General features: G+C 34.6%; 203 protein-coding genes, 2 tRNA genes and 1 riboswitch (1 of these 206 cut by a window edge). Of the genes, 122 read left to right on the forward strand and 83 right to left on the reverse strand.

What is annotated here, in order from left to right; genetic code table 11:
• Positions 1-1,024: asparaginase (locus AC1DVP_RS03490; RefSeq protein WP_477182163.1), on the forward strand; the 1,024-nt coding region annotated here is incomplete at its 5' end.
• A 60-nt stretch (positions 1,025-1,084) separates the two neighbouring features.
• Positions 1,085-1,171, forward strand: a tRNA-Ser gene (locus tag AC1DVP_RS03495).
• A 98-nt stretch (positions 1,172-1,269) separates the two neighbouring features.
• On the opposite strand, the gene AC1DVP_RS03500 is transcribed toward AC1DVP_RS03495, so the two are convergent.
• Positions 1,270-2,034, reverse strand: a complete 765-nt coding sequence (locus AC1DVP_RS03500; protein ID WP_477182164.1) for an SGNH/GDSL hydrolase family protein — start codon at positions 2,032-2,034, stop codon at positions 1,270-1,272.
• A 360-nt stretch (positions 2,035-2,394) separates the two neighbouring features.
• Here AC1DVP_RS03500 and AC1DVP_RS03505 point away from each other — a divergent pair, with 360 nt between their 5' ends.
• Positions 2,395-3,102 (forward strand): porin family protein, encoded by a 708-nt coding sequence (locus AC1DVP_RS03505; RefSeq protein ID WP_477182165.1) that lies wholly within the window; start codon positions 2,395-2,397, stop codon positions 3,100-3,102.
• Here AC1DVP_RS03505 and AC1DVP_RS03510 read toward each other — a convergent pair.
• The 3 genes from AC1DVP_RS03510 to asnS form a co-directional block, all read right to left on the reverse strand.
• Positions 3,097-3,702 carry a hypothetical protein gene (locus tag AC1DVP_RS03510; protein ID WP_477182166.1) on the reverse strand — a complete coding sequence of 202 codons (606 nt, stop codon included), beginning with the start codon at positions 3,700-3,702 and terminating at the stop codon, positions 3,097-3,099. The two genes, AC1DVP_RS03505 and AC1DVP_RS03510, sit on opposite strands and share 6 nt — an antisense overlap.
• Positions 3,703-3,746: 44 nt before the next feature.
• On the reverse strand, positions 3,747-5,210 hold the full coding sequence (rpoN, locus tag AC1DVP_RS03515; RefSeq protein ID WP_477182167.1) for an RNA polymerase factor sigma-54: 1,464 nt from the start codon (positions 5,208-5,210) through the stop codon (positions 3,747-3,749).
• Positions 5,211-5,280: 70 nt separating this feature from the next.
• Complete coding sequence (gene asnS / locus AC1DVP_RS03520) at positions 5,281-6,714, reverse strand: asparagine--tRNA ligase (protein ID WP_477182168.1); 1,434 nt, start codon at positions 6,712-6,714, stop codon at positions 5,281-5,283.
• Between the two features lie 459 nt (positions 6,715-7,173).
• Between asnS and AC1DVP_RS03525 the strand changes: the two genes are divergently transcribed.
• Positions 7,174-7,626, forward strand: a complete 453-nt coding sequence (locus AC1DVP_RS03525; protein ID WP_477182169.1) for an Hsp20/alpha crystallin family protein — start codon at positions 7,174-7,176, stop codon at positions 7,624-7,626.
• 248 nt (positions 7,627-7,874) lie between these two features.
• Here AC1DVP_RS03525 and AC1DVP_RS03530 read toward each other — a convergent pair whose 3' ends face one another.
• Positions 7,875-10,289 (reverse strand): efflux RND transporter permease subunit, encoded by a 2,415-nt coding sequence (locus AC1DVP_RS03530; protein WP_477182170.1) that lies wholly within the window; start codon positions 10,287-10,289, stop codon positions 7,875-7,877.
• Positions 10,290-10,472: 183 nt separating this feature from the next.
• Here AC1DVP_RS03530 and AC1DVP_RS03535 point away from each other — a divergent pair, with 183 nt between their 5' ends.
• The 5 genes from AC1DVP_RS03535 (at position 10,473) to AC1DVP_RS03555 (ending at position 17,085) form a co-directional block, all read left to right on the forward strand.
• Positions 10,473-12,743, forward strand: coding sequence for a cation:proton antiporter domain-containing protein (locus AC1DVP_RS03535; protein WP_477182171.1), 2,271 nt, complete (start codon positions 10,473-10,475; stop codon positions 12,741-12,743).
• Positions 12,744-12,745: 2 nt separating this feature from the next.
• Positions 12,746-13,075 (forward strand): DMT family transporter, encoded by a 330-nt coding sequence (locus tag AC1DVP_RS03540; RefSeq protein ID WP_477182172.1) that lies wholly within the window; start codon positions 12,746-12,748, stop codon positions 13,073-13,075.
• Between the two features lie 35 nt (positions 13,076-13,110).
• Complete coding sequence (locus AC1DVP_RS03545; protein WP_477182173.1) at positions 13,111-13,875, forward strand: sensor histidine kinase; 765 nt, start codon at positions 13,111-13,113, stop codon at positions 13,873-13,875.
• Complete coding sequence (locus AC1DVP_RS03550; protein WP_477182174.1) at positions 13,844-14,563, forward strand: LytR/AlgR family response regulator transcription factor; 720 nt, start codon at positions 13,844-13,846, stop codon at positions 14,561-14,563. Before AC1DVP_RS03545 ends, AC1DVP_RS03550 begins: the two co-directional genes overlap by 32 nt.
• Before the next feature lie 251 nt (positions 14,564-14,814).
• The gene (locus AC1DVP_RS03555) at positions 14,815-17,085 is read left to right on the forward strand and encodes a cation:proton antiporter (protein WP_477182175.1); all 2,271 of its coding nucleotides are present in this window, start codon (positions 14,815-14,817) and stop codon (positions 17,083-17,085) included.
• 49 nt (positions 17,086-17,134) lie between these two features.
• Here the strand turns inward: AC1DVP_RS03555 and AC1DVP_RS03560 are convergent, their stop codons facing one another.
• The 4 genes from AC1DVP_RS03560 to AC1DVP_RS03575 all read right to left on the reverse strand — a co-directional run bounded on the left by AC1DVP_RS03560 (position 17,135) and on the right by AC1DVP_RS03575 (position 22,009).
• A complete protein-coding gene (locus tag AC1DVP_RS03560; RefSeq protein WP_477182176.1) occupies positions 17,135-19,633 on the reverse strand; it encodes a DUF5686 family protein in 2,499 nt (832 codons plus the stop codon).
• Between the two features lie 115 nt (positions 19,634-19,748).
• A complete protein-coding gene (frr, locus tag AC1DVP_RS03565; RefSeq protein WP_477182177.1) occupies positions 19,749-20,312 on the reverse strand; it encodes a ribosome recycling factor in 564 nt (187 codons plus the stop codon).
• 76 nt (positions 20,313-20,388) lie between these two features.
• Positions 20,389-21,096: a UMP kinase gene (gene pyrH / locus AC1DVP_RS03570; RefSeq protein ID WP_477182178.1), complete on the reverse strand. Its 708-nt coding sequence runs from the start codon at positions 21,094-21,096 to the stop codon at positions 20,389-20,391.
• A gap of 127 nt (positions 21,097-21,223) precedes the next feature.
• Positions 21,224-22,009, reverse strand: coding sequence for a patatin-like phospholipase family protein (locus AC1DVP_RS03575; RefSeq protein ID WP_477182179.1), 786 nt, complete (start codon positions 22,007-22,009; stop codon positions 21,224-21,226).
• Positions 22,010-22,225: 216 nt separating this feature from the next.
• Between AC1DVP_RS03575 and AC1DVP_RS03580 the strand changes: the two genes are divergently transcribed.
• Positions 22,226-22,843 carry a thioredoxin family protein gene (locus AC1DVP_RS03580; protein ID WP_477182180.1) on the forward strand — a complete coding sequence of 206 codons (618 nt, stop codon included), beginning with the start codon at positions 22,226-22,228 and terminating at the stop codon, positions 22,841-22,843.
• Positions 22,844-23,156: 313 nt separating this feature from the next.
• Here AC1DVP_RS03580 and truB read toward each other — a convergent pair whose 3' ends face one another.
• From truB to tnpA, 11 genes are all read right to left on the reverse strand, one after another.
• Entirely contained in the window at positions 23,157-23,855 is a 699-nt protein-coding gene (gene truB, locus AC1DVP_RS03585) for a tRNA pseudouridine(55) synthase TruB (protein WP_477182181.1), read from the reverse strand.
• On the reverse strand, positions 23,855-24,652 hold the full coding sequence (locus AC1DVP_RS03590) for an undecaprenyl-diphosphate phosphatase (protein WP_477182182.1): 798 nt from the start codon (positions 24,650-24,652) through the stop codon (positions 23,855-23,857). The genes truB and AC1DVP_RS03590 overlap by 1 nt, the downstream gene beginning before the upstream one ends.
• Positions 24,653-24,898, reverse strand: coding sequence for a DUF3098 domain-containing protein (locus AC1DVP_RS03595; RefSeq protein WP_477182183.1), 246 nt, complete (start codon positions 24,896-24,898; stop codon positions 24,653-24,655).
• A 48-nt stretch (positions 24,899-24,946) separates the two neighbouring features.
• Positions 24,947-25,822, reverse strand: a complete 876-nt coding sequence (locus AC1DVP_RS03600) for a cell division protein FtsX (protein ID WP_477182184.1) — start codon at positions 25,820-25,822, stop codon at positions 24,947-24,949.
• Between the two features lie 133 nt (positions 25,823-25,955).
• Complete coding sequence (locus tag AC1DVP_RS03605) at positions 25,956-28,523, reverse strand: TonB-dependent receptor (protein WP_477182185.1); 2,568 nt, start codon at positions 28,521-28,523, stop codon at positions 25,956-25,958.
• 123 nt (positions 28,524-28,646) lie between these two features.
• Positions 28,647-28,994: a winged helix-turn-helix domain-containing protein gene (locus tag AC1DVP_RS03610; RefSeq protein ID WP_477182186.1), complete on the reverse strand. Its 348-nt coding sequence runs from the start codon at positions 28,992-28,994 to the stop codon at positions 28,647-28,649.
• 83 nt (positions 28,995-29,077) lie between these two features.
• A complete protein-coding gene (locus AC1DVP_RS03615; RefSeq protein WP_477182187.1) occupies positions 29,078-29,953 on the reverse strand; it encodes an ABC transporter ATP-binding protein in 876 nt (291 codons plus the stop codon).
• Positions 29,953-30,627 carry a molybdate ABC transporter permease subunit gene (gene modB / locus AC1DVP_RS03620; protein ID WP_477182188.1) on the reverse strand — a complete coding sequence of 225 codons (675 nt, stop codon included), beginning with the start codon at positions 30,625-30,627 and terminating at the stop codon, positions 29,953-29,955. Before modB ends, AC1DVP_RS03615 begins: the two co-directional genes overlap by 1 nt.
• Positions 30,620-31,024, reverse strand: coding sequence for a TOBE domain-containing protein (locus AC1DVP_RS03625; RefSeq protein WP_477182189.1), 405 nt, complete (start codon positions 31,022-31,024; stop codon positions 30,620-30,622). The genes modB and AC1DVP_RS03625 overlap by 8 nt, the downstream gene beginning before the upstream one ends.
• Positions 31,021-31,794, reverse strand: coding sequence for a molybdate ABC transporter substrate-binding protein (gene modA, locus AC1DVP_RS03630; protein ID WP_477182190.1), 774 nt, complete (start codon positions 31,792-31,794; stop codon positions 31,021-31,023). Before modA ends, AC1DVP_RS03625 begins: the two co-directional genes overlap by 4 nt.
• A gap of 162 nt (positions 31,795-31,956) precedes the next feature.
• On the reverse strand, positions 31,957-32,415 hold the full coding sequence (gene tnpA / locus AC1DVP_RS03635; protein ID WP_477182191.1) for an IS200/IS605 family transposase: 459 nt from the start codon (positions 32,413-32,415) through the stop codon (positions 31,957-31,959).
• Positions 32,416-33,433: 1,018 nt separating this feature from the next.
• Here tnpA and AC1DVP_RS03640 point away from each other — a divergent pair.
• The 6 genes from AC1DVP_RS03640 (at position 33,434) to AC1DVP_RS03665 (ending at position 40,134) form a co-directional block, all read left to right on the forward strand.
• Positions 33,434-36,877: a leucine--tRNA ligase gene (locus tag AC1DVP_RS03640; protein WP_477182192.1), complete on the forward strand. Its 3,444-nt coding sequence runs from the start codon at positions 33,434-33,436 to the stop codon at positions 36,875-36,877.
• A gap of 269 nt (positions 36,878-37,146) precedes the next feature.
• A complete protein-coding gene (locus tag AC1DVP_RS03645; protein WP_477182193.1) occupies positions 37,147-37,995 on the forward strand; it encodes an alpha/beta fold hydrolase in 849 nt (282 codons plus the stop codon).
• Positions 37,995-38,465 carry an RNA polymerase sigma factor gene (locus tag AC1DVP_RS03650; RefSeq protein ID WP_477182194.1) on the forward strand — a complete coding sequence of 157 codons (471 nt, stop codon included), beginning with the start codon at positions 37,995-37,997 and terminating at the stop codon, positions 38,463-38,465. The genes AC1DVP_RS03645 and AC1DVP_RS03650 overlap by 1 nt, the downstream gene beginning before the upstream one ends.
• Positions 38,455-39,051, forward strand: a complete 597-nt coding sequence (locus tag AC1DVP_RS03655; protein WP_477182195.1) for a hypothetical protein — start codon at positions 38,455-38,457, stop codon at positions 39,049-39,051. Before AC1DVP_RS03650 ends, AC1DVP_RS03655 begins: the two co-directional genes overlap by 11 nt.
• Positions 39,052-39,174: 123 nt before the next feature.
• Entirely contained in the window at positions 39,175-39,360 is a 186-nt protein-coding gene (locus tag AC1DVP_RS03660) for a hypothetical protein (RefSeq protein WP_477182196.1), read from the forward strand.
• A 93-nt stretch (positions 39,361-39,453) separates the two neighbouring features.
• A complete protein-coding gene (locus tag AC1DVP_RS03665) occupies positions 39,454-40,134 on the forward strand; it encodes a zinc metallopeptidase (protein WP_477182197.1) in 681 nt (226 codons plus the stop codon).
• 84 nt (positions 40,135-40,218) lie between these two features.
• On the opposite strand, the gene AC1DVP_RS03670 is transcribed toward AC1DVP_RS03665, so the two are convergent.
• The 3 genes from AC1DVP_RS03670 to AC1DVP_RS03680 all read right to left on the reverse strand — a co-directional run bounded on the left by AC1DVP_RS03670 (position 40,219) and on the right by AC1DVP_RS03680 (position 42,267).
• On the reverse strand, positions 40,219-40,575 hold the full coding sequence (locus AC1DVP_RS03670; RefSeq protein ID WP_477182198.1) for a hypothetical protein: 357 nt from the start codon (positions 40,573-40,575) through the stop codon (positions 40,219-40,221).
• 256 nt (positions 40,576-40,831) lie between these two features.
• On the reverse strand, positions 40,832-41,581 hold the full coding sequence (locus AC1DVP_RS03675) for a uroporphyrinogen-III synthase (RefSeq protein ID WP_477182199.1): 750 nt from the start codon (positions 41,579-41,581) through the stop codon (positions 40,832-40,834).
• 14 nt (positions 41,582-41,595) lie between these two features.
• Positions 41,596-42,267 (reverse strand): DUF4271 domain-containing protein, encoded by a 672-nt coding sequence (locus tag AC1DVP_RS03680; RefSeq protein ID WP_477182200.1) that lies wholly within the window; start codon positions 42,265-42,267, stop codon positions 41,596-41,598.
• 101 nt (positions 42,268-42,368) lie between these two features.
• Between AC1DVP_RS03680 and AC1DVP_RS03685 the strand changes: the two genes are divergently transcribed.
• Genes AC1DVP_RS03685 through AC1DVP_RS03695 form a run of 3 tightly spaced genes read left to right on the forward strand, consistent with a single transcriptional unit; the run spans position 42,369 to position 45,007 of the window.
• Positions 42,369-43,094, forward strand: coding sequence for a polyprenol monophosphomannose synthase (locus AC1DVP_RS03685; protein WP_477182201.1), 726 nt, complete (start codon positions 42,369-42,371; stop codon positions 43,092-43,094).
• An 11-nt stretch (positions 43,095-43,105) separates the two neighbouring features.
• The gene (locus tag AC1DVP_RS03690; RefSeq protein WP_477182202.1) at positions 43,106-44,446 is read left to right on the forward strand and encodes a dihydroorotase; all 1,341 of its coding nucleotides are present in this window, start codon (positions 43,106-43,108) and stop codon (positions 44,444-44,446) included.
• A gap of 9 nt (positions 44,447-44,455) precedes the next feature.
• The gene (locus AC1DVP_RS03695; RefSeq protein ID WP_477182203.1) at positions 44,456-45,007 is read left to right on the forward strand and encodes a DUF4296 domain-containing protein; all 552 of its coding nucleotides are present in this window, start codon (positions 44,456-44,458) and stop codon (positions 45,005-45,007) included.
• A gap of 5 nt (positions 45,008-45,012) precedes the next feature.
• On the opposite strand, the gene AC1DVP_RS03700 is transcribed toward AC1DVP_RS03695, so the two are convergent.
• Positions 45,013-46,002: an NAD-dependent epimerase/dehydratase family protein gene (locus AC1DVP_RS03700; protein WP_477182204.1), complete on the reverse strand. Its 990-nt coding sequence runs from the start codon at positions 46,000-46,002 to the stop codon at positions 45,013-45,015.
• Between the two features lie 164 nt (positions 46,003-46,166).
• Between AC1DVP_RS03700 and tyrS the strand changes: the two genes are divergently transcribed.
• The gene (gene tyrS, locus AC1DVP_RS03705; protein ID WP_477182205.1) at positions 46,167-47,465 is read left to right on the forward strand and encodes a tyrosine--tRNA ligase; all 1,299 of its coding nucleotides are present in this window, start codon (positions 46,167-46,169) and stop codon (positions 47,463-47,465) included.
• Positions 47,466-47,504: 39 nt separating this feature from the next.
• On the opposite strand, the gene AC1DVP_RS03710 is transcribed toward tyrS, so the two are convergent.
• The 4 genes from AC1DVP_RS03710 to AC1DVP_RS03725 all read right to left on the reverse strand — a co-directional run bounded on the left by AC1DVP_RS03710 (position 47,505) and on the right by AC1DVP_RS03725 (position 53,265).
• On the reverse strand, positions 47,505-48,485 hold the full coding sequence (locus AC1DVP_RS03710; protein WP_477182206.1) for a LuxE/PaaK family acyltransferase: 981 nt from the start codon (positions 48,483-48,485) through the stop codon (positions 47,505-47,507).
• Between the two features lie 122 nt (positions 48,486-48,607).
• Complete coding sequence (locus AC1DVP_RS03715) at positions 48,608-48,943, reverse strand: T9SS type A sorting domain-containing protein (protein WP_477182207.1); 336 nt, start codon at positions 48,941-48,943, stop codon at positions 48,608-48,610.
• 97 nt (positions 48,944-49,040) lie between these two features.
• The gene (locus AC1DVP_RS03720) at positions 49,041-50,237 is read right to left on the reverse strand and encodes a hypothetical protein (protein ID WP_477182208.1); all 1,197 of its coding nucleotides are present in this window, start codon (positions 50,235-50,237) and stop codon (positions 49,041-49,043) included.
• A gap of 211 nt (positions 50,238-50,448) precedes the next feature.
• Positions 50,449-53,265 (reverse strand): TonB-dependent receptor, encoded by a 2,817-nt coding sequence (locus AC1DVP_RS03725; protein ID WP_477182209.1) that lies wholly within the window; start codon positions 53,263-53,265, stop codon positions 50,449-50,451.
• Positions 53,266-53,509: 244 nt separating this feature from the next.
• Here AC1DVP_RS03725 and AC1DVP_RS03730 point away from each other — a divergent pair, with 244 nt between their 5' ends.
• The 9 genes from AC1DVP_RS03730 to AC1DVP_RS03770 all read left to right on the forward strand — a co-directional run bounded on the left by AC1DVP_RS03730 (position 53,510) and on the right by AC1DVP_RS03770 (position 62,969).
• Positions 53,510-54,193, forward strand: coding sequence for a response regulator transcription factor (locus AC1DVP_RS03730; RefSeq protein WP_477182210.1), 684 nt, complete (start codon positions 53,510-53,512; stop codon positions 54,191-54,193).
• A 227-nt stretch (positions 54,194-54,420) separates the two neighbouring features.
• Positions 54,421-55,512: a sensor histidine kinase gene (locus AC1DVP_RS03735; RefSeq protein WP_477182211.1), complete on the forward strand. Its 1,092-nt coding sequence runs from the start codon at positions 54,421-54,423 to the stop codon at positions 55,510-55,512.
• Between the two features lie 201 nt (positions 55,513-55,713).
• Positions 55,714-57,063 carry a hypothetical protein gene (locus AC1DVP_RS03740; protein WP_477182212.1) on the forward strand — a complete coding sequence of 450 codons (1,350 nt, stop codon included), beginning with the start codon at positions 55,714-55,716 and terminating at the stop codon, positions 57,061-57,063.
• Positions 57,064-57,329: 266 nt separating this feature from the next.
• Positions 57,330-58,163: a phosphate ABC transporter substrate-binding protein gene (locus AC1DVP_RS03745; protein ID WP_477182213.1), complete on the forward strand. Its 834-nt coding sequence runs from the start codon at positions 57,330-57,332 to the stop codon at positions 58,161-58,163.
• Between the two features lie 143 nt (positions 58,164-58,306).
• A complete protein-coding gene (pstC, locus tag AC1DVP_RS03750; RefSeq protein WP_477182214.1) occupies positions 58,307-59,548 on the forward strand; it encodes a phosphate ABC transporter permease subunit PstC in 1,242 nt (413 codons plus the stop codon).
• Between the two features lie 2 nt (positions 59,549-59,550).
• Positions 59,551-60,495 carry a phosphate ABC transporter permease PstA gene (pstA, locus tag AC1DVP_RS03755; RefSeq protein WP_477182215.1) on the forward strand — a complete coding sequence of 315 codons (945 nt, stop codon included), beginning with the start codon at positions 59,551-59,553 and terminating at the stop codon, positions 60,493-60,495.
• Between the two features lie 42 nt (positions 60,496-60,537).
• Positions 60,538-61,296, forward strand: coding sequence for a phosphate ABC transporter ATP-binding protein PstB (pstB, locus tag AC1DVP_RS03760; RefSeq protein WP_477182216.1), 759 nt, complete (start codon positions 60,538-60,540; stop codon positions 61,294-61,296).
• 82 nt (positions 61,297-61,378) lie between these two features.
• Positions 61,379-62,059, forward strand: coding sequence for a phosphate signaling complex protein PhoU (phoU, locus tag AC1DVP_RS03765; RefSeq protein ID WP_477182217.1), 681 nt, complete (start codon positions 61,379-61,381; stop codon positions 62,057-62,059).
• A 316-nt stretch (positions 62,060-62,375) separates the two neighbouring features.
• On the forward strand, positions 62,376-62,969 hold the full coding sequence (locus tag AC1DVP_RS03770; RefSeq protein ID WP_477182218.1) for a hypothetical protein: 594 nt from the start codon (positions 62,376-62,378) through the stop codon (positions 62,967-62,969).
• A gap of 307 nt (positions 62,970-63,276) precedes the next feature.
• Here the strand turns inward: AC1DVP_RS03770 and AC1DVP_RS03775 are convergent, their stop codons facing one another.
• From AC1DVP_RS03775 to AC1DVP_RS03795, 5 genes are all read right to left on the reverse strand, one after another.
• Positions 63,277-64,338: a glycosyltransferase gene (locus AC1DVP_RS03775; RefSeq protein ID WP_477182219.1), complete on the reverse strand. Its 1,062-nt coding sequence runs from the start codon at positions 64,336-64,338 to the stop codon at positions 63,277-63,279.
• A gap of 306 nt (positions 64,339-64,644) precedes the next feature.
• On the reverse strand, positions 64,645-65,148 hold the full coding sequence (locus AC1DVP_RS03780; protein ID WP_477182220.1) for a hypothetical protein: 504 nt from the start codon (positions 65,146-65,148) through the stop codon (positions 64,645-64,647).
• Between the two features lie 64 nt (positions 65,149-65,212).
• Positions 65,213-68,647: a hypothetical protein gene (locus tag AC1DVP_RS03785; protein WP_477182221.1), complete on the reverse strand. Its 3,435-nt coding sequence runs from the start codon at positions 68,645-68,647 to the stop codon at positions 65,213-65,215.
• 175 nt (positions 68,648-68,822) lie between these two features.
• The gene (locus AC1DVP_RS03790; protein ID WP_477182222.1) at positions 68,823-70,079 is read right to left on the reverse strand and encodes an aspartate kinase; all 1,257 of its coding nucleotides are present in this window, start codon (positions 70,077-70,079) and stop codon (positions 68,823-68,825) included.
• A 58-nt stretch (positions 70,080-70,137) separates the two neighbouring features.
• Complete coding sequence (locus AC1DVP_RS03795; RefSeq protein WP_477182223.1) at positions 70,138-70,626, reverse strand: N-acetyltransferase family protein; 489 nt, start codon at positions 70,624-70,626, stop codon at positions 70,138-70,140.
• Between the two features lie 170 nt (positions 70,627-70,796).
• Here AC1DVP_RS03795 and fbp point away from each other — a divergent pair, with 170 nt between their 5' ends.
• Positions 70,797-71,816: a class 1 fructose-bisphosphatase gene (gene fbp, locus AC1DVP_RS03800; RefSeq protein ID WP_477182224.1), complete on the forward strand. Its 1,020-nt coding sequence runs from the start codon at positions 70,797-70,799 to the stop codon at positions 71,814-71,816.
• 64 nt (positions 71,817-71,880) lie between these two features.
• On the opposite strand, the gene AC1DVP_RS03805 is transcribed toward fbp, so the two are convergent.
• Positions 71,881-72,312 (reverse strand): TerB family tellurite resistance protein, encoded by a 432-nt coding sequence (locus tag AC1DVP_RS03805; RefSeq protein ID WP_477182225.1) that lies wholly within the window; start codon positions 72,310-72,312, stop codon positions 71,881-71,883.
• A gap of 186 nt (positions 72,313-72,498) precedes the next feature.
• On the opposite strand from AC1DVP_RS03805, the gene AC1DVP_RS03810 reads away from it, so the two are divergent.
• From AC1DVP_RS03810 to AC1DVP_RS03830, 5 genes are read left to right on the forward strand one after another with little or no spacing between them, the layout of a single operon-like run.
• Positions 72,499-73,092: a HupE/UreJ family protein gene (locus AC1DVP_RS03810; protein WP_477182226.1), complete on the forward strand. Its 594-nt coding sequence runs from the start codon at positions 72,499-72,501 to the stop codon at positions 73,090-73,092.
• A gap of 6 nt (positions 73,093-73,098) precedes the next feature.
• Positions 73,099-73,530, forward strand: a complete 432-nt coding sequence (locus tag AC1DVP_RS03815) for a deoxycytidylate deaminase (RefSeq protein ID WP_477182227.1) — start codon at positions 73,099-73,101, stop codon at positions 73,528-73,530.
• 4 nt (positions 73,531-73,534) lie between these two features.
• Positions 73,535-75,109 (forward strand): S41 family peptidase, encoded by a 1,575-nt coding sequence (locus AC1DVP_RS03820; RefSeq protein ID WP_477182228.1) that lies wholly within the window; start codon positions 73,535-73,537, stop codon positions 75,107-75,109.
• 18 nt (positions 75,110-75,127) lie between these two features.
• Positions 75,128-75,493, forward strand: coding sequence for a nuclear transport factor 2 family protein (locus tag AC1DVP_RS03825; RefSeq protein ID WP_477182229.1), 366 nt, complete (start codon positions 75,128-75,130; stop codon positions 75,491-75,493).
• 9 nt (positions 75,494-75,502) lie between these two features.
• Complete coding sequence (locus tag AC1DVP_RS03830; protein ID WP_477182230.1) at positions 75,503-75,814, forward strand: hypothetical protein; 312 nt, start codon at positions 75,503-75,505, stop codon at positions 75,812-75,814.
• 7 nt (positions 75,815-75,821) lie between these two features.
• On the opposite strand, the gene AC1DVP_RS03835 is transcribed toward AC1DVP_RS03830, so the two are convergent.
• The 3 genes from AC1DVP_RS03835 to AC1DVP_RS03845 form a co-directional block, all read right to left on the reverse strand.
• Positions 75,822-76,427, reverse strand: a complete 606-nt coding sequence (locus AC1DVP_RS03835; protein ID WP_477182231.1) for an FAD-dependent oxidoreductase — start codon at positions 76,425-76,427, stop codon at positions 75,822-75,824.
• A 2-nt stretch (positions 76,428-76,429) separates the two neighbouring features.
• On the reverse strand, positions 76,430-76,633 hold the full coding sequence (locus AC1DVP_RS03840) for a hypothetical protein (RefSeq protein WP_115811113.1): 204 nt from the start codon (positions 76,631-76,633) through the stop codon (positions 76,430-76,432).
• A gap of 116 nt (positions 76,634-76,749) precedes the next feature.
• Positions 76,750-77,325, reverse strand: a complete 576-nt coding sequence (locus AC1DVP_RS03845; RefSeq protein ID WP_477182513.1) for a MarC family protein — start codon at positions 77,323-77,325, stop codon at positions 76,750-76,752.
• Positions 77,326-77,586: 261 nt separating this feature from the next.
• Between AC1DVP_RS03845 and AC1DVP_RS03850 the strand changes: the two genes are divergently transcribed.
• The 4 genes from AC1DVP_RS03850 to AC1DVP_RS03865 all read left to right on the forward strand — a co-directional run bounded on the left by AC1DVP_RS03850 (position 77,587) and on the right by AC1DVP_RS03865 (position 82,813).
• Positions 77,587-78,159, forward strand: a complete 573-nt coding sequence (locus tag AC1DVP_RS03850) for a DUF3109 family protein (RefSeq protein WP_477182232.1) — start codon at positions 77,587-77,589, stop codon at positions 78,157-78,159.
• A 259-nt stretch (positions 78,160-78,418) separates the two neighbouring features.
• Entirely contained in the window at positions 78,419-79,399 is a 981-nt protein-coding gene (locus AC1DVP_RS03855) for a ribonucleotide-diphosphate reductase subunit beta (RefSeq protein WP_477182233.1), read from the forward strand.
• A gap of 282 nt (positions 79,400-79,681) precedes the next feature.
• Complete coding sequence (locus tag AC1DVP_RS03860; protein WP_477182234.1) at positions 79,682-82,105, forward strand: ribonucleoside-diphosphate reductase subunit alpha; 2,424 nt, start codon at positions 79,682-79,684, stop codon at positions 82,103-82,105.
• Positions 82,106-82,414: 309 nt separating this feature from the next.
• Entirely contained in the window at positions 82,415-82,813 is a 399-nt protein-coding gene (locus AC1DVP_RS03865; RefSeq protein ID WP_477182235.1) for a YybH family protein, read from the forward strand.
• Between the two features lie 28 nt (positions 82,814-82,841).
• Here AC1DVP_RS03865 and AC1DVP_RS03870 read toward each other — a convergent pair whose 3' ends face one another.
• On the reverse strand, positions 82,842-84,590 hold the full coding sequence (locus AC1DVP_RS03870) for an ABC transporter ATP-binding protein (protein WP_477182236.1): 1,749 nt from the start codon (positions 84,588-84,590) through the stop codon (positions 82,842-82,844).
• A gap of 121 nt (positions 84,591-84,711) precedes the next feature.
• Here AC1DVP_RS03870 and AC1DVP_RS03875 point away from each other — a divergent pair, with 121 nt between their 5' ends.
• From AC1DVP_RS03875 to AC1DVP_RS03885, 3 genes are all read left to right on the forward strand, one after another.
• A complete protein-coding gene (locus AC1DVP_RS03875; RefSeq protein WP_477182237.1) occupies positions 84,712-84,999 on the forward strand; it encodes an ArsR/SmtB family transcription factor in 288 nt (95 codons plus the stop codon).
• 74 nt (positions 85,000-85,073) lie between these two features.
• Entirely contained in the window at positions 85,074-85,823 is a 750-nt protein-coding gene (locus tag AC1DVP_RS03880) for an SDR family oxidoreductase (RefSeq protein ID WP_477182238.1), read from the forward strand.
• Positions 85,824-86,083: 260 nt separating this feature from the next.
• Complete coding sequence (locus tag AC1DVP_RS03885) at positions 86,084-86,563, forward strand: RDD family protein (RefSeq protein ID WP_477182239.1); 480 nt, start codon at positions 86,084-86,086, stop codon at positions 86,561-86,563.
• Positions 86,564-86,646: 83 nt separating this feature from the next.
• On the opposite strand, the gene metE is transcribed toward AC1DVP_RS03885, so the two are convergent.
• Positions 86,647-88,971, reverse strand: coding sequence for a 5-methyltetrahydropteroyltriglutamate--homocysteine S-methyltransferase (metE, locus tag AC1DVP_RS03890; protein ID WP_477182240.1), 2,325 nt, complete (start codon positions 88,969-88,971; stop codon positions 86,647-86,649).
• Between the two features lie 155 nt (positions 88,972-89,126).
• On the opposite strand from metE, the gene AC1DVP_RS03895 reads away from it, so the two are divergent.
• Both AC1DVP_RS03895 and AC1DVP_RS03900 read left to right on the forward strand, forming a co-directional pair.
• On the forward strand, positions 89,127-89,588 hold the full coding sequence (locus tag AC1DVP_RS03895) for an Lrp/AsnC family transcriptional regulator (RefSeq protein ID WP_100433747.1): 462 nt from the start codon (positions 89,127-89,129) through the stop codon (positions 89,586-89,588).
• Positions 89,589-89,861: 273 nt separating this feature from the next.
• The gene (locus AC1DVP_RS03900; protein WP_477182241.1) at positions 89,862-91,199 is read left to right on the forward strand and encodes a deoxyguanosinetriphosphate triphosphohydrolase; all 1,338 of its coding nucleotides are present in this window, start codon (positions 89,862-89,864) and stop codon (positions 91,197-91,199) included.
• Positions 91,200-91,268: 69 nt separating this feature from the next.
• On the opposite strand, the gene AC1DVP_RS03905 is transcribed toward AC1DVP_RS03900, so the two are convergent.
• Together AC1DVP_RS03905 and AC1DVP_RS03910 are read right to left on the reverse strand one after the other, a co-directional pair.
• Positions 91,269-92,282, reverse strand: a complete 1,014-nt coding sequence (locus tag AC1DVP_RS03905; protein WP_477182242.1) for a DUF3078 domain-containing protein — start codon at positions 92,280-92,282, stop codon at positions 91,269-91,271.
• 39 nt (positions 92,283-92,321) lie between these two features.
• Entirely contained in the window at positions 92,322-94,103 is a 1,782-nt protein-coding gene (locus AC1DVP_RS03910) for a 1-deoxy-D-xylulose-5-phosphate synthase (protein WP_477182243.1), read from the reverse strand.
• 38 nt (positions 94,104-94,141) lie between these two features.
• On the opposite strand from AC1DVP_RS03910, the gene AC1DVP_RS03915 reads away from it, so the two are divergent.
• From AC1DVP_RS03915 to pbpC, 3 genes are all read left to right on the forward strand, one after another.
• Positions 94,142-94,585 (forward strand): nucleoside deaminase, encoded by a 444-nt coding sequence (locus AC1DVP_RS03915; RefSeq protein ID WP_477182244.1) that lies wholly within the window; start codon positions 94,142-94,144, stop codon positions 94,583-94,585.
• Between the two features lie 224 nt (positions 94,586-94,809).
• Positions 94,810-100,473, forward strand: coding sequence for an alpha-2-macroglobulin family protein (locus AC1DVP_RS03920; RefSeq protein WP_477182245.1), 5,664 nt, complete (start codon positions 94,810-94,812; stop codon positions 100,471-100,473).
• Between the two features lie 341 nt (positions 100,474-100,814).
• A complete protein-coding gene (gene pbpC / locus AC1DVP_RS03925; RefSeq protein WP_477182246.1) occupies positions 100,815-103,190 on the forward strand; it encodes a penicillin-binding protein 1C in 2,376 nt (791 codons plus the stop codon).
• A gap of 4 nt (positions 103,191-103,194) precedes the next feature.
• On the opposite strand, the gene AC1DVP_RS03930 is transcribed toward pbpC, so the two are convergent.
• The 5 genes from AC1DVP_RS03930 to AC1DVP_RS03950 all read right to left on the reverse strand — a co-directional run bounded on the left by AC1DVP_RS03930 (position 103,195) and on the right by AC1DVP_RS03950 (position 108,321).
• Positions 103,195-104,724, reverse strand: a complete 1,530-nt coding sequence (locus tag AC1DVP_RS03930) for an ArnT family glycosyltransferase (protein WP_477182247.1) — start codon at positions 104,722-104,724, stop codon at positions 103,195-103,197.
• Positions 104,724-105,101 (reverse strand): GtrA family protein, encoded by a 378-nt coding sequence (locus AC1DVP_RS03935; RefSeq protein WP_477182248.1) that lies wholly within the window; start codon positions 105,099-105,101, stop codon positions 104,724-104,726. The genes AC1DVP_RS03930 and AC1DVP_RS03935 overlap by 1 nt, the downstream gene beginning before the upstream one ends.
• Complete coding sequence (locus AC1DVP_RS03940) at positions 105,088-105,810, reverse strand: phosphatase PAP2 family protein (protein ID WP_477182249.1); 723 nt, start codon at positions 105,808-105,810, stop codon at positions 105,088-105,090. The genes AC1DVP_RS03935 and AC1DVP_RS03940 overlap by 14 nt, the downstream gene beginning before the upstream one ends.
• Positions 105,811-106,051: 241 nt before the next feature.
• A complete protein-coding gene (locus tag AC1DVP_RS03945; protein ID WP_477182250.1) occupies positions 106,052-107,596 on the reverse strand; it encodes an Rne/Rng family ribonuclease in 1,545 nt (514 codons plus the stop codon).
• 389 nt (positions 107,597-107,985) lie between these two features.
• Positions 107,986-108,321: an HU family DNA-binding protein gene (locus tag AC1DVP_RS03950; protein ID WP_255410990.1), complete on the reverse strand. Its 336-nt coding sequence runs from the start codon at positions 108,319-108,321 to the stop codon at positions 107,986-107,988.
• An 87-nt stretch (positions 108,322-108,408) separates the two neighbouring features.
• On the opposite strand from AC1DVP_RS03950, the gene mutY reads away from it, so the two are divergent.
• The 5 genes from mutY (at position 108,409) to gldD (ending at position 113,203) form a co-directional block, all read left to right on the forward strand.
• Positions 108,409-109,446 (forward strand): A/G-specific adenine glycosylase, encoded by a 1,038-nt coding sequence (gene mutY, locus AC1DVP_RS03955; protein WP_477182251.1) that lies wholly within the window; start codon positions 108,409-108,411, stop codon positions 109,444-109,446.
• Between the two features lie 108 nt (positions 109,447-109,554).
• Complete coding sequence (locus tag AC1DVP_RS03960) at positions 109,555-110,724, forward strand: hypothetical protein (RefSeq protein WP_477182252.1); 1,170 nt, start codon at positions 109,555-109,557, stop codon at positions 110,722-110,724.
• Between the two features lie 108 nt (positions 110,725-110,832).
• The gene (locus AC1DVP_RS03965) at positions 110,833-111,273 is read left to right on the forward strand and encodes a single-stranded DNA-binding protein (protein WP_477182253.1); all 441 of its coding nucleotides are present in this window, start codon (positions 110,833-110,835) and stop codon (positions 111,271-111,273) included.
• Positions 111,274-111,296: 23 nt separating this feature from the next.
• On the forward strand, positions 111,297-112,592 hold the full coding sequence (locus tag AC1DVP_RS03970) for a gliding motility-associated protein GldE (RefSeq protein WP_477182254.1): 1,296 nt from the start codon (positions 111,297-111,299) through the stop codon (positions 112,590-112,592).
• Between the two features lie 47 nt (positions 112,593-112,639).
• Positions 112,640-113,203: a gliding motility lipoprotein GldD gene (gldD, locus tag AC1DVP_RS03975; RefSeq protein WP_477182255.1), complete on the forward strand. Its 564-nt coding sequence runs from the start codon at positions 112,640-112,642 to the stop codon at positions 113,201-113,203.
• Between the two features lie 144 nt (positions 113,204-113,347).
• Here gldD and AC1DVP_RS03980 read toward each other — a convergent pair whose 3' ends face one another.
• Positions 113,348-113,737, reverse strand: a complete 390-nt coding sequence (locus AC1DVP_RS03980; RefSeq protein WP_477182256.1) for a heavy-metal-associated domain-containing protein — start codon at positions 113,735-113,737, stop codon at positions 113,348-113,350.
• A 114-nt stretch (positions 113,738-113,851) separates the two neighbouring features.
• Between AC1DVP_RS03980 and AC1DVP_RS03985 the strand changes: the two genes are divergently transcribed.
• Positions 113,852-114,718: a DMT family transporter gene (locus AC1DVP_RS03985; RefSeq protein WP_477182514.1), complete on the forward strand. Its 867-nt coding sequence runs from the start codon at positions 113,852-113,854 to the stop codon at positions 114,716-114,718.
• Between the two features lie 28 nt (positions 114,719-114,746).
• Here the strand turns inward: AC1DVP_RS03985 and AC1DVP_RS03990 are convergent, their stop codons facing one another.
• Together AC1DVP_RS03990 and AC1DVP_RS03995 are read right to left on the reverse strand one after the other, a co-directional pair.
• Positions 114,747-116,117: a M16 family metallopeptidase gene (locus tag AC1DVP_RS03990; RefSeq protein ID WP_477182257.1), complete on the reverse strand. Its 1,371-nt coding sequence runs from the start codon at positions 116,115-116,117 to the stop codon at positions 114,747-114,749.
• A 52-nt stretch (positions 116,118-116,169) separates the two neighbouring features.
• Entirely contained in the window at positions 116,170-117,471 is a 1,302-nt protein-coding gene (locus AC1DVP_RS03995) for a M16 family metallopeptidase (protein WP_477182258.1), read from the reverse strand.
• A gap of 274 nt (positions 117,472-117,745) precedes the next feature.
• On the opposite strand from AC1DVP_RS03995, the gene rplU reads away from it, so the two are divergent.
• Entirely contained in the window at positions 117,746-118,177 is a 432-nt protein-coding gene (gene rplU / locus AC1DVP_RS04000; RefSeq protein WP_477182259.1) for a 50S ribosomal protein L21, read from the forward strand.
• A 22-nt stretch (positions 118,178-118,199) separates the two neighbouring features.
• Positions 118,200-118,460 carry a 50S ribosomal protein L27 gene (gene rpmA, locus AC1DVP_RS04005; protein WP_348822531.1) on the forward strand — a complete coding sequence of 87 codons (261 nt, stop codon included), beginning with the start codon at positions 118,200-118,202 and terminating at the stop codon, positions 118,458-118,460.
• 85 nt (positions 118,461-118,545) lie between these two features.
• On the opposite strand, the gene AC1DVP_RS04010 is transcribed toward rpmA, so the two are convergent.
• Together AC1DVP_RS04010 and AC1DVP_RS04015 are read right to left on the reverse strand one after the other, a co-directional pair.
• Positions 118,546-119,091, reverse strand: a complete 546-nt coding sequence (locus tag AC1DVP_RS04010) for a hypothetical protein (protein WP_477182260.1) — start codon at positions 119,089-119,091, stop codon at positions 118,546-118,548.
• Between the two features lie 2 nt (positions 119,092-119,093).
• On the reverse strand, positions 119,094-119,564 hold the full coding sequence (locus AC1DVP_RS04015; RefSeq protein WP_477182261.1) for an RNA polymerase sigma factor: 471 nt from the start codon (positions 119,562-119,564) through the stop codon (positions 119,094-119,096).
• Between the two features lie 580 nt (positions 119,565-120,144).
• Between AC1DVP_RS04015 and AC1DVP_RS04020 the strand changes: the two genes are divergently transcribed.
• The gene (locus tag AC1DVP_RS04020) at positions 120,145-120,573 is read left to right on the forward strand and encodes a YfiM family lipoprotein (RefSeq protein ID WP_477182262.1); all 429 of its coding nucleotides are present in this window, start codon (positions 120,145-120,147) and stop codon (positions 120,571-120,573) included.
• 80 nt (positions 120,574-120,653) lie between these two features.
• On the opposite strand, the gene ahcY is transcribed toward AC1DVP_RS04020, so the two are convergent.
• Positions 120,654-121,970: an adenosylhomocysteinase gene (gene ahcY, locus AC1DVP_RS04025; protein WP_445551360.1), complete on the reverse strand. Its 1,317-nt coding sequence runs from the start codon at positions 121,968-121,970 to the stop codon at positions 120,654-120,656.
• Between the two features lie 255 nt (positions 121,971-122,225).
• Between ahcY and AC1DVP_RS04030 the strand changes: the two genes are divergently transcribed.
• From AC1DVP_RS04030 to AC1DVP_RS04055, 6 genes are all read left to right on the forward strand, one after another.
• The gene (locus tag AC1DVP_RS04030; protein ID WP_477182263.1) at positions 122,226-122,861 is read left to right on the forward strand and encodes a 4'-phosphopantetheinyl transferase family protein; all 636 of its coding nucleotides are present in this window, start codon (positions 122,226-122,228) and stop codon (positions 122,859-122,861) included.
• Positions 122,862-122,915: 54 nt separating this feature from the next.
• A complete protein-coding gene (locus tag AC1DVP_RS04035; protein WP_477182264.1) occupies positions 122,916-123,638 on the forward strand; it encodes a phosphoglycerol geranylgeranyltransferase in 723 nt (240 codons plus the stop codon).
• 6 nt (positions 123,639-123,644) lie between these two features.
• Positions 123,645-124,280 carry a nicotinamide riboside transporter PnuC gene (pnuC, locus tag AC1DVP_RS04040; RefSeq protein ID WP_477182265.1) on the forward strand — a complete coding sequence of 212 codons (636 nt, stop codon included), beginning with the start codon at positions 123,645-123,647 and terminating at the stop codon, positions 124,278-124,280.
• Positions 124,229-126,355 (forward strand): DUF4301 family protein, encoded by a 2,127-nt coding sequence (locus AC1DVP_RS04045; protein ID WP_477182266.1) that lies wholly within the window; start codon positions 124,229-124,231, stop codon positions 126,353-126,355. The genes pnuC and AC1DVP_RS04045 overlap by 52 nt, the downstream gene beginning before the upstream one ends.
• The gene (gene arfB / locus AC1DVP_RS04050) at positions 126,356-126,760 is read left to right on the forward strand and encodes an alternative ribosome rescue aminoacyl-tRNA hydrolase ArfB (RefSeq protein WP_477182267.1); all 405 of its coding nucleotides are present in this window, start codon (positions 126,356-126,358) and stop codon (positions 126,758-126,760) included.
• Positions 126,761-127,100: 340 nt separating this feature from the next.
• Positions 127,101-129,218 (forward strand): TonB-dependent receptor, encoded by a 2,118-nt coding sequence (locus AC1DVP_RS04055; protein WP_477182268.1) that lies wholly within the window; start codon positions 127,101-127,103, stop codon positions 129,216-129,218.
• A 183-nt stretch (positions 129,219-129,401) separates the two neighbouring features.
• Here AC1DVP_RS04055 and AC1DVP_RS04060 read toward each other — a convergent pair whose 3' ends face one another.
• Positions 129,402-129,827 carry a Rieske (2Fe-2S) protein gene (locus AC1DVP_RS04060; RefSeq protein ID WP_477182269.1) on the reverse strand — a complete coding sequence of 142 codons (426 nt, stop codon included), beginning with the start codon at positions 129,825-129,827 and terminating at the stop codon, positions 129,402-129,404.
• A gap of 167 nt (positions 129,828-129,994) precedes the next feature.
• On the opposite strand from AC1DVP_RS04060, the gene greA reads away from it, so the two are divergent.
• The 3 genes from greA (at position 129,995) to AC1DVP_RS04075 (ending at position 132,181) form a co-directional block, all read left to right on the forward strand.
• Positions 129,995-130,471 carry a transcription elongation factor GreA gene (gene greA, locus AC1DVP_RS04065; protein ID WP_477182270.1) on the forward strand — a complete coding sequence of 159 codons (477 nt, stop codon included), beginning with the start codon at positions 129,995-129,997 and terminating at the stop codon, positions 130,469-130,471.
• A 64-nt stretch (positions 130,472-130,535) separates the two neighbouring features.
• Positions 130,536-130,925, forward strand: a complete 390-nt coding sequence (locus AC1DVP_RS04070) for an HIT family protein (RefSeq protein WP_477182271.1) — start codon at positions 130,536-130,538, stop codon at positions 130,923-130,925.
• A gap of 89 nt (positions 130,926-131,014) precedes the next feature.
• Positions 131,015-132,181: a transglutaminase domain-containing protein gene (locus tag AC1DVP_RS04075; RefSeq protein WP_477182272.1), complete on the forward strand. Its 1,167-nt coding sequence runs from the start codon at positions 131,015-131,017 to the stop codon at positions 132,179-132,181.
• Positions 132,182-132,249: 68 nt separating this feature from the next.
• Here the strand turns inward: AC1DVP_RS04075 and AC1DVP_RS04080 are convergent, their stop codons facing one another.
• Positions 132,250-133,404 carry a sensor histidine kinase gene (locus AC1DVP_RS04080; protein ID WP_477182273.1) on the reverse strand — a complete coding sequence of 385 codons (1,155 nt, stop codon included), beginning with the start codon at positions 133,402-133,404 and terminating at the stop codon, positions 132,250-132,252.
• Between the two features lie 251 nt (positions 133,405-133,655).
• Here AC1DVP_RS04080 and AC1DVP_RS04085 point away from each other — a divergent pair, with 251 nt between their 5' ends.
• The 3 genes from AC1DVP_RS04085 (at position 133,656) to aat (ending at position 135,701) form a co-directional block, all read left to right on the forward strand.
• Positions 133,656-134,531, forward strand: coding sequence for a flavin reductase family protein (locus AC1DVP_RS04085; protein WP_477182274.1), 876 nt, complete (start codon positions 133,656-133,658; stop codon positions 134,529-134,531).
• Positions 134,532-134,563: 32 nt separating this feature from the next.
• Positions 134,564-134,938, forward strand: a complete 375-nt coding sequence (locus tag AC1DVP_RS04090; RefSeq protein WP_077371427.1) for a DUF3127 domain-containing protein — start codon at positions 134,564-134,566, stop codon at positions 134,936-134,938.
• Positions 134,939-135,050: 112 nt separating this feature from the next.
• The gene (aat, locus tag AC1DVP_RS04095; RefSeq protein WP_477182275.1) at positions 135,051-135,701 is read left to right on the forward strand and encodes a leucyl/phenylalanyl-tRNA--protein transferase; all 651 of its coding nucleotides are present in this window, start codon (positions 135,051-135,053) and stop codon (positions 135,699-135,701) included.
• Here aat and AC1DVP_RS04100 read toward each other — a convergent pair.
• From AC1DVP_RS04100 to AC1DVP_RS04155, 12 genes are all read right to left on the reverse strand, one after another.
• Positions 135,682-136,392, reverse strand: coding sequence for a HesA/MoeB/ThiF family protein (locus tag AC1DVP_RS04100; protein WP_477182276.1), 711 nt, complete (start codon positions 136,390-136,392; stop codon positions 135,682-135,684). The genes aat and AC1DVP_RS04100 overlap by 20 nt on opposite strands.
• Before the next feature lie 55 nt (positions 136,393-136,447).
• Positions 136,448-137,569, reverse strand: coding sequence for a 2-iminoacetate synthase ThiH (thiH, locus tag AC1DVP_RS04105; protein WP_477182277.1), 1,122 nt, complete (start codon positions 137,567-137,569; stop codon positions 136,448-136,450).
• Between the two features lie 120 nt (positions 137,570-137,689).
• Positions 137,690-138,466 (reverse strand): HisA/HisF-related TIM barrel protein, encoded by a 777-nt coding sequence (locus AC1DVP_RS04110; RefSeq protein ID WP_477182278.1) that lies wholly within the window; start codon positions 138,464-138,466, stop codon positions 137,690-137,692.
• A complete protein-coding gene (locus AC1DVP_RS04115) occupies positions 138,447-139,085 on the reverse strand; it encodes a thiamine phosphate synthase (RefSeq protein WP_477182279.1) in 639 nt (212 codons plus the stop codon). The genes AC1DVP_RS04110 and AC1DVP_RS04115 overlap by 20 nt, the downstream gene beginning before the upstream one ends.
• Entirely contained in the window at positions 139,078-139,833 is a 756-nt protein-coding gene (locus tag AC1DVP_RS04120; protein ID WP_477182280.1) for a hydroxymethylpyrimidine/phosphomethylpyrimidine kinase, read from the reverse strand. The genes AC1DVP_RS04115 and AC1DVP_RS04120 overlap by 8 nt, the downstream gene beginning before the upstream one ends.
• Positions 139,806-140,405: a thiamine phosphate synthase gene (locus tag AC1DVP_RS04125; protein WP_477182281.1), complete on the reverse strand. Its 600-nt coding sequence runs from the start codon at positions 140,403-140,405 to the stop codon at positions 139,806-139,808. The genes AC1DVP_RS04120 and AC1DVP_RS04125 overlap by 28 nt, the downstream gene beginning before the upstream one ends.
• 97 nt (positions 140,406-140,502) lie before the next feature.
• Positions 140,503-142,326 (reverse strand): phosphomethylpyrimidine synthase ThiC, encoded by a 1,824-nt coding sequence (thiC, locus tag AC1DVP_RS04130; protein ID WP_477182282.1) that lies wholly within the window; start codon positions 142,324-142,326, stop codon positions 140,503-140,505.
• A gap of 104 nt (positions 142,327-142,430) precedes the next feature.
• Positions 142,431-142,637 (reverse strand): sulfur carrier protein ThiS, encoded by a 207-nt coding sequence (gene thiS, locus AC1DVP_RS04135; RefSeq protein ID WP_477182283.1) that lies wholly within the window; start codon positions 142,635-142,637, stop codon positions 142,431-142,433.
• 65 nt (positions 142,638-142,702) lie between these two features.
• Positions 142,703-142,799, reverse strand: a riboswitch (TPP riboswitch).
• Positions 142,800-142,899: 100 nt separating this feature from the next.
• On the reverse strand, positions 142,900-143,463 hold the full coding sequence (locus AC1DVP_RS04140; RefSeq protein WP_477182284.1) for a DNA-3-methyladenine glycosylase I: 564 nt from the start codon (positions 143,461-143,463) through the stop codon (positions 142,900-142,902).
• On the reverse strand, positions 143,463-143,726 hold the full coding sequence (locus tag AC1DVP_RS04145) for a hypothetical protein (protein ID WP_477182285.1): 264 nt from the start codon (positions 143,724-143,726) through the stop codon (positions 143,463-143,465). Before AC1DVP_RS04145 ends, AC1DVP_RS04140 begins: the two co-directional genes overlap by 1 nt.
• Before the next feature lie 116 nt (positions 143,727-143,842).
• The gene (locus tag AC1DVP_RS04150) at positions 143,843-144,052 is read right to left on the reverse strand and encodes a hypothetical protein (protein WP_477182286.1); all 210 of its coding nucleotides are present in this window, start codon (positions 144,050-144,052) and stop codon (positions 143,843-143,845) included.
• A 180-nt stretch (positions 144,053-144,232) separates the two neighbouring features.
• Entirely contained in the window at positions 144,233-145,291 is a 1,059-nt protein-coding gene (locus AC1DVP_RS04155) for a Ppx/GppA phosphatase family protein (protein WP_477182287.1), read from the reverse strand.
• A gap of 239 nt (positions 145,292-145,530) precedes the next feature.
• On the opposite strand from AC1DVP_RS04155, the gene AC1DVP_RS04160 reads away from it, so the two are divergent.
• On the forward strand, positions 145,531-146,787 hold the full coding sequence (locus tag AC1DVP_RS04160) for an MFS transporter (protein WP_477182288.1): 1,257 nt from the start codon (positions 145,531-145,533) through the stop codon (positions 146,785-146,787).
• Positions 146,788-147,022: 235 nt separating this feature from the next.
• On the opposite strand, the gene tsf is transcribed toward AC1DVP_RS04160, so the two are convergent.
• The 4 genes from tsf to rplM form a co-directional block, all read right to left on the reverse strand.
• Entirely contained in the window at positions 147,023-147,985 is a 963-nt protein-coding gene (gene tsf, locus AC1DVP_RS04165) for a translation elongation factor Ts (RefSeq protein ID WP_477182289.1), read from the reverse strand.
• A 127-nt stretch (positions 147,986-148,112) separates the two neighbouring features.
• Positions 148,113-148,892: a 30S ribosomal protein S2 gene (gene rpsB / locus AC1DVP_RS04170; RefSeq protein WP_477182290.1), complete on the reverse strand. Its 780-nt coding sequence runs from the start codon at positions 148,890-148,892 to the stop codon at positions 148,113-148,115.
• A gap of 173 nt (positions 148,893-149,065) precedes the next feature.
• Positions 149,066-149,452 carry a 30S ribosomal protein S9 gene (gene rpsI, locus AC1DVP_RS04175; protein WP_477182291.1) on the reverse strand — a complete coding sequence of 129 codons (387 nt, stop codon included), beginning with the start codon at positions 149,450-149,452 and terminating at the stop codon, positions 149,066-149,068.
• Positions 149,452-149,907: a 50S ribosomal protein L13 gene (gene rplM / locus AC1DVP_RS04180; RefSeq protein ID WP_077371476.1), complete on the reverse strand. Its 456-nt coding sequence runs from the start codon at positions 149,905-149,907 to the stop codon at positions 149,452-149,454. The genes rpsI and rplM overlap by 1 nt, the downstream gene beginning before the upstream one ends.
• Before the next feature lie 349 nt (positions 149,908-150,256).
• On the opposite strand from rplM, the gene AC1DVP_RS04185 reads away from it, so the two are divergent.
• Entirely contained in the window at positions 150,257-151,282 is a 1,026-nt protein-coding gene (locus AC1DVP_RS04185; protein WP_100432186.1) for a LacI family DNA-binding transcriptional regulator, read from the forward strand.
• Positions 151,283-151,355: 73 nt separating this feature from the next.
• Here AC1DVP_RS04185 and AC1DVP_RS04190 read toward each other — a convergent pair whose 3' ends face one another.
• Both AC1DVP_RS04190 and AC1DVP_RS04195 read right to left on the reverse strand, forming a co-directional pair.
• On the reverse strand, positions 151,356-152,084 hold the full coding sequence (locus AC1DVP_RS04190; protein ID WP_477182292.1) for a LytR/AlgR family response regulator transcription factor: 729 nt from the start codon (positions 152,082-152,084) through the stop codon (positions 151,356-151,358).
• The gene (locus AC1DVP_RS04195) at positions 152,071-153,141 is read right to left on the reverse strand and encodes a sensor histidine kinase (RefSeq protein ID WP_477182293.1); all 1,071 of its coding nucleotides are present in this window, start codon (positions 153,139-153,141) and stop codon (positions 152,071-152,073) included. The genes AC1DVP_RS04190 and AC1DVP_RS04195 overlap by 14 nt, the downstream gene beginning before the upstream one ends.
• 210 nt (positions 153,142-153,351) lie before the next feature.
• Here AC1DVP_RS04195 and AC1DVP_RS04200 point away from each other — a divergent pair, with 210 nt between their 5' ends.
• From AC1DVP_RS04200 to AC1DVP_RS04220, 5 genes are all read left to right on the forward strand, one after another.
• On the forward strand, positions 153,352-155,205 hold the full coding sequence (locus AC1DVP_RS04200) for an alpha-amylase family glycosyl hydrolase (RefSeq protein ID WP_477182294.1): 1,854 nt from the start codon (positions 153,352-153,354) through the stop codon (positions 155,203-155,205).
• A gap of 46 nt (positions 155,206-155,251) precedes the next feature.
• Entirely contained in the window at positions 155,252-157,882 is a 2,631-nt protein-coding gene (locus AC1DVP_RS04205; RefSeq protein ID WP_477182295.1) for a DUF5916 domain-containing protein, read from the forward strand.
• 87 nt (positions 157,883-157,969) lie between these two features.
• A complete protein-coding gene (locus tag AC1DVP_RS04210) occupies positions 157,970-159,313 on the forward strand; it encodes an outer membrane protein assembly factor BamB family protein (protein WP_477182296.1) in 1,344 nt (447 codons plus the stop codon).
• A gap of 395 nt (positions 159,314-159,708) precedes the next feature.
• Complete coding sequence (locus tag AC1DVP_RS04215; RefSeq protein ID WP_477182297.1) at positions 159,709-160,797, forward strand: hypothetical protein; 1,089 nt, start codon at positions 159,709-159,711, stop codon at positions 160,795-160,797.
• A 171-nt stretch (positions 160,798-160,968) separates the two neighbouring features.
• Entirely contained in the window at positions 160,969-161,814 is an 846-nt protein-coding gene (locus AC1DVP_RS04220; protein ID WP_477182298.1) for an SGNH/GDSL hydrolase family protein, read from the forward strand.
• A gap of 131 nt (positions 161,815-161,945) precedes the next feature.
• Here AC1DVP_RS04220 and AC1DVP_RS04225 read toward each other — a convergent pair whose 3' ends face one another.
• Positions 161,946-162,338 (reverse strand): hypothetical protein, encoded by a 393-nt coding sequence (locus AC1DVP_RS04225; RefSeq protein ID WP_477182299.1) that lies wholly within the window; start codon positions 162,336-162,338, stop codon positions 161,946-161,948.
• 59 nt (positions 162,339-162,397) lie between these two features.
• Complete coding sequence (polA, locus tag AC1DVP_RS04230) at positions 162,398-165,277, reverse strand: DNA polymerase I (RefSeq protein ID WP_477182300.1); 2,880 nt, start codon at positions 165,275-165,277, stop codon at positions 162,398-162,400.
• 233 nt (positions 165,278-165,510) lie between these two features.
• Here polA and AC1DVP_RS04235 point away from each other — a divergent pair, with 233 nt between their 5' ends.
• The 6 genes from AC1DVP_RS04235 (at position 165,511) to AC1DVP_RS04260 (ending at position 169,991) form a co-directional block, all read left to right on the forward strand.
• The gene (locus AC1DVP_RS04235) at positions 165,511-165,699 is read left to right on the forward strand and encodes a hypothetical protein (protein WP_477182301.1); all 189 of its coding nucleotides are present in this window, start codon (positions 165,511-165,513) and stop codon (positions 165,697-165,699) included.
• Positions 165,700-165,882: 183 nt separating this feature from the next.
• On the forward strand, positions 165,883-166,557 hold the full coding sequence (locus AC1DVP_RS04240; RefSeq protein ID WP_477182302.1) for a response regulator transcription factor: 675 nt from the start codon (positions 165,883-165,885) through the stop codon (positions 166,555-166,557).
• Between the two features lie 23 nt (positions 166,558-166,580).
• Positions 166,581-167,915, forward strand: coding sequence for a sensor histidine kinase (locus AC1DVP_RS04245; RefSeq protein WP_477182303.1), 1,335 nt, complete (start codon positions 166,581-166,583; stop codon positions 167,913-167,915).
• Between the two features lie 104 nt (positions 167,916-168,019).
• Complete coding sequence (locus tag AC1DVP_RS04250; RefSeq protein ID WP_477182304.1) at positions 168,020-168,211, forward strand: hypothetical protein; 192 nt, start codon at positions 168,020-168,022, stop codon at positions 168,209-168,211.
• A gap of 175 nt (positions 168,212-168,386) precedes the next feature.
• A complete protein-coding gene (locus AC1DVP_RS04255; RefSeq protein ID WP_477182305.1) occupies positions 168,387-169,622 on the forward strand; it encodes a metallophosphoesterase in 1,236 nt (411 codons plus the stop codon).
• A gap of 72 nt (positions 169,623-169,694) precedes the next feature.
• Entirely contained in the window at positions 169,695-169,991 is a 297-nt protein-coding gene (locus tag AC1DVP_RS04260; RefSeq protein WP_477182306.1) for a thioredoxin family protein, read from the forward strand.
• Positions 169,992-170,015: 24 nt separating this feature from the next.
• On the opposite strand, the gene AC1DVP_RS04265 is transcribed toward AC1DVP_RS04260, so the two are convergent.
• The gene (locus AC1DVP_RS04265; RefSeq protein WP_477182307.1) at positions 170,016-170,654 is read right to left on the reverse strand and encodes a polysaccharide deacetylase family protein; all 639 of its coding nucleotides are present in this window, start codon (positions 170,652-170,654) and stop codon (positions 170,016-170,018) included.
• A gap of 94 nt (positions 170,655-170,748) precedes the next feature.
• Positions 170,749-174,024 carry a glycosyltransferase family 117 protein gene (locus tag AC1DVP_RS04270; RefSeq protein WP_477182308.1) on the reverse strand — a complete coding sequence of 1,092 codons (3,276 nt, stop codon included), beginning with the start codon at positions 174,022-174,024 and terminating at the stop codon, positions 170,749-170,751.
• Positions 174,025-174,287: 263 nt separating this feature from the next.
• On the opposite strand from AC1DVP_RS04270, the gene AC1DVP_RS04275 reads away from it, so the two are divergent.
• Positions 174,288-174,358, forward strand: a tRNA-Gln gene (locus AC1DVP_RS04275).
• A gap of 105 nt (positions 174,359-174,463) precedes the next feature.
• Here the strand turns inward: AC1DVP_RS04275 and AC1DVP_RS04280 are convergent.
• Positions 174,464-175,291: a universal stress protein gene (locus AC1DVP_RS04280; RefSeq protein ID WP_477182309.1), complete on the reverse strand. Its 828-nt coding sequence runs from the start codon at positions 175,289-175,291 to the stop codon at positions 174,464-174,466.
• Between the two features lie 173 nt (positions 175,292-175,464).
• Between AC1DVP_RS04280 and rimP the strand changes: the two genes are divergently transcribed.
• From rimP to AC1DVP_RS04300, 4 genes are all read left to right on the forward strand, one after another.
• Positions 175,465-175,929: a ribosome assembly cofactor RimP gene (gene rimP / locus AC1DVP_RS04285; protein ID WP_477182310.1), complete on the forward strand. Its 465-nt coding sequence runs from the start codon at positions 175,465-175,467 to the stop codon at positions 175,927-175,929.
• Positions 175,930-175,942: 13 nt separating this feature from the next.
• Positions 175,943-177,196: a transcription termination factor NusA gene (nusA, locus tag AC1DVP_RS04290; RefSeq protein WP_325265226.1), complete on the forward strand. Its 1,254-nt coding sequence runs from the start codon at positions 175,943-175,945 to the stop codon at positions 177,194-177,196.
• 90 nt (positions 177,197-177,286) lie between these two features.
• A complete protein-coding gene (gene infB / locus AC1DVP_RS04295; RefSeq protein ID WP_477182311.1) occupies positions 177,287-180,205 on the forward strand; it encodes a translation initiation factor IF-2 in 2,919 nt (972 codons plus the stop codon).
• Between the two features lie 290 nt (positions 180,206-180,495).
• The gene (locus tag AC1DVP_RS04300) at positions 180,496-181,254 is read left to right on the forward strand and encodes a 5'-methylthioadenosine/adenosylhomocysteine nucleosidase (protein WP_477182312.1); all 759 of its coding nucleotides are present in this window, start codon (positions 180,496-180,498) and stop codon (positions 181,252-181,254) included.
• A gap of 30 nt (positions 181,255-181,284) precedes the next feature.
• On the opposite strand, the gene AC1DVP_RS04305 is transcribed toward AC1DVP_RS04300, so the two are convergent.
• Positions 181,285-181,674: an SPOR domain-containing protein gene (locus tag AC1DVP_RS04305; RefSeq protein WP_477182313.1), complete on the reverse strand. Its 390-nt coding sequence runs from the start codon at positions 181,672-181,674 to the stop codon at positions 181,285-181,287.
• A 218-nt stretch (positions 181,675-181,892) separates the two neighbouring features.
• Between AC1DVP_RS04305 and AC1DVP_RS04310 the strand changes: the two genes are divergently transcribed.
• The 27 genes from AC1DVP_RS04310 (at position 181,893) to AC1DVP_RS04440 (ending at position 216,646) form a co-directional block, all read left to right on the forward strand.
• Positions 181,893-183,218, forward strand: coding sequence for a c-type cytochrome (locus AC1DVP_RS04310; protein ID WP_477182515.1), 1,326 nt, complete (start codon positions 181,893-181,895; stop codon positions 183,216-183,218).
• An 84-nt stretch (positions 183,219-183,302) separates the two neighbouring features.
• Complete coding sequence (locus tag AC1DVP_RS04315) at positions 183,303-186,365, forward strand: TAT-variant-translocated molybdopterin oxidoreductase (protein ID WP_477182314.1); 3,063 nt, start codon at positions 183,303-183,305, stop codon at positions 186,363-186,365.
• Positions 186,366-186,401: 36 nt separating this feature from the next.
• The gene (gene nrfD, locus AC1DVP_RS04320) at positions 186,402-187,805 is read left to right on the forward strand and encodes an NrfD/PsrC family molybdoenzyme membrane anchor subunit (RefSeq protein ID WP_111409728.1); all 1,404 of its coding nucleotides are present in this window, start codon (positions 186,402-186,404) and stop codon (positions 187,803-187,805) included.
• Positions 187,798-188,322, forward strand: a complete 525-nt coding sequence (locus tag AC1DVP_RS04325) for a DUF3341 domain-containing protein (protein ID WP_100842289.1) — start codon at positions 187,798-187,800, stop codon at positions 188,320-188,322. Before nrfD ends, AC1DVP_RS04325 begins: the two co-directional genes overlap by 8 nt.
• A gap of 8 nt (positions 188,323-188,330) precedes the next feature.
• On the forward strand, positions 188,331-188,879 hold the full coding sequence (locus AC1DVP_RS04330) for a c-type cytochrome (RefSeq protein ID WP_477182315.1): 549 nt from the start codon (positions 188,331-188,333) through the stop codon (positions 188,877-188,879).
• Between the two features lie 30 nt (positions 188,880-188,909).
• The gene (locus AC1DVP_RS04335; protein ID WP_477182316.1) at positions 188,910-190,238 is read left to right on the forward strand and encodes a quinol:cytochrome C oxidoreductase; all 1,329 of its coding nucleotides are present in this window, start codon (positions 188,910-188,912) and stop codon (positions 190,236-190,238) included.
• Positions 190,239-190,257: 19 nt separating this feature from the next.
• A complete protein-coding gene (locus AC1DVP_RS04340; protein WP_477182317.1) occupies positions 190,258-191,415 on the forward strand; it encodes a cytochrome c oxidase subunit II in 1,158 nt (385 codons plus the stop codon).
• A gap of 28 nt (positions 191,416-191,443) precedes the next feature.
• Positions 191,444-193,240 (forward strand): cytochrome c oxidase subunit I, encoded by a 1,797-nt coding sequence (locus AC1DVP_RS04345; protein ID WP_477182318.1) that lies wholly within the window; start codon positions 191,444-191,446, stop codon positions 193,238-193,240.
• 82 nt (positions 193,241-193,322) lie between these two features.
• Positions 193,323-194,345 carry a Holliday junction branch migration DNA helicase RuvB gene (gene ruvB / locus AC1DVP_RS04350; RefSeq protein WP_477182319.1) on the forward strand — a complete coding sequence of 341 codons (1,023 nt, stop codon included), beginning with the start codon at positions 193,323-193,325 and terminating at the stop codon, positions 194,343-194,345.
• A gap of 9 nt (positions 194,346-194,354) precedes the next feature.
• Positions 194,355-195,701 carry a cytochrome P450 gene (locus tag AC1DVP_RS04355; RefSeq protein WP_477182320.1) on the forward strand — a complete coding sequence of 449 codons (1,347 nt, stop codon included), beginning with the start codon at positions 194,355-194,357 and terminating at the stop codon, positions 195,699-195,701.
• Positions 195,698-196,624: a tRNA epoxyqueuosine(34) reductase QueG gene (gene queG, locus AC1DVP_RS04360; protein ID WP_477182321.1), complete on the forward strand. Its 927-nt coding sequence runs from the start codon at positions 195,698-195,700 to the stop codon at positions 196,622-196,624. Before AC1DVP_RS04355 ends, queG begins: the two co-directional genes overlap by 4 nt.
• Positions 196,625-196,803: 179 nt before the next feature.
• Complete coding sequence (locus AC1DVP_RS04365; RefSeq protein ID WP_477182322.1) at positions 196,804-197,229, forward strand: CBS domain-containing protein; 426 nt, start codon at positions 196,804-196,806, stop codon at positions 197,227-197,229.
• A 146-nt stretch (positions 197,230-197,375) separates the two neighbouring features.
• Positions 197,376-199,661, forward strand: coding sequence for an NADP-dependent malic enzyme (locus tag AC1DVP_RS04370; RefSeq protein WP_477182323.1), 2,286 nt, complete (start codon positions 197,376-197,378; stop codon positions 199,659-199,661).
• A 147-nt stretch (positions 199,662-199,808) separates the two neighbouring features.
• On the forward strand, positions 199,809-200,390 hold the full coding sequence (ruvA, locus tag AC1DVP_RS04375) for a Holliday junction branch migration protein RuvA (protein WP_477182324.1): 582 nt from the start codon (positions 199,809-199,811) through the stop codon (positions 200,388-200,390).
• A gap of 25 nt (positions 200,391-200,415) precedes the next feature.
• Positions 200,416-207,564 (forward strand): T9SS outer membrane translocon Sov/SprA, encoded by a 7,149-nt coding sequence (gene sov / locus AC1DVP_RS04380; RefSeq protein WP_477182325.1) that lies wholly within the window; start codon positions 200,416-200,418, stop codon positions 207,562-207,564.
• Between the two features lie 82 nt (positions 207,565-207,646).
• On the forward strand, positions 207,647-208,027 hold the full coding sequence (gcvH, locus tag AC1DVP_RS04385; RefSeq protein ID WP_100432147.1) for a glycine cleavage system protein GcvH: 381 nt from the start codon (positions 207,647-207,649) through the stop codon (positions 208,025-208,027).
• The gene (locus AC1DVP_RS04390; RefSeq protein ID WP_477182326.1) at positions 208,020-208,412 is read left to right on the forward strand and encodes a VanZ family protein; all 393 of its coding nucleotides are present in this window, start codon (positions 208,020-208,022) and stop codon (positions 208,410-208,412) included. Before gcvH ends, AC1DVP_RS04390 begins: the two co-directional genes overlap by 8 nt.
• A gap of 98 nt (positions 208,413-208,510) precedes the next feature.
• The gene (deoC, locus tag AC1DVP_RS04395) at positions 208,511-209,254 is read left to right on the forward strand and encodes a deoxyribose-phosphate aldolase (RefSeq protein ID WP_477182327.1); all 744 of its coding nucleotides are present in this window, start codon (positions 208,511-208,513) and stop codon (positions 209,252-209,254) included.
• Positions 209,255-209,270: 16 nt separating this feature from the next.
• The gene (locus tag AC1DVP_RS04400) at positions 209,271-211,385 is read left to right on the forward strand and encodes a gliding motility protein RemB (RefSeq protein WP_477182328.1); all 2,115 of its coding nucleotides are present in this window, start codon (positions 209,271-209,273) and stop codon (positions 211,383-211,385) included.
• Positions 211,386-211,555: 170 nt separating this feature from the next.
• Positions 211,556-212,458: a heme o synthase gene (gene cyoE, locus AC1DVP_RS04405; protein ID WP_369828769.1), complete on the forward strand. Its 903-nt coding sequence runs from the start codon at positions 211,556-211,558 to the stop codon at positions 212,456-212,458.
• A gap of 2 nt (positions 212,459-212,460) precedes the next feature.
• Positions 212,461-213,048, forward strand: a complete 588-nt coding sequence (locus tag AC1DVP_RS04410; RefSeq protein ID WP_477182329.1) for a cytochrome c oxidase subunit 3 — start codon at positions 212,461-212,463, stop codon at positions 213,046-213,048.
• Between the two features lie 42 nt (positions 213,049-213,090).
• Entirely contained in the window at positions 213,091-214,065 is a 975-nt protein-coding gene (locus AC1DVP_RS04415) for a cytochrome c oxidase subunit 3 (RefSeq protein ID WP_477182330.1), read from the forward strand.
• 16 nt (positions 214,066-214,081) lie between these two features.
• A complete protein-coding gene (locus tag AC1DVP_RS04420) occupies positions 214,082-214,438 on the forward strand; it encodes a cytochrome C oxidase subunit IV family protein (protein ID WP_477182331.1) in 357 nt (118 codons plus the stop codon).
• Positions 214,439-214,520: 82 nt separating this feature from the next.
• Complete coding sequence (locus AC1DVP_RS04425) at positions 214,521-215,162, forward strand: hypothetical protein (protein ID WP_477182332.1); 642 nt, start codon at positions 214,521-214,523, stop codon at positions 215,160-215,162.
• 1 nt (position 215,163) lies between these two features.
• Entirely contained in the window at positions 215,164-215,850 is a 687-nt protein-coding gene (locus AC1DVP_RS04430; RefSeq protein ID WP_477182333.1) for an SCO family protein, read from the forward strand.
• Positions 215,851-215,871: 21 nt separating this feature from the next.
• The gene (locus AC1DVP_RS04435; protein ID WP_477182334.1) at positions 215,872-216,414 is read left to right on the forward strand and encodes a DUF420 domain-containing protein; all 543 of its coding nucleotides are present in this window, start codon (positions 215,872-215,874) and stop codon (positions 216,412-216,414) included.
• Positions 216,415-216,445: 31 nt separating this feature from the next.
• On the forward strand, positions 216,446-216,646 hold the full coding sequence (locus tag AC1DVP_RS04440; RefSeq protein ID WP_477182335.1) for a hypothetical protein: 201 nt from the start codon (positions 216,446-216,448) through the stop codon (positions 216,644-216,646).
• Positions 216,647-216,767: 121 nt separating this feature from the next.
• Here the strand turns inward: AC1DVP_RS04440 and AC1DVP_RS04445 are convergent, their stop codons facing one another.
• Positions 216,768-218,183, reverse strand: a complete 1,416-nt coding sequence (locus AC1DVP_RS04445; RefSeq protein WP_477182336.1) for a DUF4403 family protein — start codon at positions 218,181-218,183, stop codon at positions 216,768-216,770.
• Between the two features lie 167 nt (positions 218,184-218,350).
• On the opposite strand from AC1DVP_RS04445, the gene AC1DVP_RS04450 reads away from it, so the two are divergent.
• The 7 genes from AC1DVP_RS04450 to tsaB all read left to right on the forward strand — a co-directional run bounded on the left by AC1DVP_RS04450 (position 218,351) and on the right by tsaB (position 226,322).
• Positions 218,351-219,052: an ABC transporter ATP-binding protein gene (locus AC1DVP_RS04450; protein WP_477182337.1), complete on the forward strand. Its 702-nt coding sequence runs from the start codon at positions 218,351-218,353 to the stop codon at positions 219,050-219,052.
• Entirely contained in the window at positions 219,045-220,289 is a 1,245-nt protein-coding gene (locus AC1DVP_RS04455; protein ID WP_477182338.1) for an ABC transporter permease, read from the forward strand. Before AC1DVP_RS04450 ends, AC1DVP_RS04455 begins: the two co-directional genes overlap by 8 nt.
• Before the next feature lie 2 nt (positions 220,290-220,291).
• Entirely contained in the window at positions 220,292-221,557 is a 1,266-nt protein-coding gene (locus tag AC1DVP_RS04460; RefSeq protein WP_477182339.1) for an ABC transporter permease, read from the forward strand.
• A gap of 49 nt (positions 221,558-221,606) precedes the next feature.
• Positions 221,607-222,725 carry an efflux RND transporter periplasmic adaptor subunit gene (locus tag AC1DVP_RS04465; protein WP_477182340.1) on the forward strand — a complete coding sequence of 373 codons (1,119 nt, stop codon included), beginning with the start codon at positions 221,607-221,609 and terminating at the stop codon, positions 222,723-222,725.
• Between the two features lie 78 nt (positions 222,726-222,803).
• The gene (locus AC1DVP_RS04470; protein ID WP_477182341.1) at positions 222,804-224,183 is read left to right on the forward strand and encodes a TolC family protein; all 1,380 of its coding nucleotides are present in this window, start codon (positions 222,804-222,806) and stop codon (positions 224,181-224,183) included.
• A 6-nt stretch (positions 224,184-224,189) separates the two neighbouring features.
• Entirely contained in the window at positions 224,190-225,485 is a 1,296-nt protein-coding gene (locus AC1DVP_RS04475) for an efflux RND transporter periplasmic adaptor subunit (RefSeq protein WP_477182342.1), read from the forward strand.
• A gap of 168 nt (positions 225,486-225,653) precedes the next feature.
• On the forward strand, positions 225,654-226,322 hold the full coding sequence (gene tsaB, locus AC1DVP_RS04480; RefSeq protein WP_477182343.1) for a tRNA (adenosine(37)-N6)-threonylcarbamoyltransferase complex dimerization subunit type 1 TsaB: 669 nt from the start codon (positions 225,654-225,656) through the stop codon (positions 226,320-226,322).
• Positions 226,323-226,331: 9 nt separating this feature from the next.
• On the opposite strand, the gene AC1DVP_RS04485 is transcribed toward tsaB, so the two are convergent.
• The 3 genes from AC1DVP_RS04485 to AC1DVP_RS04495 all read right to left on the reverse strand — a co-directional run bounded on the left by AC1DVP_RS04485 (position 226,332) and on the right by AC1DVP_RS04495 (position 228,951).
• Positions 226,332-227,159, reverse strand: coding sequence for a mechanosensitive ion channel family protein (locus AC1DVP_RS04485; RefSeq protein ID WP_477182344.1), 828 nt, complete (start codon positions 227,157-227,159; stop codon positions 226,332-226,334).
• A 79-nt stretch (positions 227,160-227,238) separates the two neighbouring features.
• Positions 227,239-227,892, reverse strand: a complete 654-nt coding sequence (locus AC1DVP_RS04490; RefSeq protein ID WP_477182345.1) for a hypothetical protein — start codon at positions 227,890-227,892, stop codon at positions 227,239-227,241.
• Between the two features lie 165 nt (positions 227,893-228,057).
• Positions 228,058-228,951, reverse strand: coding sequence for a NifU family protein (locus tag AC1DVP_RS04495; RefSeq protein ID WP_477182346.1), 894 nt, complete (start codon positions 228,949-228,951; stop codon positions 228,058-228,060).
• 122 nt (positions 228,952-229,073) lie between these two features.
• Here AC1DVP_RS04495 and AC1DVP_RS04500 point away from each other — a divergent pair, with 122 nt between their 5' ends.
• On the forward strand, positions 229,074-230,069 hold the full coding sequence (locus tag AC1DVP_RS04500) for a PorP/SprF family type IX secretion system membrane protein (protein ID WP_477182347.1): 996 nt from the start codon (positions 229,074-229,076) through the stop codon (positions 230,067-230,069).
• 14 nt (positions 230,070-230,083) lie between these two features.
• Complete coding sequence (locus AC1DVP_RS04505) at positions 230,084-230,596, forward strand: gamma carbonic anhydrase family protein (RefSeq protein ID WP_477182348.1); 513 nt, start codon at positions 230,084-230,086, stop codon at positions 230,594-230,596.
• 22 nt (positions 230,597-230,618) lie between these two features.
• Here the strand turns inward: AC1DVP_RS04505 and AC1DVP_RS04510 are convergent, their stop codons facing one another.
• A protein-coding gene (locus AC1DVP_RS04510) for a LytR/AlgR family response regulator transcription factor (RefSeq protein WP_477182349.1) crosses the window boundary here: on the reverse strand, positions 230,619-230,686 show its end. It continues 646 nt past the right edge of the window; the window shows 68 of its 714 coding nt (coding positions 647-714); the start codon falls outside the window, past its right edge; its stop codon occupies positions 230,619-230,621.

The following is a 230,686-nucleotide window of genomic DNA, read 5'->3' on the forward strand; positions in this document are numbered from 1 at the left end:
CTCTAAGCCAAAGATTCTTTTGATTTATACCGGAGGAACTATTGGTATGAGCAAGGATTTAGAAACTGGAGCGCTTAAGGCCTTCAACTTCAGCAAGCTTCTTCATAATATTCCTGAGTTAAAATTGCTGGATTGTGAGATAGATACATTTTCTTTTGAAAATCCAATAGATTCATCGAATATGAATCCTGAACATTGGACTGAGATTGCCCAGACTATTGAGAACCATTATGTCAATTTTGATGGTTTTGTGGTACTGCACGGATCGGATACAATGTCATATTCGGCCTCGGCATTGAGTTTTATGCTCGAAAATCTTTCCAAACCTGTCATTTTTACGGGTTCCCAATTGCCCATCGGTGATTTACGGACTGATGCCAAAGAAAATTTAATTACTGCTATTCAAATTGCTTCTTTGCAGGAAAATGGAAAACCGCTAATCAAAGAGGTTTGTCTTTATTTTGAATATAAATTATACCGTGGCAATAGAACCACTAAGATAAATGCCGAACATTTCAGGGCATTTATATCTCCTAATTATCCTTTCTTGGTCGAGTCGGGAGTGCATTTAAAAACAAATTCAGAATTGTTTTTACCTGCAAACGAAGGAGGTTTGTTAAAAGTCCATACACATTTGGATAATAATGTGGCCATCATCAAAATGTTTCCGGGAATCAGCGAGACGGTATTGTCAGCGATTTTAAACATTGAAAGTTTGAAAGCGATTGTGCTGGAAACCTACGGAGCAGGAAATGCTCCAACAGAAGAATGGTTTTTGTCGCTTTTGCAAAATGCAATTAATAGAGGATTATTCATTGTCAATGTTACGCAATGCTCTATTGGAAGCGTGAGCATGGGACATTATGAAACAAGCACCACCATGAAAAAGTTGGGAATTATTTCGGGAAAAGATATTACTACCGAAGCCGCTGTAGCCAAATTGATGTATTTATTGGGGCAAAATATACCGCAAGAAGACTTCAAAAATGCTTTCGAAACTTCTTTGAGAGGAGAAATGCAATAATATTGATTTTTTATTTTCGAAAGTCATTTTTTTTAGTGTTCTTTGCACTCCGAAATAAATAGAGAGGTGTCCGAGTGGTTGAAGGAGCTAGCCTGGAAAGCTAGTATATGGGTAACTGTATCGAGGGTTCGAATCCCTTTCTCTCTGCAATAAAACGACAAAACCTAGAAATCTTATAACTTCTAGGTTTTGTCGTTTTATATATTATCCAATTATATATTATTATTTAGATTAAATGTAAAAGTTTAATCCTGAAGCGCGATTTTTACTGAGGGGAGCATTCTTTCTACAAATAATTTATAAGCAGTTTCAGATGGGTGTAAGCCATCTGAAGCGACTAGATTAGAATTGTTAAGACCTTGCCGTGTTATATCTGTAATGGAAACAAACTGTACATTTGTTGTAATACAAAAGCTCTCGGCAAAAGCATTATATTGGTCAATTTCAGCAGAAATCTTTGTTCTTTCCATTTCGTCAAAGTTTTTAGCATACGGAGTATAAGCATAATCAGGGATTGAAAGCACAATGACATTTTTTTTGTTGCCTTTTGCAAGTGATATTGCCTTATTTAATAATTCAGGAAATTCTTTTTCGTATACTGTAAAATCCATGTGCTGATATTGATTATTAACGCCAATTAAAAGCGTTACTAAATCATAATTTGAATCTAAATTTTGAGTTTTGATGGCCGAAATTAAATTAGTAGTTGTCCAGCCGGTTGCAGCAATTATTTTTAATAAAAAATCTGTCTTAGGATAAATTGTTTTCAAATTCGTTTTGAGCTGCTCTGGATATCTACAAGTTTCACACACACTTTGACCTATTGTGTAACTATCGCCTAAGGCTAAATAATTTATTGAATTTGAAATAGGAGTTGTAGGTATTATTGTTGTGGGCGATATAGATGGTTTGGGTAAAATACCAGCTTCTGTTGTCATTTCTTCAGCACTGCAGCTACTAAGGAATATCGATATTAAAACAATAACTATTTGCGTGGTTTTTGATTTCATGATTTTTGTAAATTAAGTTTTTCATTCTTTAATACTAGTTACGTTAAATAATGAACTTTGGTTTTAGGCTATTTCACTTTTTTAGGATTGCTGTGAATTTTTATTCACAAAAAGAACAGTTAAGTTAAGCAATTATAAACATAGTTAGAACGTTTAGGTGGAATGATTTTAAAATGTCCTCAGAAATGTTATTCGGAATAATACTAAACAAGGTACTTTGCGTATTGTTTCTCTACAAAAGAAAAACGTTCAATCTTAAATAGGTTGAGTGTTTTTTTATGATATTTGTAAGAGTTAAGCATAAGCAATTGATTTTAGCAGGTTCTAAATGCTGTAACTCTCAATTTAATTCTCAAACTAATGATGCGATTATTCCTTGGCTGTTTTCTTTTTTTGTCATTTTTTAAAGGGTTTTCTCAAGAAAAAGCATTTTCAATTGATACGTTACATGTCAAGATTGACAGCCTTTACAGAGAAGATCAGTTTTATGCGGGACTTAATTACAATTCAATTGTAAAAAAACCGGAAGGTCTCTCGCAAGAAAAAATATCGTTTGGTTTTAGTGCAGGATTCCTTAGAGATTTTCCGCTGAATAAAAGCAGAACTTTTGCTGTTGCACCTGGGATTGGTTTATCATTTAATAATTATATTCAAAATATGTCTATTGTGGGTGCTAATGATAATCCAATCTATAGTATAATCCCCTCTGCTATTAATCATGATAAAAACAGATTTGAACAATTAAGGGTAGAACTGCCAATTGAATTAAGATGGCGTAATTCGACTCCTGAATCTTTTCAGTTTTTTAGAATATATGGCGGTTTTAAAGTCAGTTATTTATTGTATGATAAATCTGTTTATGATGATGGTAATGAGAAGATTGTTATAAAAAACAATAAAGATTTTGAAGAACTGCTTTATGGCGTATATCTTTCAATGGGATATAGCGCTTTTAACCTGCAGGTGTATTATGGATTGAATTCTTTTTTTAAATCCACAGCTCAAATCGATTCAGTACCTATTACTATGAACACTTTAAGTTTGGGTGTGGTTTTTTATATTTTATAGCCACAAAAAAAGAAATACTATTTGAGGAATACTGCCCAAGAGCACTCCAATAATTAACTCATTAGGTGTATGTGCCTGCATTACCAAACGCGAGGAAGCTACAATTCCATTCATCAGCAATAAAAAAGGAACAAGATATACGCTTCCTGTTTGTAAATGAATATTAAGCCCGAAAACAAAAACAGTTAAAGCTGAAATGGCAAGCATATGCAGGCTGGCTTTGAATTTGATATAGAGCAGGCCAAGAGCAAATAAGGTGCTAAATAATGCTCCTATGAAAAAAAAATGCAATTCTGGGTAGTATTCTAACAGGATGATTTTCCGTAGCAATAAAATGATTAAAAAACTCTGAAATACTAGTGGTATTTTACGCTGTTCCAAATCTGCAATCATTATGTTATCCGCTTTGCCTGTAAAACGAAGCAAGTAGTATAATGCAATCGGAATCATAATGGTTACAATAGAAATCTGCCAAAAAAACGTAGTGATCTGCGCAATTTTGAAATCAGCGTTGTGAAATAAAAAATAAAAAATGCAGGCTTGTACAGGAATGAAAAGCGGATGAAATATATAGGAAAATATGGGGAGTATCTTTTTCAATTTTAATAAGCAGATTTGAAGAAATTAATTTTAGAGAGATATAATTACAGTTTTTTTCTCATCCGGGCCACAGGAATTTCTAGTTGTTCGCGATATTTGGCTATGGTTCTTCTGGCAATTGGATATCCTTTTTCTTTGAGTATTTCGGCTAAAAGGTCATCTGGCAGAGGATTCTTTTTGTCTTCTTCTTCGATAGTATTCTGTAAAATTCTTTTGATTTCGAGAGTAGATACGTCTTCACCCTGATCATTTTTCATGGCTTCCGAGAAGAATTCTTTTATTAGCTTTGTTCCATAGGGAGTTTCAACATATTTACTGTTCGCAACCCTTGAAACAGTAGATATGTCCAGTCCGATCATATCGGCAATATCTTTTAGAATCATTGGTTTTAACCGCGTTTCGTCACCATCCAGTAAATAGTCTTTTTGATAATGCATAATGGCATTCATCGTAATAAATAAAGTGTCCTGACGTTGTTTTATAGCGTCTATAAACCATTTTGCCGAATCTAGTTTTTGTTTAATAAACTGTACGGCATCTTTTTGTGAGCTTGATTTATCCTTGGACTCCTTATACGTTTGCATCATTTCTTGATAATCTTTGGAAATATGCAATGAAGGTGCGTTTCTTCCATTTAAGGTAAGCTCCAGTTCTCCGTCAACAATACGGATTGCGAAATCGGGTACTATATTTTCGGTAATTTTAGTATTTCCGGAAAATGATCCTCCAGGTTTTGGGTTAAGTCTCTCAATTTCGTGGATCGCATTTTTAAGCTGTTCGTTAKAGATGCCGAATTTTTGAATCAGTTTGTCGTAATGCTTTCTCACAAAGGCATCAAAATGCTGATCAATTATGGCTGTTGCCAGATCGACAGATTCGGTTGGCGTTTTGTGTTTGAGCTGTAGCAGTAAACATTCTTGTAAATCGCGTGCTCCAACGCCGGTAGGTTCCAGCTCGTGAATGATATTCAGGATGGTTTCCACTTGTTTTTCGGTAGTGTAAATACCTTGGGTAAATGCCATGTCATCTACCAAATCTGCAGTGCTTCTTCGGATATATCCCGTGTCGTCTATGCTTCCTACCAAAAATTCGGCAATATCCCGTTCTTCGTCGTTAAGGATAAAAGTGTTTAACTGATTGATGAGGTCTTGATGGAAACTTATTGCGGCTGCAAATGGCGTTTCTTTGTTTTCATCGTCATCACTGTAATTATTGGTTTGAGTTTTATAATCGGGAGTGTCGTCGCTGTTTAAGTACTCGTCTATGTTAATGTCTTCGGCATCCATTCTGTCTGCTTCGGAATCTTCATAATCGTCGTATTCTTCAGTGTCGAACTCGTCTTTTTCATATTCATCCTCTTTTCCAGATTCCAAAGCAGGATTTTCATTCATCTCTTCAAGTAGCCGCTGTTCAAATGCTTGCGTAGGCAATTGAATTAGCTTCATCAGCTGGATTTGCTGCGGAGATAATTTTTGTGATATTTTTAAATTTAAAAATTGCTTTAGCATATTTATAGTTGTTGGTTATTGGTTGATGGTTGTTGGCTAAAAACCGACAACCATCAACCATCAACTCTTATTAAAATTCCGCATTCTGTGGTGTTCTCGGGAACGCAATTACGTCACGTATGTTTGTCATTCCGGTTACAAAAAGCACCAGTCTTTCAAATCCAAGTCCAAAACCGGAGTGAACAGCCGAACCAAATCTTCGGGTATCCAAATACCACCATAATTCTTCTTCGTCGATTCCTAAGGCTTTCATTTTTTCAACCAAAACATCAAAACGTTCCTCTCTTTGCGAGCCTCCTACGATTTCTCCAATTCCAGGGAAAAGAATATCCATCGCACGAACCGTTTTTCCGTCTTCGTTTAAGCGCATGTAGAATGCTTTGATGTTTGCTGGATAATCAAATAAGATCACAGGACATTTAAAGTGTTTTTCCACTAAATAACGCTCGTGTTCTGATTGTAAATCTGCTCCCCATTCATTGATTATATACTGAAATTTTTTCTTTTTATTTGGAGTGGAATCTCTCAAAATGTCAATCGCTTCGGTATAAGAAACACGTTTGAAATTATTTTCCAAAACAAAATTTAATTTTTCCAGCAGAGTCATTTCACTTCTTTCAGCCTGTGGTTTTGATTTTTCTTCTTCCAAAAGTCTTCCTTCCAGAAACTTTAAATCATCGGCACATTTTTCCATTGTGTATTTAATTACATATTGGATAAAATCTTCGGCCAAATCCATATTGTCATCCAAGTTATTGAAGGCGACTTCTGGTTCAATCATCCAAAATTCAGCCAAATGGCGTGAAGTGTTCGAATTTTCTGCTCTGAATGTTGGTCCAAAAGTGTAAATCTGACCCAAAGCCATCGCAAAAGTTTCCCCTTCTAATTGTCCCGAAACCGTTAAATTAGTATGTTTCCCAAAGAAATCTTTTTTATAATCAATAGCGCCTTCTTCGTTTTTAGGTAAATTATCCAATGGCAGTGAAGTCACTTGGAACATTTCTCCGGCACCTTCTGCATCAGCTCCCGTAATGATTGGCGTATTTACATATACAAACCCTTTTTGCTGAAAGTAACTGTGCACCGCATATGACAAAACCGAACGCACCCGCATAATAGCTCCAAAAGCATTCGTACGCACGCGCAAATGCGCATTTTCACGTAAGAATTCCAACGAATGTTTTTTAGGCTGCATAGGGAATTTCTCTGGATCTGAGTCTCCCAATATTTCCAGTTTAGTTACCTGAATCTCATATTTTTGTCCAGCACCTTTGCTTTCTGCCAAAGTTCCTGTTACTGAAACTGCCGCACCAGTTGTGATTCTTTTTAAAGTTTCATCAGGAGTATTTTCAAAATCGACAACACATTGTATATTATTGATAGTAGAACCATCATTTAAGGCAATAAATTGATTATTTCTAAAAGTTCTAACCCAGCCTTTAGCATTAATTTCCTGTAAAGTCGTTGTGCTGTTTAATAAGTCTTTAACTTTCGCGTGTCTCATTTGATTTTTGATTTTAGAGTTCAAATTCTGATTAAAAGAAAATCGGTGTTTTAATCTAAATGCAAATATAAATCATTTGTTTGTAATTGCATTGTGGGATATAGTGTATTAGGGAGCAATTTTATCCTATCCGCTATATCTTTTATTTTTTATAGGAAAAAGGAAAAAGAATAACGTTTTGAACAGAATTGCTAATTCCTGAAAATTGAAATCAAGCACAAAATTAAAGCTGAATTTTTGGAAGATTTGGGAATTTGAAATTTAAAGTTAATGAAAAAATAAAATATTTGATCCTATATATTTTGTGTATAATGTTGATATATAGATATGTGACATTTTTTCAATCCTGTTCTGAAAAAATGGCAGTTCTTTTAAATGGCATGTATTTTGTTTTTCTATTCTTAAACTTGTGCAAGTTTAAAAAAAATATTTGTTTAACAATTTTAAAAGGAAACAGTTATGAACCTTATTAAAAGCAATGGAGGTCAAGCTCCTGCTTTACATCGTTTGTTTTTTGATGATATCTTTGGCCGTGATTTTTTCAATTGGGAAAATAACAATTTTTCAACAACAAGTACTACGCTGCCTTCTGTAAACATCAAAGAGACTAAAGACAGCTACGAGGTTGAAGTCGCCGCTCCAGGTATGAACAAAAAAGACTTCAAGATTACACTTGACGGTAACCACTTGGTTATTTCTTCGGAGAAAGAGCATGAACATGTTACTGATGACGAAAATTTCAGCCGTAGAGAGTTTAGTTATCAATCATTTCAAAGAAGTTTCGAATTGCCTAAAAACGTAGTTGATGAGGATAAAATAATAGCTCATTATGAAAACGGACTTTTATTGTTGTCTATTCCAAAACGTGAAGAGGCTAAACAAAAACCTCCACGAATGATTAAAATCTCTTAATTTTAATTAATTACTTATCTGAAAGCTGCCTTACATTGGTGGCTTTCTTTTTTGTAAAATTCAAAGTGGGTGTCTCAATTATTTTTTTAGCATACAAGTGAATAATCGAAAAGCCATGTTTAATTAGTAAGCTCAATATAATTAAGTAAAAAACCGCAAAGCTACAATTTGTTGTTTTGCGGTTTTTTGTGCCTCTGCGCTCTGCGAGAAATATTTATCGCAAGAGACATAAAGGAATGTAGTTATTTCTATTTCTTCTCAAAATCATCAATCTCTTCATCCGTGAATTCTAGGATTTCAAGTTTTGGTTCGATAAATTCCTGTTCGTTTGCCAAAGTCCTGTTCAGGGTTAAAACCAAAGCAGGCAATAACATTAAATTCGACAGCATTCCAAATAATAAAGTTAACGAAACCAATCCTCCAAGCGCAATGGTTCCTCCAAAACTGGACAGCATAAATACCGAAAATCCAAAGAACAATACAATAGAAGTATAGAACATGCTCAAGCCGGCATCATTAAAAGTAGCATAAACGGATTTGCGGATTTTCCAGTCGTTTTTCTTTAATTCCTCTCGATATTGTGCCAAGAATCGGACGGTATCATCCACCGAAAGTCCAAATGCAATCCCGAAAACCAATATCGTTGAAGGCTTCAGCGGAATATCAAAAAAGCCCATAATTCCAGCGGTTAACAGCAACGGCAACAGATTTGGAATAATGGAAACTAAAATCATTTTGAAAGAACGGAACATAAATCCAATTAAAAGGGCAGTCAGGAAAAATGCAAAAACCAATGATGAAAGCAGATTATCCAGCAGGTAGCCTGTTCCTTTCTGAAAGACCAATGCTTTTCCGGTAATAGTTACATGATACCTGTCCGGTGGAAAAATTTTATCGGCTTTTTTGCGGATTTCAGCTTCAACTATTGGCATTACGCCTCCGTTATCATCACGCATAAAAGTGGTAATCCGGGCAAATTGACCTGTCGAATCTACGTAGCTTTTCATCAAGTCACCCTTGGCTTTTTTGGTTGAATTTTTGGCATATGATAAAATGAAAGCCTGTTCCTGTGAAGTTGGCAATTCGTAATATTCCGGACTTCCGTTATAGTAAGCCTGTTTGGAATATTTTACCAAATTGACAATTGAAATCGGTTTTGACAGTTCAGGAATTTCATCAATGGCTGTTTCCAGTTCTTCCATTCGCTTGAGCGTGGAAAGTTTCATTACTCCTTTTCTGTGTTTGGTATCAATCATGATTTCCAAAGGCATTACTCCGTCAAATTCTTTTTCGAAGAAGAGTATATCCTTAAAAAAAGGCGCTTTTTTGGGCATATCTTCTATTATGCTGCCAGAGATGCGCATTTTGTAAATTCCTATAATGCTCATTACAAGCAATGAAACAGCAACCACATAAATAGAAAAACGGCTTTCTTTTACATTTCGCAAAATCCAGTCCATAAATGATTTTACATAACCTCTGTCAAGGTGTTCAATATGACGGTCTTTTGGTGCTGGAATATAACTGTGAAAAATTGGAATCACTATAATGCACAAAAAGAACAATGCCAGAATGTTAATAGAAGTCACGTTCCCAAATTCAATAAGCAATTTGTTGTTTGAAGTAATAAAAGTGAAAAAACCAATAGCGGTAGTCACATTAGTCATAAGAGTTGCCATTCCTACTTTGGTCGTAACACGCTGCAGTGCTTTGGCTTTATTTCGGTGAACTTTGTATTCCTGATGGTATTTATTAGTGAGGAAAATACAATTTGGGATTCCAATTACAATAATCAGAGAAGGCACTAAAGCGGTTAAAACAGTGATTTCATAATTTAATAATCCTAAGAAGCCAAAAGACCACATCACGCCAATAATTACAATAACGATCGAAATTAAAGTAGCTCTAAAACTTCTGAAAAAGAAAAAGAAAAGTAATGATGTTACTAATAATGAAGCTCCGATGAAAAGACTTATTTCACTTATAATAGTCTGCGAATTAAGCGTTCGGATGTAAGGCATTCCAGAAACGCGAAGGTCTATTTTGGTTTCTTTTTCAAATGCTTCTACGGCAGGAACTAATCGGTCTGTGATAAAATCCTTTCTGGCGGGAGTATTTACAATTTTCTTGTCCAAATAAATGGCAGAACGGATTGTTCCTGATCTTTTATTGAAGAGCAGTCCTTCGTAAAAAGGCAAATCATTAAAGAGCTCTTTTTTTATTTTTTCAAGATAAGCTTTGTCTGTGGTTTTGCTTTGATCAACAAAAGGTACTAATTCAAATTTTTGAAGCAATTCGTTTTTTTGTAATTTCTTTAAGTCGTTTATCGAAATAACTAAATCAACCGCTTTGTCTTCTTTTAGGCTGTTCATTAATTTTGCCCAAGCGGCGTAAGCTTTTGGAGTAAAAAACGCTTTGTCTTTTACACCAATGATGACCAAATTTCCTTCTTCACCAAATTTGTCTAAAAAGGCTTTGTATTCTATATTTACAATATTGTCATCGGGTAACATATTGGCTTCTGTATGCGTAAAATGGATGTTTTTCCATTGCATTGCCAATAAAGCCGTTATCGCTACAATAATCGATAACATTAAAATTCTATTTCGAAGTACGACTCTGGCTATTAATTCCCAAAATCCTAAGCTAAACCATTTGATCATGTCAATTTTTTAAAATTCACAAAGGTAGTTAAAACAGCTATAAGGCTTGTGTTTTCAAGAATGCTTTTTGTTAATTTAATTGTTAATTTTTTATTTTTATTTTGAATCAAAGTGACGTTGTCGCTTCTAATTTATATATATTTGGTTTTTTTAGGTTGATACGAAATTATTGAAGGGTGTCTTATGAAAAAGTACAGAAATACATTGTTTTATTTGGGGGTTACAGGCGGTTTTACCGCATTAATGTATTGGATTATAAACAAAGGAAAACTTCTGGAGAATAAAAAGACCATCGTTCATTCATTGGAGAGCAATGATTCCTGGAGCGATTTTCTAACTTCAATGCTTCACAACGTGAAGGATCCGTTGGCTATTTTATTGGCACAAATTATAATGATTATCCTTGTGGCCCGTTTTTTTGGATGGTTTTTCAAAAAAATTGGGCAACCATCAGTAATTGGTGAAATTATTGCTGGAATTGCACTTGGACCATCCCTTTTGGGCTTGTATTTTCCTGATTTTTTTCATGCCCTTTTTCCAGCCAATTCATTAGAAAATTTAAAATTTTTGAGTCAGATTGGGCTGATACTTTTTATGTTTGTTATTGGAATGGAACTCGATATCAAGGTGTTGAGAAACAGGGCGAAAGAAGCTGTTGTTATTAGTCATGCGAGTATCGTTATTCCTTTTGCACTAGGAATTGGACTGGCATATTTTGTTTATAATCGTTTTGCCCCGGAAGGTGTTAAGTTTCTTTCTTTTAGCTTGTTTATGGGTATTGCCATGAGTATTACCGCATTTCCAGTTTTGGCGCGGATTGTTCAGGAAAGAGGCATGCATAAAACTAAATTGGGTGCTATAGCCATTACCTGTGCCGCCGCCGATGATATTACGGCTTGGTGTTTATTGGCTGTTGTAATCGCTATTGTAAAAGCAGGAACTTTTGAGAGTTCAATGTATATTATTTCATTAGCGGGGATTTATGTGCTGACAATGATTTATTTGGTTAAGCCGTTTTTGAAAAGAATTGGCGATTTGTATGGATCCAAAGACAGCTTGAGCAAACCCGTTGTTGCTATATTTTTTCTGCTGTTAATTATATCTTCCTATGCTACTGAATTGATTGGTATTCATGCGCTGTTTGGCGCTTTTATGATGGGAGCCATTATGCCCGATGTTCCTAAATTCAGAACTGTATTTATTTCTAAAGTTGAAGATGTATCTGTAATTCTGTTGCTTCCTTTGTTTTTTGTATTTACTGGATTGCGTACCGAAATAGGTTCATTAAACGAGCCTTATTTGTGGAAAGTGACCGGTTTTATAATCCTTGTTGCGGTTGCAGGTAAGTTTTTCGGAAGTGCTTTAGCCGCCAAATTCGTGGGACAAAGCTGGAGAAACAGCCTTATCATTGGAGCCTTGATGAATACCAGAGGTTTGATGGAATTAATTGTTTTGAATATTGGATTGGCTCTTGGGGTTCTTACCACACAAGTTTTTACAATGATGGTAATTATGGCTTTGGTGACTACTTTTATGACCGGACCTGCGTTGGATTTAATCAATTATATTTTTAAAACTACCGATATTTCTGATCATGAAGAAGAAATTGATCAAAGCAAGTATAGGATTTTAATTTCTTTTGGGAACAATGAAAAAGGAAAATCATTGTTGCGTTTAGCCCATAGTTTGGTTAAAAAACAGAATGAATCTGCCAGTATTACGGCATTGCATTTGTCTTTAAGTGATGAAATGCATTCCTTTAATATGGAAGATAAAGAGAAAAGCAGTTTTAGTCCAATTGTGAAAGAAGCTGTTATCTTGAAACAGGAAATTACAACTGTTTTTAAGGCAACATTGGATGTTGAGTCAGAAATAATTGATATTGCTAATCAAGGTGATTATGATCTGTTGATTGTTGGTTTAGGGAAATCCATTTTTGAGGGAACTCTGTTGGGCAAAGTAATTGGTTTTACTTCCCGAATAATTAATCCCGAAAGGTTACTGGATAAATTTACGGGTAAAGAAGGTTTGTTTGTAAATTCTCCATTTGATGAAAGAACCAGACAGATTGTATTGAAAGTCAAAATGCCATTGGGAGTTTTGATTGATAAAGAATTGAAAGAAGTAAATCAGGTTTTTGTGCCTATATATTGCCCTGAAGATTCGTTTTTGATTGATTATGCCCAAAAATTAATTTATAACAATAATACTTTGGTTACCTTTTTGGATATGAAAGGACACATGGAGTCTAACTTTGTTATTGCAAGTGCTATCGGTTCCTTAAAGCAAAAATTTCACAAGAATGTAATTCTGAATAACGAATCTATTCTTTATGATGAATTTTTGATGAAGCAAGATTTAATGATTGTAAGTTTGGAGAGTTGGAAAGACTTGCTGGATTCCCGCAGTACTTGGTTAAGCGGCGTACCATCGGTATTGATTATAAAACCATAATCATGAACTGGATTTTACTCATTATAGCAGGTTTATTTGAAGTAGGTTTTGCCACTTGTTTGGGCAAAGCCAAAGAAACTACTGGAATGGCATCTACTTTGTGGATGGTTGGTTTTTTTATAGCGCTTTCTATAAGTATGACGTTATTATACAAAGCGTCTCAAACTTTACCAATTGGAACCGCTTATGCAGTCTGGACTGGGATAGGAGCGGTAGGAACTGTCTTAATTGGTATTTTTGTATTCAAAGAACCGGCAACTTTCTGGAGACTTTTCTTTTTGTTTACTTTGATATCCTCTATAATTGGACTGAAATTCGTATCGGCGCATTAAAGCAAAAACTCTTTTAATTTTTCAAATTTATCTAAATGAACAGTACTCAAGAAAACAATAGCATTATATATGTGTTACTGGTAATTATTCTGGTATTTATCGTAGTGCTTTGCTATCTTGTTTATCGCTTGATTGAATCTGGAAAAGCCAAAAAAAGTATTGAGGAGCAATTTGGCCTGCTCGAGTTGAAAGTCAACAATCTGCAGTTGGAAACATTAGAATCCAAACTCAATCCGCATCTTTTCAAAAATATTCTCAATTCAATTCAATCGCATGCTTACCAAACGTATTTTGCTTTGGATAAACTGGCCAATGTTTTGGATTATATTTTATACGAAAGCCAAAAAAAGTTTGTTTCTCCAAAAGAAGAAATTCAGTTTGCCTTAAACCTTATTGAAATTAATAAAATAAAAGTGAGCCCGCTTTTTGAATTGAAAGTAAAAACCAAGATTAATGAAGGGGAAAAGCTGTATGAACAAAACCTTTTGGCTCCTTTGATTTCGATTGATTTGATTGAAAATGCCTTTAAGCATGCAGATCTGCAAAGCGCCGATGCTTTTATTTCAATTTTGTTTGAATTCAAGGACAATTGTTTCTCTCTTACGGTTTCCAATAAAATTTCCGAGAAAAAAGCCTTAAAAAAAGAGCGAAGCGGTATTGGTGCAACAACATTGGAACAACGATTGAAAATTATATACAAAAATCAGTTCAAATTGGATAAATTTGTCGAAAATGACATCTATATTGCGCATTTAAAAATCAATCTTCTTGAATACAAAAATCAAATGCTTACTGCTTGACGACGAATTGCCGGGTTTGACTTACCTGAAAATGCTCTGTGAGCAAATCCCGGAATTGGAAATTATAAAGGCGTTTAATGATCCTCAAAAATTATTGGATGAAGTACCCAAACTTGATTTTGATTTGTGTATTTCGGATATCGAAATGCCGGGAATTGATGGTTTGACTTTGGCGCATCTGCTTCAAAATAAATTGGTAATTTTTACCACTGCCTACAAAAATTATGCTGCCGAAGCATTCGATATCAATGCCGTGGATTACATCACCAAGCCAGTTACCAAAGAACGGTTGGAAAGAGCTGTTGCAAAAGCTTTGGAACGATTCCAAAAGCTGGACGTTTCCAAAAAATTTATTCATCTGAATACCGATAAAGGGAAGTCGTTATTGTATTTCGACCAGATTCAGTACATTAAAACGGCATCAATTGACAGTAGGGATAAGGAAGTATATTTGACAGACGGCAGTGTTTTAATTCTGAAAAATATCAATTTTGGTTCCTTACTGAATCAGCTTCCCAAGGCAGAATTTTGCAGAGTGAATAAAAAAGAAATCATTGCGATATCGGCAGTTCAGTTTTTCAATCACAATGAAATTACGCTTACTCTTCAGGAAGTAAAAGGAAAACCAACCGTTTTGGTTTTGAGTGAAACCTATAAAAATGATTTTTTAGCGAAAGTGAAAGTATAATGTCATTTAGAAATATATTAATGCTAAATTGACTGTTGCAGCCAATAATCTGCAAACTTTTACAATGCTTCCTTCGTCTGCATGACAATATTGGGTCAAAGGATCGCATAATATTTCTAAAAGCATAACTTATTACAAAATTTTACAGCCTTATTACATCGTCTCAAAATTAGATCGCAATTCATTTTTTACCTCCAAAATCAGTTCTCATATTTGCATGAAAATTTAAATTAATTTTAAAAGAGTGTCGTATGAAGAATATTAAAAATTCTTTTTTCTATTTGAGTATTATAGGCGGATTTTCTGTTTTGATTTATTGGATTATCCTAAAAGGGAAAATGCTGGAATCGGGACGAAATATTATTTCTCACCATGTAGAAAATGGGCATTGGAATGATTTCGTAACGTCAATGTCGCAAAATCTGCAGCATCCTTTGGCTATTCTTTTGGCACAAATCGTAACTATAATTCTGGTAGCCCGATTTTTTGGCTGGGTTTCCAGAAAAATTGGACAGCCAACCGTAATTGGCGAAATGATTGCCGGTATTGTTTTGGGGCCATCTTTAATCGGGATGTATTTTCCGGAATTTTCGGCAATGCTGTTCCCAAAGGATTCGTTGGGAAATATTCAGTTTTTGAGTCAAATCGGGTTAATCCTTTTCATGTTTGTAATAGGAATGGAACTCGATTTGAAAGCGCTCAAAAACAAAGCGCATGATGCCGTAGTAATCAGCCATGCCAGTATTATAATTCCGTTTGCTCTAGGTTTGGGCTTGGCTTATTTTATTTATTATTCTTTTGCTCCGGAAGGGGTTGAGTTTCTTTCTTTTGGACTGTTCTTGGGAATTGCTATGAGTATTACTGCATTTCCGGTTTTGGCTGGAATCGTTCGGGAACGCGGGATACATAAAACAAAATTAGGAGCAATCGTAATCACTTGTGCCGCAGCCGATGATATTACGGCCTGGTGTATTCTGGCAGCCGTAATTGCTATTGTAAAAGCGGGTTCGTTTACCAGTTCGCTGTATGTTATAGTATTGGCTGTATTATATGTAATGCTGATGCTAAAAGTTGTTCGTCCTTTTCTAAAAAAAGTGGGTGATTTGAATTCGACAAGAGAAAGTCTGAGTAAGCCTGTTGTCGCTATTTTCTTTTTGACTTTATTACTGTCTTCTTATGTTACAGAATTAATAGGGATTCATGCTTTGTTCGGAGCTTTTCTGGCTGGGGCAATCATGCCGGAAAACAATAAATTCCGTTCTATTTTTATCGAAAAAATTGAAGACGTTTCAGTAGTCGTTTTACTTCCTTTGTTTTTTGTTTTTACAGGGTTGAGAACCCAAATAGGATTGATTGATGATCCGCATTTATGGAAAATTACGGGAGTTATTATTATGGTTGCCGTGGCGGGTAAATTTTTTGGAAGTGCTCTTGCCGCAAAGTTTGTCGGTCATAGCTGGAAAGACAGTTTGTCTATTGGAACCTTAATGAATACAAGAGGTTTAATGGAATTGGTCGTGCTGAACATTGGGTATGATTTAGGTGTTTTGTCCACCCAGATTTTTACGATGATGGTAATTATGGCTTTGGTGACAACTTTTATGACCGGGCCGGCTTTGGATTTAATCAATTATATTTTTAGAGATAAACCGACAGCTATTCCTGAAGAAATCAGCAATAAGAGCAAATATAAAATACTTATTTCTTTTGCCACTGCCGATAAGGGCAAACTGTTGCTAAAAGTAGCTAACAGCCTGGTTAAAAAACAAGGCGGAAACACCATCGTGACTGCAATGCACTTGTCATTGAGTTCAGAACTGCACTCATTTGATGTTAAGGATCATGAAAAGGAAGTCTTTTTGCCGGTTATTTCCGAGTCTGAAAATTTGGGACAAAAAATAGTTACGCTGTTTAAAGTGTCCAATGACATTGATTCTGATATTACCGAAACAGCTAATCATGGTGATTATGATTTGTTATTGGTTGGTTTGGGACAATCTATTTTTGAAGGAACATTACTTGGAAAAGTGCTAGGTTTTACAACACGGATTATCAATCCAGACCGTTTTATTGATAAAATTACGGGGAAAGAAGGTTTATTCGAAAACTCTCCTTTTGATGAAAGAACCAGACAAATTATCGCTAACAGCAAAATGCCTGTTGGAATCCTTGTCGATAAAGAACTGGAAGAAATCAATCGGGTTTTTATACCCATTTTTTCTGTAGAAGACGGTTTCCTGATGGAATTTGCTCAAAAAATGATACACAATAACGGCTCTCAAATTACAGTTTTGGATTCTATGGGCGAAGCAAGAAAAAACAGGGAAATTCAAGAAGTTGTCCGTTCCATCGAACAGATAGCGCCCAATCATATCATGATGATGCAGGAAAGAACCATCAAAAAAGAATTTTTGGAACAGCAGGATTTAATGATTATTAGTTTAGAAAGCTGGAAAAAACTTATCGATTCGCATAGTACTTGGCTCAATAATACGCCTTCGGTGCTGATTATTAAATCTTAATTTTTGATAAAAAAGACTCTAATGATTTTGAAAAAAAGTTGGAGTCTTTTTAAAAACTTAAATCCAAAATAAAAGTCAGTTTTATAGCAATATTGTCTTTAAAGTTACTTAGATGATTTGGTCCATAGCGGTAATAGCCGCCGAGACCCAATCCGTTGAAGATTTTATTGAGTTCGATACCGGATTCAAAAAATCCTTTGTTCAAGGTCTTAAAATCGATTCCGATATGGTTGTCAGAATTTTTCATGGAGCCCCAAGCCATTCTGGTCACAAAATCGAGAGAGGGTTTTATTTTATTGAAAATGTGAATTCGGTTAAAACCGTGTTTGAACTGAAAAGACAGGAATTCGCTGGAAAAAAATTCATTGAAGTACATGGTCTCAAAACTGTTTCTGCCGGCAAATGTAATTCTCTTAAAAATCGTTTCCTGGTTAAGGTTGTTTGGTGAGTTACTGTACAATTGAGGAAGGGGAATGTCTCCAAAAGCGCTTCCAGCTTCGAGCAGTAAATAAGTTCTTTGACCGTTTAAATATTTGATTTGATAATCGGCTTTAAAATCAATTTTGGTATAAACAAAGTCATTATTCCAAACATTTGGAATGGACTGCGTTAGCTGTAATGTGAATTTTGGAAACCGTTTTTCGGCTTCAATTCTCCCGTTTGGGGTTTGCATATAATCACTGTACGGACTCCATTTTAAAGAAAGTGTTGCCGTAGTCATTGTGTAGGTGTGATATGAAGCGCCATTTAGGACGTAAGTATAATCGAATTGAGGCGTTACAAAAGTATTGGCCAGCGCCAAAACACTTTCTGTTTTTGGAATAATTTTACTTTCCAAAGCAATTTTCCAGCGCTCATACCGGTAAAAAGTATTGAAATTTATCGAACGCGGGTCATAAATTTTGAATGCCTTTTTTTCAACAGCATAGTCGGTACTGGCAATGTCCCGCAGATCATCGGTATAGCTTACGCCAACCCAGCTGTTAGAGAATTTATCCACTCGGGCACTGATTCCTAAATTGTATTTGAAGTTATAATCCCTCAGTCCATAAGCTGAATAGCCTTCTAGGCGGTATTTTTTTGAGAAATAATCATTTGTTGTGCCTCCAATACCTAACCGAAGACCTTCATAATTGTTATAGCTCAGTATTTTCCGCAGATCGAAATCCCAAAATCCAAGAGGGAGGTAACCGGTTAGAATTTTTCGCCCTAAATTTAGCCTGCTTTCAATTCTCTTTTTTATCGAAATGCTGTCAAGAGATAGGTAGGTTTTCTCGCTGCGGCTATCCAAACTGTCTTTTCGGAATTCAGTCCAAAAGCTTTCAGGTTTGTTTATGGCATTCTCTTTGATTTCGACTTGAACTATCGGTTTTTTGATTAATACAGGAGTAGAGTATTGAATGTCGAAATTTGTGGTTTGGGAAAGAAGATAAATATAATCGGATTCATTTCTTTTTCTTGGCGTTAAATCTTCTTCAACATCGCCGTCAAATTGAATTGTCCCTCCCAATATTTTTATATCGTCATCATTAGTGCCTTTGACAATTTTAAACGTTGTGGAGGTAGGAAACCACAAATATTTTTCCGGAATGAACTGAAATTCATGAATCCCGCTAATGTCGAGTATGCCTTTGATGCGCATAATTGCTTTTGCAACTGCAAAATTAATTTCATCGATATATAAGATTCCTTCCAGACCCGCAGCTCTTTTTTCTTTCTTGTTTTTAAAGTAAATCATATAGGTGTTCCGTCCATCTATAGCCACAGTGTCCAACAGTTTGAAGTTGTAATCCTTTAGGGCGTCATTGTCAATCGGGCTGTTGTATTTGGTTTCAAAAAGCTCGTATTTTGGATCGTATATGGAGTAGGACTGAAGGTTGAAAGTTAGGATTTCGTAAACTGGCTGTTTGAATCCAGCCATTTTTGTGCCTAAAATCGTTTCTTTTAATCTCTTGCCGTCAAATTGGTATTTTGACACTTTTTCAGTTTGAAACAAATGCTGTTTCTTGATGAGCTGTTTGAATTTATAATCGGTAGAATCTAGTTTTTTTAGATAAGTTCCATAAGTATCGGTTACAAATACTGAGTCTATTGTCCCATTTATGGAGTCTGGATTGGCAGTAACAATTAGTTTGTTGTAGGATTTAAATTCAAAGCTTTTTAGTTTTTTCTGCGGATTGTTTTGCTCTTTATTCTGAATGGCTTTTTTTATAATGGCCAATGCCGGGTTTTCATTAGAAACAATAACTTCGTTGAGATGATCTGTTTTTTGAAGCAGTGCTACTTTGTAAAACAGCTGGCTGTCTGTTACGGTAATGTTTTTTTTTACATATCCAATATAGGAAACCGTTATTGCCGTTATTTGGTTTTTGGATAATAAACGGAACTTTCCATCCACATCTGATATGGTGCTGGAGCCATCATTTGAAGTAATTGAGGCGAAAGGAAGTGCTTTTTGGGTTGAAGCATCTTTTACAATTCCGGTTATTTGAAATTGTGCTTGAAGCGAAAACGTAAAAAAGAAGAACAGAATAATAAAGTGCTTCATATAAACGGTTTAATTCAAAACGCTTTTTTATGCATTTTGTTGCAACAAAAATAACTATAAAAAAATCTGTCAAGTTCATTTGGAACGAGACAGATTTTTATTTTTAGTTTGAATATTAAACTTTCATGATTTCAGCTTCTTTTACTGCCAGAAGCTCATCAATTTTTTTAATATAAGAATTAGTCAAGTTTTGCACTTCTTCTTCGGCGTTTTTGCAAATGTCTTCCGAAGTTCCTTCTTTTTCTAATTTTTTGATATCAGTATTAGCATCTTTTCGGGCATTTCTAATCCCGATTTTAGCGTCTTCTGCTTCTGATTTGGCTTGTTTTGCCAATTCGCGTCTTCGGTCTTCGGTAAGAGGCGGAACGCTGATGATAATCATGTCGCCGTTATTCATTGGATTGAAACCAAGATTAGCAATCATAATTGCTTTTTCTATAGGATGCAGCATGTTTTTTTCAAAAGGCTGCAGCGTAATTGTTCTGGCATCAGGCACACTGATTTTGGAAACTTGGGAAAGCGGTGATGCCGACCCGTAATAATCAACAAAAACACTTCCCAACATCGCTGGTGATGCTTTTCCAGCGCGGATATTTAAAAAAGCTTTTTCTAAATGCTCAATCGAACCTGTCATTGATTCTTCTGTGCTGTCTAATATAAATTCAATTTCTTCAGTCATTTTTTTTTAGATTTCAGATTTCAGACTTCAGTTTTCAGATTGCTCTACTGCTATCAAAAAAACTGCCTACCGCTAACTATATATTAACTACTGTTCCTATATTATGTCCGTCACAAATTTTCAATAGATTACCTGCTTTGTTCATGTCAAAAACAACTATTGGCAATTTGTTTTCCTGGCTTAAAGTAAATGCTGTGGTATCCATTACATTCAATCCTTTTTTCAATACATCATCGAATGAGATGAAGTCAAATTTCACTGCAGAAGCATTTTTTTCAGGATCACAGTCATAAACACCGTCAACACGGGTTCCTTTCAAAATAACATCAGCATTGATTTCGATGCCGCGCAAAACAGCTGCGGTATCAGTCGTGAAATATGGGTTTCCGGTTCCAGCTCCAAAAATTACAATTCTTCCTTTTTCTAAGTGGCGGTCCGCTCTTCTTTTGATATAAGGCTCTGCAATGGATTCCATTTTTAATGCAGTCTGCAGGCGGGTTTTCATCCCTTTGTCTTCAAGAGCTCCCTGCAGCGCCATTCCGTTAATAACAGTAGCAAGCATTCCCATATAATCTCCTTGTACTCTGTCCATTCCCTTGCTGGCTCCAGCCACACCTCTAAAAATGTTTCCTCCTCCAATTACGATAGCGATTTCTACACCTTTGGCATGAATTTGCTTGATTTCATCGGCATATTCGGCCAATCGTTTTGGGTCAATACCATATTGTAAATCACCCATTAAAGCTTCACCACTTAATTTCAGAAGGATTCTTTTGTATTTCATCAGTCAGTTTTGTTTTTTTAAGGTCTCCCTTCGTTTGTCGAAAGTAAATTGCGTCAGTTATTGAGTTCAATCTCACGAAATTTGTGCAAATATAGACATATTCTGTTTTTTTTGAAAATAGTGTTCCTTAAATATTTAAATTAAGTTTCTCGTAAGATTTTTTTGCAGATTCATAACCGATATTAAATATAGCTTCCATTTTAGCTTTACTGGTTTCGAATGTGCTATATTGAGATAAGGCTTCGGGTTCAATGAGCCAATTGCAATGATCAAACTTTTGCGTACTTGAATTTGCCGAAAGCAAATCAAAAGCTCTTGCCGTTACTGATTTGATTGAATTTAAATCACCGGCTTCAATTTTTTGAATCGGGCTGACATAAACGCCAATTAAAGTTTCACATTTTTCTTTTAAAATATCAGTTGGGAAATGATTAAGTATTCCTCCGTCGCTGTATAATTGGCCATCAATCTCATAAGGAGACATTATTCCGGGAAATGATGATGATGCCAAAATTGCATCTATCGTTTTTGTTTCCGGGCCAAATATTTTAGACTTTCCCTTAATCATATCAGTTGCTGTGATATATACAGGAATTTTGAGTTCAGACAAAGTCGTTTCTTTAAAAATGTCATAAAAGTACTCTTTGAATGATTCGGAATCTATTAAACCCGCTTTTGAAAAGGTGAAATGTTTCCAATGGAAAAAATAAATAGATTTAAAGAATTCCAAAATGGCTGCAGGAGATTTTCCGCTCCCATATAAGGCAGCAACAATGGAGCCCGCACTTGAACCAGCAATCTGCAGGGGATGAATATTTTTTTCTTCCAGAAATTGTAATACGCCTGCATGAGCGATACCTTTTGATCCTCCTCCAGAAAGTATTAAGCCTATTGATTTTGTGTTTTTGTTCATATAATAAATTTATGCTTTTTGTTTGTTCTGAGATGATTTTTATCACATTTTAAATATAATCATATCCCTAAATTTGTATCAGATAAACTTGTATATGAAATGAGCATATTGTTGTTGAGGCAACTTAGAGTAATCACGAAAAAATGATGAAATAAACTGCCAGCTAATCAATAACAATATGTAAATTTCTTTTGATGAGAATTAAATTAAAGATAAATGAAAAGTTTGGTAGCAAAAGCATTGTTTAACAGTTATTCCTATTTAGAGTATAAAAAAGTTGTGAGTGATTTGCTGGCAGAAGGCAAATCAACAGGAAATGAGCAATCTCCGGAATTATTAAATTATACTGCTTTGAACGAAACAAGACTGAAACGTTTGGACAAAACAATTGTTGTTACCGAAGAAATCAAGTCTAAACTAAAAACATTAAAAAAAGAATATATTTGGTTAGTTATTGCTGAAGGCTGGTGTGGCGACGCTGCTCAAGTTTTGCCAATATTGAATAAAATGGCTCTAGAATCGAATAAAATAAAATTAAAAATCATTTTCAGAGATTCGAATGATGATTTAATGAATCAATATCTTACTAATGGAGGAAGAGCCATTCCAAAACTTTTGGTTATTGACAGAGAATTTGGAAAAGTGTGCTGTAACTGGGGTCCAAGACCAAAAGGAGCTACTGATTTAATTGTGAATTATAAAGAACAATTTGGAATAATTGACGAGGAAGGCAAAGCGCAATTACAGTTATGGTATTTGCATGATAAAGGATTGTCTGTGCAAAATGAAGTTGCTGCCATGATGTGTTCTATAAAAGAATGTGTTTGTTTATGAGGATAAGTTTTTTGAAAAATTATTTTTTTGTAACAAAAAAAATGTAATTTAGTATTTGCTATCCAGGTCTATTGTTTTGATTTACTTTTTTTTATTGGCGTTTTAAATATTGTTCAACAATTTAAAAGACATCGTTATGAAAAAGCTATTTGAAAAGTTTTACGACTATTTCTCTCATTTTCTCTTTGGAAATGAAAGCGCCACTCACTATTAATCAATAGTGGAGGCAAGCTGAAAAAGGGTGTAAAAACACTGCTTTAATAAAAAACACATCTCAAATCCAATTTTGTATTTGTTATGTGTTTTTTTTGGATTACATTTTTTGGATTAGGCTCTGTTCGAATAAATTGACATTTATTGCATCTTCTACATTGTAATCGCCAATTTTTGTTCGCCTCAAAACAGTTAAGTGTGATCCTGAATTCATTGCTTTTCCAAAATCGAAAGCTAAGGAACGAATGTAAGTGCCTTTGCTGCAGACTACTCTAAAATCAATTTCAGGAAGTGCAATTCGGGTGATTTCAAATTCATGAATAGTGGTTTTTCTCGAAGCTATTTCTACCGTTTCGCCAGCACGTGCGTGTTCGTATAAGCGTACGCCATCTTTTTTTATGGCCGAAAAAACAGGTGGTTTTTGATCAATTTCTCCTAAAAACTGCTTTACAGTTTCGTGAATTAAAGACTCATTGATATGATCTATCGGGAAAGTTTGATCAATTTCGGTTTCCAAATCATAAGATGGAGTTGTCGCTCCAATATAAAAAGTTCCTGTATATTCTTTGGCTTGACCTTGTAACTCAGAAATTCTCTTAGTGAATTTTCCAGTACAAACCAATAAAAGGCCAGAAGCTAATGGGTCTAAGGTGCCCGCATGCCCAATCTTGAATTTTTTTGGCAATCCTACTTTATTGATTAACGCATATTTGAGCTTATTTACCGCTTGGAAAGAAGTAAAATGCAGAGGCTTATCAATTAAGAGAACCTGACCGTTTAAAAAATCTTCGGCTGTCATTAAATTATGGTCAGAGGATGGATAAAATAGTGAATTGCCAGCAATACAATTCCTGCGATAATACGATAGTAACCAAAAACCTTAAATCCGTTTTTGGTCAAATAACCAATGAAACTTTTGATGGCTAAAAGAGCAACAATAAATGCTGCTATATTTCCAATAATCAGTAAATTGATTTGATCGTCAGATAATACAAATCCGTCTTTATAATAATCATAACATTTTTTTACCGTAGCTCCCAGCATTGTAGGAACAGCCAGAAAGAAAGAGAATTCGGCAGCAGAAGTCCGTGAAAGTTTTTGTGACATTCCCCCAACAATCGAAGCACCGCTTCTGGAAACGCCAGGTATCATGGCAAGACATTGGAACAAACCAATTTTTAAAGCCTGCAGATAAGTGATTTCTTGTGAAGTTTCGGAGGTATTTGGGTTATTGAACCATTGATCTACTTTTAATAAAATAATACCGCCTATCAATAATGAAACAGCAACTGTTACTGGATTTTCAAGTAAGGCGTCAATTTTTTTGCTGAAAAGCAAACCAAAAATAACAGCAGGAATAAACGCTACTACTAATTTGAAATAAAAATCAAAGGATTGAAAAAAACGCTTAAAATATAAAATCACAACCGATAAGATGGCTCCCAATTGAATTACAATAGTAAAAAGTTTGGTGAAATCATCGTGTGCTATTCCAAAAAAAGATGAAGCGATAATCATGTGTCCTGTAGAAGAAACAGGCAAAAACTCAGTAATCCCCTCGATAATAGCAAGGATGACAGCTTGTAATGTATTCATTTATGCTTTTTTAGAATTTTTAAGAATAGCATAAATAGTGATTCCAAAACCAATTAGAACTGTAGTTGGCGCCAAGCGGATTCTTCGGAAATCAAAAACAGATTCGTTAAATACTTTTGGATCATCGCTGCCACCGCCAGACATTAGTATAAATCCTAATACAATTACGCCAATCCCAATTAATAGAATTTTATAATTTACTTTTTCAAAAAGGAATTCGTGTTTATTTTGTTCGTCGTTTTTCATTTTGTCATTAAGAGGAATGAAGCAATCGCATTCCTGTGTTTTGTTAATTTAGTATAAATCGTCAGTTCTTAAATTCAGGAATCGCTGTGTCGCAAAATAAGTGCTTAACCAAGTAATCAAAATGCCAATTCCAAATATGGTAACCAGGACAAGGGCTATTAGTAATTTGTTATCCAGAATTCCTAAACCTGGGTAAGTATTTGCAAGATAAATGAGCAGGGCTAATAAAGCGAGGACAGCAAGGCCAGCTCCGATCATTCCCAGTTTTATGCTGCGCATTACAAAAGGCTTTCTAATGAAAGACTTGGTAGCACCAACCATCTGCATGGTTTTAATGATAAACCGGTTAGAATAAATAGACAAACGCAATGAACTGTTGATTAATAATACAGCGATAACCGTTAATAATCCGCTGGCGATTAATATCCACATACTCACTTTTTTGATGTTGTCATTAACTAGATTTACCAGCTGTTTGTCATAAACAATATCCGAAACCATAGCATTTTTGCGCAAACGGGCTTCTATTTTTGCAATACTGTCTCTAACCACAAAATTGGCTTTTAAGTGAATATCATAAGAGTTCTGCAAAGGATTTTCACCCAAGAACGTCATGAAATCTTCACCAATAATATCCGAATGCTGTTTTGCGGCTGCTTCTTTGGAAACATATGCAAATGACTTTGCAAAAGGGGCAGTTTTTAATTCTGTGCCAAAAGCTTTTACAATACTGTCATTAGCTTCATTCTTAAAAAATACTGTCATCGCAATTTCTTCTTTGAAATCGTCTGCCAGTTTTTTAGAATTTATAATAAAAAAGCCCAGTACTCCTAAAAGAAATAATACTAAAAAGATACTCAGAACTACCGAGAAATAAGAGGAAAGCAACCTGCGTTTTTGGAATTTATCAAAAGATGAAGCCATAGTTTTTTGTAATTATGGGGTAAAAATAATAAACATATTCTTTAATTTGAAGTTAAAGGCGGCCAAAGTTTTAACTTTAGTGTAAATAACGCTTTTTAGCTGTTGGATTGGAGCTGATTGATTGGTTTTTGTTTTAAATTTTGTCTATATTCCATGTTAATGATAAGTAATAAAGCGCTCCAATTTGTGGCCCTCCCAAAATAGAGTAGTAGGGTTTGTTCAAAATATTGGTTCCTCCAAGCTTGGCAACAATTCCTGGTTTCTCGAAATTGTAATTGATTTGTGCGTCCATGGACCAATATGCAGGCACTGCACCACTAACCAAAAATGAAACATAGTCGTATTTGCTTTGCTGGCGATAAGTAACACTTGCTCCAAGATTTTTCCATACATTTTCGGCTACGACTGTTCCGTTTGCAATATATTCCGGAGTGTTAAAACCATCTTCTAATCCATCTTTGTCATCTGTTCGGTCTAATTTGGAATAAGTCACATTTCCTAAAAATGAGAACATGTTGCTGTAACGGTATTTGAATCCTAAACTGCTTCCATAATTATATATCTTGCTTTTGGAATTGGTCCACAACCGGTAACGGCTTTGTGTAGTTTTAGAATAAAGGGCTGTTGGTATTTGCACTGGGTCGGTAGTGTTTGCAATACTGGCTTCTACCTGAGCAATGAAGTTTTCATAACGGTTGTAATAAAAGTCGGCATCGATAAACAAACTCTTTTTTAGAGCAACACCTCTAAAACCAAATTCAAAAGAACGAACAAATTCAGGCTGTAAATAAGTATATGGATTTTTTTGAATGGTGCCTTTATTTTTGTCAATAGCCTGCGCTTGTGTCAGCCCAAGTGTATTGATGTCGCTGGTTACCTGGGCTTGGAATTTGTCTATGGAAACTTTGGTATAAGAGTTTTCGAAAATTCCATCAGACATAATTCGCAATCCCCCCACTCTTTTTACTCCGCCACTATTAACGTTAGAAAAACCTTCAAAAATACTCGGGAATCGGTAACCGCTTTGATAAGAAGCGCGAAAGTTAATTTCTTCTTTTGGAGAATATACCGCAGTAATCCTTGGTGTAAACTTCACATCAAAATAATCGGCTTTGTCTGCGCGGATTGCGGCACTTAACCGTAATTTTTTATCAAACAAATCTTTGCTCAATTGGGTGAATCCTCCCGTTTTTCCATAGGTCAGGTTTTCGTCATTATTAACCGGATTGATAAAGTAATTTCCGTCGGGAACAATAATATAGGTTCTGTAATCAAATCCGCTTAAGAGCTGTGCACCCATTTTATTAAAAAAGTCTGCAAAAACTTTGTCCCAGTTCAATAAACCTTCAGAATGAATGAGACTCGATTTTACGCGAAGTGCAGCGCCATAATCCCAATTATTGATGTTGACCAGTTCCTCTTTCTTTTGTTCATAAGCATTAGTACCAGGAATAAATCTTCCCTGATCGGATGTTGTTCTCGCAATTTTGTGAGCATCAGCAACTGCTGATCCATGGGTTACCGCATTATTGTAGGCAGTAGTATAATCGGAAAACCATTTGTCGTCTGATTTGAAAGCTCGATCCATATTTTCTGCCAAAGAGCGCATATTGTATGAGTTGCCTGTGTTTTCGTGTGTGAGATAAGCGCGGACCATGAAAATATCGGTATGGTAATCAATCGCATATTGACTTAGTTTGTAATCGTCTAATCTAAAACGATTCGAACGCTGATAAACTGTATTGATCAATGCTCCTTTGTAAGTTACTGTTAATTCATGTCCTTTTTTGGGTCTAAAATACAAACCGCCATCCCATTTGCGATTTTTAATATTATAATCGGCAATGTCAGTTTCTCTGTAGCCTGTTCTGGAAACTACATATTTTTTTCCGTTTAAAGTCAGTGTTTTTCTGTTGGCTGATTCATTTCCATATCCATTTACTTCATCATAAGCGGGATTGTTGTCGCCGTATAAATTGGTCGAAGCATTGATGTTTGGAGCCAAATCGGTTCGGTTATCAGCAACCCAATCGGTTCCATTAGTAATTGAACCGTTTATTTTGAAAGCTATTTTCGAATTGATTGCTTTGGCATAACGCAAATTAGTTGTCGAGAAAAGCTGGGGAGAGAATCGGTCAATGTTTCCAGTATGATTGACACCCGTTAATTGTTGAATACTCATTCCCTGATATTCGAATGGATTTTTGGTTTGGATATTTGCCAATCCGTTGATGGCGTTCATTCCGTACAAAGCTGCTGCCGATCCTGGAATAACTTCTATTTTGTCGATATCAAGATCGTTTGCTCCAAGGGCATTAGCAATTGGCGCGCCTAAATGCGGTGCCTGATTGTCGATACCGTCGATTAATTGGGCAAATCGAACATTGGTCGTATTGGCAAAACCTCTGGTATTGATGACTTTAAAACCTAAACTCGGGGTGATAATTTGTACTTCTTTTAAATTCTCTAATGCATCAAAATTGGAAAGTGAACCGTAGTTTTTGGCATCGGCAGATTTTAATTGTTCAATACTGATAGGAGAGCGTAAAATAGTTTCTTTGGTACGGGAAGCGGTTACCACTACTTCTTTAAGAATTTGTTTTTTGATAGTATCTTGTTTTTTTTTGGAGTCTTCCGTTGACGTTTGCGACCAACTTTTTAAGCTTAGTAATAGTAGAAATAATGGAAATTTTAGCTTCATATTGCAATAGATTTTCAGTGTGTTTAATAAGGAATACTGATGGTTGGTAATTTAGTTTTAGTTGTTTTTAAGTTTAATGAAATTCAGTATGTTTTAAAATGAATAGTGATTGATAAATTTTTTTTAAAACTTCAGATTTTGAGTTTCTTTTTCAGCAAAATCTTTAATTCGTTTTTCAATTTTATAAAAAGTTTGAATGGCTTTTTCTCCAGCTTCAGTTAATCGGGCTCCTCCACCGCCTTTTCCTCCCAGTAATTTTTCAACCAAAGGGCTTTCGGCACGTTTATTCATTTCTTCGACCAATTGCCAAGCCTGACGGTAAGCCATTTTCATTTCTTTGGCAGCATTAGTGATAGAACCTGTTTTTTGAATATTTTCCAACAGCCAAATTTTTCCAATACCTAAAAATGGACCTTCGGTTTCTTCAATCCAAAGTCTCACTTTAACGGAATATTTTTTGTTTTCTGGCATAGGACTATGTTTTGAGAAACATATTGGCAAACATACGTATTTTTACTTATAAACGAAATGTAATTTGTTAGAATTTTACGCTTTTAAGAAATAACCTGAATAATTGGATTAAATGCCTTCGAAGCTACTAATACTTTTTGTCCTATTTTAAAATCTTTGATTTCGTCTTCGGTGGCGACCACTTTTATAATGTTGTTTCCAGAAAAGACTTGTATGACATAAATGATGTCGCTTTTGGTAATACTGATTATTTCGCCAGTCAGTTTGAATTTACTGCTTATTTTTTCCTCAGCAAATACGGTGTTTGGAGTTCCTTCTTTGATGATTTTTCCTTTGTCAACGACAATAACTTTATCGGAGAGCTTGAAGATTTCGGGTATAGAATGGCTAATCATCAGCGTGGTTAATTGATATTTCTGATGAATTTTCAAGATATAATCCTGAAGTTTAAACCGCATATCATCGTCCAAAGCCGAAAGCGGTTCATCTAATAAAAGTATTTCGGGTTTACGGACAATCGCTCTCGCCAAAGCCACACGCTGTTTTTGCCCGCCAGATAAATGCTGTGTTTTGCTGTTTTGCAACGATTGCAATTCCATCAGTTCGATTAGTTCCGAAACAATTTCATCCGAATCGTTTTTGGTCAAGGCAAATTCTAAATTTTCTTTTACGGTTAAATTTGGGAACAATGCAAAATCCTGAAAAACAAATCCAATAGAACGTTTTTGAACAGGCAAATGCTGTTTTTTTTGAGAATCATCCCAGATTTTATTTCCAACTTGAATCTGTACTCTTTCTGCCTGGGTGAGTCCGGCTAATATTCGGAGAATTGTTGTTTTTCCAGCTCCTGAATTTCCATAAATGGAGATAAATTGTCCTTTTTCAAAAGTCAATGAGATATCCAGAGGCAATTCGCCGTCAGCTGTCTGCAATATTTTATAAGCACTAAGCTGTATCATTAATAAAGAGTTGTTTTTCGGGACTTATTATTGATTAAATGAACGGCTAACAAAATTGAAAAAGAGAACGTAAACAATATTCCGGCATACACATTGGCATTATGATAATTCATCGATTCGACTTCTTCATAAATAGCGATAGAAACAACTTTGGTTTCTTCGGGAATACTGCCGCCAACCATTAAAACTACGCCAAATTCTCCTATGGTATGAGCAAAAGTCATGATAATTCCCGTAAGCAATGACGCTTGAATATTTGGCAGCAAAATTTTGGTAATGGTAGTAAATCTTGATTTTCCTAATGTAAAAGAAGCTTCCTGCAAAGTGGCCGGCAAATTTTTCAGCCCAGATAAAATGGGATTCACCATAAAAGGCAGACTATATAAAACAGATGCCAGAATTAATCCCTCGAAAGTGAATACCAAACGCAAATCGAAATAATCGGATAAAAATTTTCCGAAAGCATTTTCGGGACTAAAAGCAATCAAAAGATAAAATCCCAAAACGGATGGAGGCAAAACCAAAGGCAGACTAATCAGGGCTTCAATAACTGCTTTGAACCGGAATCGGCTATAGGTCAGCCAATAACATAGCGGAATGGCAACAGCCAAAAGAATCAGCGTTGTGATAAAAGCCAGTTTTGCCGTGAGCCATAAGGGTTCCATATTAATCATTGGGAGATAAGCTTATTTCGTTTGTTTTTATTAATGCCAATACGCTGTCGTTTTCCTTTAAATCTAATTTTTCGCAGGCATTAGTTGTGATGATAGATTTTAAAATAATACCGCCGAAAGACAAGTTAATCTGGGAAAGTATCACTCCTTTTTTTATAGATTCAATAGGGCAAAGCAACTGATTTTGAATGCTGATATTTGGGTTTATATCTTTAGAAACAATGACTTCAGTTTCTTTAAAAATAATTTTGACCGCATTATCAATTTTTAGATAACTGGCAGTTTTCGGCGTGTCCAAAACAATCGAAGAAAAAACAACATTGTTCGATTTTACTTTCACAAGCGATATGCCTTCGTGCGATTGAATTTCCGATATGATTCCGTTTAGTATATTCATTTTGTTTTAGTATCATAACCATAATATTTCAAAATAGCGATTGCTTTTTTTGAAGATATAAAATTATAAAATTTAGCGGCACTTGCATTTCCTTGCGCATGTTTCAAAAGTACACAACCTTGCTCTAAAATGGAGTGGCTTTTTTGAGGAATAATATAATATTTGCCGCCTTCTTTCTGCATATTGGGTGTAAGAACAAGCGACAAGGCGATGATGCCAATATCGGCGGCACCAGTAGTGACGAATTGAGCAGCTTGTGTAATGTTTTCGCCAAAAACGAGTTTGCTTTTGACTTTATCATAGATTTTGTAGAACTTCAAACTTTCTATTGCTTTTTCACCATAGGGTGCAGTTGTTGGATTTCCAATGGCTATTTTGTTAATGCTGGAATCCAAAAGGCTGTTTATTTTTCTTTTATTAGGATCTGTTTTTTTGCTCCAAATAGCCAGTTTTCCTATCGCATACATTTTAATTTCAGAAGTGGTCAGTTTCTTTTTTTTCAATTGATTGGGATAATCCATATCGGCGGAAAAGAACAAATCAAAAGGAGCGCCATTCGAAATCTGCTCAAATAATTTTCCCGAAGCACCATAAGTAATTTGTGCATCTATATTGGGATTCTCTTTTTTGAAAACTGTATTAATAGAATCTAAAGCAATTTTCAGATTAGCGGCCGCAACAATGGTGATTTTTTGCTGTGCTTTTGCTGTGCCGAAAGTCAACAGTATTAATACGGTTAGAAAAGAAAGCAGTGATTTTTTAATTATCATAATGTTTTGATTTGGTTCTAATTTTTTTTTAGTCAATAGATCACAGATTTATATATTAAATTCCATAATAGTAATTTTGTTTAACTGCCTTGTAGAGGCTTACTGTTTGTAGCATTCATTTTGTGTTTTTTGAAAAGCTCCGAAGGAGCGGCCTGTCTATCATTAAAACCATTGAAACAAATATTTTTCGTCATATTCAATTTCAAATTTTTCTAAAAACGAAATATATTCCTCTTTAAAAGTTTGTTTTTTATGATGGCTTTCTTGATTTAGAATGTATTTTATCACATTATCGAGCTGGCTTTTTGAGTACGAAAATGCTCCATATCCTTCCTGCCAATTGAATTTTCCGTTAATCCATTTGCTGTCATTAACGAATTTTGAAGAACCAGCTTTTATATCTCTTACTAAATCTGATATCGTGATGTTTGGTTTTATCCCAATCAAAATATGAACGTGGTCTGGCATTGCAAAAATGGCTAATAATTTTTGTTCTCTATTGGAAACAATACCTGTAATGAATTTATGCAATTCTTCGCGATTTTCTTTTTTAATAAGATTTTCACGTCCTTTTACAGCAAAAACAATTTGGACATAAATTTGTGAATAGGTATTTGCCATAAATTCATTTTTTTAGGTCGCTCTTATGGAGCTAAAATCAAAACCGCATATTTTCTACAAACAGCTGACCTCTACGAGGTCTCTTTTTATTTTTTTAACTGCCTCGTAGAGGCTTACTGTTTGTAGCATTTATTTGATATTAATTGAAAAGCTCCATAGGAGCGATCTGTTTTTATTGATTTGTATCGGTGATGATTTTTTATTCTAATCGATTTCAAATAGAATTGAAATTTATGAACAGCTATAAATTCATTTTTTAGGTCGCTCTTATGGAGCTAAAATCAAAACCGCATATTTTCTACAAACAGCTGACCTCTACGAGGTCTCTTTTTATTTTTTTAACTGCCTCGTAGAGGCTCACTGTTTGTAGCATTTATTTGATATTAATTGGAAAGCTCCATAGGAGCGATCTGTTTTTATTGATTTGTATCGATGATGATTTTTTATTCTAATCGATTTCAAATAGAATTGAAATTTATGAACAGCTATAAATTCATTTTTTAGGTCGCTCTTATGGAGCTAAAATCAAAACCGCATATTTTCTACAAACAGCTGACCTCTACGAGGTCTCTTTTTATTTTTTTAACTGCCTCGTAGGGGCTCACTGTTTGTAGCATTTATTTGATATTAATTGAAAAGCTCTATAGGAGCGATCTGTTTTTATTGATTTGTATCGATGATGATTTTTTATTCTAATCGATTTCAAATAGAATTGAAATTTATGAACAGCTATAAATTCATTTTTTTTAGGTCGCTCTTATGGAGCTAAAATCAAAACCGCATATTTTCTACAAACAGCTGACCTCTGCGAGTCTCATTATTTCTTAAATTATTAACTAATCTCAAATAAGAAACAAACCAAAAATAAGTATTTTCACTTAATTAAATGATTTATTTTTTTGTTTAAGAAATAACTTTGGCACAATGCACAATAAACGTAAATTTGCGACCTAATTTTATTAGTATTAATTAAATACCCTATTCTGGGATTTAAACTCAAGAAGGTTTATATAAAAATATGAAATACAATCCGAACGAAATAGAGGCCAAATGGCAAAAATACTGGGCTGAGCATAAAACTTTTGCAGCTAAAAACGATTCAGACAAACCAAAATATTATGTTTTGGATATGTTTCCTTATCCGTCTGGAGCGGGATTGCACGTGGGGCATCCGCTGGGTTATATCGCTTCGGATGTGTATTCCCGTTTTAAAAGACATCAAGGTTTTAATGTTTTACACCCAATGGGTTATGACAGTTTTGGATTGCCAGCTGAACAGTATGCGATACAAACCGGCCAGCGTCCAGAAGACACGACCCGCGTAAATATTGACGGTGGTGCGGACAAAGAAGGAAATCAGATTGCAGGTTACAGAAAACAATTAGACAAAATAGGATTTTCATTTGATTGGGATAGAGAAGTGAGAACTTCAAATCCTGATTATTATAAGCATACGCAATGGATTTTCATTCAATTATTTAATTCCTGGTATAATAAAAATACTGACAAAGCCGAAGACATTTCGACTTTGATTTCCATTTTTGCGACAGAAGGAAATGCAAATGTAAATGCGGTTTGCGATGATAACATTGTCGGTTTTTCGTCAGGCGAATGGAATGCACTTTCATCAGAAGAACAACAAAAAATACTATTACAATACAGATTAACGTATTTAGCCGAAACCGAAGTAAACTGGTGTCCCGGATTGGGAACTGTTTTGGCCAATGACGAAATTGTAAACGGTGTTTCAGAACGAGGTGGTTTTCCGGTTATTCGCAAGAAAATGACGCAATGGAGTATGCGGATTTCAGCTTATGCTGAGCGTTTATTACAAGGTTTGAATGATATTGACTGGAGCGAAAGTATCAAAGAATCACAGAGAAACTGGATTGGAAAATCAGTTGGGGCTATGGTGACTTTCCCCATCCTATCCTTCCCCGAAGGGGAAGAGAACTTGGAGTCTAAAAAAACTTTAGGTTATATGACGGGAGGAAATAATTCGCATTTATTACTTGAAAGAGCAAAAGAAATGAGGAATAATCCAACAGAAGCTGAAAAAATATTGTGGTTAAATTTAAAATCAAAAGCTTTAGATTTTAAATTTAGACAACAACATTTAATTGCTGACTATATTGTTGATTTTGTTTGCCTTTCAAAGAAATTAGTGATTGAAGTTGATGGTGAAATTCATGATTTTCAACAAGAAGCAGATGCCGAACGAACAAAAGTTCTTAATGAGAAAGGGTTTAAAGTAATTCGATTTAATAATAAAGAGATTTTAAATAATATTGATAGTGTTTTAAATATTATCAAACATGAGTTACACATTGCTGTTGTTCCCCCTTCGGGGGCTAGGGGGATTCAGGTTTTCACAACTAGACCTGATACAATTTTCGGAGTTACGTTTATGACATTGGCACCAGAACATGAATTGGTTGCACAAATCACGACTCCGGAACAAAAATCAGCAGTTGAAGCTTATATCGAAAAAACAGCAAAACGTTCCGAAAGAGAGCGTATGGCGGATGTAAAAACCATTTCGGGAGTTTTCACGGGAGCTTATGCCGAGCATCCGTTTACCAAAGAACTGATTCCGGTTTGGATTGGCGATTATGTTTTGGCTGGATATGGAACAGGTGCTGTGATGGCAGTTCCTTGCGGTGATGAAAGAGATTATGCTTTCGCGAATTTCTTCAAGGGTCAAAAAGGAATGCAGGAAATCAAAAACATTTTCGATAAAGATATTTCTGAAAGTGCTTTTGGTGCTAAAGAAGGTTTCCAATTAGTAGATTCTGATTTTTTAAACGGATTAGGATACAAAGAAGGAACTAAGAAAATAATTGAGGAATTAGAAAAAATAGGTCAAGGAAAAGGGAAAATCAATTACCGTTTGCGTGATGCGGTTTTCTCCCGCCAGAGATATTGGGGAGAGCCTTTCCCGGTGTATTATGTAAATGGCTTACCGCAAATGATCGATGCGCAGTATTTGCCTATCATCTTGCCGGAAGTAGAGAAATATTTGCCAACCGAAGATGGATTGCCTCCATTAGGAAATGCTGAAAAATGGTATTGGAATACAACAACTAATAGTGTTGTCTCCCCTCCTTCGGAGGGGTCGGGGGAGGATATTTTCCCTCTTGAATTGAACACGATGCCGGGTTGGGCGGGAAGTTCGTGGTATTGGATGCGTTATATGGATGCCAAAAATGACGACGAATTTGCTAGCAAAGACGCATTAAAATATTGGGAAAACGTGGATTTATACATTGGCGGAAGCGAACATGCAACAGGCCACTTATTGTATTCCCGTTTTTGGAACAAATTCCTGAAGGACAAAGGTTTTGCACCAACTGAAGAACCCTTCAAGAAACTGATTAATCAGGGTATGATTTTGGGGATGAGTGCGTTTGTTTACATATATCGTTTAAATACGATTACTAAAAAAGATTATAATAAAGGGAATATGGCAATTGATGTTCCAAGCCCTGATTTGTTACTTATTTCGAAAGATTCATATGACAAAATTTTAAATGGACAAGCTCTAGATGAAATTGAAAATTGGGTTAGTAAAAAATACGGTATTGAGTCTGAAAGGAGTTTTGATGTTAGGTATTTTACCGAAGATGTCCTAAAAAGACACGTGGATGTTTCACTTTTAAAAGGAGCAACAGATGAATTAAATATTGATGCTTTTAAATTAGATAATAGATATAGTGATTTAAAAGATGTCGAGACTTTAAATGAAGAGCAATTCTATTTGTGCAGTAGGGAAATCGAAAAAATGTCGAAATCCAAATACAATGTAGTAACTCCGGATGATATTTGTAATGAATACGGAGCTGATACTTTGCGTTTGTATGAAATGTTCTTAGGACCATTGGAGCAGGCAAAACCTTGGAACACGGCAGGAATTTCGGGAGTTTTTGGTTTCTTGAAAAAATTATGGCGTTTGTATTTTGACGAAAATAACGGTTTAATCGTTACCAATGACGAACCAACGAAAGACAACCTGAAATCATTGCACAAAACCATCAAAAAAGTAGCTGAAGATATTGAAGGTTTCTCTTTCAATACTTCGGTTTCACAGTTTATGATTTGTGTGAATGAATTGTCAACTCAAAATTGTCATTCTCGTGCGATTTTGGAACCATTGGCGATTGTAATTTCGCCTTATGCACCGCACATCGCAGAGGAATTGTGGGCTCAATTAGGAAATTCAGGTTCTATTTCGACTGTTCAATTTCCAGTTTTTGAAGAAAAACATTTGGTTGAATCGGAGAAAGAATATCCGGTTTCTTTTAACGGAAAAATGCGTTTCACTATCAAATTGCCTTTGGATTTAACCAAAGAACAAATTGAGGATATCGTAATGAAAGACGAAAGAACCCAAAGACAATTAGACGGAAAAACACCAAACAAGGTGATTATTGTTCCGGGAAAAATTATCAATTTGGTGGGGTAGAGAAATATCAATTTCAAGTTTCAATGGCAATGTCAATGAAAAATGAATTGAAAAAAAACAAAAAATTCCAAATTCTATTGACTATGTTCAATTAGGATTTGGAATTTTTTATTGCAGTTACTATTGCTATTGATTATTGTAATTGATATTGCCATTAAAATTAATCAATTAATTTTTTTATTAAAATTTTTATTTTCGTTGTAACATTTTAATAGTTGCCGTATCCAAAGGGCGGATCCGATTAATTATTAACTTAAATCTATAAAAAAATGAAAAAGTATATCTTGATTATCGCGCTATTATTTTCAGCATTGTGTTTTAATGTATTTGGGCAGACAAAATCGTATCCGTTTGAAGTTATCAAAACAGGAAAGGGAAAACAAGCCATAATCTTCCTGCCAGGTTTTGCCAGTTCTGGAGATGTCTGGAGCGAAACAAAATCTAATTTTGAAAAAGAATTTACTTGTTATACTTTTACTATGGCAGGTTTTGCAGGAGTTAAGCCACAGCCAAATGCTTCCTTTAAGAATTGGGAAACAGAAATTGTCAATTATATAAAAGTAAACAAAATTGAAAAACCAATTATAGTAGGCCATAGTATGGGTGGCGGACTAGCGCTTGCAATTGCATCCGATTATCCGGAACTAATCAGCAAGATTGTAGTTGTTGATGCACTTCCTTGTTTGGCCGCTTTGAGAGATCCTTCTTTTAAATCACAAGAAAATAACGACTGCAGTCCAATGCTCAGCCAAATAGGGAGTATGTCTGAAGATGAATTTCATCAAATGCAAAAAAGAAATATGGCATTGCTCCTGGCAGATGCTTCCAAGCAAGATGAAGCAATAAGCTGGAGTATGAAATCAGACAGAAAAACGTTCAGCGAAATGTATTGTGATTTTTCCAATACTGATCTGAGGGAGAAAATTGCAGCCATAAAATGTCCTTCACTGATATTGCTGGAATTTGGTTTTTCCAATTACAAAGCGCCTATAGAAGCACAATATAAAAACTTAAAAACGGCCAGTTTTCAATACTCAAACAAAGGTTTGCATTTTATTATGTACGATGATAAAGAATGGTATTTGGCACAACTGAACAACTTTATAAAGTCTATATAATGGAGTTTGAAGAACTATATAAAACCTATTGGCAAAAGATATTTCGTTTGTGCATGGGGTATGTAAATGATTATGACGTTGCACAGGACATTGCACAGGAAACATTTATAATTGTTTGGCAAAAACTAGGCACATTCAGAAATGAATCCAGTATCGGCACTTGGATTTTCCGAATAGCATCGAACAATTGTCTGAGGCAGATTGAAAAGGAAAAACGGTTTCCAAAATCTGAACTTCCTGTAAACATTACTGAAGAAAAGCAGTATTCGCTGGAACCGAAGATTCAGTTTTTGTACAAATGCATTGCCGAATTGCCGGAAACTGACCGTATTATAATTTCACTCGAACTGGAAGATGTAAAACAGGCAGAAATTGCCAATATCGTTGGGCTTTCGGAAGCGAATACGAGAGTGAGAATTCATAGAATAAAAGAAAAATTGACACAAAAATTTAAAGAGAATGGACAATAATATAGACTTCAAAGATTTATGGAAACAGCAGGCTGTAAGTCCGCCCAATATTGAGGATTTGTTTTCTAAACTGAAACATTTTAAGAAAGTAAGTTTAAGAAAATTAATTATTACTAATGTGCTGCTTATCGCGACAAGCGTATTTATTCTTTTTATCTGGTATTGGTATCAGCCAGAGTTTATTTCGACCAAAATAGGAATCGTTTTAATCATTTTAACAATGGGAATTTATTTGTTAGTTTATAATAGATTAGCTGGATTTTATAAAACAATTGATGGGACTCTGAGCAATAGTGAATACCTGCAAAAATTAATTTTAATTAAAGCAAAACAGCAGTTTTTGCAATCTACCATGTTGAGTTTGTATTTTATACTGCTTGGGCTTGGGTTGTCTTTGTACATGTACGAATACGCATCCCGAATGACAATGTTTTGGGGGATTTTCTCTTATGCAGTAGCGTTGGGCTGGATAGGGTTTACTTGGTTTTATTTAAGACCAAAAGAAATCAAAAAAGAGCAGAACAGAGTCAACAGTTTGATTGCAAAATTTGAAGAAGTAAATAAGCAGTTGAATGCTAATGAATAGCAGTGCATCTTTACATTTATGACCGCAATATATGAATCCTAAATTCCAATTTGACGATTGGGATTTTTTTTATGTAACGTTTTTCACGTTCTTATAACCAATATAAAATATAAAAAAGCAAAAATGAAAAAACACGAAGTTCACATTTTGAAAAAAAAGGCTGGTTTTTCCAGTATGAAAGAAGAATTGTCAAGAGAAGTTGAGGCTTTCTTGAATATTAAGTCTTCTGAAGGGTATGAAGTTATAAATGTTTCTTTTACGTATTATGAAGGAGCAGAATTGATAGCCTTTATTACGATTTGCAAATAATTTTGTAAATGCCAAAATGACACAATTATAATTTGGTTCAAAATTTGATGTTTAACTCCTAGATTTTAAACTTTAAATTAAAAAACAAAAGATATGGGAATGAGTTATTTGATTCTTGCTGGTGGTATTATGCTGGCAAGTTGGTTAGTAAGTTCTACACTAAAGAATAAGTTTGAGTTTTATTCCAAACTGCATTTGCAAAACGGATTGTCTGGACGTGAAATCGCCGAGAAAATGCTTGCCGATCACGGGATTTACGATGTAAAAGTAATTTCGGTTGAAGGACAATTAACGGATCATTACAACCCAGCAGACAAAACGGTTAATTTAAGCGAGGCAGTTTACAACCAGCGCAATGCGGCAGCAGCGGCAGTTGCGGCACACGAATGCGGTCATGCCGTACAACACGCGACGGCTTATAGTATGTTGGCTTTGCGTTCTCAGTTGGTGCCAGTTGTAAATGTGGCTTCATCCTACATGCAATGGATTTTGTTAGCAGGAATCTTGATGATTAGAACTTTTCCGGCACTTTTATTGATTGGAATCGTGATTTTTGCAGCAACAACCTTATTTTCTATCGTGACATTGCCAGTAGAATATGATGCGAGTAATCGTGCATTGGCTTGGCTTGAAAATAAAAATATGCTAACACGAGAAGAACAAGCGGGAGCAAAGGATTCTTTGAAATGGGCAGCCAGAACGTATGTAGTTGCTGCATTGGGCTCTATCGCTACCTTGTTGTATTATGTATCTATTTATATGAACAGAAGGTAATTGACTGGGACTTTAAACCTAGATGAAATAACAAAAGGGGCAGTCTAATATTTAGACTGCCCCTTTTGTTTTTAAAAGAGTTTTTTACTCTGGCATATTTTGCTGTTGCCATTTTATTAAAACGGCAAGCTGGCCAGCAGTTAAAGCAGGTTTTTTGTTTACTGGAGGCATAAATTTACGATTGTCCTGAGGCAGTTGAACGCGGTCCAGTATCGCACCAATATTTGCTTTTACGTGATCGTAGTTCTCCAACGGTTCTTTTCTTCCTTGGGGTGGTATATGACAAGGAGTGCAGCTATTCACAATTATAGGTTCAATGTCAGTTTTGTAGCTGATTTTTTTAACTTCAACATAATCTGATTTTCCTTTTTTTGCAGAGTTACAATTGACAATTAGCATGGATAATGGAATTATGAAGGCAATTAATCGGGCTTTTTTCATAAAGTTTTTTTTGGGTTAGTTAAAGTTAGATTTGTTTGTCTGTCTATTTGTTGGTCTAAAGAGTTTTGAATAGCTTTTGTTTAAAAACCTTGTGTTGCTAAAAAAGATCTCTATGACCGTGTATTTGAATTAAAAAAGCAGTTTTGGTTTAATCAGTAATCAAAAAAAAATGCAATTACTTAAAAAAACAAAAATCCAAATTCCAATTAAAGTAAAATTGGAATTTGGATTTTAAAAATAATAGTTTTGAATATAACTATTTTGCTTTGTTAACTTCTATTATGTATTTTTCCAAAGCCATTGTCATAGATGGAGTTCCTGGTGTTGGAGCCATTATGTCTACGCGTAATCCGTGATCAAGAGCTTCTTTTTGAGTAGTACTGCCAAAAACAGCTATTCGAGTATTGTTTTGCTCAAAATCGGGAAAATTTTTATATAAAGATTTAATTCCGGTTGGACTAAAGAAAGCCAAAACATCATAATAAACATCTGCTAAATCAGATAAGTCACTCATAACAGTTTTGTAAAAAGTTGCCGGAGTCCAATCTACTTTTAAAGTATTTAATGTTACAGGAATATCCGCATTCAATTGGTCTGAAGCTGGAAGCAGAAATTTTTCGTCTTTGTATTTTTTGATTAAAGGCGATAAATCGGCAAAGTCTTTTGGTCCGACATATATTTTGCGCTTTCTGTACACTACATATTTTTGCAAGTAAAATGCAATCGCTTCAGACTGGCAAAAGTATTTTAATCCTTCAGGAATCTTATAGCGCATTTCTTCTGCTACTCTAAAAAAATGATCCACGCCATTTTTACTTGTCAATATAATAGCGGTGTAATTATTTAGATCAATTTTTTGAAGTCTAATTTCTTTCGCGCTTACTCCTTCTACATGAATAAAAGGTCTGAAATCAATTTTCACTTTATGCTTTTGCTGTAGCTCAAAGTATGGAGAATTTTCCACTTTAGGTTCTGGTTGCGAGACCAAAATTGTTTTCACTTTCATATTTTAAATAATTTCTAAACGCTATCTTTTGTAAACCAATAATACATAAAATAATAGGGTGCTATTTCGAGAGTGCAAAGATATAAAATAAAATAAAACAACTTACTGAAAATTTCTTTTCTGTAATTTTTTATTGAAAACAGATACAGAAAAATATTTAAAACTATTATGCTGTATAGGATTAGCAGGGGTATGTTTTTTAAAGCAGAATCATAATAGAATAAAACAATGTCAATTGGGAGTAATAATAAGCCTACATATGTTCTGTAGCTAATCTTTTGTAAATTAAACTGTTCGGCAATTTCTTCTATCTTAAACGAAGTTGCGATGATTTTTTCAATCAGGAATTTAGAGAAAATAAAGTAAGTGACAAAAGTGAAAATCTGAATAAACAGTATCCAGTCTGTTTTTGATCCATAACCAAATTGGCTTAGTAAAATTTGAATAAAAAAAGAAAAGGAAATTATCTGAACAAAGAATAAAGGAATTGAAAACATATCCATTAAATGGCTGCTGTCTCTGTATATTCTAGTGTATTTGTCGGAAAAAATTAATTTTGAAAAATCTTCAAAACGGTTTTCATAAACAGATTTGGTCAATGCAATAATGCCAAAAGCCATAATGAAAATTATAGTTACCCAATCGCTAGTATCAGTTATTCTTGGATGAAGTATGTGTTCAGTCATAATTAGAGCAAAATTACTAATTTTTATAACATTATTTATTATAATTTTATAATAATCAAATGGCATAAAAAGGTTACTTTTGCAACGAAATTACGCGAAATATGAACAATTGCATTGTTATAATTCCTACTTATAACGAAATTGAAAACATCGAAAGCATTGTCAGAGCAGTGCTCTCTCAACACAAATCTTTCCATGTTTTGGTTATTGATGATAATTCTCCGGATCATACTGCTGATAAGGTAGTTATGCTTCAGGAAGAGTATAGGGACAGATTATTTTTGGAGAAAAGAGCCCAGAAAGCTGGCTTGGGTACTGCATATGTTCATGGTTTTAAATGGGCATTGAAAAATAATTATGWTTTTATTTTTGAAATGGATGCAGATTTCTCCCATAATCCTAGCGATTTAGAGAAATTATACGATGCCTGTCATTTTGGTGATGCCGATTTGGCGATAGGTTCGCGTTATGTTACCGGAGTTAATGTTGTTAACTGGCCTTTGAGCCGTGTTTTACTGTCTTATTTTGCATCCGTTTATGTCCGGATGATTACAGGAATGAAAATTCATGATGCAACAGCTGGTTTTGTTTGCTATAAAAGAATAGTCCTCGAATCAATTAATCTGGATAAGATTAGATTTGTTGGTTATGCTTTTCAGATTGAAATGAAATACCGTACTTATTGTAATAAATTAGCTATTTCGGAAGTGCCGATTATTTTTACCGACAGGACTAAAGGGCAATCCAAAATGAGTAATTCAATAATAGTTGAGGCTGTATTTGGTGTTATTTTATTGCGTTTAAAAAAGTTATTTAACAGTTTGTAAAAGAGAATGCTATGAATAGATATTTAATTAAGAATGCTAAAATAGTAAATGAAGGAGTTATCTTTGAAGGAGACGTTCTTGTAGAGAATGATCTTATTGTTGAGATTTCGGATAATATTAGCTTGAAATCGTCTGACTGTATGATTATCGATGCCGAAGGGAATTATCTTATGCCTGGAGTTATTGACGATCAAGTGCATTTCAGAGAGCCGGGTCTTACTCATAAAGGGGATATAGAATCCGAGTCAAGAGCTGCAGTTGCGGGTGGGATAACCTCATTCATAGAACAACCCAATACAGTTCCAAATGCTGTTACTCAGGAAATTCTGGAAGAAAAATACCAAATAGCTTCTGAAAAATCATTTGCCAATTATTCGTTTATGATGGGAGCTACGAATGATAACTTGGAAGAAGTTCTAAAAACAAATCCTAAGAATGTTGCCGGAATTAAAATATTTTTGGGATCTTCTACAGGAAATATGCTGGTGGATAATGAAGTGGTACTAGAGAAAATATTTTCGTGTACTTCAATGCTGATTGCGGTTCATTGTGAAGACGAGATGACTATCAAAAATAATCTTGAAAAATATAAAGAAGAGTTTGATGAAGATGTTCCGGTAACAGCACATCATCTTATCCGCAGTGAAGAGGCTTGTTATCTGTCTTCTTCAAAAGCGATCGCTCTGGCTAAAAAAACTGGCGCAAGATTACATGTTTTCCATCTTTCGACTGCCAAAGAAATGGAGTTGTTTACCAATAAAATTCCACTGGAAGAAAAAAAGATTACGGCCGAAGTCTGTGTGCATCATTTGTGGTTTACTAATGATGATTATGAAACAAAAGGGAATTTTATTAAATGGAATCCAGCTGTAAAAACAGCTAATGATAGAAAAGTATTATGGGAAGCGCTTAATGACGGACGGATTGATGTAATTGCTACTGATCACGCGCCTCATACATTGGAAGAGAAAAAACAAAAATATTTGCAGGCTCCTTCAGGAGGGCCATTAGTGCAGCATGCTCTTGTAGCGATGTTTGAAGCACATCATCAAGGAAAGATAAGTGTAGAGAAAATCGTTGAAAAAATGTGCCATAATCCGGCCAAAATTTTCAAAATTGAAAAAAGAGGTTTTATTAAAGAAGGTTATTATGCTGATTTGGTAATTATCAATTCAGGTTTGCCTTGGAGTGTTAAGAAAGAAAATATACTTTCAAAATGCGGCTGGTCTCCTTTTGAAGGATTTACTTTTAAATCTAGAATCACGCATACTTTCGTTAACGGGAAGCTGGTTTATTCTGGTTTTAAAGTAAAAGACATTCGCGCTGGACAAAGAATGTTATTTGACCGATAATTATAGAATATGAAAAAGATACTATCTCTTTTTATTTTAATTGCTTCATTTTTTAGCTGTAATAAGGATTTGGTTGAAAAACCAGATAATCTTATTGATAAAAAGGTGATGAAAGATATATTTTATGATACTTCGCTTTTGGAAGCCGTAAGGTATCAAGATCCAGATTCTTTATATAAAAATGGGGTGAACCCAAAGACATATATTTTCAAAAAATATAAAATTGACAGTATTCAGTTTGCTAAGAGCCAAGCTTATTATGCCTCTGATTATAGAGAATATAAAAAGATGTTTGATGACGTAAACGATCGATTAAAAAAGGAGAAAGCTGCAGTGGATCTGATTAATAAAAAGGCCGAAAAAAAGGAAGCGGCACTTAAAAAAGCAAAAGGAAAAAAAATATTGGATTCTATAAATAAAGTTAAGAAAGCCAAAGAATTAAAAATTAAAAAAGAGAAAGATTCTGTAAATAAAGCCAAAAAAGAGAAAGAACTAAAAATTAAAAAGAAGGATTCTATAAGTAAAGCTAAAAAAGAAAAGAATTTAAGGCTTAAAAAATAGACAAATTACAAAACGACAATTTTTTGTATATAATCAGAAACGTCTGTGAATGTTATGTTCAAGGCGTTTTTTATTTTTTCATTAGAATATAAATCCGATGAATAAGATGATTTGGCAGAAGCTTTGCTGAGCTGTCTTTTTTGACCAAAAATTGCAGAAGCGATCCAGCTCAATCTAGATAAGGAGTTCATCATATAAGGGGTAGCATGATACTTGGGTCTTTTGACTTTTAAAGCATCAGCAACTGAGAATAAAAAATCTTGAAAATTGATATTTTGGGCAATCAGTGTGTATCGTTCTCCATCAATAGAGCTTTCCATTAATTGATACAGTATATTTACAACATCAGTAACTGCTATGAAGCCAGTTGATCCTTTGGTGTAGAAAGGCAATCCATTTTTTACTTTCTTGAAAATCTCACCGCTTCCCTGATTCCAAAATCCAGGACCGATAATAACGCCAGGATTTATAATTGCAACTTTAAGGCCTTCTTGCTGACCACGCCAAATTTCCATTTCCGAACCGTATTTTGAAATCGCATAATCGCTATGCAGTTTTTCGGGATTCCATTCGGTTTCTTCAGTAATAATAGATTCGTGTGCGGCTAAGTCTCCTAGAGCAGCTATGGAACTTATATGGCAAAGTTTTTGGATTTTATAGGCCAAACAAAAATTCACAATGTTTGCTGTGCCTTCAATGTTTGTTTTACGGACAAGATTTTCATCTTTTGGATCAAAAGAAATCATAGCGGCGCAGTGATATACTTTGTCAATTCCTTGAAAAGCATTTTCTAAAGAAGGAATATCCAGAATGTCAGCTTGAGTCCATTCAATTAACTCGAAAAAGGTGTCTTTTTTGTATAATGAAAACAGTGATTTTGTCTTTTGGATGTTATCCAAATTTCTGTAAATAGCACAAACTTGCTCACCTTTTTCTGTTAAGTGAATTAAGAGATGTGCGCCAACTAAACCTGTTCCTCCTGTTACTAATACCATTTTGTAAATGTAATAAAATCAATTTCAAAAATCAATGGCAATGACAATTTCAAAAATCAAAAATCAATTTTAAAACATTGAATCGAGGTTTCCATTGCTATTGAAATTGAAATTGAATTTTGCCATTGATTTTCCTACCTTTGCCCAAAATTGATTTTATAGAAATGAAAAATATTATTTCCGAATTGCAATGGCGTGGTTTAGTACACGATATCATGCCAGGAACTGAAGAACAGCTTTTAAAAGAAATGACAACTACTTATATCGGATTTGATCCTACATCAGATTCTTTGCATATTGGTAGTTTGGTGCCGATTATTTTATTGGTTCACCTTAAAAATTTTGGTCACAAACCTATTGCTTTGGTAGGTGGTGCAACTGGAATGATTGGAGATCCTTCCGGAAAATCTGATGAGAGAAATTTATTGGACGAAACCACTTTAAATTATAATGTTGAAGGAATAAAAGGAGTTCTTTCAAGATTCTTGGATTTTAATGATACTGCGGCAAATGCACCGGTTTTAGTTAATAATTACGATTGGATGAAAGGCTTGTCATTCATCAATTTTGCTCGTGACGTGGGTAAACGTATCACGGTAAATTATATGATGGCCAAAGATTCTGTGAAAAAAAGATTGACTGGTGAAGGCGAGGGAATGTCATTTACGGAGTTTACATACCAATTGATTCAAGGATACGATTTTTATCATTTGCACAAAGAATACAACTGTCTGCTGCAAATGGGAGGTTCGGATCAATGGGGAAATATTACCACTGGTACAGAATTAGTACGCCGCATGAATGTAGGTGAGGAAGCCAAAGCTTTTGCAATGACTTGCCCGTTAATTACCAAAGCTGATGGTTCCAAATTCGGAAAATCCGAAGGAGGAAATGTTTGGCTGACTGCGGATAAAACTTCGGTTTATAAATTTTACCAATTTTGGCTGAATACTACCGATGTAGATGCTGAAAAATATATTAAGATCTTTACTTTCTTGGATCAGGAAACAATTGATGTTTTGATTGAAGAACATAAAACAGCTCCGCATTTAAGAGTTTTACAAAGAAAACTAGCCGAAGAACTGACTGTTTTTGTACACTCTGCAGAAGAATTGGAGAAAGCGATTAAAGCATCAAGCATTCTTTTTGGAAATGCTACTGCAGATGATTTGAAACAATTGGATGAAGCTACTTTCTTGGAAGTTTTTGATGGTGTTCCACAAGCCGAAATTGCAAAAAGTGATATTGAAGCTGGATTGAATATTGTTACAGTGCTGAATGAAAAAACTGGATTTTTTAAATCGAATGGTGAGGCGAGAAGAGCTTTGACAGCTAATTCTATATCTGTAAATAAAGAGAAAATTACTGAAGAGTTTGTGCTTTCAGCAAAAGATTTGATTAACAGCCAGTTTGTGCTGTTGCAAAGTGGTAAGAAAAATTATTTTGTAATTAGAGTGGTTTAATTGATTTTGAACAAATTAACAAATCAACGGTTTGACTTTTTAAATCACCATCAAATTACATCCTCGGATATCCGAATTATCGAAACGTCCCAATACTTCGAAAGTGGTATTGGGATATTTTTTGCCCAAATCCTGCGTAGCAATAAACGAACAGGAGTTGATATTGGCTAGGTCAATTACGTTAATTCCGCCCGTTTTGCCGTCGTTTATATACGTCAGAGCATCTTCGGTATCGCGAATGTGTATCTGCATCCAAGAAGGGCATTCAAATATGCCGTTTCCTAGTGAATAAGCCTGCGAAAGTAATTCGGTCATGCCGTATTCAGAATGGATGGCTGTGACGCCAAATCCGCTGCAAAGCTGTTCGTGCAGTTCTTCCCGAATCATCTCTTTGCGTTTGCCTTTCATGCCGCCGGTTTCCATAATGATGGTATGCTGGAGCTGGAAGGTTCTTTTTTCGATTAAATCCAATAAGGCATAGGTAACTCCAATTAGAATTACATTTTGTCCTGCTTGGTCTAATGTTATCAATTTTTGAATTAATTCCTCGTGATTGTTGAGATAAAATCCACTGTGGCTGTTGTTGGTCAATTGTATTAAATCTTCAGCCATATAAATCAATGATGAGCCTTCTCTTTCCAAATAGGATGGAAGCAATGCTAAAATCACATAATCTTCAATGTTTCCGTAAAATTGAGAAAACCCTTTGCGGTAGCTTTCTTCATATATGGAAACATCAGTAACTAAATGTTTACTGGTAATAGAACCCGTTGTGCCGCTGCTGGTAAAGGTGGTTTTAATTGGATTGCTGTTTGAGACAACGTTATGGCTTTTGAAAAACTGTATCGGTAAAAAGGGAATCTGATGCAGTGACTTTACTTTTTGCGGATTTGTTTTTAATAAATCGCAAAATTCCTGATACACCAAATTGTTTTCATATTGAAAACGGAATACTTTTAAAGCCATTTTTTCAAATTGCTTCTGGTTCGAAATGGTGAATATGTCGCTGGCTGTAATCAAGATTTTTTGAGGACAAAGATATTATATTTTCTTTCCTTTTTAGTTTTTGATGTTTATGGTTTTAAAAAAGGCATAAAAAAAGTTCCAATTAAAATGGAACTTAGTTATTGTGTTATGAAGAACTACTGGACTATCAGTTTTCTGCTGCTAGTTGAACCTTCTTCTGTTATTTTTATAATATAAATCCCTGGGGATAGATTTGAGATATTTAATTCTTTTGTATTAATCCTGGTCTGCAGTACTTTTTTTCCTAATACATCAAAAATAATGATATCTTTTTCTAAGTCTTTCGTCGAAGTGATGTAAACTTTACCAGTAGCCACAGGATTTGGATACAAATTCAACCCTTCAATTGAAACGTCTTCTTGTGTTTTCGGCTGTTTGTTATCTTGTGCTATTGCACAGGTAGTAAAAAAAATAGCCGCTAAGAGAGTAATATAAAAGTAGTTTTTTGCCATCAGCTTTGGTTTTGAATAGTAAAGATAGAAAAAATAGTAATAGAAAAAAAAACATCCTAAAGAATTAGGATGTTTTTAATATTTATTTAACTACGGTTTATTTTATTAAACTAACACCGTCAACTGTTGCCCATGCTCCAGCTGTCAATGAAGCTCCTGTTGCAGTTGTACTAATTGTCAAGTTTGCTGCAGGAAGAAAACTTGCTGCAGATAATGTAAAAGTAGTTTGTCCTGAAATGAAGGTAATAGGTGAGTTGGTAATTTTTACGTTGTTTAATTTAATTTTGCCACCAGCAATTTGGTGATCGTAAGTAACTTTATCTAGTACTTGGAGTACACCACCATCATGTGCAGTAGGCGTAGTTTGACTAACATAACCATCGATTACGATATTACTGTAATCTCCATTTCCTTCTTTTTTAAATTGAATAGCATCCAATTGAATTTCTTTCTGTTCTTCTGTAACCGTACCTGCAGCTCTTTTTAGAGTGATGTTAGTAACTTTTGGGAAAAAAGCATTATCATTTGAAGAAGATTCAATTTCCATACCGTAGTTTCCTTTTTCGGTTTGGTAAGCATACCAGTTAGTATTTGCTTGACCTTGCCATCCATCTTGCCAGTCAAATGAATCATCATAGTTGCCATAAGAAATAGCATTAGTCATACTTACTGTACCTCCAAAAAATTCGTATCCGTCATCAGCACCTTTGTAAGATACTAAGTGATCTAAAGTTGTTCCTGATCCAACAGAATAGAATGTAAAACCATTGTTTTCTTTTTGACCGTCAGCTAATTTTGAACCTGCATATTCCACTCTTGTATAAACTAATGATCCACCATTGTGAGTAGGATTTGTACCACCGTAAGAGGTGTTGTTTCCGTCTTCAGATGTTGAAGTTGTTCCTCCTCCAGCTACTTTTGCAGGAGCATCACCATACATTATGATTCCTCCCCAAGATCCTGGAACTTTTGATTTTTCTGTAAATACTACTGGTTTGTCAGCAGTTCCTTTTGTGATTAATTTTCCGCCATTCATAACAACTAAAGCGTTGTCTCCTGTTGCTTTGTCAATTGTGATTGTAGATCCTGCATCAAAAGTTACAGTTACACCAGCATTGATTTTTACAATACCTTTCAAAGTGTAGTTTCCGTAAGCATAAGTAATGTCCTTAGTTATTGGACCAGTAATTTCACCAGTAGCAGGAGGAGTAACTGGAGTTGGATCGTCGCTGCTTGAGCATGAATTTAAGAATAACCCTGTTACAAGTGCTAAAGCTAAAAATTTTGTTTTCATAAGTTTGTTATTTGATTTTATTTTTGACAAATGTATAGGCTATATCTTCGTTGKGAGTTATCAGAATATTACTTTACGGTTATCAAAAAATAAGGTTAATATCAAGAAAATGTTATGTTTTTTTTGCTATGTTAATTTTAAACTCAATTCGACTGTATATAAAAAAAGCTCCAAAAAATGGAGCTTTTAATAAGTGTTCTTTTATTGGGTTTTAAAAAGTGTATCCCAGTTTTAATGAAAATCCGATTCCCTTTTTGTAACTGTTAGCCAATAGAGACTGTTCAGCTACTTTTATAGTTCCATCGTTTCCGAATTCAAGTTTTCGTAATGGATTTAATAAGTTATCAGCGGTAAATTTTACATCAAAATGCTCGGAAACTTTACTTCCCCAAACAAGGTCTAATTGCTGTACCGGCAATTCATAGGTATGATCCTGGCCATTTGTTCCTACAGCATATATTCTTTTCCCAAAAACACCATAAACTAATGAAACAGTGTTCGACCAGTCATTGCTGAAATTAAATTCATATTTCAAATCCGAATTCACTAACCAGTCTGATGCTCCTTGTAATGATCTTGATTGGTGAGTTTCGATAGAAGGTTTTACGGTAATAATTCCGTCCTCATCTATTGATTCAAAAKTAGGGCTCACAGTAACTTTGGATGACATCAAAGTAGCATTTAATCCCCATGAAAAATTACCTAAGCTTTCGTCAATTCTTTCTAATCCAATAAGTAATTCAGCTTCTACTCCAAATAAGTTGGCACTGTCAGAATTTAGAAAAGTGGTAACCGTTCCTGTTGTTGCGTTTGAGATAAACGTTTTTTCAATTGGATTGATAAGGTGTTTTCCAAATAATCCCACTGCAATCATTTCTTTAGCCGTTGGGAACAACTCATATTTTAAGTCAGCATTGTAATTGTCGCTGTTTTTCAAAATTGAATTTCCTTGTGTTGAAGTTCCGTCAGCATTGATGAAAGATATTGGGAAGGATTCCATGATAACTGGCTTAGTATATGTTTTGCTTGCTGCAAAACGAATGTTGCTGCTTTCAGTTAGTAAATACTTTAGATTTAATGAAGGTAAAAAATAGGCGTTATCATATTTTAATATTTTGAAAGGAGAGTCAAACGAACCCAATGCTCTGTAGTGTGTTTCTTTAATAGCACTTTCAAATCGAATTCCTCCATTTATTTCAAATTTGTCTCCAAACTTTAAAAACAAATTAGCATAGCCAGCATTTGCCATTTCATCCAGTTTCACTTTGTAAGTAGCATTAGAGTTTTCGCTAAAAGTTGCGTTATTCGCTAAAATGTCGCTGGTTATCTGAGTATCTACATTATTTATGCTTGAAGTAAAACCATTAAAACCATTACTACTGGCACTTGCAACAAAACGGTATGAAGATTCCATCATGGATCCGTTACCATTATATCCTACAGTTAATTTATTTTGCTTGTCATTTTTTCCAAATTTCAAATTGTATTCTGCCAATACAGAATAAAATGAATTACCATCGATAGTTAAATATTGACGAAGGAAATTATTTGCTCCATAAGAAGTGCTTATCAAATCATCACCAACTTTAAGTCCTGAAAAAAACTTTCTATCAGGCTGTTCGTATTTTGTGCTTGCAAATGAGGCTCCAGCTTTGATAGTTTGATTTTTGTCTTCGGTTAGTACATATTCACCTAATAATTGAGTATTTAAATAATCACTTTTGTCTAATTGATTGGTACGGATAAATGCGTTTTGAGCATCTGTTCCTCCTGAATGTCCGTATTGATCTTTTATAGAGTTTAAGTTAGCTCTGATGTATAATGTGTTGAATGATAGCTTAAGTCTATCTGCGCTGTAATTTAACCCAATCAGTGCTGAGTTTGTAGTTTTAAAACGATAATCAGTGGTTGTAAAGTTGTTTACATACTTAGAACCTGAAGACTGTAAATCGATCGTTCTGTCAACTCCTTCTCTTACTGAAAAATTATTGTCGTAATTTAGCGAAAGCAGATACGAGAAAACTTGATTATTATTCAAATTGAATTTCTCAGCATGCAGAAGATTGATACTTGTGTTAAGAGGGCTTTTAGATTCACTTACACTAAAACCTTTATCGTTGTTTACTGAGTTTAAAGCTTGATCAGTAGTGAATGTTTGTCTTGTTGCAGTTGATCCTAAAAAGCCAGGAAGTGCTCTTTCGCTTCCATTAAAACCTAAAAATCCTTTTGTAGTTTCGGCATCTTGAGAAAGTAAGAAATCTTTAAAAGTGTTTCCTGTTGTGTAGCCAAAACCAAGATTCAGTTTTGTAACGCTCTTGTTTACTTTTGAAGTTTGAATATTGAAAGTGCCACCAGCAAAATCGCCATAGATATTTGGGTTAAATGTTTTGTACACATCAATTACCCCAACAATATTCGTTGGAAATAAATCCAAAGGAATAATTTTTGAAAACGGATTATTCGTTGGCGCTGCCAAATCATTAATCAATAAATTATTGTATCGGTCTTCAAGCCCGCGAACGAATAATCCGCGGGAGCCTACTTTTGTGATTCCAGTAATTTTTGTCAAACCTTCTTCAACATCGCTAACTCCTTTTCGGGACATTTCTTGAGCACCAATACTCTGTTTGATAACAGCTGCCTGTTTTTGTTCCAGTAATAAAGCAGTTTCTTTTTCTCTTCCATTGTTTGATTTGATTACAACGTCTTTCAGTTTATAGCTTCCGGATCCCAAAGAGCTGTTTGCTGTGACAGTTTCGTGAGCAGTTACAGTTACAGGAACTTCTACAGATTCATAACCCAAAAAGCTAAATTGAATAGTGTAATTTCCCGGAGCTGCTGTAATGGAATATTTTCCGTCAATATCAGTATTGGTACCAATTTTTGTTCCTTTTATTAAAACATTGGCAAATGGCAATGGCTGATTATTGGAATCTTTGTCTAATACAACACCTGTTATGGTTCCAGTATTTTGTGCGAAACCGATAACACAAATAAATAGTGTAAAGAATAGAAATTTTAATTTCATTTTATGTAGTATTTAATTTTCTGCAAATAAATGGCAGGATTCTAGTCTTTGTGTTAACATGAAGTTATCAATGAATGTCATAATTATTATGAAATTGTTATCATATTAAATTATAGTTAAGTCCGCTTTTTTTAGTATTGATACTAAATGGTTTATTAGTACTTTTACATTGCAATAAAAAGTCATTGTATCCTATTGAGGTATAAATACAATAGAAAAACTTAATTTTTGCCATTAAATAAATATGAAGAAAAGAAACACCAAGATCCTTCTGGTTGATGATGAACCGGATATTTTAGAAATCGTAAGCTATAATTTAGCACAGGAAGGATACCAAATTGTTACGGCTGCCAATGGTAAAGAAGCTATCGAAAAAGCCAAAAAAGAATTGCCAAGCCTTATTATAATGGATGTCATGATGCCCGAAATGGACGGAATGGAAGCCTGTGAACATATCAGAAGAATTCCTGAGCTGAACAATGTTATCATTACATTTTTGACAGCAAGAAGCGAAGATTATTCTCAAGTAGCCGGATTTGATGCGGGTGCAGATGATTATATTACCAAACCAATAAAACCAAAATTGTTGGTTATTAAGGTAAAAGCCCTTTTGCGCAGATTGAAAGAGCAAGATCAAAATGCCGAAACACTTAATGTAGGCGGAATAGAAATTAACCGTGAAGAGTATAAAATTGTAAAAGATAATCTTGAAATTGCTTTGCCAAGAAAGGAATTTGAGCTGTTTTATCTTTTGGCTTCCAAGCCGGGTAAAGTTTTCAAGCGGGAAGAAATCTTAGACAAAGTTTGGGGTAATGATGTTGTTGTTGGCGGAAGGACTATCGATGTTCATATCCGAAAACTTCGTGAAAAAATAGGTGACGATCTTTTTAAGACCATAAAAGGAGTAGGATATAAGTTTGAAGTTTAAATTTAGGGGACTGAGTTTCTAAATAACTTAGTTCTTAAATATTTAGCTAAAAAAATAAGCTGTCCTCTCAAAAATAGAGAATTAATATACTTTTGTTTGGAAAAAGACCATAAAACTATTTTTCTAACTTAGAATCTCCGTAACTTAGAGTCTTAGTTTCTGGGATCAAAGTTCCAATTAGTTTAAATTCTTTTCAAACAACCCATAATGTGCTCGCTAAATCAATAATGAAAATCAATTTCAAAAAAAGCTACAAGTTTGCTATAAAATCGGCTTTATATATCAGTTTATTTGTATCAGGCTTTTGCATGATTTTTTCTGTAATACTGTTCAAATCCTCTTTCACGAGCATGCTGATGTTTGGTTTTATCAGCCTTTTTTTTGTTTATGTGTTTACATTTTTTGTTTTGCAATACCGCGTGGAACGGTTTATATATCGAAGGGTAAAGAAAATTTATGATGATGTATCCTTATTAGAGTCAAGTACTTTTATCAATCAGCCCATTACGACCGATATGGAAACCCTAACTCGGGAAGTAAAGAAATTTGCCACCGATAAAAAGCTGGAAATCGAAATGCTTCAAATACGCGAAGTGTATCGAAGAGAGTTTTTAGGTAACGTTTCTCATGAGCTTAAAACACCATTATTTACTGTTCAAGGTTATCTGTCAACACTTATTGATGGAGCTATGGATGATAAATCCATTCGTAAAAAATATCTGAAAAGAGCTGAAAAAGGTGTAGAGCGTCTGATTTATATAGTGGAAGATTTGGATATGATTACCAAATTAGAATCTGGGGATTTGAATCTTGATTTTACAAAATTTGATATTGTGAAATTAATTCAAAATGTTTTTGATTTACTGGAAATGAAAGCCGATAAAAAGAATATTACCTTAGCATTTGAGAATGATAATATTCAGCCCATTTTTGTAAATGGTGATAAAGATAAAATTCAGCAAGTGGTTGAGAATTTAATTGTGAACTCAATAAAATATGGAAAAGAAGGCGGTTTGACCGAAGTTTCTATTGTTAATTTGACCAATAAAAAAGTTTTGGTACGCATTTCTGATAATGGCGAAGGGATAGAAGCGCACAATATTCCAAGGCTTTTTGAACGGTTCTACAGAGTGGATAAAAGCGGTTCTAGAACCGAAGGCGGTTCAGGATTAGGGCTTTCTATTGTAAAGCATATAATTGAAGCACATAAAGAAAAAATATATGTCGAAAGTGAGTTTGGAATAGGATCTGATTTTTCTTTTACTTTAGAAAAGACCTACATTACTGATCAATTTGGCTTAAAAAAGAAATTAAATTAAACATTTGATAACGTTTAATGATAATTGAAATTAAAATCATAAAAAACTGATTATCAATTAAATGTATATGTTTTCTGTTTGAAATTTCTCCATAAAAAAACGCATTAACATTAAATTATCACCTAAATAACATTGCGTTAACTTTAACTTAACATTGCAGTATCACCTTTGCTGCAAAATTAACATTCTTATTAGAAAGAAATGAAAAAAGTTATAGTTGCATTAATGTTGTCTGTTTTTGGTATGGCTAATGCGCAAGTAGAAAATGATTCTATTAAACCCGTCGGCACCATTAGCCTTGACTCATTACAGCAGTCAATTAATGAGCATCAATTAAAATTTGATGCTTTAAATGAACAATTGTCTCCATTGCAGGAGCAGGTAGATAAAATGGCTAAACTGAGAATATCAGGATATATGCAGGTGCAATTTGATATGTACAATTATCAGGATGTACCAACTTCTACTGGTCTTTTTCAATTTAAACCCGGAACATCTGAAACAAGTGTACCATTATCAACCAATACAGTTGATGTAAATAACTCATTTGTCATTAGACGAGCCAGAGTTAAATTCACCTATCAGCCTATTGAAGGCGTGACATTTGTATTGCAGCCTAATTTTACTTTTAGCGCAGTAACACTCAAAGATGCGTATGTCCAATTGAATGATACATGGATTAATACTTTTCAATTATGGGTTGGGCAATTTAATCGTCCAGATTATGAAGTTGAGTTTTCTTCAAGAGACAGAATTCTATTGGAAAGAAGCAGAATGTCGGGTATTTTGTATCCGCAGGAAAGAGATTTAGGGGCAAAAGTTGAAGCTAATTTCATTACTCAATATGAAATTCCCTTAAAAATTCAAATCGCTGCATTCAATGGAAACTTTGGTGAGGGTCCCATTGCTAATCAAGTTGCAGATGTAGATAGCGAAAAAGACTTTGTTGCAAGAGCAACATATTCCTTGAAATTTCCTAATACAGGTTTAGGAATTGATTTTGGCGGAAGCGCTTTTTATGGTAAAAATACTGTTTTTGCTGCGGGGACTTATAGTGATACTGATAATAAACCGTTTCAAGCAGCTGTTGGGGACAAATTAAGAAAACAATGGTTTGGAGGAGAACTTCAATTGTATTATGATATTTTAGGCGGTATTGCTTTGAAGTCAGAGTTTAATACGGGGATTATTTCTGGTACTGCAGGAAGTGCTATCATTAACAATAATCCTTCTTTTAATTTTAGCGGAGAAAGAGATTTTATCGGTTATTATGTGACATTAGAGAAAAATTTTGGAACAAAATTTCAAGGAGGAATCCGTTACGATTCATTTGATCCAAACAAAAAATTGTCTGGAAATGAGGTGACAGTTGCAAATGATTTAAGAGTTCACACTTGGGGATTTGCATTTCATTACTTCTTTACGACCAATACAAAAATAGGTTTAGGATATACGATGCCAATTAATGAAACGAGTACTGCAATTGGTGGAATATATAATGATGATATTCGAAATAATACGGCAACTTTGAGATTCCAGGTTAATTTCTAAAAGGTTTTTATTTTAAAATCAAGGGCAGGCTAATTATAAAAACAGGCTATTTTAATTGTGAAATAGCCTGTTTTTTTGTTTTATTCAGAGTGTTATTGTTTATGTTGCTGATATTCAGTAATATGTTTTATTCATGGTTACGCTACTTTTTGTTTATTGTAAAATTATTGTAAAATGAATGAAATGGTAAAGATTGAATAATGCTTACTTAACATAGGCTTAACGTAGCGGTTTTACTTTTGTACCAAAATAAAAGACATTTAAAAATGAATACAACTAAATTTAAAATAGCAATCCTTTTAATAGCGGTAATGACTATTGGATTTTCATTCACTACTATAAATAAGGTAACAGTAAAAGGTTCTGATACTATGGTTATTTTGTCTCAAAAATGGGCCGAAGTATATATGAAGAAAAATCCAGGAGCTTCTATCCAAGTAACTGGAGGAGGATCTGGAGTAGGGTTGGCAGCGTTAATCAACGGATCAACGGATATTGCTAATTCCAGTCGTCCTATCAAAGCATCTGAAATTGAAAAATTAAAAGCGAGATACAATTCAATGGGAGTTGAAATTCCTTGTGCCAAAGACGGTTTGTCTATTTATCTGAATAAAGCAAATCCGGTTACATCTCTTACTTTGAAACAGATTGGCCAGATTTTCGCAGGTAAAATTACTAACTGGAGTGAAGTAGGCGGTTCAGATGCTCCAATTAAATTATATGGCAGAGAAAGCAGTTCAGGAACTTTTGGTTTCTTTAAGGATAATGTGGTTAAAACTGATTTTTCTCCATCTTGTCAAACTTTACCGGGAACTGCCGCAATTGTTAATGCAGTAAAAAAAGATAAATTTTCTATTGGTTACGGTGGAGCAGCTTATGCTGAAGGAGTAAAAGATTGTGCTGTGAAGAAAGATGATAAAAGCCCAGGTATTTTACCGACAGCAGCAACAATTAAAAACCATACATATCCAATTTCTAGATATTTGTATATGTATTTGAAATCAAAACCAACAGGAGAAGCTAAAGCTTTTATCGATTGGATTTTAAGTTCTGAAGGGCAGGCTCTTATTGCTGAAGTTGGGTATTATCCTTTAAAATAATAATAGTAATAGATCCCTCATTTTATATATATTGAAGTGAGGGATATTTATGTTTGCTAAATACGAAATGAGCGTAGCCGTAAATTGGCCGTAAACAAAATAAAAGCAGACAGTGTCTACATATGAATTCCTAAATAAATAAAATGGATTCCCAATTATCTCCAAAAACAAAGACTTTTACAGAAGAAAGCCTAAAGAAGCAATTCAGGATTTCTGAGTTTCTTGCTGAAAAGATTATTTCATCAGTTGCGTTTTTATCCATAGCAGTTATCTTTTTAATTTTCATTTTTGTCTTTAAAGAATCATTGCCATTATTTAGTTCTGGAGCAGATTCTAAAGCATTAACCGAGGCTGAAGCTAAAACTAATAAACCAGAATCTTACGGAGCCGCTGCCACCGAATTGAAACCTGAGTCCTATGGAGATGCCACAGCTGAAGAGCTGAAGCCAGAAACATATGGTGCAGAAAAAGCTGAAGATTTAAAACCGGAGACCTATGGTACAGAATCTGTTTCCAATGATGATTTGAAACCTGAATCGTATGGTGATGCTCCAAAAGAAGATTTAGCGGTTCAGTCTGCCGATGAAACAGTGGATGCCGTTTCCCAAAATAAGGAAGGCAAAGATAAAACTTGGAGTACATTCTTCACTACGGAATGGGTTCCAGTATCCGATAATCCCAGATTTGGATTGTTAGGATTGTTAATAGGAACTTTAAAAGTGACCATTATTGCCATGCTTATCGCTGGCCCTTTGGCAGTTTTGGCGGCCTTGTACACCTCCTGTTTTGCATCAAAAAAAGTTAAAGAAATAATTAAGCCTGTTATCGAAATGCTTGCTGCTTTTCCATCAGTAGTTATTGGTTTTTTTGCTTTGATGGTGCTGGCTAGTTTTTTTCAAGATGTTTTTGGATACGATTCCAGGCTGAATGCTTTTATTGGCGGAGTAGCCATGGCTTTGGCAGCAATTCCGATTATTTATACTATTTCGGAAGATGCATTAGCGGCTGTGCCAAAAACGTATACAGAAGCAAGTTTGGCTTTGGGAGCCAGTAAATGGCAAACTGCTTTTTTTGTGATTTTGCCTGCGGCAACACCAGGTATTTTTGCAGCGCTGTTATTAGGAATCGGAAGAGTTTTTGGGGAAACCATGATCGCTTTGATGGCAACCGGAAATGCGGCTTTAGTGTCATCGAATCCTTTTGAAAGCGTGCGTACGTTTGCAGCGACCATTGGTTCTGAAATGGCAGAAACTGTTTTTGGAGAAACTCATTACAGCGTTCTGTTCTTTATTGGTTCGTTGCTTTTCATTTTCTCTTTCGCCTTAAACGCGGTGGCTGAGTTTTATGTTAAAGGTAAATTATTGAAAAAATTCCAAGGTAAATAATTATGGATACAGTTATAAATCAAACAGAAAATCATTTTTTTTCCAGTAAAAAAAGCGGTTCGGAAGCAAAAGGCAAATTTTTCATTGGGTTAACCCAATTGGCTGTAATCCTTATTATTGCTATTCTTTTTATTATTTTGGGAATTATCGTATATCAGGGGCGAAGTAAATTTTCTTGGGAATTTATTTCTTCTTTTCCCACTAATGGGATGACCGAAGGCGGTATTTTCCCGGCTATAATCGGAACTTTTATTTTAGTAATCGTAATGTCTATTGCTGCGGTTCCATTTGGCACAATAACAGCTCTTTATTTAACAGAATATGCAGGTGAAAACTCCAAATTTGCTGCAGCGGTTCGATTCTCTGTTCGTACTTTGGCCGTTGTGCCTTCTATTATTTTTGGTCTTTTTGGACTTGGTTTTTTTATACAGTTTATTGGCGCTGGCGCTGATACTGTTCTCAACGATGGTCAATTGCGCTGGGGACAGCCTAATATTCTTTGGGCTAGCTTAACGATGTCTTTATTAACATTACCAGTTATTATTGTTTCTGTCGAAGAAGCGTTGAAAACAATTCCAAGAGAATTGAGAGAAGCAAGTCTGGCACTTGGAGCAACTAAATGGCAAACTATCCGCAAAGTGATTCTGCCCGAATCGGTATCGGGAATTATGACCGGGACTATTCTTGCAGTAAGCAGGGGAGCTGGCGAAGTTGCACCAATTCTGTTTACAGGGGCGGCTTATTATTTGGCTACATTGCCAGGTTCTTTGAGCGATCAGTTTATGAATTTGGGATACCATATTTATATTATGTCCACTCAATCTTCTGATGTGGAGAAAACAATGCCCATACAGTTTGCGACCACTTTAGTGCTGCTAATCTTGACATTATCACTGAATGTTGTTGCAGTAATCATTAGAGCAAGAATCAGAAGAAAAGCAAAATAATGATTTGCTCATAAATAAAAATTATCCTTTTAGATATAAAATATGAAAGACATAAAAATAAAAGTTAATGATTTGTCACTATATTATGGTGAAAAAAAGGCGCTGAATGAAATCACAATGGAAATTCCAGCCAATAAAGTGACAGCTCTGATTGGGCCTTCAGGTTGCGGGAAATCAACTTTTTTGAGATGTATTAACAGAATGAATGACTTGATTCCGAGTGTTTCTATTACAGGGGAGATGCATGTAGAAGGTGTTGACATCTATAATAAAAATGTTGATGTAGTTAATATTCGAAAAAAGATTGGAATGGTTTTTCAAAAATCCAACCCTTTTCCAAAATCTATTTATGAAAATATTGCCTATGGTCCCCGCATTAACGGAATAAAAGATAAGACTCAATTGGACGAAATTGTGGAAACTTCTTTGCGCCAGGCTGCCATTTGGGATGAGCTGAAAGATCGTTTGGACGATTCTGCGCTTGGGCTTTCGGGCGGACAGCAACAGCGTTTGTGTATTGGAAGAACATTGGCGGTAAGCCCGGATATTATTTTGATGGATGAGCCAGCCAGTGCATTGGATCCTATTTCCACTTCGAAAATTGAGGAATTAATACATCAGTTAAAAGAGCAGTATACGATAATCATTGTAACTCATAATATGCAGCAAGCGGCTAGAACGAGTGATCAGACTGCTTTCTTTTATATGGGGAATTTAATAGAAATGGGTAAAACAAATTCTATATTTACAAATCCTGTCCAAAAACAAACTGAAGATTATATAACGGGAAGATTTGGATAATGAGTTGGTTCGTATAGTTTTGGTACGAAAGATGTTCCTTAACTTTTAAACTTATTAACTCTGAACTTTTAAACAGTATAAAATGACAACACATTTCGAAATAGAATTAGGAAAATTAAAAGGCATTATTGAAAAAATTGGACACTTGGCCGAGGGTCAGGTAAGCGAAGCCATTAAAATACTTTTGCAGGAGCCTGAAACGACTGAACAGAAAATTATAAAAAAAACGGAAAGCAAAATTGATAAACTGGATGTCAAGATAGACGAAATTTGTCAAAGGATTTTTGCTTTGCAGCAACCAGTAGCTTCCGATTTGCGGTTTATTATGTCAGCAATGCAAATTAGCAATGAAATTGAACGCATCGGCGATTTATCTGTCAGCATTGTAAAGAAAGCTAAAAACATAAAAGAAAAATACGATTTGGTCGTAAGGTTCAATATTGCGGATATTTCTAAACTAGTTGAGCTAATTACGGTTAAGACCAATAATTGTTTCTTAACACGTGAGGAAAGCACAATTGGTGAAATATTTCTTTTGAACAAAGAAATTAAAAATAAATCCGATGAAGCTGTTCATGATATTATCAACGAAATGAAAGTGAACTCCAAAGCAGTGGTTTCCGGTACTAATCTGGTAATAGTTCTAAAACATCTAGAACGTATTTCCGAACATTGCACTAATATAGCCGAGTATGTTTATTTTATGGTCAATGCCAAAATTATCAAGCACGATAAAATAGATGATATACTGCCTAAAGAATAATTTTTCGTTCGCGGTTTTAAAATTTAAGATTGTAAAAAAGTCGGAGCTATTATGTTAGTTCCGACTTTTTTATGGTTGTTTGGAGTTGTTTTTTGCGTCTCTGCGCCTTTGCGTGGAATTGGGCTCGCAAAGGCGCAGAGACGCAAAGAATAGAATGTTAAAGCGAAATTTGCATTTTGTAGGTTTGTGACTATTATTTTATACATTTGAAAAAGATATGAAGAGGTGTTTGTGAGACCGAGCTACCCAAATTAAGGTGGATTGGAGTGATTTTATCAGTCCTATATACAAGCTGTACGTAATATTACAAAAAAAAATGAATAAAATTTTTGCACTAAGTTTACTAACATTATTGACAAGTTGTTCCCATTATTTAGTAAATAATGAAGGATTTACTCGTCCACCAAAAAACTATAAATTTAGTTATAAAAAAAAATCTACAAAACTAACTGACGCTAAAATAATTGACACAACTGTAATATATTATTTGACAAATAGTAATTATTATAGAGATAGCGATGCATACAAAAATAGTGACGGGTACATTCGTTTTTACGCAAACGGAAAATTCAAAATGCAAGGAACAAAAACATATCCTAAAATTGAAGAAATAAATAATGTGAATTATGGAATTGTTGGGTATTTTAAGATTAAAGGTAATGTAGTTAAACTTCAAATTTACACTGATATAAATGCAGGTTCAGATCAATTTGAATTTGGAATTATTGATGAAAATAGTGATTTACTTTTGTTAAACGAAAATCCAAGAACAGATTTTTGTCTTGGGTATTCAGAAAAAGCAATTAGAAAGAAAATTAACGAAATATCTGTTTTTAGAGCAAACCTTAATCCAAAAATTTATAAAAAAATAAAAATAGAAGGAATGACATACGATAAACCGAATTGGTAAAAAAAAACACTACGCACAACAGCAAGGGTTTGGTTGTGTGCGTAGCACGAACAATGAAACCCGTGTTGAACGGAACCGATTCCAGTTCCGTTACACTATGGAGTTATCGTAAAAGAAATTTGTAGATTTTCAAGAGGGTTCTGCATCCTCTTTTTTTTGTAAAAAATCTAGATACCTCCCTTTAGCCCCGATTGCAGTGAAAATCCTTGTTGCCCGGGGTTCGGGTAACAAGATTGTAACGGAGCGGGACTATATTTCCTGAAATGCCAAAATTTTCTGCTTCAAAAATTAATAATCGAACATAGTTTTAAAAAACACTGAATAACTCTTCCCAATTAACGGTGGATTCTAATTGTGGCAATCCTTGATATTGTTCAATTTTGGCAATATCTTCAATTTTAAAGCGCTCTTGACAGGTAAAAGGCACTAATCCTTCTTTTTGAAGTTTTTCGGCCAAATAAATCTGTTCATACTGCCCTGGAGTGGGAATAAAAAAAGCTTTTTTATTCAGTTTGACCAAATCCATAATCGTGGTATAGCCAGACCTGCAGAGTACTTTTTCACTTTCGTTGAAGGTGTATTCCAGCTGGCGGGTTTTCATGAAATTATAGTAGGTTACATTTCCTATCTGTTCTTTCTTTTGTTCCGCTTCGATTATTCCTTTTATAAAAACTATTTTTCCGTCAAAACGTTTTACTTCTTCGGTCAGGTGAGCTTCCAATAATCCCCGCTGAGGTTCCGGGCCGGATAAAATAATCATGAGGTCATACTGAATTGGCAATGCCATTTTGTGCATTCGGCTCAATGGGCCCAAATAGTTAACCGTTAGAGAATTGTTTTCCAAATGCCCCAGTTTTCCAGTAAGATTTAATTCTGAATTTACATCTGGAATCCAGCAGGCAGTGAATTTTTTTATGATTTTTTGATGTATTTTACTGGTAAGCCAAGTGGTGTTTCCAGTCAGGACATTCAACTGATGGGTGATAAAGACAGACGGGATTTTTTTGCTGAAAACGCCCAATCGGTTATCCGATATGATTCCGTCAATTTCATATTTTTTAATCCATTTTTTTACAATGTTTTTCTCTTCACTGATAGCTTCCAGCATTTTGGGCAGGCTTTTTATCAGTTTCCATTTAAAGTTCTTGCCGTTTTTTGCATATTCAATCTGATAGGAAGGCAATTCCAGGGTTTTTAAATACGGAAATTCTTTGCGGAGTAATTCTAGAGCAACTCCGTCTGAAGCAATTATTGGGGTGAAATTATTTTCCTGCAGCGCTTTGATAATTGGAATGCAGCGGGTCGCGTGTCCTAGTCCCCAATTTAAGGGCGCGATCAAAATTGTTTTATTTTCGGAGTTTAAATTCATGTGTCAGTCTTACAGTTTAATTGTAAGTCTAAAGATACTTTGTGTGCTGTCTTTTAATGTTTGCAATGTATTACTAAAAGATTATTTAATGTGATAACATGATATATTCGATGCTAAAGTAATATCTTTTAGAAAGATAATTCAAACTATTTTCATGTCATATTAGCGTAGTCGGGATAAGATGCTAGCCTAGTTGCCAATGACTCGTAAATTTGTCATGATTATCAATATTGTGAGTCCTTGGGATTGCAAACAAAAAAGGCTAACCAATATGGAGAGCCTTTACAGTTATATTATGAAACCAGTTTATTGTTTGATATAAGTTTTATTTCCGTTTGAATTGATGTAATATTTACCTCCTTGCGGGCCAGTATATACTTTTTTGCCGTTGTATTCTCCCGTTACTTTATCGGCGGATTTCGCAACTTCTTTTTTCGCTTTACTTGTTGTTTTGTCTGCAGTTGCTTTGGCATCTTTGGTAGCTTTATCGGCAGATTTTTTTACTTCTTTTGTAGTTTTGTCGACAGTTGCTTTAGAATCTTCGGTAGCTTTATCGGCAGATTTTTTTGCTTCTTTTGCAGTTTTGTCGACAGTTGCTTTAGAATCTTTGGTAGTTTTATCGGCAGATTTTTTTACTTCTTTTGTGGTTTTGTCTGCAGTTGCTTTAGAATCTATAGTAGCTTTATCTGCCTTTTTTTTGGTAGTTTTTGCTGCTTTTTCGACCGTTGTCTGCTCTTTCGTTTTGGTTGTTTGCCCGTAAAAAGTATTCGAAGCAATAAAGATGAAACTTAATAACAATAATTTTTTCATAGCTATTTAGATTTTAAATTAGATTTAAATTTAGTGATTTTTTTTAAAATTAGATGCTAATTGTTTAAAAATAAGCTCTTAGCTCAACGCTTCCTGTGTGAATAGCATCGCTGGTTTCGCTTTTTCGGCCTTGGTAAACTAAATTCAAGTCTAAAAATTTAGTCAGATTTACTTGGAACAATGTTCTCCAAGTAATGTTTTGCCCTTTTTGCAGCCCTTCCAGCATTTGATATCCTGCCGAAGAATATTCATTGCCGGTAAAGTCATTTTTATACAATGAAATTTCACTGTTGATGTTAAACTTGGAAGTGCCTGTGTAGCTGAATGCAGTTCCAAATCGGTTTTGTGTTAAAGTATCCAAACTGCCAATTTGGTTTTCTTTACTGATGTATTCATAAAAAAGGTCTAAGCTCACATTTTTTGAGAACAGATAGCTAATCTTTGGAAACCATAAATAGCCTTCGATTGTATAATTTTTTTCGGCAAATGTTTTGGACTCTGTTGCATTTTGCAAGGTTTTGGCAACAAGGTCAAATAACCAGCTTTTTTGAAATAAATGCTGGTATTCCAGCTGATGAAAGCTGTTGTCATTTTTAATGGTGCCAATAGACAATAGATTTTGGGTTTCATTTTTGGTGAAAGTGTAGGTAACGGAATTGTCTTTTTTTCCTCTGTTGTATGACAAGCTGTTCGTAAAGGTTTTGATAAGTCCCAAAATGTCGTCCGAAGATGAGTTAAATGGATTCATAGCCAAATGTTCTCCGTCATTCTTGACTTTTCGGTCCATAATAAAGGATGTCTGCATATAAAAATGGGACAGCGCTTTCTTGAACGATTTGCTGTTTTGCCAAATAATAGGATTAATGATAAAAGATTGCGAGAATCTGTTTTGGTTGGTTTTAATATAAATTTGGTTGGGTAAAAAGATTCGGGTATAAGTAGCTAAATCCGAAAAAGGAGCAATCTCAAATTCTTCCAAATCCTTTATTCCATTTCCGTTGTAATCATTCCAAGTGTATTTTCCCTGCCCAGCCGGAACTTCAACATAAGTGTAGTCCTGAAAAGGCATGGTGCCGGAATTGGTTTCGTAACGGGTATTGCTTTGAACCAGTTTTTTAAAATACTGGTCGTTATACACTATTCTTGAGTTAAGGGAAGGGGTGTTTTCCAAATTGGGATCGGTATAATCCAATTGCCTGTAGTTCACAAATAAGGAAATATCACGGCTCTCTGTTTTGAGTATTTTCGATTGAAAATTATAGCTGTTTGAAGTGTTTACTCTTTGCAGTAATCCATTTTGGATACTGTCGTTTATTCTTCTCGCATAACCCAATTGAAAATATACTTTGGTGCTGTCTCCATGCCCAGCGTATATTCCGTATTCCGAAAAGCGTTGGCTAAGCGAAGAGAATTGTTGGGTTGCTTTGTTTTTTTCTTGATTGTCCTCAAAGTGAATAGTGCTGCCAATCCAATTTTTTTTGTGATGATAGCGTATCTGCGAAAGGTTTCTTAAAAAAGCTGAACTGTTTTCTAAATCGTCACTTTTTAAATAACTCCCATCGTTTTTTATACTCCATTTTTTGAATTCAAAATTTGCGTTGAGGTTGTTTTTTATTCCCGAGTAAGTATTGGAAAGCGCTAATTTTTCAAAAGCATAGGTAATGTTTGCTACAGTTTCTGCATCTTTTTTTGGAACTAAACTAAAATTGAAACCAGTTCCCAGCAAACTCTGGTTTCCTGTAGTGGTGGCTGAATTAACATTCCAATCTCGGTAAAATTCAATACTGTTGATGCGTTCTACAGGTTTAAAATCGGCTTGTACTGCTTGAAAATTGGCAAAAGCATCTATATTCCATTTTTTGGAATACAGCCGCTGTTTTGCGTTGATTTCGCCTGAAATTCCTTGATTGTTGCTGTCGTCTATGGATGAGAATAAATTTTGGTCGCTGTTGCTGACGGCCAATTCAAATGATACGGCTGTTTTCTCGGAAGGATTGTATTTCCCAAAGAAAGTGGCCACTTGAGATTTTATGGGAGCCATTAATTGAATTATTGGTTCATAATTACCTTGTGGAATGCCGTTGACTGGTGCCGAATATTCAAATATTTTATCGACACTGGTTGGGTTGGTTAAAATGTAATTTCCTTTGGCTTGACCGACCAAAGTAAACTGAACATTGTACAATTCGTCATTCGGGTCTGTGGAATATTCATAAATGGTGTCTGCGCCGAGAATGGTTTTTTTGTACTGTATTTTCTTTTCGTCATAAGTGTCAGGAACTGCCGATGGAGCAACCATCAAACTGGTATTGTCTCCAGCTTGTGCTAAAATTTGGGCTTGCTCTTGCGAAAGATTCTGCTGGACCGGCTGATTCTTTAAATCATTTTCAGAATATACCGCTGCGCCAAAATTCCATTTTTTGTCGGTAAAACTTCCTCCATCGTAGGTAATAAATCGGGAATAATTGTTTTCGGAGTATTGGTATTCGACCACAATCCTCATTTCAGATGTAATCGGGAATTGTGGAGTAAAAACAATTTCCCCCGAATTATAATCAATAATATAGTCGTTCTCCTGACCTCTCTTGAGCAGATTGCCATTGACATAAACCCGTTCGGAACCGATAATGACCAGCACATATAATTCGCCATTTTTTCCAACTAATTTATAGGGTCCCTGATTGCCTTCCTGTCCTTTGAAATTACTGCTGGCGTAATTTCCAGTCACCAGTCCTCCCGATGCAAAAACGGTTGTTTTTTTATCTTCAGTTCCAAAGTTAACTGTTGCTAATAATCCCTGTGTTTTCTTGTTGAAAGTCAGGAAACGGCTAGTGTTGTTGCCGATAAAAACATCTCCGGCACGAACATTCCAGCTATCCGTAAACAGTTCCATGAATATGTTGTCATATTGATTCAGCCGTTGGGAATAACTTCCTTCCTGAACGGGAATGTTGGTATCCTGAATGGAGGCTCGAATACTGACTTTTTCGGATATTTTTCCTGTGATTTTAAAGTCCAGATTCGAATTGACTACTGCATTTTGATTGTTGCCGACAGTAACTCCTCTGGAAAGACTACCCACTGCGACAAGTCCGTCAAACGGAACATTTTTGGATACCGATGGGTTTTCTATCCGATATAATTTTTGATTTGTAGCATCATTATCAATAATTTTGCTGCTGTCGTAAACAGTATATTCTTTGGTTAGAATATCGGGTAGTTTTAGATAATGAACCGTTAAGGAATCAGCTGGGGTAAGGTTTTGGTTTTTGAATAAAAGAAAAGCTTTTGGAAAGTTTACTTCGTATGAAGTGCTGTCAATAACTTGTTTTTTATTGTCTAAAATTTTAAAAAAACCGGAATTGATACTCACATTTTCCAAATGAATGGTGTCTGTTGCGAAAGCTATTTTTTTGGTGCTGTACCCCAAGTCTGTTTCTTGTGCTTTAAGCGCAGAAAAACATAAAAGGACAATCCAAAATAATACTTTTTTCAGCATAAATACTATAACTCCAAAGTACCAAAATTAGTGTTTATTATTTTATAATGTTGTATATCATAAACTATACCTGTGTAATATAGAAAGGGGTAAAAATGATAATAGCAATAAAAAAATGGAAACCGAACTAACGATTTCCATTTTTTAAATTAACAGATGTTTTTTAGCCTAAGATTTAATTCTCTTTGGTCACAATCTGCATCGTTTCTCTACTCACTTGTTTCAGTAGGACTGTTTTGTTATCTTCGACTGTTTGAGCAGCATTTTCATTAAAATGTCTGATGGTATATAAAGTCACATTTTCGGTGAAATCTACTTTGAATTTTTTGGAAAGTATCGCGTTCAATTCATTGAAATTTCCAAATTTATCTTCCACACATACTGAGAAACTAATCGCAGAATTTTGGATTAAGTTCACTTTTAGTTTGAATTGGTGAAACAAACCAAAGATTTCGCTGATGTTTTCTTCCATGATGAAAGAGAAATCTATTGAAGACAATGAAATCAGCAATTGGTTTCTTTTTACAATAAAACAAGGTAAATACGGTTCAAGATCTACACCTTTGGAAACAGCTGTTCCTTTTAGTAACGGATTGATAAAAGATTTTACATACAATGGAATTTCTTTTTTCTGTAAAGGCTGCAATGTTTTTGGGTGGATAACTGATGCCCCGTAAAAAGCCAATTCGATGGCTTCACGATACGAAATCTGGTTCAGTAAGCTTGCATTTTCAAAATACCTTGGATCGGCATTCATTACACCAGGAACGTCTTTCCAGATAGTTACACTTTCGGCATTTAGGCAATACGCAAAAATCGCGGCGCTGTAGTCTGATCCTTCACGCCCTAATGTGGTAGTGAAATTGTTTTCGTCTGATCCCAAAAATCCTTGGGTAATGTTTAGTATTTTACGTTTAACGTTGTTGGCAATATTTTTTTGAGTCAACTCCCAGTCCACTTCAGCATCACGGTAAGTAGAATCTGTTTTTACAAAATTTCTAACATCCAGCCATTGTGTCTGAATTCCCTTGAAAGCCATAAAATGACTCAAAATAGTAGTCGAAATCAATTCCCCGTAGCTTACGATCTGATCGTAAACAAAGTTATAATTTGGTGATTTATTATGAGCTAAGAAATATTCTAAATCAGCAAATTGAGTATTTACAGCAGTAAAAGCTTCATTTTTATCGTCTTCAAATAAATCCAATAGGATCTGATTGTGGTATTTTTTTACTTCTTGTACCGATGAATTTAATTCGGTTGATTTGTCAAAATAATTTTTGATTACGTCTTCAAGCGCATTAGTCGTCTTCCCCATAGCCGAAACGATAACCAGCACATCTTCATAGCCCACTTGTTGTAAAACGTCATATACGTTTTTGATACCGGCTGCATCTTTTACAGAAGCACCACCAAATTTGAATACCCTCATTTTAATTCAGATTTTAGATTTCATATGTCAGATTTTTAGTCTGAAATTAATCATATTTTTATTTTAATTTATTTTCTACAAAATAGTCAATAGCAGCTTCGTCCATTTGGGCTACGCGCCATTCGTCTAGTACTTTGGCTCCGGAATTTTTATAAAAATCAATTGCTGTCGTGTTCCAGTCCAATACGTTCCATTCAATTCTTCTTACTTTGTCTTTTTTCCCCTGTTTGATAATTTCAGAATACAAAGCGTAGCCTAATCCTGTTCCGCGCATGTTTTCTTTTACAACTAAATCTTCTAGATGGATTGTCTTTCCTTTCCAAGTAGAGTAGCGGTAGTAATACAATGCAATGCCTACAATTTCGTTCGGGTCATTCTCAGACTCGGCGACAAAAACTTGGAACAAGGGTTTGTCCCCAAAACCATCGCTAATAAGATCATCAATCGTTATTAAAACTGCATCCGGCTCTTTTTCGAATACTGCCAGCTCCTGAATTAATGCTAAAACACCATGCATGTCCTCTTTTCTTCCTTTGCGTATTTTCATGATTTCGTGTTTTTATTCTTCAATTCTATTAAAAAACAGTCAATTAGGAACTCGTTTTTATGAAATATGTAGCAAATATACAATACTGACAAACTATCTAAGTATTATTCTTTTCATTTTCACAAAAAAAACGATATTTGTGACTTCAAACTAACTACATCGATTTCGTAATGGAAGAAAGAAACAAAACATTAGGGGAATTTATCATTGAAAATCAAAAAGCTTTTCAATACTCATCTGGTGAATTATCCAGGATTATTAATTCAATTCGGTTGGCGGCCAAAGTTGTGAATTATAAAGTAAACAAAGCTGGATTAGTAGACATTGTTGGTGCTGCTGGGGAGCAGAATGTTCAAGGCGAAGATCAGCAAAAATTAGATGTTTATGCAAATGAAATTTTCATACAAACCTTAATTAATCGGGAAATTGTCTGCGGGATTGCTTCGGAGGAGAATGATGATTTTATTACAGTCGAAGGAAGTGATAACAGTCATAACAATAAGTATATTGTTTTGATGGATCCATTAGACGGTTCCTCAAATATTGATGTAAATGTTTCTGTAGGAACTATTTTTTCGGTGTATAGAAGGATTACGCCTATAGGAACTCCCGTAACATTAGAAGATTTTTTGCAGCCGGGTGTTAATCAAGTAGCCGCAGGTTATGTAATTTATGGGACTTCGACTATGCTTGTCTACACTACAGGTTATGGAGTGAACGGATTTACTTTGAATCCTGCTATTGGAACTTTTTATCTCTCGCATCCTAATATGAAATTTTCTGAGGATGGAAATATATATTCGATTAACGAAGGGAATTATGTTCATTTCCCGCAAGGGGTGAAAGATTATATCAAATACTGCCAGCTCGAAGAAGAAGACCGCCCTTATACTTCCCGTTATATTGGAAGTTTAGTTTCGGATATTCACAGAAATATGATTAAGGGAGGAATTTACATTTACCCTACAAGCTCTAAAGCTCCAAAAGGGAAGCTGCGTTTGCTGTACGAATGTAATCCTATGGCCTTTATTGTAGAACAGGCTGGAGGAAAAGCTTCGGATGGATTTGATAGGATAATGGAAATTCAGCCTACAGAACTTCATGAAAGAGTGCCTTTCTTTTGCGGAAGCTTAAATATGGTTAAAAAAGCCGAAGAGTTTATGCATAAAGCAAAATTGAGCAAATATTAAATAGTAAACCAAAAACAAACCAAAGAATAAACCAAAAAACAGCTCCCGAAAATGGAAGCTGTTTTTATTTATACATGTTTTTCATTTCATACAAAAAAGTTTCTTCATCTACTTGTAAGTCTACTAATTTTAGCGCTTTGTTTACTATGTAATTTACATTGCCAGGGGTAAAACCTAAGGCCAGAGCAAATTTAACCAGTAGGTGCTCTTGTAAGTCTCCCAATTGATGATCACGGTGTACAATTCTGGCTAGCTTATAGAGAGCTTCCAGTCTTTCGATATATAAGTAAGGTGCGTTGATTGGGTATTTAGAAGGATCTTTTAAAATCTCGTCGTATTCTTCTTTAGAAATTTGAAGCGCTACAGCTAATTTATCCAAAAAATTTTGCTCTTGCTCAGTAATATCGCCATCGGCATGGGCTACACGGACAATGGCTGAGAAATGACCTCGGTTCTTTTGTATGTTTTCACTGTTGAATAAGTCTGAAAAAGGCATAATGTTAGTGTTTATGGTTTAATATAAAGTTAGTTATTTTTTAGTATTGATTTTATTTTTTGATTGTTTTTTTGTAAGATTGAAGGCTGTTTTTATTTTTTTTTTAGTTAATGATTTTTTAATCAAATATTTCATTTTCAAAATTAATCGTAAGTTTACGTCCCCATATCATTTAATTCATTAGTAATGTCAGAGTTTTTAATATATTTTCAGATAGGTTTAAAACATGTATTGAATATACATGCTTATGATCATGTTTTATTTTTAATTGCATTGTCTGTTCCTTTCTCTTTTAATGACTGGAAAAGAATTTTGCTTTTAGTAACTGTATTCACTTTGGGACATACTGCGGCACTTTTTCTTTCGGTTTTTGAAATTATTGCTGTCAAAGTCAATGTGGTCGAATTACTGATACCAATTACGATTTTAATAACGGCTTTCTATAATTTATTTACGGCAGGTAAAACCAGTAAAAATGGAAGCGTCAATTTGGTTTTTATAATAACATTGTTCTTTGGAATCATCCACGGGTTGGGGTTTTCAAATTATTTTAAAACACTATTGGGAGGCAGTGCCGCTTCAAAATTATTGCCAATGTGTGAATTTGCATTGGGAATAGAAGCTGCTCAAATTACAGTTGTTATTGTAGTTTTGATTTTGTCTTATATTGTACAAACAGTTTTTCGTTTTTCAAAACGGGATTGGGCATTGGTGATGTCGGCATTTATAATTGGGGTAGTTTTACCAATGATTTTGGAAAATGAAATCTGGAAGAGATAGACATTTATGGAAAAAATAAAATTAAACAAATACGACAAGGCCTATCTTAGGATTGCTACAGAATGGGGTTTGTTGTCCTATTGCAAAAGAAAACAAGTGGGGGCCATTATAGTAAAAGACCGAATGATTATATCGGATGGGTACAATGGAACGCCATCAGGATTTGAAAATTGCTGTGAAGACGAAGAGGGATTAACACGCTGGGATGTTCTGCATGCTGAAGCTAATGCCATATTGAAAGTGGCAAGATCCACACAGTCTTGTGAAGGAGCTACTTTGTATATAACGCTTTCGCCTTGTAAGGAATGCAGTAAGCTTATTCATCAGTCTGGGATAAAAAGAGTGGTTTATCATAATGGTTACCGAGATGATTCTGGATTGCAGTTTTTAATAAAGGCAGGTATAGAAGTAGAACATATTCCTGTTTTAGAAGATTAACAAAATGAAATTTGATAATAAGTATTTACCCATATTGATTGGAGGCATTTTTGCCTTAGGAATTTTTATTGGCAGTTTGTCTGGCTCGCCATCATCTAAATCTTTTATTGCTAAACAAAACACCAAAGAAAAACTTAACAAGCTGATTGATTTCATCGATAATGAATATGTTGATGATGTGAATACAGATTCAATAGTGAGTCTTACTGTTGATAATATTTTGGCAAAATTGGATCCCCATTCTGTGTATATTCCTGCAAAGCAACAAGCAGAAATAGCTGAGACTATGAAAGGAGATTTTGTGGGAATTGGAATTAATTTTTATATGTTTAAAGATTCTGTTGCTGTTATAGCTCCCGTAAAAAATGGTCCTTCGGCCAAAGCGGGTATCATGGCGGGAGATCGTATTCTGTTTGCCGATAAAACTAAATTATTTGGACGGAAATTGCCAAATGATAGTTTGTTTGCTACTTTAAAAGGAGAAGTAGGCTCTCATATTGAATTGACAGTTTACCGTAAATCAGAACATAAAAAAATGAAAATTAACATCAAGCGTGATGTGATTCCACTGAAAAGTGTCGATGTTGCTTTGCGGTTGAATGCAACTACAGGCTATATCAAGATAAATCGTTTTGCCGAGACTACGTATGCTGAATTTATAAAAGCTCTGGCCAGCTTAAAAAAGCAAGGAGTAAAATCTCTCGTAATTGATGTTCGCGATAATGGTGGAGGATATATGGAAGAAGCAATTGCTATAGCTGATGAATTTTTGAAAGACAAAACACTGATTGTTTTTACCAAAAGCACTAAAGAACCAACTGAAAAAATGTATGCTACTGAAAAAGGCAGTTTCGAAACGGGCAATATATTTGTTTTAATTAATGAAAATAGTGCTTCGGCCAGTGAAATTTTAGCAGGAGCAATACAGGATAATGATCGAGGGACTATTGTAGGAAGACGCTCTTTTGGTAAAGGATTGGTGCAGCGGGAAATGGATTTTAATGATGGTTCGGCGGTTAGACTTACAATTGCCAGATACTATACTCCATCAGGAAGATCAATCCAAAAACCATACTCTAAAGGAAATGAGGAATATTTTAAAGAGTCAGATTCCCGTTTTTTACACGGAGAATTGTATAAAAAAGACAGTATAAAAGTGGTCGATTCGTTGAAGTTTAAGACTAAAAAAGGGAAAACTGTTTATGGTGGAGGCGGTATTGTTCCTGATGTTTTTGTGCCTTTGGAAGCAGAACATGGAACTGAAAATGTTTCCTATTTATTGCAGTCTGGAATTGTAGGCCATTTTGTTTTCGAACAATTGGATAAAAACAGAAATGCTTATGCAAAAATGTCTTTCGATCAATTTCAAACGAAAATCAATTCAACCGATTTGTATTTTAACGCTTTTCAAAAATATCTTGCTCAAAACGGGCTGGAGATTAATTTAGCTAATTATAAAGCTTTGGTAAAAAGATACGTTAATGCCGAATTTGCTAGACAATTGTATGGTGATGTTTATTATTATCAAATGATATTGAAAGAAGACGCTATGATTAAAGCAGTTTTGAATCAAAAATAATATTAAATCTTTACATTAATGGAGAAAACGATGATTGGCAATGCCGAGAATGAACTGTTATTAGCTATTAAAAATGCTGATATTTTAGTTTTGGAAAGATTGCTGCATGATGATTTGCTATTTAATTTGCCAAACGGGCAGACTGTGACAAAGGAAATAGATCTAAATGTGTATCGTTCTGGGAAAATGAAAATTGATTACCTTGAAACCTCTAATCAGCTTATCAATATTATTGGTGATTCAGCTGTTGTTTGTGTTAATGTTTTACTCAAAGGGAACTATGATAATTCGCCTTTAGATGGAATCTTTCGTTATATTAGAGTTTGGAAACAACTGGATGAAGGTTTAAAAGTGATTGCAGGAAGCTGTGCAGCAATTTTATAAGGGATAAATATGAAAAATACAATTCGATTTTCGGCAGTTTTAATGATGTTGTTTTTTGCAATTTCTTGTGCCTGTATGAAAGATAAAAATACAGTCTCAGGAAAAGTTGTGTCTGTTGAGTTTGGGAAAGACGGTTATACTGCTAAAATTAACACGGATAAAAACGAGATCTATTTTGCGTTAATTAGTATCGTGAATGTTGGCGGTCCTCACAATTACAAAAAGCTCAAAGAAGGAGAGGAAGTTTCGTTAAAAGGAGAAATCTGGAAAACCGAAAACGAAAATCACATCAAAGTAAAAGAGATTGTTTCGGTTAAATAAGATTGATTTATCGTATACTGTTATGTGAATGACTTTGTGTGCCTCCGTTCCATAAAGTAAGCAAATCGGTAGCGACAGCGGCACCGCTTCCTGCAGCAATCGCCAGCTGACTTCTCCATCCCGCAAGAGTTCCTATCACATAAATGCCGTCGGCTACTTTATGATCTGTATTTTTAAGCTGGATTCTTTGTTTTTCGGGTAAGGCTTTTTTGTGCGGTTCTACAAACTGCATCAATCCTTCAATAGCAAATGTATTAGCGGAACCTATACCGATGACAATATTTTGGGTTTGGTAGGTGTTTTTGTTGGTGATTACAGTAAATTTAGGATAGTGTCCTTCAATTTTTAAAACTTTTTCTTCGGGAATTTGTGAGATATGAGGGTAAATATTGGATAAATGATCAATGCTTTCGGTTAATAATTCAGATCCTAATTTTCCCGGAGGAATTCCATAGGCATTGTAGAAAAGTGCTTCCTGAAGTGCAGAAGTCTTTTGGTGGGTAAAGATCCCAATTTTCTTATTAGCAACAAACGCTTTTTTTTTGGCTGAGCCCAATACCATTGCACATGATATTCCTGAAACGCCTCCGCCTATAATCAATACATCAAACACAGTTATGCGTTATCGTTCATTTTTTCAACTATTTTTTTAGACATTCTAAAAATCAGAAGAATTAATACTGCACAAAATGAAGCGACTACACCAACAAGCGCGATTACACTATCTCCTTTAAACGGATTTTGAAAATCAATTAAGGTAATATTGAAAACAAGAAGCGAAACGGCTAAAAGCACTAAGATGTTAGTGAAAATTTTCATAATTTATATTTTTGTTTTTACCGGTAAAGTTTTATTCATAGACTATCTTAAAACGTTTAAATACAAGTAATCTTTACCAGAAAAGATTTTATGGGGTAAATTTATAATTTTTTTTTTTAGAGAAACAAACCTTTAACATTAGCGGCAAATAATTTAACAGCTATTGCCAAAAGGATTACGCCAAATGTCTTACGAATTACCCCAAGTCCGTTTTTACCTAGCATTTTTTCGATTTTTCTTGAAGATTTTAAAACAATATAAACTACTATAATGTTCAGTATAATGGCTATAATAATATTTATGGCATGATATTGTGATCTTAAAGAAAGCAAAGTGGTCATTGTGCCTGCACCCGCAATGAGCGGAAAAGCTAAAGGCACAATAGAGGCTGAGCTGGCTTCTTCATCCCGATAAAGATGGATTCCCAAAATCATTTCCAGAGCCAAAAAGAATAAAACCAAGGACCCTGCTACGGCAAAGGAGTGAACATCAATTCCTATCAGGTTCAGGAATTCTTCTCCTACAAACAGAAATAATATCATGATTGTGCCCGCAACTAAAGATGCTTTTTCTGATTCAACATGTCCATGTTTGGCTCTTAATCCAACAATAATGGGAATAGATCCTACTATGTCAATCACGGCAAAAAGTACCATTCCTACCGTTATTATCTCCTTCAGATTGAAATTCATCATAACACTAATTTTTTAATGAATAATTTATCTAAAATCATTTGGGTTCTCAAAAATACATAATTATTTTTCATTTTAAGAGTTTTATTGTTAAATCATCAGGGTTTTGCGGTTAATGTACAGTCGATAAATAGGTTGTTGTGAAGGGCAATACTCTTCGATTATTAAGTTTATGTAGGTAAAATAGTTGCAATGTGTTAATTTGATGTGTAAGTTTAAATGCGGATTTTTATTTCGTGAATCTTTGGTTACATTTGCAAAATGTTTCAGCTAGGAAAAACCATCGTCTCGGAGGATATACTCGAAAAAGAATTTGTTTGTAATTTGTCAGCCTGCAAAGGGGCTTGCTGTGTCGATGGCGATGCGGGTGCTCCATTAAGTTTGGCAGAAACAAAAATATTGGAGGAAATATATCCAAAAGTGAAGCCATTTTTAAGAAAACAGGGAATTGAGGCGATAGAAGCACAGGGAACTTGGGTAAATGGTATTGATGGTGATCTCGAAACGCCGTTAATTGACAATAAAGATTGTGCTTATGTCATTTTTGACGGGAAAACTGCGCTTTGCGGAATAGAACAAGCCTACAATCAAGGAATAATTGACTGGAAAAAACCTGTTTCCTGTCATTTGTATCCTATACGAGTTAAAGATTTTACCGAGTTTGCGGCTGTTAATTATGACAAATGGGATATTTGTGATGCAGCTTGTTCTTTAGGTCAAGAACTCGAAGTTCCGGTGTATAAATTTGTCAAAGAAGCTCTTGTACGCCGCTTTGGAAACGATTGGTATTTGGAACTTGAAAAAGTTGCCGAAGACTTGAAAAAAGGGTTGTGACAGTAACTCTGAAAGTCTTTAACTTTTTCTAGAATTCCGTTGTTTTGTGGGAGTTTAAGCTACTTTATTCATTTCAAAACTTTGAAAATCAATTATTTATAATTTGTAAGAAAAACATCAAGATTTCTATTTTTTGTTAAAAACTATGAAGTATTGTGAATAAGTTTGACTTTTAATAACCGCATTATTTCACAATCTTTGTAATTCGATTTTCGTATCAATTTTCAATAAAAAAATCAAAAATAAACAACAATATCTCATGTCTAAAATAGAACCAATTTTACAAGAAAATAAAAATCGTTTCGTAATTTTTCCAATTAAGCATCATGATATTTGGGAGAGATACAAAATGATGGAAGCTAGTTTTTGGACAGCCGAAGAAATTGATTTGTCACAAGACTTAAACGACTGGAATAATAAGTTGAGTGATGATGAACGTTATTTTATAAAACACATCTTGGCTTTTTTTGCGGCTTCAGATGGAATTGTAAATGAAAATCTTGCTGAGAATTTTGTGAATGAAGTGCAATATGCCGAAGCTAAATTTTTCTATGGTTTTCAAATCATGATGGAAAATATTCATAGCGAAACGTATTCTCTTTTGATTGATACTTATGTAAAAGACGAAAACGAAAAATCTGATTTGTTTAATGCTTTGGATGTTTTTCCAGCTATTAAAAAGAAAGCAGACTGGGCTTTAAAATGGATTGAGTCAGATTCTTTTGCAGAAAGGCTGATTGCTTTTGCAGCGGTAGAAGGAATTTTCTTTTCAGGAGCATTTTGTTCTATTTATTGGTTAAAGAAACGCGGACTAATGCCAGGTTTGACATTTTCAAATGAGCTGATTTCCCGTGACGAAGGTGTTCACTGTGATTTTGCAGTGCATTTGCATAATCATCATTTGGTAAATAAAGTGCCAAAAGAAAGAATAAGAAGCATTATTGTTGATGCTTTGAATATAGAAAGAGAATTTATCACCGAATCGCTTCCTGTGAGCTTGATCGGAATGAATGCTGGCTTAATGACTCAATATCTAGAATTTGTAGCCGACAGGCTATTGGTAGAATTGGGTTGTGACAGAGAATATAATGTTTCTAATCCATTCGATTTTATGGATATGATTTCACTACAAGGGAAAACTAATTTCTTCGAGAAAAAAGTTGCTGAATACCAAAAATCAGGCGTTAAAGTTACTGAAGGCGGTGATTCCCAAAAAATAAGCTTCGACGCTGATTTTTAAAATACAATTTTGATGTAAAATACGTTATAGTATTTGACGCAGTTAAAAAAATAATAAAAGAATAATTATAATTAAGTAGTTTTTAAGATCCCCAAATCTAAAAGCTAAGTTAATTCAGCCCCGTTATTTTCGGGACATACAACGGCGTTTTGTTTCATTTCATTATTTATGCGATGAAACGAAATATCGAAGTGTGTTATGGATTAACGCAGAGTAAAAAATGAATTATGAATTCCTACTGTTCGTAAGTCACAATTCATTCACTAAATAAATTTGATGAGTATGTACGTTGTAAAAAGAGATGGCCACAAAGAGCCTGTAATGTTTGACAAAATTACAGAGAGAATTAAAAAGTTATGTTATGGCTTGAACGAATTGGTTGATCCAGTTAAAGTTGCTATGCGTGTTATTGAAGGTTTGTATGATGGGGTTTCTACATCCGAACTGGATAATCTTGCTGCAGAAACTGCTGCATCTATGACAATTGCTCACCCAGATTATGCACAATTGGCTGCTCGTATTGCGATATCAAATCTACATTCAAACACCAAAAAATCATTCTCGGAAACGATGAATGAAATGTATCATTATATCAATCCAAGAACCAATCAAGAGTCGCCATTATTAGCCGAAGAGGTGCATAAAGTGATTATGGAAAATGCTGAGTTTTTGGATTCACATATCATTTACAATAGAGATTTTAATTACGATTATTTTGGTTTTAAAACGCTGGAACGTTCGTATTTATTAAAAATAAATGGAAAAATCGTTGAGCGTCCGCAACACATGTTAATGCGTGTTGCAGTAGGAATTCACCTTGACGATTTAAAATCGGTTTTGGAAACATATGACTTAATGTCTAAGAAGTACTTTACCCACGCAACTCCAACTTTGTTTAATGCGGGTACTCCAAAACCTCAAATGTCTTCCTGTTTCCTTTTGGCAATGCAGGATGACAGTATTGACGGTATTTATGATACTTTAAAACAAACGGCAAAAATCTCGCAATCAGCGGGAGGGGTGGGGCTTTCTATTCATAATGTTCGTGCAACGGGTTCTTATATTCGTGGTACAAACGGAACTTCCAATGGAATTGTGCCGATGTTAAGAGTTTTCAATGATACAGCTCGCTATGTAGATCAAGGAGGCGGAAAAAGAAAAGGAAGTTTTGCAATCTACATCGAAACTTGGCATGCAGATATCTTCGACTTCTTGGATTTGAAAAAGAATACAGGTAAAGAAGAAATGCGCGCCAGAGATTTGTTCTTCGCAATGTGGACTTCCGATTTATTCATGAAACGCGTTCAGGAAGATTCTACTTGGACTTTGATGTGTCCTAACGAATGTCCTGGTTTGTATGATGTGTATGGAGAAGAATTTGAGGCTTTATATACGGATTATGAATTTAGAGGAAAAGGCCGAAAAACGATCAAAGCACGTGAATTATGGGAGAAAATCCTTGAGTCGCAAATTGAGACAGGAACGCCTTATATGTTGTATAAAGATGCTGCCAACAGAAAATCAAATCAAAAAAATCTAGGTACGATTCGTTCTTCAAATTTATGTACCGAGATTATGGAATTCACTTCAAGTGATGAGGTGGCGGTTTGTAATTTGGCTTCTATTTCTTTACCAATGTTTATCGAGAATGGTGCTTTCAATCACCAATTATTATTTGATGTAACTAAACGCGTGACTCGTAACTTAAACAGAGTAATCGACAGAAACTACTATCCTGTAAAAGAAGCCGAAAACTCTAATATGCGTCACAGGCCAATCGGTCTTGGAGTTCAGGGACTTGCTGATGCTTTCATTATGCTGCGTTTGCCTTTTACAAGTGATGAAGCTAAAACATTAAACCAAGAAATATTCGAAACCCTATACTTTGCTGCCTGTACCGCATCTATGGAAATGGCAATCGAAGAAGGACCGTATTCTACTTTCAAAGGATCTCCAATGTCAAACGGAGAATTCCAGCACAATTTGTGGGGAATGAAAGACGAAGAATTGTCAGGAAGATGGGACTGGGCTTCGCTTAGAAAAGAAGTTGTTAAAAACGGAGTTCGTAACTCATTATTAGTTGCGCCAATGCCAACGGCTTCGACTTCTCAAATTTTGGGTAACAACGAAGCATTCGAGCCTTATACTTCAAATATTTATACAAGACGTGTATTGTCAGGCGAATTTATCGTAGTGAACAAACATTTATTACACGATTTAGTAAAATTAGGATTGTGGAATGACAGTTTGAAACAAGAAATAATGCGTCACAACGGATCAGTTCAAAACATTGACATAATTCCGCAGGATTTGAAAGAATTGTACAAAACCGTTTGGGAAATGTCCATGAAAGATATTATTGATATGTCTCGTCAAAGAGGCTATTTCGTAGATCAATCGCAATCGTTGAATTTGTTCATGCAGGACGCCAATTATTCTAAATTGACTTCAATGCACTTCTACGCTTGGCAGTCTGGATTGAAAACTGGAATGTACTACTTGAGAACCAAAGCTGCGGTAGATGCTATTAAATTCACATTAAACAATGATAAAAAAGAGGAAGTCATTCCTGAGTCTAAACCACAGCAAGCAAGAGTTCTTGAAGCAGTTGAGGTAGAAGCACAAATGACTCCTGATGAATATAGAGCAATGATTGAACTAGCTAAAAATGCTGGTCCAGATGATTGCGAAATGTGTGGGTCTTAATTGGGAAAATAGAATAAAGAAAATAGAATAAAGAGAACAGCTGTCAATTTCGATGGCTGTTTTTTTGGAGCTATTTCCCGCTTTTCGTTGCAAATGAAATTCACTGAACTCCTATGAGAATATGAATATAGTGAAGTAATCTTTTTATTTTTAAAGGAAAAATAAAAAGGATTTCCACTGCAATCAGGGCTATGGTTTTTGTCTTTAGAAGAATAGTTTTTGGTCTATTTTATATTGCATTCTCAAATAATTAAAAATGATATTTTAGATATTTTGTATTTATAAGTTATTAAACACATATTAAAAATAATGATTGAAAATTTAGACAGAACAAATCCATCAGATGCAGTAAAATATTTTAGAAACTGCATCCTTACAGGTGACTTAAGTGGAGCATTAAGTTGCTTTGATAAAGATGCTACTTATATTGAACGAGACGGGCAAGAAATAAAAGGGTTGGATAATATTAAAAAATCAATGGAACACCTTTGTACTTGGAAACCGGACATAAAAGGAAGTAAACAAAGGGTCACAATTGTTGGCGATCTAGCTGTTTGGGTAGATGCATGGACTTTAAAAGCGGTTATGCCTGACGGAAAGCCTATTGAAATGAATGGTGCAACGACTTGTATGATGAAAAAAAATGAAAATGGAATTTGGTTATGGCTGGTGGACAATCCATTTGCTGCTGAAGTATTTGAAAACTAAATTAATTTAAAATTGCAAAAAAAATCCGTTATTTTCTCTCCCCAATTTGTTGTCTCCACATTGCATAATACAAGCCTTTTTCATCCAATAAATCTTGGTGCTTACCTTGTTCGATGATTTGTCCTTGTTCCAAAACAAATATTTTGTCAGCGTGCATAATAGTAGATAAACGGTGAGCTATCAAAACTGTAATTTGATCTTGTTTAGAGGAAATACTGCGAATAGTTTTGGTGATTTCTTCTTCGGTGATCGAGTCCAATGCTGATGTGGCTTCGTCAAAAAGCAACAAATGCGGATTTCTAAGTAAAGCTCTGGCAATAGACAAACGCTGTTTTTCACCGCCTGATACTTTTATGCCTCCTTCACCTATAGTAGTGTTTATGCCGTTTTCGGCACGGTTTAATAAATTTTGACAAGCCGATTTTTGTAAAACATCATTAATTTCTTCGTCGGTAGCATTTGGTTTTACAAATAGCAAATTGTCTTTTATCGTTCCCGAAAACAATTGTGCATCTTGGGTTACAAAACCTAACTGCTGTCTTAATTCGGTAAGATCAATGTCTTTTGCGTTTTTTTCATTATAAAAAATAGCGCCTTCTGCGGGATTGTACAATCCGACCAGCATTTTGACCAAAGTCGTTTTACCGCTTCCTGATGGACCAACAAAAGCAATGGTTTCACCAGCTTTTGCATCAAAAGAAATGTTTTTTACGGCATAGGAACTGGCAGTTTGGTGTTTGAATGAAATATTATCAAAACGCAGATGATTAATCGAGCCAATTGTTTTAGGGTTTACTGGCGTTTCTTCGCTTTTGGAATTCATTAAATCAGCAAAATTATCCATTGAGGCTTTCGTTTCGTTGTAGGTCGCAATCACATTCCCAAGTTCCTGCAGCGGGTTAAACAAAAAGAATGAAAAGAACATTAAAGTAATCAAGTCTCCCGGTTTGATAATGTCATGAAAAATGAACATATAAAGTGCAAAAACCAAAGTAGTGCGCATAAAATGCACTGTTGTCCCCTGTATGAAACTCAGTGAACGTATAAATCTAACTTTTTTGAGTTCTAATCCAAGGATTCTAATGGTGGTAGCGTTAAGTCGGTTGACTTCCTGTTCGGTTAATCCCAAGCTTTTTACGAGCTCAATATTTCGCAAAGATTCTGTTGTGGCTCCCGCCAAAGCAGTAGTTTCTCCTAAAATTTCTCTGGAAACTTTCTTGATTCGTTTGCCTAAAAACGAACTAATGAAAGCAATTACAGGAACGGTTGCCAGAAATATCGGCCCCAACAGCCAATGAATACTTATGGCATAAACCACGACAAATACAATTCCGACTATCGATTGAAAAATTAATGAAATAGCTAGTGTGATAAATTTTTCGCAGTCAATTTTTACTTTCTGAAGTTTGCCTAGGGTTTCACCGCTTCGCTGGTCTTCAAAATCCTGAAAAGGCAATTGCAGTGCTTTCTGAATCCCGTCTGTGTACATTTGTGCACCAGTCCGCTGAATGATGATATTGGTAAAATAATCCTGGAAGTTTTTGGCAATTCTGGAAACCATCGCTGCGCCCAAAGACAATGCCAGCCAGCCCAAAACTGCTTTGGTAAAACTGAGCTGATTGTGATTAAAATTGGCAACGCCAACACCGCATTCGTTAAGCAGTTTACCAATAATTATGGAATCATATAAGGAGAAACACTGATTTATTGTGGCCAAAAGCAACGCTATGTATAAAAGCGTTTTATGTGTTTTGAGATACGAATATAATATTTTCATAGAGAATGTTTTTGAAGAAAATAATTCAAGCTGTAATTAGGCTTTGAAATATTGTTCGTGCAAATTTAGAAAATATATCGAAATATTTCGATATATTGAAAATATATTTTATCTTTGCCTCATGATTACAAGTTTAAGCATAAAACAAGTCGAAAAAATCTCAAAAGCTTTGGGTGATCCCTATCGTTTGAAGATTATGAAAATCGTCAGCAAAAGCGAAAGCTGTGTACAGTGCTGTGATGTTTCGGCTGAGTTTAATCTGGCTCAATCCACCATGTCACATCATATAAAACAATTAATCGAAGCCGATTTATTGATTGCAGATAAAGAAGGTCGAAATTTGAAATTTGTAGTTAACAAAGAGGTTTGTACTGCTTATGCAGACTATATCAGCAGTTTAGTGCTTTAGCTTTTTTTTAATTAAAAACATCGAAATATTTAGATATTTAAATACTTAAAACAATCAAATTATAATAAAAAATTATGAAAAAATTACACAACAAAGTAGCCGTAATTACAGGGGGTAACAGTGGAATAGGATTGGCAACAGCTAAATTATTTGCAGAACAAGGTGCTAAAGTGGCCATTACAGGCCGTAATAAAAAGACGATTGACGAAGCGGTTTTTGAGATTGGAAATGCCTCAATTGGTTTGGTAAGCGATGTTTCGGATATAAACAATATTGATACCACTTACGGGACTGTAAAAGATACTTTTGGTAAAATAGATGTTTTGGTAGTGAATGCCGGCGTATTTATTGCGGCGCCTTTAGCTGATTATACCGAAGAAATGTTTGACCAAACCAGCGACATTAACTTCAAAGGGGTTTTCTTTACGATTCAAAAATCTTTGCCACATCTAAATGACGGCGCTTCAATTATCATTACGGCATCTACAGTGGCTCACAAAGGGTTTGCGACAACGGCGGCTTATTCTGCTTCGAAAGCGGCGGTTCGTTCGCTGGCAAGAACGTTATCTGCCGAATTATTAGACAGAAATATTCGTGTGAATGTACTTTCTCCTGGTCCTATTGATACGCCAATATTTTCAAGAGGAGGTGCTTCCGAAGAAGAAGCCAACGGAACAAAGGCGTATTATGCTTCTGGAATTCCAGCCAAACGTTTGGGAACTTCAGAAGAAATGGCTGCAGGATTCCTTTATCTGGCTTCCGATGATTCTAAGTTTATGATAGGCGGTGAGCTGTTATTGGATGGAGGAGCAGCAACTTTGTAAATATTGATATATTTAAGATTATGAGCCTAGTAGATTTTAGATTTGCTAGGTTTTTTTATGTTTTAGAATTACGAATTGTTTGTTCAGCCAATTTGCTTACGTCTATGTCCAGCTATCTGTTGCACATCAAGTTCATAGGATTTTTATCAAATGATAATTTACTCAAAGAAATGAAAAATAATAATTATAAAATTAATTTATTAAATTTGAGATAGTTATGGTTTGTTGACTTGTTTTTATAGTATTAAAAAATACAGAATATGGAAAATCGAAAATTTATAGTTACAGATGATTTACTGGCTTCAAGAGGACAGCGTTTAGGCAATTTCGTCATTGATTTGGTAGTGCAATACATTATTTGGATTAGCGTAGGAACAACGATTGCAATATTTGCCGATATTGCCAACAGTTTTTATTTGAAGGCCTGGATCAATAATGTGAGTAAAGTAGAAAAAGGAATTTCTTTCACCGTTATTGTGGTTCTTTATTATTATTTGACAGAAATGTATTTTTCCCGTTCAATTGCAAAATTTTTGACAAAGACATTTGTGATTATGAAAGATGGCACCAAACCCAATTATAAAACAATTTTGAAGCGTACACTTTGCAGATTAATACCGTTTGAGGCTTTTTCTTTCTTAAGTGGCAACGCAGATGGATGGCATGATTCTATGTCCCAAACTTATGTAGTTAAAAAAGGTGAGTTTGAGAGAAAAAAGAGAATTATTATTCTGCCTTAAAAGTTTTTAATAGAATCTTTGTAAAAGAATTAATCCTAGTAAATTGTAAAATCTACTAGGATTTTTTAAGAGTAATATTGATATTAAACTGTCACAATATCTCCAACAGTGACACGCATTTTTTTAGCAGCATTTACCATTTCAATTAAGGCTTTTTTGGTTTCGTCCCAATGGCGTGTTTTTAAACCGCAATCAGGATTAACCCATAATTGATTAGCTGGAATCACTGATGCTGCTTTTTCTAACAAGTGAACCATTTCTTCGTTGGAAGGAACACGTGGCGAGTGAATGTCGTATACTCCGGGGCCAATTTCGTTTGGATATTTAAAATCAGCAAAAGCATCCAGTAATTCCATTTGCGAACGTGAACATTCGATAGTGATTACATCGGCATCCATATCGGCAATATTTTGAATGATATCGTTGAATTCGCTGTAGCACATGTGGGTGTGAATTTGTGTGTCATCTGCAACACCACTAGCGGAAATTCTAAAGGCTTTAATTGCCCAATCAAGGTAATTAGCCCATTCTTCTTTACGCAATGGCAGTCCTTCGCGAATCGCTGGTTCATCAATTTGGATGATTTTGATTCCCGCTTTTTCTAAATCAACAACTTCATCACGGATTGCCAAAGCAATTTGGGTGCAGGTTTCCGAACGTGGCTGATCGTTACGAACAAATGACCATTGCAAGATAGTTACTGGTCCGGTCAACATTCCTTTTACCCATTTTGGAGTCAATGATTGAGCAAATTCAGCCCATCTTACAGTCATAGGCGTTGGGCGGGAAACATCTCCATAAATAACAGGAGGTTTTACACAACGGCTGCCGTAGCTTTGTACCCAGCCATTTTTGGTAAAGGTAAATCCGTCCAATTGCTCACCAAAATATTCCACCATATCATTGCGCTCAAATTCTCCGTGAACTAAAACGTCGATTCCTGATTCTTCCTGAAAACGGATAGTTTCTTCTGTTTCTTTTTCAAGTAATGCATCGTATTCTGCTTGAGTTAATTCTCCTTTTTTGAATCTGGCTCTCCAGCTTCTTACTTCTGCTGTTTGCGGGAAAGAACCAATTGTTGTTGTTGGAAACAAAGGCAATTGCAAAGCTTCGGCTTGTTTTTGTCTTCGCGTGGCAAAAGTATTGTTTCTTTTGGAATCCGATTCAACAATAGAAGCAACTCTGTTTTTTACTTTTTCGTTATGAATTAATTTCGAAGTTTTACGGTTGTTATTTGCAATAATATTAGCTTCTAATTGAGTGGCATCAGCGACAGAAATATTTTCGGAAGCTAAGTTTTTTAACAAAGCAACTTCTTGAATTTTTTGTTTGGCAAAAGCCAGCCATTGTTTGATTTCAGGAGTTAATGTTGCATCATTAGTCTCTAAATCCAAATCACAAGGAGAGTGAATTAAAGAACAGGAAGGAGCAACTAGAATTCGGTTTTGTCCCAAAGCAGTAACTGCTTTTTCGATTAGAGTTAACGATTTTTTGAAATCATTTTTCCAGATGTTTCTTCCATCAACAACACCAAGAGAAAGGCTTACGTTAGATGCCAATTTTCCAGAATCTAAAATATCATCCAATTGAGAAGAACAACGCACTAAGTCTAAATGCAAAGTATTAACTGGTAAAGCCAAAACAGTCTCCAGATTTTCGCCAAAACAGTCAAAATAATTAGCTAAAATTATTTTCAAAGAAGGAAAGTTTTTGCTGATTTCATTGTAAGCATAAGTAATGGCGTTACGTTCTTTGTCTGTCAAATTCAAGGCTAAAAACGGCTCGTCTAACTGAATGTATTCTGCTCCTTCATTTTGTAATGCGTTTAGAATTTCAAAATATACAGGCAATAATTTTTTGATAAGATCGATTCTATGAAAACCATCTTCTTTTTCTTTTCCAAGCAATAAATATGAAACAGGTCCAATAAGTACGGGTTTTGTAATAATTCCAAGATTTTTAGCCTCTATAAATTCAGCTATTATTTTGGTCGAAAACAATTCAAATTTTTGGTTTTTGGTAAACTCAGGAACAATATAGTGGTAGTTAGTGTCAAACCATTTCGTCATTTCCATAGCCACAACATCTTGTCCGTCTTTTTGAGCGCCGCGAGCCATGGCAAAATACAAGTCAAGTGAGTTATTCGTTCTCGAAAATTCATGGTAACGCTCAGGAATTGCACCAAGTGTAAGAGTCAAATCCAGTACTTGATCATAAAGCGAAAAGTCATTTGACGGAATCAAATCAATTCCGTTTTCGGCTTGCAATTGCCAATTTTCTTTCCTGATTGCTGAGCCAGCAGCCAATAAATTTTCTGCCGAAATTTTTCCAGCCCAGTATAACTCATTGGCTTTTTTTAATTCTCTGTTGCTGCCAATTCTTGGGTAACCTAAATTATTTGTTTTCATTTTTATCAGTATTTATTACTGAACAAAGTTATTGTATTAGAAAATTAAACTTAAATTAGCATCTTATTTCAGTTAAATGAATTGAATTCATATGGTTTTTTAGTAATTAGTTTTGAACTAAACTATATATTTCCACTTTAACCGTAAAAAAAACTATGGACAATATTGACAGTATCGATTTACAAATCTTAAAACACCTGCAAGAGGACTCTAATATTAATATAAAAGAGCTGGCCAGTAAATTATTCCTCACGGTGACTCCCGTTTACGAGCGCATAAAAAGACTGGAACGTGATGGTTACATAATGAAGTATGTAGCTTTGCTGGACAAGAAAAAATTGAATCTAGGAATGACCGTTTTTTGTAATGTCCGGTTGAAAGAGCACGCCAAAAATGTGGGAAGCAATTTTGTGAAAGACATCGTGGCACTTCCAGAAATTATTGAATGCTATAACATTGCGGGTGATTATGATTTTATGCTAAAAATTTTGGTTGAAGATATGTCCAGTTATCAGGATTTTGTGATGAATAAACTCTCGACTATCGAGAATATTGGGAACACTCAAAGCGTCTTTGTTATGGGCGAAATCAAGCACAGCACGGCATTGGCGATTTGATGAAATATAAATAATCTGGGCGTGACCCCATTAGAAAAGGGGCTTACATATATATCGCTTATACAGCCCCTTTCCTCAATGGCGTCGGGCTATCCATGCTACTTCGGTAGCTTATTCCTATCCCTCACGCGAGCAACTAACTGCCTTGTAAAGTAATTTAGTTAGATGAAAATCTTAAAATAAAATGTATTTTTGGTTCTTTTAGATCCAAAATCAAAATCCGTTACACGAGCGATAGCGAACTGGCGAAGCAATCTATAATCAAAAAGCACAATGAACTGGGAACAATTATTATCACTAAAAAGGCAAGGAGACAAAGGGAAAAGATTAAGGATCGAGCAAGATGACACCCGTTTAGGTTTCGAAGTGGATTATGACCGAATCATATTCTCCTCCGCTTTTAGAAGTCTGCAGGACAAAACGCAGGTGATTCCGCTTTCAAAGACCGATTTTGTACATACCCGATTGACACATAGTTTGGAGGTTTCGGTAGTTGGACGCTCATTGGGCAGATTGGTAGGAAAAAAAATCATCGAAAAATATCCGCATTTAAAAGAAGTTCACGGTTATCAAATGAACGATTTTGGGGCTATTGTGGCGGCGGCATCTTTGGCTCATGATATTGGAAATCCGCCTTTTGGTCACTCTGGCGAAAAAGCTATCGGTGAATATTTTTCAATCGGAAAAGGGGTGAAGTATAAAGACCAATTGACAGCCAAAGAATGGCAGGATTTAATTGATTTTGAAGGGAATGCCAATGGATTTTCGGTTTTGAACAGTTCACGTCCTGGAGTTGATGGCGGAATTAGGCTTTCCTATGCAACATTGGGAGCTTTTATGAAATACCCTAAAGAAAGTCTGCCTAAAAAGCCAACAAAAAATATCGCCGATAAAAAATATGGTTTTTTTCAAACAGACAAGACATTTTTTCAAGAAGTCGCTTCCGAAATGGGAATGATTCCCAATAAAAAAGGAGATGATATCGGTTTTGAAAGACATCCTCTTGCTTATCTTGTAGAAGCTGCCGATGATATATGTTACACCATAATAGACTTTGAAGACGGAATTAATTTAGGTTTAGTCTCTGAAGATTTTGCTTTGGAATATTTAATCAAATTGGTAAAAGACAGCATCGATACTTCCAAGTACAAGACATTAGAAACCAAAGAAGACAGAATTAGTTATTTGCGTGCATTGGCTATTGGCAGTTTAATCAATGACGCTGTAAAAGTCTTTGTCGAAAACGAAGAGGCTATTATGAAAGGAGAATTTCCTTTTGCCTTAACCGATAAAAGCAAATACAAAGCCCAGATGGATGATATTATCAAGATTAGCGTCAAGAACATCTATCAAAGCCGGGAAGTGGTGGAAAAAGAGATTGTAGGATATCAGATAATACAAACCTTACTGGATAAATTTATAACCGCTTTCAATAATAAATGTGATGGGGAAATGTCCAATTATGATAATCTTATCCTGAAAATGTTGCCCGAAAAGCATCAGTTATCCAAAGAAAATTTATATGAAAGATTACTTCATATTTGTCATTTTGTTTCCATGCTGACAGATGGGAATGCTTTGTTGTTTTACAGAACAATCAGTGCGTATTAGCTCTTTTCTGCAGTAAATTTTTCAATAAAAATATAAAAGAGGGTCAAAAACAGACTCTCTTTTAATATTTTAAAAAGCATATTCAACTCCAACTCCCAAGACTTGTTTTAATTGTACTTTGGCGCCTTCGTTAATTTTGACTCCGTTTTCTTCTTTGATAACGTCGATGTCTTCATCATAAACTAAATTGAAGCCAACGTTTGCTTTTACATACTGATTGACTTTCAAATAAGAATAGCATTGCCAATCAACATCAATGTTGCCAAAATTATGTAAATAGTCGGTGTATAAAATTAAACGGTTTTTTAATACAATATTGGTGAATATTTCTTTTTCAATATAGGATGTAATTAAGATACCAAGTTCTGTTTTTGATCTTTCACCTTCAGTAATTAAATTTCCATCAGCGTCATAAACTGCTTTTTTTACGCCATAAGCACCTGAGTTAGCTAATGTTTGGTCAAGTACCATTGTGCTTTTTAGGGTTAAAGGAGATAAATATAAATTAAAATTTGCAGGTTTGTAAATGTACTCAGATCCAACCCCCAAAAAGATGTAAGCAGGTGCAAATGGCTTCGAAATAGGATCTTCGGTATTAGGATATTTATATCCGTTCGTAAATTGAGTATTGAAGTTTAATTTAGCTGAATGATACCAATTTGATGAAGAATTTGTCCTGAAGCCATAAGTAGAGTTGATTTTGAAAGCGTCATCCGTTTTTCTGAGTTCAATGCCCTCTTGTTTGTTTAAACCATATCTAACAATGAGTTCGTTTGACCAAACCTGATAATCGTCTTTATAATCATATTTAAGATCACCTCTAACGAGTCCTGTTATTGCACTTGTTCCCCCAGCACTCCAATTTACAAAGGCAATCTCTGAAACGTCAACGCCTAGAACGTTTTTATGTTTCCAGTAGGTAATTGTATCTGGCTTAGCAGTTACAATAACATTTGAAATCTTGTTGTCGGTTTTTTTTACAACAGCTGTGTCGGCTACACTTGTGATTATTTTAATTTGTGAGAAACTACAAATAGAAAAAAATAAAAATAAGACTATAAAATATTTAGCTAAAGAAGTCATAATAAGATTGAGGTATTTTGGAGTGCAAAATAATTAATTTCAACAACTTGAGAAAATTATTTCTAAACTATCAACGGAAATTCCTGAATATTGTTGCAGCGCATCAATAGATCCCTGTTCAATAAATACATCTGGAATTCCTAAAAGCTTTATTTTGGAAGCATAGTTATTGACTGCTGCAAATTCTAAAATAGCGCTTCCGAATCCTCCTTTGATTACGCCATCTTCTATAGTAATTATAGCTTCAAATTGGTTAAAAATAGTGTGCAGTTCTTTTTCATTCAGCGGTTTTACAAATGGGAAATCATAATGGGCAAAATTTTCCGGATGCTGTATTTTGGCTAGAGCCAATGTTACATTATTGCCAATTGCACCGGTAGACAAAACAGCTGTTTTGGACCCGTTTTTGAGCAGTTTTGCTTTTCCGATGTCTATGGTTTCATATTTGCCAAAACAAGATGTTTCCCAATCGTTAATCACACCTCGTCCGCGTGGATAGCGAATCGCAATAGGATGGTTTAATCCCAATTGGGCAGTATATAAAATGTTTTGCAGTTCAATCTCATTCAAAGGAGCATAAACGATCATGTTTGGAATACAGCGTAAGTATGCCAAATCAAAAACACCGTGATGCGTGGCGCCATCTTCGCCAACCAAACCAGCTCTGTCCAAACAAAAAATGACAGGTAAATTTTGTAAGGCTACATCATGAATAACTTGATCGTAAGCCCGCTGTAAAAAAGTGGAGTAAATATTGCAATATACAATCATTCCCTGCGTAGCCATTCCAGCGGACAAAGTCACTGCATGCTGTTCGGCAATTCCCACGTCAAAAGCGCGTTTTGGAAAGGCATCCATCATAAATTTAAGAGAGCTGCCAGAAGGCATTGCCGGAGTGATTCCAACAATTTTTTCGTTCTTTTTGGCTAAATCCAATATGGTCAATCCAAAAACATCCTGGTATTTTGGAGGCAAATGTTCTTCTTGTTTTGGAATGATTTCGCCAGTTACGGCATCAAATTTACCGGGTGCATGGTATTTTACCTGATTTTCCTCTGCCTGTTGCAGGCCTTTGCCTTTGGTGGTAATGAGGTGTAAAAATTTTGGTCCTTTTATTTTTTGCAGACGCTTCAATTCTTTTATTACTGCAAAAAGATCATTGCCGTCAATTGGTCCTGAATAATCGAAATTCAGTGACCGAATCATATTATTCTGTTTTGGATTTTTCCCTTCTTTTACGGAAGTGAGATATTTTTTGAGTGCGCCAACGCTTGGGTCAATTCCAATGGCATTGTCATTAAGGATTACCAATAAATTAGCATCGGTAACTCCGGCATGATTCAGGCCTTCAAAAGCCATTCCCGAGGCTATTGAGGCATCGCCGATTATGGCAATGTGCTGTTTTTCGAAATCACCTTTCAAATTTGAAGCAATCGCCATTCCCAGCGCTGCCGAAATAGAAGTAGATGAGTGGCCTACGCCAAAAGTATCATAAATGCTTTCGCTTCTTTTAGGAAAACCGGAAATACCGCCCAATTGACGGTTGGTATGAAAAATAGTTCTTCTTTCGGTCAAAATTTTATGTCCGTAGGCTTGATGTCCCACGTCCCAAACCAATAAATCTTCGGGGGTGTTAAAAACATAATGCAACGCAATCGTGAGTTCCACCACGCCAAGACTGGCTCCAAGATGACCTTCTTTAGTAGCAACAATATTGATGATAAAATCACGTAATTCTTGTGCTAATTGCGGAAGTTGTTCTTCGTCGAGCTGGCGTAAATCGGCAGGATTGTTGATATGTTCAAGTAAATTATTAGGCATAAAGCAAATGTACGAATTGAATTCTTATTTTTGCAACTATGATAAATCCTTTCACCGACGAGTACTTCATGAAAAAAGCTTTGCAGGAAGCTGAAATGGCTTTTGATAAAGGAGAAATTCCTGTGGGAGCCGTTATTGTGGTCAATAATACCGTCATTGCCAGAAGCCATAATTTAACCGAATTGCTCAATGATGTTACTGCCCACGCTGAAATGCAGGCCATTACTGCGGCTGCCAATTACCTTGGAGGGAAATATCTGAAAGACTGCACGCTATATGTTACGCTGGAACCTTGCCAAATGTGTGCCGGCGCTTTGTACTGGAGCCAGATTACTAAAATTGTTTATGGCGCCAGCGATGAACATCGCGGTTTTATGAAAATGGGAACTCAGCTGCATCCCAAAACCATTGTTGTTCGCGGAGTTATGGCTAATGAAGCTTCGGAGCTGATGAAACGTTTTTTTGCTGAGAGAAGGAAATAGACTTATTGACCTGAAAAGTCCTAGCCCAGATAGCAATGGATAGCAAGAAAAAGATCCTAAAAATTGCTTTCTAAAAGTATTTTACCTCCAAAGAATTTTCTTCTTAAAAAAATAAATTAAATACTATACTTTTACTACAATATATTGTGAGCTTTTGCAGTTATGGACTTGACTGTGAAATGTTGCTATAATTATAATTTGTAACCCATTAACTCTAGATAAAAGTGAAAACAAAAGGATTAATTTATGTGTTTTGTGTGTTTTTTTTGTTTCAGGCGTGTGGCAGAAAATCAGCCTCCGATTTTAATTCCGATTTTTCATTATTCAAAGAGTATATAGTCAGTTTTACTGGGGGAATAGTCTCGGCACAATCTGATATTCGTGTGGTTTTGGCTTTCGATAACAACAATTGGAAAGTCAATCAGGTTTTGGACGATGATTTGTTTGATATTTCTCCAAGTGTCAACGGTAAAGTGGTTGCGCTTTCGAATAATACTATCGCTTTTATCCCCGAAAAAAAGCTGGAGTCTGGTACCGAATATCAAGTGACTTTACATTTGGATAAATTAAAACCAAAAGTGGCGGAAAAAGACAAGGAACTTTCCAGTTTTAATTTCACTGTAAAAACTATCAAACAGGATTTTGTCGTGAACACGCTTGATGTTCAGTCCTACAGCAAAGAGTATCAATATTTGAATTGTGTGCTGAAAACGGCAGACAATATCGATTTTGAAACTGCTAAAAAATTGATTGAAGCCGAACATAACGGAAATGATTTGAAAATTATTTTCGAAAAATCGAATGCAGTTGGGAAAGAGTTTAAATTTAGAATTGACAGCATTCAGCGATTAGACTCTAAGAGTAATCTTGAGATTGCATATAATGGAAACGATTACGATATTGATCAAAAAGGAACTATCGATTTTCCAATTACGGCATTGAATGAGTTTAAGGTTATTAAGACCGAAATGCAGGAAGGGAACAATCAGTCGTTATCTATTAACTTTTCTGAACCATTAGAAAAAGGACAGGATTTTAAAGGATTGGTTGCGATTCAAAACACCAGTAATTTAAAGTTTTCTACCCAAGGAAATGTGTTAAAGGTTTATTTTAATAATGATAAAGCCGTTGAAAAACCAGTAGAAGTAACTCCAGAACCAGTTGCAGAAGTAATAGCTTCTGATTCTACGGCTGTGGCTGTCGATACAGCTTCGGTTGAAGAACCAGAAGAAGTGGTAGAAGCAGTCGAGCCTGTTGTTGTTTCTCAAAAACTAACGGGTGAATTATTATTGGAGGTTTTTCAAGGTATCGAAAGTGAATACGGCAAAAAGCTAAATGAAAATTACTCAGAAAAAATTTCATTTGATGAAATAAAACCTAATGTTCGTTTTATCAAAAATGGAACGATTCTGCCAAGTTCGAGTAATTTAAAACTCAATTTTGAAGCAGTAAATCTAAGTGCGGTTGATGTAAAAGTGTATAAAATTTACAAAAACAACATTCTTCAATTTCTGCAGGACAATGAGCTGAACGGCACCCGAAATTTGAAAAGAGTAGGACAGCCTGTTGCCAAATCAACTCTTTATCTCAATGAAAACAACTTGGTCAATACAAGTAAATGGAACACTTTTGCCTTGGATTTATCCAAAATTATTACTCCGGAACCAGGTGCCATTTACAGAGTGGAGTTCTCGTATAAAAAAGCCTATTCTTTATACAAATGCGAATCTTCAACAGCTGATGATAGTGAAAATGATGAGGAAGAAGAAGTGGATGAAAAGGATGTGAATTATAGTCAAAATGCATACGATGAGTATTATTATGAGGATTATGAATGGAGAGAAAGCCAAGATCCCTGCTCGAGTTCGTATTATTACAATGCTAAAATCGGAACTAATATTTTGGCTTCGGATGTTGGGGTAATTGCCAAAAGAGGAGAGAATAAATCGTATTTATTTGCCGTAAACAATATCATTACAACCGAACCTATTTCGAACGCAAGAGTAGATTTGTACAGTTTTCAACAGCAAAAACTGGCTACTGGAACGACTAGCAGTGAAGGGATTGCGAGTTTTCAGCTGGATACCTTTGCTTATTTTGCGATTGTGACTTACGGGACGCAATCAACTTATGTAAGACTTGATGATGGGAATTCATTATCGGTCAGTAATTTTAATGTAGCTGGCGAAACTTTGCAAAAAGGACTCAAAGGATTTATATATGGGGAACGCGGGGTTTGGCGACCTGGCGATAATTTGTATTTGTCCTTTATTTTGAATGATGCCTCGAATAAAATACCATTAGGACATCCTATAAAATTCCGATTGAGTGATCCAAACGGAAAAGTGACATATCAAACGGTTCAAAAATCGAATGAGTGGAATCACTATGCTTTTACTGTACCGACAGAAGCAGACGCGCCTACCGGAAATTGGGAAGCGATGGTCAGCGTTGGCGGAGCGAAGTTTTATAAAAGCATCAAAATTGAAACCATCAAACCGAATCGTTTAAAAATCAAAAATACTTTCAAGAGAGCGGTACTTTCTTCTTCGTATCCAAATACGAGTAATCTTGAGGTGACTTGGCTTCACGGGGCTGTTGCCAAAAATTTGAACGTTGAAATGCAGGCTAAATTTTCGCAACAGGCTACGACTTTCAAAAATTATGAAAAATATGTTTTTGATGATATGGTTCGAAAATTCAGCACCGAAGAAGTTACTGTTTTCTCAGGAAAATTAGATGCGAATGGGAAAGCGAATGCAACGATAGATCCAAAAATACAAGGAGAAGCACCAGGGATGCTGAAGGCTTCGTTCATTACAAAAGTGTATGAAGAAGGAGGCGACTTTAGCACTGATGTTATTTCGACTACTTATTCTCCATATAACACCTACGTTGGCCTGAAATCGCCAGAACCCAACAAATACGGTATGCTCGAAACTCGCAAAGTGAACCAATTTGATGTAGTCACAGTTGATGAAAACGGCATACCAAGGTCAGTTAAAAATCTGGAAGTAAAAGTCTATAAAGTGGAATGGCGCTGGTGGTGGGATGCTTCGAGCGATAATTTATCTAATTATAATTCGGATGATGCGACGACTTCGTATAAAACCTTTAGAATAAATACTGATGCAAGAGGGAAAGGAAACGTGCGATTTGCTCTAACTGATGAAGAATGGGGACGGTATATGATTCGGGTTTCAGACGAGGTTGGCGGGCACGCAACGGCATTGACGGTAAATATCGATTGGCCAATTTGGTCCGGAAAAACTAAAAACACCGATGCCTCAACGGCGAATATGCTGGTTTTTTCTACTGATAAAGAAAAGTATGCCGTTGGCGAAAATGCCCAAATCTCTTTCCCATCGAGTGAAGGGGGTAGAGCTTTTATTTCTATCGAAAATGGTTCAAAAGTTGTGCAAACCCTTTGGGCAAAGACCCAAAAAGGAGAAACCAAAGTGACCATCCCGATTACAGCTTCTATGGCACCGAACGTGTATTTTAATATTACATTGTTGCAACCGCATGCATCAACTAAGAACGATTTGCCAATCCGAATGTATGGAATTGTGCCGATTGAAGTGGTTGACAAAAACACGATTCTTATTCCCAAATTGGTGATGCCAGACGTGTTGCGCCCGGAACAGTCTTTTGTCTTAAAAGTGAGTGAACAATCAGGAAAAGCAATGACTTATACAATCGCTATCGTAGATGAAGGATTGTTGGATTTAACTCGTTTCAAAGCGCCAAACGCTTGGGACAGTTTTTATGTTCGCGAAGCTTTGGGCGTAAAAACTTGGGATATTTATGATGATGTGATTGGGGCGTATGGTGGAAAAGTGAATCAGATTTTCAGTATTGGGGGAGATCAGGATTTGGGTGGTGGAAAAGCCAAAAAGGCAAATCGTTTCAAACCGGTTGTGATTTATCTGGGGCCTTTTAAATTAGAAAAAGGACAAACCAAAACCCATCAGGTGAAATTGCCAAAATATATTGGTTCTGTAAAAACAATGATTGTGGCCGGTGATGCGACTACAAGTGCTTATGGAAGTGTTGAAAAAGCAACTCCTGTCCGCAGTCCTTTGATGGTATTGGCTTCGTTGCCTAGAAAAATTTCTCCATCCGAAAAAGTGACGATTCCGGTTACCGTTTTTGCAATGGAAAAAAACATCAAAAATGTTACAGTTCAGATTAAGACGAACAACGGATTAAAAGTTATTGGAAGTGCTGTTCAAAAATTATCATTCGTACAGCCTGATGAGAAAATGGCTTATTTTAATTTAGCTGTGGGCTCAGTTACGGGAATTGGAAAAGTTCAGATTGTAGCAACTTCGGGCAAGGAAAAATCAGTGTATGATGTGGAAATCGATATGACCAATCCGAATCCGGTTACCAATACGTTTACCGATGTGATTTTGGAACCGAACAGTTCTAAAACTATTTCGTGGAAACCATTTGGTGTTTCGGGAAGCAATAAGGCAAAACTGGAGATTTCATCGATGCCAACCATTAATTTAAATGGGCGATTACAGTATTTGATCCAGTATCCGCATGGTTGTGTGGAGCAAACGACTTCGTCTGTTTTTCCTCAATTGTATCTGAATGATATTGCCGATTTGGATGCCAATCGCAAAGATTTGATTCAGAAAAATGTTACCGCAGGAATTACCCGACTCGGAGGTTTTCAATTGTCGAACGGAGGAATAACCTATTGGCAAGGCGGAACCATTGCTGACGATTGGGGTACTTCTTATGCTGGGCATTTTATGATTGAAGCAGAGAAAAAAGGATACTTTTTGCCTATCAACTTTAAAACAAAATGGATTTCGTACCAACAAAAAGAAGCCAAACAGTGGCGATTTATGCCGAGTTACGGAAATGATTTTGCGCAATCCTATCGCTTATACACTTTGGCTTTGGCAGGAGTTCCCGATTTGTCTTCAATGAACAGATTGCGTGAGACGAAAGGCATTTCTAACGAAAGTAAATTGCGTTTGGCTGTGGCTTATGTATTGGCTGGACAAAAATCAGCAGGTCAGACATTATTTCTGAACAGCAAAATAGAAGACGATTCCAATTACAATTATTACTATTATGGCTCTGTTGATAGAAATCGAGCGATGGCTTTAGAAACATTATTATTGCTTGGGCAAAAGCAAAAAGCATTTGCAATGGCAGTAAAACTGGCTAAAAATATGTCAAGTGACCAATGGATGAGTACGCAGACTACAGCTTATTGTTTGTATGCAATGGCTAAGTTTTCCGTGAGCAATGGTGTTAAAGGAATCGATGTTCAGTTTACCAAAGACGGAAAAACACAGGTGGTTAAAACGATGAAAACAATCGCCGACAGAAGTTTGACTGTCAAAATGGGTTCGAATAGCGTGACTTTGAAAAATAATAGAAAAAACAGATTGTTTGTTCGTGTACTGAATACAGGAATTCTTCCTATTGGTCAGGAAAAAGCGATTCAGAGTAATGTTTCGGCTTCTATTGTTTTCAAAAACAGAAAAGGCGGAGTTATTAATGTGTCTACAATTAATCAGGGAACAGAGTTTGTTGCTGAGGTAACCGTTCGAAACCTGAGAAATGAGCATGTAGAAAATGTAGCGTTGTCACAGATTTTACCTTCCGGTTTCGAAATCGTAAATACCCGTTTCACGGATTATGGAGATGCAACCAACAATATTGCCGATTATATTGATATTCGCGATGACAGAACTAATTTCTATTTTGGTTTGAAATCTGGAGAAGTAAAAATCTTTAGAATATTGCTGAATGCCTCTTATTTAGGTACCTATTATTTACCAGGACTGCAATGCGAAGCGATGTATGATAATACGTTTTTGGCAAGGACTAAAGGATTTTGGGTTCAGGTGGTGAAGTAGAAACACCGTTGAATTTTTGGCCACGAATGCCACGGATGGAACGGATTTTACACCGATTGAGATAAAAAATCTGTGAGAATCTGCGAAATCTGCGTAAAAATATAGCCCACGGATTACACGGATAGAACGGATTTTACACAGATTTGAATGATTGTTATGTATAAAAGTCTGCGTGAAAATATAGCTCGCAGACTGCGCAGACTTTCGCAGATAAATCAATGTATTTAGAAAGAATAGAATCCGTGCATATCCGTTCTATCCGTGTAATCTGTGGCTAATAATATAATCATTTGCGAATTTTGCGTATAACTTTGCGACCCTTGCGGTTAAATAAAATAGCTTTGAAAAACAAACTAATAGCGTTCCTGCAACGCATCATCAATTGGATAAAACAACATAAAATAAAATCATCAGTAGCCTTTTTGCTGTTGGTGGTTTATTATTTTTCGTTGCCATGGACTTTGTTTCAAGAACCCTATTCTACTGTGATTGAAAGCAAAGAAGGTGAATTGCTTGGAGCAAAAATAGCTCTTGACGGACAATGGCGATTTCCAGCGCAAGACAGCGTTCCGGATAAATTCAAGAAATGTATTGTCTATTTTGAAGATGAGTATTTCTATAAACACCTCGGATTCAACCCTGTGGCTATGGTTAATGCTTTTCAGCAAAACAGAAAAGCAGGGAAAGTTGTTCGTGGCGGAAGTACGTTGACCCAGCAAGTTATTCGTTTGTCAAGAAACGGCAAAGGACGAACTTATTTTGAGAAAATAGTCGAACTTATTCTTGCCACCCGATTGGAGTTGGGCTATTCTAAAAACGAAATTTTGGAATTGTATGCTTCACACGCACCTTTTGGAGGAAATGTGGTGGGGCTCGAAATGGCCTCTTGGAGGTATTTTGGCGTGCAGTCCCATCAATTATCTTGGGCAGAAAGCGCTACTTTGGCTGTTTTGCCGAATGCGCCCAGTTTGATTTATCCGGGGAAAAACCAAATAAAATTATTAAGTAAGCGCAATCGGCTTTTGCTAAAATTAAATCAGGAAGGAATAATCGACAAGCAAACTTACGAGCTGTCCATTGATGAACCTTTGCCTCAAAAACCGTACGACCTGCCTCAAATTGCGCCTCATTTATTGCAGCGAGTAGCCAAGAATCAGCCGGGGACAAGGGTGAAAACGACAATTGAAATTGGACTGCAAAACAGGGTCAATCAAATTGCGAAGTATTATTATAATCAGTACAGGCAAAATGAAGTTCATAATTTGGCTATTCTGGTTATTGATGTGTCCAATAGAAACGTGTTGAGTTATGTAGGCAATTCACCTACGGATGGCAACCACCAAAAAGATGTGGATATTATCGATGCGCCAAGAAGCACAGGAAGCATTCTGAAACCACTTTTATATGGCGCGATGCTCGACGATGGAGAATTATTGCCCAATACGCTAGTGGCAGATATTCCAACACAGATTTCAGGCTATACACCTCAAAATTTCAACTTAACATTCGATGGAGCGGTTCCAGCGCATCGGGCATTATCACGTTCTTTGAATATTCCGGCTGTATTGATGCTGCAGGATTTTGGCGTGAATAAATTTTATGAAGAATTACAGCGATTTAAATTGCGGGATATTTCAAAACCACCCGATCATTACGGTTTGTCGCTTATTTTGGGTGGCGCGGAGAGCAATTTATGGGATTTGTGCCGAACCTACGCCGGTTTGTCCTCAACTTTGAATTATTTCAATAAAAATCAAGGGCAATACAGAGCCAACGAATTTGCCGAATTAAATTATGATGATAATTTTCAAATTGATTTTGGAGACGAAACTAAACAAAAAAATATTTTAGGAGCAGGTTCGATTTGGCAGACTTATAATGCAATGGAACAAGTTAATCGCCCCGAAGGAGACGAAGCTTGGAAGTTTTATGACAGCTCGCTCAAAATTGCTTGGAAAACGGGAACCAGTTTTGGGAATCGCGATGCTTGGGCCATTGGTACAAATGCGCGTTATGTAGTGGGAGTTTGGGTAGGAAATGCCACGGGCGAGGGCAGACCAACATTGACTGGGGTTACCAGCGCGGCACCGATTTTGTTTGATGTTTTTAATTTGTTGCCGAGACAACGATGGTTCGATACACCTTATAAAGATTTAGATGAGGTTGACGTTTGCAGTTTGAGCGGTCATTTGGCCAAAGAAGGCTGTCCAACGATAAAACAATGGGTTCCCAAAAAAGGGAAAAACTCCTCTGTTTGCCCGTATCATAAAACGGTGCATTTGGATAAATCACAGCAATTTCAAGTCAACAGCAGTTGCGAAAATATAGGCAGCATAGTGACAAAAAATTGGTTTGTACTGCCTCCCGTAATGGCTTGGTATTACAAAAGCCAGCATATCGAGTATCTGCCGTTGCCTCCGTTTCGGAATGATTGTATGGGAACGCAAACGGCGACAATGGATTTTATTTATCCCAAAACCAACAGCAAAATTTATCTGACTAAAGATTTCAATAGTGAAGTACAGCCTGTGATTCTCAAAGTGGCGCATTCGCAACGCGAAAGCAAACTGTTTTGGTATGTGGATAATGTGTACAAAGGCAGTACTAAAACATTTCACGAAATGCCTATTTCAACAACGACAGGGTTTCACTACATCACCGTGGTCGATGAATTTGGAAACGAAATCCGAAGAAAAATTGAGATTGTGAAGGAATAGATTTTTATTTGCCAGTATAATCCTGAAGTAAATAAACCAGCATATTTCTGGCAGGTTTTTTATTTCTAAATTGCTTAATAATTATTGGCGAATTAATTTTTTTAAAGCTCTTTTTGTACAATTCTTTTGGATCGCTGAAACTATTTGAAACAGTTATAAAATAGGCATCGTCTCCAATTTTGAGTTGTTTTCGATAGGTGTTCAGCCAAGAGTAAGTATGAATGTCTTCTAATTTACCTAAAGCTATAAAGTCTAAACCCAGAGGCTGTGCAATATAATTGTCAATGTGCGCTCCCGGAAACCATTTGTTGTTTAGGATAAAAGCAGTTTTTGTTTTTCCTGATCGAATGTCATTATCACGTACATTTTTAAATCCAATTTTGAATGAGTTCCAATTGTACATATCAAGTGTAAAGTCTTTTTTGCCTAAACATTTTTCATCTTTGTTTCCAATTGTTCCTGGGTAGAAATTTATGATTAGAATTCCTGAAAGTGCAATTGTAAAAATCAATGCACAAGAGGAATATACTAGATTTTTTAATATAGAATTAGTGTTTTTCTCTATTTCATCTGAAATGCAGCAAGAAGTAAGTATCAATAAAGTAACAAAAGCTGGACCAGACCAATGAGGAAGAGTATCTCTGAATATGGAAATAAAGAGCAGTAAAATAATTAGAGGTAAGCTCAAGAAAAGCAACAATCTCTTTACGGATTTTGCAATGTTGACTTTGTTTTTCCAAACGGCAATTAAAGAGCAAGTAATCAAAAAATAATTAATAGGATTGTTGTAAAAAACACCTCCAAGAAATTCTCTAAAAAAGCTAGAAGGGTTAATTCCTCTGCTAATTGTGATTCTTTGACTGTGATAGGTATAGGTAATGAAATGATTTTCGATGTTCCAAATTATGATAGGTGAAATGATTACTAACGTGGTTAGAACTGCTATATAAAAAGAGCTATTCCGTAATAAATCTCTTTTGTAGCATAAAATATATAATACAAAACCTGCCCATAAAAAGATTCCGTGAATTTTACTCATAATGGATAATCCGCTGAACAAACCGAATAAAATAAGAGAATAATTTAGCTTTTTTTGATTGGTTTGCTCTGAAACAATTTGAATTAAAAAGTAAACACTAATCAGCCAAAAAAATAATTGAGGAGAATCGGGTAAAATAAAAACACTGGCAATGATGCTGGAATATATGGAAGCTGTGAAAAGTAAAGAGGCAATTAAACCAGCCTTTTTATTTTTTATTCCTTTGCAGATATAATAAATTAAATAGGTATTAATTGCTCCAAAAATAATTGCTCCAAAACGAACAAAAAGTTCATTGGTGAAATAAAGATTTAAAGTAGTTAGCCGAATCAATAAGGCGACCATTGGCGGATGATCAAAATAGTTCCATTGCAGATGCTGTGCATACGTAAGGTAATAGACTTCATCGTTGCCTAAACCAATGGATAAGGCAATAATACACCGAACAAGCGTCGCTATAGTTATGATTAAAACTAATTGTTGTTTTTCTTTCATTATAATTTAAAGGTATACAATGAGTTTGCTGTAAAATTCCATAAGAAAACAATTATTGTCACGATTGCTTTGCAAACATAAAAATTGATTTTCGTATTCTTTTGAAGTATGTAAAGAAAAGAGGTGTTCAATAAAAAGCCAATAATTGAAATAATCAAAAAGCTTAAAAATTGAGTAGCCAGATGATTGTCATTGTTGTGAAAAGTAAAATATTTATTCAAAAAATAGTTGTTTACAACGCCAAATAAAAAACCAAATGAATTGGAAAGATATTTATTGAGTAATAATTTTTCCTTACAGATCCATGTTATAGAGAAATCAATTGCAAGTCCAGAAAAACCCACTAGTCCAAACTTAAAAAATTTAATAAGATCCATTTGTGTTTGGTTTATGCTGCGTTTTGAAATTATGCATCGCTAAATTAAACTGCCTTGTAATTTGGATAGCTGTTTTTTTGATTTTGAATTTGTTTTTGCGGTACCATAAAATACTGAAAGTACCAGATAAAACACCTAATATCGCTCCAGCCAGAACATCAATAAGAAAATGATGTGCCAAATAAATACGGGAATATCCTATTGCTGCTGCAAATAATAATGAAAAAGCCCAAATATGCCGTTTTTTGAAATAATTTGTAAAGACAGTGACCATTGCAAATGCTGAAGCGGTATGACCAGAAGGAAAACTGCGAAACCCTATTCTGCAATTTGAAAAAGTATCTAAATAATAGGCGTAATGATGAGATTCGAAATATACACTGGGTCTGGGAGATGTGACAAAATGCTTTATGATTTGAGATAAAATTCCAGAGCTTAAATAACCAATCAATAAAAGCACTCCTAGTTCTCTATGTTTTTTAAAAGAAACCATAATAATAACAAATAGTATTAAGGTAAAAAGACCATCACCGCAAAAAGTAATGTTCTGAAAAAAGACTGTTAATACAGTTGAATGGAAGCTATTCATAAACATGAAACCGTCAGCTCTTGAATAGATTGATAAAAAATAGCCACAAGCGGTAATTAAGAGTAAACTACTGCAGTAAAAAAAGCTGTTCTTGTTTATTATTTCTAAAAGTCTTTTCATCTTCATAAAAAATTAATAACGGCAAAAATAGACTCTTGTTGTTTTTAGCTGTTGAAAATGAGATTATTAAAGTTCGATGAAATTGTAAACATATTGTAAAGGAGTTCAGTGAACTTTTTTGCAGCGGATAGCTGGATTAAGCCTCAAAAAAAATATTCAGAAAAAAGCACAAAAAAACCGCCTGCTCGAGGCTGCTAAGCCTAACAGGCTGAAAGCAATCTTACGAAAGGCGGTTTTTGTTTTATTCTTTGATAACATTTCCTTTTTTGTCGTAGAAATGATATTCTAAATACGTGTAAGCGTCACGTGGTATGATTTTTATCCATTTTTTGTGTTCAAAAAACCATTTTGAACGCAAAGATGGAAAACCTTTACTGAGGTATGCAGCCACAAACGGATGTACATTAAGCACTACTTTGTTGTGGGTTTTTAAAATTCTTTCCAGATCAGAAGCAATTTTGTCAATGATTAATATTGGCGCTTCTATTTCGCCATGTTCATTGTTTGGATCTTCTTCTCTAGTTTTAATGTTAACTTCTGGTCTTACGCGTTGTCTGGTAATCTGGACTAGCCCAAATTTACTCGGTGGTAAGATTTTGTGTTTCGCTTTATCGTCGCTCATTTCTTCCCTCAAGAAGTCGAACAAGACTTTACGATTTTCAGGATTCGACATATCGATAAAATCAACTACGATGATTCCGCCCATGTCACGAAGACGTAATTGTCTCGCTATTTCGGCGGCTGCAATCATATTGACTTCCATGGCTGTGTCCTCTTGGTTGGTGGCTTTGTTAGAACGGTTACCGCTGTTTACATCAATAACATGCAACGCTTCGGTGTGTTCTATAATAAGGTAAGCCCCTTTACTCATGGAAACTGTTTTTCCAAATGAAGTCTTGATTTGTCTCTCTATATTGTATTTCTCAAAAATTGGAGTGTCTTTAGACTGATAGAACTTAACAATTGATTGTTTGGATGGTGCAATTTCCTGCAGATAATCCTTTGTTTGGTGGTACAACTCTTCATCATCAATCTGAATACCGCTAAAGGTATCATTAAATACATCTCTTAATATCGAAGATGCTCTGTTGAGCTCTCCTAATATTTTGGATGGATGATGAGCAGTTGGTAATTTTTTACACATTGCATTCCATCTGCTGAGCAGGTTTTGCAAATCTTTTTCTAATTCTACTGTGCTTTTGCCTTCGGCTACTGTGCGAACAATAACGCCAAATCCTTTTGGTTTGACTGATTGTACAAGACGTTTCAAACGTTCCTTTTCTTTTTTGTCTTCTATTTTTTGTGAAATAGAAACTCTGTCAGAAAACGGAACCAAAACAATAAATCTTCCGGCCAGAGAAAGCTCTGCGCTTAATCTTGGGCCTTTTGTCGATATTGGTTCTTTGACAACTTGTACCAAAACAGACTGATTGGCGCTGATTACGTCTGTAATCGTCCCGTTCTTGTCTATCTCTTTTTCAAACTGAAAGTTTTTAAGGGAGAAATCTTTTATTTTACCTGCGCTTACAAGTTTTATGAATTTCAGTTGGGAAGCTAAGTTAGGCCCTAAATCGTGATAATGTAAAAAGGCATCTTTTTCGAAGCCAACATTTACAAAAGCGGCGTTAAGTCCAGCAACAGGTTTTCTTATTTTGGCAATAAAAATATCGCCTACTTGAAAGTTGCTTTTCTCTTCTTCCTTGTGCAATTCAATTAGTTTTCCATCTTTTAATAAGGCAAAATCTACATAGTCAGAACTAGATCGAATGATTAATTCTTTATTCATTTGTAAATTTTTATCCGAACTTATTGGTTGTCGGTTGTCGGTTGTCGGTTGTTGGAAAATCCGTCAACTATCAACTATCAACCATCAACTTTTCAGCAAGGATGGATTAAACAATAAATTTAACAGGTATTGTACCCGGGGAAAAGAAGATTAATAGAGAATGGATTAAAGAAAATAGGCTTTTCGCGTCTATCCTTTATTTTCTTATCTCTTTCATCTTTTTTCGATTTCAATGAACTTAAAAAAAGAAAAAAGTAGTTTAAAACTACTTTTTCTTTTTGTGACGGTTAGCTCTCGCTCTTTTTTTGCGTTTGTGCGTTGCTACCTTATGTCTCTTTCTTTTTTTACCACTTGGCATATCTAATAGATTTTATAATTAATTAATAGTGTTATTTTGCTTCGTTGTTCACTTTTACACCTTCAACAAAAACTTTCGCAGGTTTGAATGCAGGAATGTTGTGTGCCGGAATTTTGATAGTGGTATTTTTGGAAATATTTCTTCCAGTTTTTTCAGCTCTTGTTTTAACGATAAAACTACCGAAACCTCTTAGGTAAACATTGTCACCAGTCTCTAGTGAGTTTTTTACTTCGTTCATAAAAGTCTCTACGGTTGCTTGTACATCCCCTTTTTCAAGACCTAATTTTTCTGAAATCTTCGCTACGATATCTGCTTTCGTCATTTTCTTCCTTTTTATTATGTTGTAATAATTTTTTTGAGTTTGCAAATATATGAATTTAAAAAACAATAAATCAACCTAATTCGTTAAATTTTAATTACATAAACAATTACTTTTGTTTTCTAAATTTTTACAATGATTTTTTCTAAAACACTAATTAAGTGGTATTTGCAAAACAAACGGGATTTGCCTTGGCGAAAAACAACCAATCCATACCCGATTTGGCTCTCCGAAATTATGCTGCAGCAAACAAGAGTGGCGCAAGGAATGCCTTATTTTTTTGCTTTTACAGAGGCTTTTCCGACTGTTCTTGATTTGGCAAACGCCAATGAAGAGCAGGTCTTGAAACTTTGGCAGGGATTAGGGTATTATTCCCGTGCCCGCAATCTGCATAAAACAGCACAAATAGTTGCTCATGAAATGGAGGGTGTTTTTCCTGATAATTATAAAGACTTATTAAAACTAAAAGGTATTGGAGAATATACCGCCGCCGCAATTGCATCCTTCTCCTATAATGAATGCGTTCCTGTGGTCGACGGAAATGTATTCCGGGTGCTTTCGCGGTATTTTGACATAGAAACCGATATTGCTCAGGCTTCCGCCAAAAAAGAATTTGCTTCTTTGGCTTTCGAACTGATGCCAAAAGATAATCCGGCACAATTCAACCAAGCTATAATGGAATTTGGTGCCCTGCAGTGCGTCCCAAAAAATCCAAATTGTAACGAATGTGTCTTTAATGCCAGCTGTGCCGCTCTGCAAAAAAAGAAAGTACACCAGTTGCCCGTAAAATCCAAGAAAATTAAAGTCCGAAATCGTTACTTTAATTATATAGTAGCTAATGATGATTTGGAGAACACCATTATCCAGAAACGCACTAGCAAAGGAATTTGGCACAATTTATATGAGTTTCCTTTACTCGAAACTGATAAAGCAGAAGATTTTGAAACTGTGGCTCAACAAATCAGCCTGAATTTTTTTCAAGAAAATAAAATGGTAAGCCTGTTGGAATATAATGAAGAAAGCATCATTCATAAATTATCGCATCAGCATCTGCATATCAAGTTTTGGAAAGCCAAACTAAAAGGCACAATCGTAAACGGCATTGACTTAGAAACGGCTAAAACATTTCCATTTCCAATAGTGATCCATAATTTTATAGAAGAGAAATTATAAAATGGGTTTGGGTTGTCACAAAAAACAATTGGTTATGTGAAATAAAAACCAAACCCCTTTGCTTCTTAAGTAGGATATTTCTATCTTTCAGTCATAAAAAAATTCACGTTGAAAAAAATTATCATTCTGTTAAGCTTACATTTTGGATTGCTATCATTCGCACAAACCAATTCTTTAATTGTTCCTGCAAATGTCGTTTTGCCAAAAGACACTTTAATTGCTAATCATCTTCTGAAATCCTTAAACGGTTTTTTGAATCAGAAAGAAAGTCCAAATAAGGAAAATGTTTTTGTACTGAAAGAAGATCTGCTGGAAACTTCTATCCTTCTGGATGAAATGAAAGGAATAGAGAAAAACGTTAAATTCAAAGATGATAATTTTTACAAAGGTTATTTGACCAATGTTGTGCAAATTGATAAAAGCAATTTCATAATTCAGCTTTCTTATTTAGGCATGAACGAAAACATGCCTATTTTGAATGCCAGTTTTGAAATTTTGGTCAAATATGTTGAAGATAAATTCTATTTCTTATCTCCTTTGAAGCGCAACACTCTTTCTTGGCAAACCAAAAAAATAGGAAACTGTACTTTTCATTTCAAAAAAGAGCTAAATACGAAAGTGGCTTCTGAATATGTAAAGGATATTGCTTTTTTTGACAAAAAACTAAATGCACCGCAAGACAATATCGTTTGGTACGGATGTAATGATATGCCAGAATTGCTGCAAACTATTGGAGTGCTGTATAAATTAGAATACAATGGACGGTCCGTTAGTACTTTTAATGCGAATGAAAACAAAACCACTTTATTGGTTAATGGAACGTATAATTCCAGTTTCAATAGTTTTGACCCGCACGATCTTTGGCATGAGCGAACCCGAAATGCCATTCCGAAAAACATGATCAACAAACCAGTTGATGAAGGCTGTGCTTACCTTTACGGTGGAAGTTGGGGAATCAGCTGGTCTCAAATTCTGAAAACATTCAAAGAAAAAGTAGCTTCCAATCCAAAATCAGATTGGCTTAGTCTGTACGATGGTTATTATAATTTTGGCGAAAGCAAAGAAAAACATTTAATAGTAAGTTATTTGATTAACGCTTTGATCGTTGAAAAAGTCGAAAAAGAAAAAGGATTTCCTGCTGTTATCGAATTGCTCAGCTGTGGCAAATACGAAAAAGGCAATGATAATTATTTTAAAGTATTGGAGAAATTAACTGGAATCAATAAGACAAATTTTAATGAACAAGTATGGGGGTTAATTAAAAAAAGTGGGAAGTAACATAATAAACCATTTTTATTGGAAAGATTTTGTTTGCCAATGATTTAAAAGCCTAATAAAAGCAGTTTTCAAAAAAAAATGTACCTTTGATAGAAATACCACCAAATCATGAACGGAACATTAAATAAAGTGATGCTTATAGGTCATCTTGGCGATGATGTCAAAATGCATTATTTTGAAGGAGGAAACTGCATCGGAAGATTTCAATTGGCGACCAATGAAGTCTACGTCAATAAAACTACCAACGAGAAAATTGTTTCTACTGAATGGCATAATTTAGTTGTACGTAACAAAGCCGCCGAAATTTGCGAAAAGTATCTTTCGAAAGGAGATAAGATTTACGTGGAGGGCCGGATAAAATCGCGACAATGGCAAGCCGAAGACGGTTCGACCAAACATACAATGGAAATTCAGGTGACAGAATTCACTTTTTTGACTACCAAAAAAGATACGGAAAGTAATAAAACATTAAATTCTTCTGAATCTTCAAAAAAAACTAACTTTGATTCTCAGAATAACAATTTGCCAATCAATGACTTGCCGTTTTAATTGTTTAATTAATTTATACAAATTTGGATCCAGAGCCCAGTTTAGAGATTGCTTCTCAAGTTGACCTTACTTTAATATTCGGTTTCATCGGAATTATTATTTTGCTGTTTTGTTCAGCAATAGTTTCAGGTGCCGAAGTAGCTTTATTCTCTTTGTCACAAAAAGATTTAGATGATTCTGTTTTAGAAAATAATTCGAAAGGAAAAATTATTGTCCGTCTTTTAGAAAAACCCAAAAAACTTTTAGCGACACTACTCGTAGCGAATAATTTCATTAATATTGGGGTGGTGATTTTGTTTTCTTTTGTTGGAAAAAATATTTTTGCAACTATAGATTCTCCTGTTTTAAAATTCATAACCGAAGTGATTTTGGTAACTTTCCTGCTGTTGCTTTTTGGTGAAGTTTTGCCAAAAGTATATGCGAGCAGAAATAATGTGAAATTTGCCCAATTAATTGCATATCCCATTTCCGGATTGGATAAATTTTTGTCTCCAGTAAGTATTCCTATGCGTTCAGTTACTTTATTTTTGCAGAATAAATTGGGAAAACAAAAAACAAATTTCTCAGTAGATCAGCTTTCGCAAGCGCTGGAACTGACAGATAGCGGTGAAACTTCAACCGAAGAGCAAAAGTTATTGGAAGGAATTGTATCCTTCGGAAATACGGACACCAGACAAGTAATGAGTCCAAGAATTGATGTTTTTGCTCTGGAAATCACCGAGTCATTCGCATCGATTTATCCAAAAATAATCGAAAAAGGATTCTCCAGAATTCCTGTATATAGAGACAATATTGACCAAATAGAAGGTGTTTTGTTTGTCAAGGATTTGCTTCCGTATATCAATGACATCGAGTTTGATTGGACGACTTTATTAAGAGAGCCTTTTTTTGTCCCCGAAAATAAAAAACTGGACAATCTGCTAAAAGATTTTCAGAGTATGAAAAGCCATCTGGCAATTGTTGTCGACGAATATGGGGGGACTTCAGGATTGGTTTCGTTAGAAGATGTTATAGAAGAGATAGTTGGCGATATCAGTGATGAATTTGATGATGTGCCTGTTAATTTTTCTCAAATTGACGACAAAAATTATATTTTTGAGGGCAAAATAAATCTCAAGGATTTCTATCGAATTATTGATGTTGATGAAGATTTATTTGAAGAACAAAAAGGAGAAGCAGAAACATTGGCAGGATTTATTTTGGAGCTATTGGGTAATTTTCCTAAAAAAGGACAGAAAATAGTTTTTGAAAACTGTACGTTTGTGATTGAATCTGTAGATCAAAAACGTGTCAAACAAATTAAAGTAACGATTGAATAATCTTCCTCTAATCCCTCCGAAGGAGGAGATATTAAAATTAAACTAATATGCTTAAAAAAATTACCGCTACAGTTGTATTTTTTGCATTCCTCTTGTCTATAGTAGGATGCAAAAAGGATGTTTTGCCTAAACCAGCCAGTTATCTTAGGCTGGATTATCCCGAAGCGGAATATGTTTCCCTTAAAGGGAATTGCCCATTTGAATTTGACATGAATTCGAAGGCAATTGTCAAAGAAGACAAGGGGTGTGGTTACTCGATTACGTACCCAAAGATGAAGGCAACTATTTATCTGACTTATAAACCGGTAAATAACAATATAAATAAATTGCTTAGGGATGCGCAGAAATTAACATATGAACACGTTATCAAAGCAGATGATATTTTGGAACAGCCATATATAAATCAAGATAAAAAAGTGTACGGAATGTTTTATCAGGTCGATGGAAATGCGGCTACCAATTCCCAGTTTTATGCAACGGATAGTGTTAAGCATTTTGTTACTGGTTCTGTTTATTTTTATGCAAAACCTAATTTTGATTCTATTATGCCAGCAGTGAGCTATGTTAAAAACGACATGCAGCGCTTGATGGAAACCCTAAAATGGAAGTGAAACCAGTATATTGCTTAGTGGGTTTTTAGTCAAAAAAAGCTGATTGTTTAAAAGGAATTGTGAAAATTGCGGTTTGAAAATCTAAAACATAAAAAAAGCATTCGCCAATAACGAATGCTTTTTTTATATGGAAAATTAGTCTGTTTAAGACTTTATATTAGAAACTTTATATGTTTTTCCGTCACCAGTATCTTGAACCACTTTGGTTAAGCTTTCTGGGGTCTGAACTGTTTTATCGAAGGTTACAGTGGCCAGTTTTTTATCAAAATCAACTTTAGCAGTTTGAACTCCGTCTAATTCAGTTAGTTCTTCCTGTATTGTTTTGGCACAGCCAATAGCACAGGTCATTCCTTCGATAGTGAAGCTTGCTGTTTGCAGATTTTCGGCAGCAATTTCCTTCGGCTGTTCACTGTCGCTCAGGTCTTTTTTAACTTTCGGTGCTGTAGTTTCTGTTGCTTCGGTTTTACTGTCTTTGCAGCTTGCAAAAAGCAATCCTGAAAGCGCTATTACTGCGATTGATTTTGTGAAGTTCATTATAATGAGATTTTAATTGATTTAAATTTTTATGATTTAATGCAAAAATAATTAAAAAAAGAGCTGCAGTTGCTAAAATTATTACAATTTTGCACCAAAATAAAAATAGTGTTTATCATGTTAAAGCAGTTGAAGTGGATTTATTTGTTGGTTCTGTCGCTAATTTGGGGGAGTTCTTTTATATTGATAAAAAAAGGGTTAATTGGACTGACGGCTTTGCAATTAGGATCATTGCGCATTATTTTTGCTGCACTGTTTTTGCTGTTAATTGGATTTAAAAGTTTATTGAAAATTCCAAGCCATCAATGGAAATATATTGCATTAACCTCTTTATTTGGCACATTTATTCCAGCTTATCTTTTTGCGATAGCAGAAACTCAGATTGACAGTTCAATTACGGCGATTCTAAATTCATTGACTCCGCTGAATACATTGATTTTGGGAGCCGCTTTTTTTGGGATTACTTTCAGGAGAAGCCAAATATGGGGAGTAATTATTGGGCTTATTGGCTGTCTTCTTTTAGTTTTTAATGGTGCGGTTAATCATCCGGAGCAGAATTATTATTATGCGATTTTGGTTTTGATTGCCTCTATTTGTTATGCAACAAACGTTAATTTAATAAAACGATATTTATCAGACATGACTTCTTTGAGTATCACCACTGGAAATTTTTTAATTTTGCTTTTTCCTGCTTTGGGGATTTTGTTTTTTACTGATTTTTTTGAAGTTATCCATGTCGAAAAAGTACAGCATTCTCTTTGGTTTATATTTATTTTAGGGGTTATAGGCACAGGAATTGCCAATGTTATTTTCTTTAAGCTAATCCATATTTCATCACCTGTTTTTGCAACATCGGTTACGTATTTGATTCCTATAGTTGCTATTTTTTGGGGACTGCTGGATAATGAAGTGCTGACGTTTGTTCAGTGTATTGGCGCTTTTATTATTCTGATTGGTGTTTATTTATCGGCTAAGAAATAGATGTAAGTGAGGCAGTTCTCTGTCTGATTTAGTTTTTAAAGGCAGGTTTTTCTAAAGGAGTTCCATACTTGTCAAAATAAAACATAGGAATTTTTAGTTTTTCCAATTCTGGTGCAATTTCAGATTCTTTTCCCACAATTACGATCCGGATATTGTCTATCAGAAAATATTTGTTGGCTACACGCAAAACATCATCCGTGGTTACTGCATTAATAGTCTGTATATATTTTTCATAAAAATCAACAGAAAGTCTTTCGGTTTCTGTATTCAATGCGTATCGGGCTACTGCTTGCGGTTTTTCTACCTGCATAACAAAACGGCCTATATAGCCTGCTTTGACGGTTTTTAATACTTCATCGGTTACTTTTTGGGTTCTTATCCTTTTTATTTCTTTGATGAATTCTACAACGGCACTATGGGTAACGGTGTTTCTTACAGCCGATTTAGCGTAGAACTTTGTAGTATGCTTTCCTGCTCCTATACTGGATCGTGCACCATAAGTCCAAGCGTTTTTTTCGCGTAAATTCATGTTTAGATAACTGTTGAAATCACCTCCTAGGATTTGATTTGCAATTACTGCTGGAAAAAAATCTGGGTTGTTCATTTTTAGATTCACAGTGTTTACCAAAGTTATTTCAGATTGAACTGCATTTGGGACATCTACTAAATTGATTTGCAGATTCGAAACATTTTCAGGTGTATTGTATGATGTTTTCGGAACGCTTCTTTTTTCCCAAGTGCCAAATAATTTTTCAACAGCAGCTTTAACATTGGTATGTTTTACATCGCCTACGACTACCAAATAAGCATTTTCAGGAACAAAATAATTGTGATAATTGGTTTCGATATCAGCCAGAGTAATGTTGTTTAATGTAGTCTCTGTCATGAATTCGCCAGAAGGATGGTTTTTACCAAAAGCCAATGCATCAACCACACGATTTGCAATTGCAGGAACACTTTTTTCCTCTGCTTTCATTCCTTCAATTAATTTGGCTTTTTCTTTGTCAAATTCTTCTTGAGTGAAGTTAGGATGCAATGCTCCTTCGGCTAATAATTCTAAAATTCGGCCACTGTATTTTGAAAGAGAATTTGCGGTTGCGCCATGTGAACTAAAATTGATGTCGGCTCCCAAAAAATCTATTTCTTCATGGAAGACTGTTTTTGATGTTTTTTTGCTTCCGTTTCCAATTAAATTGCTGGTTAATTCATCTACGCCTTTTTTGTTTCCTTCGGTAAACAGGGGATTGTCTAGAGTTAGATTAAAAGTAACTCGAGGCAATTTATGATCTTCGACCACCAATACTTTCATTCTGTTTGCCAGGATAAAGGTTTGTGGTTTTTTGATGTTTATAATTGGTGATTTTCCGGATTTGGGCTGTATGCGGTTTTGTGCTGGCATAATTCCTGTTTATAACAAATGATGAATACTGTTGCTTGCTTTCTTTAAGTTTTTAATTAGGTGCTTTTGCAGGGATGTAATCCAAAAGTAAACGCTGATTTGGATTTAGGTGTTTTTTTGCAACGGTTCTTATTTCTTCACGAGTAATAGAATGATATAGTTCGATTTCGGTATTAATTAGGTTTACATCTTTATATAGTAAATAATAGGTAGCAAGATTATTGGCAATCCCTTCTATGGTGGAATTGGAATTTACAAAGGTGTTGTCAAATTTGTTTTGCAGTTTTTGATAATCATTTTCAGAAATTAACTCTGTTTGAATTTTTACAATCTCTTCGTCAATTTCTTTCAATAGGTCGGCGGTGGTGAAATTACCCATTGGTAAACCATATAAGATGTACATTCCGTAATCTTCTTGATTAAAGCCGACTGCTCCAATCTGTAATGCCATTTTTTTATCATCTACTGCTTTTTTGTATAGTTTAGAACTTTTGCCGTCACTAAGGTAAGACGAAATTAAATCCAGTACTCTTGCATCTCTGCTTTTCATTGAAGGTGTGCGATAACTGGCAACCAGCATTGGAATTTGAATGTTTGGGTCTTCATACACTGCTTCGATGGTTTGCGTAATAGGTTCTTCGGGATATGTTTTTTTTGGACTTATTTCACCTTTGGCTATTGGTCCAAAATATTTTTGAATCCATTCTTTCGCCTGTCTTTTTTCAAAATCGCCTGCAACGACTAAAACGGCATTGTTAGGCAAGTAAAATTTTTTGTTGAATGCTTGAAATTCTTCGAGTGTTGCTGCATCTATGTGTTCCATGGAACCTATGGTTGTCCATCGGTAAGGATGATTTTTGAACATATGCTGTTTTACCGCTGCCAGAATGTTGCCGTATGGCCTGTTGTCGTAACTGGTTCGCTTTTCTTCTTTTACAACCTCATTTTGAGTATCGACCCCAATTTGGTTTATTATAGGATGCATTAATCTTTCAGATTCCATCCAAAGTCCCAATTCTAAATTGTTTGATGGGAATATTTCGTAATAATAGGTTCTGTCATCTGTAGTGTTGGCATTATTTGTTCCTCCGTTGGAAGTAACAATCTTGAACCATTCACCTCTTTTGATGTTTTGCGTGCCTTCAAATAATAAATGCTCAAAAAAATGAGCAAAACCAGTGCGGTCCGGATTTTCATCCTTGGCGCCTACATGATACATAACCGATGTGATTACAACCGGAGCCGATGCGTCATGATGTAAAATGACATGCAGCCCATTGTCTAAATCATATTCTTCGAAAGCTACTTTTTGTGCCGAAGCAACTCCTCCTAACGTTATTGCGTTACTTAACATTGTCGCGGTTTTTTTTGCAAAGATTGATAAACTTATTTTCTATTGCTAATAGTTTTGGTTTTATTAGATCAAAAGTAGTTTTTTTATTTTGCGGGACATTAGTAAATTTGGTATTAACAATATATTAACCCTGATTTTGCCTCATCTGTTAACTGTTTCAAATACAGTGCGAAATGATAAAAAGTAAGACTGTAAATATTTTTTTTGCAAAGAATTGCAGGGTAAATATTTAATTGTATATTTGCATCCTTAAAAATTATTAAAACAATTCAGTATGTATGCAATCGTAGAGATAGCAGGGCAACAGTTTAAAGTTAGCAAAGACCTAAAGGTTTACGTTCACCGTTTAGCAAATGAAGAAGGATCAAAAGTTTCTTTTGATAAAGTTTATTTGGTAGATGATAACGGTTCAATCACAATAGGCGCCCCAGCTATAGAAGGTGCTTCAGTAGAAGCTAAAGTGTTACAACACTTAAAAGGTGATAAAGTTATCGTTTTCAAAAAGAAAAGAAGAAAAGGATACAAAAAAAGAAACGGTCACAGACAATATCTTACTCAAATTGTAATTGAAGGTATTACTGCAGGTGGGACAGCTAAAAAAGCAGCAGCGCCAAAAAAAGCAGCAGTTGAAGCAACTACAGAAGAAGCTCCGGCTCCTAAAGTAAAAAAAGCTCCAAAAGCTAAAAAAGAAGATACACAAGAATAATAACAAAATAAACTAATACGTCATGGCTCACAAGAAAGGTGTCGGTAGTTCTAAGAATGGTAGAGAATCAGAATCAAAACGTTTAGGCGTTAAGATTTTTGGCGGTCAAGCTGCTATTGCTGGGAACATCATCGTAAGACAAAGAGGTTCAAAGCATAATCCAGGTGAAAACGTTTACATTAGTAAAGATCATACTTTACATGCAAAAGTTGATGGAGTTGTTTTATTCCAAAAGAAAAGAGATAACAAATCTTATGTTTCTATACTTCCATTTGAAGCGTAATCATAAAGATTATCAAAAAAAACCGTTTCGAAAGAAACGGTTTTTTTTTTTTTTTTTTTTGATATTAGTGCGAAAATTAATTTGTTTATTCTTTCAGCTTCTGAAGTATGTTGTTTATTCTGCTTTTTCTTTTTGCCCAAACCCGATGCAATAAGTAAATTTGAACAGGAATAATAAGAGAAATAAATCCTAAGGAGAACAGTTTTTCTTTCGTAAATGCTATGGTTGAGATGAAGTAGCCCAAGAGTATAGCAATGGCAGCTACTCGCGTAGCTATAGAAATAACAGCATAGTTTTTGATTTTGATCTGGTAATTTTTTAGTGATTCAAGAATGGTCTCTCCATTTATCGGATTGCTTATGATTTGGAATCCCAATACATTATGTACCAGTATAAAAATAACCGATACGACAAGCAGGACGTTCCAAAGAGGAGATTTTAAGTGTCCATCAAAAATATTATAATATACCGCTAGGAAAATAGCCCAAAAAACGGTTTCTGTAAGCAGCTGTATTCTGATGTCTTTTAATACAGGATGGTTGTTTTCAAGAATCTTTTTTTGAATATTTTCTTTGCTCAATAGCGCTTTCCCTGCATTTTGATACTCTGATTTTAAGTTTTCTAGTTCCATAATTATCTATTTAAAATTGCTTTAAGTTTTTTCTTAATTCTGCTCAAACGAACTCCTATGTTGCTTTCTGAAATTCCAACGATTTCTGCAATTTCGACATAGCTTAAATCGTCTAGGTAAAGAGCAATAAGTGCTCTTTCATCTTCACTTAGTTGGCGAATGGCCGAAAATAGAAGTTCCTCTCGCCAAGGTTCTGCGATTTCCGGGAGGATATTTTTCTCGGGAAGAGCATCAGAATACAGTAGTTTGACTTTGGGTTTTCTGAATGATGCCATGGCTGTGTTTAATCCTATACGATACATCCAGGTCGATACTTTAGACTTGCCTTGAAATTTAGGATAGGATTTCCAAAGTTGATAAATTATCTCTTGAAAAAGATCTTCCTGGTCTTCAGGAGTATCTCTATACATTCGACAAATCTTATGAATCAATGCCTGATGGGGGAATATTTCGTCTGTAAATTGATCTTTCATGATTGATTGTTAATTTTCTTCATCATTTCTATTTTACCCATTGGTTGATAAAAAGATGAAAAACTTACAGTAATAGCTTTTTTGTTTTAAAATTAATATTTTAAACAAACAATGGCGCAGCTCTTTATTCGGGCTAATTTACAGAAATAAAAACCCTCGCATCATTTCAAGGGTTTTCAGTTTAAAATCATAAATTGTCAATCAACAATTTAAAGTCCTCTAGTGTCTGTAATATTCTGGTTCGAATGAATCTTGAGCTTTTATTCTAGTGAAATATGTCAGGGTGTCAATTGAGTTTTTTGATTTGATATTTGTTTTCTTTTGTTAAATTTAATAGTTATCCTTTTTTTGTCAGAATGTTATATTTATTTATGATTTTTTAACAAATAAATATTTTTTTAACATTAGTTAGGTAGTTTTTTCTTTTCAATTAAAGAAATTTTTAAAAAAACTTACATTTTTTTTATTATTATTAAATTAATCTATTTTACTTGCTTTTAATCCGATATGTGTAAAATATTGGTAATTTTTATGATCATATTTAAATTATTTTTATAATTTTAAGTAAAATAATAAGAATATGAAAATAAGTGCGTTAATTTTTTTGTGGTCTGTTTCTTTGGTTTCTCAAACTGATATTAAACAAGACAAACTTGCACATTTTGGTGCGGGAGCTTTGGTATCTTCATTGTCTTATGCAGTGATTTATAAGCATACTAAAAACGCTCCAAAATCACTCCTTTATTCGACTGCTTGTGCTTTTTTAGTTGGTACGGCAAAAGAGATTTATGATATTAATCATGGTAAGGAAGGTTTTGGTACTGAAGATCTACTTGTTACTACATTTGGAGGATTTATGACAAGTTCAGTTATTACGATAACTATCAAAGATAAAGGGAAGAGGAAGCAGCTGGAAAAAATTGAGCAATTAAAAAAAGAAGAGCAGCCACCTGTGGAAATTCCACTGGTAGTCAAGACGATAACTCAAGATGCTATTGTTGGCAAATAGTTGTCTAAAATTCAATTCAACAAAAAAAAACCTCACAGTGATGTGAGGTTTTTGTATTAATACTTAGTACTAAAAAAATACTAATATCTGTAATATTCTGGTTTGAATGGACCTTGAACTTCAACACCTATGTAAGCTGCCTGATCGTCACGTAAAACTTCCAGTTCAACTCCTAATTTAGCCAAGTGCAAAGCCGCTACTTTTTCATCTAAATGTTTTGGTAACATATAAACGTCATTGTTGTAAGCCGCGCTGTTTTTCCACAATTCGATTTGAGCTAGAGTTTGGTTAGTAAATGAGTTACTCATCACAAAACTTGGGTGGCCGGTAGCGCATCCAAGGTTTACCAAACGGCCTTCAGCAAGAATAATAATGTCTTTTCCAGCGATAGTATATTTATCAACTTGTGGTTTGATTTCGATTTTTGAAGCACCATGGTTTTTGTTTAACCAAGCCATATCAATTTCGTTATCAAAGTGACCAATGTTACAAACAACAGTTTTGTCTTTCATTTGCTCGAAATGACTTCCAAGAACGATATCTTTATTTCCAGTAGTTGTAATGATGATATCAGCATTAGCAATTACAGTGTTTAATTTTTTAACTTCATAACCGTCCATTGCAGCTTGTAACGCACAAATTGGGTCAATTTCAGTTACTGTTACAATAGAACCAGCGCCTCTAAAAGAAGCAGCAGTTCCTTTTCCAACATCACCGTATCCACAAACGATAACTCTTTTCCCAGCTAACATTAAGTCAGTTGCACGGCGAACCGCATCTACAGCAGATTCTTTACAGCCGTATTTATTATCGAATTTCGATTTAGTAACAGAGTCATTAATGTTGATTGCAGGCATTGGTAAAGTTCCGGCTTTTACTCTTTCGTACAATCTGTGAACACCAGTTGTTGTTTCTTCAGACAATCCTTTAATTCCAGGAACCAATTCCGGGAAACGGTCAATAACCATGTTTGTCAAATCTCCACCATCATCAAGAATCATGTTTAATGGTTTTCTGTCTTCGCCAAAAAATAAAGTTTGCTCAATACACCAGTCAAAAGATTCTTCGTCAAGACCTTTCCAAGCATAAACTGAAATTCCAGCAGCAGCGATAGCAGCAGCAGCCTGATCCTGAGTAGAGAAAATGTTACAAGAAGACCAGGTAACCTCTGCACCAAGAGCGATTAAAGTTTCGATCAAAACGGCAGTTTGAATCGTCATGTGCAGACATCCAGCAATACGAGCGCCAGCAAGTGGCTGTTCGTCTTTGTATTCAGCACGAAGTGCCATCAAACCTGGCATTTCAGCTTCAGCTAGTTCAATTTCTTTTCTTCCCCAAGCTGCTAGAGAAATGTCTTTTACTTTGAAAGCCACATAAGGCGTAGTCGTTGTACTCATTTATAGTATATTTGTAATTGTAAAATTTTTTGCAAATTTACATAATAACTTATTATTTAAAAAGGATTCAGGAATATTTTATGAATCGTTTAATGTTCTAATCTTTTGAATTTTAATGAAATAATTTTTTATTTGAAGCTAATCCTGCTGTCCACTATATCTTTTATGGCGAACTCCGCCACAAAAGGATGCCGTTTCCATCAGGGCTACAAAGAAACTTCGTAATTCAAAATTCCTAATTCGTAATTTAAGTAAATGCCTTTATTCAAAACTATAAACGTCAGTGCAACAACACAAATTCTGGTTTGGAAAGTAACCGAATCTTTGGATGAGTTATTAAAAAAAGTACTTTTAAAAGAAAAAACTCAGCTCAGATTAAACGGAATGAAATCCGAATTGCATCGGCGTGCCTTTTTGAGTGTGCGTATGCTCATTCAGGAATTGGGAATTAATGACTTTGATTTGCATTATGACGAATTCGGAAAACCGTATTTAAGTGATCATCGTTATATTTCGATTACTCATTCTCATAATTTTGCTGCAATTATTGTTAGTGAAGAAACCGTGGGAATTGACATGGAATTACAGCGTGAGAAAATAATCCGTATCGCAGATAAATTTGTAAACGAAAAAGAATTGAAGCGTTTACAAAGTTTTGATACGCTAGATTACATTAAAAAACTCACGGTTAAATGGGGAGCCAAAGAAGCAATTTTTAAAATTAGAAACGAAAAAGGAATCAGTTTTAAAGACCACATTCAGGTAGCGCCTTTTTCTTTAACTGAAAACCAAACTCATGCTTGTCTTCTATTTGATAATTTGGAAAAAAAGTTCGAAGTAAATTATCTGGAAATAGAAAACTTTACTTTGGTTTATGCTTTCGAAAAATAGTTTTTAATCTTTGTACATCTTTGCGCTAACTTTGCGTCTCTCTGTGAAATTTCTATGACAATATATAAACAAATTCTTCAATCTAAAGAAGTAAATCAAAAGTTACTCGCTATTCTTCTGGATCCCGATAAAATTATTTGGGACAATGTGGAATATTTAATCAAAAAGATCAAACAGTCACCCGCAACTCATATTTTTATTGGCGGAAGCCATGTTCAAAATAATATTCTGGACGAATTGATTATTGCTTTAAAACAAAAAATGAGTTTGCCTATAGTTCTTTTTCCGGGAAATCCATCCCAGATTTCAGATCAGGCCGATGCTATTTTGTTTCTGTCTTTAATTTCTGGCCGTAATCCTGATTATTTGATAGAACATCAAGTAAGCGCTGCTCCAATTTTAAAGAAAACACAGCTCGAAATTATCTCAACAGGCTATATGCTCATAGAAAGCGGGGGCAAAACTGCCGTAGAGCGCATCAGTAAAACCAAACCTTTGGACAGGAATAACCCCGACTTAGCACTTGCAACTGCGCAGGCGGGCGAAATGATGGGGAATAAATTACTATATCTTGAAGCGGGTAGCGGTGCAAAAAATGCAGTTCCGCTAGAAATGATTCAGTTAATTGCAAAGAATATCGAAATTCCGCTGATAGTTGGTGGCGGAATCATAGATTTACAGGGTATTCAGAACGCTTATAAAGCAGGAGCTGATTTGGTTGTTATAGGAACAGCATTTGAAAATGATGCCGATTTTTTTAATACGGATAAAAAGTAAACTATTATGTTTGATTACTTATTTGCTCAATATGAAGGCTATCCTATTCATGAAGTGTATTTGGAACTTATAGCTGTCTTTTTTGGGCTATGCAGTGTTTGGTATGCCAAGAAGGATAATATTTTAGTTTTTCCGACAGGATTAATCAGTACTTCAATATATGCATATCTGCTTTGGCAATGGAGCTTGTTAGGTGACTCTATGATTAATGTATATTATTTTATAATGAGTATTTATGGATGGTATCATTGGACACGAAAAAAGGATAATATCGATGAATTTCCAATTTCTACGATGAATGGTAAAGAGAGTGTAATAGCTGTTATTATTTTTACACTAACTATTGTCTTTGTGGTTGTTATTTATCTTTATTTTAATAAATTTACGAATTGGTACTCTTATTTAGACACCTTATTGACCGCGATATTTTTCGTTGGAATGTGGTTAATGGCCAAAAGAAAAATTGAAAACTGGATTTTTTGGATTGCAGGAGATTTGCTTTCTATTCCGCTTTATTTTGCAAAAGGTTATACCTTTACCAGTTTTCAATATATAATATTCACAATTATTGCCGTTTACGGTTTTTTAGAATGGAAGAAAATCTTGAACAGCTCGCAAAATCTGGAGCAGCACCAATTATAAAAATTGCCATTTTTGGTCCAGAGTCTACAGGAAAAACTACTTTGGCAACACAACTCGCCGAATATTATAAAACGGTTTGGGTTCCCGAATTCGCACGCGATTATCTGCAGGAAAAATTAGACAGTGGCCGTGGCATCTGCGATATTGACGATATGTTACCTATTGCTTATGGGCAGACAAAACTGGAAAATGAAAGTGCATTAATTGCTAACAGATATCTTTTTTGTGATACTAATTTATTAGTAACAAAGGTGTTTTCCGAGTTGTATTATAATTTTTGCGATTCATTACTGGATAAGGCTGCACGTACTCATCAATACGATTTGTTTTTTTTGACAGATATTGATGTGCCATGGGAAGATGATGGTTTGCGGGATAGTCCAGAGGGAAGAGAAAGTGTTTTTGAAGTTTTTAAGCAATCGCTGATTGATAACAGAAAACCTTTTATTACTATTTCTGGCGACAAAGAGACTCGTTTAAAAAAAGCTGTTGCCATTGTAGAGGATTTGACTTTGGCTTTACAGTTGGGATTTTCTTCTGTCGATTTTTTACAGATCTACCAGCACGGTATTCCAGCAGAAAATATAAAAAGACAGCTTAGTATTTTCAGGGAAGGAGTACACAAAATAGTATTGGTTAACCCAGCAACTATAAATCATGGAATCTTGAAATTATCTGATGCTGATTTTGAGCAAAAAGCGGATTTTTTTGAGGCTAATAAATCAAGTCTGAAACTGCAAAAATTTGTCCCTGCTTCTGGAGCGGCCACAAGAATGTTTAAGTTTTTAAGTGCTTTTTTGAATGATTTTGATTTTGGGCATGAAACTATTAATGCTTACATCAACAGAAAAAAAGATGCTGAATTATCCTTGTTTATTGTAGGGATGGATAAGTTTCCTTTTTTTAAAGAAGTCGACGAAAAACTGCATGAAATATATCCTGATTTTAATAAACTGAAGAGCGATTATAAAAACTATTATTTTATAAAGACACTCTTGTCACCTGAATATTTTAACTTTGCTAATAAGCCCAAAGGAATTCTTCCGTTTCATAGATACCCTGCAAATATAGTTACACCTATTGAAGAACATTTGCATGAGTGTGCTTTTTATGCAACTTCGAATAATCACTCCAGTTTGCATTTGACGGTTTCTGAGAGTCATCAAGAGCAATTTGAAGCAATTATCGAAAAAATAAAAAGCAAAATTGAAATAAAATCAAATTCAAAAATAGAAGTTAGCTTTTCTTTTCAAAAAAAAGAAAGCGATACTATTGCAGTAGATCTGGAAAATAAGCCTTTTCGAGACGAAAAAGGAATGTTGGTTTTTAGACCTGGGGGACATGGTGCTTTGATAGAGAATTTAAATGCAATTGATGCAGATGTCGTTTTTGTTAAAAATATAGACAATGTGATTCAAAACGATATTCATCAGATTTCTTTTTATAAAAAAGGCTTAGCCGGAATTTTATTGGAGCTGCAATATCAAATTTTTGAATATTTGAAAGCATTAGACAATGGTGATACTAATGAAAGAACAATAAATGAGATTTTGATTTTTATCAAAGAAAAATTGAATATTGAATTGGATAACGATTTTTATAAATTCAAGCTTAAAAATCAAATTGGGAAATTAAAGGATTTGCTCAATAAGCCCATTCGAGTTTGCGGAATGGTAAAAAATGAGGGAGAACCCGGCGGAGGGCCGTTTTGGGTCAGAGGTATTGACGGTAAACAAACGCTGCAGATTGTTGAGACTTCGCAGATTGATTTGAAAAACAGTAAACAATTGAAGTTATTTGGGGAAGCAACACATTTTAATCCCGTAGATTTGGTTTGCGGGTTAAAAAATTATCAAAACCAAAAGTTCGATTTAAAGCAGTTTATAGATCCGGAAAGCGGTTTTATTGTATATAAAAATCATGCTGGGGTTGATATTAAGTCTTATGAGCTTCCAGGTTTATGGAATGGTGCTATGGCTAATTGGTTAACCGTTTTTGTTGAAGTGCCTCTGTTTACTTTTAATCCTGTAAAAACAGTAAATGATTTGTTAAAAAAGGCTCATCAGCCATTATAAATGGAAATTCAAATTATCCTTTCGGAGGTAAAATACAAAGCAGTAAGAAGCAGTGGTGCTGGAGGACAAAATGTTAATAAGGTTTCGTCTAAGGTCGTGCTTACTTTTGATCTGCGAAATTCCCAAGCATTGTCAGATGAAGAAAAAATGCTTTTAGAAGCCAATTTACAAAATAGATTAACCGCAGATTTAATTTTGATTTTGAATTGTGATGAAGATCGAAGCCAGCTAAAAAACAAAGAAATTGTTACCAAACGTTTTTTGAATATTATAAAAAAAGGATTGTATGTCCCAAAAGTACGCAAGCCAACCAAAATACCCAAAGCAGTCATTCGAAAACGCATTAAAGACAAAAAAAATATTTCTGAAATTAAACAATCACGCAGAAAACCTGATTTAGACTAGTTGCCTTAATTTAAATTTTCCTTTTTAAATTTGTAATTGAATTTTCCATTGCCATTGATTTTTGAAATTGTTATTGATTTTTGAAATTTTTAATGCTATTTTTGCATTGTCTCAAAGGGGTGCTCCAAATAACGAGCTGAGATCATACCCAAAGAACCTGGGCGGGTAATGCTGCCAAGGGAAAAAACGACAAAAAAGTAGCGTTTACACTATCTATTTGCCGTAGAACAATTATTTATTAATTTAAACAAAAGAATAATTCCCCCTTTTATTCGTAATCTTTTTACGGATGAAAAATCTATTTAATTTAAAAAGTACAAAGTGCAAGGTGCAAAGTGTAATGAACAAAACTTCATTATTGTTTTCTGTTTTCTTTGCTCTAACTTCTTTATTCTCTTTCTCACAAGTAAAAGATACTACAAAAGTTAATCAGCTTGATGAGGTTTTGGTTTCGGCGGTAAGAGTTACTGCAAAAACACCTGTAACCTTTTCTAACATGAGTAAGGAAGAATTAGCCGTTCGAAATCTAGGTCAAGACATTCCTGTGCTAATGAATTATTTACCTTCTGTAGTCACAACTTCCGATGCTGGTAATGGCTTAGGTTACACTGGGATTCGTGTTCGTGGAAGTGATGCTACTCGTGTTAATGTAACAATTAACGGGATTCCTTATAATGATTCGGAAAGCCATGGAACTTATTGGGTAAACATGCCTGATTTTGCTTCTTCGGTTGAGAGTTTGCAATTGCAGCGTGGCGTAGGAACTTCTACAAATGGAGCTGGTGCTTTTGGAGCGAGTTTGAATATGCTGACAGACAATTATACCAAGAAAAGCACAGGAGAAATTTCGAATTCTTTTGGAAGCTTCAATACTCAAAAACATACAGTAAAATTCAGCACTGGTTTGATGAATGATCATTTTGAGATTGCTGGGCGTTTATCGACTTTAAAATCTGATGGCTATATAGATAGAGCAAGCAGCAATTTGAAATCGTATTTCCTGCAGGGAACTTATGTAGGGAAAACTACTTTAATTAAAGCCTTAACCTTTGGTGGTACCGAAAAAACCTATCAGGCTTGGAACGGAATTGATGCCGTTAAATTGGCGAATGAGAGAACCTACAACTCCGCTGGGGAATTTACTGATGAGTTTGGAAATACTCGTTACTATAATAACGAAACTGACAATTACCAGCAAGATCACTATCAATTGCATTGGAACGAAAAAGTATCTGAAAAGTGGAATACTAATTTGGCTTTTCATTATACGAAAGGAAAGGGGTATTATGAAAATTATAAAGAAAATGCCGATATGTCTGATTATGGTTTACAGCCAGTTGGTGCAGTTAATACAACTGATTTGATTCGTCAAAAATGGTTGGATAATGATTTTTATGGAACTACATTTTCAGCTAATTATAAAGCTGAAAAATTAAATGTGATTTTAGGAGGTGGATGGAATAAATACGAGGGAGCACATTTTGGAAAAGTAATTTGGGCTCGATATGCTTCACAAAGTGAGTTGGGTGATCATTATTATGACGATTTTTCTACAAAAACTGATGGGAATGTTTTTGCAAAAGCCAATTATCGATTGTTAGAAAAATTAAGTGTTTACGGAGATCTGCAATATAGAAATGTGACTTATAAAGCCAATAGCTGGGAAACAGGTTTGATAGATGATAATTTTAATTTCTTTAATCCAAAGGCTGGGTTTACGTTTGATGTTAACGAAAAAAACGCCTTATATTTTTCATATGCTAGAGCGAATCGAGAGCCTAATAGAACAGATTATGAGGGAGGAAGTAATGTAAAACCTGAAAAACTAAATGATTATGAATTGGGATGGAGACTGAAATCAAAAGCGATTCAAATCAATTCTAATGTGTACTATATGAAATACAAAGATCAGTTGGTTTTGACAGGAGAGCTGGATGATGTGGGTTCTCCTATCCGTAAGAATAGCGGGGATAGTTATAGATTAGGATTGGAAGTTGATGCGATTATTAAATTTGCAGAAAAGTGGTCTATATCGCCAAACTTTACGCTGAGCAGTAATAAAAATGTTGATTTTGTTTCTGATGCCAGTGGTAGTTTAGTTAATCTGGGAAATACTAATATTGCCTATTCTCCTGATTTTATTGCAGGAAATATTTTGACATTTGCACCAATAACGGCATTAAGAATAAGCTGGCTGTCTAAATTTGTTAGCGAGCAGTATTTGAACAACATTGATGATACAAGCGGTAAACTGAAGGATTATTTTGTAAATGACTTAAATGCTGCTTATGAAATTAAAACCGCTTCAGTTTTTAAATCGATAGGAATCAATGTTTTGGTAAACAATATATTTAATGTTGATTATGTTTCGAATGGAGCTGATTATGGAGGAGGTTATGTTTATTATTTTCCTCAGGCTGGAGTTAATTTTTTGGCAGGATTAACATTGAAGTTTTAAATGTGAAAGTTTAATGGTTTCAGAATTTCTCTGAGTTTAAAATAATGTTCAGGGTCATGCGTGAATGATATTGAGATAGAAGCCGGCTACCGAAGTAGCGCAGATAGGACAGTATAAAAGAAAGGGGGGAATCACCAATGTGCGGTGATTGCCCCCTTTTTTTATAGTGACATGCCCAAAAATTTAGTTGTAAATGCGTATTTGGGTTTCACTTATTACTTGTACGCGGTATTGTTTCATAGGGTAAGTTGCGGTGGCATCTCCCTGACCAGTAAACAGGTTGTATTCTTTGCTGTCGCAGGAACAAAGTGCATTGATTCCTTTGAGGGTCATAGCGGTACAGCTACTGATTTCCTGATTAGGACATGCGGCATCAAAAGCGTTGTAGTTACCATTCCCAATATTGAAAACGAATATGCCTTTGGCTCCCGCATTCGAATAATAAATGCCGTTGCCGGGGCTTTTAAGATTTGAATAGAGCGGTAAATTCAGGTTGAGGTCTACAGAGAAGCTGTAATTAGGGATATAAGGATTTTTATTGGAGTTTTCATTGTCGCTGCATCCCAAAAAAAATAGCGATATCATAAGTAATAGAATAGCTTTTTTCATTATTTAAAATTAAGTCTAAAGAATTAGTGAAACAAATTTAATTTATTTAACTTTGGAATTATTATGATTAACATATTATTGTAAACTAAAAATAAAAATACACTATCTTTGTGGAAAGAAATCCCGTCCTGATGGGATTTTTTCTATTTTATATAAATGACGAAATTATGAGCGCAATATCGTATTACACAGCGGAAGGATTAAAAAAATTAAGAGAAGAATTAGATTATTTAAAAAGCGTGATGCGTCCAAAAGCATCTCAAGATATAGCAGATGCAAGAGATAAAGGGGATTTGTCTGAAAATGCGGAATATGATGCGGCCAAAGAAGCCCAAGGAATGCTGGAAATGAGAATCGCAAAACTGGAAGAAATTCACTCTAATGCAAGATTAATAGATGAGTCTAATTTAGACCTTTCTAAAGTGTTGGTTTTGTCTCAAGTTAAGATTAAAAACCAAACGAATGGAATGGAGATGAAATATACATTGGTTGCCGAAAGTGAAGCTGATTTGAAAACAGGTAAAATATCGGTTACTTCTCCAATTGGAAAAGGACTGTTAGGTAAAAAAGTAGGTGAAGTTGCCGAAATTACTGTGCCTAACGGTGTTTTGAAATTTGAAATTCTTGAAATTTCAAGAGAGTAATTTTTACTGTTTAACCGTTTTTTGGTTAACTGATTAACCGATTCAATAAATTAACCAGACGATTATGAGTACTATTTTCAAAAAAATAATTAACGGAGATATTCCTTGTTACAAAGTAGCGGAGGATGAAAATTTCTTGGCCTTTTTGGATGTAAATCCGAATGCAAAAGGGCATACGCTTTGTATTCCAAAGAAAGAAATTGATAAGTTTTTTGATATTGAAGATGATTTGTATCTTGGTTTGATGGCATTTTCAAAAAAAGTTGCCATTGCACTTGAGAAAACGGTTCCCTGTTTACGGGTAGGAATGGCTGTAGTAGGTCTTGAAGTGCCGCATGCACACGTTCACCTGATTCCCTTAAATGAAATGGGCGAAATGACTTTCAGACACAAAGTAAGTTTTACAAATGAAGAGTTTGAATCATTGGCAAAAAGTATTCGGGCTAATTTGTAAAAAAACATAACATAAAGGTTAAAAACACAAATTTTTTTAAGATGTATTCTAAAGGTTTGTGTTTTTTTATGCCTAAAAATGAAATTATTATGAAGATATTTTTTTTGCTTTTAATGTTTACAGGGATCAGTTTTGGTCAAGCCAAGAATCCTTATGCTGTGACAGATGCTAAAATGGACAAAATTCCTGGCGATTTAAGTGCTTCAACAGATGGAATTGCTAAATATGTCAATGAAAATTTTAAATCAGAAAAAGATAAAATCAGAGCTGTGTTTTATTGGACAGCATCCAATATCAGCTATGATATTGAGAATATTACGTCTATTGATTTTAAAGAAGTTTCCCCAGATAAAATAAAAAATACGGTATTAACCAAGAAAGGGGTTTGTATTCATTATGCTGAAGTTTTTAATGATATTGCCAAAAAAGTGGGCATTAAATCCTATATTGTTTATGGATATACCAAGCAAAATGGTAAAGTAGACATACTGTCACATGCTTGGTGTGCCGCAAAAATTGATAATACTTGGTGGCTTTTTGATCCGACTTGGGGAGCTGGATATGTTAATAAAAATAAGTTTTTTAAAAAATTAAACAACCTCAATTATAAAGTTTCACCAAATCAATTTGTTGCTACACACATGCCTTTTGATTATTTATGGCAGTTTTTGAATTATACGGTTACCAATCAGGAATTTATAGATGGAAAAACCCAGATTAATACAGCCAAACCCAAATTTGATTTTGTAAATCAAATAGAAGAATATGACCGGATGTCAGATCTGGATAAGGCAAGAACTGCTTTGATTCGAATTCAGAATAATGGTGTCAAAAACAGTTTGATTCAGGAAATGGTTCAATTCAAAAGGAGCGAAGCAGATGGTTTGCAAAATAATGAGGCAATGGCAAAAATGCAGAGTATTAGTGATGATTATAATCAGGCTATAGCACAGTTTAATGATTATATAATGTATAGAAATAATAAATTCAAACCGCTTTTGCCAGATGAAGCGATAAAGGAAATGATTGTAACCCCAAAACAAAAAATACTGGATTGTCAAAATCGGATTTATAAGATTGGGAAGTACAATGATAACAATTTTGAAAATGTAAAATCGTTGAAAAAATCTATAATCGATGTTTTGAAACAAATAGAAGAGCAGGAAAAATTTGTAAATGAGTATTTGAGCAAAAGTAAATCAGCCCGAAAAGGGATGTTTACTAAAGTGACATGGTTCGGGGTTCCCTTAAATTAAATACAGGAAAAAAAGATTTTGCACTACTAAAAAAAGGATTTCAAACAGCTTGAAATCCTTTTTTTATTTCAGGAGTGATTATTTTTTAAGAATGAAATCTGCATAGTAGTGCCTTTCCCTATTTCAGAATGAAGTACTTTAATGGAGCCTTTGTGGTATTCCTCTACAATTCTGCGGGTTAAAGAAAGCCCAAGTCCCCATCCTCTTTTTTTGGTGGTAAAACCGGTTTCAAAAATACGGTGGAATTCTTTTTTTGGAATACCACTGCCTGTATCTGTTACATTTATTTTTATATGATGCTGGTCTTCTTCAATTTCCAAAGATAATTTTCCTCGGCCTTTCATTGCATCTATGGCATTTTTAACCAGATTTTCTATTGTCCAGCTATGTAGCGTTGGATTCAGAAGAATTTCTATTGGTTTTGACGGACCTTTAAAAGAAAATTCAATTTGGTTAGAAAAACGTGAAATAAGATAATTATATGATTGTTTGGTTTCTTCGACTATATCTTTTAGTTCTAATTTTGGTTCAGAACCAATTTTCGAAAACCGGTCAGTTATAGTCTGCAGACGCTCGATGTCTTTTTCGATCTCCATAGTAATGGACTCATCTACATTATCCAGTTTTAAAATTTCCAGCCAGCCTATTAATGAAGAAAGGGGCGTGCCTATTTGGTGAGCCGTTTCTTTAGCCATTCCTGCCCATAATTTGTTTTGGCTTGCTATTTTATGGTTGAGGTAAAAATTGTAGATCAGGATACCGCAGAGGACAATAATTAGCGATAATGCTATTGGATAATATTTGAGTTTATCAATTAAGGAAGAATCTCCATAATATAATTGCTGTGATTTTCCAGGCGCATAAATAATGGTAATGGGCTCGTTTTCATTTTTTAATTCATCCAGATATTCTTCAGCTTTTGCTTTGTTCTTTATGATTTCCTCATCAATATTTACAGAATTTATTATGCTGTCGTTTTCAGTTAAAATCAGCGGAATAGTGGTGTTGTTATTGAAAATTTGAAGCGGTAAATCAACTTCGGTATTTGGTTTTGCGTTAATTAATGTTTTTTCGGCAATAGCCCAAAGATTCATTTTTACGCGCTCTTCATTTTTAAAAATTTGAAAAAAAGTATATGTATTCCAAAGGATAATAGCGATTATCAGAAAAGAAATAAAAATTATTATCCAGCGTATGGGATTTCTATTTTCAGAAAAGTTCATAAAAGTAAATTTGTGGTATAAATATAACGAAATAATGCATTTTGGATTGTGTTGGGCTAGATGATTTTTTTGGAGCTGTATTCTGCTGCCCGTTGTATTCCAGATTAACAAAAACTATAGGCAAAAACTTTGTTTTTCTAAATCGGGAGATGCTGTTTTCATCGGGGTCAGGGCTTCAGTTTTCATAATATATTTTTCAATTAATTTATAATGATACGCTATTTTGTTACTTTTGTCCAAAGAAAAATTTTATGATTAGCATTGATCCAAAAAGTATTGACACTGTAAAACTGCAGGGATATTTGCAAAGCTCGGTCGGGCCAAGGCCCATTGCTTTTGCGAGTACTGTTGGTAAAACTGGAATTCCTAATTTGTCGCCTTTCAGTTTTTTTAATGTGTTTAGTGCTAATCCGCCCATCCTTATTTTTTCGCCCGCAAGACGCGTAAGAGACAATACGGTTAAGCATACTTTAATCAATGCCGAAGCCACAGGCGAAGTCGTTATCAATGTGGTGAATTATGATATGGTACAGCAAACTTCGCTGGCCAGCACTGAATATGCCGAAGACGTTGACGAGTTTTTAAAAGCTGGATTTACGCCAGTTCCATCCGAGGTTGTAAAACCTTATAGGGTAAAAGAATCGCCCGTTCAGTTTGAGTGCAAAGTGACTCAGATAATTCCGTTAGGGACAGAAGGAGGCGCAGGAAATTTAATCCTTTGTGAAGTAGTTCGCATCCATATAAGCGAAGCGGTTCTCAATGAAAAAGGAGCCATCGACCAGCATAAAATAGATTTAGTATCCAGGCTTGGAGCTAATTGGTATTCTAGGTCCAATCAAGGATTGTTTGAAGTGTCAAAACCACTTACAACTCTTGGTGTTGGAGTAGATGCCATTCCTGATTTTATTAAAAACAGTCCTGTTTTCAATGGAAACGATTTAGGGATGCTCGGGAATATTGAAGCCTTGCCTACAACTAAAGAAGTTAGTATATTTGTAAAGCAAAATTTTGCCATAAAGGCTGTTTTGAGCTCTGATGACCTTGAAAAACAGCACTTGAAAGCCAAAAAATATCTTTTAGAAAATGATGTTCTTTCAGCTTGGAAAGTGCTTTTAGCCAAAAAATAAATTCAAAGTAACAATAATAAAACAAAAAGAAGATGGAAGTATTAGGAAAAATTAAAGTTGTTAATCCAGAGCAACAAGTGAGTGCAGCATTCAAAAAAAGAGAATTGGTTGTTACTACAGATGAGCAATATCCACAGCACATTCTGATTGAATTTACTCAAGATAAATGTGATTTGCTAAGTAGTTATAATATTGGTGAAGCTGTAAAAGTTTCTATCAACCTGAGAGGAAGAGAATGGGTTAATCCGCAAGGAGAAACAAGATATTTTAACAGTATTCAAGGTTGGAGAATTGAAAGATTGGCTGCCGATGCACCAGCCCAGCAAGCGCCTCCAATGCCAGCTGCAGCAACTTTTGCGCCAGCAACTAATTTAAACGAAGAAGAAGCAGACGATTTGCCATTCTAAGAAAAATAGAAGTTAGAAATTAGAGATAATAAGAGGTCAGAAGTTTGAGTTTACTTGAATTTCTGATTTTTTTTTGAAATTGACTTTGCCATTGATTTTTTACTATTGAAAAATGTATTATTTATCCAAAGATTTATTTTTTCCACCAGTTTCTTACGCAGATAGTGATGGAATTCTTGCCTTTGGAGGCGACTTGTCTCCAGAGCGTTTGCAGTTAGCCTACAACAGCGGAATTTTTCCTTGGTTTAATGAAGGAGAGCCCATTATTTGGTGGGCGCCCAATCCCAGAATGGTATTATTCTTGGACGAATTAGTTGTTTCCAAAAGTATGAGAAACATTCTTAACCGAAATCTTTTTACGGTTACTTTCAATCAAAATTTTAGGGATGTTATTTCCAATTGCCAGCAGATAAAACGTGATGGACAAGTCGGAACTTGGATTACCAATGATATGATTGATGCCTACTGCAGACTCAATGAATTAGGAATGGCAAAATCTGTTGAAGTTTGGCAAAATAATGAACTCGTTGGCGGATTGTACGGCATTGATTTGGGACATGTTTTCTGTGGGGAAAGTATGTTTTCGTTGGTTTCCAATGCTTCGAAAGTTGCTTTTATAGCTTTGGCAAACCAACTCAAAAACTGTAATTATCACCTGTTGGATTGCCAAGTATATAATGAACATCTCGAAAGTTTGGGATGCAGAGAGATTGAAAGAGATGCTTTTATGACAATTTTGAATACTAAAACTTCAGCTTTGTAAACCTCCAATTTAAAGTGCTGAACAATATCAATTCATTTTCTAAAGTTGGTAAATCCATTATCAGTTTTAAGGTTTCGTGAGCCATCATAGTTCCAATCATTCCTGGTAAGGTGCCTAGAACGCCATTTAGACTGCAATTAGGAACATCTTTTGGGTTAGGCGGTTCTGGAAATAAATCCCGAAGATTTTTTGTTCCGTTATGATTGAAAACGGCCAATTGTCCTTCAAAACCTAAGATGCTTCCGTAAACCAATGTCTTTCCCAATGCCACACAAGTGTCATTCACTAAATAACGAGTGGTAAAATTATCAGAACCGTCCACTATAAAATCAAAATTCTGCAGAATTGTTGAGGCATTTTCAGAAGTTAATTTTTCTTCGAAAGCAACGACAGTAATTAAAGGATTTAATGTTTTCAAAGTTTCTTTGGCAGTAGTTGCTTTGCTTTGTCCAATTTGATTTTCGTTATATAGAATTTGGCGATGTAAATTATGAATCTCTATTTTATCAAAATCAATTATGCCAATGCTTCCTACGCCAGCGGTAGCAATGTACTGCAATATTGGACAGCCTAATCCGCCTGCACCAATGACAAGTACTTTGGCTTTTTTTAGTTTTTCTTGTCCTTCGTCGCCTATTTCAGGCAGCATTGTTTGTCGGTTGTATCTTAAATAATCTTGAATTACACTCATTTTGATTTTAGATTGCAGAATTTAGATTTTTAAATTAAGGTTAAAAAGTAGTTTTTCAATCCATTGAGGTTATTAGATAAGGATTGTCTTTCCACACCGGTTCGTATCCTTTATCACTAATTATTTTTGCAATTTCTTGAGCAGAGCGTTCATCGCTAATTTCGAATTGTTCCAAGGATTGCGGATCGACCACATAACCACCAGGATTGGTTTTAGAACCAGCACTCATACTGGTAACCCCAATCGGGATGATATTGTTTCTGAACTTTTCGTTTTCCCGGGTTGATATTGAAATTTCCAAATCTTCATTCCATAAGCGATATGCACAAATCAATTGGGTTAAATCTTTATCGTCCATAATAAAGTTGGGTTCAATAATTCCTTCGGCGGGACGCAATCGTGGAAAGGAAACCGAATATTTCGTCTGCCAGTAGTTTTTTTGCAAGTAGTCTAAATGCAGTGCATTAAAAAAACTGTCTGCTCGCCAATCTTCAAGTCCTAATAAAACGCCTAATCCAATCTTGTGAATTCCTGCTTTACCAATTCTGTCAGGAGTTTCCAGCCGAAAATCAAAATTTGACTTTTTACCTTTGGTATGATACTTTTTGTAGACTTCCTGATGATAGGTTTCCTGATACACCAAAACCGAATAAACTCCAGCTTTATGCAATTCTTGATATTCTTCGGTCGAAAGTGGCTGCACTTCGACTGATATGGTTGAGAATTGTTCTTTTATTTGCTCAATTGCATTTAGAAAATAATTGATGTTTACGGTATAATTGGCTTCGCCGGTAACCAATAATACATGATCAAAACCCGCTGTTTTTAAGGCCTCTGCTTCCAGTTTTATTTCGGAATCCGATAATGTTTTGCGTTTTATTTTGTTGTCCAGACTGAATCCGCAATAGGTACAGATATTTTGACATTCATTGCTCAAATATAGCGGAGCATACATTTGGATGGTTTTCCCAAAACGTTTTTTGGTCAACTCATGGCATTCCTGTGCCATTTGCTCCAGATAGGTTGCTGCAATTGGTGAAATCAAAGCTATAAAATCATCCAGATTTCTTTTGTTTTTGGCTAATGCCTGCTCAACCTGCTTAGTGGTTGTTTGGTATATCTTGGATTGAATGGTTACCCAGTCATAATTTTCAAAAACTGATTTGAATGTTTTCATAATGTTTGTTTTTTACCGCAAGGCACGCAAAGTTTTATGTTTTATTTATAAAGTTAAGTCCGCAAAGCTTTGAGTTCTTTGCGTAAATCGTTGCGTTCTTTGCGGTTAATTTTACGATACTTAATCATTTAAAAAAGCCGTCAATGGACTAGAAGCAACCGCATGTTTATATTGCTGTCCTAGTTTTGCCTCAAAAGCTTTACGGCCAGCGATTACTGCTTCTTTAAACGCTTCGGCCATTAATTTTGGATTACCCGCTACGGCAATGGCGGTGTTAACCAAGACTGCGTCGGCACCCATTTCCATTGCTTTGGCTGCATCAGATGGTGCGCCAATGCCTGCGTCAATAATCACAGGTACGTTACTTTGCTCGATGATTATTTCCAGAAAATCAATAGTTTTGAGCCCTTTGTTACTACCTATGGGAGAACCTAATGGCATTACGGCAGCTGTTCCTGCATTTTCCAAATGCTTGCACAAAACTGGATCGGCGTGAATATATGGCAGAACAATAAATCCTAGTTTTGCCAATTCCTCTGTTGCTTTCAGAGTTTCAATTGGATCCGGCATTAAGTATTTTGGGTCAGGATGAATCTCTAGTTTTAGCCAATTGGTTTCTAAAGCTTCTCTAGCCAATTGTGCCGCAAAAATGGCTTCTTTAGCGTTTCGTGCGCCAGAAGTGTTGGGTAATAAATTGATTTTAGGATGCTTCAAGTGATTTAAAATCGCATCAGTATCGGTTTCGAGATCGATTCTTTTTAGTGCTACAGTTACCAATTCACTTTCGGAAGCCAAAATAGCTTTCTCCATTTCTATATTGGAGCCAAATTTTCCAGTTCCTAAAAATAGTCTTGATTCTAGTGTTTTGTCTCCTATCTTAAACAATGACGTTGCCATATAATTTTTCGTTAAGTTGTGTGATCAGTATGTTTTTTCTTTCGCTTTTGGTGATAATTCCAGAAACGGCAATACCATGAATACCAGTTTGTATGAGATCATCAACATTTTCTAATGTAATTCCTCCGATGGCATAAACGGGTATTTCAATTTTGGATTGCTCCATTTTGTTTATAATAGATTGATATCCTTTAATTCCCAGTATTGGACTCAGATTTTTTTTGGTCTTTGTGAATTGAAAGGGACCTAGTCCAATATAATCACAGCCATTATTCACTTGTAGAATAATATCTTCAAATGTGTTTGCTGTGGCTCCAATGATTTTGGTTTTGCCCAAAATGGCTCGTGCTTCTGCAACTCCCATATCTGTGAGTCCCAGATGAACACCATCGGCATTAAATTGTTTGGCTAAATGAACGTCGTCGTTGATGATGAAATTAGCTAAGTATTCTTCGCATAAAAATTTCACTGCTTCTGCCAAAGCGAATATCTTTTTTTGTTTATGATGCTTAAATCTCATTTGTATCCAGTCGCAGCCGTTGTCTAAGGACTGATGAATATTGAATAGCTGTTCTTCGACGCTTTCTCCCTGTGAGATGTACTGTAGTTTGTTATACATGATGGAATCCTAGTTTAGTTGGGTTGGACAGTAAATAGTTTTCGGTATATATTTTTGCATTTTCACAAGCCATTTTCAAGTTTTGTTCCAATGCAAGATTCGCCGTAACTGCAGCGGATAATACACAGCCGGAACCATGCTTTTCATAGCATTTATTAGTTTTTGGCAAAAGTTTATAAGTTTCATTCTGAGCATATAGATTATCAATGCCAATTTCGTCTGGATTATGACCGCCTTTCAGTAAAACAGGGCAATATTTTGAAAGTTGGATTGCTGTTCTTTTCGCATTAACTCCTTTTGAAGACAGTTGTAAAATCTCGTTATAATTGGGTGTAATCAAATCAATTTTTTTTAGTATTTCAATTAGAACAGTTTGGTCTTCAATACTTAAAAAATCAAATTCGGTTGTGGATTTCAGAACTGTATCCCAGACAATTTTTGTTTCTGGAGAAAGTTTTTTTATAGTAAAAACAATCTGTTCCAAATAATCTAATGTTGGAACAATCCCTATTTTTGCGGCTTTGATAGAGTAATTTCCAAATAATTTTTCCAATGATTTTAAAATAAAAGCTAAGTCAGTCCATTGCATTTCAAAAAATTCGTTTTCGGTTTGAATGGTATCGCCGGTATTAATGGCAAAACCATACACACGATGCTGTTCGAATGTTTTTGCATCTGCCAAAACTCCTGCACCCGCCGATGGGTCGAAGCCTGCAATTGTTAATACGAAAGGACGATTTGTTGACATAGTTTAAAATTCTCTATTGGGTTATTGCTGTTCCATATACTGCCTAAAAGCGCCACATCATCGAAACCATATTCTAATGCGGTTTTAATATTATCAGGAGTAATTCCTCCGAGTGCTACCAATGCAGTTTTGTTATTTTTTCTTTGTTCCAGTTCTTTCTTATAGTCTAGATTCGAAATGTAATTTTGTTTTGAAATGCTTTCGAAAACGGGTCCGAAAAAGGCGTAATCAAAAACATTTGGCAATTCTTCAAAATTCATCATTTGATGAATGGAGGCAGAGAGTGTAAATTCGTTATTTTTCCAGTATTTTAATTTTTTTTCAGATGTTTCTGCTCTTGTTTTTTCTGTAAAATGAATACGATTAATACCAATTACTGACGCTAATTGATGATGGCTGTGTAAAACCAATCGCTGTCTGAAATCCAATTTTATTTCTGATAGAAAAGATTTCATTTCATCTTCCGAAAAATCAGGCTTCCGAATATGAAGCAACTCCAATCCATTCTCAAAAAGAGAATGAATGGTGTCGATTTCATTAACTGCGGGAATTGGATTTGTGATTACAATCATTTTTTTTAGATTAAAAAAATTAAGAATTGAAAGATTTAAAAATTACCTAAGCACAAAAGTTTTTTCAATCTTTAAGTCTTTTAATTTTTCAATCATTTTAGATATAAATTTCTTTTCCTTGCTCGATAAACTCTTCTGATTTTTCTTTCATTCCTTTTTCTGCTTCGGCAACATCTCGAATCTCCTGCGAAATTTTCATAGAACAGAATTTTGGTCCGCACATAGAGCAGAAATGAGCCACTTTTGCACCATCGGCTGGTAAGGTTTCATCGTGAAATTCACGGGCTGTATCTGGATCCAATGATAAATTGAACTGATCTTCCCAACGGAATTCGAAACGGGCTTTACTCAAGGCATTGTCGCGGTATTGCGAACCTGGATGGCCTTTGGCTAAATCTGCTGCGTGTGCGGCAATTTTATAAGTGATAACACCGTCTTTTACGTCTTTTTTGTTAGGTAGCCCAAGGTGTTCTTTTGGAGTAACATAACACAGCATCGCACATCCATACCAACCAATCATAGCGGCTCCAATGGCAGAAGTGATGTGGTCGTAACCTGGTGCAATATCAGTAGTTAATGGTCCTAAAGTATAAAAAGGAGCTTCATCACAATGTTCTAATTGTTTGTCCATATTTTCTTTAATCATATGCATTGGCACGTGGCCTGGACCTTCAATGAATACTTGAACGTCGTGTTTCCAAGCGATTTTCGTTAGTTCGCCCAGAGTTTCCAATTCGGCAAATTGTGCAGCATCATTGGCATCGGCAATAGAGCCTGGACGTAATCCATCGCCTAATGAAAAGGCAACGTCATATTGTTTCATAATTTCGCAAATCTCTTCGAAATGGGTGTAAAGAAAATTTTCTTTGTGGTGAAACAAACACCATTTTGCCATAATCGAACCACCACGGGAAACTATTCCGGTAACGCGGTTGGCTGTTAAATGAATGTAACGCAATAAAACTCCAGCGTGAATAGTGAAATAGGAAACACCTTGTTCCGCCTGTTCGATTAAAGTGTCTCGAAATACTTCCCAAGTTAGGTCTTCGGCGATTCCGTTTACTTTTTCCAAAGCCTGGTAAATTGGCACAGTTCCGATTGGTACTGGAGAATTTCGGATAATCCATTCTCTGGTTTCGTGAATGTTTTTACCAGTTGATAAATCCATAATGGTGTCAGCTCCCCAACGGCAGGCCCAGACTGCTTTTTCTACTTCTTCTTCGATACTTGAAGTTACAGCGCTGTTTCCAATATTAGCATTGATTTTTACCAAAAAGTTACGCCCCACAATCATCGGTTCGCTTTCAGGATGGTTGATGTTATTTGGAATAATAGCGCGTCCTCTGGCTACTTCGCTGCGTACAAATTCTGCTGTGATTTTAGATTTTGGAGTATTGGCTCCAAAACTGTGTCCAGTGTGCTGGCATTGCATTGCTGCCGGTTGCTCATTTTGTTGTTCGATGCGTTGGTTTTCACGAATGGCAATGTATTCCATTTCGGGAGTGATGATGCCTTGTTTTGCGTAATACAATTGAGAAACATTGGCTCCTTTTTTAGCACGCATTGGTTTGTGCAGATATTCAAAACGCAAGTCGTTTAGTTTTGCGTCATTCAAACGCGATTTTCCGTATTCCGATGTTATTTCGGTTAATTCTTCTACATCATTGCGGTCCAGAATCCATTGTTCGCGAATGCGGGGTAATCCTTTGCGGATATCAATTTCGATATTTGGATCCGTGAAAGGGCCAGAAGTGTCGTAAACAGTTACAGATGGATTTTTTTCAATTCTGCCATTTGACATTTTGGTGTCTGCGAGTGAAATTTCACGCATGGCTACTTTTATCGGGTGAATTTCTCCTTCGATATAGACTTTTTTGGAATTTGGAAACGGTGTTCTTGAGATTTTTTCTTCGTTGTTCATATTTTTTTATTGAAAGATTAAGAATTAAAAAATTGAAAGATTGAAGAGATGGCATCTGATAAATATTTTAATCATTAAATCTTTCAATCTTTTAATTAAAAATTTTACCCGCCTTGAGTTGCTGATATGATTAAAATATCGTCGGTTTCTTTAATGAGATGGGAATTCCAATCGGATTTTGGAATAATGGTATTGTTGATGGCTAGGGCGATTCCGTTTTGTTTTAAGGGAATTTCTAAGTCAAGAAGTGCCTGAACAGTTAAACTGTCGGTGGCAAATTGTTTGGTCTGATTGTTAATTTTTAGCTCCATTCCTTTTGAGTTTAGTATGTAATTATACTTTAGGAATGGCTGCAATTGCACACAAATGTGCGATAAGAAGTCATCTTACTTTTTCCTACGCTAGTATGAACTAGATCAGGTTCGAGGGTAAAGTCTCAGCCTGCAATTTTGCAGACACCCCTAAAGTGTGGAGCAAATGTAATTAAAAAAGTTTAGAAGTTTAAACCTTTAAAAGTTTAAAGTTGTTACAAATGTAACTTGTTTTTTGGTGAATTAAAACCTTGATTGTGTGTTAATTTCTTTTCCAGCAATCGGCTACGTGGTCATCGACCATTCCAGTGGCCTGCATGTGTGCATAGACTACCGTTGAGCCTACAAATTTGAAGCCTCGTTTTTTTAAATCTTTGCTGATAGCATCGGAAAGAGGAGTGGTGGCTTGAACTTCGCTTAGGTTTTTTCGGTTGTTTATAATTGGTTTCCCATCTACAAAGCCCCAGATATAGTTGGAAAAACTGCCAAATTCTTCTTGGATTTTCATAAAAGCTACAGCATTGGAAACTGCCGAGCGAACTTTTAACTGGTTGCGGATGATGCCGGGATTCTGTAATAATTCCTGGATTTTTTCTTCAGAATAAGCGGCTATTTTTTTATAGTCAAATGCATCAAAAGCTACTTTGAAATTTTCTCTTTTATTGAGTATGGTTATCCAGCTTAATCCTGCTTGAAAAGTTTCCAGTAACAAGAATTCAAATAGTTTGGTGTCCTCATACACAGGCACGCCCCATTCTTCGTCATGGTATTTTTTGTATAAATCACTGGATAAACACCAGCTGCATCTTTGAATTTCCTTATCCATTATTTTCCAATTTGCCAATAGAAACCTTTTACAGTTGGGATGTAAGCCGCTCTTCCTGTTAATACTAAATTAGTGTACATTTTCTTTTCGTATTTAATGCCTATTGCACCGCCTGATGCGTACATTTTGTTTTTATCAAACCGTACTTTTAGTTTGCCGTCTTTGAATTTAGCATCGGATATTTTTTCTACGAGCCAGGTTGATTTCCATTTAATATCCAGTTCGTCAGGAGCAGTTTTTGTAACGCTCTTTACTAATTTCATTGCTTCTTCTGGAATGTTAAAGCTGTTTTTTTGGGGAGTGTTTTTGCAGGGGCTGTATTTGTTTTGGCTCTATTGTTAACAACTGCAGGGTCCTCTCTTTTTGTAATTTTGATTTCTTAAAACAGATTTTTTACTGCCTCTATGCTGTGGGAAGAAGTTTGAAATGTAATATCTTTCGATTGGGTGCTGCTTTTAGCAACAGATTGCTGTTCTTTTTTTTGTTCCTTATTTTTTAGAATTGGAGTTTCTTCATTTTTTCCATTTTTGCCAGAGCCAAAAAGTGTTACAAGTAATAGAAAAGTAAATGCTGTTTTGAAATTCTTCATGATTTAATTTTTGAATACAGGAACAATTATCCAAAAATAATCTATTTTTTGAATCTAATAGAGTGCTTTGCTAAAAAATGTGTTTTAGCCTTAGTTTAAATAACATGAGGCTGTCTTTTTAGGACAGCCTCATGTTTGTTTTCTAAAATTTTATAAAAAGAATGCTTGAATATGACAATGTTAATAGATTTGTTTAACTCCTTTAGCACTATCGAAAACGTAGCTTACTAGCCAAGCAATCTGACCTTGTTTAGCAAAGAAAATCTTTTTGTTTTGAATGTTTGGAATAACCTCTAATGAAGTTTCCAAAAGATTAAATGCTGCAATCAAATATTTTTGCTGATATGTTTTTAATACTTTTTGCATTTCTACATTGCTTTCAGAATTAGTTACAAATCTTTGATAGTTGTTTTCTGCAATAGTTCTAATTGATAAAATGTCATCATATTGTACCTGAGTAAAATTTTCTTCAGCTTTTATTCCAGTCAATAGAGTGTAAAATGCCCAAGCTGCTCCACCAGATATGTAAACATTATTCTTGTCTTGAGATTCAGCACGGCTTGTGTACATTTTTTTGAAACTTTCTCTCATTGTAGGTAAGTAGTCAAAAAGATTTTCATTGAATTCGAAAACTGTTTTTTGTTTACATTTTTTATTAATGATTTCTGTCAAAGTAACAGTTCCTAAATCACATGATATTGGAAAAAATACAGAAGCGCCGTTGATGTCTTTTGCATAACCGCCTTTAGTGTTTCCTCCTCCAATATCGATAATTACTGAACTTAAATAGTTTTTAGGAGGAATACATCCTCTTAAAAGTAATTTCGCTTCAAGAGAAGATGAGATAATCTCGATTTTTTTATTGGTAAGAGTTTTGATTTTTACGACTAAATCATTTGTGTTGTTTGCTAAACCAACTCCAGAAGATGCTACAACAAAGATGTTTTTATCTTCGATTTTGTATTCGTTAAGCATTTTTTTGTAGTTGTTGTAAACTACATTTCCTGCTTTTTCAATGTCTTCTTGCAATAAGGTGCCGTCTATTCCTATACCAGTTGCAATACCAACGTTTTCAGTCCAAAACTCTTTTACATCATAAGTGTTCCTTTTGATGCTTTCGACATCAAGAACGGTCATTTTTATACCTTTACTTCCTATTTCTATACCGCCGTAGAGTTGCGCTTGTGTTGAATAGGAAAGCACAAGGCAAACTATTAAATAGTAGATTTTTTCTTTCATATTATAATTATTTTGGGGTTTCTTAGAAATGCAAATCTATATTAAAAATTGAATAATCCGCCTGTTTTGTGTTTTTTTTTAAAAAAAAAGTTTTTGTAAAATTTTTCTAATCGTTTTTAAATTGTTTTGGGAATGTTTAGAAAATGTTTTGTTTTTTAACTGTTTACTTGTTGGTTGATTCAAAAAAAAATCTATTTTTGCCTTGATGAACAAATTTTTTGCCCCAAAAAAAATTAATTATGATAAAAAAATACTTCGACAATTTTAAAGGTTTTCCGAAAGAGATTTGGATTTTAACTTTAATTACATTCATTAACAGAGCAGGGACTATGGTTATTCCCTTTCTGTCAAAATACATGAAAGAAAATTTGCAATTCACTTACAGCCAAATTGGTTGGGTAATGGTTTTCTTTGGAATAGGTTCTATAATTGGAACTTGGTTAAGCGGTAAGCTGTCTGATAAAATTGGCTTTTACAAGGTCATGGTATTTAGTTTATTTGCCAGTGGTATAGTATTTATTTTACTGCAATATGCTGCTACTTTTGAAGAGCTTTGTGTTGGCATTTTGGTATTGACGAGTATAGCGGATATGTTTAGGCCAGCGATGTTAGTTTGCCTTAAAACATTTACAGCTAAAGAAGACAGAGCCCGTGCTTATTCATTGACCCGTGCAGCGATCAATTTAGGATTTCTTTTTGGTCCTGTATTAGGAGGGTTGATTATCATGCAGTTAGGGTATGAATACATTTTTTATGTTGATGGTGTGACTTGCATATTGGCAATAATTGTTTTTATGATTTTTGTCCAAGAGAAAAAAATACCTGTTAAACTGCATAAACATGATAAACCGAAAGTTAAGGTTTCGGTAATGAAAGACAGGCCATTTATGCTGCATTTGATTATTTGCTTGATTACAGGGATTCTTTTCTTTCAAATTTTTACTACCCTGCCTTTGTATCACAAAGAGCGTTTTAATATGACCGAATTTGACAGCGGATTGCTTTTAAGCTTGAATGGATTGCTTATTTTGCTTTTTGAGCTTCCTATTGTGAATTACGTTAGTCGTAATAAGATTAATAATCATAAAGTCATTTCTTTAGGTCTGTTGCTTATGGCGACTAGTTTCTTGTTGCTGCTGTTGCCTTTTGAAGCGATTTTGATTCCTATGATGTTTTTTATGACTTGTGGTGTGATGCTGACGTTTCCGTTTGCTAATTCATTCGCAATGGACAGATCACACAGGCAAGAAGGGAAATATATGGCTGCTTTTACAATGAGTTATAGTTTTGCTCATATCTTGAGTGCTAAAACAGGAATGGAAATCATTCAGAATTTTGATTATGAGTCCAATTGGCTGTTTATGACAGGGCTTGGCGTTGCAGGAACTATATTGGTCTTTTTGTTGTCTAAAATGGTAGAAAAAGAAGAATTGAATAACGATCCAGCAATGGTAACTGTAGAAGTTAATGACGGGACGGAAAATAAATTTCTTTAAAATAGTTAAATTTAAAGAACAATAGAAAATAGATGTTAAAACAGCAGTAAGCGAAAGTTTACTGCTGTTTTTTTATGTGTCTTGCTAATTTGTTTTTGAAAAGCTTAATTGTGAATGCTTTTTGATTTCTTGTTTGTGTAAAGAATTTGGGTATAAAAAATCCCATTTCATTTAAGAAATGGGATTTTATGATTTAAATTGAAGATGTTCTAAAAATGAAAACCCTTAACTATTCTTAACTTAAAGTAACTCTTTTGAAACCTGTAATTTCAACGTTATATCCTTTAACATGATCGCTAACTTTTTTACTGTCATCTTTGATGAAGTTTTGATCTAATAAGGCTTTCTCTTGATCTAAAGTAGTATTGTCAGAGATGAAACGCTGCACTTTTCCTGGAATAATTTTATCCCAAATTTGCTCTGGTTTTCCTTCAGCCTTTAATTCAGCTTTAGCGTCTTCTTCAGCTTGTTTTAAAACTTCTTCAGTTAATTGAGCGAAAGAAATATATTTAGGAACATTTTTTAAAGTTTTTCCTAAACGTTTTGCTTCTTCATTTTCTTTTTCGATTATAGCAATACGAGCATCAAGTTCAGAAGCAATGAAAGCAGGATCAAAATCTTTGTAAGATAATGTGTCAGCTCCCATAGAAGCAACTTGCATAGAAATGTCTTTAGTTAAAACTTCAGCGTTGTCAATTGATGCTGAAATAGCTGTTAATGCAGCAATTTTGTTAACGTGAACATAAGATCCAATGAAAGCGCCTTCTAAGATTTCAAAACCGCCTATTTCGATTTTTTMACCAATAACACCTGTTTGCTCGATTAGTTTTTCAGCAACAGTAATTCCGTTGAAATCGGAAGCTAAAAATTCCTCTTTAGAAGAGAAGTTGATCGCTTTTTCAACTAATTCTTTAGCTAAAGTTACAAAGCTTTCGTTCTTACCTACGAAATCTGTTTCGCAGTTTAAAGTTATAATTGCTCCTTTAGTTTTGTCTGCATTAATAAAAGAAACAGCAGCTCCTTCAGAAGACTCACGATCAGAACGGTTAGCAGCAACTTTTTGCCCTTTTTTTCTAAGGTTTTCAATAGCTTTGTCGAAATCTCCTTCAGCTTCAACTAAAGCTTTTTTACAGTCCATCATTCCGGCACCTGTAATTTGTCTTAATTTATTTACGTCTGCAGCAGTAATTGTTGCCATAATATATTTTGTGTTTTAATGTTAAAAGTAAAAATTCCAATCTTCAAATCCCAAATTCCAACGTTATCAGATGGTTAAAATCTGATTTTGGAATTTGGAATTTAAAATTTGGAATTTAAAATTTGATTTATTCTTCAGTTGCTGGAGCTTCTTGAGCTTCAACTGCTGGAGCTTCAGCTTCAGCAACAACTTCAGTAGCRTCAGTTTCTTTATCGGAAGTTCTGTTTGCAAGACCATCGATAATTGAAGTAGTTACTAAAGATAAAATTTTATCAATTGATTTAGAAGCATCATCATTTGCAGGGATAACATAATCTACTTCACGTGGATCAGAATTAGTATCAACCATTGCGAAAACTGGAATGTTTAATTTTTGAGCTTCTTTTATTGCGATGTGTTCAGCTTTGATATCTACTACGAACAATGCTGCAGGAAGTCTAGACATATCTGCGATTGAACCTAAGTTTTTCTCTAGTTTAGCACGAAGACGATCAACTTGCAAACGCTCTTTTTTAGAAAGAGTCATGAAAGTACCGTCTTTCTTCATTTTATCGATAGTAGCCATTTTTTTAACAGCTTTACGGATAGTTACGAAGTTAGTCAGCATTCCACCAGGCCATCTTTCAGTGATGTAAGGCATGTTTGCAGCTTTTGCTTTATCAGCAACGATGTCTTTTGCTTGTTTTTTGGTAGCAACAAATAATATTTTTCTACCTGATGCAGCGATTTTTTTCAAAGCTTCGTTAGCTTCTTCGATTTTTGCTGCAGTTTTATATAGATTGATAATGTGAATACCATTACGTTCCATATAAATGTAAGGAGCCATGTTTGGATCCCATTTTCTAGTCATGTGTCCAAAATGAACACCTGCTTCTAGTAATTCTTTTACTTCTACTTTGTTTGACATTTTTTGTACTAGTTTACGTTCTGTTGATTAGCAATGTATGAATGGCGATAAATCGGCTAAATACATTTAGATGCTAAACTAATTTCCCACCTCGATGGGACAACAACAACATTGTTTTAAATTTTTTAATACATTCTAGAGCGTCTTGTACGAATAATACAAGACAGGCAATATTAACGTTTAGAGAATTGGAATCTCTTACGAGCTTTCTTCTGACCGAATTTCTTACGTTCAACCATTCTTGGGTCTCTTGTTAATAAACCTTCTGGTTTCAAGATTGATCTGTTTTCAGCATTTACTTCACACATAACGCGTGCCAATGCCATTCTTACAGCTTCTGCTTGTCCAGTTGAACCACCTCCGTAAACGTTTACTTTTACGTCAAAGTTTGATGCATTTTCTGTCATAGACAATGGTTGCAAAACTTTGTACTGTAAAGTAGCAGTTGGGAAATAAGTTGCGAATGCTTTTTTGTTAACAGTGATTACTCCTGTTCCTTCTGAAACATAAACACGTGCAACAGCGGTTTTTCTTCTACCGATTTTGTGAATAACTCCCATTACTTAAGATCGTTTAGGTTAACAGTTCTAGGTTTTTGAGCTCCTTGTTTGTGCTCAGACCCTACAACAACATTTAAATTTCTAAAAAGTTCAGCTCCTAATTTGTTTTTAGGCAACATTCCTTTTACAGCTTTCTCTACTAATAATGCAGGGTTTTTTGCTTGCAGTACTTTAGCAGTCAAAGTTCTTTGTCCTCCTGGGTAACCAGTGTGGCGGATGTATGTTTTTTCATCCAACTTGTTACCTGTAAGGTTGATTTTTTCTGAGTTGATAACAATTACGTTATCTCCACAGTCCACGTGCGGCGTATAACTTGGCTTGTACTTACCTCTTAAAATCATAGCGACTTTTGAAGCAAGACGACCTAAGTTATGACCGTCAGCATCTACAACAATCCATTCTTTTGTAGAATTGGCTTTTGTTGTCGAAATTGTCTTGTAGCTTAATGCGTTCACAATAATATATTTTAATTAAACATTCCATCCCCAATAAAGGGGTTGCAAAAGTACAATTAATTATTTTAAATACAAATAGCTTATTTGATTATTTTTTTAGGGAGTTTATGCTGATAATCAAATATATATTTATAGAATTGAAAATTTGAGTGAGTTTGTGTTTTATTCTTTTGCAATAATTTTGATTAATTTTTTTTTTGATATTGCATTTTTTTTGTACTTTTCCGTTTTATTGAATAAATACCTCTTTTTTTTTATGTTTTTTAGTAAAAAAATAGGTATGTATTGTTAAATACGAATAATTTTCATTTTAAGACTATTAATTTAGTTTAAATACCACTCTTTTCCAATGAAAGCAAAAGCAACATTAAAACAAATTGCGAAAGAACTTAATGTTTCGGTTTCTACTGTTTCTAAGGCATTAAATGACAGTCCCGAGATAAGCGAACAAACGAAAGTCAGAATTAAAGAATATGCCAAATTAAAAAACTATAAGCCTAACGTTATTGGTCTGAATCTTAAAAATCGAAAAACCAAAACGATTGGAGTTATTATACCTAATATATTGAACTCATTTTTTGCTAAGGTCTTTAGCGGTATTGAGAAGGTAGCAGATGAGAGAGGTTATAATGTTATTATGTGCATCTCTAATGAATCGTTAGAAAAAGAGGCGCATACTATGGAGATGCTGAGCAATGGAACTATTGACGGTTTTGTATTGTCTATTTCAGAAGAAGCACAAAAACTGCATGATTACAGCCATTTTAATTCTATAATAAATGATGGTACGCCGATTGTTATGTTTGACAGAACAACAGACGAGGTAGAGTGTGATAAAGTGATTGTTGATGATTTTGATTCGGGTCAAAATGCGACACAGCACTTGATTGATTTAGGCTGTAAAAATATTGCGTTAATTTCTTCTTCAAATAATTTAAGTGTTGGTAAATTAAGAGCTGAGGGATATTTAAAAGCCTTGAAAATAAATAATATAGAAATCAATGAAAAGATTATTATTCGAACAGAATCAGAATCAGATCATGATTTAGCGGAGAAGATTGATGAATTGTATTCTAATAATCTGGTTGACGGTGTTTTTGCATTGGAAGAAAACGATTCGGTTGCGGCTTTAAAAGTTGGAGTAAAAAAAGGGTATAAAATTCCTAAGGATTTAAAAATTATTGGTTTTGCCGATGGAATTCTTGCTTCTAGAAGATTATCACCTAGTTTAACAACAGTTAGTCAGCATGGAATTGAGATTGGAGAAGAAGCTGTAAGATTATTAATTGATAGATTAGAGTCTAAAGAAGAACACAAACCTTTTGAAACTGTTGTTATCAAAACAAAATTGAAGGAAAGAGAATCTACCAAATAAGACTAAAAAACCATTCAAATTACCTGAATGGTTTTTTTATGTCTCACGAATAAAGAAAGATAATGAGGATCCTTTATTTTTTTATAAACGATTGTAATGAATTAATTGTGGATGTACTGTAAAGCCGTCCGATAGGTAAAATTTTATTTTTGATAGTCACCGAACGGCTATTGAATTGAGTGACTTTTTTCAGGGGAATCAAAAAGGAGCGGTGAATTCTGTAAAATAATCCTTCGGGTAATTTTTCGATCATCTCTGTAATGGATTGATGGGTTTTGAAACAATCGCTTTCGGTATGGATGAGCAGGTAATTGCCTTGGGATTCAAAATAGTCAATTTCATCAAGATACAATTTAAGTGTTTTTCGTTCGCATTTGACAAAAATAAAAGAGCGCTCAGTTTCTGCTTGCGTCAGTTGTTCAAATCCTTGATTGGTTTTCTGAATTTTACAGTATTTATGTATTGCTTTCGAAAAGCGTTCCAATGAAATAGGTTTCAATAAATAATCAATTGCTTCCAGCTCGAATCCTTCTACTGCATGCTGCGGATTGGCAGTTGTAAAAATAATTCCGAGATCTTTAGGTAACGATTTTGCAAATTCTATTCCTGATTTTCCGGGTAAATTAATATCCAAAAACACCAAATCAATTTTTTGGGTCTTCAAAACATTCAATGCATTGTTTGTACTCATAAATTTTCCTGTCAAATCCAAAAAATCAAATTTAGCAATATGCATTTCAAGCAATATTGATGCAGGAAGCTCGTCTTCTATAATGATGCAATTGATTCTAGAGGGTGTCATTTATTTTTATTTTTAAAGAAACAAAAAAGGAATCAACTTCATTTTTGATGGTTAAAATATGCCGATTTGGATAGAGCAATTCCAATCGCCTTTTCACATTATTGATACCGACTCCGCTGTATGGGTTTTCTGTGTTTTTATTTTTCAAAAAGTCAGGAGGTAAACTATTCTCAATTTTTATCACCAGCCATTCTTCAGAGACGGTAATAGAGATGGTAATCCATGCTTGGGAATTGGCGTTATCTAAACAATATTTAAAACTGTTTTCAATAAATGGAAGGATTAAGAAAGGCTCGATAACCTGATTTTCCATAGTTCCATTGGTGCTGAAACTAAGTTCAAGTCGGTTGTCAAATCTCAATTGCTGTAACGAAATGTAGTTTTTCAAATATTCAATTTCTTTTTCCAAGGGAATGTATTTGGTATTTACCTCATAAACAGAATAGCGGAGAAAATCTGAAATCTTAAGCACGATGCCGGCAGAATCATTTGATTTACTCAAGATTTTGGAGTACAAACTATTGAGTACATTAAATAAAAAATGAGGGTGGAACTGATTTCGCAATGAAAATAATTCGGCTTGTAATTTCTCTGAAAGAATAGACTGAACCCTGTTTTTCTCTTCAGCAAGGTAATAGACGAGCTTTACTGCCAGTGGGATAGTGACAACAAACTGTAATTTAATCACATTGTACAAATACACTGGTGCCGATAACAAGGGTTCACTTTTCCATTCGGTTAAATAGTATGCAATAATAATGTAGTTGTCAATTAACCGCTGAATGAAAGCAAAGAAAAGGATTGAAAAAAGGTATGTAAAAATGAAGAGTGCTCTTTTTTTCTTAAAGAATAGAAGTGGCATGGCTACTTCGACAATTAGTAAAACAAACAAGATTTTGGGAAGTACACTATAACATTCATTTGATAATGCTCTCCAAAAATCGGCTGTTGGCAAACCTTGAATTAAACTGAACAGGAAGATGTATCCCAACCAATATATCGTATATATTTTTATTTTTTGAGATGTGCTTCCTGAATATATAGTTAAATCATTCATTGCCGAATTTGTTTTCTGAAATGTAAAGCTAGTGGTTTTGTTTTACAATCAAAATTGATCTGGTTTAGAAAACACTTTTTCGTATTCAAATGACATAAGAGTTTTAAATGGTTGTTCACAATACAAATCATGCTGTTTAAATAAGTGACTTTTTGGTAACCGCAAAGTGAAATATCTTTCGCAGACTATTAAAACCCATAAATAACTATTATGAAGAAAACAGCTTTAATTTTAATGCTACTATTTGGTTTTTCTTTGGTAACAAATGCCAAAAATACTGAAGTTTATCCCACAAACTGGTGGACAGGAATGAAGACCAATTCAATCCAATTACTTATTCGAAGCACTGATGATACATTTTCATCTGATAAAGTGATTATCAATTATCCCGGAATAACTATTACAAAAACGTATTCTTTTCCCAACCAAAAATATATTGCTGTAGATATTGTAATTGCTCCAGATGCTGTTGCCGGAGATGTAATCATCGAATTGAATCAAAAAGGAGGGAAGCAAAAAATAAAATGGCCACTTTATAATCGAAGATCAGGCAACGGAATGAAATATGCGCAAGGAGTAACTTCCAGCGATTTTATTGATTTGATTATGGTGGATCGTTTCAGTAATGGTGATGTTACGAATGATCAGGTAAAAGGAATGAGAGATCAATCCCTTAATAGAAAAGAAATGTATGATCGTCATGGTGGTGATTTGCAAGGTGTGATTAATAATCTGGATTATATTCAAGGGCTTGGAGTTACTACTTTATGGTTTACTCCAATTATGGAAAATGATATGGAAAAAAGAACAGAACATGGATACGCCATTACCAATCATTATAAAATTGATAAACGATATGGCGACGATGCTTTGTACGAGAAGTTGAGTGATCAATTACATCAAAGAGGCATGAAGCTTATTTTTGATGCGGTTTATAATCATATTGGTTCTTTTCATTTTTTAGAACTGGATCCTCCTGCCAATGATTGGGTTCATCGCTGGCCAACATATACCAAAACCAATAACAGAGAGATTCCATTATTTGACCCGTATGGCACAAAATCGGATAAAAAAACAATGAGTGACGGCTGGTTTGATACCATAATGCCGGACATTAATCAAGGCAATCCCTTTATGGCCAATTTCATTATTCAAAACTGTATTTGGCATATCGAAAAATTTGGTATTGATGGAGTCCGTTTGGATACCTATACCTATAATGATTTGGATTTTGCGAATCGCTGCAATAAAGCCATAATGGATGAATTCCCAAAAATTACCATTTTCGGAGAAATCATGGTTCATGGCGTTACCAATCAGGCATATTTTGAACAAAATAATATGGATGTCAGTTTCAAAAGTAATTTGCCATCAGTTGTGGATTTTCAAAGTTTGTATTACGGAATCATTCCAGCTTTGACAGAGCCTTTTGGCTGGAAAGAAGGGGTGAACAGATTGTACTACACTTTGAGCAGTGATTATTTGAGTAAGAATCCAATGCAAAAAGTATTGTTATTAGACAATCATGATGAGCCTCGTTTTTTCTCGTTAGTAGGAGAGAATGCAGAAAAACAGAAAATGGGATATCAATGGTTATTGACCTGCAGAGGAATTCCGCAGTTGTATTATGGATCCGAAGTTTTGATGAAAGGGTTCAAAGCTCCTGACGGTTTGGTTCGTGCTGATTTTCCCGGCGGTTGGAAAGAAGATGCCAAAAACGCATTTACTGGAAAAGGAATGACAGCTGATGAAAAATCAACACAGGATCTGGTTCGGAAACTGGCTAATTTCAGAAAGAATGCATCGGCACTGAAAACAGGGAAAATGATGCATTATGTTCCTGTTGACGGACTGTATGTGTATTTTAGATATGATGAAAATCAAACCATCATGTGTGTTATGAATACCAGCACTTCTGAAAAACAAATTGACTTTCAAAAGTATGACGAAAGAGCTACTGGTTTCGCTTCCGCAAAAAATGTTCTGACAGATGAAATTTTGAAAACATCGGACAAAATAACTATTCCTGCGACAAAAATGTGGGTTTTAGAATTGAATAAATAGTTCAAGATTTCTTGTGGTACAATTTAATTTATTAGAAAATTGGAATATGATTCATTCTAAAAAGATCTTGTTTTTATTGTTGTTCTTTTTTCAAATGAGTTTTGGGCAACAAGCACCTAAAGTTGAAAGAAAAATTTACACCACAAAAGCATTAGGGACTCAGGCACCACCTGTTATAGACGGACTTTTAACAGATGCAGGCTGGGATATTGTAGATTGGACGGGAGATTTCATCGAAAATCTTCCCGACGAAAATACAGCACCTTTGGAACAGACTAAATTTAAAGTGGTGTATGATACCGAGTTTATTTATTTTGGTTTTCGGTGTTATGACAAAGATCCTAAAGGAATCGTAAAAAGATTATCCAGAAGGGATGGCTTTGAAGGAGATTGGATCGAAATAAATATTAGCAGTCATAATGATAAGCTTACCAGTTTTTCTTTTGCAGGATCTGTTGCTGGAGTAAAAAGTGATGGTTTTATTTCGGATAATGGGAAAACTTGGGAAGGAAATTGGAATCCTATTTGGTACCTAAAAACCAATGTTGATGAGGAAGGCTGGACGGCAGAAATAAAAATTCCGCTCAGCCAGCTAAAATTTAGTGATGCTCCGGAACAAGTTTGGGGACTGCAATCTACTAGGAGATATTTTAGGACGGAGGAACGCTCGGTTTGGCAGCGTATTCCTCTTGATGCTCCGGGATGGGTAAGTGAGTTTGGAGAATTACGCGGTCTGGTTGGGTTGTCTCCTAAACGGCAGATAGAAATACAGCCGTTTTTACTTTCCAAATTAGAAACGTATCCGTCCGTAGAGGGAAATCCGTATAAGGATGGGAATGATTTTAAGATAAACGGAGGGTTGGATGCAAAGATTGGCATAACTAATGATTTAACGCTAAACATGACTATTAATCCGGATTTTGGTCAGGTAGAAGCCGATCCAGCAGCAATTGCATTAGATGGTTTTCAGATTTTTTACGAGGAACGCCGTCCGTTTTTTGTTGAGAATAAAAATATCTTCGACTATATTTTTGCTGATAATCAGGATAATTTATTTTATTCCCGAAGGATTGGAGGCAATCCGCATGGTATTCCGAATGTTTCTGGGCAGGCTTTTGTTTCGGTTCCTGATAATTCAACGATTTTAGGAGCGGCTAAATTTAGCGGAAAAACAAAAAGTGGCTGGTCAATTGGTGCGCTCGAGAGCGTAACGAAAAATGAATTTGCAAGAATTCTTGAAAATCGGAACGAAAGGGAAGAATTAGTAGAGCCTTTTACTAATTATTTAGTTGGCAGAGTGCAAAAAGATTTTAATAACCGGAACAGTTATATAGGAGGCATTTTTACTGCAACAAATCGAAATGTAGATGAAAACAATCTCAATTTCCTTCATAAATCCGCCTATACATCAGGAATTGATTTTATACACAATTGGAAGAATAGGAAATATTATTTTAAAGGAAACGTTGTAATGAGCCAGATTAACGGGAGTGAGGAAGCCATGGTGATTACTCAAAGAAGCATGACGCATTTGTTTCAAAGAGTCGATGCAGAATATGTGTCTGTTGATTTAGAAAGAACATCATTGATGGGGACGGGCGGCAAATTTGAACTAGGAAAAGCTAGTGTGGGAAACTGGCGTTATAATGCCTCATTAATGTGGAGATCTCCAGAGTTAGAGCTAAACGACATTGGTTTTCTGCGTCAGGCTGATGAAATTAAGCAGTATGCATTTTTGTCCTATCAGACATTAAAGCCATTTGGGCAGTTCAGAAAAATAACGACACAATTGGAGCAGTTTACAAATTTTGATTTTGGAGGGAATTACAATAAAATGCAGTATACTTTAGGAGCAAGCTCCATTTTAAAAAATAATTGGGAAGCTGCCGTCTCACTAATTTATAAACCTGTAAATTATTCGAATTCTATTTTGCAGGGCGGTCCCAGATTTCGCTATTCCGAAGAGTTTTTTAAATCAATTAATATTGCATCCGACAGCAGAAAAAAACTCAAATTCAGCACAGCCGTTTATGATTCTCAAGGGAAAGACAATTCATTTTCTTATACAGAATTTGGTTTGGGGATTACTTATCAGCCGATTAATGCTTTTACACTTTCATTAAATCCCAGTTTTTCGGTCAATAAAAATAAACTGCAGTACATCACAGAATCTAGATTTAACGGTGAACCAAGATATATTACAGGAAATTTAGATCAAAATACATTGAGTGCTTCTATCCGATTGGATTATAATATCAATCCCAATTTGACAATTCAGTATTATGGACAGCCTTTTATTTCCAGAGGAAAATATAATCATTTTAATAAGGTAATTAATCCCTTGGCTGATTATTATGGAGATAGAATAAGTCTGTTTAATACAAATCAAATTAATTTTGACGAGGCTGATAATAGATATCAAATAGATGAAGATACCGATGGCACCACAGATTATACAATTCGCAATCCTGATTTTTCTGTTGCACAGTTTCAATCTAATTTAGTAATGCGTTGGGAATATATTCCGGGTTCGGAGCTGTTTTTGGTTTGGTCGCAAGCAATAAAATCTAATGGAGTTACTAACGAAAATTTATTTACCGAATTGAATTCGCAAATCCTTGGAAGCAAGCCTGCCAACATATTTTTGATAAAAATGACGTATCACTTTATGTTGTAAATAAATTCTTTGTTTTAGTGAATTAAATATTACTTTTAGCGCTTTAGCTGTTAATATTTTGATATGAGAATTTAAAAATTGGATTATATGAAAAGACAATATATAATTTACCTGCTACTAGTTATTTTAATAGTTAACTATGGGACTGTTTTTGGCCAGCAAGGCAAGACAACGGTAATGAGCCCATTTCAAAATCGTGTCTTTAAAGGTGAAAATTATAAACCGCTTGGTAGCTTAAAATGGGCTTTCAAAACCGATGGTAAAATATTTTCTTCACCAATTGTAAATAATGGAATTGTTTATATTGGCAGTGAAGACGGAAACCTTTATGCAGTTAATGAAAAGACGGGTAAAATATTTTGGAAATTTAAAACCCAAGGCGCAGTTCACAGTTCTCCGGCAATTTTCAACAGCACAGTTTACTTTGGTAGTTTCGACGGTTATTATTACGCTGTTGATGCAAAGACTGGTCATTTGAAATGGAAATTCAAAACAGGAGGAGAGAAATGGTCGGGCGAAATAGGTTTCTTGGGACTGAAACCTGCGGATAAGTATATGGATGATTTATGGGATTTCTTTTTGTCAACACCAGTTATAAATCACGACAAACAAAATCCAAGTGTTTTCTTCGGAAGCAGTGACTGGAATGTATATGCGCTTAACGCGAATACGGGCGAATTGAAATGGAAGTTTGAAGCGAAAGGATCAATTCACTGCAGTCCGGTTCTTGATAAAAACACATTGTACATAGGCAGCTGGGATGCTAATTTGTATGCCATAGATATAACAACCGGAAAAGAGCGCTGGAAATTTGAAACCGGAACTAAAGTTGGTTTCAAAGGGATTGAATCCAGTGTGACAGTTGCAAATGACATGGTTTATTTTGGAGCTCGTGATCCCTTTTTATTTGCCCTAAATGCCGAGACCGGAAAACTGGTTTGGAAGTACGATGCCGCTTATTCCTGGATTATCAGTTCACCAGTTGTGGCTGATGGTATTTTGTATGTAGGAACTTCTGATACTTATGCATTATTAGGATTGGATGCAAAAACAGGAAAAGAATTATTTAAGTTTAAGGCAAACGGTTATGTGTATGGTTCTCCTGCTATAGCTGGCGAAACTGCCTATTTTGGAGATTTTACGGGTAATTTTTTTGCAGTAAACACAAAATCTTTGGGTAAGGAATGGAGCAGTTTCAGCACCGAAAGCCGTAAAGAATTTGCTCCAAAAACATTAAACAATAATTTTCTTGATTTTATGTATGCTTCCAAAGGTTCAGATGTTTCGCTGTATGATGTCAACAAGGCGGTAATGGATCAGTTTTATAAATTGGGATCTATTGTTTCTTCGCCTTTTGTCGCCAATAATACTGTTTATTTTGGCAGTGCCGATGGGAATTGTTATGCGATTGGATTGCAGAGTAAAAAATAGGTTTACTATAAGATTAAGTTTGATATTACTGAATAAATTTTGAATAACCCATTGTAAGGTCTTAAAAGGCGATTCGAAAAAGGCGAGAGGTTGTCCGAAGCTTATAATTGGGAATTAGGAGTATGTAATATGCAGTCCGAAGACCGTTTGACTGCATTCTTTTTTCTTCAGATGCCCTATTTTACTGGGTGGAACGCAAAAACAGCTGAAACGGATAAAAATTACGCTTTGTAGTTTTATAATTTTAAATTTCTATATTTGAGAAAAGAATAAAACGAAACAAACTTTCGTCAATCTACCCGATTTTGGGTGTATATGCGAAGGTTTGTAGCGTATATAAGCTAGTTAGTGACAACCTTAGTGAACACAGTAAACAATAAACATTTAAAGTAAAAATGGCAGGATTTGACGACATAATAAAATCTACCCAATGGGCTCAAAATATTCATAAATCGTTAGGTTTAAGTTCACAAATTTCGGAAATGCTAAAAAATCAAGAAAGAATGACAAGCAGTTTCGGTGGACTTAACACAATTACTCAACTTGCTAAAAGCTTTCAAGAACAAGAAAAGTTCAGAAAAAATCTTAGCGGAATAAGTATGCTGACTGAACTTGCCAAAAGTATGCAACAGCAAGAACGGTTTACAAAAAATTTGAGAAACGTAGGTATGTTGTCTGACCTTGCCAAAAATATGCAACAACAAATGGCTTCAATCCCTCATTTGTCTGCAATTGACGCACTAACAAAATCAATGCGATTTGCTATTCCACAATCAACACTTGATGCCATAACATCTATACACAGACAACACGACCAACTTTTTGGAAACCTTAGAAGCATAACAGAAACATTTACTAAAAATCAATCCGCATTTTCTCAAATTAATAATTTACAGTTTGCGGTTAGTGGTATTTCAGGACAATTAGCTTCAATTGCAGCGACTCAAAGAAAATGGGATTTAATTGATGATTTTGAGGAAATTACTGAAGAAGCCGTTTCTCTAAATGAAAGAATATTTGACGAGAATGGAATAACAAACAAAGGATTAAATGAACTGAAAGAGTTTTTTCAAAGAATTGAAATCAAAGTTGACAAAATTGATGCAGATGCCAATTCTTTGTTTTGGAAACTATTGACAATATTGGGCTTTATTCTTGCGGTAATGGGAGAAGCAAGAAATTGGTCGCCTAAACAAGAATATGCTACAAAACAAGAAGTTGAAACATTAATAAAAGAACAATTCAGCATTTACGAAAAGAAATTAAAAGAAGATAAAAAGTTTCGAATTACCAGCAGAATTTGCAAAGTAATGTCAAAACCAAGATTGAAGTCATTTCTGATAGAAAAACTGCCTGTTAACTTTGAAGTAACTGTTTTACAAGTTAATCATAAGTGGATTTATGTAAGCTACTTTAGTCCAACCGACAACTTACCGCAGACAGGTTGGATAATGAAAAAATATTTAGACAAACCAAAAAAATGACAGAGAAAGGCAACCACTAACAGCTACAACGGATTTAGGCAATTGGCTTAATGGAAAGATGGTTTTGTATTTGGAATGGTTTGCTTCGCCAGTTCGCTATCACTTGTGTGGTAAATCCGAAAATAGGGCTTAATTTAATCCCAAACTCTCTTAAAAATAAAATTAATACATATGAAAAATATAATTGCCCTTGTCTCCATACTTTTATTGACAGTTGTTTATAATGGATTTGCACAACAAGCCGTTCCAAAAGTAAAAGTAACAGACAATGAAAAAACACCCAGCTCACAATGGCAGGGCAAGCGGGTGGCTTTTCTGGGTGATTCGATGACAGATAAACGCCGTGTTGGAACTACTTGCGTTTACTGGGAGTATCTAAATGAATTGCTGGGGATAGAACCTTTTGTATATGGCATTAGCGGAAATCAATGGAATGATATTTATAAACAATCTGTAAAACTGCAGGAAGAAAAGGGAACAAAGCTTGATGCAATACTGATTTTTGCGGGCACGAATGATTATAACCACAATATTTCGTTGGGTGAATTTTTCAGTGAAACAACAAAGCAAACCAATTTTAATGGAAAAGAGGTGACGCGGAAATACAGGACTCCAAACCTGAATGATTCAACCTTTTGCGGACGGATTAACAAAGCCATGTCGTACCTCAAGAATAATTTCCCTCAGCAGCAAATTGTTATTATGACGCCTATTCACAGGGGTTATGCTAAGTTTAACGACAAGAATGTACAGCCTGACGAAAATTATGCTAACGGGCAGGGATTGTATATTGATTCCTATGTTGATATATTGAAACAAGCAGCTTCGTATTGGGCGGTTCCACTGATTGACCTCTATTCTACAAGTGGTCTTTTTCCAATGGCTGATTCACAATCGCAATACTTTGCTAAAAAAGATACCGATAGACTGCATCCTAATGCTCTCGGTGATTACCGCTTGGCAAAAACTATTCAATATAAATTGCTGGCATTGCCTTCGGGTTTTGTTGTTGAATAAGTAATAGTAATTCTATTTTAAAATTGATCCAATATTTATGTATCTATTAGTTTTTTTATCTATCGCGCCTGAATACTAAAATTTAATATTGCCAATCAAAATAAAGTCCTTCCAGCTATTCTTTTTGAGAATTAACTAGGGTCAGTTAATCCTTTTATGAGATAGACAAAAAGAATAATAATACAAAGAGCAATTTTGAATGTTTTTTGTTGTTTTGCTTTTAGAATGTATCCGTCCTTTTTCAATTCCCATGTAAATAAAAGTTCAAAAAGAGTACTTTTTGGTCTGAGAATGAAATCTGAAATTTGATAACTTTTAGTAGCTTTTTTTAAAATTTCCAATTCTATTTTTTGCTTTTCAGCTTTTTGTGCTTCTTCAATTAGTGAGGTATCAACTTTTCTATAGTGCAGTTCGTCAATAGCAAATTTTAATGCTCTTGGATTCCATTTTTTTGGAGCTCCAGCTATTTCTAGCAATTCATTAGTTGTTCTACTTTTAATTGGTGGGTTGAAATCGTCAGTCATTTTTAAAAATCTGTATTTTTATTAAAGTTCTCAAAAATTCAAATATAAAGGAACTATGCTTAATGCGCTTCCAGCCAGTTTTTTCCCAAACCTATTTCAACATCCAGCGGAACGTCCATTTTAAAGGCGTTTTCCATTTCATACTTAATCATCGGCTGAATTTTTTCAAGTTCATCGTTGTGAACATCGAACACAAGCTCATCATGTACCTGCAGTAACATCTTCGATTTCCAGTTTTCTGAAACTAATTTTTTATGAATATTAATCATCGCGATTTTGATGATATCAGCAGCAGAACCTTGAATAGGAGCGTTTACGGCATTTCGTTCGGCACCGCTTTTCACCATCATATTGGCAGAATTAATATCTTTCAAATATCGTCTTCTTCCTAGAACTGTTTGTACATAGCCATGCTCTCTTGCAAAATCTACCTGATTGGACATGTACGATTTCAGTTTTGGATAAGTCGAATAATACGCATCAATCAGTTCGGCGCTTTCTTTTCGCGAAAGCGATGTTTGATTTGATAATCCAAAAGCTGAAACACCATAGATAATTCCGAAGTTTACTGTTTTGGCATTGCTTCGCTGCTCTTTTGTCACTTCTTCCAATGGAACGTTGAATACTTTTGCAGCCGTACTTCTGTGAATATCTTCGTTGTTTTGAAAAGCTTTAATCATATTTTCTTCGCCGGATAAAGCAGCAATGATACGCAGTTCTATCTGAGAATAATCCGCAGAAACTAAAGTGTAATTTTCATCACGGGCGATAAATGCTTTACGGATCAATCGTCCTCTTTCGGTACGGATTGGTATGTTTTGCAGGTTCGGATTGTTGGAACTCAAACGGCCCGTTGCTGCAACAGTCTGCATATAATCGGTGTGAACGCGTCCTGTTTTTTTGTCAACCTGATTCGGAAGTGCATCAATATAAGTGCTTTGCAGTTTCACCATCTGGCGCCATTCGAGAATGTCTCGTACAATTTCGTTGTCATTGGCTAAATAAGACAAAATTTCTTCGCCAGTAGCGTATTGACCCGTTTTGGTTTTCTTTTGTTTGGCTCCGCCAATTTTTAATTTTTCGAATAAAATATCGCCTAATTGTTTTGGGGAAGCCAAATTGAATTTTTCGCCAGCAGTTTCATAGATTTTTTGTTCCAATGCATTGCTTTCGACTGCCATTTCAACAGACATCGATTTTAAAAAAGGAACATCCAGATTAATTCCTTCCAATTCCATCGCTGCTAAAACTGGTATTAACGGAATTTCGATTTCATCAAATAGTTTTTTTGTTTCGGCTTTATCGAGAATCGGACTGAAATTCTGCTTTAATTGATAGGTAACATCGGCATCTTCGGCAGCGTATTCTTTTATATCTTCCAAAGGAACTTCACGCATTGTTTTTTGCCCTTTTCCTTTTTTACCAATTAAATCTTCAATGGATTTTGGAGAATATTTTAAGTAAGTTTCACTTAAAACATCCATATTATGACGCATATCGGGATTGATCAGATAATGCGCAATCATTGTATCGAATAACTTTCCTTTAATTTCAACGCCATAATTCGAAAGGATCTTTAAATCGTATTTGACGTTCTGGCCAATTTTTTCGATAGTTTCGCTTTCAAAAAATGGTTTGAATTTATCGATTAAAATTTGTGTTTCTTCCTGGTTTTCCGGAAACGGAACATAAAATGCTTTTCCTTTTTCAAAAGAAAATGACATTCCGACTAATTCGGCATTCAAAGCATCAATTCCTGTAGTTTCGGTGTCAAAACAAACGGAAGTTTGCTGAAGTAAATTTTGCAAAAGCAATTTTACAGCAAAATCGCCCTGAATGATTTGGTAAAAATGCTCGGTGTTTTCTAAAGTTGCGTAAAATGAATTGTGTTTTGTTTCGCCGCTTTCTTCATCTGAAAAACCAAATAAATCAAATTGGTCTTCATTGGATTTTTTGGCAGGAGCTTTTTTGACTATTTTTTCATTGCCATTGCCATTGGCATTGTCATTGGAGTTGCCATTGCCATTAGTGTCGATTTCATCATATTCTTTTCCTGTTCCAAAATATTTGTCAAACTGGGCTTTCATTTGGCGAAATTCCAATTCCTGAAATAATTCGTCTGTTTTTTCAACATCGGGTTTGGATAATTCGTAATCAGTTTCGTTGAATGTCACAGGACAATCGAGCAGAATAGTCGCTAATTTTTTTGACAAAATTCCCAACTCGGCATTGGCTTCAATTTTGTCTTTTATCGCACCTTTCAATTGATGTGTATTGGCCAATAGATTTTCCATTGAACCGTATTCTGCTAAAAATTTCTTGGCTGTTTTTTCTCCAACGCCTGGCAATCCTGGTATATTATCGGCAGCATCGCCCATCATTCCCAGATAATCAATGACTTGTTCGGGGCGTTCAATTTCGAATTTGGCTAAAACTTCCGGTATTCCCCAAATTTCTATATCGTTACCCATTCTTGCTGGCTTGTACATGAAAATATTTTCGGAAACTAACTGGGCAAAATCCTTATCTGGCGTTACCATATAAACCTGATAATTTTCCTTTTCGGCCTGTTTTGCTATAGTTCCTATTAAATCATCGGCTTCAAAACCGGCAACTTCAATAATTGGAATGTGCATCGCTTTCAATAATTCCTGAATATATGGAACGGCGATTTTAATGGCTTCGGGAGTTTCGTCGCGATTTGCTTTGTATTCTTGGTACATTTCATATCGGTACGTGCTTCCGCCTTTGTCAAAAGCGACAGCCAAATGGTCTGGTTTTTCCCTTTTAATAACATCCATCAGGGCATTCATAAATCCCATAATTGCCGAAGTATCCATTCCTTTTGAATTGATTCTTGGGTTTTTTATAAAGGCAAAATAACCACGAAATATTAATGCGTAAGCATCGAGAAGGTAAAGGCGTTTTTGAGCAGACATATAAAAAATTTAGTCTGTAAAAATAGACAATTGCATTTTAAAAATGAATTTGTTGCCAAAAATTATAAATTCAGTTTGGTAAGGTTTTTTTTATCCCATTTTTAGGCAGTAAAGATGAGTATGTTAAGGTGGCGTTAAACTTTTGCGGAACGATATATCTTCATTTTGTCTTCATCTGTCGGTTATACATTTGACCTATAAAAATAAATTATTAATTCAAAATTTTAGAAATCATGAAAAAAGTATTAATGTTAATCGCTGTATTATTTGGAACTGCTGTAATGGTAAATGCTAAAACGCTGCCTGCAAAAACTGCTGCAGTAAAAGAGGTCAAAATGACTAAACATCCAAAACACAGAAAAGCTAAAACTGAGAAAAAATCTGCCTCAGCAGAAACAGCAAGTTCCAGTGCAAAAAAATAATTAATGTTTTTGTTTTTATATGTGGATAAGAGGAAAACAAAAAGGTTAATCGTTTTTAAAAGCCAGTTGAGAAATTTACTGGCTTTTTTTGTATTTTAGGTACGTTAAAATTTCAATGCTGGAACACAACATATTTCCTTTTATTAGTTGTTGCTTTGAATTGTTTTTAAATTATAATTGAATATGAAAATTCTTATTGTTGAAGATAATCCTGAATTGGCTTTTGAAGTGAAAGAATATCTTTTGGGCAGTGGCTATATCTGTAAAATTTCCAAAAACTGTGAAGATGCTTTGGAGGAAATCAGCAGTAATGACTATGATATTATGCTTCTGGATTTAGGTCTTCCTGACGGAAGCGGTTTTGATGTTTTAAAAGAGATTCGAAAAACGGTTTCTAAAGTTGCTGTAATCATCATTACGGCACAAGGAGAGCTGGAAGACAGGATAAACGGACTTCAGCTTGGCGCTGATGATTATTTGACAAAACCATTTGCGTTAACGGAGTTGGGTGCCCGTTTATTTGCTATTATCCGCAGAATGCACGGATTTACAGTCAATCAGTTGGATGTTCATGGCTTTAGTTTGAAATTGCAGGATTATAAAGTGAGTTATGATGAAATCCCAATCAATCTTACCAAAAAGGAATTTGATATTTTCCAATATTTAGTCTTAAATAAAAATCGCGTAATTACGCGTCTGCAATTAACGGAACATATTTGGGGAGATATTCTTGAAGTTAATTCCGATTCGAATTTTATAGATGTTCATGTTCGGAATCTTAGAAAAAAATTAGATAAGCATTCCAAAATTGAATGGTTTGAAACCGTTAGAAATGTTGGGTACAGAATAAATGCTTAAATTTAAAACGATAAACTTCTACTATGAAAATTAAGCATCAGCTAGCTATATTTAATGCATTAACACGTTTGTTGCTGATTTTAGTTTTATGGCTAATGCTTCCTGTTTTGGTCGAAAAAGTGGTTTATAATCACATCAATAAAAGTTTGCTGGAGAAAAAGCAAAAATTTATTGAGCATTTAGATAAGGAAGAAATAAATGATTTCATTGTTCGAAATGACACTTCCGAGACTTATGCGAGTTTTTCAACTCTGCATAGTGAATTCCTCCTGCTTTCCAGAGTTCCTTCGAATAGCAAAGTAAATCAAACTCTTTTTATCACCGAACCAAGAATAATTGAAGAAGAAAGCAATGATTATAGGATTCTTCAATATTATTTTAAGTATGAAAACACAAATTACCTTCTGGAAATAGGAAACAGTTTAAGTGAAATTAACGATCTTACTTTTGTAATTCGGCTTTTCTTCATAATGGTTTTAATTATAATTGTTGTGATTACTTTTGTGGCCGATACTTTTTATATCGAATATTTATTGAAACCATTTTATAAAATCATTGATACTAAAATCCGTCATGTCAATGAACCCGAAGCTTTTGACCATACGCCAATACAATCACATTCTAAAGATTTTCAGGAACTGGATACGGTTCTGAATCAGATGATGGATAGAATTAGTGAATTGTTTAAAAAGGAAAAACAATTTATAGCCAACGTTTCTCATGAGCTTTTGACTCCAATCGCTTTGTTGAAAAACAAATTTGAAAACTTACTTCAAAACGAGTCTTTAGATGATAATGCTGTAGATAAAATTGTGAGCTCGCTGAGTACTTTAGATTTGTTAAAAAAAGTAATTGCTAATCTATTACTGATTTCTAAAATCGAAAACAATCAGTATGAAGCTAATGAAACTATCGATTTTGATGCCGTAATTACCGATTTGGTGGCGGATTTACAGGATAGAATTGAAGACAAGGAATTGACTTTTCATAAAAATCTGGAGCATCATTTTAGTTTTAGAGGAAATAAAACGCTGATGCATATTCTCTTTTATAATTTAATTGTCAATGCGATTAAATACAATAAACCATTTGGTACAATTGAGATTAATGACGGTTTTTTGAACGGTAATTATTTTTTGTCCATTTCAGATTCGGGTATCGGAATGAATAAAAAACAGCAGCAGAATGTTTTCAAGCGATTCACCAGAGTAAGTTCAGATCAGGAAGGGCAGGGACTGGGGTTAGCCATTGTTGAAAGTATTGTTCAATTTCACCATATAACTATTGAGATAACATCAGAAATGAACATTGGAACCACCTTTATGTTATTGTTTCCGAGTGAGCAAAAACATAATTAAAAGTTAATTTTTTCAGAGAGAGCAAAACTTCATTTAATCTTCATCTGCCATGCATAGCTTTGACCTAATTAATAAACGAATTATTAAATTTAAATTTAAAAATCATGAAAAAATTATTGATGGTATTGGCAGTAGCTTTAGGAACAACCGTTATGGTAAGTGCACAAACTGCACCAACTCAAACTGCACCGGCTAAAGAAGTAAAAACTACTAAAAAAGAAGTAAAAAAAGAGACTAAAAAAGCGCACAAAGCAGAAGCCGGCAAAACTGCAGAGACAGCAACTCCAAAAAAATAATGTGTTTTTAGTAAATGATTCATTGGATTGTTTACTAAAAAAACATTAAAAATTGGTTTTAATAGATGGAAAAGGGGAGATAAAGAAATTTACTCCCCTTTTTTGCGTTAAAATTATGATAATATAAAACCTTAACGTTTTCATTAGTTGTTACTTTGTGTAAAATTTTCAAATAATGATTTTACGTTTATTTTTTTTAGGGGCTGTTCTTTTTATTATTGAGCTTTATGCATTTCAGGCTGTCAAAACTTTGATTAAATTGAAATGGATGCTGATTTCTTATCAAATAATAAGCTTTTTGCTTTTTACGTTTATTCTTTATTCTTTCACACAATTTGACCGTTCGGTCGGACAAACTAAGCAGACTATGTTTACCATGGGATTGTTGCTCGTAGTTTATCTTCCGAAAATTGTAATGACGGTTATTCTTTTGGGAGAGGATGTATTTCGATTGACGGCAGGATCAATCAATTATTTTATTGATAATAACAGCAATGCCGATTTTTTGCCTTCTAGACGTAAATTCGTTAGCCAAATAGGTTTAGGGTTGGCTGCTATTCCTTTTTTGTCTTTAATTTATGGGATATTTGAAGGGAAATATAATTTCAAAGTCATAAAACAAGCAGTGCATTTTTCAGATTTACCTGATGTTTTTGATGGTTTTACGATTACTCAAATTTCGGATGTGCATAGCGGGAGTTTCGATAATCCTGAAAAAATCAATTATGCGATTGACTTGGTTAATGAACAAAATTCGGATTTGATTTTATTTACTGGCGATATTGTCAATACGCATGCTAAAGAAATGCATCCGTGGATCGAAACTTTTAACAGAATCAAAAAACATGAGTACGGAAAGTATTCGGTTCTCGGGAATCATGATTATGGAGAATATGTGACTTGGCCTTCCCAATCAGACAAGGATAAAAATTTTGAAGATATAAAAAAATTATATGGTCAAATTGGATTTACTTTATTGTTGAATGAGCATACTTTTATCGAAAAAGAGGGTCATAAAATTGCATTGGTCGGCGTTGAAAATTGGGGTAAAAATTTCAAGCAGGCTGGTGATTTAAAGAAAGCTTCTCAGAATTTGACAAAAGATGATTTTAAAATCTTAATGAGCCATGACCCAAGCCATTGGAATGAAGTGGTGCAGCATGACGAAAAGCACTTTCAGCTAACACTTTCCGGACATACTCACGGAATGCAGTTTGGGATTGAAATCCCAGGTTTTTTCAAATGGAGTTTGGCACAATATGTGTATAAACAATGGGCTGGATTATATGAAAACTTAGGGAGATACGTTTATGTAAATAGAGGTTTCGGATTTCATGCCTATCCTGGCAGAGTTGGAATTATGCCTGAGATTACAGTAATTCAACTAATAAAGGGTGAAAAATTAGCATAATTGGTTTAAAATGCTAAATTTGTAACCTAATATCTCATTTTGAAAGTAATAAAAATTTAATATTTTGGTTTTATGTCAAAATTTGGAGAACTTATAAATGCTCAAGTTCCTGTGTTAATAGATTTTTACACAGATTGGAACGAACCGTCATTATCGATGCATCCTGTTATAAAAGATGTTGCTGCGGCGCTTGGAGATAAAGTAAAAGTAATTATGATTGATGTTGATAAAAATCAGGAATTAGCTAGCGCTTTGCGTATAAAAGGACTGCCAACTTTGATGATTTACAAAGAAGGCATGATGATCTGGAGACAATCTGGAGAGCTTGATGCGAATACCTTAATTGGAATTGTACAGGAACAATTATAATTTGGAATGATAATTCCTTGTTTTTTAATGGATTGTATCAAATATAAAACCTCTTTCCTTTAGAACTTTTAATGATTGAGGAAGAACGTATTCTAAGTTTCTGTATCCTTTTACACTGTCATGAAAAATGATAATACTTCCCGAAACTGCATTTTGAAGTACATTTTCCAGACATTTTTCAGGCGTTATGGTTTGGTCAAAATCAGCACTGAGAACGTCCCACATAATTATTTTATATCCTAGCTCCCGCATTTTTTTGGTTTGTGATGTTTTTATTTTGCCATATGGCGGTCGAAACAGCTTGTTGTTTATTGTGTTTGATTTGCTGATTTCAGCTTGACACAGAAAGGTGTTTTTTAAATAATCATCTGTATTTGTTTTCCATCCGTTAAGATGATTAAAAGTGTGATTCCCTATCGCATGTCCATCATTGATTACTTTATTAAATAAATCAGGATTGTTTTTTATATTCTTCCCAATGCAAAAAAATGTTGCTTTTGCCTGATGCTTTTTTAGTTCTTCCAGCACCCATTCTGTTACATCTGGAGTTGGTCCATCGTCAAAAGTGAGATAGATTTTATTCTCTGTATTGGGAATGTCCCATACATAATTGGAGAATATTTTTTTTATAAATGTATTTGTCTTAATCCAATAGAATTTCATAATTCAATACTACAATTAAATTCAGTTTTAAGCAAAAAAAATGTAGTGCATTTTAGTGCACTACATTATTATTGATTTGATTTATATCAGATTTTTATTCTTTTTTGCGCCCAAATCTGGCAAAAATTTCAATATAAGTATTGAATGTTTTTTTGCTGGAATTGTAATATTCAATGTCGTTGCTTTCTTGTATTACCGTTAATAGGCTTCTGTATCTTTCAATAGCGGTAATGATTTCAATACTTACATCAGACTGCTCAGAAGGAATTAATTTCGCATAATAATTAAGTTCTTCTTTGTATTTGCCCATTAGTTTTTCCAGTAAATCATGAGCTTTTGCTTTTTCGCCAACATCATAATATCCTTTAGCAAATGGTTCAACTAAGGAGTAATATCCAAATTTTTCCAAAGGCATTTTTGTCATTGCCAATTCAATGATTTTTTTTGCTCTATCAGTTTTTTCTTCAACGGTGAGCTGTTTCATTAGTCGGGCTAAATTCATTCTGTAAGTAAGACTCTCTCTGCGGGTTTCAGGGTCATGATATATTTTGTTACTGTCGCTGTTGCCCCAATCCCATGCCATTACTTTGGCATACATATTGTCAGTATCAATTCGTCCCATGTCCATTTGACCAGAATCTTTATCGAATGCAGTTTTTATTGGAACTAATTTATAAACCATACCTTCTAATTGGAGGTAATCTTTCATCCATAAATAATCTTCAGCGTCAAATGCACCTCCGCTAAAATATACTGGTCTTTTCCAGTTGTTATTGTTAATAAGGTCTAGCATCATCAGCCTGTTTTTGTAGATAGCGCTTCCTTTGATGTCAATTTCAATATAAGGAACAATAGAATCGTATAATTTTGGATTAACAACCTTATTTTTTATAATGTTGTCTTTGTTTATAGGGATTTTGATTTTATTGGTCGGGTAAAAATGTATGGTTTGTCCGTTTTGCATTTCTACAGTAGATCTTGGGTCTTTTATGAATTTTATAAAAGCATTTAAATCCCAACGGCTTTTTGTTTTTTCGATATGTGCTACATAATCAAGTTTGTCTCCCACATATTCATTATGAGTAAATGAAATTGGTAAAGCATTAGACTGATATGCTTTTCTCTTCATTTGGTCAATATACCAATCGGTCATGAATAGGCTGGTATTGACAATTTTAATATCAGTACGGATACCTTCTATCTCTTGAGCGTACCAAAGAGGGAAGGTGTCGTTATCTCCAATAGTAAATAAAATAGCATTTGGATCACAAGACTCTAAATAGGCTTTTGCCATTGCAGTCGCTGTGTATTTACCTGAACGGTCGTGATCATCCCAGTTTTGATAAGCCATTAATACAGGTGCCGCCAATAATGAGGCTCCTATAAATACTGGACCTGCAATTCTTGGAGAAAGATATTTTTGAAAACTTTCGTATAATGAATATACGCCAAAACCAATCCAAATGGCAAATACATAAAATGATCCTACTAAGGCATAATCCCTTTCGCGCGGTTCAAACGGTCTTTCGTTTAAGTAAATCTTTAATGCAATTCCCATAAAAAGGAAAAGTGCTACTAGTACGTAAAAGCTTTTTCTGTCTTTGCTTGCATGATACATAATTCCAATTAAGCCAAGTATAAACGGCAAGAAGAAATAAACATTTCGTCCTTTGTTGTTTATGGCATCAGCAGGGAGATTGTCTTGAGAAATCAAGTGTAAATTATCGATAAACGGGATACCGCTTATCCAGTTTCCGTCAAGATAATCATATCTTCCCTGTTCGTCGTTTTGTCTTCCAACAAAATTCCACATTAAATACCTCCAGTACATATAGCCAAATTGGTATTCAAACATAAAGCTGAAATTATCGGCAGTAGTAGGTTTGTCTATGATTAAATAGTCTTTATAGTGGCTTAAGAAGGAAACATAACCTTCGTTGTCGATTTGTTTTTGAGCATAAGCTTGCCTGAACTCACTTACAGTTTTTTCAGTTTCGTTTCTTAGCTGTGCTATTGCTTTATTATAATCTTCCTCGCTTAATTTATTTGGATCTAATCCGTATTTTACTAAATCCTCTTCATAAGGATAGTCGGGATTTATTCTAAATGCTGGCGGATGGGTGAAGTTTATGTAGTTTTCAATATGCTCTGTGCTCCACATTCTTGGTAAAATAGTTTTCTGGCTATCATCCGAGTTTTGCTCTGCATTTTTATAATTATTTACAATTACATATTTGCCGGTTTTGTAATTTCTCTCGTAATTGGGAGCTTTGTCTAAATAAGGAGTTTTTGAATCCAAACCTACAAAAGCTTCCGTGTACTGAGGGCCGTAAAATAATGGATTTACTCCATATTGCTCTCTATTGTAGTAGGCTAAAACTTCTGCAGCATCAGATGGTTTGTTTTCATTGATAACAGTGTCAGAATTGGCACGAATTGGCAGCATCAGCCATGTTGAGAATCCAATAAGAATAAAAAGTATGCAAAGAATAAGCGTGTTATAGTGTACTAATCCTTTTTTACGAGTGTAATTCAGTCCAAAATAGAAGAAGGCGATTAGAAGAAGCGTTACAAAAATGGTTCCTGAATTAAAAGGCAGTCCCATTGAATTGACCATGAAAACTTCGGTTTTACCAAAGAATGCCATGGTTAACGGCAGTAATAATTTGAATATGAAAAGTAAAACAGAAACAACTACAATGTTTGCAACAATGAAGTTTTTAACGGTTACTACTTTGTAATTTTTGAAAAAATATAAAAACCCAATTGCTGGAATAGTTAATAAGGCCATAAAGTGTACTCCAAATGACAATCCAACTACAAGTGAGATTAATAATAACCATTTATGACCTCTGGGAGTGTCCATGTCTTGCTCCCAACGCAAACCTAGCCATAAAAGCAGAGAAATTAATAAGCTGGCCATTGCATACACTTCGGCTTCTACTGCATTAAACCAAAAACTGTCCGAAAATGTATAAGCAAGCGATCCTACTAAAGAACTTCCAAGTATTACAACGGAATTATTGCTGTTGATTTCAGAATACTGGCTTATGATTTTTTTTAAAATGATACTCGATGACCAAAACATAAATAATATAGTAAAAGCACTCGAAAATACTGAAGTCATGTTTACCATCAATGCGATATGCTCTTTGTTTATTGCAAACATTGCAAAGAAAGCACCGATCATTTGGAATAATGGAGCTCCTGGCGGATGTCCAACCTCCAGTTTTGCGGCGGTCGCTATATATTCTCCACAATCCCAAAAGCTCATGGTGGGTTCAACAGTAAGTGTATAAGTTATTAATGCGATTGAAAAGGCAAACCAACCTGTAATGGTATTCCATTTGTTGAAATTGAATGATGTCATATACTGTATCTTCTGTTTTTTTTATCTATTTTAAAAGTGTTACAAAGAAAATGTTTTTTTTTTTAAACTTAAGTCGCATTATTATAATTTTATTGAAAATAATCGTTTTCTTAAATGCTTTGTGTTTCAGTATTTTAATCAGATTTTGATTTTAAAATTGAAATTTCTTTTATTTTTTTTGAAGAAAAAGCTAAAAAAAGTTTGCACAACTAGGAATTTGTTTTAAATTTGCACTCGCTAAGCAGGAAAGCTGGTAAGAATATTGGTCTATGGTGTAATGGTAACACAACTGTTTTTGGTGCAGTCTTTCTAGGTTCGAGTCCTAGTAGACCAACAAAAAAAGCCTCTCAATTGAGAGGCTTTTTTTATGGAATAAATTTAAGCTGTACGTATTTGAAGTAAAGCCTCTCCGTTTTGGAGAGGCTTTATTTTTTAAAATTTATACTCTAAAAGTTAATACTGGTTTGGAAGAGTGATTTACTAAATCCTCAGAAATGCTTCCGGTGAAGAAATGATTTAATGCAGTTCTTCCATGTGTGCAAAAAGCAATTATATCTCCATTGTTCTCATTTGAATAATTGATGATTCCTTTTTCAATATTGCTTTCATTGTATGTTTCAAAAGAGTATTCAGGCATGTCAAATCCAGAAACGAATTCATTTATAATTTTATGTGCTGCTGAAGTGCTTTTAAAACTATTTGGTGTGCAGATCATTACTAAATTTAATTTTGATCCAAATATTTTAGCAAATTCAATGACTTTCTTAAAGGGTTTTTTAATTTCATTAGAGAAGTCCGAGGCAAAAATGATATTTGTTGTTTTGAAGTTTTCTAATTTGTTTTTGATTACTAAAACTGGGATTTCTGATTGTCTAACTACTTTTTCGGTATTAGAGCCAACTAAAATTTCATTAATGCCTGTAGCTCCGTGAGATCCCATTACTATTAAGTCAAAGTCGCTGTTTTGTTTGATGTAATTGTTAATTCCTTTATAAGCACCGTCCAGTCTCACTACTTCCGATACTTTGATTCCTTCTAAATATGGGCGGGATTTTATGCTTTTTAAAGTTTCTTCTGCTTTGCGTTTAAAAAGCATGATCTCTGGTATGCTTGTTTCGCCTGATATGGCATCATTCATGTGAGTAGGTAATTCCAGCATATGAATTAAGACAATTTCGCTATCATTCTTTTTTGCAATTTGTGCTCCAACTTCTATTGCTTCATCAGCATATTTAGAAAAATCAGTTGGGATTAGAATTTTTTTCATGGTAATTGGGGTTTATTTAAGTCTAATTGTTTTTTTATTGACAAAATAAAGATATATTTTTTTTTAATACTAATCAATTTTTTTGATTTATAAAAAAACACTATATTTGCACCGTTATTTATTAATATACTAGATAATGAGGCACGCATAGCGTGCCTCTTTTTATAAAGATTATGACATTTAAAGACAAAGTAAAGCAAGTAGTAGAAGAAGCTCTTCAGGAAAAACCATCTATTTTTTTAATTGACTTGACTATAACGGACAGTTTTAAAATTATTATTGGGATTGATGGGGATAATGGAGTGGTTTTGCAGGACTGTATTGATATAAGCCGTGCTGTTGAGGGTAGCTTAGACAGAGAAGAACAAGATTTCTCTTTAGAAGTAGCCTCAGTAGGAGTTGGATCTCCTTTGAAATTAGTGAGACAGTATAAAAAAAATATTGGCAGAACACTAATTGTTAAAACGAATGCCGAAAATATTGAAGCAGAATTAGTTGAAGCTAATGATCTTTTTATAATTTTGTCTTGGAAAGCTAGAGAAGCCAAAAAAGTGGGTAAGGGAAAAGAGACCGTTCAAAAAGAATTACAGATTCCTTACACAGATATTAAAGAAGCAGTTGTTACAGTAACATTTTAATTAAAGAATTCGCATGGAAAATTTAGCATTAATCGATTCATTTTCAGAGTTTAAAGATGATAAACTTATTGATCGTGTAACGCTTATGGCAATTTTGGAAGATGTATTTAGAAATGCATTGAAGAAAAAATACGGTTCAGATGATAATTTTGACATCATCATAAATCCTGATAAGGGAGATATGGAGATTTGGAGAAGAAGGGTAATCGTTGCTGACGAGGATTTGGATTTTGAAAATGAGGAAATTACATTAACTGAAGCTAGAAAAATCGAAGCCGATTTCGAAATTGGTGAAGAAGTTTCAGAAGAAGTTAAACTGATAGATTTGGGTAGAAGAGCAATATTAGCTTTAAGACAAAATTTAATTTCAAAAATACACGAACACGATAATACTAATCTTTATAAACAATTTAAAGATATTATTGGCGATATTTATACTGCTGAAGTGCACCATGTGCGTCCAAGAGTTGTAATTTTGGTGGATGATGACGGAAATGAAATTATTTTGCCAAAAGAAAAACAAATTCCTTCTGATTTTTTCCGTAAAGGAGATAATGTTAGAGGTATAATTGAAAGTGTTGAACTGAAAGGAAATAAACCTCAGATTATTATGTCCAGAACTTCAGATAAGTTCTTGGAAAAATTATTTGAACAAGAAATTCCTGAAGTTTTTGACGGTTTGATTATGGTTAAAAATGTTGTGAGAATTCCTGGTGAAAAAGCAAAAGTAGCTGTTGATTCTTATGATGACCGTATTGATCCTGTAGGCGCTTGTGTTGGTATGAAAGGATCCAGAATTCATGGAATCGTCCGTGAATTAGGAAATGAAAATATTGACGTGATTAATTATACCAGCAATATTCAATTGTATATTACCAGAGCATTAAGCCCTGCTAAAGTTTCTTCAATCAAAATCAATGAAGAAGCAAAAAGAGCTGAAGTGTTTTTGAAATTGGAAGAAGTTTCTAAAGCAATTGGTAGAGGGGGTCATAATATACGTTTGGCAGGTCAGTTAACAGGCTATGAGCTGGATGTAATCCGTGAAGGTGATGTTGCCGGAACTACTGCTGATGATGATGATGTTGAATTAACTGAGTTTTCAGACGAAATCGAGGAGTGGGTTATAGAGGAATTTGCAAAAATTGGCTTGGATACTGCTAAGAGTATTTTGAAGCATGATGTTGAAGATTTAGTTAGAAGAACAGATCTGGAAGAGGAAACAATTTTAGATGTAATGAGAATATTAAATGAAGAATTTGATAGTTAACCGACTATTAATTCCTCATATAAAATAAATTTCTATTTTTATAGTATGATAAAAGTGGAACAACGAATAAGGTAAAAATAAAAAGATTTTATGTCTGAAGAGAGAATTATTAGAATAAACAAGGTTTTAAGGGAATTAAATATTTCGTTGGAAAGAGCTGTGGATTATCTAAAAGATAAGGGGATTGCTATTGAATCAAACCCAAACACAAAAATTTCTGAACAAGAATTTAATATCCTACAAAGTCAGTTTGCAGGCGACAAGGGGAATAAAGAAGCTTCTAAGGAAGTTAGTGAAGAGAAAAGGAAAGAAAAAGAAGCTTTACGTATAGAACGAGAAAAAGAAGTCGAAGACAAACGCAAAACAGAAGAAGATCGTTTAAAACAGCAAGAAATTATTAAAGCTAGAGCTGTATTGTCGGGACCTGTTCAAGTTGGTAAAATTGATCTTAATCCGAAAAAGCCTGTTCCTGCTCCAGCTCCTGTTGTTGCTGAAAAAGTAATTGCTCCTATAGATGTAACTTCAAATGAAGTGCCTGTTTCTAAAGAAGATGTAAAAAAAGATACTGTTGTTGAGCCTGTAGAGAAAAAAGAGGCACCAGTTGAAAAAGATATAAAAGAAGTTTCTGCTGTTCAAGAAAAAGAGATAAGCAACAGACCTAAATTCAAGGAAGTTAAAAATGTTGAAAAACAACCAGAAGCTGTTATAGAGAAAAAGGCTGAAAGTGTTGTTAATGAAACTCCGGTTGAGGAATCGATTACGACACAATATCAAAAACTTTCGGGAGCAACTCTAACTGGTCAAGTGATTGATTTGTCTCAATTCAATAAGCCGAAAAAGAAAAAAGAAGATCCGAAAATTACGCCTAACAAGCCTGGTACTCCTGGAGCGGCTGGTGCTGGTAATGCTAATAAAAATAAGCGCAAGAGAATTGCTCCTAAACCAGGGGCTCCTAAGCCTCCTGCAACTCCTGGTGTTCCTGGAGCGCCAAATCCAAACAAAATTACTCCAAATACCGGTGGAGGCGGTTTTAACGCTAACAGAAGCGCAAGACCTGGATTTGTAAAAGGTAACCGTCCTGCAATTGTTGCAAAGGTTGAGCCAACAGAGGAAGAAGTTAAAAATCAAATTCGTGAAACTTTAGAAAAACTTCAAGGTAAAGGAGGCAAATCTAAAGCTGCAAAATACAGAAGAGATAAAAGAGATACGCACCGTCAAAAATCTGATGATGAGCAAAGAGCTTTAGACGAAGGAAGCAAAACTATTAAAGTTACTGAGTTTGTTACTGTAGGTGAAATTGCAATCATGATGGATGTGCCAATTACAAAAGTGATTGGAACATGTATGTCTCTTGGAATCATGGTTACCATGAACCAGCGTCTAGATGCTGAAACATTGACAATTGTTGCTGATGAGTTTGGATATGAGGTTGAGTTTATAACTGTTGATATCGAAGAAGCAATTGAAGTAGTTGAGGATAAAGAAGAAGATCTGGTTTCTAGAGCGCCTATTGTTACTGTAATGGGACACGTCGATCACGGTAAAACATCTTTACTGGATTATATTCGTAAAGAAAATGTTATCGCTGGTGAGTCAGGTGGAATTACACAGCACATTGGAGCTTATGGAGTAACATTGGATAATGGTCAAAAAATAGCTTTCCTTGATACACCTGGTCACGAAGCGTTTACCGCAATGCGTGCACGTGGAGCTCAAGTAACCGATATTGCTATTATTGTTGTGGCTGCGGATGATGATATCATGCCGCAAACTAAAGAGGCTATTTCTCATGCTCAAGCAGCAGGAGTGCCAATTATATTTGCAATTAATAAAATTGATAAACCAAATGCTAACGTTGAAAAAATTAAAGAGCGTTTAGCAGGCATGAATCTTTTGGTAGAAGATTGGGGCGGAAAAATTCAATCTCATGATATTTCTGCAAAAGTGGGTACTGGAGTTAAAGATTTATTAGAAAAAGTGTTACTAGAGGCTGAAATTTTAGATTTGAAAGCAAATCCAAATAAAGCAGCTCAAGGTACTGTTGTAGAGGCTTTCTTAGATAAAGGAAAAGGATATGTTTCTACAATATTAGTACAGCATGGTACTCTAAAAATTGGAGATTATATGCTGGCAGGAAAACATCATGGTAAAATTAAAGCTATGCATGATGAAAGAGGTAATACTGTAACTATAGCAGGACCTTCGACGCCTGTTTCAGTTTTAGGTCTTGACGGAGCTCCAACTGCAGGTGATAAGTTCAATATTTTTGAAGATGAAAAAGAAGCAAAACAAATTGCTGCTAAACGTTCTCAATTAATGCGTGAACAATCTGTACGTACACAGCGACATATTACATTAGACGAAATTGGACGAAGAATTGCTTTAGGTCAATTTAAAGAATTAAATATTATCCTTAAAGGAGACGTTGATGGTTCTGTTGAAGCGTTGTCTGATTCGTTCTCTAAATTGTCTACCGAAGAAATTCAAATCAATATTATTCATAAAGGTGTTGGAGCAATTACAGAATCTGATGTTATGTTGGCTTCTGCTTCAGATGCAATTATTATCGGATTTAATGTTCGTCCAGCAGGTAATGCAAGACAGTTAGCAGATAAAGAAGAAATAGATATCCGTTACTACTCTATCATTTATGCAGCCATTGATGACTTGAAAGATGCAATGGAAGGAATGTTAGCTCCAGAAATGAAAGAAGAAGTTTTAGGAACTGCTGAAATTAGAGAAATATTCAAAATTTCTAAAGTTGGATCTATTGCTGGTTGTATGGTTATGGATGGTAAAATTGCCAAAAATGCGAAAATCAGAATTATTAGAGATGGTGTGGTAGTATTTACTGGAGAGCTTCTTGCATTGAAACGTTTCAAAGACGATGTTAAAGAAGTTGCAAAAGGATATGATTGTGGTATTCAGATAAAAGGTTACAACGACATCGAAGAAAGAGATGTAATTGAAGCTTACCACGAAGTAGCTATCAAAAAGAAATTGAAATAATAATCAATTTATATAATTTTAAAATCCCAATTCGTTGGGATTTTTTTGTTTGTAACCTCAAGTCGATTATTAATTTTTGGAGCGGAATGATAAGACATTTTCAGGAAATAGGGTTTCTCGCTATCTGTTACAATCTCTTCGTAAAAACTGCGAGGATTTTTACTTCACTCAAGCGAAGCGAACTGGCGAAGCAATCGGGGCTAAGGATAAATATATTGCTTCTTTGTGATTATTTGCAATGGAGTTAAACTCTGGTCAAAGGTCTGAATAGTTTAAAATGAACTTTTATAATGAAAGAAAAGCGAATTGGAATACTGGGTGCAATGCCCGAGGAAATTAATGGAGTTGTTTCCCTGCTTAAAGATAAAAAAGAAGTAGTAAAGGGAATGCGGAGCTATTATACAGGTACAATAAATAATGTTGAAGCTGTAGTGGTTTTTTCTCGTTGGGGGAAAGTAGCTTCCGCCACAACGGTAACTCATTTAATTATTGAATTTGGAATAACAGAATTAATATTCACAGGAGTTGCTGGTGCAATTAGACATGATTTGAATATAGGTGATATTGTTATTGCAAATAGTTTGGTACAGCATGATTTGGATGCCCGGCCCATAATGAAGCGGTTTGAAATTCCTCTTTTGGGAATAACAGAAATCTTTTTGCCAAAATATATTCTAGATAATGTAATTGAGCAGATAAATGAATTAGTGGAAAAGGGGAGTTTAATTCATTTGCTTTCTCCAAAACAGCAGGAATTATTTTCATTGACTGCCCAAAAAGCTGTTATTGGACAGATAGCCAGCGGGGATAAATTTTTTTCCAGCACTCTTGAAAAAGAGAATCTTTTAGCTGTTCTTCCAGATGTTTTATGTGTAGAAATGGAAGGCGCTGCAGTGGCTCAGGTCTGTTTTGAATATGATATTCCTTATATAATTATCCGTATTATTTCTGATGCTGCAAATGAAAATTCTGTAGTAGATTTCAATGAGTTTATTGCGCAAGTTGCATCTAAATTTAGCGTTGAAATAATTCAAAAACTTATTAAATGATAAAAATTCAGATTTTTTCAACGCTTGAAATTATTTATTGGGTTTTATTAAAAATACGTTTTTATATCTTTTTTTGATCTCTACAAGGTTGCGTTCTGCTTCCATTCTGGTTCTGAAATTTCCAACCCAAACTTTATAATTTGGCGTGTTAAAAATGATAGTTCCGTCCAGGTCTTTGAATTCCTGCTTAAATTCGGATAGGGTTTTTTTGGCAGTTTCGCTTATACCGTTGAAGATTTGAATTTTGTATCTGTCATTATAAGACAAATTTTGGTTTGATTTTCTTTTCTCTGTCAGTAATTGTTCGAATTTTTGGTCTTGATTTAGGGTCAAATTCGAATTTTGAGCTCCTGATTTTGTTGAAATGCAACAAAATATTAGAACTGCCAATAAAGGGTGTGCGGATCTTAAAAATCTCATAATCTGATTATTTATTTGCAAAAGTAACATTTTAACAGGAAATTGAAATTGGATTTATTATTTAGATTTAATATAAATTATAATTAAGATTATTTTAAGGTTTTGAGAATAGTTCTTAAGTCGTATTTTTGTCCAAATTTTTAAATAAGGAGGGTTTCATCTTCTAATTTATTAGGATGATAAGCGAACAATTTTTAGTAGATAATCAATATATTAATATGAAAAAGGTGGGTAACCATAATTCGAATTCAAGGAAATTATTTTTAAGCTTAGCATTAATGTTGAGTATTTCCGTAGCTTCATTTGCTCAGGATGCAGCTCCGGTTGCAGCTACAGCGGCTCCAGCGGCGAGTTCTGGAGGTGATGCGGCAAAAGGTAAAGAGCTTTTTAACGCCAATTGCGCTGCATGTCATAAACTTGATGCTAAATCAACTGGACCTGCATTGAGAGGTGTATCTGCTAAGCATGATATGGCGTGGATTTATAAGTGGGTTCACAATAGCGGTGATTTGATTAAATCTGGCGATGCTGTCGCTGTTAAGCTTTTTGAAGATAATAATAAAGTTCCGATGACTCCGTTTCCTCAGTTAGCTGAAGGAGATATTGATAATATTATAGCTTATACTTCTGAGCCAAAGGCTGAAGCTCCGGTTACTGCTGCTGGTCCAGCGGCTACTGCAAAAGATGGTTCGCAAGAAGCAGGTATTTCTAATAATGTTATTTTAGGTGCTTTGTCATTAGTAATGGCAATACTTATTGTGATGTTGGTTTTAGTAAATAATGTGTTGAGAAAAGTGGCTGCTGCAAATGGCATTGAAGTTGTCAAGAAAGAGTCAACATTGCCAATTTGGAAAGCATTTGTTAAAAATCAATTTTTAGTATTGGTATCGGCTATATTCATGTTGCTTGCGGGTGCCTATTTAGTATATGGTTTTTTGATGCAGGTAGGTGTGGATCAAAATTATGAGCCAATTCAGCCAATACATTACTCCCACAGAATTCATGCTGGTGATAATGAAATCAATTGTAAATATTGTCACTCTGCTTCTCGTGTAAGTAAAACTGCTGGGATTCCATCTTTAAATGTTTGTATGAACTGTCACAAAAGCATTAGTGAAGTTGCTGAATCTACAGCTACTCCGGAATACAGCAAAGCTTACTATGATGGAGAAATTCAAAAATTATATAAAGCAGTGGGCTGGGATGCTTCAACACAGTCTTACACTGGAAAAACGGAACCTGTAAAATGGATTCGTATTCATAATTTACCTGATTTTGTTTATTTTAATCACTCTCAGCACGTTACTGTTGCAGGTGTAGAATGCCAAACATGTCACGGTCCGGTTCAAGAATTCGAAATCATGAAACAGTTCTCTCCTTTGACTATGGGATGGTGTATTAATTGCCACAGAAAAACTGATGTGAAAATGGAAGGGAATGAGTATTATACAAAAATACACGAAGAACTTTCTAAAAAATATGGTGTAGATAAGCTTACAGCTGCTCAGATGGGCGGTTTGGAGTGTGGTAAATGTCACTATTAGGAATTTAATGTTATCACTTGTTAAGTGATTGAAATTAAAGGATAGAACAAAAAAAAATTATTAAGATTAATATTTATATATAATATGTCATCAAACAAAAAATACTGGAAAAGTGTTGAAGAACTAGACGGAAATAGTTCTATTGTTGAGGCGCTTAGAAATAACGAATTTGTTGAAGAGATTCCTACGGATGAGTTTTTAGGAAATGAAGCGGCTTTGTCTTCTTCTTCAACTACACGTCGTGACTTTTTAAAGTACGTTGGTTTTAGTACAGCTGCAGCTTCTCTTGCTGCATGCGAAGGTCCTGTGCATTTATCAATTCCTTATGTGTTGCAGCCAGAACAAATCGTTCCTGGAGTAGCTGATTATTATGCTACTTCGGTTTTTGATGGTTTTGATTTTGCAAACCTTTTGGTAAAAACACGTGAAGGGCGTCCAATCAAAATAGATAATAACACTATTGCTGGGGCTAAATTTTCTGCTAATGCTAGAATTCATGCTTCCATATTGTCATTGTACGACAATATGCGTTTGAAAGAGCCTAAGTTAGATGCTAAAAATGTTTCTTGGTCAGCGGTTGATTCAAAAATAAAATCTAGTATTGTTGATGCTAAAGCAAAAGGAGGACAAGTAGTGTTTTTAACAAATACTTTGGCTAGTCCATCTACTGAAAAGTTGATTGCTGATTTTATTGGCAAAAATCCAAATGCAAAACATGTAATATATGATGCTGTTTCTTCTTCAGAAGCTTTGGATGCTTTTGAAACTGTTTATGGAGAAAGAGCTTTAGTTGATTATGATTTTTCAAAAGCGTCAGTGATTGTTTCTGTTGGTGCTGATTTTCTAGGAGATTGGCAAGGTGGAGGATATGATGCAGGTTATGCTAAAGGAAGAATTCCTTCAGGTGCTGTTGGAAAGAAAATAATATCAAAACACATACAGTTAGAGTCTAATATGACTTTGTCTGGAGCTGCAGCTGATAAGCGTGTTGCCATGTCTACAGCCAATCAAAAACAAGCATTAGTTCACATATATAATGTTATTACTGGATCATCTGTTTCTACTTCATTAGATGCTGCTTTCAAAGCAGATGTTACTAAAGTGGCTCAGCAATTAAAAGCTGTAGGTTCTAAAGGAGTTTTGGTGTCTGGTATTCAAGATAAAAATGCTCAATTATTAGTTCTTGCTATCAATCAAGTTTTAGCTAGTGAAGCTTTTACTACTTCTGGAACCAGACAAATTCGTAAAGGATCTAATGAGAATGTGGCACAATTGTTAAAAGATATGAATGCTGGAAGTGTTCATACTTTAATCATGAGTGGTGTTAATCCAGTTTATACTTTGGCAGACAGCAAATCGTTTGTTGAAGGTTTGAAGAAAGTAAAAACTTCAGTAGCATTGTCATTAAAAGAAGATGAAACTGCTTCTTTGGCTACAATTGCTGCTCCAGTTCCTCATTACTTAGAGGCTTGGGGAGATTTAACGTTAACAAAAGGGACTTATAGTCTTACTCAGCCAACTATTCGCCCATTATTTAATACAAAACAATTTCAAGATATATTATTGTCTATAAATGGAATTCCTGGAACGTATTATGATTATTTGAAAGCTTTTTCAGCATCAGTAACTGGAGGGGTTTCTTGGAATAAAGTTTTGCATGACGGTGTTTATGTTGGAGTTATACCTGCATCTGCTGGTGGTACTGCAGATTATACTAGTGCTGCAAATGCATTAGCTCAAGCTAAATCTGCCGGTCTTGAATTAGTATTGTATACTAAAACAGGAATGGGAGACGGGCAACAGGCTAATAACCCTTGGTTACAAGAGTTTCCAGATCCATTAACTAGAGTTTCATGGGATAACTATGTTACTGTTTCTAATGCCGATGCTAAGAAATGGGGTTTAACTAATGAAATCGTTGCTAACGGTGGATTAAATGGCAGCTATGTTACTTTGACTGCTAATGGTGTAAAACTTGAAAATGTTCCTGTAATTGTTCAACCAGGTCAAGCTGTTGGAACTGTGGGAATGGCTTTAGGTTATGGCCGTAAAGCAGCTTTGAAAGAAGAAATGCAAGTAGGTATTAATGCCTATGCTTTATACGGAGGTTTCAATAATATACAAACAGCTACAATTGCTAAAGCTGATGGAGAACATGAGTTTGCTTGTGTTCAAGGTCAGAAAACGCTTATGGGTAGAGGTGATATTATTAAAGAAACAACTCTAGAAATTTTTAATTCTAAAGATGCTGAATTTTGGAATGAAAAACCAATGGTTTCTTTAGATCACCAAGAAGTAGCAGCTACTTCTGTAGATTTATGGGGTTCATTTGACCGTTCTACCGGTCATCACTTTAATCTTTCTATTGATTTAAATGCTTGTACAGGTTGTGGTGCATGTGTTATTGCATGTCATGCTGAAAACAACGTACCTGTTGTAGGTAAAGCTGAAGTAAGAAGAAGTAGAGATATGCATTGGTTGCGTATTGATAGATATTATTCTTCTGAAAGTACTTTCGAAGGGGATAATGAAAGAAAAGACAATATAGCTGGTTTGTCTAGTTCATTGTCTACATTTAATGAAATGGAAAAAGCTGGAGATAACCCACAGGTTGCTTTCCAACCCGTAATGTGCCAGCATTGTAATCACGCTCCTTGTGAGACTGTTTGTCCTGTTGCGGCAACTTCACATGGCCGCCAAGGTCAAAATCAAATGGCTTATAACAGATGTGTTGGTACTCGTTACTGTGCTAACAACTGTCCTTATAAAGTACGTCGTTTCAACTGGTTCTTATACAACAAAAACAGTGAATTTGATTATCATATGAATGATGATTTAGGACGTATGGTTTTAAATCCGGATGTTAATGTTCGTTCTCGTGGAGTAATGGAAAAATGTTCTATGTGTATTCAAATGACACAAGCAACAATTTTGAAAGCTAAAAACGAAGGAAGAGCAATAAAAGACGGTGAATTCCAAACTGCTTGTTCAAATGCTTGTTCTACTGGAGCAATGATATTTGGAGATGTAAATGATAAAGAAGCTGTAGTTACAAAACTAGCAGAAGACGATAGAAGTTATCATTTATTAGAGCATGTTGGAACAAAACCAAATGTTGTATACCACGTTAAAGTTAGAAATACCTAGTACAAAAATTATTAATTAAGAATCAAATAAAGGATTATGTCGTCTCACTACGAAGCAGCCATTAGAAAACCCTTAGTTATAGGTGATAAATCTTATCACGATATAACTGTTGATGTAGCCGCACCTATCGAAGGTAAAGCAAATAAACAATGGTGGATTGTATTTACAATTGCATTAACAGCTTTCCTTTGGGGATTAGGCTGTATTATATACACAGTGTCTACAGGTATTGGTACTTGGGGATTAAATAAAACAGTTGGTTGGGCTTGGGATATTACTAACTTCGTTTGGTGGGTTGGTATTGGTCACGCAGGAACTCTTATTTCTGCTGTACTTTTATTATTTCGTCAACGATGGAGAATGGCAATTAACCGTTCTGCTGAGGCGATGACTATCTTCTCTGTAATCCAAGCTGGTTTATTTCCAATTATACACATGGGGCGTCCTTGGTTGGCTTATTGGGTATTACCAATTCCAAATCAGTTTGGATCTCTTTGGGTGAATTTTAACTCACCATTACTTTGGGACGTATTTGCAATTTCAACATATCTTTCAGTATCATTAGTTTTTTGGTGGACTGGTTTATTGCCTGATTTTGCTATGTTGCGTGATAGAGCTATAACGCCTTTCAACAAAAGAGTGTATTCTATACTAAGTTTTGGATGGAGCGGTAGAGCTAAAGATTGGCAGCGTTTTGAAGAAGTTTCATTAGTTCTTGCAGGTTTAGCGACTCCTCTTGTACTTTCTGTGCATACTATCGTATCGATGGACTTTGCTACTTCTGTTATTCCAGGATGGCATACTACGATTTTCCCTCCATATTTCGTTGCCGGAGCTGTTTTCTCAGGATTTGCGATGGTAAACACCCTGCTTATCATTATGAGAAAAGTATCTAACTTAGAAGCTTACATTACTATTCAGCATATCGAATTGATGAACATTGTAATCATGATTACAGGTTCTATTGTTGGGGTAGCTTATATTACTGAATTGTTTATTGCTTGGTATTCTGGAGTAGAATACGAACAATACGCTTTCTTGAATAGAGCAACTGGACCTTATGCTTGGGCATATTGGGCTATGATGACTTGTAATGTGTTTTCTCCGCAGTTTATGTGGTTCAAAAAATTAAGAACAAGTATTATGTTTTCTTTCATAATTTCAATTGTGGTAAACATCGGAATGTGGTTTGAAAGATTTGTAATTATCGTAACTTCATTACATAGAGATTATTTACCATCTTCATGGACTATGTTCTCTCCAACATTTGTTGATATTGGAATTTTTATCGGAACAATAGGTTTCTTTTTTGTGTTATTCTTATTGTATGCAAGAACATTCCCTGTTATTGCGCAAGCCGAGGTTAAAACAATATTGAAAGCTACAGGAGAACATTATATTAAAGAAAGAGAAGCTAATAAACATTCACATCATGAGTAATAAAGTTATATACGCCATTTATAATGACGATGATATTTTGATGGATGCTGTAAAAAAGACACGTGCAGCTCATCATCATATTGAAGAAGTATTTACACCATTTCCAGTTCACGGATTGGATAAAGCTATGGGACTTGCACCTACGCGTTTAGCAATATGTGCTTTTATTTATGGATTGTGTGGTTTGTCTTTTGGAACTTTCTTGATGGATTTTGTAATGATTCAAGACTGGCCTCAGGATATTGGTGGTAAACCAAGTTTTAGCTATATTGATAATATGCCGGCTTTCGTGCCTATTATGTTTGAAGAAACTGTATTTTTTGCAGCTCACTTAATGGTTATTACATTTTATATGAGAAGTAGATTGTGGCCATTTAAAGAAGCAGAAAATCCAGATGTAAGAACTACTGATGATCACTTTTTGATGGAAGTGGCTGTTAACAATAATGAAGAAGAATTAGTTTCTTTTTTCGAAGGTACAGGTGCGGTAGAAGTTAAAGTAATTGAAAAGCATTAATTGTAGATATGAAAAGTTTATATAAAATAACACTTGTATTGGGTTTAATGATAACGGTTTCATCTTGTTTTAATAAAGACAAGCCGAATTATCAGTATTTTCCAAATATGTATGAGGCAGTGAGTGCTGAAACGTATGCTCCGGCTCCGGTTGATGTATTTAAAAATGGTAAAGAAGGTCAGCTTCCTGCGGTAGGTTCAATAAATAGAGGTTTTGAACCTTTTGAATATGAAAATACTCCAGAAGGATATGCATTAGCGAAGGCTAATTTAAAATCTCCATTAGATTCATTAGATAGAAATTCTGATAAAGGAAAAGCACTTTTTGAAATTTATTGCATTAGTTGTCATGGTGCAGCTGGAGATGGTAAAGGAAAATTAGTGGAAAGAGAAAAATTTCTTGGTGTACCTAATTATAAAGACAGGGATATTACTGAAGGAAGTATTTTTTATGTGGAAACTTATGGTTTAAATGCTATGGGTTCTCATGCAAATCAAATGAGTGCTCACGAACGTTGGTTAGTTGCTGACTATGTTCTTAAACTAAAAGCACAATAATAATTGTTGAACAAACTGATCGTAATAGATATGTATACATTTTCAAGTAAATTAAAAACTTTTTCTTTCGTCTTAATGGCTATTGGTCTTTTGGGAATTGGATATGGTTTTTTAACTGCGCCTAAAGACATTCAAGATGTTGAAAAAATACTTGCTGCTGATGCTCATGGTAGTCATCATGAAGTAAGTAATGAATCTGAAGGAGCACATGCTGTTTCTGCTGAAGCAAAAGTGAAAGCTGAAGCGGAGCACACAGAACATTTAACTCATGTTTTACACCAATTAGAAAATAAGCCTTGGTCTGCATTATATGTAGCATGCATTTTCTTTATGTTGCTTTCTTTAGGAACATTAGTTTTTTATGGTATTCAACAAGTTGCACAAGCGGGTTGGTCTCCAGTTCTTTTTAGAGTTATGCAGGGAATTACGGCTTATTTACCTGTTGGTTCTGTGATTTTTTTCATATTCTTAATATTATGTGGATTACATTTCAACCATTTGTTTATATGGTTGGATCCTGAAGTTGTTGCTCATGATAAAATTATAGCTAATAAATCTGGGTATTTAAATTTCCCTTTTTGGATTGTTAGAGCTGCTGTATTTTTGCTAGGATGGAATGCTTATCGTTATTTTTCCAGAAAAAATTGTTTGGCTCAAGATGAATCAGATGATAATTCTTTCTACAAAAAGAATTTCAATATTTCAGCTGGATTTTTAGTGTTCTTTATTGTTTCAGAATCTATTATGTCATGGGACTGGATTATGTCTTTGGATCCACATTGGTCTAGTACATTATTTGGTTGGTATGTATTTGCTAGCTTCTTCGTTAGCGGTATTACGATGATTGCTATGGTTACTATTTATTTGAAATCAAAAGGATATTTAGAGAACGTAAATTCTAGCCATATTCATGATTTAGCTAAATTTATGTTTGGTATTAGCGTTTTTTGGACTTACTTATGGTTTTCACAATTTATGCTGATTTGGTATGCTAACATTCCTGAGGAGATTACTTATTTTGTAATGAGAATTCAAGTTTACAATCTACCATTCTTTGGAGCTGTTGTTATGAATTTCCTATTCCCAGTTTTAATTTTGATTAATACTGATTTTAAACGTATCACTTGGATTTTAGTTATGGCCGGAACTGTAATATTGTTAGGTCATTATGTTGACTTCTTTAATATGATTATGCCTGGTACTGTAGGTGGTAGTTGGTTTATTGGTGTTTCAGAAATTGCATCCGTTTTATTCTTTCTTGGATTATTTATTTTTGTTGTCTTCTCAGCATTAACTAAAGCTCCTTTGTTACCAAAAAGAAATCCATATATAGAAGAGAGTAAACATTTTCATTATTAATATTTAAAGAGATAAACAGATGACAAGTTTGTTGGTAATTATAGTTTTAGTTTTATTAGCTGTTGCAATATGGCAATTGACGAAAATATTCGATTTAACTCAAGTTGCTTCGACTTCGGACAATTCGCAGGTTGCAACCGATGATGATAATAATGTGCAGGGATATTTAATGTTTGGGTTTTTAGCATTCATTTATATCTTTACAATATATGGCGTTTATACATGGGGTCATTTAGTACTTCATACTCCAGCTTCTGAGCATGGTGCATTGATAGACCGCTTAATGAATATTACTTGGGTTTTAATTTTTACTGTTCAGGCAATTACTCAAGTTTTATTGCATTATTTCGCATTCAAATACAGAGGTAATAAGGATAAAAGAGCCTTGTATTTTGCTGACAATAACAAATTAGAAGCTATTTGGAGTGTAATTCCTGCTGTAGTTTTGGCTGGTTTAATTCTTTATGGTCTGTATGCTTGGACAAATATTATGTTTGTTGACGAAGATGAGGACACGGTGGTTATCGAGTTATATGCTCAGCAATTTAAATGGACTGCAAGATATGCCGGTGCCGATAATGTATTAGGAAAAGCTAATGTTAGATTGATTGAAGGAGTTAATACTCTTGGAGTTGATTTATCAGATCCTTATTCTCAAGACGATATTGTGGTTTCAGAATTGCATATCCCTAAAGGAAAAAAGATTCACTTCAAAATGAGATCACAAGATGTGCTGCATTCAGCTTATTTCCCTTATTTTAGAGCGCAGATGAACTGTGTGCCAGGTATGGTTACTGAGTTTGCTTTTACTCCAATTTATACGACTGCTGAATATCAAGCTTTACCTTATATGGTTGAAAAAGTTGCTAATATTAATGCAATCAGAGCTAAGAAAAGTATAGAATTAGTTGCAAAAGGAGAGCCAGCGTTAGATCCTTACACTTTTGAATATTTATTATTGTGTAATAAAATTTGTGGAGCTTCTCACTATAATATGCAAATGAAAGTTGTAGTTGATACTCCTGAAGATTATAAAAAATGGCTGAGTGAAAAAACAGCTCTAGTTGCAGAAGTAAAAGCTTCTAAAGCTGAGCCAGCAGCGCCTGATGCTTCTTTAGGAAAAGATTCAGCTGTTTCAAAAGATACTGCAGCTGTTGTTAAAATAGCTATGAAATAATTATTAAGAAAATTTAAAGTATAAATATATGTCAGCAGAAGGTCACGATCACGGACACGATCACGAACACGAACACCACCATAAAGACACTTTCATTACTAAATATATTTTTAGTATTGACCACAAAATGATTGCTAAGCAATATTTGTTAACTGGTATCATAATGGGTGTTATCGGTGTAAGTATGTCTTTGCTATTTAGAATGCAATTGGCTTGGCCAGAAGAGTCTTTTAAGATTTTTAATGTTTTGTTAGGTGATAAATTTGCACCTAATGGTGTTATGGCTAATGATATTTACTTGGCCTTGGTTACTATACATGGAACCATTATGGTATTCTTTGTATTGACTGCCGGATTAAGCGGAACTTTTAGTAATTTACTGATACCGCTTCAAATTGGTGCTAGAGATATGGCTTCAGGTTTTATGAATATGATATCTTATTGGTTATTCTTTTTGTCAAGCGTAATCATGATCTGCTCGCTTTTTGTTGAAGCAGGACCGGCCTCTGCTGGATGGACAATTTATCCTCCATTAAGTGCCTTGCCTCAAGCTATACCTGGATCAGGATTGGGAATGACTTTGTGGTTGGTTTCTATGGCTATTTTCATTGCTTCTTCTTTAATGGGTTCTCTGAATTATGTTGTTACTGTTATTAACTTAAGAACAAAAGGTATGTCTATGACAAGATTGCCTCTTACTATTTGGGCTTTCTTTGTAACTGCTATTATTGGTATTGTATCATTTCCAGTATTATTATCAGCTGCTTTGTTATTGATTTTTGATAGAAGTTTTGGAACGTCATTCTTCTTGTCAGATATTTATATTGCTGGTGAAGTTTTACATTATCAAGGTGGTTCTCCAGTACTTTTTGAACATTTGTTTTGGTTCTTGGGACACCCTGAGGTTTATATTGTAATCTTGCCTGCTTTAGGTATTACATCTGAAATTATTGCTACAAACTCCCGTAAGCCAATCTTTGGTTATAGAGCGATGATTATGTCAATTATTGCAATTGCATTTTTATCAACGATTGTTTGGGGTCACCACATGTTTATTTCGGGTATGAATCCTTTCTTAGGATCTGTGTTTACCTTTACAACATTATTGATTGCAATTCCATCTGCTGTAAAAGCATTTAACTATATTACTACGCTTTGGAAAGGTAATCTTCAAATGAATCCTGCTATGTTATTTTCAATTGGTTTGGTTTCTACTTTCATTACTGGAGGTTTAACAGGAATCATTCTTGGAGATAGTACATTGGATATTAATGTTCACGATACTTATTTTGTTGTAGCACACTTTCACTTAGTAATGGGTATTTCTGCTCTTTACGGAATGTTTGCTGGAATTTACCACTGGTATCCAAAAATGTTCGGAAGAATGCTGAACAAGAACTTAGGTTATGTTCACTTCTGGGTAACTGCAGTTTGTGCTTATGGAGTATTTTTCCCAATGCACTTTATTGGATTAGCAGGTTTGCCAAGACGTTATTATACTAATACAAACTTCCCACTTTTTGATGATCTGCAAAATGTTAACGTTTTGATTACAACATTTGCTTTGATCGGCGGAGCTTTTCAATTAGTTTTCTTATACAATTTCTTTATTAGTATTTTTTACGGTAAAAAAGCGGTTCAAAATCCATGGAAATCTAATACTTTAGAATGGACTACACCTGTAGAGCATATGCACGGAAACTGGCCTGGAGAGATTCCTCATGTACACCGTTGGCCTTATGATTACAGTAATCCTGGACATGAAGAGGATTTTGTGCCTCAAACAGTTCCAATGAAAGAAGGAGAAGTAGTTTTACATCACTAGAATTTCAAAAATTATATAAATGCCTTTCATTATTGAGAGGCATTTTTTTTATTGCAATGATTACTTTTTTTATCTTTATCGAATGAATGAGAATTTAGATCCTACAAATAATAATTTTAGTCCAGAAGAGCTTGATATTGAAAAAAGATTAAGGCCTTTGTCTTTTGATGATTTTTCGGGTCAAGATCAAGTATTGGACAATCTTAAAGTTTTTGTCGCCGCGGCTAATCAGCGTAATGAGGCTTTGGATCATACGCTTTTTCACGGCCCTCCAGGTTTAGGTAAAACTACTTTGGCTAATATTTTGGCAAATGAACTTGGGGTTGGAATCAAAATTACTTCTGGCCCAGTTTTGGATAAGCCGGGTGATTTAGCTGGATTACTTACTAATCTTGAGGAACGTGATGTTTTGTTTATTGATGAGATTCATCGTTTAAGTCCTATAGTTGAGGAGTATTTATATTCTGCTATGGAGGATTTCAAGATAGATATTATGATTGAGTCGGGGCCAAATGCCAGAACAGTGCAAATTAATTTGAATCCTTTTACACTTATTGGTGCAACAACGCGATCTGGTCTTTTGACCGCTCCAATGCGAGCCCGTTTTGGGATATCTTCCAGATTGCAATATTACACAACTGAACTTTTGACAACTATTGTGGAACGGAGTGCTATGATATTCAAAATGCCTATTACGATGGAAGCGGCAATCGAAATTGCAGGCAGGAGCAGAGGAACTCCTCGTATTGCTAATGCTCTGTTGCGCCGCGTACGAGATTTTGCCCAAATTAAAGGAAATGGAACTATCGATATTGAAATCGCCCGTTATGCCTTAAAGGCACTTAATGTAGATGCACATGGTTTGGACGAGATGGATAATAAAATTCTAAATACAATCATTGATAAGTTTAAAGGCGGGCCTGTTGGTCTGTCAACTTTGGCAACTGCTGTTTCAGAAAGCAGTGAAACAATCGAGGAAGTCTATGAGCCGTTTTTGATTCAGGAGGGTTTTATTATGCGGACACCGAGAGGACGTGAAGTAACTGAGAAAGCATATAAGCATTTAGGGAAAATAAAAGCAAATATACAAGGCGGACTTTTTTAAAATTTAGTAATGACAGGGCATCAGAAATATAATTATCCAAAAAGACTTTCAATATTTAATTTCTTTTTAGATGCTGAAGGAATCCGTAAAAATCCGATTCCGTTTCATAAAAAATATTTTGATAAATTAGGTGATACTTTTTCTGTTAAGATTGGAAGGACGAAGCATTTGATATTGTCAAGAGATAATGATATTGCTCAGTATATTTTACAAAAAAATCATAAAAACTATTATAAGTCTAATATCCAAACCGTATATCTGTCGAAATATCTGGGAAAAGGACTTTTGACATCGGATGGTGATTTTTGGCTAAAGCAAAGAAGATTGATTCAGCCTGCATTTCATAAGCAAAAAATGAATCAATTGGTTGTCAACATGGAAAGGATTATTGATTCGGAACTGAATGAATTAGCTGAAGTAAAGCCTGTCGATATTTTTCCTGTAATGAGTCAGTTAGCATATAATGTTGTTGCCAAATCATTATTTCATCTTTCTACCTCCAAAGAAAAATTAGACAGAATAAAGTTTATTATTGATGAAGTTCAGAAATTCTTAATCAAAGAAGTAAGACTTCCCCATAAAGGATGGTGGTTTTTATTAAGCGGACAAGCTAAAAAACATTTTCGGCTGTCTTTAGAAAACAACAATATTATTCAAGAAATCGTAGAAGAAAGAATTACTTCAAAAGTGCATACTAATGATTTGTTGAATATGCTCCTTGAAACACGATATGAAGACACAGGAGAAGCAATGCCGGTGACTCAATTAATTGATGAAATAAAAATTTTTTTTGTTGCGGGTTATGAAACAACCGCAAATGCTTTGACTTTTACCCTTTACCTTTTAGCAAAGCATCCTGATGTGCAGCAAAAAGTTTGGCAGGAGATTATAGAAATTGAATCTCAAGAAAGTGATACTGTAGATCAGCTGCAGAAAATGACCTATATCAATGCTGTTTTGAATGAATCAATGCGTTTATATCCTCCAGCATGGATTGTAGACAGACAGAATGTTACAGATGATACTATTGCTTCTTATCATGTAAAAAAAGGAACGCTAATTGGTATTTCATTATATGAATTGCACCGCAATCCTAAATATTGGAATAATCCTTCAGCATTTAATCCAGAACGGTTTTTAGGAGAACAAAAAAAGCATTCTATGCAGTATTTTTATCCTTTCGGTGCTGGTCCAAGAATGTGTATAGGTACTGGTTTTGCTATTTATGAAATGTGTTTGACGCTTTTTAAAATTGTGAAAAAATACGAGATAAAATCCATCAGCGGAGAGGTTCAGTTTAATCCGCTGGTTACTTTAAAGCCTGTCGGGGTAGAAGTTTTATTTACTAAAAGATGACAATCAATTCAAAAGAAACATATTCAAAATTTATAAAGTCCGAAGCCAAGCGCCTCGGTTTTTTATCTTGCGGCATTTCTAAAGCTGGCTTTCTTGAGCAGGAAGCTCCCCGTTTAGAAAATTGGCTGAATAATAACTATAATGGTCAGATGGCCTATATGGCGAACCATTTTGACAAGCGTTTAGATCCCACTTTATTAGTAGATGATGCTAAAAGTGTGGTTTCACTTTTGCTGAATTATTATCCTTCGGAAACTCAAAATCCTGATTCCTATAAAGTTTCCAAGTATGCGTATGGACAGGATTATCATTTTGTCATCAAAGAAAAACTTAATGAATTCCTGTTTTCAATCCAACAGAATATTGGGGAAATCTCAGGCCGTGCTTTTGTGGATTCGGCACCGGTTTTGGATAAAGCTTGGGCTGCCAAAAGCGGTTTAGGATGGATTGGAAAAAACAGCAATTTACTAACTCAAAAAGTGGGTTCTTTTTATTTCATCGCTGAGCTTATTATTGATCTTGATTTAGAGTATGATCATGCCGTTACAGATCATTGCGGTTCTTGCACCGCATGTCTTGATGCCTGTCCTACACAGGCAATTGTTGCTCCGTATGTGGTTGACGGCAGTAAATGCATTTCTTATTTTACGATTGAACTAAAAGACAGTATTCCATTAGAGATGAAGGGTAAGTTTGATGATTGGGCTTTTGGATGTGATGTTTGCCAGGATGTTTGCCCTTGGAACCGTTTTTCAAAACCGCATAATGAACCTTTATTAAACGCTAACTCCGAATTACTTTCGATGTCCAAAAAAGATTGGATAGAAATTACAGAAGAAACTTTTAAAAAGGTGTTTAAAGATTCTCCTCTTAAAAGATCAAAATTCCATGGCTTAAAGCGGAATATCCTTTTTCTTGAATAATTGATTTATTGCTGATAGCCTATTAAAAGATTAAAATCGAACTCAGGTTGGTGATTTTTTTAATTGCGAATTTGCGTTTTATTGCAAATGAAAATTTTGTTTTTGATGATTAAATTTCAATTTTTTGGTTTTTGTATGTCTTTTTTTTTTAAATTTAACTTTCTAAAAATTTATCTATTATGACTGTAAATCAAATACTAAGAACAAAAGGGGCAGAGGTATATTCTATTGTTTCGACTTTTACCGTATTCGAAGCTTTAAGAGTTATGGGAGAAAAAAACATAGGTGCAATTCTTGTAATTGACAATGGAGTTTTAAAAGGAATTTTATCGGAAAGGGATTATGCAAGAAAAATTGTTTTAAAAGATAAGTCTTCTAAGAAAACGCCAGTAAGTGAAATTATGGAGAGAGATGTAATAACTGTTAAGCCTTCTGATAATTTGGAATATTGCATGGGATTAATGAGCGGAAGAAGAATAAGACATTTGCCGGTGATTGAAAATGATGTGATAATCGGACTTGTCTCTATTGGAGATGTTGTAAAAGCTATAATTGAAATTCAAAAAGAAACAATTAAGCATTTGGATTCGTATATTTCTCAGTAACAGTTAATTGAAATTTTTATTAAATAGCTACATTAAATGTAGCTATTTTTTTTAGTTATAAATTAATCAAAATGACTAAAAGAATGTGATAAAAGCTTCTGTTTTGAAGCAAGTGGTTTATCTTTGTTACTCGAAAAAAAATAAAAATGGACAATAATAGTAAAAGAAGTGAAGCGTTATTGTATCACGCTAAACCTACTCCAGGAAAAATACAAGTAGTCCCCACCAAAAAATATGCAACACAAAGAGATTTGTCTCTGGCTTATTCTCCAGGGGTTGCAGAACCTTGTTTGGAAATCGCCAAAGATATCAATAATGTTTATAAATACACAGCAAAAGGAAATCTGGTAGCTGTAATCTCAAACGGGACGGCTGTTTTGGGGCTTGGTGATATTGGACCAGAAGCATCAAAGCCAGTAATGGAAGGGAAAGGCCTTTTGTTTAAAATATTTTCGGATATAGATGTATTTGATATAGAGATTGGAACGAAGGATGTTGAAGAGTTTATACAGACAGTAAAAAATATTGCGCCAACATTTGGTGGTATTAATTTAGAAGACATTAAGGCGCCGGAATCTTTTGAAATTGAGCGTAGGTTAGTGGAAGAACTCAATATACCTGTGATGCATGATGATCAGCATGGAACTGCTATTATATCTTCAGCTGCTTTGATTAATGCATTAGAACTGGCTGGTAAAAAAGCCGAAGATGTAAAAATGGTGGTGTCGGGTGCAGGATCTGCTGCTATTGCTTGCGCCGATCTTTATGTTTTATTGGGTGTGAAAAAAGAGAATATTTTAATGTTCAACAGCAAAGGCCTTTTAACAAAAGACAAACCTAATTTGTCTGATTTACAGCTGAATTATGCTATTGATGGTGCTTCTATAAGTCTTGGAGAAGCATTAAAAGGAGCAGATATTTTCTTGGGATTATCAACTGCAGATGTGATGTCTGCAGAAATGTTATTATCAATGGCAGACAATCCAATTGTTTTTGCTATGGCCAATCCAAATCCTGAAATTGCTTATGATCTTGCTATTTCTACCCGCAAGGATGTAATTATGGCAACAGGACGCTCAGATCATCCTAATCAGGTTAATAACGTTCTTGGATTTCCTTATATTTTTAGAGGAGCGTTGGATGTTCGTGCTACAAAGATAAATGAGGCAATGAAGATGGCCGCTGTAAAATCTCTTGCAGCGCTTGCAAAAGAGAATGTGCCGGAGCAAGTGAATATAGCTTATGGAGCTACAAAACTGGTTTTTGGCAAAGATTATATTATTCCAAAGCCTTTTGATCCAAGATTAATTTCTGAGGTTGCTCCTGCTGTCGCAAAAGCCGCTATGGAATCTGGGGTTGCGCTGAATCCAATAACAGATTGGGATAAGTACAAAGAGGAATTATTGGAACGTCTTGGGAACGATAATAAAATGATCCGTTTGATTACCAATAGAGCCAAAACGGATCCTAGAAGAATTGTTTTTGCAGAAGCGGAACAATTAGATGTTTTAAAAGCTGCTCAAATTGTTTATGAAGAAGGTATTGGTTTTCCTATTTTATTAGGGAATAAAGAAATTATATTAGAATTAAAAGCAGAATTAGGTTTTGATGCTGATGTTCAGATAGTTGATCCAAAGCTTGAAGAAGAACAAGAAAGAAGAACAAGATATGCGACTGCGTTATGGGAGTCAAGAAAAAGAAATGGTGTTTCGCTATATGATGCTGAAAAGTTCATAAGAGAACGAAATTATTTTGCCGCTATGATGGTGAATACTGGAGAAGCAGATGCGATGGTTTCAGGACATTCCAGAAGTTATCCTTCTGTGGTTAAACCGTTGCTGCAAATAATTGGTAAAGCGCCAAATGTTTCGTTGGCAGCAACAACTAATATAATGATGACTGCTAGAGGGCCGATGTTTTTATCGGATACTGCAATAAATGTAAATCCAACAGCTGAAGAACTGGCAAAAATTGCTGTTATGACTGCAACTACGGCAAAAATGTTTGGCATTGAGCCTGTGATAGCAATGGTTTCTTACTCTAATTTTGGTTCTTCGGGAAATCCAAGTGCTTCAAAAGTAAAAGAAGCGGTGGCCTATTTACATGAGCATCACCCAGAAATTATTGTAGATGGAGAAGTTCAGGCCGATTTTGCCTTGAATCCTGATATGTTATCTGCTAAATTTCCTTTTTCGAAATTGGCAGGAAAAAAAGTAAATACTTTGGTTTTTCCAAATCTTGAATCAGCTAACATTACTTATAAATTAATGAAAGAACTGAATAAGAATGGATCAATCGGGCCTATTATGATGGGGATGAAACATCCGGTCCATGTTTTTCAGCTGGGAGCTAGTGTTGAGGAAATGGTAAATATGGCTGCAATTGCTGTTATTGACGCTCAAGAAAAAAGTATGAGATTAAAAGGAAAATAGAAGTAAAATACCCAAAGATTAAAATTTGAGATTTTAAGATTGAAATGCCGTGTATTGGTTTATGTCTAAAAAATGTAGTCCAATATCTGCAGTATATTTATCTTTTAATCTCAAATTTTTATTATATTTGAATAGATAATTTATTTTATGATAGCACATTTGCAAGGAAAATTAGTAGAAAAAAACCCTACCGAAGTAGTGATTGATTGTAATGGTGTCGGTTATCATGTAAATATATCTTTGCATACTTATTCTTTATTGCCTAATACTGATTTTATTAAGCTGTTTACATATCTGCAAATAAAGGAGGATGCACACACTTTGTTTGGTTTTGTTGAAAAATCCGAAAGAGAAATTTTCAAAATGTTATTGTCAGTATCTGGTATTGGTGCCAGTATTGCCCGTACCATGCTTTCTTCTTTGGAGCCCAAACAGATTATTAATGCGATTGCTTCAGGAGATGTGGCAACTATTCAGAAAATAAAAGGGATTGGAAGTAAAACAGCGCAAAGGGTAATCCTCGATTTAAAGGAGAAAGTGTTAAAACTTTACGATTTGGATGAAGTTTCTATGTCACAAAGCAATACTAATAAAGATGAAGCGTTATCTGCTTTAGAAGTTCTTGGTTTTGTTAGGAAAACTTCTGAAAAAATTATTGAAAAAATTATCAAAGAAGATCCAGAGGCTACTGTGGAAACTATAATTAAAAAAGCTTTAAAAAATTTATAAGAGGTCATTTATCAGCCTAATCGATATGCATAAAATCTACTTTTTTTTGCTACTGTTCATTTGTGGCTTCGTATCTCAGGCCCAAGTGCAAAATGCTGTGCAGGATACAATCAAAAAAGGATATGATGTTGGCGAGATTCAAATGGCAAATCCTAAAAGCATATTGTCAGCCTATACTTATGACCCTGTTACCAATACTTATATTTATACTAATTCGGTAGACGATTTTAATATTAATTACCCTGTTGTTTTAACACCAGCTGAGTACGAAAAATTGATGTTAAAAGAATCCATGAATCAGTATTTTGGAAAAAAACTGGATGCAATTGATGGAAATAAAAAAGGGAGTGATGCGGCAAAAAAAGATTTATTGCCTAGATATTACATAAAATCAGGACTCTTTGAATCTATTTTCGGAAGTAATACTATTGATGTAAAACCTACAGGATCCATTGAAGTGGATTTAGGGTTATTATATACGAAACAGGATAATCCAGCCTTTTCGCCTAGAAATCGAACCAATACCTCATTCGATTTTAATCAGCGAATAAGTATGAGTTTGTTGGGTAAAGTAGGTACAAGACTTAATGTGAATGCTAATTTTGATACTCAATCGACTTTTGCTTTTCAAAATTTATTAAAACTAGAATATACTCCTGCGGATGATGATATTGTCCGAAAAATTGAGGTTGGAAATGTAAGCATGCCTTTAAACAGTACTTTGATTCAGGGAGCTCAAAGCTTATTTGGGGTAAAAACCGAATTGCAATTTGGTAAAACTACGGTAACAGGCGTTTTTTCTGAACAAAAATCTCAAGCCAAAAGAGTAACGGCTCAAGGAGGCGGTACTATTCAGGAATTTGAGATGTATGGTTTAGATTATGATAATGACAGGCACTTCTTCTTGTCTCAATACTTTAGAGAGAAATATGATGCTTCTTTAAAAAATTATCCTTTTATTGATTCCAGAGTTCAAATCACAAGAATAGAAGTTTGGGTTACCAATAAACAGAATAGGGTAAATACAACAAGCAATAATTTAAGAAATATTATTGCATTGCAGGATTTAGGTGAAGCTCAATTAACTGGTCTGCCAGATAATAAAGTGGTAGTGTTAAATCCTTCTGCGGGAATGTTTGTTAAACCAATAGATTCTCCTGCTGATAATGCTAATAACTTATATAATCCAGCTTTAATCAATAACAATACGGGATATTTAAATAGTAATATCCGTGAAATTGTTACTGCTAGTTCTGGATTCTCGCCTTCAATTGATGTTAGTGAAGGGCAAGACTATTCTAAATTAGAAAATGCCAGAAAGTTATTGCCTAATGAATATACTTTTAATGCACAATTGGGGTATATCTCCTTACAGCAACGATTAGGGAATGACGAAATTTTGGCTGTTGCCTATCAGTATTCTATTGGAGACAAAGTGTATCAAGTAGGGGAATTTGGAAATGATGGTGTTGAGGCTACTGTTGTTGGGGGAAATCAATCCTCCAATCAAACGGTTATTTCCCAGACTTTGATTTTGAAAATGCTAAAAAGCAGTTTGACAAATGTTGAGGATCCTGTTTGGAATCTGATGATGAAAAATATTTATCAAATACAGGGAGCTTATCAGTTGGTTCAAGAAGATTTTAGGCTTAATATTTTATATAAAAATCCATCGGCATTAAATTATATAACACCTGTTGCAGGCACTTCTTTTCCGCCAAACCCAACTCCCGAAAATACAGTCGAAAACACTACTTTGCTAAAAGTGCTTAACTTAGATAAGCTGAATTACAATAATGATCCGCAGATAGGCGGGGATGGTTTTTTTGATTTTATTCCGGGTATGACTGTGGATTCTCAAAACGGGAGATTGATTTTTACTACTAAAGAGCCTTTTGGGCAATTGTTATTTTCTAAACTGAAAACTCAGGGTTCTGCTGAGGATTATAATGATGTAACAACTTATAATGATAATCAAAAAAAATATGTAAACCCTTATATGTATAGAGTAACACAGGCAAAGGCAATTCAATACCCAGAGCTGAATAAATTTCTTTTGCGCGGAAAGTATAAATCTGTTGGGGGGGATGGAATTCCAATAGGTGCATTCAATGTTCCTTTAGGTTCTGTAAAAGTTACAGCGGCAGGCAGGGTTCTGGTAGAGGGAGTAGATTATAGTGTTAATTATCAATTGGGAAAAGTTCAGATTCTTGATCCGTCGTTACAGGCTTCGAATACTCCAATTGAAATTTCGCTAGAAAACAACTCTGTTTTTGGACAGCAAACGAGAAGATTCTTTGGTGTCAATGTAGATCATTTAATTTCAGAAAATTTTATGGTCGGTGCTACTTTTTTGAATCTGAAAGAAAAGCCGTTTACCCAAAAATCCAGTTATGGTCAAGAATCTGTTGACAACAGCATATTTGGGTTGCATGGAAATTATTCTTCACAGGTTCCATTTTTTACCCGTTTGGTTAATAAGCTGCCTAATATAGATACAGATGCTCCTTCATCTATTGCAGTGAGCGGTGAGTTTGCTTATCTGATGCCCAATGCATCCAAAGGAGATAAGTTTGAAGGCGAATCAACCATATATGTTGATGATTTTGAAAGCTCTCAGTCATCAATAGATTTGCGTTCACCTTATGCATGGACTTTGTCTTCTACCCCGGCAAATAGTAACAGAAGCGCCTATAATTTTAATGGTAACTTAGAAGGGCTAGATTATGGTTTTAAAAGAGCAAAATTATCTTGGTATTCTATAGATCCTGTTTTTTACACTTCGAAACCATCAGGAATAACAAATGATGATTTGTCTACGAACGCAACAAGGAGAGTTTATAGTGAAGAACTGTACCCATTAACAGATATCGCTCAAGGGCAATCACTTGTTGTGAGTACATTAGACTTGAGTTATTATCCAAAAGAGCGTGGTCCTTATAACAATAATTTGAATGTAGGAGATACGCCTAATGAAAATTATGGAGGAATTGTAAGGTCTTTGAGTTCTACAAATTTTGAACAAAGTAATGTCGAGTATATTCAGTTTTGGGTTATGGACCCTTATGTTGGAGCGGGGAAAACATCAAATACAAATTCAGGTAAAATTTATTTTAATCTAGGAGAAATCTCCGAAGATGTTTTGAAAGACGGCCGTAAAGTTTATGAAAACGGTTTTGGACCCGATCAGGTTTTAGTAAATCCAGCACCAGTTTGGGGTAATGCACCAGCATCACAATCGCTGATTTATGCATTTGACAATAATGAAAGTAATCGGATCAATCAGGATATTGGTTTTGATGGGCTTGCGTCAAAAGAAGAAGCAAAAGTATACAGCAATTATGCATCTGATTCCGATCCTGCAGCTGATGATTATACTTATTATCTCAATACTACAGGAAGTGTGCTTGACCGGTATAAAAATTATAATGGGGTAGAGAATAATTCAACTGTTAATATTAATTCACCTAACAGAGGTTCGACGACAATTCCAGATGTTGAGGATGTGAATAGGGATAATACTATGAATACCATTAATGCGTATTATGAATATAGTATTGATATGAAACCGGATATGAAAGTGGGGCAAAATTATATTTCGGATGAACGCAATACAATCATAACACTGCCAAACGGCTCCACTACTGATGCAAGGTGGATTCAGTTTAAAATTCCTATTTCTCAACCGCAGGATACCATTGGGAAAATTTCAGATTTTAGGTCAATTCGTTTTATGAGAATGTTTATGACCAATTTTACAGATAAGGTTACTTTGCGTTTTGGAGCTTTGGATTTAATGCGCGGAGAATGGCGGCGTTATGCAAATTCATTAGATTCTAATGATATAAATGTTGGTGATGATGCAACTGTTTTTGAAACAGCTTCGGTTAATATCGAAGAGAATTCCAATAGATGTCCTATCAATTATGTAAGCCCGCCTAGTGTTAAAAGAGAACGATTGTATAATAATAATACGGTTATCAATCAGGATGAACAATCTTTGTCAATGCGGATTTCCGGAGGAGGATTAGAGCCTTTGGATAGCCGTGGCGCTTTCAAAAGTTTTAATATTGACATGCGTCAGTATAATAAGCTCAAAATGTTTTTGCACGCAGAATCTTTACCGTTCGAAACAGTATTAAAAGATAATCAAATGGTTGCTTTCCTGCGTATAGGAGCCGATTATTCTAATGATTTTTATCAAATAGAAATTCCGTTAAAGGTAACTGCAGCTTCTTCTTCGGGAGATAAAAACTGTCCGCCGATTAGCGCTGATTTAGTTTGGCCAACAGATAATGAAATCGATTTATCTTTAAAATTATTGACGGATCTAAAATTAAAGTCTTTAAAAATTGATAAAACTACTTTACCGGCGGATGGAATTTATTATTCGGATGATGATCCAAATGTAGAAGGAGGAGACGGTGACGGTAAGCTTCGTTTGGGGATAAAAGGAAATCCAAATTTAGGTTTGATTAGAAATATTATGCTTGGAGTTAAAAGTAATGAACCCCATCAGGATATTAAAGGAGAAGTTTGGTTCAATGAACTCCGTTTAGCTGATATGGATAATAAAGGAGGAATAGCCGCTTTATTAAATATTGATACTAATTTTGCTGATTTAGCTACAGTTTCAATGACCGGAAATATAAAGAACTTTGGTTTTGGCACAATTGAACAAGGCCCAAATGAAAGAAGCAGAGAAGATATCCAGCAGTACAATATAGTGACAAATATTAATCTCGGAAGATTTTTGCCTAAAAAATGGGGGATTAATTTACCATTTAATTATTCAATAGGAGAAGAAATTATTAAGCCGGAATATGATCCTTTTTATGAAGATATTAAGCTGAAACAAGTTTTAGATGACGCTGATACTGAAGCTGAAAGAAAAGCTAAACTAACGCAGGCTATAGATTATACTAAGAGAAAAAGTATTAACCTAATTGGAGTGCGAAAAGATAGAAGTGCAGAGAAAAAACCAATGCCTTATGATGTGGAGAACTTCACTTTTTCACAATATTATAATGAAGTAGAACGTCATGATTTTGAAATAGAAAAAAATATTGATCAGCAGTCCAGAACCACATTAGATTATGCTTTTGCATTTCAGCCAAAACCAGTAGAGCCTTTTCAAAAAACGAAGTTTATGAAAAAAAGCACTTATTGGAAGTTTTTAAGTGATCTTAATTTTAATTATTTGCCCTCCAGTGTCACTTTTAACACCAATGTGATCAGACAGAATAATGAACAGCAGTTTAGACAAGTTGAAGATATCGGTATTGGTTTTGAGCCTTTATACAGAAGAAATTTTGGATTCAATTACCAATATGGATTTAACTTTAATTTGACCAAATCCTTAAAAATAAATTATACGGCGGCTTCTAGAAATTTAGTTAAGAATTATTTGGATGAGTTTGATGAACCTATTGATAATGTAACTATTTGGGATGGTTATTTGGATACGGGAACCGCTAATTTTCATATGCAGCAATTTGTTTTAAATTATGAAATTCCTCTGAACAAAATTCCTGTTTTAGGTTTTATTAAAGCTAATTATTCTTATACCGGAGATTACAGCTGGCAAAAATCATCTACAGCGTTGAGTGATATATCTATTGGAGGTGAGTCTTACGATTTAGGGAATACAGTACAAAATGCTAAATCGAGTACTTTTAATGCAGCTTTCAATATGGAGACCCTGTACAAATATATTGGGATTGGTAAAGGAGTTGCAACCAGTAAGCCTAAGCCTGTGGCTCCTCCAAAGCCAGGAGAAAAGATTGTAAAAGCAGACCCTCTAAAAAAAATTAATCAAAATCAGTTTGTTGATGGTTTAAAAGGAGTGCTCACAAGTATAAAAAATATCCAGCTGACATTTACAGAAAATCAGGGAACTGTTTTGCCTGGGTATACGCCAAGTGTTGGTTTTTTCGGGTCTTCTAAACCAACTTTAGGTTTTGTTTTCGGGAGCCAAAGTGATGTGCGTTTTGAAGCGGCGAAAAAGGGCTGGCTAACCACATATCAAGAGTTTAATCAAAATTATACAACCGTAAATAATCAAACATTTAAAGGATCAGCTAATTTGGAAATTATCCCGGATCTTAAAATTGATTTGCTGGCAGACCGTTCCTTTTCTGAAAATTTTTCGGAGCAGTATGATGTAACAAATGGTAATTACAATTCTAGGTCACCTTATAATTATGGGATATTCTCTATTTCAACGGTATTAATAAGGACTTCTTTTTCAACCAGTAATGAAGTCCGATCTACAGCTTTTGATGAGTTTAGAAATAACAGGCTTACTGTGGCTAATAGGCTCGCTGTTGAAAGAGGGATAGATATTACTAACCCGGCCAATCTTGATTCCAAAGGCTTTCCGCTTGGGTTTTCTAGCTCAAGTCAAGCGGTTTTATTGCCTTCGTTTTTAGCGGCTTATTCTGGAAGCAGTGCTGATAAAGTTTCTTTTGATATTTTTAAAAACTTTCCAGTACCCAATTGGGGAATTACATACACTGGATTAATGCGGTATGAATTTTTTAAGAAAACCTTCAAACGGTTTTCCTTGAAACAAAATTACAGAGCATCATATACGGTTAATTCTTTTAGATCGAATTTTAATTATACTAATAATCCTAATGGATTAGATGACAGCGGTAATTATTATAGTCCTACTATTATGTCGAATGTAACTTTGGTAGAACAGTTTAATCCTTTAGTCCGCATTGATTTTGAATTAAAAAACTCATTTAAATTGTTAACTCAAATAAATAGAGACAGAGCTTTATCGATGAGTTTTGATAATAATTTATTGACCGAAGTGCACGGGGTTGAGTATGTAGTTGGGTTGGGGTATAGAATTAAAGATGTGGTTTTTTCCTCTAAGTTGGCGGACAATCCAACAGGTATTATAAAAAGTGATATTAATATAAAAGCCGATTTGACTTATAGAGACAGCCAGACCATTGTACGCTACTTAGATTACGATAACAATCAGTTGGGAGGCGGTCAAAATATATGGACATTGAATACTACAGCGGATTATTCATTGAGTAAGAACTTAACGATAATCTTTTATTACAATCATTCTTTTTCTAAACCAGTTATTTCGACTTCATTTCCTTTAACCAATATTAGTTCAGGATTTACTTTCCGCTATAATTTTGGGAATTAATTTTTAAAAATCTGAACCATAATTGTACATAAGATTGTTACATTTGTGCAAAAAATAATTATTAATTATCAATTATCATTTTATGAGCATACCAGCAAATTTAAAGTACACAAAAGATCACGAATGGGTAAGTCTTGAAGGCGATATTGCAACCGTGGGAATTACACATTTTGCGCAAAAAGAATTAGGAGATATTGTATATGTTGAGGTTGAAACATTAGATCAGACTTTAGATAAAGATGAGGTTTTTGGTACGGTTGAGGCTGTAAAAACTGTATCTGATTTATTTCTTCCGTTATCTGGAGAAATTATTGCTTTCAATGATGCTTTAGAAAGTACTCCTGAAAGTGTAAATGCTGATCCTTATGGTGATGGATGGATGATTAAGGTGAAAATTTCTAATCCTTCTGAAATAGAAGAATTGCTTTCGGATGAAGCATATAAAGAGCTTATAGGTGCCTAAATATATTCTGTTTTTAGTTGCTTTGTTTTGGGCAGGCGTAATAGCTTATTTCTGCTTGGTAAAATCTAGCGACCTTCCAGTTGTAAATATTCTGTATATTGATAAATGTATTCATGCTTTTTTTCATTTCGTGTTTACTTTTGTTTGGTTTTTATATTTTAGGAAGCAGTTAAGATTTAAATACGATTTGAAACCTTTAATGCTTTCATTATTATTTTCGTTTGTATTTGGAATATTGATCGAGATATTGCAGGAATTGTTTACAACAACAAGGCATGCTGATGTTGCGGATGTCCTGGCTAATTTAACAGGTGCTGTATTGTCTGTTTTTTCAGTGCTGATTTGTAATAGATTCAATATTTTAAATTCAATACTAAAAAATTAATTCCCACTTCGGTGGGTTTTTTGTTTCTATTGAGACTTGTTTGATGTCATTTCATTCGAATAATGTAATTTTGGCTTTTAATTTCTTAAATTGTAAAAATGGATATTAAAAATTATTTAGATTCGACCTATTTAAAAACGAACAGTCAGGCTGGTTTAAGTGAAAAGGAAAATGAAGCTGTGGCTCAGGGTTTTATTCAAGAAGCTATAGACGAAGAATTTAAATTAATAATGATTCGTCCGGACAGGGTTTCCTTGGCAAAAAAAATGATCGTTGACGTTGATTCAAAAGTTTTAATAGGGACAGTTATAGATTTTCCAGAAGGAGCATCTTCTATAAGCAAAAAGTTGGATGAAGCTCTTGAATGTATTAAAAATGGTGTTGACGAATTAGATTACGTTTGTAATTATGAGGCTTTTAAGGCTGGTAAGGTTGATTTGGTTAAAGATGAAATCCTAAAAGGGACTCAGCTAGGACTTGATAATAATAAAACAGTAAAATGGATTATTGAAGTGGCCGCACTAAATGAAACACAAATTGCTGAACTGACTGCATTGATTAAAAATGTTGTTATTGCTAATTTTAAGTCAGAAGTGTATAGTTCTGTTTTTGTAAAATCATCAACAGGGTTTTATAAAACAGAGAATGATTTGCCTAATGGTGCTACCGTAGCTTCAATTACAATAATGCTTCAAAACGCTGCGCCACTTCCGGTAAAAGCGGCTGGCGGCGTAAGGACTTATAAAGAAGCAGTCGAAATGATTGAACTTGGAGTGAAGCGTATAGGCACATCGGGTGCTAGAGCTATTGCAAACGGGGAAGAGACTTCTTCTAAATATTGATTTTATACCAAATAAAATGATTAAAAAAGTACTGACTTTTCTTTTAATTTTTTCTGCATTTGTAATAAATGCACAAACTCCGAATAATAAGCCTTCAGAATCTTTGGATGAACGATTTCCTGTTTTTTTAAATTGTAAAAATTTAGAACATCAGGATTTAGAAAATTGTTTTTATAATGAAGTGCAGCAATTAGTGTATAATAATTTTAAAGTACCCGAGAAATTGAAGCAAAATCAATATAAAGGGACTGTAAAAGTGCTTTTTGAAGTTAGTGATTCAGGGAAGTTTAAGGTCTTATTTGTGACTTCAAATAACGAAGAGCTAATAATTGAAACAAAAAGAGTTTTTGGCGGCTTTCCCACTATTGACCCGCCAACTTATAACGGTAATCCAACTTATTCAAAATTTAATCTAAGTATAGCGATACCATTATTGTCTCCCGAAGAAATCGCTGCCGCTGCAAAAGCTAAAAATGAAAATATCAATGTTAATGCTGGTTTAACAGAATTAGACAGTATTGTTTACAAGCGTTTTGATAATCCTCAATTTACAAGTCATTTAAATATTCCTTTTTCTCATAGCTATTATGCTGAATTTGATGAGGAAATGAATAAAGTTGGCAGTAATAATCATACAGCTTCAAAGCCTTATACTTATTCGGAGGTTGAGAAATATTATAATTTTCAAAAAGTCAATGCTAGTTTAATGAAGAATAAAACGAGCTGGTGGGGACGAAAAACGTGGAATGAAAATTTAGCCGAAATTCAAGGAGAAGGGTATTGGTTTGCGGCGAATTTTTTATTTAACGTTCAAGGCGGAATTTCTAATCCTAGTAAAAGTGATTACACTTATGTAAATACAAGAGCTCTTAATGTTAAAGGAGGTCTTGGACCTCGTTTTAATTTCACGACAACTTTTTATGAAAGCCAAGGGCGTTTTGCCGATTATTATAATGCTTATGCTAATTCGATAAAACCATCTGGCGGAAATCCTGCAATTGTTCCAGGAATAGGTATTGCCAAACAATACAATACAGATTCTTATGATTTTCCTTTGGCCGATGCCAATATTTCATATAATGCAGCTAAGTTTTTGGATTTGCAGTTGGGGTATGGCAAAAATTTTATTGGAGATGGATATCGCTCTTTATTATTAAGTGATGGAAGCAGTCCTTATCCTTTTTTTAAGATTAATGCCAATTTTTGGAAGATAAAATATACTGTTGATTATATATGGCTAAAGGATGTGCGTCCCGAAGTTACAGTTGATAAAACTTATGCTTCAAAATATGCCGTAAATCATTATTTAAGCTGGAATGTATCCAATAGACTAAACTTGGGTTTCTTTGAATCGGTTGTTTGGACCAATACTAACGGAAGAGGATTTGATGCTAATTTTATAAATCCAATTGTATTTTATCGTGCTGTTGAGTTTTCTTCTTCTTCCAAGAGCGGTAATGCTCTTTTGGGGCTGACTTCTAAGTATAAATGGAACAATCAGGTAAATCTTTATGGACAGTTTCTTATTGATGAGTTTTCTGCTGGAGATATTTTTGCAGGAGAAGGAAGCTGGAAAAATAAATTAGGCTATCAATTTGGGGCAAAATATTTCAAGGCTTTTAATGTGGATAGTTTAACGCTGCAATTGGAGTTCAATCATGTACGTCCTTACGTGTACTCCCATAGTGAGCCAATTACGAATTATGCTCATAACAATCAGAGTTTGGGACACCAATGGGGAGGGAATTTTCAGGAATTGGTTTTATTAGGATATTATAATAAAGACCGATTTTATGCTAATGCTAAGTTTACAATTGGTACTCGTGGTTTTGATTTTGCGGATTTAGGGGCTAAATCTAATTATGGCGGAAATATTTATAGAGACTATGATGATAATAGATATGCTGACACTGGGGTCAAAGTTGGGCAGGGAAACAAAACAAGTGTTTTTATTTCAGAAGTTCAAGTTGGGTACTTGGTAAATCCAGCTACAAATTTCAAATTTTTCGGAAATTTTTTATTTAGAAATTTTGATCCAACAGCTAATACTGCAACAGTTTTTAAAAATCAAACAACTTGGTTTACTGTTGGGTTTAGATCGGATGTGTTTAATTGGTATTTTGATTATTAGGTTTTTTATTGGTTCTAAAATAAATAATCGAACTCAATAATTGATTAATTGTGCCGTAAAAACCGATTAAAAAAGCAACTGTCATTTCAAATGTTTAATTCATAGATTGTTTTTGAATCTAATTTGTATATTTGCAGCAGTTTTCAAAAAATACAACAATTTTATCTGCATTGAGTACAACATCAAATCCTACTTCGTTCAAATCTATTTATATTGATTTTAAAGCAATTACAAAGGCTGGTTTGGCTATAAGTGTTGTTTTTTCTTCAATCGCGGGTTATGTTCTTGGTTTTAATGATACCAATTCTTTTAGTTTGCTCGTTTTGCTAAAACTTGCTATAGGCGGATATTGTATGGTTGGTGCTTCCAATGCTTACAATCAGGTTATAGAAAAAGATTTAGATGCTTTGATGGATCGTACCAAAAACCGTCCTGTTGCATCTGGAAGAATGTCTCCACGTTTGGCTTTGGTTGTAGCAAGTCTGCTTACTCTTTTGGGGATAGCTTTACTGTATACCATAAATCCAAAATCGGCTATGTTTGGAGCGATTTCCATCTTTTTATATACCAGTATTTATACACCGCTTAAAACCGTAACTCCTCTTTCTGTTTTTGTTGGGGCTTTTCCTGGAGCGATCCCTTTTATGTTAGGCTGGGTTGCTGCCACTAACGAGTTTGGAATAGAAGCAGGGACTTTGTTTTTGATTCAGTTTTTCTGGCAATTTCCTCATTTTTGGGCAATCGGCTGGTTTTTATATGAGGATTATGAAAAAGCAGGTTTTTTTATGCTGCCAACAGGCAAGAAAGATAAAGGAACTTCACTGCAGATTATTTTATACAGCGTTTGGTTAATAATTGCTTCATTATTACCTGCTTTGGGCTATACTGGACGTTTGTTTATTTCGCCAATAGCGGCTGTTTTAGTGTTGTTTCTTGGATTATGGGTGCTGTTTTATGCAGTTCGTCTGTACCAGATAAAAACAGCAAAGGCAGCTCGAACGTTGATGTTAGTAAGCGTTTCTTATATAACATTATTGCAATTAGTATATATAGTAGATAAATTTTTAAGATAATTATGGGAGTTTCAATGACAGCCGAAGATTATAAATCAAGAACGGCAAGATCGTATAAGCTGATTTTATTGTTCGCTATGGTGAGCATGACAATGATGTTTGCAGGTCTTACGAGTGCCTATGTGGTGAGTCAGTCAAGAGCAGATTGGCTGAAGGATTTTCAATTGCCTTCTGCTTTTTATTTTAGTACAGCAGCTATTTTAGGATGCAGTATTACTTTTCACTTGGCTAAAAAAGCAATTCAAAAAGACAATCAAAGTAAGACCACTTTGTTGCTTTTGACTACGCTGGCTTTGGGAATTTTGTTTGTGGTATTACAGTTTGTTGGTTTTGGTCAAATAGTCGAAAATGGTTATTATTTTACAGGAAGTGCCAGTTCTATTACTACAACATTTTTATATATTGTAGTAATTGTACATTTATTGCACTTGGCAGGCGGTATGATATCTTTGTTAATTATTATTTATAATCATTTTAAACAAAAATATAATTCAACACAAACTCTTGGAATAGAACTAGGTGCAATGTACTGGCACTTTCTTGATTTCTTATGGGTTTATTTATTTTTATTTTTATATTTCTTTAAATAAGAAAAAAACGTAAATTTGGGAACTTTTTAACGAATAACTTTTATGGGAGCGACAGTTACTACTGCAAATAATGAAAAAACTTGGGGAGGCGGAAATGAGCCAATGGGAGCAAGTTATGGTAAATTGATGATGTGGTTTTTTATCTTATCAGATGCCTTAACGTTCTCTGGATTTTTAGCAGCTTACGGGTTTTCTAGATTTAAATTTATTGAAACTTGGCCTTTGGCTGATGAGGTGTTTACACACTTTCCATTTTTACATGGTGTTTCTGCACCTATGTATTATGTGGCATTAATGACTTTTATTTTGATTTTCTCGTCTGTAACAATGGTTTTGGCTGTTGATGCAGGACATCAGATGAAAAAGGATAAAGTAGCCCTTTATATGTTTTTAACAATTATTGGAGGTCTTATTTTCGTTGGTTCTCAAGCTTGGGAATGGAAAAATTTTATCAAAGGGGAATATGGAGCTATTGAAACAACAGGAGGCAGTTTACTTCAGTTTGTTGATAAAGAAGGACACCGAGTTGCTTTAGAGGATTTTGCTGCTAAATTACCTGTTGAAAGAGAGCATTTATCTAGAGCCAAAGCTAAATGGTTTATGGAAGAATCTTCTATTCCTAGTTATACTGTAGCCGAAGTTCAAGCTGGTTTTAAAGCTCATCCTGAAGTTTTGGTTAGAATTGAAACTTTAGACAAGAACAAAGATAAAATTGTACTTTCAAGAGAAGAATCTCAAGTGCGTTTGAATCAGGCTAAATTGGTAATTGAAGGTGCTAATCTGGCTCATAATGAATATGGAAGTAAGCTTTTTGCTGATTTCTTTTTCTTTATCACTGGATTCCACGGATTCCACGTATTTTCAGGGATAGTAATTAATATTATTATTTTCTTTAATGTTCTTTTAGGAACTTATGAGAAAAGAGGCAGTTATGAAATGGTTGAAAAAGTGGGTTTATATTGGCACTTTGTTGATTTAGTTTGGGTATTTGTATTCACATTCTTCTATTTAGTTTAATTTTAGATTTATTATTATGTCACACGCACACGAACATGTTTCTAACACAAAAAGAATTTGGACTGTTTTTGGTATACTTTCTTTAATCACAACTGTTGAGGTTGCTTTTGGTATCATCAGACCGGATGTTTTATATATGCACAATTTTTTGACGATGAGTTTGTTAAATTGGTTTTTTATCATATTAACATTAGTTAAAGCTTATTATATTGTATGGGCTTTTATGCATATGGAAAGTGAAAGAAAAGCATTAAGAAATGCAGTTGTTTTTCCGTTAATTTTCTTAGTTTGTTATTTACTTTTTATTCTGTTAACAGAAGGAGATTATGTATTTGAGGTTTTTAGAGATTCTACAATTAAATGGAATTTTTAACTAGATATTAATTCAACATTAAAGGTGTCCGTTTGAGCGGATGCCTTTTTTTATTTTAATACAATAAATTTTATAATTTCTAATGAAAAAAAATATTGTTCTTTTTGTGCTGTTTATATTGCCTATCGTTGCTTATCTTTTTTTTGCTTCGGGAATTAACAGCTTTACAAAATTACCTGTGATAACACCAAAGATCCCTGATTTTGGAGAATGGAAATCTTTAAATGGTGAAAAAGTAACTTTGAATAATAAAATTACCATTCTTGGTTTTTCAGGTACTGAAATTCTTAAAAACAGAGGGAATTATTTCAATTTAAACGAAAAAATTTATCAACGGTATCATGATTTTAAAGATCTGCAGTTTGTAGTTGTAGCTCCTTTAGGGACTGAAGATGAAGTTAAAAGCGTGCTTAGCGCTTTGGGTACTTTTACAGATGTGAGCCAATGGCATTTTGTTTTCACAACTCCTGAAGAAATTAAATTGTACTTTAGTGAGCTAAAATTAAAAGGGGCTTTGGATGCTGATTTAGGAACTCCTAATGTTTACATTGTAGATAAAGAGCGAAATTTAAGAGGCAGAAAACAAAAGAAAGGGTATAAAGAAGGATACAGTACATTTCATCCGGCAGAATTAAGTAATGAAATGCTAGATGATTTTAAGGTAATTCTTTATGAATATAGAGCTGCATTAAAAAAGAATCATAACGCAACAAAACAATTATAGTATGCTGAAAAATAAATCATATATAGGAATTTCTTTTATTATACTGGTTTTTGGGATATACGCTATTCCGAAAATTGTTGATAGAGTGCAAAATAACAGTATTGTTCAAGGGGATCGTTTGGATAAAGTTGGGGGTTCTAAAGAAGTAGATCAAAAGTTGGTTAAAGTTGGTCCAGCTCCAAAATTTGAACTTATAAATCAGGACAATGTAAAAATTTCAAATGATTTTTATAAAGGAAAAGTTTATGTTTTAGAGTTTTTCTTTGCCACTTGCCCTTCTATTTGTCCTAAGATGAATGCTAATATGGTGACGCTGCAAAATACATTCTTTGGAAATCCAAATTTTGGTATTGCTTCAATAACCATAGATCCAGAACATGATACTCCAGCTGTTTTAAAAGAACATGCCAAATTGCTGGGGGCAAAATCAGCTAATTGGAATTTTCTGACAGGTGATAAAGAGTACATCTATAGTTTGTCGAATAAAGGGTTCAATATTTATGTGGGTGAAAATAGTAAGGTTCAAGGAGGTTTTGAACATTCTGGACTTTTTGCTTTGGTTGACAAAAATGGTAATATCAGATGCAGAAAAGATGATTATGGAAATCCTATTTTATATTATGACGGTTTAGAGAAAAAAGGAGTTAGAGAAATTCAGCAGGATATTCAGGCTTTGCTTAAAGAATAAATAAAACAAGATTAATAAATAATGGAAAATAATACTGTAGAACAAAAATATAATAAATGGATTGTGCTGTTATCAATTGCAATTCCTGTTGTAGTAGCCGTTCTTTTTAAAGTCAAGTTAAAAGATTTTGGATTTAATGTGGCTCCATTGTCATTTTTGCCCCCTGTTTATGCTACGATCAATGGAATAACGGCAATACTGCTGGTGTCTGCTGTTATTGCCATTAAAAACGGAAACAGAAAGCGTCATGAGTTGTTGATGAAAATGGCTATAGGATGCTCTGTTGCTTTTTTGGCAATGTACGTGGCTTATCACATGACAGCAGAATCTACTAAATATGGTGGAGAAGGAATATTGAAATATGTATATTTCTTTATATTAATTACGCATATTTTTTTATCAATCGTAATCATTCCCCTGGTTCTGATAACGTATGTTCGTGCTTTAGCGAGTAAATTTGATAAGCATAAAAAAATTGCAAAAATTACTTTTCCAATCTGGCTGTATGTTGCTGTAACTGGAGTAATTGTGTACTTAATGATTTCGCCTTACTATGTTAGTTAATTTAAAAGGGATCAGTCAAAAACGAATAGTCTTGAGTGCTATTCTTTTTTTTGTGTTTTCATTTAACTCTTTTGCACAATGCGCAATGTGCCGTGCAGCTTTGAATGGAAAGGATAATAAAGTCCAAGCCGAGGCAATAAATGATGGTATCGTTTACCTGATGATAATACCGTATGTTCTTGTTGGGGCACTTGGGTATTACATTTATAGAATGAAAAAGAAGAAACAGTAGGTCACAATGCACAATATTAATTGCGAAATTTAATTGCAATTCCAAATAAAAAAGTCAGTCTCGAAAAAACATTATTCGAGACTGACTTTTTAACTTCCGGCTAATTTGAAAACCGTGAATTTTATTTCAGTCCGTCAATGGATACGTTGATTACTCCATTAACCTGTATAAAAGCTATAATTGCCTGATTCGTCAGTTCTGTTTTTTGAAACTGAATGTCATCCATTTTTCCATTAACGAAAACTCCAGGCATTGGGGAATAGTTTTTTAAGTAAGCTGCCATGCTTTGTTTGGCTTCATCTAGATTTTGTTTGATAGAATAACGGCAGCTTTCCTGCATTTTCTTCAGAATAATTCCTTGAGCCAGCCAGTTTGCAGTTCTCATTAATCTGCTTTTAGTATCCAATACATAATCTAATTTATCAAAATAAATTTCCTTGGTCGTGTCATTATATTGAGGAATTCCGTTTAAATAAATAGTTCCGTTTACAGCTCCCAAAAGATCTAAGGCAATTACTATTTTGCCGTCTTTGTGCCAGATGGCTACATTTTGAACTTTTACTTTTTTGCTTCCCGTCCCAAATTCCTGACCAACAAAATTTGCAGTCATTACCCGCGATGCTTCTTGATAAGTAGAAACGGCTGCTATATTAGCGGCTATTTGTTCTGGAATTTTATCAACAGCTTTTAGTAGAATTTTGTTTTTTTCAAATTTTGATTCTGGTTTTTTTCCGATCAAAGTTTCCATATTGCATTTCATTCCCATGTTGAGCAAAAAGGAATCATTTTTAAGTTTGGCATTTGTAGAATACACTTCTAATGGTGCAATTCTAAGCCAGCTTTTATATTCTTGGCTCATTTCAAAAGGAGTGCTTATTTTAGAAATCGCCTCTAAAACATTTGGCTTGAAATCCATAGATTCTTCTATCGCCGTATCAATGCTTTTTTCTATTTGCGATTTAAAAAGGCTTACTGCCGGATTTATAAGGTAAGTAACCGGCATATTTTTTCCAAAAACAGTCATTGTAGGGCTTTCTACCCAATCCAGAGATTTTAAATTTGTTTTAGAGCTTAATTTCCAATTGTTTAAATTTACACTGCTTAGTAATGTAATTACTCCGTTTAGATTGAATTCCTGATTTTTGTATAAATCAACCCCCATGGTTTTGGTCCCAATTCGGTATTTTACCCAAACTTTTAGTGGTAAAACAGTTCTTATTTTTTCGCCTTCTTTTCCATGGTCATTAATGATGGTTATCGGCGCTTGCTTCCAGACTTTAATTTCAATATTATCATCTTCTATTCTGTTGTCTTCATAGATTAAGCCGTTTAATAAAGTATTKGTTTGGTTTTCAATATCTTTTAGTTTAATGCTGACTGGCAGGTTGATAAACGAGGGAGTACTTGTGTAAGTTAATGGTATGGCATCATCTGGTTCGGGTTTTAAAGCTTCAATTTTTTGTGAAGTAGAAGAGCAGCTTGTTGTTACTGATAGAATTGATGTGAAAATAATTAGATATAAAAAAGATTTTAGCATTTGTTTCAGTTTTTTGTTGGCAAATGTAACTAAACAAATATATTTTTTAAATGTAGCTGTAACATTTTTGTCGGAAATAAGTCTTATGTATTGAATTGATAAGTAGTGCTTTTTTCTTATTGATTTTTTTAGAAGTTAGGTATTATTGTTTTAAACTATATGCAATCATGATTGAAATTAAGGACTTACATAAATCATACAAAATGGGACATGCCGAATTACATGTTCTAAAAGGAATTAATTTTAATATTAAGGAAGGTGAATTGGTTGCAATCATGGGTTCGTCAGGCTCTGGTAAATCTACGTTATTGAATATATTGGGGATACTTGATGAAGCCGATTCTGGACTTTATACTTTGGATAATGTGCCTATCAAAAAATTAAACGAAACCATTGCTTCAAAATACAGAAACCAATTCCTTGGTTTTGTTTTTCAATCTTTTAACTTGATAAATTATAAAAGCGCATTAGATAATGTGGCTTTGCCTTTGTATTATCAAGGGATAAAAAGGAAAGAACGGAATGAGATTGCAATGAAATATCTTGAAAAAGTAGGTTTGTCTACGCATTCACACCATTTACCAAGTGAACTTTCCGGAGGTCAAAAACAGCGTGTTGCAATTGCTAGGGCCTTAGCTTCAAATCCAAAAGTATTATTGGCAGATGAGCCAACAGGAGCTTTGGATACATTGACTTCTTATGAAGTAATGGAATTGATACAGGGAATTAATGACGAGGGTAAAACTATTTTGATAGTGACACACGAGCCTGATATTGCTGCTATGTGTAAAAGGAATGTGGTACTAAAAGATGGATTAATCATTGATGATAAAATGGTAGAACAAGTTAGAGCTTCTTTATATGTTTAATATAGAACGCTGGCAGGAAATATTTGAGGCTATCGCCAAGAATAAATTGAGAACTTTCCTCACAGGAATTTCTGTGGCTTCCGGTATCTTTATTTTGGTGATTTTGCTAGGGGTTGGCAAAGGTCTTCAAAACGGAATTGAAAAACAATTTGAACGTGATGCTGCTGGTGTAATTGAGGTTTGGTCTGGGGTAACAACCAAAGCCTACAAGGGATTAAATCCTGGAAGAGAAATACAATTTAGAAATAGCGATTTTGATCTTGCGGTACAAAAATACGGAGACCAATTGGATAAAAATGGAGTTACTGCTACTGGCTGGGGAATTACCGTAAGTTATGGAAAGGAATCAGGAAATTATCAATACAGAGGTGTTAATACAGACGGTATGGAAATAGAAAATGTATCAGTTATAAAAGGCAGGTATATTAATGCAAATGATTTGAAATACAATGTAAAAGCCGCTGTGATTGGACAAAAAGTCAAATTAGATCTGTTTAAAGAAAAAAATCCTATAGGCGAACAAATTACTGTGGCGAATATCAATTTTAAAGTAGTTGGTGTGTTTACTGATCCAGGAGGGGAGAGAGAAGAAAGTAGAGTATTTGTGCCTTTAACTACAGCACAGCAGGTTTTTGGATTAGGAGATAAAATAAGTTATATGGCTTATACTATAAAAAAGAAAGACACTTATGAAGAAGCTGTAGCCGAGTCCGAAAAATTCAAAAATGATTATGGAAAATTATTGAGAAGTAAAAATGGTGCTGCTCCTGATGATGAAAGCGCTGTTGGAATTTTTAATTCTGTTAAAGAAGTCAAAAAGTTTTATGATTTAAATCTTTATATCAGATTGTTTTTTTGGTGGGTTGGAATTTGCACTATCATTGCAGGTGTCGTTGGTGTAAGTAATATAATGATGATTATTGTAAAAGAACGAACTAAGGAAATTGGTATTCGAAAAGCACTTGGAGCTTCGCCAGTTTCAATTATTCTAATGATTTTGCATGAATCTATTTTTATTACCACTATTTCTGGATTCATGGGATTATTAACAGGTTTAGCTCTTTTGGAATTAATTGGTCCCCATGCGCAAAGTGAATATTTTGTGAATCCGCAGGTCGATTTTACAGTTGCCATATCAACCTTAATTGTTTTGGTGGTTGCAGGAGCTTTGGCGGGATTTGTTCCTGCTTACAGAGCGGCAAAAATTAGACCTATTGTAGCACTTAGAGATGAATAATTATGTTTGATAGAGAGAATTGGAACGAAATTTTAGAGGCCTTAACCGCAAATACCTTCCGAACGGTGCTTACAGCTTTTGGGGTGTTTTGGGGGATATTCATTTTGGTGATATTATTGGCTGCATCCAATGGTTTGGAGAATGGTGTCAAAAAAGGTTTTGACGGGATTGCGACTAATACCATGTTTATGTGGACTCAAACGACATCAAAACCATATAAGGGATTGCCTAAAACCAGAAAATATGATTTTAGAAATAGTGATGTCGATGCATTAAAACAAAAATTTCCTGATTTATTGTATGTGTCTCCCCGTAATCAGCTAGGCGATTTTAATGGCGTAAGTAATGTAGTTAGAGGAACAAAAACTGGTGCTTATACCATTTATGGAGATTATCCGGAATTAGTAAAGCAAGAACAGATGGATATTGTAAAAGGACGTTTTGTAAATCAGCAAGATATTCTTTTGAAACGTAAAGTAACTGTAATAGGTCAGGGTGTAATTAATGAATTGTATAAGAATGCCGAAGAAGTAATGGGGACTTACATTAAAATAAATGGAGTCAACTTTATGGTGGTTGGGGTGTATAAATCTAAAGGGCAAAATAACGGTAATGCTGAATCGGCACAAAAAAATATATTTATTCCGTTTACTACATTTCAACAAGCTTTTAATTTTGGAGATAAAGTAGGCTGGATGGCACTTACTGCAAATGATGACGCCTCAATTACTGAACTTAGACCAGGAATTCTGGCATTCATGAGAGAAAGACATTCTATTCACCCGGACGATGAAAGAGCAGTCGGTAATTTTGATTTATTCGCAGAATTTCAAAAAGTACAGGATTTGTTTATGGTTCTTAAATTTATAGCCTATTTCGTTGGGACTTTAGTTTTGTTATCAGGTATTATCGGGATTTCAAATATTATGCTGATTGTGGTCAAGGAACGTACCAAAGAAATAGGAATTAGAAGAGCATTAGGAGCAACTCCAGGCGCTATTAGGTCCCAGATATTATTAGAAGCAATCTTTTTAACAATAATCGCAGGTATGTTTGGTATTGCGATAGCTACTGGTTTAATAGCTGTTTTGAATATGATTTTATCATCGATGCCATCAGAAGGGATGATGTTTGTTAATCCGAGCGTAGATTTAGTGGTTGTTTTTATAGCCTTGTTAATATTAGTGGGTTCTGGATTGCTGGCAGGATTCATTCCTGCTCAAACTGCCATAAATGTTAAGCCTGTAGAAGCATTACGAACTGAATAAAAATAAAAGTCAATCAAAAAATAATAATCGAATAAAAAATTTATAAAAAATGAAAAAAGGAGCAACCATAACCATATTGATTTTAATTGCAATAGTTTTTTTCGGGGCGCTATATTATTTATATGCCAAAAATCAGGAATCTCCTATCGTTTTTGAAACGGATAAAGTCGAAGTGAAAACTATCGTAAAAAGCACACTTGCCACAGGGAATATTGTTCCTGATGAAGAAGTGTTAATCAAACCGAATATTTCTGGAATTATTGAAACTGTATATATTAAAGCAGGAGAATCTGTTAAGGCTGGTGATATGATCGCTAAAATCAAAGTGGTTGCCAATGTTTCTAATTTGAGTAATTCTCAAAATCAAGTAAAAACAGCCAGAATTACATTAGATAATCAAGAGAAATTGTATCAAAGACAAAAAACATTATTTGAGAAAGGAGTGATTTCTGCCAATGATTTTGATGCCGCACAATTGGCTTATAATCAAGCTAAGCAAAATTATAATGCTTCTGTTCAAGGATTTGATATCGTGAAAACAGGAACAAGTTCAGGATTAGGGAATTATGCGAACACATTGATTCGTTCTACAGTAAATGGAATGGTACTTGACGTTCCGGTAAAAGTCGGAAACCAAGTTATTGAAAGTAATAACTTTAATGAAGGAACTACTATTGCAAGCGTTGCAGATATTGGAAGAATGATATTTGTTGGTAAAGTTGATGAGTCTGAAGTTGGGAAAATAAAGTTAAATATGCCTATTGAAATTACTGTTGGAGCAATTGAAAATAAGAAATTCACCGCTGTTCTGACTTACATTGCGCCAAAAGGGAAAACTGAAAATGGAGCAATACAATTTGAAATTAAAGCTACTCTAACCAATAGGGATAATACTTTTATAAGAGCTGGATTAAGTGCCAATGCTTCTATCATCTTAGAAAAAGCCGATAAAGTGCAAGCGTTAAAAGAATCATTAGTTCAATTTGATAAAAAAACGCTAAAGCCTTATGTTGAAGTTCAAACTAGTGCGCAAAAATTTGAAAGAAAAGATATAACGCTTGGTGTAAGTGACGGAATCTATGTTGAAGTAAAAAGCGGAATTAAAGCTTCTGATAAAGTCAAAGTTTGGAATCAGGGATTAAAAACTGAAGAAGTAAAACCAAACTAAAACTGTAAAGTAGGCTTTGATATAAAAATTAAGTTAAATATGCGTGGTTTGTTTATTACGCTTTTATTCCAATAAAAAATGAAAAAAATAAATTATATAAAGATTGCTTTGATCTTTCTGATTGGATTGTCCTCCCAAGCGCAAACCAAAGTATGGACTTTAGAAGAATGTGTTCGTTATGCATTAGAAAATAATATCACAATTAAACTTTCTGAACTAGATGTTAAAAATGCAACAATTGATAAAAAAGGGGCTCTCGGCAGTTATCTGCCATCAGTAAGCGGAAATGCTTCGCACTCTTGGAATATAGGATTGAACGTTAACCCGGTTACCAATATTGCTTCAACTCAAACTACTCAGTATTCTTCATTAGGAGTTAATGCAGGTGTTGATATTTATAAAGGTCTGCAAAATCAAAATGCTTATAGAAGAGCTAAACTTTCTATAATAGCATCCCAATACCAACTTTTGAAAATGCAGGAAGATATTTCACTGAATGTAGCGAATGCATTTTTAGAAATTCTTTTTAACAAAGAAAATTTAAAAGTAAAGAAAGAGCAGTTATCTATTGATCAAAAGCGTTTGGCTCGTTCTGAGCAAATGGTTAGTGCAGGATCAATTCCTCGAGGCGATTTGTTTGATTTGAAAGCGACTATAGCGACTGATCAACAGGCTATTATAATTGCTGAAAATAGTTTGTTGATTTCTAAATTAAGCCTTTCGCAACTTTTACAACTAAAAGAGTTTACAGATTTTGATGTTGTTGATAATACAAATGCAAAGGATGAAAATAATATCATGGCGCAAACTCCAACTGATATTTATAATAAGGCAAAAGAAATAAGAACAGAATTGAAGCTCGCACAAACAAATCTTGAAATTGCAGAGAGAAATGTTGTTATTGCCAGAGGTGCTTTTCAGCCTACTCTTAGAGGCTTTTATCAGTTTGGCACAAGTGCGAGTTACAGTGATAGACTTGTTGGTACTGATGGTAATGGAAATCCGGTTTATACGGGACCACATTCTGTTTTGGATCAGTTTAGTGATAATAAAGGACATAATTTTGGTTTTCAATTGAATGTTCCAATATTTAACGGATTCTCAGTTAGGAATAATGTTGAACGCAGTAAGGTAAGTTTAGAGAAGTCCAAAATAGATTTAGAGCAAAAAAGTTTAGATTTGCAACGTAACGTTTACACTGCTTTTACAGATGCAAAAGGAGCTTTAAATGCATATGAGTCATCAACGGTAACTTTAGAGGCAAGACAGCAAGCTTACAACTACGCAAAAGAAAAGTATGATGTAGGTTTGATGAATTCATTTGATTTTACACAGGCTCAGACATTGTTAACCAATGCTCAGTCAGATGTTATAAGAACAAAATACGAATACATGTTTAAAATAAAAATACTTGAATTTTACTTTGGAATTCCAATTGTCCCAATTACTACAAAATAATTTATTATGTCAAAAAAAACAATTTATATCATATTAGGAGCAGCAGTATTAGTCATTGGATTATTAATAGGGCTTTCAAAAGCAGGAATTATTGGGAATAAAGATAAAGGCAAAGAGGTAGAAATAACCAATGCTGAAGCTGGTACAATTGTAGAAACTGTTTCTGCAACTGGTAAGATTCAGCCCGAAATAGAGGTTAAGATTGCCTCTATGGTTTCTGGGGAGATCATAGATTTACCTATTAAAGAAGGACAGGTTGTCAAAAAAGGAGATTTATTAGTAAAAATTAATCCTGATTTATATACTTCGGGATTGAATAGAAGTGTAGCTAATTTATCAGGTTCTAAAGCAGGTTTGAGCCAATCTGATGCATCATTTAATGAGGCTAAAGCCAATTATGAAAGAAATAAGACATTGTTTGAGAAAGGAATTATTTCCAAATCAGATTGGGATAAGGCTGTTTCTTCTTTTGAAGTTGCAAAAGCAAACAAACAATCAGCATATTATAGTGTGCAAAGCGCATCGGCTTCTGTAAATGAAGCTAAAGATAATTTAGGCAGAACCGTGATTTATGCTCCAGCTGATGGTACGATATCTGTATTAAATGTAGAGCTTGGCGAAAGAGTTTTGGGGACACAGCAAATGGCTGGTACCGAACTTTTGAGAGTTGCCAACTTAAATAATATGGAAGTTGAAGTTGATGTCAATGAAAATGATATCGTAAAAATAAAAGTTGGAGATCTTACCAATGTTGAAGTGGATGCTTATTTGAAAAAACAATTCAAAGGTGTTGTTACAAGTATTTCCAATTCTGCCAGTACGGCTTTAACTGCAGATCAGGTAACTAATTTTAAAGTGAAAGTTCGAATTTTAAAAGATTCTTATCAAGATTTAATGGTGGGAAAACCAGCGTCTTATTCTCCATTCCGACCTGGAATGACCGCTACAGTAGATATTATAACTACCACAAAAAAGAATGTGGTTAAAGTTCCGATAAGTTCTGTTGTGGTGAAATCTGATACAACAGCGGTTAAAATCGGTCAAGCCGATGGTTCAGAATCTGATGATAAAAAACCAGCTCCTAAAAGTGATAAAAAACTGGAATGTATTTTTGTGAAAGTGGGTGATAAAGCTAAAATTAGAATCATTAAAACAGGAATTCAAGATGATACTAATATTGAAGTCTTATCAGGGCTTAAAAAAGGAGAAGTGGTAATTACAGGTCCTTATACTACAGTTTCCAAAGACTTAAATTCAGGGGATAAAGTATTTGTTCCGTCTGGAGGGGACAAGAAAAAATAATTTTGAATTGATTTTTTATTTTCCTTTCGAAACAAAATAAAGCACGTCTTGAAGTTTTCAGGACGTGTTTCTTTTTTTATAAAGGATTTTTCAAAATTCGGTGTAAATTTGCAAGCAAAATAAGTTTTACATTGATAAATCTAAAACCTGCAATCTAAAATAAAAAAAGTGTCCTATATTCTCAATATTGAAACTGCTACCAAAAATTGTTCTGTTGCATTAGCAAAAGAAGGAAAAACTGTATTATGCAAAGAAATTGCTGAGGAAGGATATTCTCATGCAGAGCGATTACATGTTTTTATTGAAGAAATTATCAGTGAAGCTGGAATTCAATTGAAAGATTTAGTGGCGGTTGCCGTAAGTCAAGGGCCTGGTTCCTATACTGGTTTGAGAATAGGTGTTTCGGCGGCCAAAGGCTTGTGTTATGCTTTAAATATTCCATTGATAGCAGTTGATACTTTGAAATCATTAGCTTCTAAAGTTAAGATAGCTGACGGTTTGATTGTTCCAATGATTGATGCCCGCAGAATGGAAGTATACAGCGCTGTTTTTTCTGCTTCATTGGATAAAAAAAGAGAAGTTTTGGCTGAAATTATTGATGAAAATTCTTTTGAAGGATTAACGGAGAAACTGTATTTTGTTGGTGACTGCAATGAGAAATGCAAAACTGTTTTAACAAAAGACAATTTTGTGTTTTTAGATGAAATTAAGTATCCGTCGGCTAATGAAATGAGTGCTTTGAGCTTTGATAAATACAAAATAAGCGACACTGTTGATGTCGCCTATTTTGAACCTTATTATTTGAAAGACTTTTTAATTGCTGTCCCAAAAAAATAGCCTGCATTGTTATTTGTTATTTTTTGACTTCTCTGTTACATACGGCTGGAAAATAATTCCTGCGGTATCAAAGGCTAATTTGCAATTCTCTAAAGTATCTGATACAACCGAACTAAAATCTTCATTTTTTGCCCAAGGTCTTACGGCTAGTTGAATAGAATTATCGGTTATGTTCTTTACAGATACTTCTGCTCCTGGTGAAGTAAGTACTTTAGGGTTGTTTTTAAGGACGGCAGTTATAATGTCTTTTGCCTCTTTTAAATTGGTCTCATACGATATAGAAATCATTAAATCGGCTCTTCGCGATCCCTGCATTGAGTAGTTTATAATTGTTCCATTTGATAAAGTGCCGTTGGGAATAAAAATAGTCTGATTATTTGAAGTAATTAATTTGGTTACAAAAATTTGAATTTCCAAAACTGTAGCCTGTACCCCTTGCGCTTCAATAGTATCTCCCACTTTAAAAGGCTTGAAGAGAATAATAAGCATTCCTCCAGCAAAATTAGATAATGAGCCTTGTAAAGACAAACCAACAGCAAGTCCCATTGCTCCTAAGATTGCTACAAATGAAGATGTTCCAATTCCTAGTTTGTCGATGAAAGTGACAAATAATAATACTCTTAAAACCCAAAGTAAAATATCGGCAAGAAACTTGCTAAGTGTAGCGTCTAAGTTTCTTTTGATCATTATTTTTCGAATAAGCCTATTAATTATTCGAATGGCATACAGCCCAATAAACAGAATAATTAAAGCAGAAATAACCTGGGGGGAATAATCAATAAGCGTTGTTATAAAAGTATTAGCGTAATTGGCAATGTAATTTGGATCTAAAGTCATATTTTAATTTATAAAATTCTCTAGTAAGAGAGTTGTATACTAAGTTGCAAAAATACGATTTTATATTTTTTATGAAAAGCTATTCGGGATCTTCTTCTTCCTTTTTTGTTGGGTTTTCAAGGTTTTTTGCATCCGAAGCAGTTGTTTTTTCTTTTAGGCTGTTCAAATCTTCATTTTCTTTTGCTTTGCCATCGTCTATAATTGATTCMGCTTTTTCAATATATGGAGTTGTTGCTTCTTTTGCTTTGGAGACCATATCTTCTATAAATGCTTCAGCTTTTTCGACATGTGGAGTTGCAGTTTCTTTGATTTTGTCTATAGTTTCTTCTACAAAGGTTTCTGCTTTTTCTATATGAGGAGTTGCTGTTTCTTTGATTTTGTTTACAGCTTCAGCTACAAAGGTTTCTGCTTTTTCTATATGAGGAGTTGTTGTTTCTTTGATTTTGTCTATAGTTTCTTCTACAAAGGTTTCAGCTTTTTCTATATGAGGAGTTGCAGTTTCTTTGATTTTGTTTACAGCTTCTTCTACAAAAGCTTCTGCCTTTTCTACATGCGGAGTTGCTGTTTCCTTAATTTTGCCTACAGTTTCTTCTACAAAAGCTTCTGCTTTTTCTACATAAGGCTGCGCACTTACTTTGGTTTCTTCAATAGCCGTTTCTGCATGGTCTATTATTTCGTTTGCCGTTACTTTGGCTGAACCAAATAAATTTTTAAAAAATGATGATATTCCCATAGGTTCTTATGTTTGATTAGAATATCAAAAATAAGCTTTTTTGTTCAAATTACTGAAAATCAATGCTTTTTTGTGTGTTTGGTATTTCGATAATTGAATTGAGGTCAAAAAAAAGCGTTTCCAAAATTGAAAACGCTTTTTAATATTTTATTTATTGCAATTAAATTAAACAGCTTCTACTTTGATTCCTTCATCATTCAACATGCTTTTTAGCATATTTTCGATACCGCTTTTTAATGTAAAAGTAGAAGATGGGCATCCGTTACAAGCTCCCTGCATAATTACTTTTACTGTTTTTGACGCATCGTCATAGGAATCAAAAAGGATATTTCCTCCGTCGGCAGCAACTGCTGGTTTTACATATTCTTCTAAGATATTGATGATTTTTTGAGAAGTTTCGTCAAGAGAATCAAATGATTCATCTTTCGCTTTTTCGTCTTTAACAATGGTCTGAATTAAATTTTCGTCAAGAACAGTTCCTCCGTTTTCAATAAATTGTTTGATAAAAGTTCTTAATTCTAATGTGATATCCTGCCATTCATTAATATCGTATTTTGTTACTGAAATATAATTTTCATCAATAAATATTTCTTTTACATACGGAAACTTGAATAGTTCTGTTGCCAGTGGAGACGAAGCACTTTGGTCGATATTTTTGAATTCTACAGCATTTTTGGTTATCATTTTGTTGACAACGAATTTCAATGCTGATGGATTTGGAGTTGATTCTCCATAAACGGTAATTGCTTGCTTTTTGGGCTTATTTTCATCAGCAATAATTATAACACCGCCTTTATTTACATAGGCTTCGATTTGTTCTGCAACAGCTTCTTTTACATCGTCCCATTCTACAATGCTGAATCTTTCGACAGCGATGAAATTTCCGGAGATATACACCGTTTTTACAAATGGCAAATAGAAAAGCTGCTGTGCCAGAGGTGATGATTTGGCTTCATCTATATTCTTGAATTCGTAACTTTCATTTTGAGTGATGAAATCTGGAAATTCAAATTTTATAATGGTCGGGTTTTGTGTTTCTTTTATCGTTATTTTAGTCATGATTCGTCGATTTTTTGCAAATTTACTAAAGTTATTTTCCACGATTAACTATATTTGGTTTTTTAATGAATAAATTAACAAAAGTTTTTCTTGCACAATTAATTTTATAAAATTCCTTCTAAATGTACACCAAAATCAAGTTAGTAATTGTTCTCTTTTTTATTAGTTTAAATGTTTTTTCACAAGAAGGAATACCAGTATATTCAGATTATTTATCAGATAATTATTATTTGATTTTTCCATCAATGGCAGGTGCTGCAAATTGCAGTAAATTAAGGCTTACCGCAAGAAAACAATGGTTTGATCAAGAGAATGCACCAGCTCTTCAAACATTAAGTTATAATGGCAGAGTAGGTGAGAGATCTGGTGTTGGAGCTATACTCTTTAATGACGTAAACGGATATCATTCTCAGTTTGGTTTCAAAGCTACCTATGCACATCATATTATGTTTTCCAGAGATGAAATCGATTTGAACCAGTTGTCTTTTGGTGTTAATGTTGGAGTTAATCAAAGCCAATTGGATGAAACTGAATTTCAAAAGTCTAGTGATTATGATCCTGCTCTTGGAAATATTCAGCAGCATGCATCCTATTTTAATTTAGATATTGGAGGATCCTATAATCTTCTTGATTTTAGTTTAAATGCTGTTGTTAAGAATGTTTTAGAAACACGTCAAACGCTTTATACTGAATATGAGAGTGATAATCTGAGAAAATTTATTATTAGCGGCGGTTACATTTTTGGGAATCCCGATAAGGTTTTATGGGAGCCATCTTTGTTGTATCAATATGTAGATAAAACAAAAGAAAGTGCATTAGATATGAATTTTAAAGTTTATAAAAATATGGAAATGGGGCAGTTATGGGGAGGTTTGTCTTACAGGCAAAGTTTTGATGGAGCTGAAGTTCTTAATGGAAGCGGAACGGGTAGTCAGAAATTGCGTTATATTAATCCTATCATGGGTTTTAATTATAAAAATCTTATGTTCGCTTACTCTTATACCCATTTGTTAGGAGAAATTCAGTATGGAAATTCAGGATTTCATCAAATCACTTTAGGGCTTAATTTTTTATGTAAACCTCAAAAATACGAATGTAACTGTCCAGCAATTAATTAATTATAATATTTACAATGATAATAAAGTCTGTTAACGGAAAATCACCAATTATACCAGAAGATTGTTATGTAGCTGAAAATGCTACTATTGTTGGTGATGTTATTTTTGGTACTGAATGCAGCGTGTGGTTTAATACTGTAATTAGAGGTGATGTAAATTCTATCACTATAGGCAATAAGGTTAATATCCAGGATGGAGCAATTGTTCATTGTACTTATCAAAAACATCCTACCATTATTGGTAATAATGTTTCTGTTGGACATAATGCTATTGTTCATGGCTGTACTATACATGACAACGTATTGATAGGAATGGGAGCAATTGTTATGGATAATTGCGTCATCGGCAGTAATTCAATAATTGGGGCAGGAGCTGTGATTACTCAAAATACAATAGTAGAATCAGGTACCATTTGGGCTGGTGTTCCTGCCAAGAAAGTAAAAGATATTGACCAATCTAGTTTTGCCGGAGAGATAGAGCGTATTTCCAATAATTACGTGATGTATTCGAGTTGGTTCAAAGAGTAAATCAGGAGTTTAATTTATTCAGCTAAATATTTATTTTTTCAAAGAAAGCAGTTTTGTAGCTTTCACTAATAGGAATTCTTTTTTCGGCAA

Source organism: Flavobacterium sp. P3_A6 (assembly GCF_056403035.1).

What these genes read in the sequence shown, in the direction of transcription:
- AC1DVP_RS03840 (WP_115811113.1), bottom strand. Translation starts at nt 76,633, where the DNA reads ATGAAAATTTTCACTAACATCTTAGTGCTTTTAGCCGTTTCGCTTCTT.
- ahcY (WP_445551360.1), bottom strand. Translation starts at nt 121,970, where the DNA reads ATGAGTACAACGACTACGCCTTATGTGGCTTTCAAAGTAAAAGACATT.
- tnpA (WP_477182191.1), bottom strand. Translation starts at nt 32,415, where the DNA reads ATGGCAAATACCTATTCACAAATTTATGTCCAAATTGTTTTTGCTGTA.
- AC1DVP_RS04495 (WP_477182346.1), bottom strand. Translation starts at nt 228,951, where the DNA reads ATGACTAAAATAACGATAAAAGAAACACAAAACCCGACCATTATAAAA.
- AC1DVP_RS03615 (WP_477182187.1), bottom strand. Translation starts at nt 29,953, where the DNA reads ATGATACAGCTTAGTGCTTATAAAATATTGCAGACAGCTGACGGCGAA.
- AC1DVP_RS03535 (WP_477182171.1), top strand. Translation starts at nt 10,473, where the DNA reads ATGAAAAAGTACAGAAATACATTGTTTTATTTGGGGGTTACAGGCGGT.
- AC1DVP_RS03555 (WP_477182175.1), top strand. Translation starts at nt 14,815, where the DNA reads ATGAAGAATATTAAAAATTCTTTTTTCTATTTGAGTATTATAGGCGGA.
- AC1DVP_RS03865 (WP_477182235.1), top strand. Translation starts at nt 82,415, where the DNA reads ATGATTGAAAATTTAGACAGAACAAATCCATCAGATGCAGTAAAATAT.
- AC1DVP_RS04460 (WP_477182339.1), top strand. Translation starts at nt 220,292, where the DNA reads ATGTTTGATAGAGAGAATTGGAACGAAATTTTAGAGGCCTTAACCGCA.
- AC1DVP_RS03640 (WP_477182192.1), top strand. Translation starts at nt 33,434, where the DNA reads ATGAAATACAATCCGAACGAAATAGAGGCCAAATGGCAAAAATACTGG.
- AC1DVP_RS04120 (WP_477182280.1), bottom strand. Translation starts at nt 139,833, where the DNA reads ATGTCAACAAATCGTCCTTTCGTATTAACAATTGCAGGCTTCGACCCA.
- AC1DVP_RS04190 (WP_477182292.1), bottom strand. Translation starts at nt 152,084, where the DNA reads ATGACACCCTCTAGAATCAATTGCATCATTATAGAAGACGAGCTTCCT.
- nrfD (WP_111409728.1), top strand. Translation starts at nt 186,402, where the DNA reads ATGTCGTCTCACTACGAAGCAGCCATTAGAAAACCCTTAGTTATAGGT.
- AC1DVP_RS04085 (WP_477182274.1), top strand. Translation starts at nt 133,656, where the DNA reads ATGATTAGCATTGATCCAAAAAGTATTGACACTGTAAAACTGCAGGGA.
- AC1DVP_RS04210 (WP_477182296.1), top strand. Translation starts at nt 157,970, where the DNA reads ATGAAAAGACAATATATAATTTACCTGCTACTAGTTATTTTAATAGTT.
- modA (WP_477182190.1), bottom strand. Translation starts at nt 31,794, where the DNA reads ATGATAATTAAAAAATCACTGCTTTCTTTTCTAACCGTATTAATACTG.
- AC1DVP_RS04125 (WP_477182281.1), bottom strand. Translation starts at nt 140,405, where the DNA reads ATGATTGTAATCACAAATCCAATTCCCGCAGTTAATGAAATCGACACC.
- AC1DVP_RS03780 (WP_477182220.1), bottom strand. Translation starts at nt 65,148, where the DNA reads ATGAAAAAATTATTGTTATTAAGTTTCATCTTTATTGCTTCGAATACT.
- AC1DVP_RS03500 (WP_477182164.1), bottom strand. Translation starts at nt 2,034, where the DNA reads ATGAAATCAAAAACCACGCAAATAGTTATTGTTTTAATATCGATATTC.
- AC1DVP_RS03810 (WP_477182226.1), top strand. Translation starts at nt 72,499, where the DNA reads ATGTCAGAGTTTTTAATATATTTTCAGATAGGTTTAAAACATGTATTG.
- AC1DVP_RS03545 (WP_477182173.1), top strand. Translation starts at nt 13,111, where the DNA reads ATGAACAGTACTCAAGAAAACAATAGCATTATATATGTGTTACTGGTA.
- modB (WP_477182188.1), bottom strand. Translation starts at nt 30,627, where the DNA reads ATGATTAATATGGAACCCTTATGGCTCACGGCAAAACTGGCTTTTATC.
- AC1DVP_RS03690 (WP_477182202.1), top strand. Translation starts at nt 43,106, where the DNA reads ATGAATAGATATTTAATTAAGAATGCTAAAATAGTAAATGAAGGAGTT.
- AC1DVP_RS03910 (WP_477182243.1), bottom strand. Translation starts at nt 94,103, where the DNA reads ATGCCTAATAATTTACTTGAACATATCAACAATCCTGCCGATTTACGC.
- queG (WP_477182321.1), top strand. Translation starts at nt 195,698, where the DNA reads ATGACAATCAATTCAAAAGAAACATATTCAAAATTTATAAAGTCCGAA.
- thiC (WP_477182282.1), bottom strand. Translation starts at nt 142,326, where the DNA reads ATGAACAACGAAGAAAAAATCTCAAGAACACCGTTTCCAAATTCCAAA.
- AC1DVP_RS04240 (WP_477182302.1), top strand. Translation starts at nt 165,883, where the DNA reads ATGAAAATTCTTATTGTTGAAGATAATCCTGAATTGGCTTTTGAAGTG.
- AC1DVP_RS04235 (WP_477182301.1), top strand. Translation starts at nt 165,511, where the DNA reads ATGAAAAAAGTATTAATGTTAATCGCTGTATTATTTGGAACTGCTGTA.
- AC1DVP_RS04015 (WP_477182261.1), bottom strand. Translation starts at nt 119,564, where the DNA reads ATGAAAGATCAATTTACAGACGAAATATTCCCCCATCAGGCATTGATT.
- AC1DVP_RS03730 (WP_477182210.1), top strand. Translation starts at nt 53,510, where the DNA reads ATGAAGAAAAGAAACACCAAGATCCTTCTGGTTGATGATGAACCGGAT.
- pstA (WP_477182215.1), top strand. Translation starts at nt 59,551, where the DNA reads ATGGATACAGTTATAAATCAAACAGAAAATCATTTTTTTTCCAGTAAA.
- AC1DVP_RS04075 (WP_477182272.1), top strand. Translation starts at nt 131,015, where the DNA reads ATGAAGATATTTTTTTTGCTTTTAATGTTTACAGGGATCAGTTTTGGT.
- asnS (WP_477182168.1), bottom strand. Translation starts at nt 6,714, where the DNA reads ATGAGACACGCGAAAGTTAAAGACTTATTAAACAGCACAACGACTTTA.
- AC1DVP_RS04070 (WP_477182271.1), top strand. Translation starts at nt 130,536, where the DNA reads ATGAGTACTATTTTCAAAAAAATAATTAACGGAGATATTCCTTGTTAC.
- AC1DVP_RS04080 (WP_477182273.1), bottom strand. Translation starts at nt 133,404, where the DNA reads ATGAACTTTTCTGAAAATAGAAATCCCATACGCTGGATAATAATTTTT.
- AC1DVP_RS04485 (WP_477182344.1), bottom strand. Translation starts at nt 227,159, where the DNA reads ATGACTTTAGATCCAAATTACATTGCCAATTACGCTAATACTTTTATA.
- AC1DVP_RS04420 (WP_477182331.1), top strand. Translation starts at nt 214,082, where the DNA reads ATGTCACACGCACACGAACATGTTTCTAACACAAAAAGAATTTGGACT.
- AC1DVP_RS03885 (WP_477182239.1), top strand. Translation starts at nt 86,084, where the DNA reads ATGGAAAATCGAAAATTTATAGTTACAGATGATTTACTGGCTTCAAGA.
- AC1DVP_RS04500 (WP_477182347.1), top strand. Translation starts at nt 229,074, where the DNA reads ATGTACACCAAAATCAAGTTAGTAATTGTTCTCTTTTTTATTAGTTTA.
- fbp (WP_477182224.1), top strand. Translation starts at nt 70,797, where the DNA reads ATGGAAGAAAGAAACAAAACATTAGGGGAATTTATCATTGAAAATCAA.
- AC1DVP_RS04035 (WP_477182264.1), top strand. Translation starts at nt 122,916, where the DNA reads ATGACAATATATAAACAAATTCTTCAATCTAAAGAAGTAAATCAAAAG.
- AC1DVP_RS04265 (WP_477182307.1), bottom strand. Translation starts at nt 170,654, where the DNA reads ATGAAATTCTATTGGATTAAGACAAATACATTTATAAAAAAAATATTC.
- gldD (WP_477182255.1), top strand. Translation starts at nt 112,640, where the DNA reads ATGCTTAAAAAAATTACCGCTACAGTTGTATTTTTTGCATTCCTCTTG.
- AC1DVP_RS03915 (WP_477182244.1), top strand. Translation starts at nt 94,142, where the DNA reads ATGATAAATCCTTTCACCGACGAGTACTTCATGAAAAAAGCTTTGCAG.
- ruvA (WP_477182324.1), top strand. Translation starts at nt 199,809, where the DNA reads ATGATAGCACATTTGCAAGGAAAATTAGTAGAAAAAAACCCTACCGAA.
- AC1DVP_RS04355 (WP_477182320.1), top strand. Translation starts at nt 194,355, where the DNA reads ATGACAGGGCATCAGAAATATAATTATCCAAAAAGACTTTCAATATTT.
- AC1DVP_RS03575 (WP_477182179.1), bottom strand. Translation starts at nt 22,009, where the DNA reads ATGAACAAAAACACAAAATCAATAGGCTTAATACTTTCTGGAGGAGGA.
- AC1DVP_RS04300 (WP_477182312.1), top strand. Translation starts at nt 180,496, where the DNA reads ATGAAAGAAAAGCGAATTGGAATACTGGGTGCAATGCCCGAGGAAATT.
- AC1DVP_RS04030 (WP_477182263.1), top strand. Translation starts at nt 122,226, where the DNA reads ATGCCTTTATTCAAAACTATAAACGTCAGTGCAACAACACAAATTCTG.
- deoC (WP_477182327.1), top strand. Translation starts at nt 208,511, where the DNA reads ATGGATATTAAAAATTATTTAGATTCGACCTATTTAAAAACGAACAGT.
- AC1DVP_RS04100 (WP_477182276.1), bottom strand. Translation starts at nt 136,392, where the DNA reads ATGAGTGTAATTCAAGATTATTTAAGATACAACCGACAAACAATGCTG.
- truB (WP_477182181.1), bottom strand. Translation starts at nt 23,855, where the DNA reads ATGACAGCCGAAGATTTTTTAAACGGTCAGGTTCTCTTAATTGATAAG.
- gcvH (WP_100432147.1), top strand. Translation starts at nt 207,647, where the DNA reads ATGAGCATACCAGCAAATTTAAAGTACACAAAAGATCACGAATGGGTA.
- AC1DVP_RS03665 (WP_477182197.1), top strand. Translation starts at nt 39,454, where the DNA reads ATGGGAATGAGTTATTTGATTCTTGCTGGTGGTATTATGCTGGCAAGT.
- AC1DVP_RS04280 (WP_477182309.1), bottom strand. Translation starts at nt 175,291, where the DNA reads ATGAAAAAAATTCTAATCCCAACTGATTTTTCTAAATATGCTGATGAA.
- AC1DVP_RS03860 (WP_477182234.1), top strand. Translation starts at nt 79,682, where the DNA reads ATGTACGTTGTAAAAAGAGATGGCCACAAAGAGCCTGTAATGTTTGAC.
- pstC (WP_477182214.1), top strand. Translation starts at nt 58,307, where the DNA reads ATGGATTCCCAATTATCTCCAAAAACAAAGACTTTTACAGAAGAAAGC.
- AC1DVP_RS04425 (WP_477182332.1), top strand. Translation starts at nt 214,521, where the DNA reads ATGAAAAAAAATATTGTTCTTTTTGTGCTGTTTATATTGCCTATCGTT.
- AC1DVP_RS04330 (WP_477182315.1), top strand. Translation starts at nt 188,331, where the DNA reads ATGAAAAGTTTATATAAAATAACACTTGTATTGGGTTTAATGATAACG.
- AC1DVP_RS03990 (WP_477182257.1), bottom strand. Translation starts at nt 116,117, where the DNA reads ATGCCAGCACAAAACCGCATACAGCCCAAATCCGGAAAATCACCAATT.
- AC1DVP_RS03595 (WP_477182183.1), bottom strand. Translation starts at nt 24,898, where the DNA reads ATGAAAAACGACGAACAAAATAAACACGAATTCCTTTTTGAAAAAGTA.
- AC1DVP_RS04200 (WP_477182294.1), top strand. Translation starts at nt 153,352, where the DNA reads ATGAAGAAAACAGCTTTAATTTTAATGCTACTATTTGGTTTTTCTTTG.
- AC1DVP_RS04060 (WP_477182269.1), bottom strand. Translation starts at nt 129,827, where the DNA reads ATGAAAAAAGCTATTCTATTACTTATGATATCGCTATTTTTTTTGGGA.
- AC1DVP_RS03930 (WP_477182247.1), bottom strand. Translation starts at nt 104,724, where the DNA reads ATGAAAGAAAAACAACAATTAGTTTTAATCATAACTATAGCGACGCTT.
- frr (WP_477182177.1), bottom strand. Translation starts at nt 20,312, where the DNA reads ATGACTGAAGAAATTGAATTTATATTAGACAGCACAGAAGAATCAATG.
- AC1DVP_RS04430 (WP_477182333.1), top strand. Translation starts at nt 215,164, where the DNA reads ATGCTGAAAAATAAATCATATATAGGAATTTCTTTTATTATACTGGTT.
- AC1DVP_RS04450 (WP_477182337.1), top strand. Translation starts at nt 218,351, where the DNA reads ATGATTGAAATTAAGGACTTACATAAATCATACAAAATGGGACATGCC.
- AC1DVP_RS03505 (WP_477182165.1), top strand. Translation starts at nt 2,395, where the DNA reads ATGATGCGATTATTCCTTGGCTGTTTTCTTTTTTTGTCATTTTTTAAA.
- AC1DVP_RS03795 (WP_477182223.1), bottom strand. Translation starts at nt 70,626, where the DNA reads ATGAAAATACGCAAAGGAAGAAAAGAGGACATGCATGGTGTTTTAGCA.
- AC1DVP_RS03540 (WP_477182172.1), top strand. Translation starts at nt 12,746, where the DNA reads ATGAACTGGATTTTACTCATTATAGCAGGTTTATTTGAAGTAGGTTTT.
- AC1DVP_RS03845 (WP_477182513.1), bottom strand. Translation starts at nt 77,325, where the DNA reads ATGAATTTCAATCTGAAGGAGATAATAACGGTAGGAATGGTACTTTTT.
- AC1DVP_RS04205 (WP_477182295.1), top strand. Translation starts at nt 155,252, where the DNA reads ATGATTCATTCTAAAAAGATCTTGTTTTTATTGTTGTTCTTTTTTCAA.
- AC1DVP_RS04245 (WP_477182303.1), top strand. Translation starts at nt 166,581, where the DNA reads ATGAAAATTAAGCATCAGCTAGCTATATTTAATGCATTAACACGTTTG.
- AC1DVP_RS04020 (WP_477182262.1), top strand. Translation starts at nt 120,145, where the DNA reads ATGAAAATAAGTGCGTTAATTTTTTTGTGGTCTGTTTCTTTGGTTTCT.
- rpmA (WP_348822531.1), top strand. Translation starts at nt 118,200, where the DNA reads ATGGCTCACAAGAAAGGTGTCGGTAGTTCTAAGAATGGTAGAGAATCA.
- AC1DVP_RS03680 (WP_477182200.1), bottom strand. Translation starts at nt 42,267, where the DNA reads ATGACTGAACACATACTTCATCCAAGAATAACTGATACTAGCGATTGG.
- AC1DVP_RS03675 (WP_477182199.1), bottom strand. Translation starts at nt 41,581, where the DNA reads ATGAAAGTGAAAACAATTTTGGTCTCGCAACCAGAACCTAAAGTGGAA.
- rplU (WP_477182259.1), top strand. Translation starts at nt 117,746, where the DNA reads ATGTATGCAATCGTAGAGATAGCAGGGCAACAGTTTAAAGTTAGCAAA.
- AC1DVP_RS04470 (WP_477182341.1), top strand. Translation starts at nt 222,804, where the DNA reads ATGAAAAAAATAAATTATATAAAGATTGCTTTGATCTTTCTGATTGGA.
- AC1DVP_RS03905 (WP_477182242.1), bottom strand. Translation starts at nt 92,282, where the DNA reads ATGACTTCTTTAGCTAAATATTTTATAGTCTTATTTTTATTTTTTTCT.
- AC1DVP_RS03735 (WP_477182211.1), top strand. Translation starts at nt 54,421, where the DNA reads ATGAAAATCAATTTCAAAAAAAGCTACAAGTTTGCTATAAAATCGGCT.
- AC1DVP_RS03530 (WP_477182170.1), bottom strand. Translation starts at nt 10,289, where the DNA reads ATGATCAAATGGTTTAGCTTAGGATTTTGGGAATTAATAGCCAGAGTC.
- AC1DVP_RS03700 (WP_477182204.1), bottom strand. Translation starts at nt 46,002, where the DNA reads ATGGTATTAGTAACAGGAGGAACAGGTTTAGTTGGCGCACATCTCTTA.
- AC1DVP_RS04370 (WP_477182323.1), top strand. Translation starts at nt 197,376, where the DNA reads ATGGACAATAATAGTAAAAGAAGTGAAGCGTTATTGTATCACGCTAAA.
- AC1DVP_RS03820 (WP_477182228.1), top strand. Translation starts at nt 73,535, where the DNA reads ATGAAATTTGATAATAAGTATTTACCCATATTGATTGGAGGCATTTTT.
- mutY (WP_477182251.1), top strand. Translation starts at nt 108,409, where the DNA reads ATGATTTTTTCTAAAACACTAATTAAGTGGTATTTGCAAAACAAACGG.
- AC1DVP_RS03770 (WP_477182218.1), top strand. Translation starts at nt 62,376, where the DNA reads ATGAATAAAATTTTTGCACTAAGTTTACTAACATTATTGACAAGTTGT.
- AC1DVP_RS03940 (WP_477182249.1), bottom strand. Translation starts at nt 105,810, where the DNA reads ATGAAAAGACTTTTAGAAATAATAAACAAGAACAGCTTTTTTTACTGC.
- AC1DVP_RS04185 (WP_100432186.1), top strand. Translation starts at nt 150,257, where the DNA reads ATGAAAGCAAAAGCAACATTAAAACAAATTGCGAAAGAACTTAATGTT.
- thiS (WP_477182283.1), bottom strand. Translation starts at nt 142,637, where the DNA reads ATGGAGCTAAAAATTAACAATCAGACCAAACAATTTGCCACCGACAGT.
- AC1DVP_RS03935 (WP_477182248.1), bottom strand. Translation starts at nt 105,101, where the DNA reads ATGGATCTTATTAAATTTTTTAAGTTTGGACTAGTGGGTTTTTCTGGA.
- thiH (WP_477182277.1), bottom strand. Translation starts at nt 137,569, where the DNA reads ATGAAAACATTCAAATCAGTTTTTGAAAATTATGACTGGGTAACCATT.
- AC1DVP_RS03900 (WP_477182241.1), top strand. Translation starts at nt 89,862, where the DNA reads ATGAACTGGGAACAATTATTATCACTAAAAAGGCAAGGAGACAAAGGG.
- AC1DVP_RS04140 (WP_477182284.1), bottom strand. Translation starts at nt 143,463, where the DNA reads ATGGATAAGGAAATTCAAAGATGCAGCTGGTGTTTATCCAGTGATTTA.
- AC1DVP_RS04160 (WP_477182288.1), top strand. Translation starts at nt 145,531, where the DNA reads ATGATAAAAAAATACTTCGACAATTTTAAAGGTTTTCCGAAAGAGATT.
- pstB (WP_477182216.1), top strand. Translation starts at nt 60,538, where the DNA reads ATGAAAGACATAAAAATAAAAGTTAATGATTTGTCACTATATTATGGT.
- rpsI (WP_477182291.1), bottom strand. Translation starts at nt 149,452, where the DNA reads ATGGGAGTTATTCACAAAATCGGTAGAAGAAAAACCGCTGTTGCACGT.
- AC1DVP_RS04260 (WP_477182306.1), top strand. Translation starts at nt 169,695, where the DNA reads ATGTCAAAATTTGGAGAACTTATAAATGCTCAAGTTCCTGTGTTAATA.
- metE (WP_477182240.1), bottom strand. Translation starts at nt 88,971, where the DNA reads ATGAAAACAAATAATTTAGGTTACCCAAGAATTGGCAGCAACAGAGAA.
- AC1DVP_RS03645 (WP_477182193.1), top strand. Translation starts at nt 37,147, where the DNA reads ATGAAAAAGTATATCTTGATTATCGCGCTATTATTTTCAGCATTGTGT.
- AC1DVP_RS04155 (WP_477182287.1), bottom strand. Translation starts at nt 145,291, where the DNA reads ATGAAAGAAAAAATCTACTATTTAATAGTTTGCCTTGTGCTTTCCTAT.
- AC1DVP_RS03560 (WP_477182176.1), bottom strand. Translation starts at nt 19,633, where the DNA reads ATGAAGCACTTTATTATTCTGTTCTTCTTTTTTACGTTTTCGCTTCAA.
- AC1DVP_RS03895 (WP_100433747.1), top strand. Translation starts at nt 89,127, where the DNA reads ATGGACAATATTGACAGTATCGATTTACAAATCTTAAAACACCTGCAA.
- AC1DVP_RS03660 (WP_477182196.1), top strand. Translation starts at nt 39,175, where the DNA reads ATGAAAAAACACGAAGTTCACATTTTGAAAAAAAAGGCTGGTTTTTCC.
- AC1DVP_RS04400 (WP_477182328.1), top strand. Translation starts at nt 209,271, where the DNA reads ATGATTAAAAAAGTACTGACTTTTCTTTTAATTTTTTCTGCATTTGTA.
- rimP (WP_477182310.1), top strand. Translation starts at nt 175,465, where the DNA reads ATGACATTTAAAGACAAAGTAAAGCAAGTAGTAGAAGAAGCTCTTCAG.
- AC1DVP_RS03875 (WP_477182237.1), top strand. Translation starts at nt 84,712, where the DNA reads ATGATTACAAGTTTAAGCATAAAACAAGTCGAAAAAATCTCAAAAGCT.
- polA (WP_477182300.1), bottom strand. Translation starts at nt 165,277, where the DNA reads ATGTCTGCTCAAAAACGCCTTTACCTTCTCGATGCTTACGCATTAATA.
- AC1DVP_RS04220 (WP_477182298.1), top strand. Translation starts at nt 160,969, where the DNA reads ATGAAAAATATAATTGCCCTTGTCTCCATACTTTTATTGACAGTTGTT.
- AC1DVP_RS04090 (WP_077371427.1), top strand. Translation starts at nt 134,564, where the DNA reads ATGGAAGTATTAGGAAAAATTAAAGTTGTTAATCCAGAGCAACAAGTG.
- AC1DVP_RS03855 (WP_477182233.1), top strand. Translation starts at nt 78,419, where the DNA reads ATGTCTAAAATAGAACCAATTTTACAAGAAAATAAAAATCGTTTCGTA.
- AC1DVP_RS03870 (WP_477182236.1), bottom strand. Translation starts at nt 84,590, where the DNA reads ATGAAAATATTATATTCGTATCTCAAAACACATAAAACGCTTTTATAC.
- AC1DVP_RS03775 (WP_477182219.1), bottom strand. Translation starts at nt 64,338, where the DNA reads ATGAATTTAAACTCCGAAAATAAAACAATTTTGATCGCGCCCTTAAAT.
- AC1DVP_RS04505 (WP_477182348.1), top strand. Translation starts at nt 230,084, where the DNA reads ATGATAATAAAGTCTGTTAACGGAAAATCACCAATTATACCAGAAGAT.
- AC1DVP_RS04435 (WP_477182334.1), top strand. Translation starts at nt 215,872, where the DNA reads ATGGAAAATAATACTGTAGAACAAAAATATAATAAATGGATTGTGCTG.
- AC1DVP_RS03525 (WP_477182169.1), top strand. Translation starts at nt 7,174, where the DNA reads ATGAACCTTATTAAAAGCAATGGAGGTCAAGCTCCTGCTTTACATCGT.
- AC1DVP_RS03945 (WP_477182250.1), bottom strand. Translation starts at nt 107,596, where the DNA reads ATGAATAAAGAATTAATCATTCGATCTAGTTCTGACTATGTAGATTTT.
- AC1DVP_RS03785 (WP_477182221.1), bottom strand. Translation starts at nt 68,647, where the DNA reads ATGCTGAAAAAAGTATTATTTTGGATTGTCCTTTTATGTTTTTCTGCG.
- tyrS (WP_477182205.1), top strand. Translation starts at nt 46,167, where the DNA reads ATGAAAAATATTATTTCCGAATTGCAATGGCGTGGTTTAGTACACGAT.
- AC1DVP_RS04145 (WP_477182285.1), bottom strand. Translation starts at nt 143,726, where the DNA reads ATGAAATTAGTAAAGAGCGTTACAAAAACTGCTCCTGACGAACTGGAT.
- greA (WP_477182270.1), top strand. Translation starts at nt 129,995, where the DNA reads ATGAGCGCAATATCGTATTACACAGCGGAAGGATTAAAAAAATTAAGA.
- AC1DVP_RS04315 (WP_477182314.1), top strand. Translation starts at nt 183,303, where the DNA reads ATGTCATCAAACAAAAAATACTGGAAAAGTGTTGAAGAACTAGACGGA.
- AC1DVP_RS04415 (WP_477182330.1), top strand. Translation starts at nt 213,091, where the DNA reads ATGGGAGCGACAGTTACTACTGCAAATAATGAAAAAACTTGGGGAGGC.
- AC1DVP_RS04225 (WP_477182299.1), bottom strand. Translation starts at nt 162,338, where the DNA reads ATGACTGACGATTTCAACCCACCAATTAAAAGTAGAACAACTAATGAA.
- AC1DVP_RS03995 (WP_477182258.1), bottom strand. Translation starts at nt 117,471, where the DNA reads ATGTTAAGTAACGCAATAACGTTAGGAGGAGTTGCTTCGGCACAAAAA.
- AC1DVP_RS04115 (WP_477182279.1), bottom strand. Translation starts at nt 139,085, where the DNA reads ATGTATAACAAACTACAGTACATCTCACAGGGAGAAAGCGTCGAAGAA.
- AC1DVP_RS04335 (WP_477182316.1), top strand. Translation starts at nt 188,910, where the DNA reads ATGTATACATTTTCAAGTAAATTAAAAACTTTTTCTTTCGTCTTAATG.
- AC1DVP_RS03850 (WP_477182232.1), top strand. Translation starts at nt 77,587, where the DNA reads ATGTTTCAGCTAGGAAAAACCATCGTCTCGGAGGATATACTCGAAAAA.
- pnuC (WP_477182265.1), top strand. Translation starts at nt 123,645, where the DNA reads ATGTTTGATTACTTATTTGCTCAATATGAAGGCTATCCTATTCATGAA.
- AC1DVP_RS04345 (WP_477182318.1), top strand. Translation starts at nt 191,444, where the DNA reads ATGTCAGCAGAAGGTCACGATCACGGACACGATCACGAACACGAACAC.
- AC1DVP_RS03805 (WP_477182225.1), bottom strand. Translation starts at nt 72,312, where the DNA reads ATGCCTTTTTCAGACTTATTCAACAGTGAAAACATACAAAAGAACCGA.
- AC1DVP_RS03720 (WP_477182208.1), bottom strand. Translation starts at nt 50,237, where the DNA reads ATGAAAACAAAATTTTTAGCTTTAGCACTTGTAACAGGGTTATTCTTA.
- AC1DVP_RS04410 (WP_477182329.1), top strand. Translation starts at nt 212,461, where the DNA reads ATGGGAGTTTCAATGACAGCCGAAGATTATAAATCAAGAACGGCAAGA.
- ruvB (WP_477182319.1), top strand. Translation starts at nt 193,323, where the DNA reads ATGAATGAGAATTTAGATCCTACAAATAATAATTTTAGTCCAGAAGAG.
- AC1DVP_RS03825 (WP_477182229.1), top strand. Translation starts at nt 75,128, where the DNA reads ATGGAGAAAACGATGATTGGCAATGCCGAGAATGAACTGTTATTAGCT.
- arfB (WP_477182267.1), top strand. Translation starts at nt 126,356, where the DNA reads ATGGAAATTCAAATTATCCTTTCGGAGGTAAAATACAAAGCAGTAAGA.
- AC1DVP_RS04325 (WP_100842289.1), top strand. Translation starts at nt 187,798, where the DNA reads ATGAGTAATAAAGTTATATACGCCATTTATAATGACGATGATATTTTG.
- AC1DVP_RS04010 (WP_477182260.1), bottom strand. Translation starts at nt 119,091, where the DNA reads ATGGAACTAGAAAACTTAAAATCAGAGTATCAAAATGCAGGGAAAGCG.
- aat (WP_477182275.1), top strand. Translation starts at nt 135,051, where the DNA reads ATGTATTATTTATCCAAAGATTTATTTTTTCCACCAGTTTCTTACGCA.
- AC1DVP_RS03670 (WP_477182198.1), bottom strand. Translation starts at nt 40,575, where the DNA reads ATGAAAAAAGCCCGATTAATTGCCTTCATAATTCCATTATCCATGCTA.
- AC1DVP_RS04270 (WP_477182308.1), bottom strand. Translation starts at nt 174,024, where the DNA reads ATGACATCATTCAATTTCAACAAATGGAATACCATTACAGGTTGGTTT.
- AC1DVP_RS03880 (WP_477182238.1), top strand. Translation starts at nt 85,074, where the DNA reads ATGAAAAAATTACACAACAAAGTAGCCGTAATTACAGGGGGTAACAGT.
- AC1DVP_RS04045 (WP_477182266.1), top strand. Translation starts at nt 124,229, where the DNA reads ATGGAAGAAAATCTTGAACAGCTCGCAAAATCTGGAGCAGCACCAATT.
- AC1DVP_RS03745 (WP_477182213.1), top strand. Translation starts at nt 57,330, where the DNA reads ATGAATACAACTAAATTTAAAATAGCAATCCTTTTAATAGCGGTAATG.
- AC1DVP_RS03590 (WP_477182182.1), bottom strand. Translation starts at nt 24,652, where the DNA reads ATGAATACATTACAAGCTGTCATCCTTGCTATTATCGAGGGGATTACT.
- AC1DVP_RS03600 (WP_477182184.1), bottom strand. Translation starts at nt 25,822, where the DNA reads ATGGCTTCATCTTTTGATAAATTCCAAAAACGCAGGTTGCTTTCCTCT.
- AC1DVP_RS03740 (WP_477182212.1), top strand. Translation starts at nt 55,714, where the DNA reads ATGAAAAAAGTTATAGTTGCATTAATGTTGTCTGTTTTTGGTATGGCT.
- AC1DVP_RS04305 (WP_477182313.1), bottom strand. Translation starts at nt 181,674, where the DNA reads ATGAGATTTTTAAGATCCGCACACCCTTTATTGGCAGTTCTAATATTT.
- phoU (WP_477182217.1), top strand. Translation starts at nt 61,379, where the DNA reads ATGACAACACATTTCGAAATAGAATTAGGAAAATTAAAAGGCATTATT.
- AC1DVP_RS03655 (WP_477182195.1), top strand. Translation starts at nt 38,455, where the DNA reads ATGGACAATAATATAGACTTCAAAGATTTATGGAAACAGCAGGCTGTA.
- sov (WP_477182325.1), top strand. Translation starts at nt 200,416, where the DNA reads ATGCATAAAATCTACTTTTTTTTGCTACTGTTCATTTGTGGCTTCGTA.
- AC1DVP_RS03625 (WP_477182189.1), bottom strand. Translation starts at nt 31,024, where the DNA reads ATGAATATACTAAACGGAATCATATCGGAAATTCAATCGCACGAAGGC.
- AC1DVP_RS03980 (WP_477182256.1), bottom strand. Translation starts at nt 113,737, where the DNA reads ATGAACTTCACAAAATCAATCGCAGTAATAGCGCTTTCAGGATTGCTT.
- AC1DVP_RS04340 (WP_477182317.1), top strand. Translation starts at nt 190,258, where the DNA reads ATGACAAGTTTGTTGGTAATTATAGTTTTAGTTTTATTAGCTGTTGCA.
- AC1DVP_RS04310 (WP_477182515.1), top strand. Translation starts at nt 181,893, where the DNA reads ATGAAAAAGGTGGGTAACCATAATTCGAATTCAAGGAAATTATTTTTA.
- AC1DVP_RS04195 (WP_477182293.1), bottom strand. Translation starts at nt 153,141, where the DNA reads ATGAATGATTTAACTATATATTCAGGAAGCACATCTCAAAAAATAAAA.
- AC1DVP_RS04215 (WP_477182297.1), top strand. Translation starts at nt 159,709, where the DNA reads ATGGCAGGATTTGACGACATAATAAAATCTACCCAATGGGCTCAAAAT.
- AC1DVP_RS04455 (WP_477182338.1), top strand. Translation starts at nt 219,045, where the DNA reads ATGTTTAATATAGAACGCTGGCAGGAAATATTTGAGGCTATCGCCAAG.
- AC1DVP_RS04110 (WP_477182278.1), bottom strand. Translation starts at nt 138,466, where the DNA reads ATGGCAACGTCATTGTTTAAGATAGGAGACAAAACACTAGAATCAAGA.
- AC1DVP_RS04250 (WP_477182304.1), top strand. Translation starts at nt 168,020, where the DNA reads ATGAAAAAATTATTGATGGTATTGGCAGTAGCTTTAGGAACAACCGTT.
- AC1DVP_RS04365 (WP_477182322.1), top strand. Translation starts at nt 196,804, where the DNA reads ATGACTGTAAATCAAATACTAAGAACAAAAGGGGCAGAGGTATATTCT.
- AC1DVP_RS03790 (WP_477182222.1), bottom strand. Translation starts at nt 70,079, where the DNA reads ATGAGGGTATTCAAATTTGGTGGTGCTTCTGTAAAAGATGCAGCCGGT.
- AC1DVP_RS04255 (WP_477182305.1), top strand. Translation starts at nt 168,387, where the DNA reads ATGATTTTACGTTTATTTTTTTTAGGGGCTGTTCTTTTTATTATTGAG.
- AC1DVP_RS03695 (WP_477182203.1), top strand. Translation starts at nt 44,456, where the DNA reads ATGAAAAAGATACTATCTCTTTTTATTTTAATTGCTTCATTTTTTAGC.
- AC1DVP_RS04465 (WP_477182340.1), top strand. Translation starts at nt 221,607, where the DNA reads ATGAAAAAAGGAGCAACCATAACCATATTGATTTTAATTGCAATAGTT.
- AC1DVP_RS03605 (WP_477182185.1), bottom strand. Translation starts at nt 28,523, where the DNA reads ATGAAGCTAAAATTTCCATTATTTCTACTATTACTAAGCTTAAAAAGT.
- AC1DVP_RS03610 (WP_477182186.1), bottom strand. Translation starts at nt 28,994, where the DNA reads ATGCCAGAAAACAAAAAATATTCCGTTAAAGTGAGACTTTGGATTGAA.
- AC1DVP_RS03650 (WP_477182194.1), top strand. Translation starts at nt 37,995, where the DNA reads ATGGAGTTTGAAGAACTATATAAAACCTATTGGCAAAAGATATTTCGT.
- AC1DVP_RS03965 (WP_477182253.1), top strand. Translation starts at nt 110,833, where the DNA reads ATGAACGGAACATTAAATAAAGTGATGCTTATAGGTCATCTTGGCGAT.
- AC1DVP_RS03830 (WP_477182230.1), top strand. Translation starts at nt 75,503, where the DNA reads ATGAAAAATACAATTCGATTTTCGGCAGTTTTAATGATGTTGTTTTTT.
- AC1DVP_RS04055 (WP_477182268.1), top strand. Translation starts at nt 127,101, where the DNA reads ATGAACAAAACTTCATTATTGTTTTCTGTTTTCTTTGCTCTAACTTCT.
- AC1DVP_RS03815 (WP_477182227.1), top strand. Translation starts at nt 73,099, where the DNA reads ATGGAAAAAATAAAATTAAACAAATACGACAAGGCCTATCTTAGGATT.
- pyrH (WP_477182178.1), bottom strand. Translation starts at nt 21,096, where the DNA reads ATGAAATACAAAAGAATCCTTCTGAAATTAAGTGGTGAAGCTTTAATG.
- AC1DVP_RS03715 (WP_477182207.1), bottom strand. Translation starts at nt 48,943, where the DNA reads ATGGCAAAAAACTACTTTTATATTACTCTCTTAGCGGCTATTTTTTTT.
- AC1DVP_RS04150 (WP_477182286.1), bottom strand. Translation starts at nt 144,052, where the DNA reads ATGAAGAATTTCAAAACAGCATTTACTTTTCTATTACTTGTAACACTT.
- infB (WP_477182311.1), top strand. Translation starts at nt 177,287, where the DNA reads ATGTCTGAAGAGAGAATTATTAGAATAAACAAGGTTTTAAGGGAATTA.
- nusA (WP_325265226.1), top strand. Translation starts at nt 175,943, where the DNA reads ATGGAAAATTTAGCATTAATCGATTCATTTTCAGAGTTTAAAGATGAT.
- AC1DVP_RS04475 (WP_477182342.1), top strand. Translation starts at nt 224,190, where the DNA reads ATGTCAAAAAAAACAATTTATATCATATTAGGAGCAGCAGTATTAGTC.
- AC1DVP_RS03580 (WP_477182180.1), top strand. Translation starts at nt 22,226, where the DNA reads ATGAAAAGTTTGGTAGCAAAAGCATTGTTTAACAGTTATTCCTATTTA.